Raw genomic sequence first — 230,686 nt, 5'->3', positions numbered from 1 at the left:
AGACATATATATTCTTTTTTGTCAGATACGTCTTGCGACGAGCTATAGAACTTATTGAGTTCCTTTTTGTCAATATATTCAATAATATAATTTCCATTTTCCTTTTCTACAAGATGTGGGAGAAATTCTTTTGTATCATCAAGAGCTGTCACTCCACATACACGTAGCGGCTGGTTTATATGATCTAAAAGAATGTTCTTTTGCTCAATTATAGGATAACTTTCTATAGAAGGTATAAACTCCACAAAATTTGTCTTATACCATTTATATATTTTTTTTAAATGACCTTTAGTTGATTCGCTATCAGATAAATATTGAATGTGATCTTGTTGCTCTTGTAGAAGGAGCATGAGTTTTCCCTGCAATATCTGGCGTTGCTCTGTGCGTTGCTTTTGATAGCAATTTTTTTCTATGTCATCTATATATGAAATATGTATAATATCTTTATTTACACGCTGAAGAATATCCAGTAGAGATCCACAAGTTTTCTCCCTGTGACTTTTATGTTTCAAGCCGTCTTCGGTAGAAAATGTACTGTATTTTATAGATGATTGAATCTCCATATTTTTTTCAGAAACCCGAGTTCTAGAAAATAAATCTTCAAATTTAGTATAGATTGTATCCGGAATAATAAAATGAACTTCAGACTCCTTAAACCATTTTCTATAATTAGCAAACCAAGAGATTTGTTCTTGAAGCGGAGTATGCTCTGGATCTTTGTGAAACGGAAATAAAGCTATGGGATAATGTATAAATTTAAAGGAAGGATGAGTTAATAATAAATTTAATATAAATGCTTTCTTCTCGTCTGGTGTTTGAAGTTTTCGTTTACGCCGTTTAAGAATACGATTTAACTTTTTTGAGAATGGAAATTTCTCGAGATGTTGAAAAAAAAGAACCAGTTCATAATTTTTAATCGTATTACAAAAGGAAAAAAAGCGCTCTTGCAGCGGTTTGTACTTGGAGGCAAAATAATGAATATCTCTGCTCACTGGATTTTCACAATCTAAAGAGAGAATAAAGTTACAAAAGGTATACTGCTGGGCATTTTGTTTAAAATAATCCCGATACTCCTCGTACATATCATTACTATTTAAAATAGTTGTACTATCTGTAAACAGCCAACTTTTATAGAGCTGTAGCATTTTTACAAATTCTGGGGCTCTGGGTATAGAACCATTTAATATAGCCTGCGTATATCTATGAAACTTCTGTTTGTTGTTCCCCATTTCAAAATCGCTATCTTCTTGTCGGGGATAAAATGATTCATATTTCATAACGGGTAAAATTTTTTGTTAGCAGCATCTTAGCTGATGGGATAAATTGAATTAGTAAGATTCTCTCTAACATTTCTAAATTCTCTATTACTATTTATGTGAGAGGTTGTAACTATCACAAAGAGAATGAAGGAGGGAAATGCTAGTGAGGGTGTATAAATAAACTGCAGTGTACAGCAGCATAGCAATAAAGCTAAAAAGAGGTAGATGCTTATTTGATAAACTCGTGAATGCTGAAATGAAACACCTGCAGTGGTTTCTTTTTTTGAAAGGATGAAATTATAAAACCAGTAAAATGCTCCTTGTAATATGGTATTTGTATTGGCTAAAAAACCCTTTGTCTGTTTAATGACATTAAATTTGGTTGATATTCCAAATAATACAAATTGTATAATAAAGTGCAGATAGAAAGAAGCGATAGACATTGCAATAACTGGCTGAATTTCTTCAGGATGTAGTGGTAAAAAAATACTTGATAAAAAAGCGATTATAGGAAGAGCAGTAAAATTGAGCCAGACGGTCAAACGTATTGTTGAAATCAATTTTACCTGAAGTGGTAAAACTTTTGATTTCCATAATTTCTGAACGATATTAAGCTTGGCCGATATCCATTTTTTCTGGTAAAAATTTAAATTTAAAAGCCCTTCGGGAATTATTTCCCATCCTACAACAGAAGGAGAATGGTATATTTTGTAGTTATTTTCTCGAAAAAGAATTTCAAGTCTGGTAACTTCAGAAATATCTGTGGAGTATTGATAATTAGTAGCTTCAAAGACTTCTTTCTTTAAGATAATAATACTGTCTGCCGGCATAAAATTTAAAGAAGAATCTATATTATCTGAGTAGTAGTGATAATAATGTTCTAGCTCTTCTTTTATTCCTAAATTATAGGGAGCTTCATTAAAATATCCTATAGGAAATTGTACAGCGTGTGTGCTGTATTCTTTGATTTGCTTTAATGCTGTCGATAAGGCATTAGGTTGTAATACATAACGCGCTTTTAAAGTGAGAATATATTGAGCATCTTTAGATACAATTGAATTACATATAACACGGTGGAAATTTTCTGAATTTTTCTCATAGCTAGAAAAAACCCGTATAGATTGGTTGTATTTCTGGCAGAACTTAATAAGCGTGCATTTTAAAGGTGTAGCACTTTTATTCAATAAAATAATTAGCTCAAAATTAGAATAGTTTTGATTGCAAATGGAACGAATTGCATTGTAAACGACTTTAATAGGTTCCTCATTGACCTGAAGATGTATGCTTATTTTTAACTCGTCAATTAAACTTGCTTCTGACGATTTTTTAACAGGATACTTAATTAATAATGCTATTCTATAGACACCTACTAGTAATAATAATGTCAAATTAACTAGTAAAAGTAATAGACTTAATTCACTAAACACATAGCAGCTTAGAAGGAAAAGAAGAATTAAAAGCAAGAAGCTAAAATGAAAGAATCTCATGTATAATTTTTATCTAATTCATAATTTCATTTAAAATTAATATAGACAATAATTAAAAAGTATCGGATTCGATTATTTTAGTGACGGTATATTTTAAATAATGTTAAAGATTGTTTAAAATAATATTATAAAAATGTGAAAATAGGTTGAAATTAAGACTTTCTGAAACGGCTAGAATTCTAGGTTTCTCTGTTTTAAAAATGCTTTTTTCCGCTTTCTAAAGGAATTAGTGGAGAGGTGATATTGTTGCCAAAATTCGTCTTATTATAAATAGGAAGTTTAAATCGAAGTGGCAGATTATAAATTAAAAGCTATTTGTTTTATTATAGAAGTAGTAACACATCACATAACATAGATGGATGTTTTAATCTAAGGTTCATATGTAAGTCCGTTATCTATCATAATATCCGCCTATAATAATATTTTATCCACATAGGAATAAAGATTTGGACATAAATATTCCTATACCATCTCAGATGGTATTTTAATGCAATTGTTAAATACCTGAATTTTAAATATTCTATGTTAGTTTAATCCCTTTTTAAACTTTTTACGATATTCTGATGGAGACATATGATATTTCTCTTTAAATATTTTAGAAAAATGACTTTTACTAGTCAAGCCTAGTTCTCCAATTATTTCACAGATATTCAAATTTGTAGTGACTAGCAATTTTTTAGATGAGCTAAGGCGTTTCTTTTGAATATAACTATTAACAGTTTCCTTATATAACTCCTGAAAGCCTTTTTGAAGTTTGTTGCTATTCATACCAATTTCTTGTGCAAACCACTTAATTTTTGGGCGCTTGGCAAGATTGTTATCAATTAAATCTGGAATTCTTTTTAAATTTTCAATCTCATAGGGCGTTAAATAGTGTGGAGGCAGTGGATACTCCATACTTCGCAAATACTCCTGAAGATGAATTGTAATTAGTTCCAACAGTTTTCCTTCAGCATATATAATTTTGAAAAAATCTTTTCCTTCAAATGAATTGATGTTTTGATATACTTCTAATAATTGTAAATCATAATGACAATGATGTATCATATTGTCATTTGTAAAATTAAAGAGATTCTTAAGGTGAATATTAAGATCTGCATCATACTTACGGCTTTCTAAGAATGTATAGGTATCAATAGATAAGCAATTTATGTTTACGCGTATATATCTTTTAAAGTGTATAGAAAATGAGTCAGTTGAAGGATGGTTTAGAAGCGTACTTTGATAAGGATTAAATTTATAAATAAGATTTTGGTTTAAAATCGTTGTAAACTTACCCTCGACCACATAAAAGAAATATAACAATTTGTATAAACTTGGTGCAAAAACAAGTTCTACATCATCATAAAATTGACAGTTGTAGTTAATATATCGTATACCACAGCTATATTCATATCCTTCAATAAACCCTTCGCCAATTTGTTTAGGAATCTCAATTCTATAATTTTGGTTAGCTAAGACTTTTACGCTGCTTTGGAAAGCCTCACTCAAAGCTTTAAATATATGAGTAATGTTAGGAGAACTTACAAATACTGATTTCAAATTGGAGAATTTTTGTTAGATAAATTCGAAATTAGTTGTTTTAAAGTGTTGCACTTCTTCCAGCTTAGGAATAAACTTTTTTTCATTAATAATTAAATTGATATCATCAATTGCAGTTTTTAATCGTTAACAATTGCTACTAATTGGCACTTTTTATCGCTTTGTAGACCTCCTGGATTTTAAACGTTTTTTCTTCTGATATCTCTGTATTCGCTTTAATTCTTATCTCCAGATTGGAAAAAAAATTTTCTGTTTACCACCAATGTCTTTAATCACATAACTCAGATTAAATGTTAAAAAGATATTTTTTTCATAAAATTTTAAAATTGTCTTTATAAAAGTTAACAGGCTGCTCCTCTAGCTTTGATCTTATCATAAAGGGATAAATATCCTCACTGCCTGCAAATGGCTTTTCTCTAGATCACAAGTATTCAATTGAGCAAAATGTTAAGGACCTATGGCTTTAAAACATAACATACATCAACCTACAGCATTAATTACCGGGGGAAGTAATGGGATAGGTTCTGCTATTGCATATAAACTATTGAAAAATAGAATGAATGTTGCCGTAGCTGATGTACTTCCCCCTTCTTCTAATGACGTTTTTTTTAATAAATGCGATGTTACGAAAGCCAAAGAAATAGATGATTTATTTGAAGAGCTTACTCAAAATTTTAGCCTACCAGATATTCTGGTTTTAAATGCAGGCAGAGGAATACGAGAAAAATTGACAGAGGGAGATCCCTCAAAGTGGGAAGCAATTCTTAACACCAATCTTATGGGAAGTCTGCGCTGCATCAGGGCATTTGTACCTGCTATGCTCAAAAAGAAAAGAGGTCATGTTATTTTCATTTCTTCGGTAGCTGCAAATCAGCCGCACCCATACGGTGGGATTTACAGTGCTTCAAAAACCGCTTTAGAAGTTGTTGCAGAAACCTTACGACTAGAGACGTTACCACATATTAAAATATCGATTATAGCACCAGGAATTACAGATACATCTTTTTTTGATAATGAAATTTCGGGTGATATATCAATTAATGACCTAGGGCCCGATCCACTTTCTCCACAAGATATTGCAGAAGATGTCTGGTACATTCTCAATAAACCAGGCCACGCTGTAATAAACAAATTAATTACACGGCCCGCTAATCAATCTTTTTAACAACTAACAAAAAAACAAAATAATGATAAAACATATTCTCATAACTGGTGGAGCCGGCTTTATAGGATCTCATCTCGCAGATGAATTACTGGAGCAGGGGTATACTGTACGGGTGTTAGATACCCTTTCTGAGCAAGTACACGGCAAAGAAAAAAAACGTCCAGATTACCTCAACCCTGAAGTGGAATTACAAATTGGTGATGTGCGCAATGCAAATGATATTCGTATCGCGCTTGAAGGCATTGATGCGGTTTTTCATATGGCGGCGTTGGTAGGTGTGGGGCAAAGTATGTATGAGATCCGTGAGTATACAGATGTTAATAATGTAGGTACAGCTACACTCTTACAGGCACTTATTGACCATCCTGTAAAAAAATTGATTGTAGCATCGAGTATGAGTGTTTATGGAGAAGGCTTGTATGAGGATATAGATGGCAATTTAAAGGAACATTGTGAGCGTAAACTATCAGATTTAAAATCTGATAAGTGGGAGATGATCGAGAAAGAAAACTATCTGAAACCTATACCAACTCCAGAGACAAAAACCCCTAAACTATCCTCGGTTTATGCTCTTTCTAAATATGATCAAGAACGATTGAGCCTCATAACCGGTAAAGCATACAATATTCCTACCACAGCATTGCGATTCTTTAATGTCTATGGAACCCGACAAGCTTTATCCAACCCATACACCGGAGTGTTAGCAATATTCGCATCCCGTTTACTCAATGATAAACCTCCAATGATTTTTGAAGATGGGTATCAGAAAAGAGATTTTATACACGTAAAGGATGTGGCTCGTGCTTGTCGTATGGCTATGGAAGCAGAGCAATCTAATGGGGAAGTATACAATGTGGGCAGCGGCAATCAATATACAATTACTTCCATTGCACAAAAGCTCGCTGAAGTAATGAATAAAGACATTCAACCTGAAGTAAATGGGAAATACAGGGTAGGGGATATAAGGCATTGTTTTGCAGATACTACTAAAATCAAAAATGAATTGGGGTTTGAACCTCAGGTAAATTTTGAAGATGGCCTGTATGAGCTTGCAGAATGGCTTAAAGATCAAATCGCTACCGATAAAGTAAATCAAGCTAGTACAGAATTAGAATCTAGAGGGCTAACGGTTTAAAATAAAATATTATGACGCATCTACAGCAACGACCCATAGTGGGCATCCTGGAGTGGTTTCGCCCGGGGGAATATAAAGAAGTAACAAAGGCTATACGCGATTTTCAGAATCTGGGTATCACGCATTTGAGAACGGGAATTTCGTGGGCAGATTGGTATGTTGAGGGTACTCCAGAATGGTACGACTGGCTTTTTGAAGAATTAAGCAAGCACGTTGAAATATTGCCGTGCATCTTATACACACCACCATCTATAGGAGAAGCTCCCCGTACTTCTGCACCTCCCAAAGATCTTAAAGCATATGCAGATTTTATAGATGTGATTATAAGTAGATATGGAAACTATTTTGAATGGGTAGAACTCTGGAACGAACCTAATAACAGCGTGGAGTATGATTTTACGATGGATTTCTCCTGGTATAAGTTTTCAAAAATGATAGATATGGCAGCCTATTGGGCAAAGCAACGAGGCAAGAAAACGGTTCTGGGTGGTATGAGTCCTATAGATCCAAACTGGCTGCAAATGATGGCAGAACGGGATACGCTCACACATATTGATGCCATAGGAATACACGGATTTCCAGATGTTTTTGATCAGCAGTGGAACGGTTGGAAAGAAAAGATTGATGCTGTAAAAAAGGTGTTGAAACGTTTTGATCTGAATAAAGAATTATGGATTTCAGAAGTTGGATTTTCAACATGGCAACACGATGAGGTTAAACAATATGAAGAATTTAAAAATGTATTACAAACCGAAGCTGACCGTGTATACTGGTATAGTTTAAACGATTTGGCTGCTAAAAACGCCACAGTGGGAGGTTTTCATTTAGACGAGCGCGAGTATCATTTTGGTTTAAAGAAGCCAGATGGCTCAAAAAAATTACTTTACAAATTGCTTGAAAAATATGGACTCGACGCCATATTTACTCACGATTATATTTCAAAATCATATAAGATAAATTCCGAAGAAAAATACGTTCTTATTACTGGTGGCGCAGGATTTATAGGGACTAATCTGGCAAAGCGGTTTTTAAGTGAGGGTAAAAAAGTTATGATTTACGACAGCTTAGCTCGCGAGGGAGTAGAACAAAATCTCAAAGAACTTAAAAAGCAATATGATACGCAACTTTTGGTTCAAATCGCAGACATACGTGAGGAGTTGGTATTAAGACAATGTGTTCTAAATGCAGAAGCAGTTTTTCATTTTTCAGCTCAGGTTGCGGTTACTACTTCAATAGAAAACCCTTTAGATGATTTTCAGGTTAATCTAAAAGGAACTTTTAATGTTTTGGAAGCTATACGAACGAGTCCACACCAGCCGCCTTTATTTTTTACCTCAACCAATAAAGTTTACGGCAATCTTGATGGGGTGACTATCGAAGAGACACAAACACGGTATTTGCCCAAAGATGAAAGGATTTTAAATTCTGGAATTGGTGAATCACGCTCTTTGGATTTTCATAGCCCGTATGGATGTTCTAAAGGTTCAGCAGACCAGTATATTCTCGATTATTCCCGCTCATACGGACTCAAAACTGTTGTTTTTAGAATGAGCTGTATTTATGGTCCGCATCAGTTCGGCACCGAAGATCAGGGCTGGGTAGCTCATTTCTTAATCAGTGCTTTAGAAGATCGCCCTATTTGCATCTACGGAAACGGTAAGCAGGTACGAGATATACTTTTTGTAGAAGATCTGGTAGACGCTTTTCTTCTAGCCTATGCAAAGTTAGATAAAACAGCGGGGCAGGTATTTAACATTGGAGGCGGCACTGATAATACAACCAGTTTACTTGAAATATTGAAAATTATCAAAACCAAGACAGGGAAAGATATGAGTATTTCTTTTGATGACTGGCGTACAGGTGATCAATATTATTATGTATCAGACATTTCAAAATTTTCAACAGTTACCGGCTGGAAGCCTCGGTTTGATATTGATTCAGGAATACAAACTTTAATGGAATGGTTGTGCGATACCCGAGACCTTACATTAGAAGATAATCCTACTCATCCTAAAGCTCTAGCACTATGAGAATGACTAGAAAATTACAGAAACTCCCGGAAAATCCCTATCAGGCAGCTGGTTATCAAGCAGCGATAATTGAAGCTCCTCAGCAGTTTGGGATTACACAAGAAACACTCCCAGAACCTGGCGAGGGTGAAGTGCGCGTTACAATAGAGGGCTGTGGGGTTTGTGCGTCAACAATTCCGGTCTGGGAAGGAAGAGATTGGTTTGATTATCCACGTGAAGCTGGAGCTCCGGGTCATGAAGGTTGGGGCGTGATTGATGCAGTGGGTAAAGGTGTTCAGGGGTTTGCTAAACGGGAACGCGTAACAGGACTTTCTTACAAAGCCTATGCAACACACGACATTGCACGTGCTGAGGACCTTGTAAAATTGCCTGACTTTTTAGATGGTTATCCGTTTCCCGGAGAACCGCTAGGATGCGTGATGAATATTTTCTCGCGCAGTGCAATAAAGAAAGGACAAACTGTTGCAGTAGTTGGTTGTGGTTTTATGGGATTGCTGCTTATTCAATTGGCTAAATCTGCAGGAGCAAAGGTAATTGGTATTTCTAGACGTGAATTTTCTCTTGAGGAAGCCGCAAACGCTGGTGCGGATCATACCATAAAACTAGATGACCATTATAAGATTATAGAGGAAGTAAAAAAGATAACCGGAGGTAATTTTTGTGAGCGTGTAATTGAAGCAACGGGAATAGAATGGCCGCTTAACCTTAGTATTGAGCTTACAGCAGAAAGAGGGAAATTAATAGTGGCTGGCTATCACCAGGATGGGATGCGTACTATAAATGTGCAAATGCTTAATTGGCGAGGAATAGACATGATAAGTGCTCATGAACGAGATAGCAAAAATTATGTAAAAGGAATAAAAGAAGCTATCGAAGCAATACGCTACAGACATATGGACCCATTTCCTTATTTCACACATACCTATAGCCTTGAGGATATTGAAAAAGCATACCAGCTTTTAACAAATAGACCTGATGGTTTTATAAAGGCATTAATTCTAAATCAATAATCAAATGATAGCTATACCTGATAAAAAGAAAAAACTTAACCTGGGATTTCTAGGAGTGGGTTGGATAGGTCGTAACAGGATGCAGGCATTACTTAACCACAGCCCCAGCAAGGCTACTGTCATTTGTGAACCCGATTCACAAAATGCTGAAGAAGCTATTCAAAATGCACCAGATGCTTGTTGCGTCGAAAATGCAGAAGAAATGTATAACGATACCTCTCTTGACGGAATAGTTATCGCCACACCTAGTGCACTTCATGCAGAACAAAGTATTGCTGCCCTAAATGCGGGTAAAGCTGTTTTTTGTCAAAAACCATTAGGTAGAACTGCAGATGAAGTGAAAGAGGTAGTAGCTGCCTCTAAAACTGTAGATAAATTACTTACTGTGGATCTGTCTTATCGCTATACAAAGGCATTTCAGGAGGTTTATAAGCGATTGATTAACAACGAAATTGGGGAGGTTTATGCTATTGATCTGTGCTTTCATAATGCTTACGGTCCTGATAAAGAGTGGTTTTATGACCTTCCGCGATCAGGTGGAGGTTGCGTGATGGATCTAGGCATTCACCTTATTGATCTTGCTTTATGGAGTCTTGGTTTTCCGGAGATTAAAGAAGTGAGAAGTGACTTGTATGCACAAGGAAAAAAGTTGCAGCTCTTTGAAGATAAAATTGAAGATTATGCCAGCATAAGTTTTCTTACTGAAACGAACATCAACATAAATCTTAAATGTTCGTGGCATCTACCTGCAGGTAAAGATGCTGAAATACATGCCAGTTTCTATGGTACTAAGGGAGGACTAGCATTTAAAAATGTGGAAGGTTCCTTTTATGATTTTACCGCAGAAAAATACAACGGAACCCAGACCGAAGTATTAGTTACACCACCAGATTCTTGGGGCGGTCGCGCGGGAGTCGTTTGGGTTGAAGATATATTAAATGGTAAAGGCTATGATGCTACTACTGCAGAAGAATTAATAAAAACCGCAACACTAATAGATCGTATTTATGCAAGATGAGCTTCACATACTCATGACTACAGATACCGTGGGTGGGGTGTGGACCTACAGTATTACGCTTTGTAAGTCGTTACAGACTTATGGGGTGAAGGTGCATCTTGCTGCTATGGGCGGTTTTGCTTCCCAGTCACAGCGACAAGAGGTTGATGCTCTCAAAGAAAATGTGACATTTTACGATAGCAACTACAAACTGGAATGGATGGAAAATCCGTGGGAAGATGTAGATCAGGCACAGCACTGGCTACATAGTATTTACCTGCAGGTTCAGCCAGACCTTATTCACCTTAATAACTTTGCCAAAATACATCCAGATTGGAAGTGTCCTATAATTACTGTTTATCATTCTTGTGTAGCAACTTGGTGGCGTTCGGTGCATAAGGAATCTATTCCACAGGCGTGGAATTTGTATTTGAATTTACTTCAGAATACGTTGAAAGCTTCAGACCGCGTAGTGGCACCTTCTAAAGAATTGTTACTTCAGGCGACCACGATCTTAGATATCGATAGTCCGGGGATGGTTATTTACAATGCGCGAGAAGATCGTCCTTCTTCCGAAGTAAAAAAGGAAAACTTCATTTTAGCCACTGGACGTGTTTGGGACGAGGCAAAAAATTTACAACTGCTGGAAGCTTGTGCTAAAGAAATTTCCTGGCCGGTTTATGTAGCAGGAAATTCTACAAATCCCGCTTCAGGAGCTGAGGTGCGACTTCAAAATGTAAAAATGCTGGGACAGTTAACGTCTGAAGAATTAAATGCTTGGATGCAGAGAGCAGCAATCTTTTGCAGTCCTGCAAAGTATGAGCCTTTTGGTCTTGCCATTTTAGAAGCTGCTAAAGCAGGTTGCGCTCTGGTATTAAGCAATCTAAGAACGCTTAAAGAACTATGGGATGATGCAGCCGTCTATTTTAATCCCAATGAAAAAGACGAACTGTGGTATCAAATTCAGCAGTTAATAGATAATCGCGAATACCTGAAAGTACAAGCTTTTAAAGCAAAGCAAAGATCACAAACCTATACAGCGAGTAAAATGGCAAGGGAGTATATGCGCTTGTATACCTATCTGCTGCGGAATTTAAAGAAAAAACTAAAACAAAAAAGTGTATGAAAATAGTGATGTTTTACCATTCTCTCACGTCTGACTGGAATCACGGCAACGCTCATTTCTTAAGAGGAGTTGTAAAAGAACTCCAGAAGAAAGAGTATGAGGTAATTGTATATGAGCCTCGTGATAACTGGAGTCTACGCAATCTTACAAAGGATTATGGAGCAGAAAAGGCTAACGAATTTAAACGTTACTATCCCACGTTAGAACCTCACTTTTATGATGCTGAGGCAACCGATTATAAAAATCTGGTATCTGATGCAGATGTGGTGATCGTACACGAATGGAACGCTCCAGAATTGGTTGCCGCTCTCGGAGCCATTAAAGAAGAGGTAGGATATAAATTACTTTTTCACGATACCCACCACCGGGCAGTTTCTGATGTGTCAAGTATGGCTCAATATGATTTTACAAATTATGATGGAGCTCTGGTTTTTGGAAAAGTTATCAAACAGATTTATGAGCAGAATAATTGGATAGATAGGGTATGGACTTGGCACGAGGCTGCAGATACAGATTTGTTTAAGGCAGATCGTGATCAGGAAAAAGAAGGAGATCTTGTATGGATAGGCAATTGGGGTGATGACGAACGCACCGAAGAGCTTATGGAATTCCTGATAAAACCTGTAAAAGAGTTAGGTATAAAAGCCAAGGTGTATGGTGTGCGCTATCCAGAAAAGGCTTTGAAAGCTTTAAAAGAAGCAGGAATCGAGTATGGAGGATGGTTACCTAATTATAAAGTGCCAGAGGTTTTTTCTAAATACAAAGTAACGGTTCATGTACCTCGCAGACCCTATGTAGAAATGCTGCCGGGAATTCCTACCATCAGACCTTTTGAAGCAATGGCCTGCGGAATTCCACTTATTTGCTCGCCCTGGCGAGATACAGAAAACTTGTTTGATGCCGGAGCTGATTATTTGATGGCAGCAGACGGAGATCAAATGGGATATAAAATAGCCGAAGTGCTTAAAAGTGCGCAGCTGGCACAGAGCTTATCGATACAAGGTCAGGAAACAATTAAGCAGAAACACACCTGCAGCAAAAGGGTAGAAGAATTGGAAAACATTTTAAATGAGATAGAATCACCCTTAGCGGTACAAATGAAAATTAATCATGATGAATAAACTGAACGTAGCCTTTTTTGGATCCAGTATCGTTTCGGCCTATTGGAATGGAGCTGCCACTTACTATCGCGGGATAGTAAAGGCTTTACATAATATGGGGCACGATATTACCTTTTATGAACCCGATATCCTTGATCGGCAAAAACACAGAGATATTGAAGATCCGCACTGGTGCCGTGTGTTAGTTTATCCTAATGATAAAGTCACCTTAAGAGGATTGCTAAGAAAGGCTTCAGAAGAGGCTGATGTAATTATAAAAGCTAGCGGGGTTGGGGCATTTGATGAATTTTTAGAAAAAGAAATAGCAGGTTTGAAATCCGATAATAATATGGTGATTTTCTGGGATGTTGATGCACCTGCTACTTTAGACCGTATTGAAACTCATCCTGCAGATCCCTTTAATGATCTCATTGCGCGATACGATGTGGTGCTTACTTACGGTGGAGGACAACCTGTAATTGATGCATACAAAAGACACGGTGCAAAAAAGTGTATTCCTATTTATAACGCTCTGGATAATGAAACTCATTATCCGTTAGACCCAGAATCAAATTTTGAAGGTACTCTGGCATTTTTGGGCAACCGGTTGCCTGATCGGGAAAAGCGGGTGGAAGAGTTCTTTTTAAAACCCGCACAAAATTTACCAGAAAAGCAATTTGTTCTTGGTGGAAGTGGCTGGGGCGATAAAGATTTACCACAAAATGTCAACTATATAGGGCACGTATATACAAAAGATCATAATGCCTTCAATTGTACGCCTCGGGCAGTTCTTAATATCAGCAGGGACAGTATGGCAAAGTATGGGTTTTCTCCTGCGACGCGAGTTTTTGAAGCTGCGGGTGCCGCTGCTTGTATTATCACAGATTACTGGGAAGGTATCGATAGTTTTTTTGAACCCGGAGAAGAAATTCTTGTTGCAAAAAGTGGAAAGGAAGTCGAGGAAATTCTGGGAAGTCTTTCCACAGAGCGAGCCAGAGCAATTGGTGAGGCTGCTTATAAGAAAGTATTGGCAAAGCATACGTATGAACATAGGGCTCAATTACTCGAGTCGGTTATCAATCAAAAGTTGCAAAATAAAGAGCAGCAGGGCGTTTAACACTTAATATATAAGGAAATGAAATTTGTAATTATAGGCTTATCCGTTACGTCCTCCTGGGGAAATGGTCACGCTACAACATACAGGGCATTGCTAAGAGAGCTAGCAGCTTTAGGTCACCAAATACTTTTTCTGGAACACGATGTTCCTTATTATTCCAAGCATCGGGATATGCCAGAGCCTTCTTTTTGTGAACTACAGCTATATACTTCGGTTAACGATTTAAAAAACAATTACTCTAAGGCAGTGGCCGAGGCAGATGTAGTCATTGTGGGTTCGTATGTACAATCTGGAGTTGAGGTAGGTGAGTGGGTAATTAGTACTGCCCAGGGAATTACAGCTTTTTATGATATCGACACTCCGATAACATTAGCAAAATTAGAGAAAGGAGATTTTGAATATCTACATCCAGATCTTATTAGTAAATATGATTTGTATTTGTCATTTTCCGGAGGTCCTATTCTAAAGCACCTGGAAAATAATTATGGCTCACCTATAGCCAGAGCATTGTATTGTTCAGTAGATCCTCAATTGTATTACCCCGAAGAAACTAAAAATTGCTGGCAAATGGGGTATTTAGGAACCTATAGTGATGACAGGCAACCTACTGTAGAGCGCTTGCTTAATAAGGCAGCCTCAAAATATTCACACGAAGTATTTATTGTTGCAGGACCTCAGTACCCTGCAGATTACCCGTGGTCTTCTAATGTAAAACGCATCGCTCACTTACCGCCTGCAGATCATCGCCATTTCTATAATACTCAAAAATATACCCTTAATGTCACGCGTGCAGATATGATTAAGGCTGGCTATTCGCCAAGCGTACGTCTTTTTGAAGCTGCAGCTTGTGGTGTACCCGTTATTTCAGATTACTGGGAGGGTATAGAAACCTTCTACAATCCGGGAACCGAACTACTAATCGCTGAAAATACAGAACAGGTTTTAAATTATTTTAAAAAGATAGATGAAGAAGAACGCCGGCAAATAGGAAAAAATGCGCGTGCTAAGGTTTTAAAATACCATACAGCTGCAGTACGGGCTAAGGAGCTTGAAGCAGCAGTTAATGAAGTACACCAATTATTAAAAGTTTGAATAAATGGATATCCAAAAACAAATAGAACAACTTGAACCTTGGTTTCACAACATTCATTTACCTGATGGAACCGTAACTGCTCCTAATCATTTCCTGGGAGATTTTCCGGGCTTTAAATGGGAGAAAATTCAAGCAGAAATTCCGCAGGATTTAAAAGGATGGAATGTACTGGATATAGGTTGTAACGCCGGTTTCTATGCGATCGAACTCGCAAAACGTGGAGCTGAGGTACTGGCTATTGATCTGGATGAACACTATTTAAAACAAGGTCGCTGGACGGCAAAACAATTTGGTCTGGAGCATAAAATTAAATTCAAGCAAATGCAGGTGTATGATCTTGCACAACAACCAGAAAAGTATGATTTGATCTGGTTTATGGGCGTGTTCTATCACTTGAGATATCCCTTGCTGGCTCTAGATATTTTATCTCAAAAAGCGAATGGAATGATGGTTTTTCAAACATTATCCCTCCCTAACAGCGAAGAGCAAGATATCCCGGAAGATGTTGCTTTTCATGATCGTGAAATTTTACAATCTAAAAGTTGGCCTTCTATGTCATTTATTGAGCATAAGCTGGCAGGAGATCCTACAAATTGGTGGGTGCCTAATCATCAGGGCATATTATCTATGCTAAGCAGCTGCGGATTTAGAGTAACCGCTACGCCCGAAGATGAAACTTACATCGCTATCAAGGATAAGACATTACAATCTAGTATGGAAACCTGGAATTATTCTGAGTTTTTATCGGCAACCGGCAAACCTTGGAGTGAAGAAGTATTACTTAAAACGAAAAAATAACCACTAAAAAAAGAGCTATGTCTGATCACGAATCAATAACTACTACAGACCACAACACCATCAAGAACTGGGTTACTTCCAGAAATGGAAAACCGGCTATTGTTGCTGGCACAGGAGATAAGAGCACTGGCAAAGCCGATGGTCTTCTGCGAATCAATTTTCCTGGAGGAGCAGAGGAAAGTCTGGAAAATATAGAATGGAATAAATTCTTTACCATTTTTGATGAGAATAATTTACAGTTCCTCTATCAGGAAAAAACCAAAGACGGAGAAGAAAGTCGCTTTTGCAAATTTGTTGACAATGCCTAAACCTTCGTGTTATGAAAACTGTACTTATTACCGGAGCAGCCGGCTTTTTAGGATCCCATTTATGTGACCGATTTATAGATGAGAATTTCCGTGTTATCGGGATGGATAATCTCATTACAGGTGACTTGCAAAATATTTTGCATCTGCTAGAGCATCCTCGTTTTACATTCTATAATCACGATGTGACACAGTATATATCGATGGATGAAGATATAGATTACATACTTCATTTTGCATCGCCTGCCAGCCCTATCGATTATTTAAAAATTCCCATACAAACTTTAAAGGTAGGTGCAATGGGCACTCATAATTTACTAGGTCTTGCCAAAGCTAAGAAGGCTCGTATACTCATCGCTTCGACTTCAGAGATTTATGGAGATCCGTTAGAACATCCGCAGCATGAAAGTTATCACGGTAATGTGAGCAGCATAGGACCTCGCGGAGTCTATGACGAAGCTAAACGATATATGGAAGCTATTACGATGGCTTATCACAGGTTCCATGGTATAGAAACACGTATTGTACGCATCTTTAATACGTTTGGGCCGAGGATGCGATTAAATGATGGTCGCGTAATTCCGGCATTTATTGGTCAGGCTTTGAGAGACGAACCATTAACACTATTTGGTGATGGATCACAAACACGCTCCTTTTGTTATATCGAGGATCAGGTCGAAGGTATTTACAGGCTATTAATGAGTGACTATCATTTGCCAGTTAACATTGGCAATCCAGAAGAAATAACGATCAATCAGTTGGCAAATGAAATTTCTGATGTGATTGGCAAACCACTAGAAATTATTACGCACAAGCTTCCGGAAGGTGATCCTGTAAAAAGAAAACCAGATATCTCAAAAGCAAAAGAAATTTTGGATTGGGAGCCACAGATATCAAGAGAAGAAGGGCTACAAAAGACCTATGCCTATTTTAAAAGTCTTCCTAAAGAAAAATTATGGAATACAGAGCATAGGAATTTTGAGAGATACTATAAATAAATTCTAATTAAAATCAAACACTATGAGAAACGAAGAATTAGTAAGTATTCTAAATGAATGTGCCAGCTACTGCAACTATTGTGCAGATGCTTGTTTAGATGAAACGAATATCGAAAATATGGTCAACTGCATACGATATGATCGCGTTTGTGCTGAAACATGTAGCACTCTTGCCAAAATATTGTGTATAGATATGCCTAGAGATCAGATTTCTACGCTAGTAGAATTTTGCATAAAAATTTGTCAGAATTGTGAAAAAGAGTGCAGGCAGCACGAAGCAAATCACTGTCAACATTGTGCAGAAGCTTGTAAAAATTGTGCAGATGCGTGTAGCCGATTTTTATACGCTAAACTGGATTAAAAGAAATCAATTGACATCCAACAATCCTATTAACCAAAATTAAAATTAGCAACTATGAAAAATTTAAAAGATTTATTTAATCACCAACTTCAGGATCTATACAGCGCCGAAAGTCAGCTAGTTGATGCTTTACCTAAAATGAAAGAAGCAGCTACTAATGAAAAGCTTAAAAAAGCTTTTGAAGATCATTACGAGGAGACTTTAAAACATAAACAGCGCATTGAAGAAATCTGTGATAAGCTGGACATTGATCCAAACGGAGAAGAGTGTAAGGCTATGAAAGGTCTTATTCAGGAAGCTGAAGATTTTATAAAAGAAGAAGCTCCAGATGATGTTAAAGACGCAGGTTTAATTGCAGAGGCTCAGCGTGTAGAACATTATGAGATTTCAGGTTATGGAACGCTTATTAACTACTGCAATCAACTGGGTTATGAGGACATTGCCGAAAAGCTAGCCAAGACCTTGAAGCAAGAGTATAAAGCTGATGAATTGCTGAATGATATTGCAGAAGACAATATTAATCAAAAAGCAAAATAAGAAGTGAACACCTTTTTGAATTTGAGTTAGGCAAAATTTCTAAAAGCATGTTTTTAGAAATCTAATTCTTATCTCATTTTATTCAAATGGTTTAAAAGTAATTCTGCTTTAAGAGTTTAATTCCTAAAGCAGTCTTTAAGTAAGCGTATTAAGAAATACGTAATTAAAAATTAAACTAACATTAAAAATTACGATTATGTTTTACCACGATGGAAAATTACAGTATGATGTGAAAGTAGATAAACCCAATCCGCAATTTGCAAAAATGCTTCAGCAGGCAATTGGAGGTATTGAGGGAGAAATGAAAGTTTGTCTACAGTATTTATTTCAGGCATTTGGAGCGAGAGGTCCAGCTAAATACCGCGATATGTTGCTGGAAACCGGAACCGAAGAAATGGCACATATAGAATTGCTTGCCACTGCAGTAGCTTTAAATCTTGAGGGTGCCTCAAATGATTTAAAAGATGATGTTGCAAAAGATCCTTTTATGGAGCAGATTATGGGAGGTGCAAATCCTCGGCATATTCTTTCTAGCGGTTTATCTGCAATGGCAGTAGACAGCTCAGGAGTTCCGTTTAATGGATCTTGGGTTATAGGAACCGGAAATCTTGCGGCCGATATGTATGCAAATGTCACTGCAGAGTCTGCAGGGAGAACGCTGGCGACTCGATTGTGGCAAGCTACAGATGATAAAGGGATGAAAGATATGTTAGCTTTCCTTATTGCACGAGATACCATGCATCAAAACCAATGGTTAGCAGTGCTGGAAGAGATAGGTGGCTTAGAAGGAAATCATCCTATACCTAATAGTTTTCCGCAGGAATTTGAAAACCAGCAGAATAACTATAACTTTTTATCTACCCATATCGATGGGGAATCTCAAGCAAAAGGAAGATGGTCTGAAGGTAAATCTATAGACGGAAAAGGCACATTTACTTTTGAGAAAGCTAAACCACTGGGGCGCAAACCTGATTTAGGAAAGGCAGATCCAGCAGCGTTTGCTCAAAAGGAGCAAATGTCAACCGATAAGTCTTTATTAAAATCAACAATAGATAAGCTCAAAGGCTAAACAATCTGATTAAACCTAAAGCCTGCTCAATTCTATAGAATCAGGAGCAGGCTTTATTTTTTACAGGCTATTTTAAAGTACATAACGTACGAAGAGATCTTCTTTTCTGATTAGCGAGTATGTTGTTTAAGCAGATGAAGTTCTCTATTTCTAATCTAAAACAATTTATTATGAAAGCATTAGTATGGCATGGCAGAAACGATGTACGTATAGATACCGTTCCTGATCCAGAAATAAAAGAAGCGAATGACATTATAATTAAAATCACATCAACAGCTATTTGCGGCTCTGATTTGCACATTCTTGACGGATTAGTTCCTACTATGAAAAAGGGAGATATTCTAGGGCACGAATTCATGGGAGAAGTCGTAGAAGTAGGAAGCAGTGTTCAGAAATTTAAAAAAGGAGATCGCGTCGTTGTTCCTTTTACAATTGCTTGCGGGCATTGTGAATATTGTCACGACACGCTATTTTCTCTTTGCGATAATTCAAACCCTAATCCTGATTTGGCTAGAGCAAATTTAGGACATTCGATATCGGGAATATTTGGTTATTCTCATATGTTAGGAGGTTTTGACGGTGGGCAGGCTGAATATGTGCGTGTTCCCTATGCAGATGTAGGACCTGTGAAAGTTCCTGAAAGTTTGCACGATGATCAGGCGTTGTTTTTGTCTGATATATTTCCGACAGGATATATGGCTGCAGAAAATGCCAATATTTCCAGAGGTGATACAGTTGCTGTGTGGGGATGTGGACCGGTAGGGCAATTTGCTATTCAAAGTGCCTGGATGCTGGGAGCTAAACGCGTAATCGCCATTGATAATGTTCCTGAACGTTTGGCACTGGCACAGCAGTACTCTGCCGTAGAAGTTATTAAAACGACAGATCGTGATGACGTTTATGAAATTCTGATGGAAATGACAAATGGCAAAGGACCAGATAGTTGTATAGATGCTGTAGGTGCAGAGGCTCACGGTGACACTATGATAGGTAAGGTGATAGATAAAACGAAAGAAGTATTACAGTTACCTATGTCAAGACCTTATGTATTGCAGCAAATAATTATGAGTTGTAAAAAAGCAGGAACTGTATCAATTCCCGGGGTTTATGTAGGAATGGTTAATGAGCTTCCATTTGGTGCTGCAATGAATAAAGCGCTTAATTTCAAAATGGGGCAAACGCACGTACAGCGTTATCTAAAACCTCTTTTACAGAAAATTGAAGAAGGATTGATCGATCCTAGTTTTATAATAACGCATCGTATGAAACTAGCTGATGCGCCTAAAGCATACGAACTTTTTAAACACAAAAAAGACAATTGTGTTAAAGTAGTATTAACACCATAGAATAATACTAAACATAAAGAAAGGAGAGGGCGAAATGCCGTTTCCTTTTTTTATTTTTAAGATTAAAGAAATCAGTATGTATAAGAAAGGAATTTTATTAAAAGTCACGCTAATTGTACTCACAAGTTATTTTTTAATCTTGTCATTAGTAGAAGCTCAAAATTTTCTTGCGCCGTTGCTCACAGCTTTTATTATGGCTCTGATAATTCTTCCTTTTGTTCAAAAACTTGAAAAAAAACTTTCTCGGTCATTCGCTGCTTTAATAGGGACTATTGTATTGTTTATTTTTTCACTGGGTATTGTTTTACTTATCTCGTTACAAGTTCAAAACTTTGTTAAAGATTGGCCTCAAATAAAGGAAAAGATGGAGCCAAAAATTGAGCAGCTAAAGAGTTATGCTACTCAAAATACATTTTTAAGTGAAGATGATTTTAAATCTGGTAAACAAGATGAATCGGTATTAAATTCAAGTTTAGAATCTAATAAAACTGCTGGATACCTGAGTAGTATTACCGCATTTATCGGTAATTACTTATTGTGTTTTATATATATCTATTTTTTACTGTGTTACCGCCGAAAATTCAAGCGTTTTCTAATTCGCATTTTTCCGGATGAAAAAGAAGATCAGGTGCGAGTAATTTTGCAAAAATCAATTTCTGTTGCTCCACAATATATGATAGGGAAGCTAATATTAATGGGGATTTTAGCTGTATTATATGCAATCGGATTAGGTATTTCTGGAATAGACAATTTTATTTTGATTAGTTTACTCGCATCTCTATTAACCCTAATCCCATATATAGGAAATATAATAGGGATTCTTATCGCTATTGCTTTGGGATATGTAACATCGGGAGAGATTTCTGTGCTTATAGGAATTATAGCAACCTTTAGCATTGCCCAGTTTGTCGAAAGCTACATCTTAGAACCGTACGTAGTAGGGGACCGGGTAGATTTACATCCCTTTGTAGTCATATTAGTTGTTGTTATTGGCAATATGCTGTGGGGTGTAATTGGTATGGTTATCGCAATTCCACTTATGGCAATCATATCGGTTGTTTTTCTACATATTCCGCTTTTGCGTCCATATGGAATCTTGCTCAGTAACAATAAATTTGATGAGAATGAATCTTAACATTCTTTTGGGATACGTAATCCTCATCTCGCTGGCGGTAAACTGCAAAGATGCACCACGGGATGCTGCAAATTCCTATCAAACAGCTCAGCAAGGCAAGTTGCAAATAGGAGTAGTGATGAATCCTCCTTTTTCTGCTTATGTAGGAGATAGTGTTTATGGATCTGAAGTAACATTTCTACAAAAATTTGCTGAAGAAAAGAATTTAAAAATAAGTTATGTTTTAGATTCAGAAAGTGATCTCATTAAAAAATTGGAAACTTTTGATTTACACATTATTTGTGGAGGTTTTGAGAAAAAAACGAGCTGGAAAAAAAGAGTGACTCCCACCTTGCCTTATGATCAAAAACATGTGTTTTTGATTCCACATGGGGAGAATCGACTGCTTCAGGAATTAGAACAGTATATCATATCTAAAAAATTATGAAGGGTAACTACACCTTTGAACTGCCAGAACGCTTACGCGTAAAACTAAGTAAAGCAGTACGTCTAGAGTGGATAACCTTAGGATATCTAATAACAGTAGTTATTGCAATGTATCTGGTAATGGGATCTTCGCAAGCTATGAAATCTGCCTGGCTTGAAGATGTTCTTAGTTTGATCCCTTCTCTGGTCTTTTTAATTTCCACTAGAATTAATAGAAAAAAGCCCAATACCACTTTTCCTTATGGATATCATCGTGTTTTTAGTATCTCATTCTTAACTGGAGCAGTTGCTTTGTTTGGTATGGGAAGTTTTTTACTAGTTGATTCTTCAATTGCTTTAATAAATGCAGAGCGGCCTTCTATAGGTAATCAGGTTGTCTTTGGTCAGCAAATATGGATGGGATGGATTATGATTATGGTGTTGCTTTATAGTTCGTTACCTGCAGTTATTTTAGGACAACTCAAATTACCACTTGCAAAAAAGTTACACAATAAGGTACTATATATAGATGCAATGGCTCAAAAAGCAGACTATATGACTGCGCTAGCCTCAATTTTAGGAATTTTAGGAATTTATATGGGCTTATGGTGGGCTGATGCTGTGGCAGCCTTATTTATTTCTTTTTCAGTTTTAAAAGATGGTTATAAATATTTAGTTACTGCGATATATGATCTTATGGATAGGCATCCGCTTAGTTTGACAACGGGAAAGAAAGATCCTTTAATTCACGATATACAAGAAACTGTAAATTCGTGGTCGTGGGTAAAAGAGTCCAAAGTGCGATTTAGAGAGCACGGGCAAGTTTATTTTGGGGAGATAGCTGTTGTCGTAACTGATGATTTTACACTCAAAGATATTGAAGAGGGCTACGAAATTATAAGAGCTTTACATTGGAAAATTACAGATTTTACCATTGCTCCGGTAAGTGAATTGCCTCAATGGTTTATGGCTGCAGATGATTCAAAAGATCAAAAGAAGCAATAAAAAAAACTGCCGTTTTGCGGGATGCCAATAGACAATTAACAAAACGGCAGTTTATATTTTATATCGTGTAACGACCTCCGGTCGCTTCAACAGTTGCTCCTGAAATATAGCTTCCTTCATCTGAAGCTAAAAGAACATAAATGGGAGCCATTTCTACGGGCTGTCCCGGTCGTCCAAGTGGTGTTTTCTTTCCGAAGTTTTTTACTTTTTCTTCTGGTAAAGTTGCTGGTATAAGGGGTGTCCATATAGGTCCCGGAGCTACGGCATTTACACGTATCCCTTTTTCTCCCCATAATTGAGCCATACTTGATGTAAAGTTCTTTATTGCTCCTTTAGTGGCAGCATAGGGAACTAAGCTTTCGCTGGGTTGGTACGCATTTACAGATGTAGTATTAATTACACTACTGCCAGGCTTTAGATGAGGTTCTGCAGCTTTGCATAAATAGAATGGAGCGTAAATATTTGTTCTGAATGTTTTATCCCACTCTTCAGCAGAAACTTCCTGAAGACTGGAATGTGCCATTTGAAAAGCCGCGTTATTTACTAGAATATCTAACCTGCCGAATTTATTTATGGTTTCATCAATAATTTTTTTGCAATGAGTTTCATCTCGAATATCTCCAGAAATAATCAGTACTTCCCCATTCATTTCTTCAATTTCACGCGCCACTTCTTTTGCGTCTTCATCTTCATCTAAATAGCTAATGACAACTTTTGCGCCTTCAAGAGCAAAAGCATAAGATACGGCTCTTCCTATTCCAGAATCTCCTCCTGTAATTACTGCGACTTTGCCTGTTAACTTATTGGCGGCCTTGTAACTGTCTTTTCCATAATCTGGTTTTGGACTCATTTCTGAACTTACACCAGGTTCATCTTGCATTTTAGTATCAAAGGGCGGTTGTGGATATTTTGTTTTTGGATTCTCCATGATTAATTGTTTTTTTTAGAATTATTAAAAGTTTAAACAAACTATTATAATTACTAATTTAGATATTAACCAGTACAGAGAAGTTTATAAAATTCTAATTAATAGGGTTTTAACGGGTGGTTAGGAATTTGTGTTAAAATCAAATTTTAAATGTTAAAGCTACTTTTCCTATTTTGATAAGCCGGAGAGGCTTTATGGTATTTACAAAACGAAGGACTATTCTCTTTTTACATCTTTCAGCATCCAAGGAGAAAGTTTTCTCGAATCATCTGCAGAGTGTATAACAATAATATCGCCCTTTGTTTCAAATACGACAGCCTTTACTTCAGTAAGATTCATAACATTTGATTCTCTCAATTTTGACCTAAGATCATCTTCGGTGAGTCGTACTTTTTTTAAATTTTTTTCTAATATTCTACCATCTTCCATTAACAGTAGAGGTTCATTATCTATGATTTTTTTTAGAGGTTTAATTTTCCGCATTAATGCTATTACAAATTGAAAAAAGTAAAGCATAAATAGGGCTAATGCACCTTCGATAATAGCTACATTTTTAGATAAAATAGTAGTTGCAATTATTGATCCTACCGCAATAGTCATTGCAAAATCGAAACTAGACATTTTAGATAAACTACGTTTCCCAAATATGCGTGTATAAGCGATTACAGCTAGGTAAATGAATAAAGTAGCTATAACTATTGTGATGGTTGATGACCAGCTTAAAGAATCCCATTTATTCATAAATAACATTTTGAGCGTTCAACGGATATAGTATCAAATTTAAATAAATCCTCTAGAAATATTTAATTGCAGATATTTGATTACTACTTTTATCGGTAATAATTTTGATCATTTTAGATAGGTACGGCAACTAAGTCGCTTTTTTTAGCAGTTTTCTTCTAAAGAAAAAGCCTCTACATAAACAAATAGTTCTAGTAGAGGCTTAATTTTTTAAAGTATTCGATTTATAATGTATAATTTAAATGTAAACCCAGTCGATAATTAGCTTCTACATTACCCGAGTTTAAATCCTGGGTTAGGGGTAGCATAAAATTTACACCGGTGCTTAATTTTCCTAAAGATAATTCTGTACCTATTCTTGTAAATAAAACAGATCCTTGTGTGTCAGCGACAGGCAATCCATAACTTTCATTTTCATTGAATACCTCACCGGTAAGTCCTATAAATGGAATGATTTTGTCAATTTTAACCGCATTGTAAACCTTAGATAGATTTACACCATAGGTAAATTGATCTCCAAAATGATATTCATCTTTGTTTTCAGTCTTGAATGTATAATTGGTCATAAAACCAAGTCCCCAATTTTTATATCCTACCGAATAATTTAGGGCAGCCACATAATCATAACTTCCGGTACCCACTTGAAAACTAGGGTTTACACTTCCAGCGTTATTTAACCGGTTATAATCACCGGTAGGTATTTTTATACCACCACCCAGCTCAAGACTATGTTTGTATTTTGATTGCTGATTTTCAAAAAGGCCGTCGGGTACCGGTGTAATGACTGAATAAAAAGCAAGAATACTTATATCTCCTAGACCATCTATACGTTGCGTTGTAGTGTTTATAAACTCCCGATTGTGAAAATGATAAGGAACGATAGCAGTTAAACTCAATTTCTTCGTCACCGGAATTTTTCCCCATAACTGAAGTGTATTAAAATTTTCATCGACCCATGGTGAATTATTAAAAATCCCATCTCGTGATTTATAACTTTGATAGATATAACGTAGTCCTATAAAATTTTCATTTCCTACCGTACCGTAGCCCATACCACCGCCCGAGCTTCCGCAACCACAAAAGTCACAATCTTCATACGTGTATTTATAAAATGGATTGCTATTATAGTAGAGGGATTTTGTATTTTCTTCACTAGCGAATGTCGATAAGCTAAATGCAAAAATGAGTTGTATATATATAAACTTTTTCATTTCGATATTTTTAATATTCTGCAAAGCGAGAATCGGTAATATATTCAGTGTCTGTAAGGGTGTTTAAGAAAGCAATTAATGCTTCTTGCTCCTCTGTACTCAATGCTATTCCTAGTCTGCTATTTTGTTTAAGTTGAGGATCTAAAGTTTCAGAATTGATTACTCCAGAATTATAGAAGTTAAGAACAGATTCTAAGCTACCAAAGCGGCCATCATGCATATAAGGTGCTGTGAGAGCGACATTGCGTAAGCTTGGAACTTTAAATTTATAATTGTCTGATAGACTTCCGCTAACCGCTGCTCTTCCTAGATCATTGAGACCAGGATAGGGTGGAAGTCCGTTGTTTCTAAAACTATTATCGGTAAATAAATCTGTTTTATGACAACTCGTACATTTAGATTCAAAAATGGCGTAACCTTCTTTTTCTATTGCTGAAAATTCAATATTGTCTTCATTTCTAACGTATTTATCATATTTAGAATTTGAAGAAATCATCATCACCATAAATTGGGCGAGTGCTTTTAAGAAATTTTCATTATTAATCTCGGCATCTTCAAAAGCTGAAGCAAACAAACGTTGATATTCGACATCTGCTTTCAATTTAGCCAAAACCGCAGATAGGGTTTCCCCCATTTCTACTTCATTAGTTATGGGGATAATTGGAAAGAGGTCGAGATGGGAAGTGGCGCCATCCCAGGCAAATTCAGTTTGAAAAGCTAAATTTTGAATTGCAGGTGTATTGCGTGTCCCTTCGAGATCGTCAATACCGTGACTAAATTGATGCCCGTGGTGCGTAAAGGCAGTGCGTTGCTCGTGACAAAATCCGCAGGAAATAAAACCATTTGCAGATAATTTACCGTCATAGAATAATTTTTTACCTAATTCAAAACCATTTTTTGTAATTGGATTTGAATCAAGATCATAATTTATTTCTGGAAAATTAACCGGAATAGCAACTTCAAGATTTTCATCTATAGCAACGTATGCTGAATCATCATTTGATGAGCATCCTAGAAGAAAAGCGAGTCCACAGATCAAGATATATTTGAATAAATTTCTCATATTCTTATAGATTAAAGTCCGGCAGAACTACTGCCAGACTTTAGATTTAATTAATGATCGTGGTTTTCACCATTATGAATATGATCTACGCTAAACATTGTAGCTGCATTTGTAGCAATCTGCGGACTCTTCACCTCGTCAATCATAACTACAGATTTTTCACTGAGTAGTATTTTGTTTTGACCGTCTAAAATTTGATTCGCATCAACTTTAAAATGCACTATAGGACTTAGATTAGAACTTACAAGAGCTTTTGTAGGAAGATCTACTGTAAATTCTTTGTAATTATCAAGACTACTGCCGTGACTTCCCATATGAATTTTAAAATCCTGAGCTTCAGTACTTGTAGCAGTAGTAAATGATCCTTCAAAGTTTAAAAACTTATAGCCTGTAAGCCAGGACCACAGCATATTTGTAGATTCTGCAGTTTGTAAAAAATTGCCCTGACCTTCTGCTCCCTGAAGATATTTTTCCTGATCTACGCCTACACCAAATCGAAGAGCAACATATTCGCCAGCAGGAATGTTTGTTAGCTGTACTTCATTGAGACCTTCTTCTTCACTAATTACAAAGTAACTTTCATCTTTAGGGTAGGTAAATTCATTGCCTTCAGAGTCGATAAGTACAAAGTTGCTTACAATATAATTAAAGCGATTTATAGTAATACGCTCGTCATTACTATTTGTATATGCGGCGGTGTTGAGGATTAAGTCATCTCCATTAACACTGTTATCAAACTCCATAGTCAGGTTATTCTCACCAGATAAATTCTCTGAAGAATCGTCGTCTGTTGAGCAAGATGTAATAAGTATATTTAGAGCTAGAAATAGATATTGTATGTTTTTTAATGATTTCATTTTATTGTATAAGATTAGTGGGTATTCAATTATGAATACCGTTTTAGTTATTAAAACAGGTCTTGCACTTAATTTAACCTGTACTTATTATTAAAACTTGCTCTTATACAATGGGAGGTTTTATCAATTTTTGAATAAACTGAATTGTGTGAGTGGAAACATACGTGTCACACACGATGTTCTTAGATTCTAATTTTAGTAGGGATAACTCTAAAAGTTGTTCTGGGGCATGAAAAAAAGCGATGTTGCTGTTCAAATTATTTTTAGCCCCACGTTCTTCAGATTCTTTTTTCTTAGAAGCTTCGTCTGCGAGAGCCTGCATAAGATAACACCTACCATTACAATTAAGTTCTGGCTTGTCACGGTTTACGCACAACTCATCTACTATATAATCATAATTGACTATATAGTTAACAATAGGTATAAGCGGGCGCAGTATTATAAATGCAGCAATAAGAGGCCAGAAAATTTTCAACTTAAATTAGTTATTTAAAATTTCTTCAGCCAGGTCAATACTACTGTAAGTGAATTCTCTTAAACTCTCAACCTCTTCGAGTTCTGTATGAAGACCTTCGATACCGTTTTCAAGTTCAGTTTGTGACATTTTGGAGACCGGTTTGCGATCCTTCACATATTCATCTGTAAATGTGTGCATCCAGGTCATCATTCTATCATCAGAGGCTTGTAGTTTTTTAAGAGCCTCATCTTTTGTGTCTACTTGTATTAAAGTATCTGTTTTTATCTGAAGTTGCAATTTTGATAACTGCGTCATCTTTGGCATTATTTCATCGTGCACAGCGATAACTTCTTCAAATAAACTGTTGTATTGATTTTGTAATTCTGTGGTATTTTGGCACGAATTGAATATCCCCAAAAGGGCACAACACGTTATAACCACAAGTGTGTTTTTTATAATACGCATCTTGTAAAATGTTTAATTAGGAAAAATATTATTTCTAATTAAGCAATAGGAGGACGCAGAAGGCTATTGAAGGTTTGAACTGAGGAGATGTCTAATACTATAGGAAAATCTACAGAAGCATACTCTAAATAATAAGCGGGTGTAGAACTAGCTGAATCAACTAAAATGAAAGGTAATAGCTCAATGGAAGCAGAATTGTTTTTTTTCTTTTGACTGGACTCCTTCTCTGAAGCTTCAGCCAGAGACTTCATTAGATAGCACTTCCCATTACAACTCATTTCAGGCACATCTTTGTTCTCACAAAGGACGTTGCTTATATATTCATAATCAAGTAAATACTCCATAAATGGGAATGCGGGTCGCATTACCATTAAAAAAGCAAATATTATTACGAGATTTTTCACGCTGCAAAAATAATCTTAATGATAAAATTAAGGTCTTAAATTTTATTTATTCTCTATAAAATTGATTCTTATATTGAATCATTGAGAAGGATTATTATTGAGATGGCATCGATTCTTTACGTAGCGAAGATTCTCTTATAATTAGGTTACCGTTTGAAACACGAGCTTTATTGGCTGTTTTATTTTCTTTATTATTTAATTTATCGAACATAATATCCATTAGCTGAGCTCCCATCTGTTCAATAGGCTGTGCAAAGGTAGTTATGGATGGTGAGTACATTTCAAAGAATATATTATCATCAAAACACGCTATTCCTAATTTCTTTATCAATTGCTCATTATAGTTTGAAAGCGCTTTGAGGCCGTATTGAGCAAGGTAATTTGTAGAAAAAAAGATGCTATCAATATCTGGATTTTCAATAAGAAACAGTGTAATAGCAGTATTGCAAGCTACCGCATTCGCAGTATTATAAGGAATTTCTAGTAGAAGGGGTTCCATATTATTTTTCTCTAACGTGTCAAGATAACCCCGCATTCTATCTTTCATTTGCAGTAAGTCTAGATCAATAGTAATGAAAGCCATTTTGGAGAATCCTTCTTCAATAAGATGTTCTGTAATAAGTGTAGCTCCCTCATAATTATTTAGCGTTACCGAATCTACATCTACAGATTTTATTTTTCTGTCAAATAAAACAACAGGTGTGTCGTTTTCTATTAGATTTATAACTTCTTCTTCAATACCAATAGGAGGAACTATTATAAAACCATCTACTTGTCGCTCTTGGAAAAGCTGTATTAAACCTTGCGCACGTTTTGTGTTATTTTCTGTGCTACAAAAGAGAACCCTATAATCATTTTGGTAAGCGATATCCTCAATAATGCGACCTATTTTAGAAAAGAAATAATTGCTAATATCCTCCACCATAAAAACAATTACTCTAGAGCTTCCGGTACGTAGACTTCTTGCAACAAGGTTAGGTTTGTAGTTTATTTCTTTAAGATAATCCTCAACCTTAGTTATGAGTTGCTTAGAAATTTTCTTTTCTTCGCCTTTGCCGTTTAGGACAAAGGAAACTGTCGTTGTAGAAACTTTTAATACTTCAGCAATATCTTTTAAAGAAGGTCTCTTTTTTTTCATGAATAGGTGTTAACCAAACCATCGTTTGGGAGTCAATATCAGTTGAGCGGTTATATAAATTTAGGAGGTAATTTTACTTAAATAACCTAGCTAAAATACAATTTCTACTTAGATTAGTAAATACAATTGCCTAATTTGAAAGGCATTTTTGTATTGAATTTAATTTTGTCGGTATCTTTAAAATAAACTGAATCTGCACTGTTTACAGTCTCGCCATAGCCTTCAATTAAGGAGCTGTCTTCTATTTTAAAAATCATCTCACGTTTACTTACTATGCCTTCAGAAGTAAAGGTGTATAAACCACGTATTCTATTACCTATTTGTACACCTTCAAATTCACCGACATTCTTATCCTTTTCTGCCCATTTGTACATTAGAGCGGCTTTTATGATAGAATCATTTTGAATGACCTTAATAGTAATCGTGTCTCCATTTTTAATATACCCATAACACCCTATATTAATTGACTGACTGGTTCTGGGTTCTGTATTTTTTGATCCACAACTGCATAAAAGGATACATAAAAAAAGAATACAGATTCTTATGTGTTTAATGCTTTGATACAGAGTAGAAATCTTAAAAGTGTCGTTAATTATCATAGATAAGAGTTGTAAATGGGTATTAATTTATCGTAAGGCAAACGCTTGAAAACCGACATATAATGTATGGAAAATAATGTATCAACAGCACTTTTAAATACTAGATTTTCAGTTTTGGACTTGGTTCCTATTGTTGAGGGTGTTACCGCATCAGAGGCAATTCAGAGAAGTCTTAATCTAGCCAGACACGTAGAAAAATTAGGATATACAAGATTCTGGATATCAGAACATCATAATATGGAAAGTCTTGCCAGTTCTGCGCCTACCATTTTAATAGGTCATATCGCTGGCGGTACTACAACAATACGAGTAGGATCTGGAGGAGTTATGCTTCCTAATCATGCACCCTTAGTCGTTGCAGAGCAGTTTGGAACTTTAGGAACTCTATACCCTAACCGAATAGATCTTGGATTGGGTCGAGCGCCGGGAACAGATCAGCGTACTGCAATGGCGTTGCGTAGATACCGACAAGAAACAGTACAGGATTTCCCAGATAACATTGATGAGCTTCAGGTTTACTTATCTAGCGAGAATGCTACAGCAGCGGTACGTGCTACTCCTGGAGAAGGTGTGGAGTTACCATTATATTTGTTAGGGTCAAGCACTTTTAGCGCAGAATTAGCCGGTAAAAAAGGGTTGCCTTATGCATTTGCAAGTCATTTTGCTCCCACACATTTACACGATGCTCTGCGTTTATATCATCAAAATTTTAGACCATCTTCTCAACTAGACAAGCCGTACACTATGGCTTGTATTAATGTTATCGCTGCAGATACAGATGAGGAAGCTCAGCGGCTTGCAACTAGTGCTAAGCGCTTTATGTTAGGCGTTATAAGAAATACGAGAAAACCACTTTCTCCTCCCGTAGCCAGTATGCAAGGCGAATGGAGCCAAATGGAGCGTATGCAAATTGAACAAATGATGCATTACAGTTTCATCGGGTCTAAACAAACCGTAGCAGCAGGATTAGCACAGTTTCAAAAAGAAACGCAGGTAGATGAATTGATTGTAATTTCTCATATTTACGATCACTCAGCACGCTTAAAATCGTATAAAATCGTAAGCGAATTATTTGAAGCTAAAGACGAGCCGGCTTATTCTTCATAGAGTTCGAGCGGCAACTTGTCTGGATCTTCAAAAAATGTAAATCGTTTACCTGTAATAGGATCGACGCGTATAGGTTCTGTTTGAATAGTTTTAGATTGTAATTCTTGAATTGCTGCGTCCAGATTTTCTACTGAAAAAGCTAGATGTCTAAGACCGTTTGCTTCAGGTCTCGAAGTGCGTTCCGGCGGATTTTCAAATGAAAAAAGTTCGATTATGTAATTTCCGTTTAAGGCAAGATCTAATTTATAAGACTTGCGTTCTTCACGATATGTTTCTTTGAGAATTTCAAGTCTTAGAACTTCAGTATAGAACTTCTTGGATATGGAGTAATTAGAACAAATTATAGCAATGTGATGTACGCCTTTCAACATGAGTAAGTAGATAAATATATTAGTGCCACAAGCAGTCTTGGTAATCGGTTAGCATATGAAAAAGTAGACCTATTGCAATAACGCGTAACTTCGGAATAAAAAGAAAGAAAGTGTAAAAACCAATTGCTACATAAGAATGCAATGGGTGAAAATTAATGCTGCAGCGATCAGGTTCAAAAATAGGATTGGCTAACAAATGATCTGCATCTACCAGCATCGTTAAGATCATTATTAAATAAGCCTTTTTCCAGTTTTTTCTAAAAAACACCCAGGCAATTAGCCCGGGTGCAATTAAGTGTAAACTATAATGTATAAGTGTCTGCAGCAAAGTTGTTATTTAAACATATCTAGACCCGGAATGTCTGGCATTCCTTCTTTTGCAACAGCAGCTAGTTCTTGATCGTAACTAGCTTTAGCTCGGGCAAGCGCCTTATTTAGCGTTAAAATCAAGTAATCTTCAAGTTGATCTTTATCTTCCAGAAGTTCATCACTAACATTAATCTTTTTAACCGCCCCTGCAACACTTACGGTAACCTCTAATAGATTGTCATTACTTTTCTCATCTATATAAACAGTTTCAAGACGTTTTTTAGTGTCTTCGGCTTTCTGTTGAGCTTCTTTGATTTTGCCCATCATGCCCATCATATCTCCAAACATAATTTTTTATTTTAATTAAGTTTCAAAAATACAATTTTAGACCAGGAACTAGAGAAGAAGAATATTTAAAAAATGCTTAAGATATCTAGTATTACCTGTACTTTTGCCAACCCTTTATTAAATATAAATATACTTTGAAGAATCCTATTTTACCACCAGATGCTAAGCAAATACCGTATGAGTTAGAAAAGCATGGTGATGTACGCATAGATGAATATTACTGGATGAATGAGCGTGACTCTCCAGACGTGCTTGCCTATTTAGAAGCAGAAAATAGGTATTATGAGGAGATGACGGCTCATACAAAACCGCTTCAACAAAAATTATTTGAGGAGATGAAGGCGCGTATTAAGGAAGATGATGAGAGTGTGCCCTATAAATATAATGGCTACTGGTATTATACCCGCTTTGAGAAAGGAAAAAATTATCCAATATACTGTCGACGAAAAGAACTCATGCTAGCTCCTGAGGAAATACTATTTGATAATAATGAGATGGCAGCAGGTCATTCTTATTTTAATCAGGCAGGATACTCCATTTCAGAAAATAATGAACTGGCAGTTTTTGGGATTGACACAGTAAGCCGAAGACAGTATACGTTACAATTCAAAAACTTAAAAACCGGAGCACTTTATCCAGAAAGTATTAAAAACACTACAGGAAGTGCGGTCTGGGCGGGAGATAATAAAACGCTCTTTTATACACGTAAGGATCCGCAGACATTGCGAAGCAGCCAGATATTTAAGCACGTATTAGGTACAGATTCTTCTGAAGATATATTGGTATTTGAGGAAGAGGATGAGACTTTTGATGTAGGAGTTTTTAAGACAAAATCCCGTGATTATATTTTTATAGGATCTTCAAGTACTTTAACCACCGAGTATTTATATACAGAAGCAAAAGGACCTGAATTTGAATTCAAAGTTTTACAGAAACGTACCAGAGGACTTGAATATAGTGTATCGCATTTTGGGGAAGATTTTTATTTAGTTACAAATAAAGACAATGCCATAAACTTTAAGTTGATGAAAACCCCTGTATCTCAAACAGCTAAAGAGAACTGGGTAGATGTGATACCACATAGGGAAGATACCTTGTTAGAGGATGTTGAGATTTTTGAAGATTTCCTGGTAGTAGAAGAGCGTAATGATGGTTTAAATAAAATAAATATTAAACGTTGGGATAATACTGAAGATTATTATTTGCCTTTTGAGAACGAAACCTATACTGCTTATACGGGAATAAATCCGGATTTTGATACGCACTTTCTTCGATATTCTTTCAATTCGTTAGATACACCACCTTCAGTTATTTCATTTAATATGGTAACGAAAGAAAAGGAAGTATTGAAAGAGATTGAGGTGCTGGGAGGCGAATTTGATAAAGAAAATTACGAGTCAAAGAGAATCTGGGCTAAGGCAAAAGATGGTGTGAATATTCCCATATCTTTAGTTTACAAAAAAGGAATTCAGCTTGATGGAGCTAATCCTGTTCTTCAATATGCATACGGAAGTTACGGGATTACAACAGACCCTTCTTTCTCGACATCACGATTAAGTCTTCTTGATGCTGGTTTTATATTTGCAATCGCGCATATTCGCGGAGAAGAGTATATGGGTCGTCACTGGTATGAAGATGGGAAGCTGTTGCGTAAGATGAATACGTTTACCGATTTTATAGCGTGCTCAGAACATTTAATTGAAGCAGGATATACAAGCAGTAAAAATTTATATGCCTATGGAGGTTCTGCGGGAGGTTTGCTCATAGGAGCTGTAATTAACTTGGCGCCGCAGCTTTATCACGGTGTTATTGCAGCTGTTCCATTTGTTGATGTAGTTACTACGATGCTCGACGATAGCATACCACTTACGACTTCTGAGTATGACGAGTGGGGTAATCCTAATGATAAGGATTATTATGAGTATATGAAATCGTATTCGCCTTACGATCAGGTAAAAGTACAAGAATATCCTAATATCTTAGTTACTACAGGTTATCACGATAGTCAGGTACAGTATTGGGAACCTGCAAAATGGGTTGCACGTTTGCGAGATAAGAATACGGCAGACACAAAAATATACTTCAATACAAATATGGATGCAGGCCATGGCGGGGCTTCAGGACGTTTTGAAGCCTTGAAAGAAACCGCTCAGGATTATGCTTTTTTAATTGATTTAGCAGGAAAAACCAAGTAATTCAAATATTTCCCGTAAATTTGCAAGGTTTTAAATAACGGTTTTAGGAAATACTAAAAGAGCACTCGAAACGATTATTCTTCTATGAAAGAACACCTTAACGTTTATAATGACGTCTTGAAGTTAATAGGGAACACTCCCTTAGTACGATTAAATAGGATTACAAAAGACCTTCCGGGTTCATATTTTGCTAAAGTAGAGGCATATAATCCGGGAAATTCTTCAAAAGATCGTATTGCTCTATATATAATTGAGGATGCAGAACGAAAGGGTATTCTTAAGCCTGGAGATACAATTATAGAGACGACATCTGGTAATACAGGATTTAGTATTGCAATGGTAAGTATAATTAAAGGTTACAAATGTATTCTAGCCGTTAGTTCAAAATCTTCAAAAGATAAAATAGATGCTTTGCGCACGATGGGAGCAAAAGTTTATGTTTGTCCCGCAAACGTAGCTGCAGACGATCCGCGATCGTATTATCAAGTTGCAAAGCGCATTCACAGCGAGACTGAAGGTTCAGTCTATATAAATCAATACTTCAACAAGCTTAATGCAGATGCGCATTATGCATCTTCTGGTCCAGAAATTTGGGAGCAAACGGAAGGTAAGATTACCCACCTGGTAGCTTGCAGTGGAACAGGAGGAACCATATCTGGTACTGCACGTTTTCTAAAAGAGAAAAATCCAAACATTAGAATCTTAGGAATTGATGCCTTCGGAAGTGTTTTGAAGAAGTACCACGAAACTCAGGAATTTGATAAGAATGAAATTTACCCGTACCGTATAGAAGGACTGGGTAAAAATTTGATTCCGTCTGCTACAGACTTTGATGTAATCGATTATTTTGAAAAAGTTTCTGATGAAGACAGTGCGCACACTGCTCGTAAAATTGCCAGAACTGAAGGTTTGTTTGTAGGATACACTAGTGGTGCTGCATTACAAGGTACAATGCAAATGGCCGACAATGGTGAGTTTGACGAAAACAGCAAGGTGGTAATTATATTTCCTGATCACGGTAGAAGCTATATGAGTAAAATTTATAGCGATGACTGGATGAATGAACAGGGCTTCTTTGATAGTCAAAACGAAATTGCAGTTGATAAGATAGAATTTGTAAAATAGTGTATTTTCGCGCATTATTTATAGGTTTGATCTTAGGCAACTTTTAAATACATAATCCTTAAATTGATAAGAAATTAGAATGAATTACAAACAGCATTAGACCATGCTTTTGTATGAATATTGATGTATGAGAGACTTATTTGACAAAATTTATAAGGACAAAGGTCCTTTAGGTAAATGGGCAGAGCAAGCAGAGGGATATTTTGTGTTCCCAAAATTAGAAGGGCCTATTTCTAACAGAATGAAATTTAGAGGTAAAGATGTTATTACCTGGAGTATTAATGACTATTTAGGGCTGGCAAATCACCCTGAAGTGCGTAAAGTTGATGCAGAAGCTGCTGCAGACTACGGTTCGGCTTATCCTATGGGAGCCCGAATGATGAGTGGTCACACAACACTTCACGAACAATTGCAAACTGAGTTGGCTTCATTTGTGAACAAAGAAGCTGCTTACTTATTAAACTTTGGATATCAAGGAATGGTTTCTACCATAGACGCTTTGGTTTCTAAGGATGATATTATCGTTTACGATGTTGATGCACATGCTTGTATAATAGATGGTGTACGTCTACATATGGGTAAGCGTTTTACTTACAAACACAACGATATAGAAAGTATCGAAAAGAATTTACAACGTGCAACAAAACTTGCTGAGCAAACCGGAGGAGGAATTCTTCTGATTTCTGAAGGTGTTTTTGGAATGCGTGGAGAGCAAGGACGTCTAAAGGAAATCGTTGCTTTAAAAGAGAAATACAATTTCAGACTTTTTGTTGATGACGCTCACGGTTTTGGTACACTTGGAGCTACAGGTGCAGGAGCAGGTGAGGAGCAAGGTGTTCAAGATAAAATTGATGTATACTTCGCAACGTTTGCAAAGTCTATGGCAAGTACTGGAGCTTTTATTGCTGCAGATAAAGAAATTATAGATTATCTAAAATACAACTTACGTTCACAAATGTTTGCAAAGTCATTGCAAATGCAACTTGTTGTAGGTGCCCTAAAGCGTTTAGATATGTTGCGTTCTATGCCAGAGCTTCGTGAGAAGTTGTGGGATAATGTAAATGCATTACAGTCTGGACTTAAAAAGCGCGGATTTGATATAGGTACAACTCAAAGTTGTGTAACTCCGGTATACCTAAAAGGAAGTATTCCTGAGGCTATGGCTTTAGTTAAAGATTTACGTGAAAACCACGGTATCTTTTGTTCTATTGTTGTTTATCCGGTAATTCCTAAAGGACTTATATTATTACGTTTAATACCTACTGCATCGCACACACTAGAAGATGTTGAAGAGACACTTATAGCATTTGATGCAATTAGAGAACGTCTTGAAAATGGTACATATAAAAGATTGTCTGCAGGGGTACAAGCTTCAATGGAGGCTTAATCACTCTGTGATATAAACAAAAAAACCGATTCAATTGAATCGGTTTTTTTGTTTTAAATAATCTTCTGTTCTAGTAATGTAACAGAATTATATTCTAAGAATAAATTTTAATAGGAGTACAATCAAAAAAAATGCTGTTCTAATCACAGATTAGAACAGCATTTTTTTTAAACAACTTATTAATTATATTTCTCCAAACAGTTCCTGCATCTTAGCTGTAAGATCTGCTCCTCTTAAGTTCTTCTCAATAATGATTCCATTTTCATCAAGAAGATAAGTTGCAGGTATTGCAGTAACGCCATATTTACGAGCAACGGGATCTTGCCATTCCATTAAATTTGAAACGTGGAACCAGTTCATTTGATCATTTTCAATAGCGGTAAGCCATTTTTCTTTAGCCTCTGCACGATCAAGTGATACGCTTATTATATTAAGACCTTTGTTGTGGTATTTTTTATAAACAGATACCACATTAGGATTTTCTTCTCGACAAGGTTTACACCAGCTTGCCCAAAAGTCGATAATGGTATATTTATCTCCCATAGCTTCATTTAAAGATAATTGCGTGCCTTCTGGGGTAGGAGCCGTAAATTCTGGAGCTTTATTTCCAATTTCTGCTTGAGCTGAAGCAGTCTCTGAAGCTTTTAATTGCGCGATCATCTCCTTTAACTTGACTCCTTTATCTGCATTTTGTAAGTCCTGGTCAAGAGAATTAAATAAGCTGTCTGCTTCATCTGCTTCAATAATACGAGTACCTACAAGGTCAGAAAGTATGATTACACTTACAAACTCACTAGGATGTTCTTTAATTAATGAAACGCGTCGGCGCTTATCAGCATCATTGATAGCATCAAATTCGTTACGTATTACTGCAACTTTAGCAGTATCTCCACGTTGCATAGCCATTGCGCCATCTTGCTGTAGTTTTTGCTTTTCTTTATTAGAGTTTACTACATCATCATAGTACACTTTAAAAAAGTCATTTTCTGCTCCACCTTTAATTTTAGAAGTATATAAGCTGTCCTTAAAAGCTTCAATATTTATTTCTTGATTTTCAGCAATAATAATGATGTTACCTTGCAGATTTTCAAAACTCAGAATAAGCATTTCCGGACTCGATACTTGGTCTGGATCAAAATTGAATTTCCCTTCCTTAATGACAGTAGTATCTACGTTAGCTAGTCTATTATTTTCATCTATTTTTTGAAGGAATACATTTGTACCGTTTTTAATATCTGGTGTAGTTCCTACAATCTTAAAATCTGCTTCTTTACTACAAGATATAAGTAATAGCGCTGTAGCTATTACAAAACAAAATTTATTCATTAGTTCTATTTTAAATTAAGCCTGCAATATACGGGATTTTGCAATTTTTTAAGCTGCTCTGTCACGTTTTCATTTGGGCGCGATTTTTGAAAAGAATTACAATAAACCTGTAAGTTTAATTCTTTGTTAAAGACTAACGTAACGAGTAACTTTCCAAAGTATTTTATTTACTTTATATAATAATTGTCCTGCACATGAATGAATTACAGAATTTTCCATTTACAGTTGAACTAAGTTTTTCTAAGGTTTTAGAAATGCTTAAGAAGCGTATGGAACAATCTCAAAGTTCAATAACTAAGAATTATTTGCAATCAATTATTGATTATGCGGCATCTTATCCAGAGTTAATAGCGGGTATAAGTGATTGCGATAATATAGACCAATACAAAGAGGCGACTACAATCCTTCTTGATAATTTATTCCCGGCAGCATTAACCAGAAATGAGATAAAGGCTGCGTGTATTCCTTTTCATAACGAACTCTTTAATCCTACAAAGCGATTTGCTTCAATACTAAAGAATGCGGGTCCCGATTTTGAATTGGAGCTCCGTAATCTGGATCGAAAATCGTTATATGTTATGGGTTGTGTAATTATATTAAACACCTATTACGGGTATGATATAGATTACATAAAGCCTATGTATTATGATATTCCTGATAAAAATGGAATTTGGAGAAGTTACCGGGCAACAATGAATGCAGACTTTATTTACATTGAGCCTACTGAAAACGCAGTTGAGATTACTAAGGAAATTGCAAATACGCTTATAGCCAATGTCGATGATTTTGAGATGTGGGAAAAATACTTCCCTATCAATAGTTGGAAGATGAAAGGTATAGCTATTTTAAGTCTTACAGACGTTACTATAGATGATTCGATTTCAGACTTAAAGAGTACGCTGCTAGCAGATAAATCATTTAAAGACGGTAGTATAAAACAGTTTTCTGAAATATTTCAGTCAATTTATAATATTCCCGATCTGCGTATAGGTTTTACAGAATTTAATTCAGACAGTGATAGCTTTAATAAAATGGAAGGCAATCTTGCCGATAGTTTTATTCTTAATGAGGAGCAAAAAAATGATTGCCGTCGTAGCATGTGCGAGCAATCATATAATACACTCGTAAGAGATAAAAAATACTTTGTTATTCCGGATACGCATAAATATGCTGAACAAAACGAACACAATTTATTAGCAGAAAATTTACTTACACAGAATATTCAAAGTTGTATTCTGGCACCTATTGCAAAGGGTAACAGGTTACTAGGAGTATTAGAACTTGCATCTTTTGAACGTAATAAATTGCATAGTCTTAACGCGACCAAGCTTGATGAAGTTATGCCCTTTTTAGTTTCTACTTTAGAGCGTAAACGATTTGATATAGAAAACAGAATTAAAGCAGTTATTCAAAGTGAGTGTACCAGTATTCACCCCAGTGTTTTGTGGGTGTTTGAAGAAGAAGCGAAAAAATTTATAGCGAACCAAAATGAAGGAAAATTTGCTTCTTTCAAAGATATTTCTTTTGAAGATGTGTATCCTTTATATGGTCAAATTGATATTGTAGGGTCTTCTGAAGAGCGTAATAAAGCTATTCAAAAAGATATACTTATACAGCTTGATATGGTAGATCGCATACTAGATCTGGCCTTAGAGTCTTCTCCTATGCCTATTTACGAACAGGTAAAATTTAGAATAGAAGAGTTTACTTTAAATATTAAAAAGTCACTTAACGCAAGTGCAGAAAATGAAGTGTTTAATTTACTTCAGCACGAGGTTAATCCATTATTGAATCATTTAAATACTCAAGTTCCTGAGTTAAAGGAATCAATAGATTTATATAAAGAATCGATAAATAATGATACGGGCTTAATTTATAAGAACCGTAAAAATTATGATGATACCGTACAGTTGATAAACCAAAATATGGCAACCTTCTTAGATCGCAAACAACAAGAAGCTCAGCTAATATTTCCTCATTATTTTGAACGCTATAAAACTGACGGTGTAGATCATAATATCTACATAGGTGCTTCAATGACGCCAAGCAATAAGTTTAGTAAGGTTTACCTGTACAACTTGAGATTGTGGCAGTTGTGTACGATGTGTGAGATGGAAAATAATTTCTATCACAAACAAGAAGGTGCAGAACTTCAATTAGATGCTGCATCCTTAATACTTGTGTTTAGTACAACACTTTCTATTCGTTACCGAATGGATGAGAAGAAATTTGATGTGGATGGTACTTACAATGCTCGTTACGAAATTATCAAAAAACGTATTGATAAAGCGCTTGTAAAAGGTAGCGATGAGCGTATAACCCAAAAAGGTAAGATTGCTATAATTTATTCACAAGACTCAGATGCTGAAGAATACACACGCTACATAAAATATTTACAACGTAAAGAATATTTAGGACCTCAGATTGAGTATGTAGAACTAGAGGATGTTCAGGGAGTTGTAGGTCTTAAGGCAATTCGAGTAGATGTGCTTTATACTACAAAGCTCCCTAGAAAGGGAGCTGAGGAGATAATTACTTATGAGGATTTAATGGAAATTCTAGATTAACCAGAAAGCCATTATAAAGCTTATTACGGAAACAATAATCCCTACCATAAATACCGTATAGGTTTTTCTCAAGAGCATATACTTTTTGTTAAGAACTACGCCTAAGAGATATAAATCTTTTGTCAAAGCTTCGTAGATATAATCTTTGTCGTAGATAATCTCATTGATTGCCCATTGATATTGCTCATATTTCATCTTGTGGAAGTTTCCGAAGAATAAAATATTCACTTGTTTTTTCTTTACCTGTTCCCTTGTAAACTCTCCTGTGGTTACATTAGGACGTGTAGATAAAATTGACATTATTATAGATGCCACACTAAATACAACCAGGATTAAAGTAGGAATAAGTAAGTGTCGGTTACTGGGAGCATCTAACTTCGGTATCATATTAGATAAGGCAAGTGAAATAATAATTGCATTAACAGATAGCAAGATGTTTGCTTTAGTATCTGCAATATCACTTAATTTAATATGGTTACGTAAGGTAGTTCTGTACAATGTTTGAACTCCACGATCGGGACTTTCATCCTTATATTTAGCCTTTAGCTTAGCTTTAATCTCTTCTTTTTTATATTTTTTTCTTTTCTTTTTTACTTTTTTGAGAAGTTCAATTAAGTTTTCATCTTTTTGATTCTTCCAGTTACGTGCTGCATAATCGGTATAGAAACGATGCTTATTAGTAAACATCTGTATATTTTCTTCGCGCCACTCATCTGGAGTGAATTTTTGTGTATTTGTTAGAATTAATTCTTGTCTTAAAAATTCACTGGTTTGCGCATAATAATCTTTGGCAAAATGTGAAGCATCGGCGTCTTTTAAGATTCGTTCTAATTCATTTTTCGGCTCGACTCCCATTTTTGTAGAAGCGATAAGTTCTATAACCATGGTTTGTATATCGCTGTCGATATTTTGGTCGGCCATATATTTTTTAGCGATTTCAATACTAGCGTCTTCGTGTTGATCTCGGTTCTCCACATAACCCGTGTCATGCATCCACGCAGCCAGTATTAATGCCTCTTTCTGTTTAACATTAATTTGAGAATTTTCGACGATTTCTTTAGTACTTTTAACAACTCGTGCTGTATGGTTATAATTATGATATAAGTAACTATTAGGAAGCTTTTCCTTAAAAAGTTCTAAAACAAACTGGTCTGCATTTGAAATAGAGTTCGAAATATTTTCTTCAGTTTCAGGCATATATTTGTACGTATTAAAGTGAAGGAAAAGTACAAAAAAGAATTTCCAATAAATTTTTCATGACAAAAAATAACATAGTTCTAACACTTCTTATTTCCTTAATCTTTTCGGCATGTGCCACATATTCTACCCGATTTAAAGCAGAAGTAGAGCAAGGTATTTTCCCGACTTCAAAAGAAGTAGAAAGTACATTTTATTTAATAGGAGATGCAGGAGATGCAGAACTAGGTGAGAGCACGGTAGGTCTGGAATTATTTAGGTCTTATTTAAAAACTGAAAACACAAAGGGAACTTTTGCAATATTTCTGGGTGACAATATTTACCCTATTGGGATGCCTCCTAAATCTGATGCCGGCCGCGCATTAGCACAGCATAGACTAGACGCTCAGGTAGAATCGCTAACCGAATTTGAAGGAAAAGCTATTTTTATTCCTGGAAATCACGATTGGTACAATGAAGGATTAACTGGTCTTAACCGAGAACAAGATTACCTGAGAGAAATCACCCAGAATGAGGATATTTTTCTCCCTAAAGATGGTTGTCCATTGCTGAGCTACGACATCAATGATGAGGTTCACATGATAATTTTAGATACACAATGGTATCTGGAAGATTGGGACAAAAATCCCGAGATAAATACTAAATGTGATAATATAAAAGATAGAGAGAAATTTTTTATCGAGTTAGAGGGTGAGATTAAAAAAAATCAGCAAAAGACTCTGGTTGTTGTTATGCATCACCCTATGTATACAAATGGAGTGCACGGAGGTAAGTTTGCTATAGACAAACACCTGTACCCATCGCAGCAGAAAATTCCTCTTCCTTTACTAGCTTCATTAGTTACACAAATACGTACCCAAGGTGGCGTTTCTAAGCAAGATCGTTTTAATGAAAAGTATAACGAATTGATGAAGCGCATACGCGTTTTGGGACAGGGAAGTCCCAAACTTATATTTGCTTCGGGACACGAGCACGGTTTACAATATATTGAGCACGAGGAGGTCAAGCAAATTGTATCTGGTTCAGGATCAAAATCTTCTTATGCCTATTTAGGAAACGACGGACTTTTTAGTTCAGATTACGAAGGATTTTCAGTATATACCGTTTTTAAAGATGGATCATCGTGGGTGCGCTTCTTTGGTCCTGACGCAGAAAGTGGTGAATTAAAATTGTTCTTTCAGAAAGAAGTTTTTCCACCTAAAGAAATTAAAGATTATTCTATAATCCCTACACAATTTCCAAAAACGATTAAAGCATCTGTTTACAACCTCGAAGAGACGGATAAGTCTGATGTTTTTGATAAAATTTGGGGCGAGCATTATCGGGATGTATATGGTAAAAAAGTTACAGCTCCGGTTGCACTTTTAGATACACTTTATGGCGGACTAGAGGTGATAAGGCCGGGAGGTGGGCACCAGACAATTTCTTTACGGTTAAAAGATAAAACCGGTAAGGAATATAATATGCGAGCATTACGCAAAAGTGCCGTTCAGTTTTTGCAAAAAGTTATCTTAAAGCAAAATGCTGATGTCGAAGAAGATTTAGCAAACACACTGCCCGAATCATTAATTCAGGATTTTTATACCGCTGCACATCCTTATGGAGCTTTTGCAATACCTAGGCTTAGTAGCGCGGTACAAGTACTCAATACTAATCCTAAACTTTACTATGTACCTAAACAACCTGCCTTGAAGAGTTATAATGATGATTATGGCGATCAGTTGTATATGATAGTAGAACGACCTACTGAAGAATTTGATGGAGCTGTATTTAATTATCCTGATGATATAGAAAGTACAGATGATATATTGCATAAACTACGCAGTGATGAAGATAATATTATAGATGAGCAGGCTTACGTAAGAGCTCGTATGTTTGATATGCTAATTGGTGATTGGGATCGTCACAATGATCAATGGCGCTGGGCAGAATTTAAAGATAAAAATGGAAAGGATGTGTTTGTACCTATCCCTCGTGATCGGGATCAGGTGTTTACAAATTTTGATGGCGCTATTTTAGATATTGCCAGAACTTTATTTGGAGCCGCGAGACAATTTCAAGTCTATGATGAAAATCTTAACGATATTAAATGGTTTAATAATGCCGGTGTAAAACTCGATAGGGCACTCGCTCAACAAACAGATCGGGCAGAATGGGTTGTTGAAGCAAAATATATTCAAGACCATATTACCGATGCTATTATTGAAGATGCATTTAATGATTTACCGGTTGAAGTTCGCGCCGGTAAATCTATAGATCAGATTAAAACCAGCTTAAAAGGTCGTCGTGATAACCTCGTGAAAATCGCAAATACATTTTACGATTTTTTAGCTGAATTGCAAATGGTTACCGGGACAGATAAAGATGACTATTTTGAAATTACCCGAGAGAATGAAAAGACGACCGTAAAAGTATGGCGAATTATAGATGGGGAAAAAGAGGAACTTATAAAGAATCGCACCTATTTAACTTCGGAAACCAAGCAATTATGGATTTATGGACTTGATGATGATGATGTATTTGAGGTAATTGGTAGCGGCAGAGCTCCTATATTTATGCGAATTATAGGAGGTCAAAACAATGATATATACCGTATAAAGAACGGGAAAAATCTAAAAATATACGATCACGAGAGTCTACCAAACACAATTGAAGAACGAGGTGGAGCGAATTTTAGACTTACAGACGTTTACGACTACAATACCTATAATTATAAAAAACAGATTTTAAGAACTAATATCATTACCCCTGCATTTGGTTATAATCCTGATAACGGTATAAGTCTAGGTGTTTCTGACGTTTATACAGTTCAAGGGTTTAATCAAAATCCGTTTTCACAGCAGCACCGTTTTAAAGCCGGATACTTTTTTGCAACTAGTGGATTTGATTTTAATTACGAAGGAGAATTTGCAGGTATTTTAAATGACTGGAATTTGATTTTAGGAGGAAGATATACAACTCCTAATTTTGCACTTAACTTTTTTGGGTATGGTAATGGCACTCAAAATTTTGATGATGAACGCGGTCTGGATTTCAACAGAGTGCGTTTAAGTCAGTTAGAAGCTTCAGTAGGTTTGTTGAAAAACTCAGATTATGGTAGTACTTTTTCGGTGCGTGGGGTTTTTCAAGGTGTTGAAATTGCTGATAACGATTTGCGATTTGTAGATAGCGTAGATGAAATTGAAAAAGACAAACGTAAGGTATTTGCTACGTTAGACGCAAGTTATGAATATCACAGTATGGATAATGCACTAGCACCTTCAAGAGGTATGGATTTTATTCTTAATGGTGGATTTACAAATAGTTTGACTGAAACAGGAAGACGTTTTGCCTACTTGAATCCGAGTCTTGGTTTTTACAATGCGGTAAGTGCAAATAGAAAATTAGTTCTTAAATCTACAGCACGCGGTCAATTTAGATTTGGTGATAATACCGAATTTTATCAGGCAGCGGTATTGGGACAAAATACCGGGTTGCGTGGTTATCGCTTTCAACGCTTTAATGGAGAGCGTTCTTTTTCTGCATCTGGCGATTTAAGATATGCATTCGATACGTTTAAGACAGGATTTTTACCATTGCAAATAGGTGTTTTTGGAGGGTATGATATCGGGAGAGTTTGGTCTGATTATGATATGAATTCAAAAAAATGGCACGACTCTTACGGTATAGGTTTCTGGGTTAACAGTGCTGATGCCCTTAGTGGGACGTTTAATTTATTCAAATCTGATGAAGGTTACCGAGTTTCTTTTGGATTTGGATTCAATTTTTAAAAAAATTAATTTTTTCGCCGAAAGGCAATAAAAACATATGGAAAATATAGATAGCATAGATAATGTAGATAAGCCAGATCGCGTAGATACTATAAATCTGGAATATTTAAAGGTCAAGGATTTTGAGGAATTGAAGGAGATAATGATTGCTGTTTATCCTAATATTCCTGATCCGTATTGGAAACGAAAAGAATTACAAAAACTAATTTCTATTTTTCCTGAAGGGCAAGTAGTTGTGAAAGTGAATGGTGAAATCGCCGGTTGCGCCTTATCAATTATTGTAGATTATGACAAGTTTAAAGACTCTCATACTTATGCTCAAATTACAGGAAATGAATCTTTTAGTACGCATACTCCAAAGGGGAATGTACTCTACGGAATAGATATTTTTATCGCTCACCAATATAGAGGGATGCGTATAGGACGTAGACTTTATGACTACCGAAAAGAATTATGTGAGAATCTTAATTTAGAACGAATAGTTTTTGGTGGAAGATTACCTAATTATCATCAATATGCCAAAGATCTCACACCGAAGCAATATATTGAGAAAGTACGTACACGTGAAATTAATGATCCTGTTCTCGATTTTCAGTTAAGCAATGATTTTCACGTTAAGCGTATAATTACCAATTATCTCGAAGGTGACAGACAGTCTAAAGATTATGCTGCACTTTTAGAATGGGATAATATTTATTATCAAAAACCTATAAAAAAACCAAATGCCATTAAAACCGTAGTACGATTAGGACTCGTACAATGGCAAATGCGTACCTATAAAAATTTTGAAGAACTTATAGAACAGGCAGAATATTTTATAGATACGATATCTGGTTATCGATCTGATTTTGCTCTTTTCCCAGAATTTTTTAATGCACCTTTAATGGCTGCATATAATCACCTGTCTGAACCCGACGCAATTCGGGAGCTGGCTAAGTACACCGAGCGCATACGCGATCGTTTTTCGGAACTTTCTGTAAGTTATAACATAAATATAATTACGGGCAGTATGCCTTATATAGAAGATGGCACACTGTATAATGTGGGGTTCTTGTGCAAGCGTGATGGTACGGTAGAGAAATTTTACAAACTGCATGTAACTCCAGATGAAGCTAAAGTTTGGGGTATGACGGGAGGCGATGTTTTAAAAACGTTTAATACAGATTGTGGTAAAATAGGAATTCTTATATGCTACGATGTTGAGTTCCCAGAATTGAGCCGTATTCTAGCAGATGAGGGGATGGATATTCTCTTTGTACCATTTCTTACAGATACTCAAAATGGATACAGTCGTGTTAGACATTGTGCTCAGGCACGAGCTATTGAGAACGAATGCTATGTTGCAATAGCAGGAAGTGTAGGTAATATTCCAAAGGTTCACAATATGGATATGCAATTTGCACAAAGTATGGTTCTTACACCTTGCGATTTTCAATTTCCAACAAATGGAGTTAAAGCGGAAGCTACACCTAATGCCGAAATGATTTTAGTTGCAGATGTAGATCTTGATTTATTGAAAGAACTGAATCAATTTGGTAGCGTTCACAATTTAAATGACCGCCGTAAAGATTTATTTCAGCTGAAGCTTTTAAAGAAAAAATAAGTTTTAAATTAAAAAACCGGCTAGATTAACTAGCCGGTTTTTTTAGTTTATAGGTAATAATTGATAGCTGTCTGTGTCTATTTCTGTCACTTCATAGTTGCTAAAAAGCCATTCGCTTTGATCTTTATTCAGTTGCATTTTAGCATCTCGTTCAAAGGTTTTATGTACAATCGCATTTGTAAGAGTTGCCTCTTTTAATACTGTTTTCAAAAGACTCACATTTTTAAGATTTGAACTTGATAGGTTAGCCTTTTGTAAATTGGCATAATCTAATATTGAATTTTGAAGTGTAGCATTTCTTAAATCTGCATTTTTAAGACTGGTATAGCTTAAATCTGCCTGAGATATACTGGCATTATAAAATGTAGCTTTCTCAAAGTCTGTCCCATTAAAGCTTGAATTACGCATATCTGCGTGAGACAAATCAATCTCAATTAAATCTGCTTTTTTCAAAGTGACATTTCGTAACTCTGAATAGGTAAAATCAATACGCTCCAGTAAAATTCCATTAGCTCGAGATCGTGCAGTACTTCTAAGATTGATGCCGGTTTCTAGAAGTGAGATTAATAGATACCCTCTTTCAGGACTCACAATATTTTTTGTAAGACTGTCATTTTCGAGATATCGATACGGTTTTAAAATTTTGCTCAAGGCAATTAATCTACCAGCGGTAGCATCATTTAATTTATTTTGAGGATCTCTGCTAATTTCAGTGTTAATTTCCTGAAGCATATTATCCATAAGGAGAAGAGTTTGACCACGTCTGTCTGCTTCTTGCAGGTAAGTTTGCTGATCTAGACGGTTGTTTTGTTGTCTAAACATCTCACTCTGTCCGGTAATTAGCGTATTCTGTTTAGCTAAATAGTAAGTCTGAAAAATAAGGAGTATAGAAGGAAGGATAGCCGTAATTACGAGTAGAAATCCTACGCGTGTAAGACGTATAATAATACTTGTTAATAAATCTGATAGCGTTTCTCTAGAAACACGTTGTTGCTCTGCCATTTCTTCTAGAAAACGCTCAATACTTCTTTTAAGCTCAGATCCTAGAACGTATCCTGAGGAACGCTTTAAAAAATTCCAGCCTAGATTACGCCTTCTTTTTTTTCGCTCGTCCTGTTCTCCCAGAATATTTTTTAGCTTTTCGTTTTCGGCAAGAATTTCTTCAATTTGTTGGGGATTCATAGTGATCTTAACTTTGAGGTAAAATACTATAAAACGAAATTCTATTTAAGAAGTTGCCCGGTAAATAAATTCAATAGGTATTAATATAAATTGAATTCATAAAGATTTCCACCGGTCTGGGCTCTAATTTCATCAACTACATATAAAATCGAGTCATTTTTGAAAGTCACACCTTCTTTTAAGGAGGTATTTCCGAAAGGAATTGATTGTACATAACCCGAGAAGAATTTTTCATCTTCAAAACCGGTAAACTTAAGAACTTTATCAGCGGTAAGTAAAATTAGTGTTTTACCGCTTGGAGAAAGAGAAGCGCCAGTTACAGCGCAGGTTTCTAGATTATCACAAACGGTATAGCTATCTATAAGTTGCGCTTCAAAATCACCGGGCCGTGCCGGTAACTTATAGACCTTTGTAACACCATCAAAATTTCTACTTCTATTACGCGTAAACATATAAAGATAAGATTCTTTATAAATCAAAGCTTCGATGTCAAAGTTGAGGTCACTAAGATTAGGAGGGTAATTTACCTGATCTGAAAGAGTGAAGGTTATTTTTGAAGCATTTAAAGTATCTGCTTTACTTATCGAATTTTTAAAATCGTCCAGGATATATATAAATTGATCAGCACGATCATTTTCATTATTCCCAGTGTCAGATATATACAAATTGCCATCATAATCTGTCGCAAGATCTTCCCAATCTTCATTAGGAGCATTCTTAATTATGATTTCACGCATTACTTTTCCGCGGGTATTTATTCCGTAGATCGTATTGGGATTTCCGTGATCTGCAATTGCATAAATTAATGAGTCATTATTAAAAGTAGCAATGCCCGAAACCTCAGAAAGGCTTCGGGTAAGGCTACCAATTTTATTTAACTCTCCAAAATCCTGACATCCTATAAGGCTGGCAAGTATACAAAGAGCAAAAAGTTTTTTTAACATCATTAGCTATCTTGAGTAGATTCTGATCCATTTGAGTTTGCTATAGTTAACGTCTCTGATCTGAATTTATTTTTACCAAAATCTAATGTACGTATTGGGAATGGGATGTTAATATCATTAGCATCAAAAGCTTTCTTAATTGCAATTATTGCTCGGTCCTGAGCTACTAACATATCTTTACGTTTAGTAACAGGAAACCAAAAACGGGCAACAAAATTTATAGAACTATCTCCAAATCCTTCATAGAAAAATTCGATTTCTTCACCTGGAGATTGTTCAAATTCAGCTGCTAGAGTTTTTAAGGTTAGTTCTTTTACTTGCTCAAGATCACTTTCATAACCTACTCCACAATTAACAAATACACGAGATCGTGCCGTCTGACTCCAGTTTTTAAAAGGAGTATCTACAATATTAGAGTTCGGTATGATTACATAATTATTGTCAGACTGTTTGAGTGTAACATTGCGTAAAGTTATTTCGTCTACAAAACCAGCATAATCATTAGACTCTACCCAGTCACCTAATTGTAGTTTTGGCATAAAACTTAATATTACTCCGCTAAACGTATTATTAAGTGTACCCTGAAGTGCTAAACCAATTGCAAGACCCACGACACCAGCACCTGCAAGAACAGACGTAAGTACTTTGTCTAGGTCCATAATGCCCAATGCTACAAAGAAGCCTATAAGAACAGTTATGGCAAAGGAGGTCTTTCCAGCCATAATGCGAATAGAATCTTGCTTAACGGTACTCATCAAAATTTTACGCACAAATTTTGAAACATACTTAGCAAAAATCCAGAAAGCTATAAAGACTAGAACTGCTATTATGAAATTAGGAAGCTTAAGGATAAAGCTCTCACCCCATCCTTGGAGTTTCTCAATTAATTTATGAAAATCATAACCAGCAAAGGTCCAGTCACTGTTTGTAGCTTCTTGTAGAATGTACATATATTGGATTTAGTTTTATGGTATAATTTACGATTTTTTATGGTTTGCGGTTTTATTCATCTTCCAAGTGTCTAGCATCCAGCTTGTTTTTTCTAGTTCGCGTATGTACGCACCTAGCAAATCAATTGTACCTTCATCGCCACCATCGTCAGCAATTCCAACAGTTTTGCGCATTTGTATTAGCAACTTCCCGTGATCTTCTAATAAGATTTCGATCATCTCAATGTCTTTTACCTCACTTGGTGATTCTTTAATCTCAGACATTTTAATATAGTCAGATAAATTACTCACCGGTTGAAAACGTAATGTAAGTATGCGTTCTGCGATCTCATCAATCTTGATTAATGTATCATTATACATTTCCTCAAATTTAATGTGTAAGTCAAAAAAGTTCTCACCAATTATATTCCAGTGAAAGTTTCTTAATTTTTGGTAGTAAAGGTGATAATCAGCTAAAAGCGTATTTAATTCTTTTACAGTTTTCTTGGTTTTTTCGGTATCTAAATTGAGGTAATTCATAGTTTTGATAATTTTATTGTTTGAATCAAATTTACCACTGTTAGCAGCGTAAATAATGCGCTTATAGGCGTTTAATATAAATTTAACGGTAAGAATTAATAACTGTTAAAACCCTATAAGGGACTGGGTGCAAGTAGGGTAGTTAAGGATAAGTTAAATTTGAATTTGGTTGCGGTATAGTATATATTCGTAAGCCACAAAATCAACCCACCCATCCCCGTATGAATATATTAGAAAGTTCTGACTTTAAAAATAAGGTGATTCTCGTAACCGGAGGAGCCGGTTTTATAGGATCACATCTAATAGATAAATTACTTCAGCTTGGTGCTAAGGTGCGCTGTTTAGATAATTTCTCGACGGGTAAGTTTGAAAACATACAGGATTTTGAGTCTAATTCTAACTTTCAATTAATAGAAGGGGATATTCGCAATTATGACATTTGTCTGGAAGCTACTCAAGGTTGTGACTGGGTTAGTCATCAGGCAGCTCTAGGAAGTGTACCTCGTAGCATAAAAGACCCTTTAACAACCCATGCAGTAAATATCACAGGGTTTTTAAATATAATTGAAGCTTCTCGAATTGCTGAAATAAAGAATTTCGTATACGCGGCAAGTTCTTCAACTTATGGAAATTCGCAGGCATTACCCAAAATAGAAAGTGAAATAGGTGAACCGCTTTCTCCCTATGCACTCACAAAATTAGTCAATGAAAATTATGCCTCGGTTTATAAGAAAACTTATAATTTTAATAGCATAGGACTGCGTTACTTTAATGTTTTTGGTCCAAAACAAGATATAAATGGAGCTTATGCAGCAGTAATCCCCAAATTTGTAGAAGCATTACTAAATCATAAGAGTCCCACAATTAATGGAGACGGATCCTTCTCACGTGATTATACTTTCATTGAGAATGTGGTTCAGGCAAATTTACTAGCTTTGACAGCGACCAGTGATTGTGTTTTAAATGAGACTTACAATGTTGCTTGCGCCGCGCAAACTTCTCTTATAGAACTATTAAATTTATTGAAGCATAGACTTATTAATTATGATGATAAAGTAATTGATCTTCAGCCTAACTTTGGTCCAGAGCGTGAAGGGGATGTACCGCATTCATTAGCATCAATTACTAAAGCACGTAATCTACTGGCTTACAATCCAGAATATAACTTAGAAAGTGGTCTCGATTTGACAGTTGACTGGTATGTGAAAAATTTGAAATCATAAGAATGAAACTTGGTATTATTGGTTTGGGTTATGTGGGATTACCATTAGCTCGTTTATTTGCATCGCGTTATTCGGTAGTGGGTTATGATATTAATGAATCCCGAATAGAAGACTTAAGCAAGGCTTATGATCATACTGGCGAAGTAGAAGAGCTTATTCTGAAACAGGTTCTCAAAACGGTGAATTCTGATGATCAAGGTCTTTATTGTACAACGTTAAAAGAAGATTTAAAGAATGTTACTGTTTTTATCATTACTGTTCCTACACCCATTGATAAAAATAACACTCCAGACTTATCACCATTAGTTAAAGCCAGCGAACTTGTAGCACAATATCTTAAAACTGGAGATATAGTAATCTATGAGTCTACCGTTTATCCGGGGGTAACTGAAGAAATTTGTGTGCCAATTCTTGAAAAAGAATCCGGGTTAAAATTTAATACTGATTTTTATGCAGGATATTCCCCAGAACGTATAAATCCCGGGGATAAAATACATACAGTAGATAAAATTAGAAAGGTAACTTCTGGTTCTACTGAAGAAATTGCTAGTAAAGTCGATGAACTTTACGCATCTGTAATTACAGCAGGCACCTATAAAGCAGCTTCAATAAAAGTGGCTGAAGCCGCAAAGGTAATTGAGAATTCACAGCGTGATATAAATATTGCTTTTGTGAACGAACTAGCAAAGATTTTTAATCTTCTTAATATAGATACCCAACAAGTACTAGAAGCAGCAGGAACAAAATGGAATTTTTTACCATTTAAACCCGGACTTGTAGGTGGGCATTGCATAGGAGTAGATCCATATTACCTAGCACAAAAAGCGATGCAGGTAGGGTATCACCCCGAAATAATACTGGCAGGTCGTAAACTAAATGACAGTATGGGACCCTTTGTAGCATCGCAGGTCGCAAAGCTTATGGCGCAAAAGGACATCAAGTTAAAGAATAGTAAGATTCTTATATTAGGAATCACCTTTAAAGAAAATTGTCCAGACGTACGTAATACTCGCGTCATAGATATTATTAATGATTTAAAAGAATACGGTGCTAATGTGTCGGTATTTGATCCTCAGGCAGATGCTAAACTTGTAAAGAAGGAGTACGGTTTTGAACTTTTAAATGAGGTTTATAAGAATAAATTTAATGCTATAGTTTTAGCTGTAGGACATCGTGAGTTTGAAACACTCGATATAAATAAACTAAAAGCAGAAAATGCCATAGTTTATGATGTAAAAGGCTTTTTTAAAGAAGGTGTAGATGGAAGACTCTAGCAACTTAAAAAAAATTTTATTTGTTTTTGGGACACGTCCCGAAGCCATAAAAATGGCTCCCGTAATAAATGCTTTTAAGGCTTCATCTCATTTTGAAACCAAAGTATGTATCACAGCACAACATCGTGAAATGTTAGATCAGGTGCTCGATTTTTTTGACATTATTCCAGATTACGATTTGGATTTAATGCAAGAAAATCAGGATTTATACAATCTTACGGGTAGAGTAATAAACGCTTTAAAAACACCTTTAGAGGATTACAAACCTCACTTAGTATTTGTACATGGTGATACAACCACGACAATGGCTGCTAGTTTAGCCGCTTTTTATGCAGGTTCTAAAGTGGGACATATTGAAGCCGGTTTACGTACACTTAATAAGCTTGCTCCATTTCCGGAGGAAATGAATAGACAAATTACAGGCCGACTTGCAGACTTTCATTTTGCGCCTACTGCTATTTCAAAAGCTAATTTACGGGCAGAGAATATTGATGAGGATACTATTTTTGTGACAGGTAATTCGGTTATTGATGCACTACACAGCACTGTAGAAAGTCTTAAAAAACAAGCGCCAAAATTTACGGAGCCACTAATAGATTCCACAAAAAAAAATATTCTTATAACCGGGCATCGGCGTGAAAATCTTAATGGAGGTTTGCGACGTACTTGTGAAGTGTTGAGGACTATTGCGCTTAACAGAACAGATGTAAATTTAATTTATCCGGTACATCTTAATCCAAAAGTTCAAAAAGTAGTTTACGAAGTTCTAGGCGGAATTTCCAATGTATTTTTAATCGCACCGTTATCTTATCCAGACTTTGTTTGGATAATGTATAACTCTTACTTAATTATAACAGATAGTGGCGGTGTACAAGAGGAAGCTCCCGGCTTAGGGAAGCCGGTTTTAGTTACTCGGGAAACTACCGAGCGACCTGAAGCAGTAGAGGCAGGTACCGTACTTCTAGTAGGTACAGACCCTAAGAAGATGATGACGGCGATACTTAATTTACTGGATGATACTAATCTTTATAATAAAATGAGTCAGGCACATAACCCTTATGGTGATGGCAAGACTGCTCAGAGAATTTTAAAAATTATTAAAGAACGATTATGAATATACTTATTACCGGTGGTGCAGGTTTTATTGGCTCACACGTAGTGAGGCTTTTTGTTAACAATAGAAAAGCAGATCATATATATAATTTAGATTCTTTAACCTATGCTGGTAATCTTGAAAATCTTCAGGATGTAGAACAGGCAGATAATTATAATTTTTTAAAAGCTGATATCAACAACCTCGAGGAGATTGATAGTTTATTCTCGCAATACAAGTTTGATAAGGTGATCCATCTTGCGGCAGAATCACACGTGGATCGCTCCATTAAAGATCCTTTAATTTTTGTAAAAACTAATATAATAGGTACTGTAAACCTTTTAAATATCTGTCTTAAATATTGGAAAGCACCATACACATCAAATTTATTTTATCATATAAGTACAGATGAAGTGTATGGTACTCTAGGTCAAGACGGGTTATTCACAGAAACTACAGCTTATGATCCTAACTCACCGTATAGTGCCTCAAAAGCAAGTTCTGATCATTTTGTGAGGTCATATGGGGAAACCTATGGCTTACCCTATAAGATATCAAATTGCAGTAACAATTATGGGCCTAATCAATTTCCTGAAAAATTAATACCCTTGTTTATTAATAATTGTATTGAAGAATCAATGTTACCTGTATATGGTGATGGTGATTATACCAGAGATTGGTTATATGTAGTTGATCATGCAAAAGCTATTGAGACCATTTTCAACAAAGGAAAATTAAAAGAAACTTACAACGTAGGTGGATTTAATGAATGGAAAAATCTGGAATTAGTAAAATTACTTTGTGAAGTAATGGATGAGAAATTAAATCGTAAACCGGGTTCTTGTGAAAAATTAATTCAGTTTGTGAAAGATAGGCCGGGTCACGACAAACGCTACGCGATAGATGCTTCAAAAATAAAAGAGGAACTGGGGTGGGAGCCTTCAGTAACATTTAAAGAAGGTTTGCAATTAACTGTAGATTGGTATCTTGCCAATACAGACTGGTTGCTCAATATCAAAAACGGCAAGTACCAAAATTATTATAGCGCACATTATTTAAACTCTTAATTTCAATTTATGAAAGGTATTATTCTCGCTGGTGGTTCTGGAACTCGTTTATATCCTTTGACGGTGGCAGTGAGTAAGCAATTATTACCTGTTTATGATAAGCCTATGATTTATTATCCGCTTTCGACTTTAATGCTGGCGGGAATACGAGAAATACTTATTATCACTACTCCGCATGATCAGACTGCATTTAAAAATTTATTAGGTGATGGTTCTGCTCTGGGTTGCCAATTTGAATATGCTATTCAAGAGCATCCTAATGGTCTTTCAGAAGCGTTTATTATAGGAGCAGATTTCATAGGTACAGATTCTGTTGCCCTTATCTTAGGAGACAATATTTTCTATGGAAGTGGACTTAGTAAAATGCTACAAGATCACACACAGATAGAGGGTGGAGCAATCTTTGCTTATCCCGTTAAAGATCTTAATAGATATGGAGTGGTAGAATTTGATTCTGACGGAACTGTTTTGTCTATTGAAGAAAAACCTCAAGTCCCTAAATCAAAATATGCAATTCCGGGCTTGTATTTTTTTGATAACCGGGTTGTTGATTTTGCAAAAGAAGTTGAGCCTTCAGATCGGGGAGAGGTAGAAATAACAAGCATTCAAAATAAATATCTCGAGTTGGGCGAACTTAAAGTAGGTATAATGAATCGGGGTATGACTTGGTTTGATACTGGAACAATAGATTCACTTAATGAAGCTACAGATTTTGTAAAAGCAATTGAACACAGACAACAATACAAAATAGGATGTATTGAAGAAGTTGCTTTGCTAATGAATTATATTTCTACTAAGGAAGTACACGCTATAGCTTCAAATTATGGTAAATCTGCCTATGGCAACTACCTAAAAACACTAGTTGAATGAATTTTATAGATACAGGTTTTAAAGATTTATGGTTGATGGAGCCTAACGTATTCGGCGATTCCAGAGGCTATTTTTTTGAAGCATTTAATGCGAAGTCTTTTGAGATAGCAACGGGATTGAAACCTCATTTTGTACAATATAACCAGTCTAAATCTCAAAAAAATGTATTGAGAGGGTTGCATCTTCAAAAAGGAACTTTTAGTCAAGCTAAATTAATTCGGGTTATTCAAGGGGCGGTTTTAGATGTGGTTGTAGACCTCAGAAAAGAAGAACCTACTTTTGGTAAGTATTATTATGTAGAACTTACAGCAGAAAATCAAAAACAATTATTTGTACCTCGCAGATTTGCTCATGGTTTCTTAGTCTTAGAAGAAGATACTATTTTCACATATAGCTGTGACAATTACTACCATCCAGAGCACGAATTGACACTAAAGTATAATGATGAGAACTATGCTCATGTGTGGCCTGCAAATGTCAATTTTATTCTTTCAGAAAAAGATATCAAAGGTTTAGATTTTGCAGCAATAACATCAAAGTTAGATGTCTAAGAGATCTATTAAAATAGTGGTGACGGGAGCTTCCGGACAACTGGGACAATGTCTTAAGAGTATTTCAACTAATTGGAATTATTCAATTACTTTTTTAGATAAACAGAACCTGGATATTACTTCTGTAGAACAAGTTTATGATGTGCTGACTACTATTCAGCCAGATATAATAATTAATACAGCAGCTTATACGAGAGTTGATCTTGCAGAAGAAGAAAGCGATCGAGCTTATCAAATAAATGCTGAGGCGGTTAATACAATCACGAGATTTTGTAAAGAAAATGAAACAAAACTCCTACATATTTCAACAGATTATGTTTTTGACGGAGAAGGACTAGAACCCTACACCGAAGAACACGAGACAAATCCCAAGACGGTTTATGGGGCTTCTAAGTTAGCGGGAGAGAACAGTATTCTCGATTCAAACTTAGCTGCCTTTTGGATTATAAGAACTTCCTGGCTTTACAGTAACTATGGAAAGAATTTTTATAAAACAATTTTAGATCTTGCCGCTAAAAATGCAAATCTAAGCGTGGTAAATGACCAGTGGGGGAGTCCCACACGAGCAGAAGAATTAGCTGATTTTATTTTAAGATATATCCCGCAACTATCATCAGAGACGCGTGGCATTTATCATTTTAGTAATAGCGGTAGTTGCACGTGGTTTGATTTTGCTAAAGCCATTTTAAACAAGCATAATTCTCAAACAGAAATTACAGCCGTTAAATCGTCAGAATTTCCTACGAAAGCCAGAAGGCCTTCATATAGTGTTCTAGATAACTGCAAAATCTCAAAGGTTTTTAAGTATAAATTTAAAAATTGGCTTGATGCATTAGGTTAAGGAAAACTTATTGAAGAATTAATTACTCTAAATGTTTTCTAACTTTACAGCTTATGGAATTTTCGTCTAAATTATTAGAACAGGCCGTTTATGAAATGTCACAGTTGCCGGGTATTGGTAAGCGTACTGCGTTGAGGCTGGTTTTACATTTACTTCGACAGTCTGAAAATCAAACACAATTACTCACTCAAGCTTTACTGAAGTTACGAACAGAAATCAAATTCTGTAAGAATTGTCACAATATTTCTGATGTAGAATTATGTGAGATTTGTGCAAATCCCAATCGGGATGCATCGATAATATGTGTGGTTGAAGATGTGCGTGATGTTATGGCAATTGAAAATACGAGTCAGTATAGAGGTCAGTATCACGTTTTAGGAGGCAAAATTTCTCCTCTTGATGGTATAGGTCCTCAGGATTTAACGATCTATTCGCTTATTGAAAAAGTAAAGTCTGGATTTGTTGATGAGGTTATTTTTGCGCTGAGCTCTACAATGGAAGGCGACACTACCAATTTTTACATCTTTAGACAGCTTGAAAGTTTTAATATTAAAACTTCCACAATAGCTAGGGGTATAGCGGTGGGCGATGAGCTAGAGTTTGCAGATGAGGTTACTTTAGGTCGCAGTATTTTGCATAGAGTTCCCTTTGAGAATTCATTAAAAAGTTAGCCGTTGAAATTATCGGTGATTGTACTTAACTATAAAGTCCCACATTTTCTACAATTGTGTTTAGAGAGCGTTACTCGTGCCCTTTTAAATATTGATTCAGAAATTATAGTAGTAGATAATAATTCTCAGGATTCAAGTATTTCTATGCTCAATGAAAATTTTCTGGAGATAAAATTAATTGCTAATACTCAAAATGTCGGATTTGCAAAGGGTAACAATCAAGGTGTGGCTATCGCCAAAGGGGAATACATATGTATTTTAAACCCCGATGTTGTTATTCCCGAAAATTGTTTTACCAAGATTTTTGAATACATCGAAGGTATTTCAAATCTTGGAGCTTTAGGTATTAGGCTTATCGATGGCACCGGGAATTATTTACCAGAGAGCAAGCGTAATTTTCCGACTCTAAAAGTCTCATTGACTAAATTGTTAGGTGATAACGCTACCTATTATGCAAACCAATTAGCTCAAGATGAAAATGGTCTAGTACCAGTGCTGGTAGGCGCTTTAATGTTTTTGAAGAGGTCTGTATATGTAGATTTACAAGGTTTTGACGAAGATTATTTTATGTATGGAGAAGATATAGATCTGAGTTATAGACTTACTCAAAAAGGATATTCTAATTACTATTTAGGATCTGTTAAAGCACTTCATTTTAAAGGAGAGAGCAGTTTAAAAGATAAAGTATATGCCAGGCGCTTTTATGGTGCTATGCAAATCTTTAATAGAAAACATCATAAATCTAATGCGGCAACGAATTGGTTAATACAAACAACCCTAAAACTGATGATATTAACGCATAAGACTCCTCAATCTAAAAAGAAATTAATACCATTAAATGGTGGAAAATTTTGGGTTACTGATACTATTAACTCAGCAAATGATAGTCTTTTTTTAAGTGAAAGAGAATTAAAAACCATCAGTTTAAAAAAATTGAATGCGTCGAGAGTTGCAGATTCACTTATTGTCTACGACCTCAATGACTTAAATGTGGAAGCAATATTAGAGAGTATCTGTTTGTTAAAAAACAATCAAAATAGGTTCCGCATACGCCCTTCAAATTGTAATTTTATCGCAGGCAGCGATTCTTCTTCAGAGTTAGGAGAAATTATAAGTTGGTAGGCGAGTAAAAAATATCTGATAATAAAACATTATTTTTTATTAAATTCGCAAAAAATAAAGCACACTAATCTTTTTATTACGAATATGGCAAAATTTGAACTTAAGTTACCGAAAATGGGAGAGAGCGTTGCAGAAGCTACGGTAACAAACTGGCTCAAGGAAGTAGGTGATACTATTGAACTTGATGAGCCCGTAGTAGAAATTGCTACAGATAAAGTTGATAGTGAAGTGCCTAGTGAAGTTGAAGGGGTATTAGTAGAAAAATTATTTGGACCAGATGATGTTGTTCAAGTAGGCCAAACTATTGCAATTATAGAAACTTCGGCAGACGGAGTTTCTTCTAGTTCAAATTCAGAATCAAAAGAAGAAACAGAAGATTCTTCAAATGACAAGGAAGTGGAGACAGCTGCAGAAGAAGCAGAATCTTTGGTTAACGAAGCAAAAAGTGAGGTTTCTGCAAATCAAACTATTTCGAATGACGGAGAGCGTTTTTATTCTCCGCTAGTAAAAAATATAGCGCAGCAAGAAGGGATTAGTCAGGATGAGTTAGATAAGTTAGATGGTAGCGGACTTGAGGGTCGTGTTACTAAAGATGATATTTTGGCTTATGTAGCTTCTGGCAAAAAAGGAAAAGAAGAAAGCGCATCTTCAGCAAAGAAATCTTCAGAAAACAAAAAGGCAGAGACTTCCTCAGTGGATAATACATCTAAAATGGCAACTCCAGTTTCTGTGAATGGTGCTGATGAAATTATACAAATGTCCCGCATGGGCAAAATGATTTCAAAGCATATGGTAGCCTCGGTTCAAACCTCGGCACATGTACAATCTTTTATTGAAGTTGATGTTACCGCAATTTGGAACTGGAGAGAACGTATTAAGGGTAGCTTTCAAAAGAGAGAAGGTGAGAAGCTTACATTTACTCCCATCTTTATGGAAGCTGTAGCTAAGGCTATACGTGATTTCCCAATGATTAACATTGCCGTTGATGGAGATACAATAATTAAGCGTAAAAATATTAATCTTGGGATGGCAGCAGCCTTACCAGATGGAAATCTTATAGTGCCTGTAATTCGTAATGCAGATCAATTGAATCTCGTAGGAATGGCAAAAGCGGTCAATGATTTAGCAACTAGAGCGCGTATGGGTAAACTAAAACCAGACGATACTCAAGGAGGTACGTACACGGTTACTAATGTAGGTACTTTTGGCAGTATAATGGGAACTCCTATTATTAATCAACCACAAGTAGCGATACTAGCATTAGGAGCTATACGTAAAGTACCCGCTGTTATCGAGACTCCAGAGGGTGATTTTATAGGAATTAGACATAAAATGTTCTTATCTCATTCTTACGATCATCGCGTGGTTAATGGTGCCTTAGGAGGTCAGTTTGTACAACGAGTAGCACAATATCTTGAGGCTTGGGATAGCTCAAGAGAAGTTTAAAGTACTTGAAAAAGAAAGTTTAAAATGCAGATTTATTGCTAACGAATGTCAGAGTTTTCTCTGGCATTTGTTTTTTTATATTTATTAGGATCACTTTAATTAAATTAATGATCATCAAAAATTCTAAACCCCATTTACTTTAGTTTTTAGCGACGCAGAAATTACTAAATGTTACTTTTGCATTTAAAATATTAAAAGATGAATCTTAATCTAACGAGACCTATTTGCTTTTTTGATCTTGAAACAACGGGTATAAATGTAGCGCACGATCGTATTGTTGAAATATCTGTTTTAAAAGTCTTTCCTAACGGCAAGGAAGAGAAGCACACGTGGTTAGTAAATCCTACGATACCTATTCCTGCAGAAACTACTGCTGTACACGGTATAAAGGATGAGGATGTTGCAGATAAACCTACCTTTAAAGAACTTGCTGTTGAGATCAATAATTTAATTAAAGACTCTGATCTGGCCGGTTATAATTCAAATCGTTTTGATATTCCGCTACTTGCAGAAGAGATGTTACGTGCCGATGTAGATTTTGATATGAAAAATAGACACGCAGTTGATGTGCAGACTATTTTTCACAAAATGGAGCAACGTACCCTTACTGCAGCCCTTAAATTTTATTGTAATCAAAGTCTAGAAGATGCACATAGTGCAGAAGCAGATACTATCGCAACATATGAGGTGTTAAAAGCACAGTTAGATCGATATGAGGATCTTGAAAACAATATGAAGAGCTTAGCCGAATTTAGTGCTCGAAAGCGATTTGCTGACTTTGCAGGCTTTATTGCATTTAATAAAGAAGGCGAAGAGATCTTCTCTTTTGGAAAGCACAAAGGTAAAAAAGTGGAAGACGTATTGGATAATGAGCCGGGCTATTTTGGATGGATTCAGAATGCAGATTTTCCTCTTTACACAAAGAAAGTGCTAACTGCTATCAAGTTGAGAAAATTGAATACAAAGTTATTTTAAAGACTAATGTTTAAGGCTCTCATTTTATTTTTTCTATTAGGTACCGGGACAATCGTAGCACAGGATCTGGTTATCAATGCAAGCGTAATTGATGCGCAGACAAAACGACCGATTCCTTTTGTGAATATGATTTTTGTGAATCATAAAATAGGCACTTCAGCTGATGCAAACGGGAGTTTTAGGTTCACAGTTAAAGAAAGACTTAAAGATGAATCTGTGTATATCAGTTGTGTTGGTTACGAGCAACGTACGTTAAAAGTTTCAGATCTATTAAATAGTACGGTTTCCCTCAATCAGGAGCTAAATACACTTTCTGAAGTGAATTTGTATAAGATGCACTTTGAAAATCAGGAACGTGTAAATTCATTTAGAGGCAAGCAAATAGTAGGTTTAGGTAATTTTAGTGGTGGAGCTTATCCTTCTGCTTTGGCAAGATATTATGAGCGCCCTGAAAAATTTGAGAAGGCGTGTTTTCTGAAATCGGTTGAAATTCAATTTTACAAAATACTAGGGAAACCGTGTCAAAAAGCAACATTTAGATTACGTGTATTAAGTGTTGATACAGATAATAAGCCCGGTAAAGACTTATTGGGAGCCGATCTGATAATAGACAAACCAGAAGGTAAACAAAACTTAAAAGTTGATTTAATACCCTATAAAATTAATGTGCCTCAGGAAGGTTTCTTTGTGGTAGTAGAACACATTTTTATTGAGGAAAATAAATTCTCAGAGTCTTATACTATTAAAGTAAATGACTCTATAGGGTATAAAGAATACCTTGTAGATAGGTATGCTCCAGTATTTAAAGGTGTAGAAACAAGCCCTGACGATAAAGAAATTAGTGCTTTTTATAGAAGTATAGAAGGTTGGAAATCTATAGAGCTTTTAAATACAGCTGCTAGCGCTATGAATGGAAAGTTGCCTACACCGGCATTTAAAATTTTATTTACAGATTAACTATGAAAATCATTTGTATAGGTCAGAATTATAGTGATCACATAAAAGAACTCAATAGCGAAATGCCTAGTGAGCCTCTTTTTTTTCTCAAACCAGATTCTGCGGTTTTATTAAACAAACATCCATTTGTGATTCCTGAATTTAGCAATGAAGTTCATTATGAGGTAGAAGTTCTGGTGCGTATTAATCGATTAGGAAAATATATAGCACCAAAATTTGCGCATAAGTATTATAATGAGATCGGATTAGGGATAGATTTTACTGCTCGTGATTTACAACGTGCTTGTAAAGAAAAAGGTCATCCTTGGGAAAAAGCTAAAGCCTTTGATGGATCTGCCGTAATAGGTCAATGGGTTGAAAAAGAAAAATTTAAAGATTTACATAATATAGATTTTCATTTGAAAAAAAATGATAAAATTGTGCAATCAGGAAATACTGCGAACATGATCTATGATATCGATACTTTAATCGCATATGTTTCTCAGTATATGACATTAAAGATAGGAGATATCCTATTTACCGGTACGCCTGCGGGAGTAGGACCGGTTGCTATAGATGATAAGTTAACGGGATATTTAAATTCTGAAGAATCATTCACCCTAAATATAAAATGACGATGCCTACACATTACGACTTATACCAGCTAGAAGATATGTCTGGCGGTGACAAAGAATTTATGAAATCTGTTGTAGAGGCTTTTCTTTCAGAAATTCCCCCAGATTTAGAAAGTATGGAATTAGCTATTAATAATGATAACCATAAAATGGCCTATCAATTTGCGCATAAAATGAAGCCAAATTTAGAAATGTTTGGCATAGATCTCATACGCGAAATTTCGGCGATGGAACGCTGGGCAGATAGTGCTAAACCTACTTCAGCAATACGACCTCAGTTAGATACAATTATAGAACTTACGAATAATGCCATAGTTGAGATGCGCAAAGATTGGAAAATGTAATGCGGGCACATATTATTACAATAGGAGATGAAATACTTATAGGGCAAATTGTTGATACAAACTCAGCATTTATTGCCAAAGAGCTTGATAAAATAGGCGTAGAAGTATATCAGATTTCTTCAATTTCAGATAATAAACAACATATTTTAGATAGTTTAGAATCTGCTGAGAAAACTGCAGATATAGTGATTCTTACTGGAGGTCTGGGACCTACAAAAGATGATGTTACTAAGCATACCCTATGTGAATATTTTGACGATATCTTAGTAGAAGATAAAGCAGTTTTAGAACACATAGAAAATTTATTTAAGCATCATGTAAACAGACCTATATTACCTGCTAATAGATCTCAAGCTTTAGTGCCGAGCAAAGCTTCTGTTCTAAAAAACACCTATGGTACTGCTCCAGGAATGTGGATAACCTCTGGTGATACCGTTTTTATTTCTATGCCCGGTGTGCCTTTTGAAATGATGGCTATAATGACCGAAGAAATTATACCGCGTATTCAAAGAGAGTTTAACAGACCATTTATCGTTCATCGTACGTTACAAACGTACGGGGTGGGTGAGAGTGAAATAGCAGCTATTATTGAAGATTGGGAAAATAATTTACCACCGTCAATTAAATTAGCATACTTACCAGCATTAGGCAAGGTGCGTTTAAGACTTTCTACAAAGGGAGCAGACAAGGCTATGCTGGATAAAGATCTCGATGATCAAATCGCATTATTAAACTTGCTTATAGGAGATATTATTGTGGGCTATGATGATGGTGAATCAATAGAGCACGTGGTAGGTAATTTGTTAGTTAAAAACGAAAAAACACTTGCGGTAGCCGAAAGTTGTACAGGAGGTCGTATTGCAGCTGCTATAACTGCGATTCCCGGTGTATCTTCTTACTTTAAAGGAGGAATGGTTACCTATGCAACGCATTCTAAAGTAGAGCTTTTAAAGATAGATCAAGCACTAATTGATAAGCATTCGGTTGTAAGTGGAGAAGTAGCAGAAGCTATGGCAGAAGCGGTTAGAAATTGGTATAAAGCAGACTTTGCAATTTCTACAACGGGAAATGCGGGACCTTCAAAAGGAGAATCTGATGCCGAAGTGGGTACAGTTTTTATAGGAATCGCTACACCAACCCATGTTTTTTCAGTAAAATATAATATGGGAAATCATCGGGAACGTGTGGTTTCAAAGACAGTTTACAAAGCATTTGAGCTTTTACAAAAAGAAATTTTAAAAAACTAGTGTTTAAAGTTGTTCAACTTGTTTAAGTTGTGTAAATTTGCACCCTGTTTTTCAGTAACACAATATAAAGTTTTAGAATCATGTCAAGAGTTTGTGAGCTTACGGGCAAAAAAGCAATGGTAGGGAATAATGTTTCTCACGCGATGAATAAGACCAAGCGTAAATTTGATGCCAATTTAATCAAAAAACGTTTTTACATCCCGGAAGAGGATAAGTGGGTAGTATTAAAAATCTCTACAGCCGCTCTTAAAAATATAAATAAGAAGGGTATTACCGCTGTGCTTAAAGAAGCGCGTGCAAAAGGCTTTCTTAAAAAGTAATAACGATATAACGACCAGCAATTATGGCAAAGAAAGGCAATAGAGTACAGGTAATATTAGAGTGCACAGAGCATAAAGCTTCCGGAAAGCCGGGAACTTCTCGTTATATTACTACTAAGAACAAAAAGAACACCCCAGATAGAATGGAATTGAAGAAATTCAACTCTATTTTGAATAAAATGACTGTTCACAAAGAAATAAAATAAGACATGGCAAAGAAATCAGTAGCAACATTACAGACAGGGTCAAAACGTTTGACTAAAGCCATTAAAATGGTGAAATCTCCTAAGACAGGTGCTTACACTTTCGTTGAAGCTGTTATGGCTCCAGAAGCTGTTGGTGAGTTTTTAGATAAAAAATAATATCTTTTACAGATATATAACAAGCCGTTACGCTATGCGTGACGGCTTTTTGTATTTTTCTTTTTTGAGGTTTCTAAATAGTCATAAAGGGAATACCTTTGCAGTGCTAACAAATGCATCCTGAATACGATGAGTTTTTTTAAAAAAATATTTTCTAAAGATAAAAAGGAAACTCTGGACAAAGGTCTGGAGAAAACAAATACAAATTTCCTAAGTAAATTAGGTAAAGCAGTTGCCGGTAAAAATAAGGTCGATGATGACGTTCTTGATAATCTGGAAGACGTTTTAGTCTCCAGTGATGTGGGTGTAGCTACAACCATTAAGATTATCAACCGTATTGAAGATCGCGTTTCTCGTGATAAATATCTAGGTACTGAGGAGTTAAATACTATTCTTCGAGAAGAAATTGCTGGTATTATGAGTGAAACTCATAGTGGAGAGGCAACAGACTTTACTGTACCTGCAAAAAAGCCTTACGTTATAATGGTCGTAGGAGTAAATGGAGTGGGTAAAACAACAACTATAGGTAAACTAGCGCATCAGTTTAAGAAGAAAGGGCTTAAGGTTGTTTTAGGTGCCGGTGATACTTTTAGAGCTGCTGCAATTGACCAACTTCAAATTTGGGCAGACCGAGTTGATGTTCCTATTGTTAAGCAACAAATGGGAAGTGATCCTGCTTCGGTTGCTTTTGATACAGTACAAAGCGCCGTTAAAATGAATGCCGATGTGGTAATCATAGACACTGCTGGTCGTTTACATAATAAAGTCAATTTGATGAATGAATTGACAAAAGTTAAACGGGTTATGCAAAAAGTTATTGATGATGCTCCAGATGAAGTATTATTAGTATTAGATGGTTCTACCGGACAAAATGCTTTTGAGCAGGCAAAGCAATTCACAGCAGCTACAGAAGTAACTGCGCTTGCAGTGACTAAATTAGACGGTACTGCAAAAGGAGGCGTTGTAATAGGAATAAGCGATCAGTTTCAAATTCCTGTAAAATATATTGGAGTAGGAGAAGGCATAGAAGATTTACAAGTCTTTAATAAAATTGAATTCGTAGATTCTTTCTTTAGAGTTTAAGTATACTGAATTTATAAAATTTAAAAAGGCATCCACATTTGTGAGATGCCTTTTTGTATTTTAGATGAAAATTGAACTTTATGAAACACTTTTTACTTTTCCTCTCATTCTGCTCCATCTTATCGTGCAAGGAACATTCAAATTCTGAAAGAACTGAATCTAATGATGTAGTAAAAGATTCTACTTTAAAAGAACGTGAATATTCGGTATTAGATTCTAAGATTTTAGATGTTGACCAACTTTGGGAACCTTTTAATCAAGATTTGGATCAATTTACCGATACGGATTATACACGTGTAAAAAACTTAGCTTTTGAAAAAACAATTCCTGAAATTCAAAACGCAATAGCTGAAGCAAAATTGACTTATGAGGATTTGGTTTTATTTTATTTGACCCGTATTAAGAAATACGACCGAAATAATGAGCTGTCTTTAAATTCTGTAATAGCATTAAATCCTAATGTAATTACCGAAGCTAAAAAGTTGGATTTAGCTAAAAAAGAAATAGACAGCTATTCGATCTATGGGATGCCTATACTTCTTAAAGATAATATTAATGCTTCAGGAATGCCCACGACTGCCGGAGCAGTAGCATTTGAAAATAATAATACAGAAGATGCCTTTATCACAAAGCAACTCAAAGCAAATGGAGCTTTGATATTAGGTAAAGCAAACTTAAGTGAGTGGGCCTATTTCTTTTGTAATGATTGCCCCAGTGGTTATTCGGCTATAGGCGGTCAAACTTTGAACCCTTACGGAAGAAAAATTCACGATACCGGCGGATCGAGTTCGGGAAGTGGAGTTTCTATGGCTGCAAACTTTGCTGTTGCTGCAGTAGGTTCAGAAACCAGTGGTTCTATACTATCGCCTTCAAGTTCAAATTCTATAGTGGGACTTAAGCCTACTATAGGTCTATTATCTAGGGGTGGAATCGTTCCTATTTCGAGTACACTCGACACTCCAGGACCTATGACACGATCTGTAGTTGACAATGCTATTTTACTCCAGGCAATGACGGGGCTAGATAGTGAAGATTCTAAAGCAGTTTCTCTAAAAGCTCCAAAAACCGATTATGTTTCCGCATTAAAAAACCTTAACCCTACTGAATATCTGAAAGGAATTCGTTTAGGATATTATAATAATTATAAAGATACATTATACGTTACTGCAGTACGTGAATTAAGAGAAGCGGGCGCAATATTAGTAGAATTAGAGCGTCCAGAAATTGATTTACCTCAGTTTTTAAGATTGTTGAATCTCGATATGCAAAAAGACCTTCCTGATTATATAACTAAATACGGCTCCAAAGAGCTGGCCCTTAAAGATCTTACTGAAATTACAGCATTTAATAAAGAAGACTCACTTATACGTATGCCTTACGGTCAAGGATTACTTTACGGTGTGCTTGCAGATTCTGCTTCTACGGAAGAGTTTGCTGCTATTAAAGACACTTTAGAACGCAACGGAAGACAATTTTTTGATGAACCTATTAGATCGAACAATCTTGATGCCGTATTGTCTATAAATAACTACATGGCAGGTTTTGCTGCTGTTGCAAAATATCCTGCGATAACCGTACCTATGGGGTATAAAGATACAAATGAGCCTATGGGACTTACTTTTATTGCGCCTACTTTATCTGAAGCAAAACTTTTGGAACTTGCGTATGCGTATGAGGTGATTTCTAAAAAGAGAAAGACTCCAGCTGATTTTGAAAATTAATTATTGTTTTCTGAAAACGTATTTTTTCCAAATCTAAGATTAAGGTAATTTAGGGCTATAAACCTTGAAATTGTGTTATCTTTGCGCCCCGAAATAAATAGCCTTATGCGTACTAAAACCCTAAAGAAGAACAAAATAAACGTAGTAACCCTTGGTTGCTCTAAGAATGTTTATGATAGTGAAGTGTTGATGGGACAATTGCGTGCTAATAATAAAGAGGTAGTACACGAAAAGGAGGGTAATGTTGTGGTTATCAATACGTGTGGGTTTATTGCGAATGCAAAAGAAGAATCTGTAAATACCATTTTAGAGTATGTTCAGAAAAAGGAGGATGGTATTGTAGACAAGGTTTTTGTTACAGGATGTCTTTCTGAGCGCTATAAGCCAGACTTACAAAAAGAGATTCCTAATGTAGATCAATATTTTGGAACTACAGAACTTCCAGGTCTGTTAAAAGCATTAGGAGCAGATTACAAGCACGAACTAATTGGAGAGCGTTTAACCACAACTCCAAAAAATTATGCATATTTAAAAATTGCCGAAGGTTGTGACAGACCGTGTTCCTTTTGCGCAATCCCGATAATGCGTGGAGGCCACAAAAGTACACCTATAGAAAACTTGGTAATTGAAGCTGAAAAGCTTGCAGCTAGCGGTATTAAAGAATTAATACTTATAGCTCAGGATCTTACCTACTACGGGTTAGATTTATACAAAGAACGCGCATTAGCAAAATTACTACGAGAACTCGTTAAAGTAGAAGGTATTGAGTGGATACGTCTACATTATGCATTCCCAACCGGTTTTCCGGAAGATGTACTTGACGTAATGAATGATGAACCTAAAGTTTGTAATTACATAGATATTCCTTTACAGCATATTTCGACCAAATTATTGAAATCTATGCGTCGTGGTACTACCTATGAAAAGACTAACGCGTTACTTAAAACCTTTAGAGAAAAAGTACCACAGATGACCATAAGAACTACGCTTATTGTAGGTTATCCTGGGGAAACGCAAGAAGATTTTGAACTGTTACGCGACTGGGTTAAAGAAATGCGTTTTGAACGTTTAGGTTGCTTTACGTACTCACACGAAGAAAATACACACGCGTATAATCTCGAAGATGATGTACCTGAAGAAGTAAAAATGGAGCGTGCGAATGAAATAATGGCCTTACAATCTCAAATTAGTTGGGAACTCAATCAACAAAAAATAGGGCAGGAGTTCCGTATCGTGGTAGATCGTAAAGAAGGAAATTACTTCGTGGGTCGTACCGAGTTTGATTCTCCAGATGTTGATAATGAGGTACTCATAGATGCTACAACTCATTATTTAAAGACAGGTGAATTCACTTGGGTTAAAATAACAGAGGCCGAAGATTTTGATTTGTATGCAGAGCCTATTGTTAAGCAATAGATATTCATTACTTTGACTCTGAAGATTTAGAGTTCAAAAATGAATGCATTCGGAAAAGTTACTCCTGACGGAATTTATAATCTAGCGGAAGCATAAAAGCAAACCTTTTTAAAGACATAACACCTCCTGTACTTAATGCGGAAGCCGGAGAATGATTTCCAAAAGCATCAATTACAAATGGAGCCTGAGCTTGTATGAATGATTGCTCTTCATTATTGTATAATATACTCAGTTTATCTACAGTAAGTTCTACATACATTGAAGAATTTTCTTTTTGCAGTTTAAAACGTGAATATGGAGCAATTTCAAAGCTTTTATAGTAAATTTTAAACCTATTCTCTGTTAATTGCTCTTGGGATAGGGAGCGTAAAAAGTGCAAAGTCGACCCCAAATAGGATTTTTGTCTATTTACTGTAAACTTTCTTTTGGTTTTTTTCTTTAACTCTTTAAAAAATGTAAAGCCTTCGGTGTATACTTGATGTACATAAGTAAAACCAGTTTCTAAACTTTTTTCATAGTTGACTTGAAAGTCTGTCAAGGTATAATTTACCAGATAACCTAAGTGTTTATTCTCTATAACTAAGGGAACATCTGCCCAGGCTGTAAGTTGTTTAGTCGATTTGCTGTAATGCAGTTTTAAATCATCTTCGTTTAAAATTTTACATTCCAATGCTTGCAGAGAATTTCCTAAGAATTCTTTTCTAAAAACATTTAGTTTTTTTTTACGTGACCAATCATCATTTTCAATATGTACAGCACTAAGTTCTTCTGTATTTTCTGTAAGATAAATAGGTGCTATTTGTCCGTTTGTATTTAAATAATTTGATACGTAAACCGGAGCGTAACCCAGCATACTTATTACTAACGAACTTTTAATTCCTTCTTGAATAGGTATGAAATAGGCACCAGAGCTATTTGTTATAGTTCCTAATGTGGTGCCATCAAAATATATAGAAACTGCTTCAAGCGCCGTTGAATCCCTGGCGCTATAGACTTGACCATTCAATGTTTTTTGTGCGAAACCCGATAGGAGCTAAGTAAAATCAGAAAGAAAAAAATACGCATAAAAATAAAAACTAATATTATAGTTATAAAACTACAATATTAGTTTTCAAAAAAGACTGAAAGTTGAATTATTTATTCAGAGCTTATTAATTAGTCTAGATTTTCATTTACTAGCTTAACTTCAATACCTAAATTCTGAACTTTCTTTAATTGTGTACTAGCATCTCCAACTATAACATAGACCAATTTAGATGGATCTGCGTATTTACAAGCCATTTGTCTCATTTCATCGGTTGTAGTATTCTTAATAGTCTGCTGATTTTTAATTATAAAATCTGGACTAAAACCAAGTGTGGCGATTTTATTGAGATAGTCAATTTTTGCCGATGAAGTTTCAAAATTTCGAGCATCGCTTTTCAGGAAATACCCTTTAGTCAACTCTAAATCTTGCTCGTCAAAATTATCTGCGTAATTTTGCATAATCTCACGTATTAGCTCTGTGCTCTCTGCTGTTACATTACTGCGCACTCCACTAGAAATCATAAAAGGCCCTGGTAAGGAACTACCGTCAAAACGCGATCTAACTCCATAAGTATATCCTTTAGTTTCACGAAGCATTTGCGTAAGATCACTGGCAAAACCACCACCTCCCAAACGATAATTCATCATTTGTGCCAGCAAATAGTCCGTATCAGTGGCAGAAAGAGCTACATATCCAAAACGTAACTGAGATTGTTTTGCTCCAGGAACATCTATAAAATAAATAATAGGATTGTTTATTTGATTTGTTGCTGAAGGTTTACTTATACTAATATTCTTTGATTTCCATTTTAAGTTAAGCGTTGTTAAAGCCCTAGTTATTTCTGATTGACTTAAATCTCCTACAACTTCTAAGGTAGTGATATTAGGAGCAAAAAGATTATAATATGATTTTACGTCTTCAATTGTGAGATCCTTTACAGATTGGATAGTTCCTAAGCGATTTTTGGCTAAAACGTGATCTTTACCATAAATAGCTTTAGCAAATGCAATATCTGCAATACTGCCAGGGTCGCCTTTCTGCTGTTCTAACCGAGTAAGAATATTTTTTTTCTCCAGAATAAATTCTGTAGAATCCCATCGTGGCTCTAATACAATTTCGGCAACGAGATTCATTGTTTTATCAAAATTGCGCGATAATGTTACTCCTTGAAGTATAGTATTTTCTTCTGATACGCGCACATTTATGGTAGTCCCCAAAAGTGCTAAGGCATCTTCTAATTCTGCAGGAGTTTTATGAAGCGTTCCTTTAGTAAGCAATGCGGCAGTTAGGTTTGCAACGCCTTCTTTCTTATCTGGTTCTGTTAATAATCCGCCTTGTATGGTGAATTGAAAATTTACGAGTGGTACTTCGTCACTTTGAATACCGTGAATCTTAAGTTCATTATCTAATTCTGCAGTCCAGACATCAGGAATTTTTAATATTGGGGCTTCGCCGTATTTCGGTTCTTCAGAGCGATCGAAAGAGGAATAGGACCGTTCATATTCAGAAGTTATTGATGGATCAAACTCATCTTCAGCACCATTTACAATCTGTTCTTCTTCTACTTCTGCGCGTTGTGCTCCTTCGAGCGCTGAAGCGATATCACCCTTAGGAATAAAGCTTGTGGTTACGTAATTTTTATCCTTAATATATTTATCGTAAACCGATTTTACATCGGCTATAGTAACAGCTTGAATTTGCTTTAAATCTGCATTAATATAGCCTGGATTTCCTGCGAATATTTGATACTGAGCCAACTGAAACCCTTTTCCTAAAACGCTACTAAGACTGCTGTAAAATTTAGTTTCTTGTGTTGCTTTAATGCGTTCAAGTTCTTCTTTAGAAATTCCATTTTCTTCAAATAACATGAATGCTTTATTAATTGCTTTATATACAGAATCCAGATCTACGCCTGCATTTGCACGCACACTTAAATTTATCTCCCCAGAAAGTTCTGATCCTCCGTATCGCATAGTGGGATTTGCAGCTAATTGCAAACTATCTATAAGAACCGTATTTAAAACCGCTTTTTTTCCATTTGATAAAAAGTTAGCTAAAACTTCTAACGCATAAGAGTCTTTAGTATATTCTGGAGCAGCAGGCCAAGTCATCGTTAATTGCGGAAGTCTGGCAAAATTATCTTCATAATATAAATTCTTGATGCTGGTAAGTTTTGGTACCCGTTTTTCAACTACAGGTATATCACTGCCTCGAGGAATTTCAGCAAAATATTTATTAATCCAATTTTTAGTTTCCTGTGTATCAAAATCACCTGCAATTGTCAAAGTAACATTATTAGGAACATACCAGCGGTTATAAAATTCCTTTACGTCAGAAAGGGTAGCATTTTGCAGATCTTCTAAAGATCCAATTACTTGCCAATTGTATGGATGATCCTTTGGATATAAATTTTTATGAATCACATAATTTTGATGACCATAAGGTCGGTTATCATAGCTTTGACGCTTTTCATTTTTAACCACTTGCTTTTCCTTCGCAAGTACAGGTTCTGTAACGGTATTAATAAAATAGCCTAATTTATCAGCTTCTGCCCAGATCATTTTTTCTAAGGCATCGCTAGGAACCGTTTGAAAATAATTTGTGCGGTCTCTGTTTGTAGAGCCATTTGCACCACTACCCCCTACACGAGCACTCATTTGGTCCAGTCCTCCTTTACCTAAATTTTCAGATTCTAGAAAAAGTAAATGTTCAAATAGATGTGCAAATCCCGTGCGTCCCTCTTTTTCTTTTGCTGAACCTACGTGTGCAGTCAGGGCCACAGCAACCACAGGATCTGAAGAGTCCTGGTGAAGGATCACGGTTAGACCATTATCTAAAGTATACGATTCATAATCAACTTGAAATTGATTTGATTCTTCCGGTTTAGTTATTTCGGTTTTATTTGAACCACATGAGGCAAGAACAAATACCGATAGGCTTAAGTGAATAAAGTGTTTTTTCATAAAATTAATCAAGTGCAGATTCTTCTCCAGGTATGTTTTTATTTTCTTTTTCATCTTCCAGTTGTTCCATTTCTTCAAAATATTCTTCTGGTTTCATAATTCGCATAGTCTTCTGGGCTACAATAGTATTTGCAAGCGTATAAACGTGATTGTCTTTATTACGCAGATGAAGAAAGAATAAAGTTATATTTTCTACTCTTCCAGCCATAGGAAAATCTTTATCTACAATTTCTACATAGTCACCAATTTTTAAAGGGTGGTTGAAAAATAGAATCAGACCTGATGTAATATTACTTAGCAAAGACCACTGAGCAAAAAATGCAACACCCAAAATTGTAACGACAGATCCAATACCTGCAATTACATCTGCACCCGATAAACCCCAAATAACTGCAAGGCAGAAACCGAGCACCACAAAAAACAGCGTGTTTAGAAGTTTGATCGTTATTTGTTTGCGAGTTATATCAAAATTGGCGCGTATATATCTACGCACGATAAGTTTAGATACAGCGTATCGTATGAGAATAAGAACTCCTAGAAGTATGAAACTCTCTAATATTTTAAGTTCTAAAGGTGCTAGTGTCAAATTATTTACGATAATTATTAGGATTATTTTTAAAAAGCGCATTTGCAAAAAAGAGTTTACCATTTTCCCAGAAAGCTCTAAATAGCGGATCATCTACCATATATGTAATTGTACCTCGGCCTAAAGGTTCTACACCAAAAATCAGGCTGTTTTTAAGTTTATTGAGTGCCTCATTACCTGCAAATCCAGATGTGCTTTGAGGATTATCATTTAGATATGCGACATTATAGCCTTCATCAAGTAGCGAATACGCATCATCACCTATTTTTAAGGAATAATAGGTGTTTTCATATCCAAAAGCTAAAGGATGTGTGGAATCTACATCTGTTTTAAAAATACTACCACTGATTAGGCTTTTTGAGCTGTCCATTTCTCGGTCTGCATAGGGTATTAATTTTGAGGTTATTGAGTCTTTACCTTTAGGGGATTCAAACTGTACCGTTTTTAAATTAAAATCTTCTGTATCTGCAAAGAGTTTTAGGGCACCGTCTACAGCAATTAAATTTCCGCCCGTATGTACCCAACTTTTTAATTGTGATAATGTGTTTTCTGAAAGTTTATAACGACCATTAGGCATAACTAAAACATCATAATCAGACCAGTTAACACGATCTGCTTCTGAAACAGCAATGGAAGTTATGGGGTATTCTAACTGCTGCTCAAAGAATTGCCAGGTAGCTCCGTAACTAAGAGAAGATGTCTGCTCTCCCGTAAAAACCGCAATTCTAGGTTTATTGATCAACTTTACATAAGGCGATCCAAAATCTGGTCCTGAAGAAGCGAAGCTTGTTGATGCTGGCGTGAGCGTTCGATTAAATTTATTTGCGATCTGTATCAATACGTCATCAAAATTTTCTAACGCATTATTATCACTTCGTGTTATTATCAAAGTTCCGGCGGAATACGTGATATCGTCAATAACAAATTCTCTTTCAGAAAAACGCACTTTAATTGCTGCTTGTAACAGAGCACTTAAAAACTTAGCATCTGTCATACTATTCCATTTTGATAAATATCCCGGAGCGGTTTTAGACAGAGTGTTTAGCATTGGCATTTTAGACTTAAAAGTGCCGCCAGTAGCGGGCTTAGTATTTGCAACAGCATTTAAGCCATACGCATAAGGTAAACTCCACGCAGTGATATCGTAAGTAAGTGGAGTAGATAGTGCTGCTTCTGGCTCAAATAAAACGTGCACTAATTTACCTTTTGGTTGATTTGTACTTATATTAATCGCCTCATCATAAGTAAGAGTTTCTTGTTTACCAGTTGTATAGTTGTAACCCGTAGATTTTCCAGATTCGGAAAAAGTATATTGAATACCGTGAACATCTAAAAGATCAATTAATGCCTGTAGGTGATCTTTCTCCCCACTTAATGTGAAGTTTTTGTATTTGACATTTGCAGCACTGAAGTATTTTGCAAACTCAGTATTTAGCTTTTCAATATTTGCTGAAGCCATCTCAACAGTAGAGATTCCGGTTGTAAAATGATGTGCAACTCTATCTACTAAGGTAAGAATGCTTCCATCAGATTTTTTAATCCCTAAACCAGCGCTTCCACCACCTGCTTGTTCATAAGTCATACCCATCGACCCAGTATAAGTTGGGTACGTATCTCCATAACTTGGATAAAGCAAGTCAAAGCGTTCTCTAGTAAAAAATAGCCATCCATTCTGGTCAAAATACTTGGCGTGATTTTTTCCTATTAAAGTTTGAAAATCTCTCTGAAAGGGTGTGATAATAGAATGAAATGGCTCTGCGGCAGGTGCAAAATAATAAGGTTCATTAATACCTTGCTCATGGAAATCTACATGAATATGAGGCATCCAACTATTATATACTTTTAATCTCTGGCGCGTTTCAACTTGTGTTGCCCAAGCCCAATCTCTATTTAAGTCGAATAAATAGTGATTCGCTCTACCTCCAGGCCAAGGCTCATTATGTTCTTCGGCATCGGGGTTTGTATCGTAGGGCGTAGCTTTTACTTTATTATACCAGTTTGCATAGCGATCTCTACCATCTGGATTAATACAAGGATCTATAATAACAACAGTGTTCTCTAACCATTCTTTTTTATTTGTGATAAGTTCGTATAGCGTTATCATAGAAGCCTCAGTACTACTGGCCTCGTTGCCGTGTACATTATAACTAAGCCATACAATTGCTTTATCGGGACTTGCAGAGCCAGATTCTACACCGGCATTTTTGAGTTGGTTTAAACGTATATTTTCAATATTATTTTGATTCTGTGGAGTTGTGACAATGGCATAGGTTAGTGGTCTGCGCTCATTTGTTTTTCCATACTCGGTATAGGTCACCCATTGAGAATTTTCTGCAACGTGCTTAAAATAAGCAACAACATCAGCATGTCTTGAGAATTGCGTGCCTATTTTATATCCGAGAAATTCTTCCGGAGATTTTATAGTTTGTGAAAATGATAAAGAGGTAATAAAAAAAGATAAAATGGCTAGTTTAATTCTCATAGGATTGCTGCGTTGTTAAGTAGTAAATCTACTAAAATTGATAGAAAGTCATATCTTCTAATTAACGTAACTTTAGCGGGCTAAACCCATTTATACGTTTAATTTTGCCTCGAAAATAATATTCAATGTCCAAACATTACCTTCCCTATAAAGAAACTGGTTATTTTTCAAAACTTATCTGTGATTATCTTGATGAAGATGAGGCTGTAAAGGGATTTTACTCCAATTTTCCCTCTTTAGAAAATTTTAAAGATCAATTAGAACGTAAACATTTTTCGCAAGAAAACAGATCTGTATTGGTATCTGCTTTAAAAGCTCAATACAAGAATACTGAAGTTGATGAGGCCGTGAATTCAGCTTTAAATTCATTATCAGAAAAGAATACATTCACTGTAACGACGGGTCACCAACTTAATCTTTTTACAGGACCTCTTTATTTTTTATATAAAATTATAAGCACCATTAAGTTAGCGGAAACGCTGAAAGAGGCATATCCAAAATCAAATTTTGTTCCTGTTTATTGGATGGCTACAGAAGATCACGATTTTGACGAAATCAATTACTTTAGAATACATGGGAAAAAAATACAATGGAATAGGGAGGATGTTCTTGATAATAATAAGGGAGCAGTTGGAGCATTTGACACATTTGGTTTAGAAGCTATTCTTGAACTTATTTGTGCAGAATTTGGCACGACACAAATTGCCAAAGACTTGTGCACACTTTTTGAAGATGCCTATATAAATCAGGATAATCTAGCCAACGCTACCCGTTTTTTAGCCAATTCCCTATTTGGTAAATATGGATTGGTCATTGTAGATGGAAACGATAAAGATTTAAAACGAGTTTTTACTCCATTTATTGAACAAGAGCTTGTAGATCAAATTGCCTATAAATACGTTACAGCACAAGCCGAAGAATTAGAAAATAAAGGGTATCCTGTTCAAGTCAATGCACGTGAGATCAATCTCTTTTATCTTTTACCTAATTCAAGAGAGCGTATTCTCGAGAAGGAAGGCCAGTTTTACATTAATAATACAGATCTAGTTTTTACTAAAGATGCGATTATAACAGAATTAAAGGAGCATCCAGAGCGCTTTAGTCCTAATGTTATCATGCGACCGCTATATCAAGAGGTTATTTTGCCAAACCTTGCTTACATAGGTGGTGGTGGTGAAATTGCTTATTGGTTAGAATTAAAGAGCTTTTTTGATAAAGTAAATGTCACTTTCCCAGTTTTAATGTTGCGTAATTCTGCATTATTAATCACCCAGAAGCAACATCAAAAGCTTAATAAATTAGATTTAAGTTTAGAGGAGATATTTTTAAAACAGAACGATTTAATCAACAGAAAGATTAGAAAAATCTCAAATATCGATGTTGATTTTTCTCAACAAAAGGAGCACTTGATACGTCAGTTTGAGGATTTATATAAGATTGCTTCAGAAACAGATGCATCTTTCTTAGGAGCAGTAAAAGCTCAGGAAGTTAAGCAATTAAAAGGCTTAGATAATTTAGAGAAGCGTTTATTAACCGCACAAAAGAAAAAATTAGGTGACCATATTCAGCGGTTTACTAGTATTCAGAATGAATTATTTCCTTCTCAAAATTTACAGGAACGTGTTATGAATTTTTCTGAATTTTATCTGGAGCACGGTGATAAGTTGATACCCGCATTATTTGAGGCACTTGATCCCTTAGATAACCGATTTACAGTAATTATCCTTTAATACGTTTTTTTCCTTCTATAGTTATAGGAGAGCCTTCCATACATTGTATACTATCAGGTTGCCGATGTGATAAGTCTTCAAAAGCGCTACCGTAAATACCTCCAAAATCAAAGAGGATCTCAGAATCAAGAATTTTATAGGATTTCCATATAGGATGAGTTACTTCATATTCCCAGGTGTTTAAGCTATCCTTTATGCTGTATCCCCAGAAGTGTTCTGTAATAAAACTTATAATACCACCGCTGGCATAAACCTCAGGTTTAGGAGCAGTCGTTACTTGTAATAACTGCCAACTATCCTCATAAAAAACACCATAACTGAAAAAATTTTCTTCGGAAGTTAGATCATGTTTATAATGCATTTTAAATACACTGTAATTCTCATTATAAAGGGTATTTGCAACCCAAGCGATTGCTGGCTTATTTACAATTTCTGAAATAAAAACGGTTCCTCTTTTCCATTTCTTACCATCAAAATGTTTCACATAGAAACGAAGATTTACTTCCTCAAAACGTTTGTGAAACGGTATTGATATACCTTTCAATTTTACATCATCAAATAGAAAACCTACCAGGCTTACATAGCATTTACCTTCGTAGAAATCTAATTCTGTATGTGCAGGTAAGTAAGGTTTGAGTATAGCAGGATCCACCGCATAATTGGCAAAGCATAATTTTTTCCAAGATGCGGTTAAAAAACTCATTTATCTTTTGAAGTATTTCATTGGCGGAACCAACATTCCAAAGCATTCACCATCACCTTTTCCTAAGTGTTTGTGATGCATTTTATGTGCTCGGCGTATGCCTTTTGCATACCAGTTGTTGGCATTTCTAAATAATTTAAACCGCTGATGAATAAAAATATCGTGAACCATAAAATAAGCAACCCCGTAAGCAAATATGCCTAAACCAATAGGTAAACCTATCCATACATTTTCATATTGCCATAGTAAAAAACAACCTATACTTACTAACGCATAAAAGATGAAAAAAAAGTCATTACGTTCCCACCAAGACCCGTGATCTTTATGGTGATGATCGCGATGCAAAGACCATAAAAAGCCGTGCATCACATACTTGTGTGTGAACCAGGCCATAAATTCCATTATTCCGAAGGTTAGTAAAAAAACAAATATCCAAAGAAGTGCTTGCATTTTAAATAAGGTTTAATCGGTATTTTACATAACTGCGAGCGAGCAGAGATGCTTTTACATAATTAGGAACACGTATACGTGCATTTTTAATTTCTAAAGAGGGTGTGCTCTTTAATTTACTCAAAAGTTTTCTATAATATCTATACGCGGTATAAACTCCAAATTTTGCCTCTACCGGAAGTTTACAGATTCCTGAAAGTCCTTTGGCGAAGTCTGCTTCGATGTCTGCTATAATTTGTTGTTTAGAAACTTCATCAAGCTCATTGAGATTTGTATTTGGAAAATAAGTTCGGCTTAACTCTTCATGATCTGCCTTAAGATCTCTAAGAAAATTTACCTTTTGAAATGCCGAACCTAAACTCATAGCAGATTCTTTAAGTTCGTCGTATTTCTCTCTATCTCCTTGCACAAAAACAGTAAGACACATCAAGCCCACAACATCTGCAGATCCATAGATGTAGTTCTTATATTCTTCTTCCGTGAGGTATTTGCTTTTACTTAAATCTAATCGCATACTGTTCATAAAAGAATCTACAAGATGCTTTTCTATCTGATAATCATGAAAAGTTTTTTGAAAAGAATTAAGAATAGGATTGAGACTAATTTTATCGGTTAGCGCAAATTCTAAATCGTCTTCAAATCTACTGAAGAGTGTTTGCTTATCGTAGTCGTGAAATGAGTCGACAATCTCATCGGCAAAGCGTACAAAGCCATATATATTATGAATATCCTTACGTATGCTGGGTGCAAGCATCCTTGTAGCCGTTGAAAACGATGTACTATACATTTTTGTTACTGTCTGCGAACAGGCCAATGAAACGTGGTCAAATATCTCTTTCATTCTTTTTCTTATTCTTTTTTTGTAATCAATCCTGCAACTAATTTACCTGAAATTAGAGATGGAGGTACTCCTGGTCCCGGTACAGTAAGTTGACCGGTAAAGTACAGATTTTCAACTTTTTTACTTTTTAATTTTGGTCGTAAAAAGGCAGTTTGTAATAATGTATTTGCCATACCATAGGCGTTACCTTTATAGGAATGATATTCTTCAATAAAATCGTTTACGCAGAAGGACTCTTTAAATATAATATTTTTTTTAACCTGTTGATTAGTCAAATGTTCTAAACGATCTATGATTTTATCAAAATATTTCGTTCGCAGTTCTGGCGTATCATGTAAGCCGGGAGCAAGTGGTATTAGGAAAAAGCCAGCCTCTTGTCCTTCCGGAGCCATTGAGCTATCTGTTATTGAAGGAAAATTAGCGTAAAACAAGGGTTCGTCCGGCCATTCGGGAACATCATATATATCACGCGCATGCTTTTCAAAATCTACATCAAAAAAGAGAGTATGATGATTTACATTTTTAATTTTTTTATCAAATCCTACATAGAATAATAAAGAGGATGGAGCAAATACTTTATTTTCCCAATACTGATCAGAATATTGTCTTAGATTCTTCGGAATTAAAGTTTCGGTATGATGATAATCTGCACCGCTCAGAACTACGTCAGCCTCTATATTTTTCCCGTTGGCAACAATACCTACAGCTTTGTTTCCTTCAGTTCTAATACGGCTAACTTCACTATTTATATTAAACTGAACACCTAATTCTTTAGCTAGATCAACCATTGCGCTTACAACTGAAAACATACCATTTTTAGGATGAAAAGTCCCTATCCCAAAATCTGCGTAATTCATAAAGCTATAAAATGCAGGAGTTTTTGTCGCTTTTGCACCTAAGAATAAAACCGGAAATTCTAAAATTTCAACAAGACGCTCATTTTTAAATGATTTACGTACTTCTTTACTAATTGTACTAAAGAAAGATCCAATTTTTTTTATGGTTGCCGGAGTGACCAATTCTAATGGTGACACGCCGGGTCTATACACTAGTTCTTTGATAGCAACGTCATAATTTTTACCAGCTTCATCTATAAATTCCTGTAATTTTGCGGCACTTCCCGGTTCGAGTTGCTCAAATGTTTGCTTTATTTTTTCTAATGTATCTTCAATAGTTATATAATCATTAACACCAAAGTATACACTATAAGCCGGCCCTAATTTCTCTAGTGAATAATAGTCTGAGGTTTTTTTGTCAAAATCTGCAAAAAAACGATCAAATACATCAGGCATCCAATACCAGGAAGGACCCATATCAAATGTAAAACCATCTCTCTTAAGTTGGCGCGCTCTGCCGCCTAGAGAACTATTTTTCTCAAAAATTGCTACAGAATTACCTTCTTTAGCAAGATAGCAAGCGGCAGCAAGAGATGAAAAACCTGAACCTAAAATGACGATTTTTTTTGACATATTTTATAGTTATAGAAGCTCCCTAAAAGCTGCTATAGATTTAATTAATTTTACATTTGATGGTAATTGATCTGTATCTGCATTTTGAACTAACCTACCTAAAAGAAATAGTGGAGCATCTTCATTCTCCAAATCTGTATTAAAATCTTGTGCAAATTTTGAAACTGATATTTCACTAGGTTTCACAGTTAAATACGAAACAAAACAGGCATTGGTTTGGTTATTCATCAAGTATTTCAAACTTTCTGTCGGAATACTTTGCCCCAGATAAATACATTTATATCCTTGGGAAACGATCTCATAATTTAAATACATTAAACCGAGATCGTGTATTTCATTTTCAGGAAGAAAAAGAATAAATGTTTTTGAGGTATTTATACTCTCAGTAGCATCTGTTCTTTCTATAAGTAAAAGTATTTTTTGCTTTATTAAATTACTTATAAAATGCTCGTGTGCAGGATTAACTACTCCGGCTTGCCATAAAAGACCAATTTCTTCTAACAGCGGAATAAAAATTTGAAAGAATATTTCTCTAAAGCTATATGTTTCTAAAAGACCATTGTACGTTTTCGTAAATAGCTTTTGATCAAAATTCATCATTGCTATTTTAAAGGAATTACGCGCATTGGCGTTGCAACCAAAATCACTACTCTCAACTATCGTCGCTACGAGATTGCCTATTTCTTTACTCGAATTTTCAGCGATCTTAGAAATTTTATAATCGTGATCGAGTAAGAATGCAACGTTGAGTAACTTGGTTAAATCTGATAAGGAGTAGTATCTGATATTTGTTGCAGATCGCTCTGGTTTCAGTAAATTATATCTACGTTCCCATATACGTATTGTATGCGCTTTAATACCACCCAGGCACTCTAAGTCTTTGATGCTAAATGATGTTTTTATAGCGTTCATGTATGGATTTGCTCGTTGTAGCTAAGCAAATGTACAGTTTTGTTTAAAAGAAATCTGATTTTATTAGACAAAGGCGGGATTTTAGCATTCTCTTAAGAAACAGTGTTATGTCTAATGAAATACAGGTTTATATTTTAAAGGTAATACCGTCTTCAATGTTTCGATCGTATTTTTCTTTATCAAACTGGTAGAGAAATGATCCTTTCCTTGATGATGTCATATCTTTCTCTTCTAGCTTAACTAGAATATCTAGGCCATTCACTTTATTTATAAAATTACGTTTGTCTAACTTCTCGTTTAAAATAGACTCATAAAGTTTTTGAAGTTGGCGCATGGTAAATTTTTCAGGAAGAAGTTCAAAGCCTATAGGTTTTGATATGGCTCTGCGACGCAATCTCAATATGGCCTTTTGTACCATTTGATTATGGTCAAATATGAGGGAAGGGGCTTCTTCTATACTGAACCATTTAGCAGAATACTGTTCAATGAGTTTCTCATCATGATCTTCAATATTAATTAAAGCAAAATAAGCTACCGAAAGTGTACGCTCTGCAGGATCCCGGTCAATTTTACTGAAATTGTAAAGTTGCTCCATATAAATTTCATCAAAACCTGTGAGATGATGCAAAATACGATTTGCTGCATCATCCAAAGTCTCAGTTTTTTTTAGGAAACCGCCTATAAGAGACCACTTTCCTTTTTCTGGTTCAAAATCCCTCTTAATCAAAAGAATCTTTAAATCCTCTTGATCAAATCCAAAAATGATACAATCTACCGCAAGAAGCACTTTGTCCTCGGCATTGTAATTATTTAGCATGGCAATACAATTTTTAAAAAGCGAATTTATAGAATATACCCGAGGAAAGCTCTAAATATAAATGTTAATAACACAATTATGCCAATAGATATCGTCTTCATAATCGTACACAAGTATAAAATAAAAGTTTTTAAAATATATTTTTTTAATTCTGAGATGATTGTATACATTTGGAAATGTAGAACAAACACTTATAATTAAATTATCGATAACAGCAAATGCGTTATCAGATAGCTCATGAACGTGCACTAGAATTTGCTATCGAAGGGTTTCGTATACATGATATTATAAGATGGAGTTGGTTGTATGATTCAGCAAAGCTATCTGAATTGCAAAATCACGATGGAGATTTTAATTCTTGGACTGCGGGCAAAAAATATTTACCGATTCCGCAGACTGAATTAGACGTTAATCCAAATCTATTGCCAAATTCAGCGAATTAAATGGTTCAAATAAAAATATAGATTTAAGAATTTTAGACAGAAAATTTGCCTGTATAATAAATCATATCTCTGTATATAATTTCTCTGAATCTCCACTGTTATCTAAGATAATTGGGGAACTTTTAAAATGTTCCCCAAAATCTCATTTTTAATAACCTTTAAATTAATGTTCTGTAGAGTGGAATATTAATTCAAACATCAAATTATTTACAGATGATAAACAAATTACAAATTATAGGTGTTTTCATAGTTACGTTTTGCTGCTTCTCACTTCTAAATGCTCAAGATGCATCAATTATCTTAAAACCTTCACAAGACGCGCCAACTATAAGTAAACATATTTATGGACATTTTGCAGAACATTTAGGACGTTCTATTTATGATGGCTTTTTTGTAGGGAAGGATAGCCCTATTCCAAATACAGATGGTGTACGTAACGATTTGATTGATGCTTTAAAAGCAATCAAAATTCCTAACCTGCGCTGGCCTGGAGGTTGTTTTGCCGATACGTATCATTGGAAAGATGGTATTGGTCCTCTAGAAGATCGTCCTGCGATCGTAAATACTTGGTGGGGTGGAGTGACTGAAGATAATAGTTTTGGTACACACAACTTTCTAAACCTTTGTGAAGCGTTAGATACCGAGCCGTATTTAGCAGGAAATATAGGTAGCGGTACCGTAAAGGAATTTGCAGATTGGCTGCAATATGTGAATCACGATGGTACCAGCCCGATGGCCGACTTACGTAAGGAAAACGGCCGCGAGAAATCTTGGGGCGTAACGTACTGGGGCGTAGGAAACGAAATGTGGGGCTGCGGAGGAAATATGGAGCCGGAGTTCTACGCTAATTTATATCGCCAGTATGCCACATTCATGGGTAGCTGGAATAATAAAGACGGTTTATACCGAATTGCTTCGGGAGCAAATAGCGCAGATTATAATTGGACCGAAGTGTTGATGAAAAACATTCCTAAAAACTTAATCGACGGGGTAGCGCTGCACCATTATTCTGTGATCGATTGGGGAGCAAAAGGACCTGATGTTACGTTCTCTGAAGAGCAATATTTTACAACGATGAAGTCATCCTTATTTATGGACGAGCTCATCACCAAACACGTTGCGATTATGGATAAATATGACAAGGACAAAGAAGTTGATCTTGTTGTTGACGAGTGGGGTGGATGGTACGAAGTACAAGAAGGTACCAACCCGGGGTTTTTATATCAGCAAAATACAATGCGTGATGCGATAATCGCGGGGACTACATTGAATATTTTTCAAAACCATAGTGATCGTGTAAAAATGGCAAACTTGGCGCAAACCGTTAATGTTTTGCAGGCAGTTGCACTTACAAAAGGGGAGCAAATGATCTTAACGCCTACATACCACATTTTAAAAATGTATATGGTGCACCAAGATGCTCAATTGATTCCTATAGTTTTAGATACGCCAGATTATATACTAAACGGAGACAAGCTTCCTGCAATTTCTGCATCGGCTTCAAAAGATGCTGACGGTAAAACGCATATTTCTCTAGTAAATATCGATGCGCATAAGGAAAATATCGTGAGCATCGATTTAAGCGAATTGAACATCAAAGATTTTTCTGCTGAAATCTTAGCTTCAGAAAAACTTCAAGATCACAATTCTTTTGAAGATCCTGAGCATATCATGCCTGAAGGATTTAAAGATTTTAAATTCAAGAAAGGTGTCTTGGAAGTGACGTTGCCGGCATTTTCGGTAGTGGTCTTAGAAGGCAAATAAACCCATTGCTATGAAAAGAAATAAAAGAATTATAAAGGTTTTACATAAAGGTCTTTTAATTTTTTTGTTCACAATGGCAACTTCTTGCTCTTCAGATTCACCGGTGAGAGAAAGGGGTGAAGCGCCTGCAACATCAATGACTCCTAAAGAACCGGAGGAGTCTGTCGCAGCTAAAGTATATACACTAGACAATGTTGCCGGTAACAGCAATACTAACCATCAGTCGATTAATGAATTTAAAGACAAATGGTACTTCGTTTATCATAACGGAAGCATTCCTACTCACGGTAGCAGTTTTCACCGTTCGGTTTGTGTAGATCGTTTATACTACAACGAAGACGGCACGATCAAACCTATCGTAATGACTTCAGAAGGAATTCAACCAGAAAACTAAACTATGAAAACGCTTTTTACCTTTTTTAGTCTTTTAGTGTTCAATAGCCTTCTCGCACAAGAAATCCGCGTTCACGATCCGGTTGCGATCAAGCAGGGCGATACCTATTATCTCTTTTGCACCGGAAGAGGAATTTCAGTATTCAGTTCGCCAGACTTGAAGAACTGGGAAAAAGAACCTCAAGTTTTTTCTGAAGAACCGGTTTGGGCAGATGATGTTTCGGCTGATTTTAATAATCATATTTGTGCTCCTGACATCACATTTCATAATGGAAAATACTATCTGTATTATTCAGTTTCTGCATTTGCAAAAAACACTTCAGCGATCGGGTTAACCATCAATACTACACTTGATGCAGATGATCCTAATTACAAATGGGAAGATCAGGGTATCGTAATTCAGTCGGTTCCAAATCGTGATTTATGGAATGCCATCGATCCCAATTTAGTATTTGACGATAACACCCCGTATTTAGCATATGGTTCCTTTTGGGATGGACTCAAAATGGTTAAGCTTTCAGACGATTTAATGTCAATTGCACAACCACAAGAATGGCATACGATCGCGCGCAGGGAACGCTCTTTTGATCTGGCAGATGCCAACCCTGGAGATGCAGCGCTAGAAGCGCCTTTTATCTTTAAAAAAGGAAATTTGTATTATCAGTTCTTGTCTTGGGATTTATGCTGTCGGGGCGAAAACAGTACTTATAAAGTAGTGGTTGGAAGATCTAAAAGTGCGACGGGGCCCTATGTAGATAAAGATGGTGTTGCCTTAAACAACGGCGGCGGTACGTTGATCATTGAAGGAAATGACAATTGGTATGGCGCGGGGCATAACAGCACCTACACTTTCGACGGAAAGAATTATATCATTTTTCACGCGTATGATGCTAATGATAATGGTGCGCCAAAATTAAAAATTGCTGAACTTCAGTGGGATGCTGAAGGTTGGCCAATCTTAAAAAACAATGTACTTGATTAAAATAAAATATATAGTTGTTAGCCTGTTTTTATTAAATGCTGTAGCTGAAGCGCAGGAGAAGGTTTCGCTTTTTCCGTTGAATGCGGTTTCGGTTGAATCCGGAGTCTTTAAAGAAGCGGCACTAACCGATTTTAAATACATACAAGCGCTGGATGTAGATCGACTACTCGCTCCGTTTTTACGTGAAGCTGGTCTTGATCCTAAAGCCGATTCCTATACTAACTGGGAAAATACCGGTCTTGACGGACATACTGCTGGACATTATATTTCGGCATTGTCGATGTATTATGCTTCTACCGGAGATCAAAAGGCTAAAGAGATGCTAGAGTATGCATTAGCGGAATTAGATCGCGTTCAAAAAGCAAATGGGAACGGTTACATTGGTGGCGTGCCGGGAAGCGATGCGCTTTGGGCAGAAATTAAAGCAGGAAAGATCAACGCAGGAAGTTTCAGTCTCAACGATAAGTGGGTGCCGCTGTATAACATCCATAAAACCTTCAACGGATTAAAGGATGCGTGGGTTCACGCAGAACTTCCGCAGGCAAAGCGTATGCTCATTGAGTTGACTGATTGGTTTTTGGATATTACTGCCGATCTAAACGAGGTGCAAATTCAAGATATGCTACACTCAGAACATGGCGGACTCAACGAAGTTTTTGCTGAGGTTTACGCGATTACAGATGATAAAAAATACCTGAAACTCGCCGAAGATTTTTCACAGCACGCCCTGTTAAAACCGCTAGCGGCAAATGAAGATATCTTAACCGGAATGCACGCCAATACGCAAATCCCTAAGTTTATTGGTTTTGAACGCATCAGTCAGTTAGAAGAGGCTAAAGCTTACCACGACGCGGCATCAAATTTCTTTGATAATGTTACAACGCAGCGTTCGATTAGCATCGGCGGGAACAGCGTGCGCGAGCATTTTAATCCAATAGATGATTTCTCGTCGGTGGTGAGCAGCGAGCAGGGGCCAGAAAGTTGCAACACTTACAATATGCTCAAGTTGAGTAAGCTCTTGTTTGAAGATACCGCAAATGAGAACTACATTGATTTTTACGAGCGTGGACTCTACAATCATATACTATCTTCTCAAAATCCTGAAGGTGGTTTCGTGTATTTCACACCCATTCGTCCCGGTCATTATCGCGTGTATTCGCAGCCGGAAACCAGTTTTTGGTGCTGTGTGGGTTCGGGGATGGAAAATCATACCAAGTACAACGAACTTATTTATGCCAAAAAAGAGGATAAACTTTATGTGAATTTGTTTATTCCTTCGGAAGTGAACTGGGAAGAGAAAAAAGCTAGGCTAACCCAAAAAACAAACTTTCCTGAGGAAGCATCAACTGAGCTGGTTTGGAACAGCAAAAAGAAAACCAAGGCAACTTTGATGTTGCGCTATCCAAAATGGGTAAATGCCGGTGAACTGAAGGTTTATGTAAATGATAAACTACAAAAAGTCATTGCTACTCCGGGTTCTTATATTCCCTTAGAGCGGAAGTGGAAAGATGGCGATCGCATTAAGATGGAATTACCGATGCATCTAAGTTTAGAAGAATTGCCTGATGATTCAGGCTATGTTTCTGTAAAATATGGTCCAATTGTTTTGGCTGCCGTAACCGGTGATGAAGATCAAGACGGACTTTTTGCTGACGATAGTCGTGGAGGTCACATCGCAGACGGTCCATTTTTACCTTTGACTGAAGCGCCGATGTTTCTTACAGAAAATGGAGCGAATCTTTTAAACGAGATTACACCAGTTGAAGGTAAGCCGTTGCACTTTGCTGCGCCTGATTTGTTTTATCCTGAATCTTATTCAGATTTGGTGCTTCAGCCATTTTATAAAATTCACGAGAAGCGTTATTCGATTTACTTTAAAAAGGAGACTACGGAAGGTTTAGCGAAGAAACAAAGAAAGCTCGAAGAGCAGCAAAAAGCCGAAGCCTATTTACGTAAGATCACATTAGATTTTGTGGCTCCGGGCGAACAACAACCGGAGTCTGACCACGGAATTTTATCTGAAAATTCAAATAATGGTTTAAATCAAAATAGACACTGGCGAGACGCTAAAGGCTGGTTCAGTTATGATTTACGTAATAAAAAAACCAAAGCTAAAACCTTACGCGTGACCTATTTCGGAAAAGACGCTGGTTGCAAGTTTATGATTATGATAAACGGGACAACAATTGCCGAACCGCATTTAAAAGAAACTCGTGGGAATGACTTTTTTGAAGTTGATTATACGATTCCCCAGGAACTTGCAGCAAGTAATGAAATTCTAACTGTACGCTTTGAAGCCGAAGAAGGATCCACCACGGCCGGAATTTACGGAGTACGCTTATTGAGCATTTCCGCAACTAAAAAATAAAAACGCATAAACACACGTATAAAATGATCACACAAACACTTAAAAAAGCAGGTCTTGCTGCTGTGCTAGCCGGTACTTTCTTGGCAGGTAATGCCCTTTTTGCACAGCAAGAATTAATGGTAGATATGAGCAAAACGATTGCACCCATACAACCTACGATGTACGGTGTTTTTTTTGAAGATATTAACTTTGCGGCCGATGGTGGTTTATATGCCGAGATGGTTAAAAACCGTTCATTTGAGTTTACGATCCCTATGATGGGATGGTCCCAGCCCAATAGTAATAGACACTCGTATAATAATGAATCGGGTTTTGCATTGCCTGTAAAATATTTTGAAGGAGAAGGAAATTTAAATTTCATCAAAGTTCAGGTTAAAAATGCAGAAGGCTATGAATTGCACAATGAAGGCTTCCGAGGTATGGGAATCAAAGCAGGAGACACCTATCGCTTTACTTTTGACGCCAAACTAATGGAAGGTGCAGTTTCAGCAATAAAAGCAGAACTTTTAGATGAAGAAGGAACGTCAATTGCTGAGGTTTCGGTGCCGGTTTCTGGTTCAGAATGGAAAAATTACAAAGCAGAATTCATTCCGAATAAAACTGTTATGAAAGGTTCTTTAAAACTAACCTTTGAAGGAACCGGAGAATTAGGGCTGGATATGGTTTCTTTATTTCCTACTGATACTTGGAATGGTCGCGAGAATGGTTTGCGTAAAGATCTTGTTCAATTATTGTATGATCTGGATCCCGGGTTTTTAAGATTTCCCGGCGGTTGTATTGTAGAAGGTCGAACGTTGGCGCGTCGCTACCAATGGAAAAAAACCGTAGGTCCTGTTGAAGAACGCCCAAGTTTAGTAAATCGGTGGAATACAGAGTTTGATCATCGATTAACACCAGATTATTACCAATCTTTCGGTTTAGGGTTTTTCGAATATTTTCAGCTTTCTGAAGATTTAGGCGCGGAGCCGCTTCCAATTTTAAGTTGTGGGATCGCTTGTCAATTCAATACTGGAGAATTAGTGCCGATGGATGAACTGGATCCTTATGTACAGGATGCGCTTGACTTGATCGAGTTTGCAAATGGAGATATCACAACACCTTGGGGTAAAGTACGTGCAGATATGGGACATCCTGAGCCTTTCAATATGAAATTTATTGGAGTTGGTAATGAGCAGTGGGGACCGGAGTATATTAAGCGATACAAAGTGTTCAATGAAGCCATTTCTGAAAAATATCCGGAGATTATAATTGTTTCAGGAAGTGGGCCTTTTCCTGACGGGGACTATTTTGAGTATGGTATGAAAGAATTGAAAGCCATTGGAGCAGAGATCATCGATGAGCATTACTACAGAAGTCCCGAGTGGTTTAAAGAAAATGCAACACGTTACGACAGCTACGATCGTAATGGACCAAAAATATTTGCAGGAGAGTATGCGGCCCAAAGTGTTGCTATTGCAAGTCCGGAAAATAAAAACAATTGGGATACCGCACTTGCTGAAGCTGCTTTTATGACTGGTTTAGAACGTAATGCTGAGGTGGTTCAACTTACGTCTTACGCGCCACTAATGGCACACGAAGACGGGTGGCAGTGGACACCAGATATGATCTGGTTCAACAATCTGGAATCGTACGGTACACCTAATTATTATGTACAGAAATTATATTCAACTAATAAAGGAACCGATCTGATTTCAGTAACTCAGGATGGAGAGACATTAGTAGGTCAACATGACCTCTATGCATCTGCAACTTTAGACTCTAAGACTGGTGAAGTTATTGTAAAGGTGGTGAATACATCTAGCGATGCTCAGGAGGTTTCTCTAAATTTTAAAGGAAAAAAAATCAAGGGTAACGGAAAGGTTGTGGTTCTTAAAGACGAGAATCTTTCACAAGAAAATTCTTTTGAATCACAAGATAAAATCTATCCGGTTTCTGAAGAAATTAAAGTAAAAGGCAATGTTGCGTCCTATAAGACAGCAGCCTATTCATTAAATATCATAAGAATACCCATTAAATAAATAGCCTTAAAATATATATAAAATATTAAGTGTCATTTTTACATTTTTAGATTAGATTATAGTAGATTTGTTAGGTAATATCATTTTAGTTTATGAAAGAATATGTAATAGGGCTGGACTACGGTTCAGATTCTGTAAGAGCAGTTCTCATTGATACATCAAATGGTCAGGAAATTGAAACAGAGGTAAGTTATTACAGACGTTGGAAAGAACGTCTATTTTGTGAGGCTTCAGAAAATCGTTTTCGCCAGCATCCATTAGATCACTTAGAGGGTTTGGAGCACACTATAAAGGCTGTAGTTTCTAGAAGTGGTGTTCCCGCTGCATCTATAAAAGGAATCTGTATAGATACTACAGGTTCATCACCTATTCCTGTAACTATAAAAGGTATTCCACTTTCACTTACCCAAGATTTTGAAAATAACCCTAACGCAATGATGGTCTTATGGAAAGATCATACCGCAATCGCTGAAGCCAATGAGATCAATCACTTGGCGCGTACTTGGGGTGGGGAAGACTTTACAAAATATGAAGGAGGAATATATTCTTCAGAATGGTTTTGGGCTAAAATTCTACACGTAGTTCGGGAAGATGAGCAGGTTAAGCAAGCTGCACATTCGTGGATGGAGCATTGTGATTGGATTACATACGCTCTGCTTGACAACGTAGCTCTAGAAGATTTTAAACGCAGTCGTTGTGCCGCCGGTCACAAAGCGATGTGGCACGAGAGCTGGAATGGACTTCCTCCTGAAGATTTTTTAGAAAAGCTAGATCCGTATTTGGCACAATTAAGAGACCGACTTTACGTCGAAACCTATACTTCAGACGAAGTAGCCGGTAAGTTGAGTGCTGCTTGGGCTGAGAAATTAGGCCTGACTACAGATACGGTTATAGCAGTTGGTACTTTTGATGCGCACGCAGGCGCGGTAGGAGCAAAAGTAGAAGAGCACACTTTGGTTCGTGTAATGGGTACATCTACCTGTGATATTAGTGTCTCTGCACCTGAGGTTACGGCAAATAAAACCGTGCGCGGTATTTGCGGTCAAGTAGACGGTTCGGTGATTCCGGGTCTTGTGGGACTTGAAGCGGGTCAGTCTGCCTTTGGAGATTTGCTCGCTTGGTTTAAAGACGTGCTGAGTTGGCCTTTGAATAATCTCGTGCTTTCTTCAGATATTCTTTCCGAAGAACAAAAAGAAAAATTGAAAGCTGAAATAGAATCAGATTTTATTAGAAAATTATCTGATGCTGCTGAGGCTATTCCGCATAATGAAGCGATCCCGGTCGCACTAGATTGGATCAACGGAAGACGTACTCCTGATGCAAATCAGGAACTGGAAGCTGCAATGACCAATTTGAATATGGGAACCCGTGCTCCGCATATTTTTAAAGCATTAGTAAATGCAATTTGTTTTGGTTCTAAAAAAATCTTAGACCGTTTTGAGGATGAAGGCATCGAGATCAAAACCGTTGTAGGTATTGGTGGTGTAGCGCGTAAGTCTAAATTTATTATGCAGTCACTGGCAAATACACTCAATGTACCTATCAAAGTTGCAGCTTCAGATCAAGCACCGGCTTTAGGAGCGGCTGTTTACGCTGCGGTAGCGGCAGGTATTTATCCTAATGTTATTGAAGCCAGCAAAACTTTGGGCAGTGATTATGAGGCAGAATATTTTCCGCAGGAAGAACATCTAGCTGAATATGCTGCGTTGATGCAACGCTATGAAGTTTTAAGTGACTTTGTTGAGAAACATATTATCAAACCGAAAAAGAACATCAAAGAACATGTATAAATCTTTAAAGGAAGAATGCTACGAAGCTAATATGGAGCTAGACGCTTTAGGTCTGGTTGTTTACACTTTTGGTAACGTAAGCGCGGTAGATCGTAAAAATGGCGTATTTGCAATCAAACCTAGCGGTGTGCCATACGAAACCCTAAAACCGGAAGATATTGTTATCGTTGATTATGATAACAACATTGTAGAAGGCGATAAGCGTCCTTCTTCAGATACAAAAACACACGCGTATTTATATAAGCATTGGGAAGATGTAGGCGGTATCGCACACACGCACGCGACCTATTCGGTAGCTTGGGCCCAGGCACAGATGGACATTCCTATTTTTGGAACCACACATGCCGATCATTTGACGGCAGATATACCCTGTGCGCCTCCTATGCACGATGACCTTATTGCTGGTAACTATGAGCACAATACGGGAATACAGATTTTAGATTGTTTTAAAGACAAAGGCTTAAATTATAAAGAAGTACATATGGTACTTTTGGGGAATCATGGTCCATTTGCATGGGGAGAAACAGCTGCAAAGGCGGTCTATAATAGTAAAGTTTTAGAAGAAGTAGCCCGTATGGCGCATTTAACACTTCAGATTAATCCCAGCGCCCCACGACTTAAAGAATCTTTAATCAAAAAGCATTATGAACGTAAACATGGTAAAGACGCGTACTATGGTCAGGGCTGTTAATTTATAAACTAATCAATTACCTTTTAATATTATGGGATTAATCACTTTTGCCGCATTCACACTTCTGGTAGCAATTATTTCGTATTTCGCCTCTCGCACCACAGATGAGACCACTTCTGACGGATATTTCTTGGGGGGGCGCAGTTTAACAGGACCTGTAATTGCAGGCTCACTGTTATTAACCAATCTATCGACTGAACAAATTATTGGTACAAATGGAGTAGGCTTTAGTGAAGGAATTCTTATCGCGGCTTATGAAATTGTGGCTGCTATAGCGATGGTATTTACGGCTTTTGTATTGCTTCCAAAATATTTAAAAGGAGGTATTTCCACGATTCCTCAATTTTTAGAGAAACGTTACGGAAAACTTACGAAAACGATTGTGTCCATTTTATTTTTAATGGCATATGCGATTTCAATGCTTCCAACAGTTTTATACTCTGGTGCTTTAGCTATTAACACTATGTTTGATATTCCAGAGCGCATAGGACTTGCTCCCGAATCTGCACTTTGGTTTACGGTTTGGGGAATAGGAATCATCGGATCTATCTATGCGATTTTTGGAGGGTTGAAAGCAGTTGCAGTTTCAGACTCTATAAATGCTGTAGGTCTTATAATAGGAGGATTATTGATTCCTATATTTGGTTTGATGGCTGTAGGTGATGGTAGCGTAATCGAAGGAATGAATGTTCTTACTACAAACCTTCCAGAAAAGTTTGATATTTTGGGAGGACCAGATTCTTCAGTGCCGTGGACGACTTTATTTACTGGAATGCTTATTGTGAACTTTTACTATTGGGGAACTAATCAAGCGATTATTCAGCGAGCATTAGGAGCAAAGAACCTTGCTGAAGGTCAAAAGGGTTTATGTCTTGCAGCAGTTATAAAAATTTTAGGTCCTATTATTGTGGTACTTCCAGGTATTATTGCCTTTCAATATTTTAATGGTGACCTTGCCAATGCCGATGAAGCATATCCAATGCTTGTAAAGGCTGTATTACCTACAGCATTTGTTGGTTTTTTTGCTGCTGTTTTGTTTGGTGCGATTTTAAGTTCTTTTAACTCTGCACTTAACTCATCAGTCACTTTATTTGGTCTTGATTTATACAAACAATATTTTAATAATAATGCATCAGAAAAGCAAGTGGTACGTGCCGGTAAAACTTTCGGTATTTTCCTTGCGATTTTTTCTATGGCAATCGCGCCCCTGTTATACGGAGTAGAGGGAGGTATTTTCAACTATTTACAAGAACTTAACGGCTCTTTTAGTGTGCCTATTCTTGCCATAATCTTAGTAGGCTATTTTTCTAAGCGTGTTTCAGGCAAAGCGGCAAACATCGCAATAGTTTTTGCTGTTGTAACTTATCTAATAACACTATACATCATTAAGCCTATTATTACTGGTAATGCGGTTGCTGCGGCAGAAGTAGGAGGCGTAACCGATGCTTCAGAACTCGTACAAATAGCAAAAGAAGCCTTTCCAAGTTTCTTGCATATTATGGGAATTATTTTCGGACTAGTATTAATCATTTTATTTAGCGTTAGTAAGTTCTTCCCTCGGGAGACCAACTATACGGAAGAATACACCCGTCAGGTAGATATCACACCTTGGAAACATCTGAAACCGGCTGGAGTATTTATTTGTATCGCTGTAGTTGCGATCTATACGTATTTCTCTTAAACATTATAATTAACATAATTGATTACAAGATTCTATGAATTACAACATTGACCAATACGAGGTTTGGTTTGTTACAGGAACCCAACATTTATATGGCGAAGAAACACTTAAACAAGTTGCTACCCATTCGCAGGAAATTACTAATAGGCTTAACGATTCTTCGGCTATTCCCGTTAATATCGTCTATAAAGATCTAGTAAAGACCCCTAATGAGATTGCAGATTTATGTCTGCAAGCTAACAGCACTAAAAATTGCATCGGTTTAATATTATGGATGCATACATTTTCACCAGCGAAAATGTGGATTAAAGGTTTAAATATTCTTCAAAAACCTATCTGCCATTTACACACACAATTTAATGCGGAGATTCCTTGGGGCGAGATTGATATGGATTTTATGAATTTAAATCAATCTGCCCACGGTGATCGTGAATTTGGTTTTATGATGTCTCGTATGCGTAAGAAACGAAAAGTAATTGTAGGACATTGGGGCGATAAACGCGTACAGAACAAACTTGGGGTATTTACACGCGTTGCTTTGGGGTGGAATGAATTTCAAAATCTTAAAGTAGCTCGTATAGGTGATAATATGCGAGAGGTTGCAGTAACAGAAGGCGATAAAGTAGAAGCACAAATGCGTTTTGGATTTACAGTAAATGGTTTTGATTCATCTGATATTGTCAATAAGATCAAAGAGATCAAACAGGAAGATCTGGATGCTTTATTGAAAACATATGAAACCGAATATGTGCTTAATGATTCTATAAAAGAAGGTGGAGCAAAACGCCAGTCTCTAATAGATGCTGCAAAAATTGAATTAGGCTTAAGAGCCTTTTTAGAGGAAGGTGGTTTTGGCGCATTTACAGATACCTTTGAAAATCTTGGTGAACTCAAACAATTACCAGGAATCGCAACGCAACGCCTTATGGCTGATGGTTACGGTTTTGGTGGAGAAGGTGACTGGAAGACGGCAGCTTTGACCCGTGCTATGAAAGTTATGGCCATTGGTCTTGAAGGTGGAACTTCATTTATGGAAGACTATACTTATCATTTCACACCACAAGGCTCTTACGTTTTAGGTTCACATATGCTTGAAATTTGTCCGTCTATTGCAGATGCTATACCTAAATGTGAAGTACATCCACTAGGAATTGGCGGTAAAGAAGATCCGGCACGTTTGGTGTTTAACTCACCTGCAGGTCCGGCGATCAATGCTTCTTTAGTTGATATGGGTAATCGTTTTCGTTTAATCGTTAATGAAGTAGAAGCTATTAAGCCTGAAGCAGATTTGCCTAATCTTCCTGTCGCACGTGTACTATGGGATTGTAAACCCAGTCTTGATATCGCGGCGACCAGCTGGATTCTTGCAGGAGGGGCACACCATACGGTTTATAGTCAGGCAGTAACAACAGAGTTTATGGAAGATTTTGCAGACATCGCAGGTATCGAATTGCTTGTGATCGACGATCAAACCCGAGTGCGTGATTTTAAGGATACGATAAATGCTAATGAGGCCTATTATCATATCTTTCAGCATCGTATGTAGTTTTAAATAATCGAATTATGAAATTAAATAGAAATTTTTTAGTTGTTCCTGTTTTATTAGGGATGGCCTTTTCACTGGTGAATTGTAAAAATAAGCCTAAGAAAGAAGAAACCGTAGTTTTGAAAGAAATGACTCAAGCGACTATAACCAAATCTGACTTTGGGATGACTTCAGATAGCATTGCAGTTGAAAAATACAGTCTTGTAAATGCAAATGGGATGGAAGTTAATATTATCACTTATGGTGGTATTATTACCAGTTTAAAAGTTCCCAGTCAAGACAGCATCTTTAAGGATGTAGTTTTGGGACATGATAGTCTAGAAGAATATACATCGGGTAACCCACCATTTTTTGGAGCCGTGATTGGTCGTTATGGAAACCGAATTGCAAAAGGTCAATTTTCTATTGATGGAGAGGAATATCAATTACCTACTAACGATGGTCCTAACAGTCTTCATGGAGGAAAGGGCTTTGATAAAATAGTCTGGGCAGCTGAGGAGTTCGAAGATGGTGAGAATGTAGGTGTAAAGTTAACCTATACCAGTCCTGATGGTGATCAGGGTTATCCCGGTAATTTAGAAACAATGGTGACTTATACGCTACTAGCTGACAATACGCTTAAGGTTGATTATGAGGCATCAACAGATAAGCCTACTGTAGTAAACCTCACGCAACATACTTATTTTAATCTTTCTGGTGATTTTGACAACACTATATTGGATACGGAAGTAATGCTGAATGCAGATCAATTTTTACCGGTGAATGAGACTTTAATTCCAACTGGAGAGTTACGTTCTGTTGAAGGTACACCTTTTGATTTTCGTGAAGCGAAACCAATAGGAGCAGAAATTGATGCTGAGAACGATCAGCTTAAAAAAGGACAGGGTTATGATCATTGTTGGATTCTAAATGACGAGAATGGCGCTATGCATTTAGCAGCTACCGCATATGACCCAAGTAGCGGAAGATTTCTGGAAGTGATGACGACAGAGCCTGCAATTCAGTTTTATACAGGGAACTTTCTAGACGGAACTCTAACTCAGAAAGGAGGAGAAGGTACCTATGCGTTGAGAAGTGGATTTTGTTTAGAAACGCAGCATTATCCGGATTCACCTAATCAACCAGAATTTCCTTCAACACTGTTAAAACCAGGAGAAACGTATAGAACCACTACCAGCTTTAAATTTTCAGTAAGATAAAGTTGATTTTAGTGCTTGTTTAGATAAAAGCCCAATGTAAAATACATTGGGCTTTTTGTTGATTTAAGTTTGTTGCTTCCTATTTTGCTTACACAACTTAATAATCTGTTCGATACACTTTTGTCTAGTTGTTTCTCTTATGCTTTGATTAAGCCATTACAGATAACTTTTACGATAGCCAAGGACAAAATTCTCTAAGATTGCTGTTGAAATAGCTTGTAGATCGTCAGGAACACTTCCGTTTTCTACATCATCCAGAGTGCTCAATGAACCTTTTCTTTTGCGGTTTAAATAGAATTTATAAACAGTATCATGAATTAATCCTCCTTGATCAAAATGATTAATATAGGGTTTATTAACGGCGCTCCGGACGCTTTTCATATGGTTGGTAGCAGTACTTTTTGCGACTATATTTATCTAATTTTCAAATCTTATAGTCAATATAAAAATATCAACTTGCACCGCTTCTTCCCCGCGCATATATTGGATACATCAGAAGATGCTTTATAAAAACGAGCTATTTTCTATCTATATAATTTTATGAAGACAAGCGCACGATTCGTCAGCATTTTTTTAATAGAGTAGTGGGCGTTTATATTTTATCACTTTTACTTGATTTCTTTAGATTCTATATAAAAATCACGGTCTATTTCAAAGTCAGATATAGATGCATCAAATGATTGAGTTTTCCATTCTGCAGTTGGGTAGATCCATTCGGTTGTTTGATTAACATTTACTTGAACAGGCATATCAAAATCTTCAACAATGTCTGTATAACGGAATTTCAACGTGCTTCCATCGATTACATATTCTAACTTAGGAATCATCGTGGTACGTAGATATTGTTCCCAAAACTGGGATAAGTCAATATTACTTTTTTTACTTATGAAATTTTCAACCTGCGAAGTAGTAACGGTTTGATGATAAAATTCGGTATTCAAACATCTTAATATTTCACGCCATTTTTCATCGTCTTCAATGAGTTGTCTTAGGGTATGCAAAATGTTTGCTCCTTTAAAATACATATCACCACTACCTTCTTGATCTACACCATAAGTACCAATAATGGGGCGGTCATTACGTATTGAACCTCGCATACCAATTACATAATCTGATGAAGCTTCTTTACCGTAATAATAATCAACAAAAAGATTTTCTGAATAAGTGGTAAAACTTTCGTGAACCCACATATCTGCCACATCTTTATTTGTAATATTATTCGCAAACCACTCGTGGCCAGATTCGTGAATGATGATGTAATCAAACTTTAATCCCCAGCCACTACCAGATAAATCTCTTCCGAGGTAACCATTAGAATAGCCGTTTCCATAAGTTACATTGCTCTGATGTTCCATTCCTAAATAAGGTACTTCTACAAGCTTGTACCCATCTTCGTAAAATGGGTAGGGTCCAAACCAATGTTCAAAAGCTTCAAGCATTTGCGGAACTTGTTTGAATTGTTCTTTTGCTTTCTCAAGATTTTCTTTTAATACATAAAAATTAAGATCTAGAGTTCCTTTTTCACCCGTATAAGAATCAGAGAAGTGAGCATAATCTGCAATGTCTGCACTTATACCATAGCTATTAATTGGGTTTTTAACTGTCCAGTTGTACGTTGTAGTTTCTTCAGTTGAGGAAGAATCCACCAATTTACCATTACCGACTGCAACTAATCCTTTTGGGACAGTAATGTGAAAATCTAAGCCATCAACTTCGTCATAGGGAATATCTTTATTAGGCCACCACACAGAAGAACCAATTCCTTGATTTGCGTTTGCGGCAAAGGTTTTTCCGTTAGCATCTTCTTGCCAGGTCCAACCGCCATCCCACGGTAATCGTTTTCCTTCTACCGGACTACCTTCAAATTTCAGTACAAGTTCATTAAGCTTTCCTTTCTTCTGCTTTTTGTCAAGTTTTATAAAATAAGCAGCTCCTTCATTTCTAAAGGATAATTCTTTTCCATCCTGAACTGCTGCCAGCAATTTCATAGGCTCTTGCAAATCAATTTGAATAATTTGATACGGCTTTAGGACTTTGTAACTAACGTTATTGACTCCTGTAATAAATTTTAATTCTGGCTTAACTTGAATTGTTAAATCATAATGTATTGCATCCCACCATTCTCGTTCTGGCGTAATACTACCTTTTAAAATGTCTTCTCTTGAATATTGTGACGGTGCAATTTGGGCTTTGGCACAACTACTAATTAAGAGAAAAAGTATACAAATGGAAATGAAAAAATTAAGTTTTGCTTGCAGAATACAGTGGAAATGATAAGAAATACGAGACATTTAAAAAGCTAAATTAATGAAAGGTAATAGTTATTATAATTGAAAATCTATTTGCTGAATATAGAAAATTCCGGCGTTTACCACCGGAATTTTCACAATAAATTTATGTTTGGGTGTGTTCTATTCTTTATCTCATTATGGCATTTGGAAAAACTACTGGACTCTCGTGACCATTTGCACCTACAGCTGCAACGCCAAAGAAAGAGTTATCAATGACGATACCCTCCAGCGTTGTTTGTGTAACATCACCTACATATCGATTATGATCCCAGGTAGGTGAAGTAGTATCTCTCCAGTAAATTTTATAACCTACAGCGCCATCGACTTTGGCCCATTTCAGTTTTACATTTGCCTCTACAATACCACCTATCTCTACAGTTTGTGGAGCAGGAGGAGCCCAGGCAAGGCTGGCAAGGTTAATTGCATTTACAGCAGTAAGTTTAGCTGTATACGGAAAATTCACGTGTTCTACAGTATCACCATATTCAATTCCATTTTCTGTGCGGATATTCTGATGCTGTTGAGTATAATTTTCGTGGGCTTCCATAATACGAATACCTGCAAAACCTAAATCGTTGAATGGTCGATGGTGCCCACCTCTCCCAAAACGGTCAAGACGATAAATCATCATTGGGTTCATTTCTGGCATATAATTAGAAACAGTTTTATGCACATAGCGTGCTAATTGGCGAGAATTGCCATCTACCTCACCACCATAAAATCTACGTGCATTGCGCTGCTTTTCTGTCTCGTTTGCCGGTACGGGTTCTGAAAAAATTCTAAAATCGCGATTGCTTATTACTCCGTCTACACCTTCAATATTACCTATCATATCGTTGTTAAGAATACCTATTATCTCCCAGCCATTTTTCTTGGCATAGTCAGCTAAACCCTTACCACCAAACAGACCTTGTTCTTCTCCAGATAAACCTACATAAACAATACTGTTCTCAAATTTATATTTAGATAAGACACGAGCAGCCTCCATTGTTCCTGCCATTCCGCTGGCATTATCATTAGCACCTGGAGCATCGGTTTCAAAATCCATAGTATCACTAGCGCGAGAATCTATATCTCCACTCATAATGATAAATCGATTAGGATATTTTGTACCGCGTTGTATGGCAACAACATTTACTACATACGCCTCCTTAGGAATACGACTTCCCATATCTGGAGTAACTAGATCTTTCTGATAAAATACTTCAAGGCAAGAACCGCAATTTTTTGATGTTTTTTCAAAATCGTTTTTTATATAACGGCGCGCCGCACCTATACCACGAGTTTCACTTACTGTATCACTAAACGTATTACGCGTTCCAAAATCTGCCAGTGCACGTACATCTTTTTCAATGTTTGTGGCAGATACGGCATCAATAATTCCATAAATGCGTAAATCTGTTTCTGACGGAACATTAGTCTGCGCACTTAGCGATGTGATGCAAAATGCCAAAACAAGGGAATAAATGTATTTCATATAATTAATTGAATTTTAAATTAATCTTGAGCTGCAAACTTTTTAAGTAAATCACGTACACGTTCTGTGTCATCAACATAGAACTTTGCCGCAGTTTTCTGTAAGCCTACCTTAATAGTATAAGCTTCATCAGGTAAATCCTGGAACATATATTCATCTGTCCAGTCATCACCTATTGCAAACTGAAAGGTATAATCTTTTTCAAATATATGCTTGGTAACAGCTTTTCCTTTATGAATAGTGCTGTTTTTAATTTCGAGAACTTTGTTTCCGTCAAGGACCCCCAAGTCATTATTTGCTGACAGCTCCTTTAATACAGAAGATAATTCTCCTGCTCGTATTTCACCAAGATCTGGATCTGCATTGCGATAATGCCAAGCCAAAGAATAATTTTTTTCTTCAATAAAAGTACCTGCCGTGCGATCGACAAATTTTTCTAAAATAGGACGCACTGTATCCATCCAGTCATTTTTTAGATTTTCGGTAACTGCCCACTCGCCACCTATAGGTCTCTTCCAGACGCCATGCTCAGCGATTAGTGTGATTGGGATTTGTTGCCACCACGAACCTAAGGTATGACGGTCACGGCCACTTATGATTACAACTTCTGTATTTTCCTGCTTTTGAATAGTGTTTATTAATTCGAGTAATTCTTCATCGGGACTTGCATCTTCAGGATTATTTACAAAGGCTCTTAGTGTACCATCGTAATCTAAAAATAATATGCGCTTTTCAGAATTTTTATAAGCTTTTAGCATTTCACTTTCTTGCTTCTCTGTCATTTGAATCGCTTTTACAATGTCTGACTTGTGTTTTGTGTCTTGTAATGAGGTCATAAAATCATCTGCCCATTTTTCTACATTATATCTTCGTAATCTTTTTTGCAGAAATTTGTTGCGCTTAATTTGTTCTGCTTTTGGCATTTCAATGGCTTGCTTCAACGTATCAGCAATTTCCTCAAAGTTGTTTGGATTGATGATAAGTGCTTCACTCATTTCCTGAGCAGCACCTGCCATTTCACTTAAAATAAGAACACCAGTTTCATCTGTACGGGTCGCAATATATTCTTTGGCAACCAAGTTCATCCCATCACGAATGGGCGTTAAAAGAGCTATATCGCACGTGGTGTACAAGTCTATGAGGTTTTCAAAAGGCATAGATCTGTAGAAATACCAAATTGGCGTCCAGCTTACACTTGAGAACTTTCCGTTAATGCGGCCTACAAGCTCATCAATTTCTTTTTTCAGCAGCTGATATTGAGGAACATTAGAGCGAGAAGGTACGGCTAGCATAACGAGACGAACTTTCTCTTTGAACTCCGGGTATTTTTCAAGAAAATATTCATAAGCCCGCAATCTATTTGCAATTCCCTTACTATAATCAAGGCGATCTATAGATAGAATCATTTTTGCATCTGGAGTAGTATCAATATGAATATCCAGTCTTCTTTGTAATTCTGATTGATTTTTTGTCGCATCGTGTTTAGCTGCCGCCTTTGCAAATTTGTTATAATCGATACCCATAGGGTAGGAGTTTGCAGTAACAATGCGATCTTTTAAAGTGATCTCATTAAAACCAACCTCATGTCTTAAAATTCTGGATACCGAACTTAAAAAGTGACGTTGATAATCATACGTATGAAAACCTATTAAGTCTGACCCTAATAGACCTTTCAAGATCTCCTCTCTCCACGGAAGCGTGCGAAATACTTCATAAGAAGGAAAAGGAATATGTAAAAAGAAACCTATTTGAACGTCTGGTCTTTTCTTTTTTATTAGTGCCGGTAAAAGCATAAGTTGGTAATCGTGAACCCACACGGTATCACCTTCTTCGATATTATCAAGAACAACTTCAGCGTATTTTTCATTTACAGTAACATAACTCTGCCAACTTTCTTTTTCAAATTCCGTAAATTCCATAAAATAATGGAATAAAGGCCAGATAGTGCGGTTGGAGAAACCGTAATAGAATCCGTCTATATCTTCTTTTGTTAGAGATACGGGAATACATTGTTCTTTTATAGTCGCCTCAATAACATCATCGAGGAGATTTGCAGGTATTTCTTCTTCGGTTAGACCTGTCCAGCCTATCCAAACGCCATTACTGTCTTTATGAACAGATTTCATACCTGTCGCCAGACCACCTACACTAGGAGTTGCATGAACAGTTTTATTTTCAATTTGTAGTTGTAATGGAAGCCGATTTGAAATAATGATAGTTTTACTCATAAAATCAGGAGATAGCGGATTAAGTTTTTAGTAATGCTTAAATTTCGGAAAACAATAAGTTTTAGACCACGGGTTTAATAGAACTTTAGAATTTAAAATACTTTATGGATAATTTGAATTATGGAATCATAGGAAATTGTAGAAGTGCAGCACTCATATCTGATAAGGGATCAATAGATTGGTGTTGTTTGCCCATTTTTGACTCGCCCTCGGTCTTTGCAAAACTGCTCGATGAAGAAAAGGGAGGATTTCAAAGTTTTGAAGTTTCCGCAGATTATACAATTACTCAGAAATATATGTGGGATACAAATATTATACGCACCATGTTTGATAATGGCAATGATGCGTTTGAAGTTTTTGACTTTATGCCGCGTTATGAGAAACCAGACGGAAAGTTTTATGCACCGCCAGATATCATTCGTTTTGTGCGTCTTGTAAAGGGTAAGCCTTCATTTATCTGCAAATATGATCCTAAACTAGAATATGCCCGCAATAAGACGTTTACGGTTAATAAAGAGGATTATCTTGAAAGTTATACTGAAGAAGGAAAGTATGATTCCTTATACCTTTATACAGATTTAAATAAGGAAGACGTTCTACAAGGAAAAAAAATAGACCTTACTTCTAATATTTATATCCTGATCTCCTATCACGAGAAATTGATGGAACAATCTCTGGATCGAGCCTATTTAAAATTTCAGCGTACAAAAGTATATTGGATGAACTGGGCAGACAAAACCACTAAATACAGCCGATATCAAAAGGAAATTATGCGAAGTGCTTTAACCTTAAAAGCACTCACTTATGAAAAATCTGGAGCAGTACTTGCCGCAGCAACTACCTCTTTGCCAGAAACCATAGGAGAAGTACGTAACTGGGATTATAGATTTTGTTGGGTACGTGATGCCTCTATGGTAATACGGGTTATATCAAGTTTAGGACATACTAAATCTGCACGTAAATTTCTTCAGTTTATAATTGACACATTACCAGATAAAGATGAGAAGATGCAAATTATGTATGGTATTAATGGTGAGAAAACATTAACCGAAGAAACTTTAGATCATCTTTCTGGCTATAAAAACTCATCACCTGTACGTATAGGTAATGCGGCTTATATACAGAGACAAAATGATATTTATGGTATTTTAATGGAAGTGATCTACCAGCAATTTCTTCAGTTTGAAACTACACTTGATAATAGCGAAGAACTGTGGATGGTAATTTTAGGTATTGTGAAAATCGTCAAACAACACTGGAAAGAAGCCGATAAAGGTATTTGGGAATTGCGCACAGAAGATAGACACTTTACCTTTTCAAAATTACTTTGTTGGGTAGCAATCGACCGCGCAATAAAAATTGCGTGTGTTTTAGAACGCGGCAATCTGGGTGAATGGGAAGAATTACGTAAAGAGATTCACGATGATATTTGTAGGAACGCGTGGAGTGAAGAGAAGCAAGCTTACACCCAATCATATGGTTCAAAAGATTTAGATGCTTCCACCTTGCTTATGGAGCAATATGGATTTCTAGATGCAAAAGATCCGCGATATATATCAACTGTTCAAGCCACAGAACGTGAATTGTGCAAAGATGGTTTAATGTATCGCTATAGAAATAATGACGATTTTGGAGAGCCTAATTCGTCGTTTACAATATGTACTTTTTGGCTAATTGATAGTTTGTATAAAATAGGAGAGGAAGAAAAGGCGATTAAGTATTTTGACCAATTATTATCGTATAGTAATCATCTTGGACTCTTTAGTGAAGATATAGACTTCAAAACAAAACGTCTTTTAGGTAATTTTCCGCAGGCATATTCACATCTGGCTCTTATTGAAACAGCTGCTAATTTCTCTAAGAATAGCACAAAAGAAGATCGTTTTAAACCTATAGTTTATTAATGTTCAAACCAAAAAAAAACCGGTCTTAAGACCGGTTTTTTTTTTAATAGCGTGCCTGCATAATACGTTTCATACTTACATCTTCATAATTACGTTTGACAAAGGCGAGAGCGGTTTTTACAATTTGTCCCATAGATTGTGCGCGTCTAAATTTCATATCCATCGTATACTCATAAAGTTGACCACGTAAGTTGTGTAGATTTTCTTCACTAGATATGGTATCCTGGCTCATACATTTAAGTAACCTCCTCAATCTGTTTTTTGAAGTTATAATTCGTTTGGCAAGTACAGCACGTTCTTCTTCTCGATATTGCTCTATAGATTTATCTCTAAGTCTACTAGAAACAAGCTCAACCATTTTAAAATTCTCCTTAAAAATATGCGGTTTGTATACTTTGTAATTCCCTTCAAAGCATTGCTGGTCAAAGTCAATAGCTCTTATTTTATATTTAATATGATCAAAATCGTGGGTAGGAATTACTACATAATTATAGGAACGCATATCTCCCAGAAGTAATATCATACAACGCTCATTAAATTTCACAAATTCCTTTGCTAATTGCGCTTTGCCTACGTCATCACATTTATCCAAATATTCTGATATAAAGACATCGCCGGGAATACCTACAATATGCTCCTCAATCAATGTGTCTTTATAAACCAGGAAGTTAATACGGTTAGGAGATAAAATATGCTCGAGATCTAGCCCATACACACGACTGGCATCTGCTTTTTTTACATAAAAATACGTGTAGTTGTCATTGTAAATATTATTGATTTTTATTCTGAAAGGTTTTGAATTGCCAAAAGTGCAGTAGTCAATTGCCGCAACTTTTAAAAACGGAAGCATACTTTCACTACCATCGGAATGCAATATAGTATAGACCTTCTTTAAACTCTCTTCTAACTCTACACGTTCAAATTCTGAGTAATAAACGCTTATCCACAGCGTATCATTATCGTTTTTATCATAGATATTTATTCCGCCAGAGAACCGAAGTAGGTCTTCATAAAATACCGGTATTTTGATTTCCCTATTATATTTAGTCAAATACTCTTTTAGAGTATCATTAATAGGGTAAGTGGGTTTTTTACGTGACATCAATTTGTCTTCCATAACTAAGAGGGATTTTTACAAAGGTACTAAGAGCTGTAACAAAACAAGTATAAGATCGTCTTGTTAAAGAACGCTAATCTTAAAATTACGCTTTTGGATACAATTCTTACCCTTAAAAATCTCACCAAGCATTACGGAAAAGTAAAAGCTGTAAATGATCTGAGTTTTACCATTGAAAAAGGAAACGTCTACGGAATTTTAGGACCTAATGGTAGTGGTAAGTCCACAACCTTAGGTATGGTTCTCAATGTAGTTAATGCGACTTCCGGAGATTTTAAATGGTTTGATGGAAGCGATACCACACATAACGCACTTAAAAAGGTAGGAGCAATAATTGAGCGACCTAACTTTTATCCCTATATGACTGCAGCCCAAAATCTAAAGTTGGTTTGTACGATTAAAGATGTGGATCCAAAAAAAATAGAGGAGAAATTAGAGGTTGTTCATCTTCTTGATAGAAAAGATAGTAAGTTCAGTACATTCTCTTTAGGAATGAAGCAGCGATTAGCGATCGCGTCTGCCTTATTAAATGATCCCGAAATATTAATTCTTGATGAACCTACTAATGGTTTAGATCCGCAGGGAATTCATCAAATACGGGAAATTATAAAAAATATAGCCTCTGGCGGAACCACCATTCTATTAGCATCGCATTTGCTCGATGAGGTTGAGAAAGTTTGCTCCCACGTGGTGATTATAAGAAATGGTGTAAAATTATATTCTGGTCCTGTAGATGAACTTAATGCGAGTCACGGCTTCTTTGAGTTGCGTTGTGAACGCCAACAAGATTTAATATTAGCACTAGAAACACATCCCGATTTTTCATCTTTAAAAGAAGAAAATGGATTGATCACTGCCTTCTTGAAAAATCCGCTTTCTGCGGAAGCATTGAACAGTTACTTATTTCAAAAGAATATCGTTCTTTCTCATTTAGTAATGCGTAAAGAAAGTCTTGAAGAACAATTTTTACAACTTACTGCCAACCTAAACTAAACATCCGGATGTTACGATTACTTTCAATAGAATTTTACAAACTTAAACACAGTCGATCTTCAAAAGTATTGAGTATAGCATACTTTGTGATTCTGTCATTTATCGCGCTTATCGCTTCTATCGAGTTCAATTTGGGTGATATACAGATACGTATTGCAGATCAAGGGATTTTTAACTTTCCATTTATTTGGCACTTTAATACCTGGGTGGCATCTACCTTAAAATTCTTTTTGGCGATTGTTATTGTTTCTATGATTTCTAATGAATATAGCAACCGTACGTTAAAGCAGAATTTAATCGACGGCTTGAGCAAGAAAGAATTTATGCTTTCGAAGTTCTATACAGTTGTCGTATTTGCGCTGCTTTCTACGCTGTTTATGTTTATAATGACGCTTATCCTTGGTTACTCATTTTCAGATTATACCGAGTTTAGTATCGTTACTCGGGAAATGGAATTTCTATTGGCGTATTTTTTAAAATTAGTTGGTTTCTTTTCTTTTTGTTTATTCTTAGGCGTATTAGTTAAGCGTTCTGCATTTGCACTCGGCTTTCTATTTGTCTGGTGGATTTTTGAAAATATTTTTTATGGTATTTTAAGATGGAAAGGAAGTGCTGAATTAGCAGATAGTATCGTTCAGTTTTTCCCTTTAGAGGCAATGAAAAATTTAATTAATCTCCCTTTTCAGCGTCTTAATTTTATTGAAGCAGCAGCAAACCAACTGCAGGCAGATATACAAATAGATTACGCATTACATTGGTATGAAGCTCTCATCGTTTTGGTATGGATATTCCTATTCATTTATGGTGCTTACGCTTTGCTTAAGAAGCGTGATTTGTAATAATTCATCACTTAATCTCTTTTCTTATTCTGTTACCGATAGTTTTTTCATTTGTGCTGATAATGGTCTAAATTAGGCGAAATTTGATGCCTCTTGAAAAAAACTACCTTACAAAGAATATTTTTCTGTTTACTTCTTATCTGCTCAGTTTTAAAACTACACGCACAAGGACAAGCTAATAATTGGTACTTTGAAGGAAATGCCGGTCTTAATTTTAGTAGTTCTACTCCGACAGTTCTTAACAACGGAAAATTGTCGACTCTAGAAGGAAGCGCCACAATAAGCGATGAAAATGGCGCTTTGTTATTTTATACAGATGGCACAACGGTTTATAGGTCAGATCATTCGGTGATGACTAATGGTGAAAATTTGTATGGCAATCCATCAAGTACTCAATCTGCCATTATAATACCTCAACCCAACACACCGGGAGTCTATTATATTTTTACAATAGATACCCGTGTACGTCAAACAGATCCTAATGAGGGCTTAAATTATAGTGTCGTTAGTTTTAATTCAGATCCGCAGGGAGAGGTCACTTTAAAAAATAGAAAGCTTCTCAATTATTCATCAGAAAAATTAAGTGCGGTTATTAAAAGTTGTGTTACAAACAGCGTTTGGATGGTGACATTTTCAAGTGCTAGTGGTAATGAGGATTTTTTGACCACTCTATATGCTTATGAAATTAATAGCAGCGGTCTACAAGCAAGTCCGGTTAAAACTAACCTAAGGATTTCGGTTGAGGATCACCGAGGAAATTTAAAGTTCTCTCCAGATGGTCAAAAAATTGCTCTAGCAAATATGGAGGATGGCTTGTTTTTAGCAGATTTTGATCCAGCCACTGGTATTGCCAGTAATGTGAATCAATTAGCTATAAATGGTAGTAATAGAGCTGCCTACGGAGTAGAGTTTTCACCTAATAACAGCTATTTATATTTAAATAGTTCCAATAATAATAATGATCCTCTTCCCGGTGGTCACTATTCTTCGTTAATTCAATATGATTTAGCCGCTTCAAACATTTCAGGTAGCCAAGTACTACTTGATCAACAAAGTTATTTTAGGGGAAGTTTACAGCTAGCTCCCAATGGTAAAATTTATCGAGCGCTGAGTTTAGCTTATGATGTTGGTTTACCTTATTTGGGAGTCATTGAAAATCCCAATAATCCCGGTCTTGCGAGCAATTACAAAGATAAAGCTGTTAATCTGGGATCTGGTATAAGTTATCAGGGGCTACCTCCATTTAACCAATCGTTATTTAATGAATTAGATATCATTCAAAATAATGAGGATACTAAAAAACTCGCATTATGTGAAGGAAGTAGCTATACTCTGAAGTATGGAGCTGTAACAGGAGCCACCTATAGCTGGTATTTAAATGGAACACAGATTCCTTCGGAAACGAATTTCTTTTTAAATATTAGTCAAAAAACAGGTGTCTCCTTGCCCTATACCGAAAACTATGAATTTAGATTAGATCCAAATGATGGCAGTTGTGAAAAAATAGGATATGCTGAGGTAACCTATTATGCCTTGCCTGTTGCTAATGGGGGCTCTCGATTAGTGCAGTGTGAAGATGCAGCTAATGCAGATGGTTTGAGTGTATTTAATCTTTCTGAGGCAGACGAAGCTTTTCAGGCCGGTGATCCTAATTTAGTTATTACGTATCATCCAAGCTTTACACAGGCAATTTTAGGAATAAATGCTATTGATCCCATAGGATATGAAAATAAGTCTCCTTCAGAAATACTATACGCAAAGATTACTAATCCCGCTGGTTGTTCAATTGCCGCAGCGCTTAATCTAAGTGTTAGTAGTACCGCAGCCTCTTCAGGAGTATTAGAAAATTGTGATCTTAGTGATACTGGTTTTTCAGAATTTAATTTAAGGGATGCAGATTCACAAATGATTGGAGCTAGCACAGGTGCTCCAGATGTGTTTTATTATTTAACTGAACGTGGAGCTCTTTTAGAAGATCCTAACGAGCTATTACCTATTAGATATACAAACGCCACTCAAGATTTTCAAACTATTTATGCACGCGTAGAAAATGCTAATGATTGTTACGCTATTAGTAGTCTAGATTTACAAGCAAATAAAAGACCTGATTTTACTCTTCCTGATGAACCTTTTTATTGTGTTGCTTTATTCCCAGAATTACAAACCTACAGTCCAGATTATTCAAATTTAGATACTTCAAGAAGTTATACATATCTCTGGTTACCCGAGGGACAAACAACACCAGACTTGCAAACAAATTTAATTGGTGACCATACATTGCGTGTAACCGATGATTTAACGGGATGTTATAGAGAACTTACATTTACAATTGATCGTAAAGAAGCAGCCATAATCGAGGATATTGTAGTAACAGACGCTAGTGAGAATAATACAGCTGTAATTACTATTTCCGGTAGTGGAGCTTATGAATTTACATTAGACGATCCTATAGGTCCTTATCAAGATGACAATAAGTTTTCCGGTTTATTGCCTGGATTTCATACGGTTTATGTACGTTCAAAAGAAGGTTGCGGAATTGTTGAAAAACAATTTAGCATAATCGGTTTTATGAAGTATTTTACACCTAACGGTGATGGGTACCATGACACTTGGCAGGTGCAGGGAATAAGTGATATGGTACAACCCGGTACAGTCATTAGAGTATTTGACAGGTATGGTAAATTGCTCAAAGAACTAAATCCGTTAGGCTTGGGATGGGATGGTACATTTAGAGGAGAGAATTTACCGTCTGGTGATTACTGGTTTGATGTTCTTTTAGAAGACGGCAGGATATTTAAATCACATTTCACTTTAAAGCGCTAAATACTTTTCAAATTAGGATGGAGAAAAACTTTAAGTTTCTCCTAAGACATATTGCACCTAAGCTGTATCTCAAATAGTTTAATTTTGTAATTAATCTAAAAGGAGAGTCAGTATTAATTGCATTAATTTTTCATTAATATCTGACTGGATTGGCATTAACGTGCTTAATAAATAATCTTGATATTTTGAAATTCAATATACATTCAGAGTTTAAACCAGCTGGTGATCAACCCGGAGCCATAAAACAACTAGTTGAAGGTCTGGAAGCCGGCGAACATTATCAAACTTTGTTGGGAGTTACCGGGAGTGGTAAAACCTTTACCGTCGCAAATGTGGTTCAGGAAGTACAAAAACCCACATTAGTTTTAGCTCATAACAAAACACTAGCAGCACAGCTATACAGTGAGTTTAAAGCTTTCTTTCCTGAGAATGCGGTAGAGTACTTTGTTTCTTACTACGATTATTATCAGCCAGAGGCCTATATACCGAGTTCTGGTACATACATAGAAAAGGATTTATCGATTAATGAAGAGATAGAAAAGTTACGATTAAGCACGACTTCCTCCCTGTTATCTGGAAGGCGCGATATTATTGTGGTTGCATCAGTTTCTTGTTTGTATGGTATAGGAAATCCCGTAGAATTTCAGAAAAATGTAATTAGCATTGAAAGAGATATGGTTATCTCTCGCACGCAATTGCTTAAGCGATTAGTGCAGAGTTTATACAGCCGTACTACAGGAGATTTTAACCGCGGAAACTTCAGAATTAAAGGAGATACTGTAGATATCTTTCCGGGTTACGATGATCACGCATTTAGAGTGCATTTTTTTGGTGATGAGATTGAAGAGATTGAAGCTTTTGATGTTACAACTAATGAAATATTAGAAAAGTACAGTCGCTTGAATATCTATCCTGCAAATATGTTTGTGACCAGTCCTGACAGATTACAGGGGGCTATAGATATGATAGGATCTGATATGGTCAAGCAGGTTGAATATTTTAAAGAAATAGGAAAGCATCTTGAAGCTAAGAGACTTGAAGAGCGAACAAATTTTGATCTTGAAATGATTCGCGAGTTGGGGTATTGCAGTGGTATTGAAAATTACTCACGATATCTCGACGGTAGAGAACCCGGTACGCGACCTTTCTGCTTATTAGATTATTTTCCTGATGATTATTTAATGGTTGTTGATGAGAGTCACGTAACTGTTTCTCAAGTAAGTGCGATGTACGGTGGAGATCGTAGTCGTAAAGAAAATCTGGTAGAATATGGCTTTAGGTTACCGGCTGCGATGGATAACAGACCATTAAAATTTGAAGAATTTGAGCAACTACAAAATCAGGTTATTTATGTAAGTGCAACACCTGCAGATTATGAATTACAAAAGTCTGAAGGTACGTATGTAGAGCAAATTATACGCCCTACTGGTTTATTAGATCCTATTGTTGAGGTAAGACCGAGTCTTAATCAAATAGACGATCTTATTGAGGAGATAAGCAAGCGAGTTGATAAAGATGAGCGTACGCTTGTAACTACTCTTACAAAACGTATGGCTGAGGAACTAACAAAATACCTGACTCGTGTAAATATAAGAACCCGCTATATTCACTCTGATGTAGATACACTTGAGCGTGTTGAAATTATGTCTGATTTGCGAAAAGGTATATTTGATGTACTTGTAGGTGTTAACTTATTACGTGAAGGTCTGGACTTACCAGAAGTATCTTTAGTAGCAATTCTGGATGCCGATAAAGAAGGGTTTTTAAGAAGTAACCGTTCTCTTACTCAAACAATAGGGCGGGCTGCCCGTAATATTAATGGTCTTGCTATTATGTATGCAGATAAAATAACGCGTAGTATGCAAGAAACTATAGATGATTCTAATTATCGACGACAGAAACAGATTAATTTTAATGAGAAGCACGGTTTAAAACCTATAGCTATTAAAAAATCTCTGGATAGCGCACTGGCAAAAACAGATAAATTTAAGCAAGAGGCTCAGGAACTTTTAAATTTAGCAGCAGAACCAGAAACTACGTATATGAGTAAACCAAAGCTCGAACAACTTATACGCGATACTCGTAAAAAAATGGAAGCTGCAGCTAAGGAACTTGACTTTATGGAGGCTGCCAAACTTAGAGATCGAATTAAAACCTATCAGGACCAAGTAAAAGAACTTGCTTAATTACAAGCAAAAAAAAACCGAATCTGAAAAGATTCGGTTTTTTTAATTTTAAGCTTTTGATTTTTGTTCTTTATTGAAGTAAACCAAATAGTAATACATTTGGCGCTCTTCATCCCATCCCTTTTCTACAAATTTCTCTGCACTTTCAGGGTTTATAAAATCTAATTTAATCTGAATGTGTGTGTCGAGTTCGATAACACTTTTAATTTTTTTACGGGCTGCAGTAACCGCAGTATTGGCAATAGGAAATGAAGTAAGATCTTCAATTTTATATTTTGGAGCTTTTTCTAACTTGTAGTTATTAAATTCAGGAATTAGCGCTGGGTTTTCCATTACTTCGTTCATAAAATTTTGCTCTACAAACTCATCATTTTTTGCAAAATGGTTAACAGCACGATTCATAAACATTACCTCTTCTTTTTTATCCTCTGCAGGTAATACAACGTCTTTAGCAAAGTCCTGGCAGAACTTTAAATACTTCTTAGTATAGAAGTTCTCATCGGCAAGCATATCAACACCTAGAAAGTTTTCTAGCCAATATTTGGTGTCATAACGATTAGAATCACTAGAAAGAATTTTATAGCCGTTTTCTCCATTTTTGTTGAAGATAAGACAGCCTTTGTCTAGTTTACTAAGATTAACACCTTGTTCTAATTGCATATTCAAATTGCTTTCTGCTTCTTCAAATTGCAGAAAATCTTGTTTTAATTCAGACTTAAATATACCTACAGCATCTACTTTTTCATTATCAAGCATTACATTTTCTAGGTGTGCTACATATACTTCGCCAGCTTTAATATGCGGGTGACTTGATTGCTCATAAAGAAGTGAGGCAATTTCACTCGATATTTTATGTGAATCTGCAGGATTTGCAAAAAGAGATGTAATCAAATTGTACAGAGAATGAAATTCTAAATCTGATTCATGAACAAACTGGTAATAATTTTCTTCTTTTTCGCGAAATGGCTTAAAAAAGAATTCTTTTAACAGGGGTGTGATTTCGTCATTTAGAGCGTAACGCTCTTTAGATATAAAAGCGCCTTCACCACGACTTTTATTACCAATACGATGAATAGAAAGTGATTCTATTTGCGTAGAATATAAATTGATCATTAATTAAGTTTAATTGTTAGCACACGCATCAAAATTTTGAACTCTGGAATTTAATTCCAATTCTCATCAAAATCAAGACCTTCATAATCTTCAATATCGTAATCATCATCAAACGGATCGTCATCGTCATCAAAGTCGTCTGCATCTTGGTCGCTCTCCTCTCCAGAGAAATCTGTTTCTGGTGCTTGCGCAGGAATTTGACCGAACACATACATCAAATTAGGATAAGATACACTCTCGTCGGGCTCTGTGATTTCTGCTAACTCTACAAAAAATGTCCATAGGTTAAAAAAGTCATAGACATAAATCATACGCGTCTGATCTTGATTAAGCATTTGCTCAAGAGAAGTGTCCTGCATCGTTCTGAGTGGCACTTCTGCATCGCTCATATCAAATAATGCGATTTCCTCACCTTGAGTCCATTCATCATCACTTACATAAAATGAGGCCATCTCTGTACCATCAAAACCAAAACTTTGGGTAATGCTATTATGTAAATCTTCAAAGCTTGCAGATTGTTCTATTTCTATGTCTCTAAAAATATCTTCTTCGGTATCTAAAATGATGCGAAAACGGTAAATCATAGCGTGTAATTTTATAAATACATAGCTTATTAAGCTTAGGTATTCAAATCTTTAATTGTGAAATAATTGACATCGAGGCAATGCCTCAAACCCTTTATTAGGGTGCTGGCAAAGATACAATTTAGACTAGAGTCGTGGTATTATGGACTGTTTTTTCTTTAAATGCAGTAAGTAGAATATAGTACTGAATTCCAAATAAAACAGAGGCAATTACTAAATGTAAAGGTTGAGATAGAAATGGAAAATCTAAGTAATACATTAAAATACCGGTAAGTATCTCCAGACATATTAGTAAAACCACCCAATTAAACGAACTATGACCCAATCCTTTTTTTCTGTTTCTCTGAAATAACCATGCATTTAATAAAAATACAATTACCGAAAAGGAGCGGTGTATGTAAAAGGTTAGCTCCGGTCTTTCTAACCATAATGATTTAGCGGCGTAACCCACATTATCTATAGTGTCATCTACGTGCTGTCGTACTTGTGTACCTAATATTATTTGAACCAGTGTAAGCACCAGAGCAACCAGCATCCCGGTTTTAAATGACGCATCATATTTAAATTTTAAGCTATGTTCTGTAGCCTCGTAAAGCATATAAATAAGCAATGCAACTATAACAAGTGCGATTACCATATGTATTGTAATACGCACAGGAGATAGTACAGAATACACTACAGTTGCGCCTATCCACCCTTGAAAACCTATTAGAAGGACAGCAATGATAGAGAGTGTGATACGCTTTTTATTACGCTCTTTAAATAGAGCAGCTCCTAGCATAACTAAAAATGCAAGTCCGGCTAATGCTCCAAACAATCTGTTTACATATTCTATCCACGTATGCCAGGGATTAAAAACAGCATAATCGTGTTTGTCATACCCATTCCAGTTTTTTGCTTCAAAGGCGTTACTCGTGTTGAAATCTTCTTTGGCTATTCGCAATGACTCTTCAAAAATAATAACCTGACCTTTTTTGTAAGATTGATTTGCATGCCAGTCCAACTGACTTTGCTCTGTAGGTGGAATTATGTATCCAAAACATTTTGGCCAGTCTGGACATCCCATTCCACTGCCTGTCATACGCACTACAGCCCCAGCTATTATTACCAGATAAACCAGTATTAAGGCTACTATTATCGATTTTCTATACATTGGATATCTAGGAATTAGTTACCACTTCTAAGCCTAATTCTGCACCTTTTTGAAGCATAAATTTATGCGCAGCACTATATTCATTAGGAATCTCACCTTCTAGAATAGCTTCTTTAATCGCTTCTTTAATCAAACCAATTTCCCGAGATGGTTTTAAAGAAAATGTTTTCATGATTTCTTCTCCACTTACTGGTGGTTGAAAATTACGAAGGTGATCCCGCTCTTCAACTTCAACAATTTTAGAGCGCACAGTTTTAAAATTATTGTGATATCTACGGAAACGTTTCGGGTTCTTGGTAGTAATATCTGCTTCACAGAGTGTCATTAATTCCTCGAGATTATCTCCCGCATCAAAAATGAGTCTTCTTACTGCGCTGTCTGTTATGAAGTCTTCAGCAATCACAATAGGTCGCGAACTCATCAAAACTAATTTCTGAACGAGTTTCATCTTATCATTAAGCGGCATCTTTAAGCGCTTAAAGAGTTTATAAACCATTTTTGAGCCTACAAATTCATGACCGTGAAATGTCCAACCTATTTTTTTATCAAAACGCTTTGTTGGAGCCTTACCTATATCGTGTAATAATGCTGCCCACCGTAACCAAAGGTCTGAGGTATTTTCAGAAATATTATCCACAACTTCTAATGTGTGGTAAAAGTTATCTTTATGCTTTTGGCCCTCTTTCTCCTCAATACCTTTTAAAGCTGTAAGCTCTGGCAATAGGAGCGGGAGTAATCCTGTTTTTTCTAAAAGCAGAAAACCTTTTGAGGGTTTTGTACTTAGCATAATTTTATTGAGCTCATCGACAATGCGCTCATTTGTAATTATTTTTATACGCTCCTTATTTTCAGTAATGGCATCAAGAGATTTACGCTCGATTGTAAAATCTAATTGAGTTGCAAAACGAATCGCCCGCATCATTCTGAGTGGATCATCACTATATGTGATATCAGGATCTAGCGGCGTACGTATAAGCTCCCGTTCTAGATCAATAATACCATCAAAAGGATCAATTAGATTCCCGAGTGTAGCTTTATTTAAGCTGATAGCTAACGCATTAATCGTGAAATCTCTCCTGTTTTGATCGTCTTCCAGAGTACCGTTTTCAACCACAGGATTGCGGCTGTTTTCTGTATAAGATTCTTTACGCGCACCTACAAATTCTACCTCAATATCTCCATCACGAAGCATAGCGGTACCGTAGGTTTTAAAAACTTGTACTTTGGGCTTATGTTTTAGTAAAGAAGCAACTTTCTTAGCAAGCTCAATACCGCTGCCTACTGCTACGATATCTATATCTTTTGCAGAGCCACGGTTTAGAAGAAAGTCACGCACATATCCACCTATCACGTAGCTTTCTAATGCTAATTCTTCAGAAGCTTGTGAGATTACATCAAAGATTTTAGGCTTTAAGGCTTCCGGATATTTGGGGATTGACATGTAGTATTATTTTCGTAAAATCTCAACCTGACCGTTATTTTTCAACTTAATAATTGTCGAAGATTTGGTCGATTTATGTTTGCGTTGCAAATTTACGATATAGTCTACTCCCTCCAAAATAGGCTGGGATATTTCTGGATAACGCATAGGTGTTTTTTCACCGCTAATATTTGCAGATGTAGAAACTAATGGTTTTCCGAGTTTTTTAATTAATGCCTTACAAAATCCATCTTCAACCACACGTATTCCCAGAGTATTGTCTTCCGCAATTAGATTTTCAGCAATGCGAATAGGATCATCATAAATTATTGTTGTAGGCTGATCTGCATATTTTAAAATACTGTAAGCGATCTCCGGAATATTTTCTATATACTGATTCAGCATTTTAAAGTCACTTACAAGACATATTAGTGATTTGCTTTCAGCGCGTTTTTTTAAAGCAAAAATTTTATCTACTGCTTCAGCATTAGTAGCGTCGCAACCTATTCCCCATACCGTATCAGTAGGGTAGAGCAAAAGTCCACCTCTTTTAAGTATGGTTAAAGATTCATTTACTTCATCAATAATATTCTGTTCGTATCGTTTAGCGGCCATAAAAATGATAAATTGAGCTAGGTCTTAACTTTTTTGTAAAAGTCGGTATTTATTTTCCTTTTGTGAATTAAATCACCAGCGTAATTGAGAGGTTCTTAATGGAAGAAAAGAAGAATACTTTGGTTACTCTTAAATAAATTGACTTTATGATAAAACCTCTTTATAAACTGCCAGATAGTTACGTGCTGTTTCATTCCAATTAAAGCTGTTTGCGTGATCTTTAACCCGCTTAGAAAAATCAGGATCATTATCGCTTTTTTTCATACCCGCTAAAAATATTTGAGCCATATATTCGGGATCATAATGGTCCCAGTAAAATGCATCGCTACCACCTATTTCGGGAAGGGATGTATTATTTGACATAAAAACAGGTTTGCCAAAGGTCATTGCCTCAATAGGAGGGATGCCAAAACCTTCTCTAAGAGACGGAAATACAAATGCGTTGCAATTTTTCATATAGAATTTCTTGTCCTCATCGCTTACTTTTCCCGTTATATGCACGCGATTTGTAAGATTTAATTCTGCAATAAGCGTCAACAGTTCTTTGTAATAGGGCTTATCTGAATTGCCGGATAAGATCAAATCATAGTCTGGAAGATAAGCTAGCATTTTAACTAAAGAGCCAAAATTTTTGCGTTCTGTAAATTCTCCGATACTGTATAAATAGTTGCGTATAGGCAAATAAGAAGGTTTATGCGTTTCAGGTAATTCAGAATTTAAGATGGTATTTCCATTGTAAATAACATATTCTGGCACTTTCGGAATTTTAAAGTGTTCCCGTGTATGCTGCTGGACAAATTTTGAAATATATATTATAGCACTGCATCTATTCAGCTTGTCAATAAATCTTTGCTTTGATTCATCATCACCTTTTTCATCAATAAAATGAATATCGTGAACGGTCATTACATACGGAATTTTATGACGAGGTTCAATTTTGATATTTTGATTTAAGGAGTGCCAAAGATCATAGCGCTTTGCTATCCTAAATAAAGGATATCTTGTAATTGACTTATACTTTTTGTAATTAAAGTGGGAACCGAATTCATCTTTAAGTTTAGAGAAATCCTTAGCATGAAGTGTAAATTCAAATTCTGGATCATTAATTGAATAAAGTGCTTTAATCAAATGGTAATTAAATTGACCAAAACCAAAATACGGATTCTTGATATTATGTGATTCTAAAAAAATTTGCTTCATTCTAAATAGCTATCCCGTTTGAGTACTCGTATAATTAAAACTATTTTTGCTGTCTAATTTGAGTTATGAAAATCGTCGTTGACAAAAGTCATAAAAATAGTCTTATAGAACTACAAGCCTTACTCGAAAATTTTGAGCAACAAGGTAGAATGCTTTCTGATGGCTCACGCAATCAGATAAAAATATTTCAGTTAGACCGTGACGAGGTGGCTATAAAAGCCTTTAAAGTTCCTAATTTAATCAACAAAGTTGCTTACAAGTTCTTAAGAAAGTCAAAAGCTCAACGTTCATTTGAGTATGCTCAGCAGCTATTGAGCAAAGGAGTTTTAACTCCTAAGCCTATAGCATATGCAACTGAAGAATCCATTTTATTTTTTGGAAAAAGTTTTTATATCTGTGACAATTTAAATGCCGACTTAACTTATAGAAAACTTATTGAAGACGAAAATTATCCTAACCGCACAGAGATACTTAAAGCATTTACAGGATTTACGTTTAGAATGCACGAACAGGGAATTCACTTCTTAGATCATTCTCCCGGAAATACATTAATTGTAAAAAAAGAGAAGGGTTATGATTTTTATCTTGTCGATTTAAATCGAATGGAGTTTGGTGATCTGGATTTTGAGACCCGAATGCGAAATTTCAGCAGACTTACACCACATAAAGAGATGATCGATATTATGGCTACGGAATATGCAGCACTAGGCGGTTACGATCTTCTCAAAACAAAATCCAGTATGTGGAGTTATACCACCGAATTTCAACAGAAGTTCTACCGAAAAAAAGCTTTAAAAAAGAAGTTGAAATTCTGGAAAACTAATTAGTCGAGACCACGTTTTTCTAGCCATCCATAAACTAATTGCTGAAACTTTTGAAAGCTATAAAGATAACTTAGCGCATAGCCATCTTTTCCTTTTAAGGCATTTCCCTTCAATAGATAATACTTTATAAAAGTTAGTTTAGGTAATAACAAAAAGCTAAAGTAACCTAACAGTGGTTTTTTAATAGGGTGTGAGTGCGCATAGGTATTTAAAGACAAGCTAAAGCTATCATAATTTTGAAGCCGTTCCTCTTTAGTCTTAGTATTGAGATTACGAAGTTTTACATATCTGCTTAGTACGCCATAACCGTTCATACGAGTACTGGTTAATCCTGCTATCCCATCAAGAAAACCACCTTTAAGAGTATATTCACCCCAGAATCTTCCTGATGGTTTTATGAGCAAGTGTAGGTAGGAGGTTTTTGAATTTTTATTGTATTTCTGATGTGCTTGAAAAGAAGAGTATTTATTTTTTTTGCTTAAGAATGAACGAAGATTGCTATACGTATAATGATACATAAATGCTGGTAGTAAACCTATAGAACCATTTACAATCATGCGTTCATGAACGAGACCTTCATAATGACAGTAATTTTTATGAATAAGTCGTATAGCTGAATCCCGACCATTACTACCATTTTTTAAAAATCGATTTATAAAAAAATTACGACGTAGTATTCGATATGCTTTATGTTGATTTGAAGAAACTGCATTTATAATTTGTTTTTGCAGTTTTGGTAATAAGAATTCGTCTGCATCAAGAATAAAAATCCAATTATTTTTAGCCTCTTTAATGGCAAAGTTCTTTTGGCTTGAAAAATCATCAAATTTTCGTTCTAAGATTTTACAATTAAAACCTTTAGCTATTTCTAAAGTATGGTCTGTACTATAGGAGTCGATAACGATGCACTCATCTGCAAAACTCGCAGCTTGTAGGGCTTGCTTAATAAAATGTTCCTCGTTGTAGGTAGGAATTATAACGGTAATAGGAGTATGCGTCAATTTTGAGAGATGTTAGTAGGGCAAAAATAACTAATTTTACAGAAATTTTTCATCGATGAAGCAGCCTGCAAATTCAGTAATCATAAGTACCTATAATGCTATCGATTGGCTCGAAAAGACACTTGTAGGATTTACTATGCAAACCTACCGAGACTTCGAAATCATTATAGCCGATGATGGTTCAAAATCTGAAACGAAAGACTTTATTGATACGTTTAAATTAAAAACTGATATTTCTATTATTCACGTTTGGCATGAAGATAACGGATTTCAGAAATCTGAAATTTTAAATAAAGCACTTCTGGCATGTAATAGTGATTATGTGATAATGACAGATGGAGACTGTATTCCACGGAAAGACTTTGTGGAACAACACGTTAAATATAAAGAAACAGGTTATTTTTTAAGTGGTGGTTATCATATGCTTCCGCTTTCTACTTCAAAAGCAATCAGCAATAGCGATATAGAGCAAGAAAACTGCTTTGATGTTAAATGGCTGTTGGAGCGGGGTATGCCAAAATCTTTCAAGAATAACAAAATTGACTCCGGTGCTCTACAAGAGAAATTTTTAAATTTTATAACTCCTACAAAACCTACCTGGAATGGCCACAATGCTTCTGGCTGGAAAAAAGATATTCTCGCAGTAAATGGTTTTGATGAGCGTATGCAGTATGGAGGACAGGATCGCGAATTAGGAGAGCGACTCGTTAATCTTGGTATAAAAGGAAAACAAATACGCTATAGTGCAATTTGCTTACACCTGGATCATCCAAGAGGGTACAAGAATCAAGAATCAATAACTAAAAACAGAGCAATACGTGATGCTACAAAATCTGATAAAAGCATTTTTACACCTTATGGTATTGTCAAGAAGTAAGATTTTTATCTAAGAAAGAAGCTAGACGCGGTATTATTTTTTCAGGTTTAAAGTGATTGTATAATTCGCTAGTTTGTTTTTTTATTTCTTTAGATGATATATCGCTAAATAATTCTGGCTTGAGTTCCTTTAAGTGGAGCGATTCGTTTTTATGATCATTTTCAAATGTAGCCCAATGCTCTTTATTTACATAAGGAGAATATAATGTAAAAGTAGGTTTGTCGAGTGCCTTAGCTATGTGTACGGCACCTCCTTCATTTGCGAATAATACGTTTACATTGTTCATAATCAATATGTATTCCCGTATATTTTTTCCCATTATCTCAGGTAGCACTTGCGATTTATCTTTAACAAGAGCTAGTAACTTATCTACCAGAGGTCGTTGTGCGGGAATATAATTCAGCAAAATTTGTACATCGTAATGCGTACTAATGTAGTCTATAAGTTCTGCTACATAGGCGAGGGGTAGCGATTTTGTGGGATCACTTCCCAGAACACCTATCATTACACTGGGTTTACCTATTACAAAACCTTTATCCTTGAGCAAACTTTCTATGGTAGTTTGTTCATTTTGAGAAATATATAATTTAGGATGGGGATCTAGAGGAACATTAGAATTGAGAAATCTCAAAACATTAAGGCGGTCGTCTATAGCTTTTCCGTAGTCTGAAATTCTATTTTTTAAGATTGGAATCTTGTGTGTGTAAGCAAACGGAATAACACGTTTATCAAAACCAATTCGTTTTTTTGAGCTGCTCAAAACAGATATAATCTGACTTTGAAGCTTAGTATACAAGTCTATAATAAGATCAAATTTTTCTGCACGCAATTCTTTAGCGAGCTTAAATAAATTTAATCCCTGCTTTAACTCTTGGTCATTTATTTGCCAAACACGATCTATATTAGGATTATGCAGCAAAACGGGCGCTGCATAATCATAACATAGAAAAGTAATATGAGAATCAGGATAGATTTTTTTAAGATTATTTGCAACTATAGAAGCTACAAGAACATCTCCAATCCGTTTGTTCTTTATGATTAGTATTTTCATTAAAACTTAAAATCAAAAAAAGCGGATTCGTTAAATTAAATCCTGATATCTATTCTACTATTGCCTAATTATACTGCAACATCATATTCGCGAAGAGCATCATTTAAAGATGTCTTTTTATTTGTACTTTCTTTACGAGTACCTATAATAAGTGCACAAGGAACATTGTATTCTCCTGCAGCAAATTTCTTAGTATAACTACCAGGAATTACAACAGATCTAGGAGGAACATAACCTTTAGTTTCTACAGGCTTGTCGCCGGTAACATCGATAATTTTTGTTGAAGCTGTAAGAACAACATTAGCACCTAAAACAGCTTCTTTACCTACTCGTACTCCTTCAACAACAATACAGCGAGAACCTATAAAAGCATCATCTTCAATTATTACCGGAGCGGCTTGTAAAGGTTCTAGAACGCCACCAATACCTACACCACCACTCAAGTGAACGTTTTTACCTATTTGTGCACAACTACCTACTGTTGCCCAGGTGTCTACCATAGTACCTTCATCAACATAGGCCCCAATGTTTACATAACTAGGCATTAAGATTACACCTTTTGATATATAAGCTCCGTGGCGCGCAACAGCGTTAGGTACAACGCGTATTCCTTTGTCTTGATACCCCTTTTTAAGTGGCATTTTATCGTGGTATTCAAAAATTCCCACTTCAAGCTTTTCCATTTTTTGAATAGGGAAGTAAAGTACAACTGCCTTTTTAACCCATTCATTAATTTTCCAGTCGTCACCATCTGGTTCTGCAACCCGCAATGTTCCGTTATCTAGAAGTTCAATTATTTCACGTATTGCATCTTGAGTAACTTTCTCAGTTAAAAGAGATCGATCATCCCAAGCAGCTTCAATTACATTTTGTACTTGTTTCATTTAATAAGATTTCCGGTTATTTAAATAAATAAATCTTTAAAAGATTTAGAGGCTAAAGATAGTTTAGGCACAATAAAAAAACCAAGATACCCGCTATAAGTTTTAAAGCCTTATTTTTGCCAAAAAATATTATGGCTCGTATTCTTGCGTTAGATTATGGTACAAAGCGTACAGGTATAGCGGTAACAGATGAGTTGCAACTCATCGCATCTGGATTAACTACCGTAGATACTCAAAATTTGCTTAGCTTTTTAAAAGAGTATCTGGCAAAAGAACAAGTTGAACTTATACTATTAGGAGAGCCTAAACGTATGAATAACAGTGCTTCAGATGTGGAGGTGGCTATTAGTAAATTTCGAGAAAATTTAGAGAAAATTACTACTGTGCGTATTGAGCGTGTAGATGAGCGATTTACTTCTAAAATGGCTGCCCAATCATTAATTGCTGGTGGTGTAAAGAAGAAGAAAAGACAAAATAAGGCACTTTTAGATGAAATAAGTGCTACAATAATTCTACAATCCTATCTATATAATTTATAAGATTGCTAGAAAATAAACTGAATAATAAAATTAAAGACTAATGATTTTACCTATAGTTGCCTATGGCGACCCTGTTTTAAGAAAAAAGGCTGCACCTATTGCTAAGGATTTTCCGGAATTAGACACGCTTGTAGCTAATATGTTTGATACGATGTATGGAGCAAGTGGAGTAGGTCTTGCTGCACCTCAAATAGGAAAAGCTATTCGTTTATTTGTGGTAGATGCAACACCATTTGCCGATGATGAAGATTTATCTGAAGAGGAGCAAACGCGTTTAAAAACATTTAAAAAAGCATTTATAAATCCAGAAATACTAGAAGAAACTGGTGATGAATGGGCTTTTAACGAAGGTTGTCTTAGTATTCCCGGTGTTAATGAAGATGTTTTTAGATGTCCTAATATCAAAATTAAATATCAAGATCTGGAGTTTAATGAGCATATTGAAGAATTTGATGGTTTGCTGGCCCGCGTTATTCAACACGAATATGATCATATTGAAGGCATTTTATTTACCGATAAATTAAGTAGCTTAAAAAAGCGTATTATTAAAAGCAAATTAGCCGGTATAAGTAAAGGAAAAACAAATGCAGATTATAGAATGCGTTTTCCAGATAAGAAAATGCGTTAAATTGAATTTAGGCTTTTAATAAATTTTGAAAATTCAAAAAGAGCCTAGATATTTGCCACCCTTTTAGAGAATATAATTTTAGAAATTAAACCCGCTCTCGCGGATAAAAATATAATATGAGTTTAGATAAAATAGTTTCCATTTCAGGTAAGCCTGGATTATATCATTTACGTGCGCAAACACGTTCTGGTTTTATTGCAGAATCACTTGCCGATGGTAAGAAAATGCCGGTAGGACTAAGACATAATGTAAGTGTGCTTTCAGAAATATCTATTTATACATTAGATGGAGAATCTCCATTACGTGAAGTTTTTGCTAAAATATCAGTTAAAGAAAATGGAGGGAAAGCCATCGACCATAAATCATCTAAAGACGAGTTAGAAGCCTATTTCTTTGAAATACTTCCTAATTTTGATGAAGATCGCGTTTACCCTAGCGACATTAAAAAAGTTATTCAGTGGTATAATTTATTACAACAGAATGATCTTCTGGGTGAAAAAGAGACTGAGAATTCTGAAGATTCAACCGAAGATTCAAAACCTAAAGCTGCAGTAAAAGCTGAACCTAAAACAGTAAAATCTGCAAACCCACAGAGTAAAGTAGCAAAATCTTCTACTGCAAAAAAAGGCGCTAGTGCAAAAAGTACTGCAGCCCGAAAGAAATAAATTAATTACTTTTTATAATTTAACCACAATTTGAAGACTTCAGATTGTGGTTTTTTAGTTTAAATATGCATCTACTATGAATGACAGAGCACAGCAGTTAAAGGCAATAGATCGTTTGCTAACCATAATGAATGAACTGCGGGAAGGATGTCCCTGGGACAAAAAGCAAACATTACAAAGTCTACGTCATTTAACTATAGAAGAGACTTATGAATTAGGAGATGCAATTTTAGATAATGATCTTACCGAAGTAAAAAATGAACTCGGCGATTTGCTATTGCATATTGTTTTTTACGCAAAAATAGGGAGTGAAACCGGTGACTTTGATATAGCAGATGTGGCAAATAGCATTTGCGAAAAATTAATTTCTCGACATCCCCATATTTACGGAGATGTAAAAGTTGAAAATGAGGAAGATGTAAAGCGTAATTGGGAGAATCTAAAACTGAAAGAAGGGAAAAAATCTGTTCTTGAAGGTGTTCCCAGATCATTACCAGCATTAGTAAAGGCAGGACGAATTCAGGATAAAGTTGCCGGTGTAGGTTTTGACTGGGAAGAGCCACAACAGGTTTTTGAAAAATTGCAAGAAGAACTTTCAGAATTTAAAGTTGAGGTAGACGCTAAAGACCAAGATAAAATGGAAGCCGAGTTTGGTGATGTGCTTTTTTCGATGATTAATTATGCGCGTTTTTTAAATATTGATGCTGAAAGCGCTCTCGAACGAACAAATAAAAAATTTATTAAACGTTTTCAATATATAGAAGCAAAAGCCAAAGAGAATAATAAAGACTTAATGGATATGACATTAAGAGAGATGGATATTTTCTGGGAAGAGGCAAAAAAAAGCTAATTATTACGAATTAATTAATTATTAGACCTTTATATATAATCTCTGTGATTTGTGACTTGCATACTTTATTTTTGACATCAAACCAACTTTATGGATATTACAAACCCGTTAATTTACGGAGTTCCCTGTTTTTTAGGGCTTATACTTGTCGAACTTACTTACAGTAAACATTCTGATAGAAAAGAACTGTATCAATGGAAGGATCTTACTGCAAGTTTAGTTATGGGTATTGGTTCTACACTTATTGCTCCGCTGGTTAAAACCATCACTGTAATTCTTCTTTTTAATTGGGTTTACGATATTTTCAACCCAGAGATAGATGGTGTACGTACTAATATTATGGGATGGACCTCTTTTGGTTACGCCTGGTATGTTTGGATTCTATGTCAGTTAGCAGATGATTTTTCTTATTACTGGTTTCACAGACAAAATCATATGGTTCGGTTTTTTTGGGCCGCACATATAGTGCATCATTCTTCAGATAATTTTAATTTAGGAACCGCCGTGCGTAATGGCTGGTTTACTATATTTTACAAACCTCTTTTTTATGTATGGATCGTAGCAATTGGCTTTCCGCCAGAAATGCTTGTAGTATGTTTGGGTATTGAGGCTTTATGGCAATTTCAGTTACATTCCCAGTATATTCCAAAACTCGGTATTATAGATAAAGTTTTTAATACCCATACGATGCACCAAGTACATCACGCCAGAAATCTTGAATATATGGATAAAAATCATGGCGGATTTTTAAACACCTTCGATCGTATTTTTGGAACCTTTAAAGAGTTTGATGAGGATATCGAAATCGAATACGGCGTTACTCACGCTCCTAATTCGTACAATCCTTTAATTATTCTTACTCATGAGTATAAAGATATTTGGTTAGATACAAAAAAGTCTCCTAAACTCTACGATAAGTTTATGTACATCTTTGGTCCTCCGGGTTGGAGTCACGACGGAAGTACACTTACTATTAAACAGCAGCGAAAATTACTACGGGAAGAAGCCCAACTAGTAGATCTTGAACTAGCCGAATAATAATGAAACCTAAGATTATTGATATAGTAGACCGTAAGATTATAGGAGTATGTTTAACAACAACATTCTCAGCTAATGACACCTCGGTTCTGTGGAGAAATTTTATGGCTCGACACAAAGAAGTCTCAAATAGAATAGGGAGCCACTTCTACTCCCTGCAAAAATATCCTCTAGATATTAATGCAGAAAAGTTTACTCCTAAAACAGTGTTTGAGCGTTGGGCGGCAGTGGAGGTGAGTAGTTTTGATTCTGTACCTCATGAAATGCAAAAATCTGTGATTGAAGCAGGAACGTATGCCGTATTTATTCACAAAGGACCGGCAGCTCAATTTGCCGAAACCTTCAATTATATTCATACTACTTGGCTACCTAATTCTATCTATGAAATAGACGATCGTTCACACTTTGAGTTACTTGGAGATACTTATTACGGTCCTAATAATCCAGAATCTGAAGAAGAAATCTGGCTTCCTATTAAGTAAGAAGCCTAACATAAGTTTTACCTATGATGGTAAGGTTCATTGCGTAAAATTGTAAATGCCCGATAAATTTGTTCTGTGATAAAAAGACGAATCATCTGATGGGAAAAAGTCATTTTTGATAATGAAACTTTACCACGAGCTTTAGCATATACCTCTGAAGAAAAACCATAAGGCCCACCAATTACAAATACCAGCGTTTTGATACCGCTATTCATCTTCTTTTGTAGGTAATCGGCATATTTCTCACTACTGAAGTCTTTGCCATTCTCGTCAAGTAGAATTAATTCATCTTGTGCATTAACTTTTGATAAAATTAATTCACCTTCTTTTTCCTTTTGCTGCTCTTCAGACAAGTTTTTAGTCTTTTTGAGATCAGGAATTATCTCTAGCTCAAAATTCACATAATGTTTTAATCTTTTGACATAAACCGAAATAAGTTCGTCAAGATTGCTGTCATCTGTTTTGCCAATGCAAAGAAGTTTGATATTCATATTTCAAAAATAATATTTTTAATATGGTATTCCATTTATAAAACGGAGCCTTCTTTTTTTATTATTGCAAATGGTAGTTGTAAATTGGCGGGTTCTTTTTCTAACTTAGCAAAAACCTATAGCAAATTATGATTACACAAGCAGCCCTTAATAAGGAGATAGATCTTATAATCGCAAATGCCATACGCGAAGACGTAGGTCCTGGAGATTATAGTTCTTTAGCCTGTATTCCGAAAGACGCTAGCGGAAAAGCAAAACTACTGGTTAAGGAAGCGGGTATAATAGCGGGGGTATCTTTTGCATGCAACGTATTTGCCTATGTAGATCCAGATTTAGAAATTGAAATTTTAATAGAAGATGGTACGCAGGTAGAGATAGGAGATATCGTGTTTTATGTAACTGGTAATTCACAAAGCATCTTAAAAGCAGAGCGACTCGTGCTTAATGCTATGCAACGTATGAGTGCCATAGCTACAAAAACTAATAAATACGCATCCTTACTTGAAGGTACAAAGACAAAAATATTAGATACACGTAAAACTACGCCTGGTTTTCGCGCGCTTGAAAAAATTGCCGTAAAAATAGGAGGAGGAGAAAATCACAGATTTGCTTTATACGATATGGTGATGCTAAAAGATAATCATATTGATTTTGCAGGAGGAATTACTCAAGCGATAACAAAAACACAAAATTTTATACTAGAAAATAAGCTTGATCTTAAAATCATAGTTGAAGCGCGAGACATTGAAGAAGTAAAAGAGATTTTAAATGCAGGAGGAGTTTATAGAATTTTACTAGATAATTTTAATTACGAAGATACACGCGAAGCGGTAAAAATCATAGGTGATCAATGTCTCACAGAATCTTCTGGAGGTATTAATGAAGAAACTTTAGTCGAGTACGCAAAATGCGGTGTAGATTTTATATCTAGTGGCGCGTTGACTCATTCTGTATATAATATGGATTTAAGCCTTAAAGCTGTTTAAATGGATAAGGAGTTTGAAGAAAAGCTGCTGACCATAAAATTTTTGCTGCCCGTAGTTAAATGGGCAAAAGGTGTGATACTTCCTGGGTTTGAAGGGCTTTCTTTACACGATTTTTGGGAAATGTATGCGGTAGGAATTATTAAAGGCACATTTGCAACACGAGCAAGTGCTATTGCTTTTAGCTTCTTTATGGCACTTTTTCCGTTCTTTTTATTTGTTCTTAACCTTATACCCTATGTCCCGATTGATGGGTTTCAAACTGAATTTTTAGCATTTATAAATAATATTCTCCCCCCACAAACACAAGAGTTTTTCGATCCTATTCTGTTAGATATTGCAGCCAATCCACGCGGTGGTTTACTTTCATTTACTTTAATATTTGCCATCTTTTTAATGGCTAATGGTGTTAATGCAATATTTACGGGGTTTGAATATAGTTTTCATTCTATTACAAATAGACCGCTTGTACGTCAATACTTTATAGCATTAGCCGTATCCTTATTATTGGCATTGTTGTTGCTTGCTACTGTAATAGCAGTTCTTTATTTTCAGTATATTATTATTGATTTAAAGAGTAGAGATATTGTGGATGAAAGTACGCTTAAGCTTATATCTCAATTGGGAAGTTTTGTAGCTTTATTAATACTCATTTATGGTGTGGTAGCTACTTTATATTATTTTGGTACTAAAGAAGGAAAGAATGCTCGGTTTTTCTCAATTGGAGCAACATTGACCACAATATTATTTGTTGTCACAACTTATTTCTTCGGAATATATATAAATAATTTTTCCACGTACAACCAGTTATATGGTTCGATAGGTGCGCTATTAATTATGATGGTTTATATCTGGCTAAATTCAAATTTGTTGCTATTGGGTTTTGAACTAAATGCAACTATGTACAGATTGAAGAGACGACACGAACTGCTGAAAAAGAATTAAAAATAATTTTACAGATAATGTTAAAAATTCTTAATATTAATGTAGATTTAACGAATCACTTAATAAATAACCCCTCAAATTAGAATTATGAAAAATTTATGCGCATTTTTAATTTTGGCTCTTATAGGAACAGCAGGAGTTTTTGCTCAAGATGTTACTGGAAAATGGAAAACCATCGATGATGAGACTGGTGATGCAAAATCTATCGTAGAAGTTTATAAGAAAGACGGCAAGGTGTATGGTAAAGTAATTGAAATTCTGAATAAGGACCGTCAGGATGTGAAATGTATGGACTGTCCCGGTGCAGATAATGGTAAGCCTGTAAAAGGTCTTGTAATCATTAAAGGTCTTGAGAAAGATGGTAATGAGTACGCAGACGGTAAGATTCTTGATCCACAAAGCGGGAAATTATACAAATGCCTAATGGAGCTTGAAAGTCCTAATAAGCTTAAGGTTAGGGGTTATGTTGGGTTTTCATTATTAGGAAGAACACAATATTGGACACGTGTAAACTAACACAAAATTCCATCTATAATGTAAGGCTGTTTCTAAATCTAGAAACAGCCTTTTTTTTATCTTTACTTGGTGTATTTCGTAGACGTAATTTTGCCCATTCCCGTAGATAATGCTTTCACTTATCGTATAAGCGAAACTGAATATTCCTTTATAAAGCCTGGGATGAGGCTTGCTGTACCCTTTGGTAAAAGTAAGATTTATACATCGATGGCGCTAAGTGTTCATCAAAATGAGCCACGTATTTACGAGGCGAAAGAAATAGAACAAATATTAGATGAGACCCCTATTGTTCATCCTGAGCAGCTTACATTCTGGCAGTGGATGGCAGAGTATTATATGTGCACGCTGGGAGAAGTGATGAGAGCAGCACTGCCGGGTGCCTTTTTACTTGAAAGCGAGACTATAATTAAAAGAATTGTAAAAAATAGTAGTCAACCGCATCTCGACGTGCTAGATGAAGAGGCCGAAATGATACTTCAGGCATTTGAGAATAAGCCTATTTTGCGTATTAGTGAGGTTATGCAACTACTGGGCAAAAAAAGAGTTTTACCCAGTATTAAAACGTTGATTGATCTCGATCTGGTTATGCTAGATCAGGAAATCTATGAAAGTTATAAACCAAAATTAATTAGCTACGTGCGACTTACTCCCGATTATGAGGTGGAGAAGATGATGCATCAAGCATTAGACGAACTTGATAAAGCGCCTAAACAACGTGAAATTTTACTAACCTATTTTTCATTACAAGCACGTTCTAAAAAAGCTATAAAAAGTAAAGACCTTCAAGACGCTAGTTCGGCGACTGCGGCACAAATAAAGGCACTAGTTTCTAAAGGTATATTTGAAACTTACAAAATTCAAAAAGATCGAATTATTTATTCGGGAAAAGAAGATTCTCAGATTAAAGATCTAAATAATCAGCAAGAGCGTGCTTTAAAAGAAATTAAAGAATCCTACAGTAATCACGAGGTTTGTTTACTACACGGTGTTACAGCTTCTGGCAAGACAGAAGTTTATGTAAATTTGATCAAATCTTATTTAGACGCTGGTAAGCAAGTTTTATATTTATTACCCGAAATAGCGCTTACAACACAATTAGTATCTAGACTTCAGGAATATTTCGGAAATCAACTTTCTGTTTTTCATTCTAAATACTCGGTACACGAGCGGGTAGAAGTGTGGAATAATGTATTAAATAAAGAATCTAAAGCGCAGTTGATTCTTGGTGCGCGTAGTGCACTTTTTCTACCGTTTAGTAATCTTGGACTTGTAGTTGTTGATGAAGAGCACGAGAGTAGTTACAAGCAATATGATCCTGCACCACGATATCAAGCGAGAGATGCGGGGATAGTTCTTGCCAGTTTACAAAATGCTAAAGTGCTTTTAGGTTCTGCAACTCCTTCTCTAGAGACTTATTACAATGCCAGTAGTGGAAAATATGGTCTTGTGACTATGAAGGAGCGCTACGGTAATATTTTAATGCCTGAAAATAGCATAATTGATATTCAAGATCGGCAACGCAAAAAACGAATGACCGGGCATTTTAGTGATGATCTTCAACGCGCAATTACTGATGCTTTAGCCTTAGGAGAGCAGGTGATTTTATTTCAGAATAGAAGAGGGTATTCTCCCATTTTAGAGTGTAACACGTGTGGGCACGCACCTCAATGCCCTAACTGCGATGTAAGCTTAACGTATCATAAGCACAAAGAGCAGTTGCGCTGTCATTATTGTGGATATCACATAGCAATGCTTCAAAAATGTATGGCTTGCGGTAGTGTAGAATTAGATACTAAAGGTTTTGGTACTGAACAAATAGAAACAGAATTAAAAGCTTTATATCCAGATTATTCTATAGGTCGTATGGACTCAGATACTACCCGAGGGAAATTTGGTTTTGAAAAAATAATTACAGCTTTTGAGCAGGGGGAAATAGATATACTTGTGGGCACACAAATGCTCACAAAAGGTTTAGATTTTAGAAATGTCACGCTGGTAGGGATTTTAAATGCAGATAATATGCTGAATATTCCAGACTTTAGAGCGCACGAACGCAGTTTTCAACTCATACAGCAAGTATCTGGTAGGGCTGGGCGTACAGAAAAACGAGGAGCGGTTTTAATACAAAGTTACAATCCGCATCATCAGATTTTACAGCAAGTGTCTATGAATGATTATGAGGCTATGTATCATGAGCAACTCGAAGAGCGGCATATCTATAAATACCCGCCTTTCTGTAGATTAATTAAAATTACTTTAAAGCATAAAGATTTTCAGAAAATCGAAGAGGCGTCTCAATGGCTAGGGCAAGCACTAAAGAATATATTTAGAGATGAGATTTTAGGCCCAGAGCCACCTCCGGTTTCCCGTATACGTAATGAATATCACAGAAATATTCTTATAAAAATTCCACGTAAGCAAAGTCTTACTAAAACAAAACAGGCAATTTTAAAAGTACGTACAAGTTTTCTAAGTATTTCACAGTTTAGAAGTGTCAAGATAGTGATTAACGTAGATAACTATTAGGTATAAAAAATCCCGGACATAGCCGGGATTTATATAAAGAATGATATTTTATTAGGAAGAAAGTGCCTCCATAAGTTTTGTTTTCTTGTGTCTACTTAAAGGGATTTTATCGCCTTCAATTTCAATATTTCTACTATTGTATTTTTCTACTTTATCAAGATTGATAATATAGGATTTATGTATTCTCATAAATCGTTCTGAAGGTAATTGTTCTTCAAAAGCTTTCATTGTAGAAAGTACAATAATTGGTTCGTTGTAAGTAACCAACTTCACGTAATCACCTAAAGCCTCGATAAACTTAAGGTCATTTAGAAAAACTTTTTTCTTTTTAAGATTGCTTTTTACGAAGATGTAATCATCATCCTCTACACTGCCTTCAGTCTTAAGGCGATGTAAATTTATTGCTTTATGTACCGCATTAAGGAAGCGATCTTTTGTAAGCGGTTTGCGTAAGTAATCTATTGCATTGTAATTAAAAGCTTTATAAGCGTATTTAGTTTTACCGGTTACAAAAATGATCTGAGGCTTGTGTACTAGGTCATCAAGAAGATCAAATCCTGTAAGAATAGGCATTTCTATGTCAAGAAAAATAAGATCAACCTTAGTTTCCAGGAGTCCGTTTTTAGTCTCAATGGCATTGTTGTATTGAGCCGCTAAACGAAGGTTAGGATGATCTTTAATCATCTTAACTATTGCAAGACGCTGTAAGCTAGAGTCATCTACTACAGCACAGTCTAATATGAGTTCTTCCAAAATAATAAATGAGATAACGTTAGTTCAACAAATCTAGTTGCAATATAAGTATTTACCAAGTAAATTGTGTATTTCATCGATATTTTTTTTAACTTCTGTAAAGCTACAAGGAGATTAAGCAGCATTAATGCTCATTTTTTATGGCAATAGCATTTGATAACTGAGAAAATAATATTACTTTTGCACTCATTTTTATATAAATAAACATTTTTTATGAATCATTACGAAACTGTTTTCATCTTGAATCCCGTTTTATCTGATGACCAGGTAAAGGAAACAGTAAAGAAATTTGAAGATTTTCTTGTTTCTAACGGCGCCAAGATGATATCCAAAGAAGATTGGGGGCTAAAAAAATTAGCTTACGCAATCCAAAACAAAAAAAGTGGTTTCTACCATCTTTTTGAATTCACGGTACCTGGAGAGGTTATCAAGAGTTTTGAACTAGAGTTTAGACGTGACGAACGTATTATGCGTTTCCTAACTGTAAGCTTAGACAAGCACGCTATTGAGTGGGCTGAGAAGCGTAGAAAACGTAACAAAGAAAAAGCATAGTTATGGCATCATCTATAGAGCAACAAGCAAAAGCTAAGAAAGATGGGGAAATCAGATATTTAACTCCGTTAAATATTGAAACCTCAAAGACAAAAAAATACTGTCGTTTTAAGCGTTCTGGTATAAAATATATCGATTACAAAGATGCAGATTGGTTAGCTTCTTTTGTAAATGAGCAAGGTAAGTTATTACCACGCCGTCTTACGGGTACTTCTTTGAAGTATCAACGTAAAGTTAGTGTGGCTGTAAAAAGAGCAAGACATCTTGCACTTATGCCTTACGTAACAGATTTATACAAATAAAAATTAGATTAAGATGGAAGTTATTTTAAAGAAAGACGTCGATAATCTAGGATTTATTGATGATCTAGTAACTGTTAAAAACGGTTATGGAAGAAATTTTCTTATCCCACAAGGCCATGCAATTTTAGCTACACCTTCTGCAAAGAAAGTGTTATCTGAAAATTTAAAGCAACGTGCTTACAAAGACAAGAAAGTTGTTGATGCTGCAAAATCTCAAGCTGAAAAGTTAAATGGTTTAGATATCAAACTTACAGCTAAAGCTGGTGAAGCAGATAAATTATTCGGTTCTATTACAGATGCAGATCTTGCAGATGCTCTTGCTAAAAATGGCGTAGAGATAGACAGAAAATATATTACAATTGCAGGTGGTAACATCAAACGTTTAGGTCAATATGAAGCTAGTCTTCGTTTTCACCGTGATGTAGTTGCAAACCTTACATTTGATGTTATAGCAGAAGCTTAATACATTCAAAATATAGATTAAAGCTTCCGCTTCTCGCGGGAGCTTTTTTTATTTTAAATTTTTTCTAATGAAATATATTAGACTTACAAAAGAGCAATTAGAGGAGATGCATCAGGAGTTTATAAACTTTCTGGCAACTCAGTCTATTACTGCTGAAGAATGGGAATCAATCAAAAAAAATAAACCGGAAGTTGCTGAGCAAGAACTGGATGTTTTTAGTGATCTAGTTTGGGAAGGAGTTCTTAGTAAAGTAGAATATCTTGAGCATTTTTCTCCGCAACATATGTTTTTGTTTAAGGTTGGAGAATTGAAAATTAGTATGATTTCAATTGAAGTTGAAGATAAAGGTATCGATATCACAACGCCTGCAGGCTACAAATGGCTTCAGAACAACTTTATGAAAGATGAAGTAAATCTGTATAGTTCAAGTAAATTGCTATCAGACGATCGTAACAATGATATTTTTGTTCTTATAAGACAAGGAGCTTCTATTACACAAGGTGATTTATTCTCTTGGTTTGAGAAGTTTGTAGAAGTCGATTAGAATTGACTTCAATTAAAAAAAAAGCCTGTCTGATAAAATCAGACAGGCTTTTTTTTTAATTCTGTTATTCCCTATATTAATTTGAATTCATTGACGAGTTATTCATATCGTAAAGATTCTATAGGATCTAATTTTGCTGCTTTAATAGCGGGAAACAAACCGGCAATTATTGCAACTATAATGGTGATAGCTGTTGCAGATAACATCGCCATCCACGGAGTAGTAAAGTTGAAATTAGCAACAGATGAAATAAGTAAACCAATTGAGATGCCCAGAAGTATCCCTAATATACCACCAAACTGACCTATTATGATAGTCTCCATTAAAAACTGACCAGCAATAATAGATTTTTTAGCACCTAGGGCTTTCCTGACGCCTATTTCCCGTGTACGTTCGGTAACGGAAACCAGCATTATATTCATTAAAGCAATAGATGATCCTAATACGGTGATCATACTTATAATCCACGCCGCCATAGAAAGATAACCACTTATTTGAGAAATTTGATTAATAAGATCATCACTTCGGCCTATACCAAAGTCATTTTCTTCAACCGGAGCTAATTTTCTTACATTTCTAAAAGTAATTATAGCTTCATCTAGAGCTCCATCCAGAAGTTCTTTATCATCTACTTTTACACTAAGTGTATAATTGATATTAGGAGCCGTAAACATAGAACGAGCAATCTGAATAGGAATAAGAACGCGTAAATCCTGACTATTCCCAAACGTCGATCCTTTTTCTTCTAGAGTACCTATGACCTTAAACTTTGTACCTCGTATGCTTATAGTTTTATCTATAGGATCTACATTTTTTAAAAGTCCGTTTTTAAAATCACTACCTAGTATACAAACGTTATTATTATTGTTGATGTCAAACTGATTAAAATTACGACCTTGATCAAGCTCTAGACCAGAATTTTCCAGAAAATTCTCATTAGTACCTAATACCGTCACCTCGGGATCTGTGTCTAGATTTTCATATTTTACTTCGGCGCTTGTAGTTCCTGTAAAGGAAACCGCAACGTGTGTCATTGGAAACGTATACCGGTCTTCAAAATCTTTTACTTGTGTATAACGTATGGTGGGGTTTATTTTTTGGGTTTCTCCACTTCCACGTCTCTGCGTAGTGAACTCGTAACGTTGAATATTAAATGTGTTAGATCCCATTGATGAGAAATCACTACTTATTGTGTTTTCTAAAGCTTTTACAAGGCTTAAAATAGCTACTAAAGCTGTGATTCCTATAGCTATAATAACTACGGTGAGTATTGTTCTTAAAAGCTGACTACGTATAGCATCAAAGGCAATACGAAGATTTTCCCTAAAAAGTGAGAACATAAAATTACGTTTTGAATCTATAGGTCTTACAAACTCTTAAAAAGTTACTGTTTTATGGAAAATAAGAAGTGCCAAACCCTCAATTTTTTAAGATATTTGCAGCTTCGCATTCGTGATGGTGCGTAGATTAAATAAAATTCAGCTTTATAGCTCATTATAGATATTTAAAAATGGCTCAAAAACCCAGCATACCTAAAGGGACTCGTGATTTTTCTCCAGAAGAAGTTTCAAAACGTAATTATATAATTAATATACTTCGACACAATTTTGAATTGTTTGGTTTTCAATCCATAGAAACTCCGTCTTTTGAAAATAGCAATACCCTTATGGGGAAATACGGCGAAGAAGGGGACCGACTCATTTTTAAAATTCTCAATAGTGGAGACTATTTGAGCAAAGCTTCTGAAGCAAATTTATCTTCTAAAGATAGTAATGCGCTTACTTCAGAAATTTCAGAGAAAGCGTTACGTTACGATCTTACCGTGCCATTTGCCCGTTATGTGGTGCAGCATCAGAATGAAATAGAATTTCCATTTAAAAGGTATCAGATACAGCCGGTATGGAGGGCAGACAGACCGCAAAAGGGCCGTTTTAGAGAGTTTTTTCAGTGTGATGCAGATGCAGTGGGTTCAGATAGCTTGTTGCAGGAAGTGGCTTTCATCCAGCTATATGATGCGGTTTTTGGAGATTTAGGCCTTGAAGGTGTTACCGTAAAAATGAATAATAGAAAAATTCTTTCTGGTCTGGCGGAAACTATAGGCGAAGCAGATAAACTTATCGATTTTACAGTAGCATTAGATAAATTAGATAAGATAGGTGAGGAGGGGGTGATTAAAGAAATGCTTGGAAAAGGTATTTCTGAGACAGCTATAGAACGTGTAAAACCCATTTTTAGAGTACACGGTAATTTTGCTGATAAATTAATTTTGCTTAAAGCTTTACTGGCAGATTCTGAAATTGGAAAGAAAGGAATAGAGGAGCTAGAATATATAAATACAAAAATTGAAGCTTTAGGTCTTAGTACAATTTCTTTAGATCTTGATGTAACCCTGGCACGTGGTCTTAATTATTATACCGGAGCCATTTTTGAAGTTGCAGCTCCCAAAACTGTTGCTATGGGCAGTATAGGTGGAGGAGGTCGTTATGATGATCTTACGGGTATTTTTGGTTTAAAAAATATGAGTGGCGTAGGTATATCTTTTGGTCTTGACCGCATATATTTAGTAATAGAAGAATTAGATCTTTTTCCTGATCAGGCACTTAAGGGAACAAAATTATTATTCATTAATTTTGGGGAAACAGAATCCTTGTATTGTTTAAAAGCCGTGAAGAAGTTGCGAGAGGCGGGTATTACCTCAGAGTTATATCCTGATGCGGCAAAGATGAAAAAACAAATGTCACACGCAGATAAGCGTAATATTCAATTTGTCGTACTTGCAGGAGCTGAAGAAATAGAGCAAGACGTTTATACTTTAAAAAACATGAAAACCGGCGATCAAAAGCGGTTATCGATTTCTGAGCTGATTCAGGAATTGAATTAATAGAATAAAAAAATCCCAAACTTAAAAAGTTCGGGATTTTTTTATTCTATATAAAGATGATTACTTTTCTATAACTTCCGCAGGTGGAGTATAATCAAATAAGCGCTGCTCTTTTATTTGATCTGCAATTCCTGAAGGTAGCATAGCTTCCCATCCTTCCTCATTGTTATTAATCATTTTTAGTACTTGTCTAGAAAAAACATTCAGAATTTCAGGATTGTAATCCTCGATATCAACAACGCGACCATTATATTTAAAGAACTTATAGAGTTCTTTCATTCTAGGATGAACTTTTAAATTTTCGCTTGTGAAGAACTCTCCGGTTTCAGGATCGCGCATAGGATATAAATAAACGCGTAAATCTTTAAAGAATAATTTCCCAAAAGCTTCTAAGATACCTCCACTTAAATGTCTGTAGTATGATTCGTCAAAAATATCTATTAGGTTATTAACTCCCATAGCCAGACCCATACGTTCTTTTGTGTATCTGGAGAAATATTCTACAAGTCGATAATATTCCTGAAAATTTGAAATCATTACTGTATGCCCAAGGTTACACAGTAAACGAGCACGAGCCATAAAATCCTCTTCGTCAATCTCCCCTTCAGCACGTAAGTTAGATAAGGTAATTTCAAAAATCACTTGAGTATTTTCTTCTTTAACGCGGTTTTCATTTAAGAATATTTCCAAAGATTTACGATACATATCTGTATTTACTTTGGTAACCGGTCTAAAACTTCCGCGTAGGGCTAGTATATTTTTCTTGTAAAGAATTTTTGCAGCCAATACATTATTTCCGTCTGGTCCAAACATTACAGAATCGGTAAAACCGTTTTTAACAAGTTGTAAACTCATTAGACGATTATCAACGCGTTCAAACTCAGGTCCAGAAAAATTGATCATATCGATCTCTATTTGATCTTTATCGATATGATCATATAGATAACGTAAAAGTTTTTTAGGAGAGTCGTATTTGTAATAGGCACCATAAATCAAATTTACTCCCAGCGTACCCAACGTTAGCTGCTGTAAACGTGCATCAGTCTCGTGAAATCGTACGTGAAGTATAATCTCATTAAATTCTGCTTGCGGTTCTGTTTGATACTTAATTCCAACCCAACCGTGGCCTTTATATTTTTTAGCAAAATCTATTGTAGCAACGGTATTTGCGTAGGTAAAATAGATTTTGTTAGGGTGCTTTTCACGTGAAATTCTATTTTCTAATAGATTTGTTTCGTGAGTAAGCATTTTCTTTAAACGTGCTTCAGTAACGTAGCGATGGTCTTCTTCTACGCCATAAACAGCATCACTAAAATCTTTGTCATAAGCAGACATTGCCTTTGCGATAGTACCGCTGGCACCTCCTGCTCTAAAAAAATGCCTTACTGTTTCTTGTCCTGCTCCAATTTCTGCAAAAGTCCCGTAGATGTTCTCATTAAGATTTATGCGTAGTGCTTTATTGATTAGAGAGGGGATATTTTCAAACTCTTTGTCACCTTGAATTGTTATAGGCATTGTGCTAAGTTTTGGGTGAATATAGGTTAGTTCCTTCAGGGGTTAAAGGTAACAAAATGGTAGGGCTTACAAAAAATTAAGTGTAGTTTTGTTCTAAATTTTGCAGGTTTGAAAGTTACCTTTTTAGGCACAGGAACATCACAGGGAATCCCCATTATAGGCAGTTCACATCCCGTTTGTCAAAGTCACGATGAACGAGACAAAAGACTGCGTGTTTCTATTTTAATTAACTATAATAATGCGAATTATGTAATTGATTGTGGTCCTGATTTTAGGCAACAAATGTTGCGTGAGAACGTCACCCATCTTGAGGCATTACTCTTTACCCATGAACATGCAGATCATACCGCTGGTCTAGATGATATACGTCCATTTTTCTTTAGACAAGGTGATATACCTATATATGCGCATAAACGTGTTATTTCTGAATTAAAAAGGAGATTTGATTACATATTTCAAACCGAAAATCGGTATCCGGGTGCTCCTGCTGTAGAAATTAATGAAGTTGTAAATAATAATCCTTTTACAGTTAATGATCTGGAGTTTATTCCTGTAGATGTTTTACACGGCAACCTTCAGGTCTTTGGATATAGATTTAAAAATTTTGCTTACCTCACCGATGTTAAAACGATAAGTGATCAAGAAAAAGAAAAGCTAAAAAATCTTGATGTTTTAGTTGTTAATGCATTGCGTGAAGAGGAGCATTATACTCACTTTAATCTTGAAGAAGCCTTAGCTTTTGTTGAAGAGCTAAAACCAAAAAAAACCTATTTTACACATATAAGTCATTTACTTGGATTTCATGCAGATGTCGAAAAGCGTCTTCCTGAAAATGTACATCTCGCTTATGATGGCTTAACCTTAGAAATATAATTATGCGAAGAAATATCTTTTTGTATCTGTTCTTATTTGCAGCCTTGTGGATTGTTTTTCAGTATACAAATTCGACAAAGATCTATGAAAATCAAGAAAAACAAATTGCGCGTTTAGAAGAAAAACTTCAGAAAGCAGATTCAATATCACAAAATGCTGAAGGACAATCTGAGCGTTATTTTAAGCTGGTTGATAACGACAATGCCTATTCTTATTTTGAAAATTTTGATATAGATTATACTGATTTAGATAAGAGAATAGAATCTGCACTTATAAGTCAAAATGGAACTTCAGGAAATCCGCTGGTTACTTATGAAAGCAGCGGTGACAGTGTGTTTCAAATTAATAAAATTGAAGTGCTCAATCACAAATGGGTTATTGCAGATTTTAGTGATGGTAAGCGTTGGGGCGAACTTATATTACTTTATGATGTGTCAAAAGACGGAAGCGTTTCATTTGAAACGCTTCAAAGTGTCCTTTATCCTTAATGGTTTAAAAGCCAATCTTTTAAATCATAGAAGTTTTGTGGTGCTACACCGTGGCCTACTGGATACTCATTTAGTTTTACCGAAATGCCCAGGTTGTCGAGATAGGCTGGGATTTGTCTTGCTGCACTTACTGGTATGACCTGGTCGACACTTCCGTGAGATGAGAATACCGATAAATGTTTGTAGGCATCTAAATCAGATTTAGGAGCTGTAATATCTGGATTAACATATCCGCTGAGTCCAATGATATTTTTTACTTTTTCAGGATAGGTCAATGCAACTGCATAACTTAATATGCAACCTTGACTAAATCCCAAGAGAGTAACATTTGCAGGATCTACATCATATGTCGTTATAACCTCGTCAATAAATTTAGAAATTAATTCGCGAGATTCTATAGCCTCTTCATCATCAGACCATTTTCCATCTGTAGCATCCCAGTGTATCGTATACCAGGCATTTCCTGAAGGTTGCATAGGGCGTGGAGCTTTTGCAGAGACCACAAAATAATGGTCTGGCAGCTCTGGAGCAAATGAAAATAAATCTTCTTCATTACTGCCGTAACCGTGGAGTAGAAGTATAAGTGGTGCCTTGCCAGAACCGGCATTTTTAGGTCGTTGTATTAAATGTTCAAGTGAAAGTGTATTCATTTTATTGTATAAATGTAAACCATTTTTGAAATTGTTTTCCTAGTATAGGAACGGGTGTATATGTGCCTTGAAAAGCACTAACTATACCATAACCCCAAAGTACTATTATAAAAATATAGAAGCCTATGGTTGCCGGCCAACTATTTAAATAGGATACTAGAAAACCGAGTGCAAAGAAGGCGATAAAAATCCCGAAAGCTTGTCTAATATGAAATCTTGCAAATAAGTTTTTTGGTTCAGAATTCATAAATAATGCTATTATGGTTCCAATCATACTTAGGTATGCAATTATGGCTGTAGTCTTACCTTGTTTGATTATTTCGTTTGTCATTATTTATGATGCTATATATTGATTATTTGCAATGATTCCGTAGACTTTTCCCTTCAGTTTAGCACCAAGAAATGCTGCATTTTTAGATTTTGATAATATATTTTCCTTTGTAAAAGTGCTTGTTCCCTTAGCTGTAAATAAGGTTATATTTGCAGGCTCACCCACAACAATTTTGGCTTTTTCGCCGGTAAATCTAGATCTTCCTGCTGTGAGTAGGTGTATTGCTTGACGCTCTGTAACTAAAGTTAGCAAAGCTCCAAGTGTCGCTTCTTGAGCTATTGTACCAAATTTTGCATGGTCAAATTCTAATTTTTTCTGTTCGATATCAAGCGGATTGTGATCGCTGGTAACCATGTCTATGGTACCATCCTTTAAGCCTGCAATTAAAGCTTTACGATCTGTCTCATTGCGTAGTGGAGGCAAAACTTTATAACGGGTATCAAATTCTTCCAGTTCACTATCTGTATAGTAAATATTTGCCATCGCAACACTACAAGTTACATCAAGACCTTTAGCCTTTGCTTCTTTAATAAGAGCAACACTTTGTGCCGTAGAAATGGTAGGTATATGTAATTTACCTCCAGTATATTCTAGAATGTATAAATCTCTGGCAATTTGTAAATGTTCTGCCAGGGCAGGAATACCTTTTAATCCTAATTTAATAGCAATTTCTCCTTCGTTCGCCATTCCCTTAATAACAAGATCATTTTCCTGCGGAAAGGATAAAACAAGTCCGTCAAAACTTTGCGTGTATTGCAGCGCTATTTTAAGAAGATTAGGATTGCTTATTGCGTGTTGATAATCTCCAAATGCGATTGCTCCTGCCTTAGTCATATCAAATAATTCGGCTAGATCAACTCCTTCACCATTACGGGTTAGAGAACCAATAGGGTGTAAGCTAACTGCATTATTTTGAGCTTTATTTATAAGATAGGAAACAGACGAATTAGAATCTGTTACGGGATAGGTGTTGGGATTTACAGCTATAGCAGTAAAACCACTTTTTGCTGCTACCAGAAGTCCGTTTTTTATAGTTTCACGCTCTTCGTAGCCAGGTTCTCCGATACAAACGCTGCTGTCAAACCATCCCGGTGAAACTGTTAGGTTTTCAAAGTCTACATGTTGCTCCCCTTTAGTAGCATTCAATTTTGGGGCAATATCAGTTATAATTCCATCTTTTATTCTAATGTCGACCACGCTACCGTGGTGGTCATTACTCTCATCTAAAAGAGTTGCTTGTGTGATGCGTATATTCATTTAAGAAATTTTAAAAGGAGCATTTCTGCCAGAAGAGCCAGCAGTGCAAAAATAACAAACCATTTGTAAAACAAATTAAGATTTGACTCTTGTTCTAGTGTATCAAAAAGTGATTTTATAGTAGAAGAAAATTCGATTTCATTATTAGTTTGTGTGACTGGGCTTTGAAGCTTACTTTCTTTTCTATCGTGATTAAAAGCTACAGTAGTAATTGTGTCGCTCTTGTATTTCACTTCAAATAGGCCTGCATTTGTAATGCCTTGTGAGGTAGAAACAGATATATTATCACCACGTTTCTGTTGTAGAGGAATATATTGTTTGCTCTTTTTCTCAAGTACGAGCGCGGCATCTGTGGCAAGATCAGTTTTGATATCAAATGTTGCGTTAGTGCCTAGTGTATAATAGGGTTTTGGTAAAGAAAGTGCTTGAAGTGCTATCTTATCAAAAGTAGGAACTATCAATTGTCCTTTAACGAAGTTGCTATTTGAAGAAGATAATGAGGCTGTAAAAACATACAGATTATTATTTTCTGTCAAGAATGGGTCTCCATTCTCAAATGTTAGTATGGGATTGTTGGTATTGAGCTTGCTATACGAATTAACTATGTGAGACTGCAAATTAGATGATCTGCCGCTAAATACATTCTGAAAAAGAGGGTGATCATAACTTATACCCGTGATGTAGCTCGGCGTGCTTATTGTTTTTGTAAAGGGTTGCATCCCGAAAGCGGTAAGTAAATTAGAATATGCTTCCGGTTGATCTCTCGTAGAAGGAATTAATATAACTGTTCCTCCTTTTTGCGTGTGTGACTTTAGACTATTAATAAGTGAAATAGGAATACTATTAATTTCATTTAATATAATCAGATCCTGATCTGCAAGAAGTGCATAGTCTAATTGATTTTCAGAAACCGAAACAAATTCAAAACTGGCTGCGCTGTATAGCTTTTTTAGAAAGTCAAAACTTTCATCTGTAATAGCTAATACTTTAAGAGGTAATGCGTTATTTATGCTAAAATAGAAACTGTTATCATATTCTAGAGCAGCATCATCAAGGCGTATCATTCCTTTTATAGCTTTATCTGCAGGCAATTGAAATTGCGTAGAAGCTGTGTCGCTAGATGAAAATTTAACCGAAGATTTTGCGATAAGTTCGTTGCCATTAAATAAAGAAACAGGCAATTGATCTTCAGACTTAAAAGAGCTGGAGACAAGGACGTTTAGATCGTACAAATCTGCATTACGCTCGATAGTTAAACTATCTATTGAAAAATTTTCAAATGCAACCGGATCTAGTAATACCGGATAAATTTTTACAGATGAAGTATCTGCAAGATTAGAAAGGTCGAAATCTTGAAAATCTGAAACAAGCACTAGTCGTTTTTCAGTATTGAGATCTTTAGAAAAAAGAGTGTTTAACCGCAACAGCAGGCTTTTACTATCTGTAGTTTTTAAAGTAAAATCGAGATCAATAAGGATATTTCTATCTTTTTGAATATTAAATTTTTTAAATACTTCATCCCAGGTTACTAGGGTTACTAACTGGTCGTCTGGTAAATGGGATAGAAGATCTTGTGAGGCTTCCGTAAGCAAATTACCTTTTTTACCGGTGGCTTGCATACTGTAAGAGTTATCTACAAAAACAACGGTTTCTTTAGGTTTTGTAGCGCCTGACGATGCGGGGAAATAGGGCTGCGCAAAGGCTATAACAAGGCAGGCCAGTGCAATTAAACGTATAGCAAGTATGAGCCATTTTTTTATAGAACTGCTTTTTCGTGTATTTTGAATAACATTCTGAAGAAAAACTACATTCGTAAACGGAGTCTTTTTAAAGCGTCTTAATTGAAATAGGTGTATTAAAATAGGTATAAGCAGCAGAAAAAGAGCGTAGAGTATTTCAGGATTTTTAAACTGCATAGTTAAACGCTAATTAGCCGAGACGAAAATAAGTGTTTTACAAAGACAATAACGATATCCTTCTCCTTAATTTCTAATTCTTATAGCTTTTAGATGTGTCATATTCGGGTCCACTTATTTGTGTAAGGATATCCGCTTTACGAGCAGTAAATTTAAAAGTTGTCCCTTTCCCAATTTCTGAAGTTACATTTATTTTTCCGCCTAAATTTGTTACTAACTTCTTAACGGTAGATAATCCTATGCCATTACCGCGATTGCCGTTTTTATCTTTGTCTGTTGCAATAGTAAACAAATCAAAAATCTCTCCTAGCTTATCTGGAGCAATACCTATTCCGTTATCTTTTACTTCAAATAAATAGAAATCATCATTTTCATCAAAAGAAATATATATCTCCGGACTTTCTTTATCAGAATATTTTAAACTATTACCTATAAGATTTAAGAATATCTGATTAAGAGCAACCTTATTGCAATTAATAAGATGATTGGTTTCGGGTAAATGAATAACGCACTTATAATCTGCGTTAAGTAAATCCTCAAGCTCCTCCAGTAAGTCGTGAATATCAAAAAGCTCACGCTGATTTATGGTAAGATTATCACTTTCATAATGCAGTAAAATTCCATTAATGTATTCTGAAAGGGAGAACGACGAACTTTTAAGATAGTTGAGATAGTCGAGACCCTTCTCATCTAAAAGTTCTTTATACTTTGCTTTTAATAAATCTGTTGTAGTTATGATATTAGCCAAAGGCATTTTCATATCGTGAGATACTACCCCTGCAAAATCTTTTAAAAGGCTATTCTTCTTAAGCAGATTCTTTTGTAAAGCTTTGTTTTCTAAGTTTTGGCGGTGAAGCTCAAATAAATTAACGACTTGATTAGCTAAAGCAATCAAGGTATTTTTTTGTCTGTCACTAAGCGTGCGCGGTTTGTGATCAAAAACGCATAAAGTGCCCAATGCGTGTCCGCCCTTATCTATTAAAGGTACACCCGCATAGAAAATGGCTTTCATCTCACCGGTAACTAAGGGGTTATTCTTAAACCGATCATCTTTACGCGCATCTGGTATTACAAAAATGGATTCTGGAGATTGTATCGCGTGCGTACAAAAAGATATTTTACGCGGAGATTCTGAAAACGGGACACCATAATGAGATTTCAGGAAGTTACGATTGTAGTCTAACATCGTAACAAGCGATATGGGCGCATCACATATGTATGCGGCAATCTGAGTGATGTCATCATAACTTCTCTCAGGTAAGGTGCCTACTAATTTGTAAGAATCTACGGCTTCTTGTCTCTTTCTCTCGTTCAGAACTTTGGTTTTTTTGTGAAAAATAAAGATACTACAAACTAGTTATTTTTTGAAGCAACTTTTTTAATAGTAAAGTCAAAGGTAGTACCGCTAATTCCATCACTATTTACGCTAATAATTCCGCCTAAAGAATTCACTAGGTTGCGCACAGTAGATAAGCCAATTCCATTTCCTTTTTTTCCTTTATTATCTGTTTCTGAAGCTACAGTAAACAAATCAAAAATAGAAGACTGCTTATCTTTAGATATTCCTTTACCATTATCTTTTATCTGGATGTAATAGTAAGCATGATCTTCGGTACATTTAAAATCGATAATACCAGTTTCCTTGTCATTATACTTAAGGCTGTTAGTGATTAAGTTAATGAGAATTTGACTTACTGCAGAACGATTCGTTTGTAATTCCAGATTTTTGTCTGGAAAATTTATAATATAATCTTCGTTAATATTTAAGAGATCGATTAGTTCTTCTAACAGATGATTGAGTTCAAAATTTTCTAAATTTTGTATAGTCAAATCTTCACTCTCGTAATAGGAAAGTAGATTATCGATATAATCACTAAGGGAAAACGAGGACTGTTTTAAATACGAAAGATATTCATTTCCCTGCTCATCAAATTGGTTAGCATATTTAGCTCTCAATATATCTGTGGTGACAATCATATTTGCTAGCGGCATCTTCATGTCGTGAGATATTACACCTGCAAAGGTCTTTAATTGTTCGTTTTTTGCATTTAAAAGTTTTTCAATTTTCTTTAATTGTAAATTATTTCTTCTAAGTTCAAAAAGATTTTCTACTTGCGTAGCCAGATCTCTTAGTGCATTTAACTGTGTGTCGGTAAGTGTCTTGGGTTTTCTATCTATAACGCAAAGAGTACCTAAGGCTTCTCCCGTGGGAGTTAGTAATGGAACTCCGGTATAAAATATTACCGGAAAATCTGCACGCACCAGCGGATTATTCTTAAAACGATCATCCAGTCTTGAGTCTGGAACAACTGTAATATTCTTAGGATCCATTATAGCGTGCGCACAAAACGACACCTCACGATCAGTTTCACAAATATCCCAACCAACTTTAGATTTAAACCATTGTCTATCTTCACTTACAAGTGAAATTAATGAAACAGGTGCCTCACAAATTGTTGAAGCCAGACGCGTGATAACATCAAAATTTGTGTCTGATGCAGTATCTAACAAACGCAATTGTTCTAATTGTGATAGGCGAGAAGCTTCATTTTCTGGAATAGGTTGAGATTGCATATATATTTAAGGGTCTTTAAGAGGGAGTTATGGCTAATGGGATTATTAATCAGCAATAATTATACTGCAAAAATACAATTATAACTGGTTAAAATAGATCCTTTTCAAAAGCGCTTAAACCGAACAGGGCAAAGTCATATTTTACAGGATCTTTAGGTTCTAATTTTCGCAATTTATTATCAAGCTCTGCTACAGCCTTAGCGTCATTTTGTGCACGTGTGAGTAAGCCTAATTGACGAGCTACTCTACCCGAATGTACATCAAGTGGACAAGATAGTAGCCCTGGACTTATATTTTTCCATAAGCCAAAATCTACTCCAGCTGTCGCTGGTCGTACCATCCATCTCAAATACATGTTTATACGTTTTGCCGCAGAGTTTTTTAACGGATCACTAATGTGTTTTTGGGTACGGTTTGTATGAGGTATTTCAAAGAAAATAGATTTAAATCTGCTTATAACAGGTTGTAAATCTTTATTAGCATTCTGAGATTGAAAAATGAGCTCTAAACCACCGTGGTTTAAATAGATGTTTTTTAAACTTTCGACAAAAGTTATTAAGTCTGTACCATTAAAAGTTCGATGTACAAAATTAAGAAGAGGTTTTAGATCATCAGCTCCGTGATTTAGTACAAAATCGTAAGGATCATTATTAAGTAATTCAATAAGTTTATTACCATTATTAATAATGCTTTTGCGATTTCCCCAAGCTATAGTTGCAACCAGAAAGCCTATAATTTCTATATCTTCTTTTTTAGTAAATTGATGAGGAATTTGGATAGGGTCTGTACCTATAAATTGTGGGCTTTCATATATGTTAGCCTTCTCATCTAGAAATTCTTTAAGCTCGCTTTTAGAAAGTTTAAGAGATGATTTTGCCATCTACCATGGTTAATTTACGATCGGCCATTTCAGCCAATTCTTCATTATGAGTTACAATAACAAACGTCTGATTATAGGTGTCACGAAGCTTGAAGAATAATTTATGTAAATTTTCTGCAGATTCGCTATCCAGATTTCCAGAAGGTTCATCGGCTAGTATGAGAGCGGGCTCATTAACAAGAGAACGTGCAACGGCAACACGCTGCTGCTCACCACCAGAAAGTTGACTTGGTTTGTGGTGCATACGATGCGAAAGTCCTAAAAAATCAAGAAGTTCTTTAGCTTTCTTTTCAGCAACATCCTTTTCCTTTTTTGCTATAAAAGCAGGGATACAAACATTTTCTAAAGCGGTAAATTCGGGCAATAATTGATGAAATTGAAAGATAAACCCAATGTTTAAATTTCTAAATCGACTGAGTTCTCTTTCGTTCAGCTTAGAAACTTCAATATCATTTATATACAGATTTGTATTAGCGTGTTTATCTGCACGATCTAAAGTTCCTAAAATTTGTAAAAGTGTGGTTTTGCCGGCACCACTTGCGCCTACAATAGACACAACTTCGGCATCTTTAATTAAAAGATCGACACCTTTTAGAACCTGGACGTCACCGTAAGATTTTAGAATATTTTCAGCTTTAATCATAAGAAGTTATGAATCTTTAAACTGTAATTAAAGTGGGTTAAAACCGACTACTTCAACGACACTTTGATTTTCAGAAATAAGTATATCTTGTTAAGATTTCAAAGGTAATGTACTAAACATAATAATTGTTGTTAACACAAAATTTTATCATTTTGTTTAATGATTTCTGTAGTTGTATTAACAATACGTTAAACTGAATTTTAAGATGCTTCTAGCATCTAAATTTGTTAAGCTATGAATACTAATTTGAAAACTGTAACTTTTGCAAACGGATGCTTCTGGTGTACAGAGGCGGTTTTTCAACGTTTTAAAGGTGTATATAATGTAAAAAGTGGTTACACGGGAGGAAAAATTAAAAATCCACCGTACCGGGAAGTCTGTCAGGGAAGAACAGGTCACGCTGAAGCCATACAACTTCAATATGATCCCGCAATAATATCTTATCTAGAGTTGCTTCAAGTATTTTTTACTACTCACGACCCTACGACGCTCAACAGACAAGGAAACGATGTGGGAACCCAATATCGAAGTGCTATTTACTATCATTCTCAAGAACAATGTGATGAGGCTAATGCAATGATAGAAATATTAGAAAAAGAGCATATTTTTGATTCTAAAATTGTTACAGAGGTTACTCAGGCAATGCCATTTTATGATGCAGAAGATGATCATGCTTCTTATTATAATAACAATAAACTTCAGGGCTATTGCCAATACATAATAGATCCGAAAATCGCTAAAATTAAAAAGCTTTTTAAAGAACAGCTTTTAGAATCCTACCTTTAATAAAACACATATTTATGTCGCCATATAAAAAATTTGAAGAGTATAATATCGACTTGAAAGATGAGATAAAAGATAGCTACTCGTCCATTATAAAAGATTTAGGAGAAGATGTCACTCGTGATGGTCTTCTTAAAACTCCGGAACGTGCAGCAAAAGCAATGATGTATTTAACAAGTGGCTATGATGTTGATCCTGCAGAAATTTTAAAAGGAGCAATGTTCAAAGAAGATTATAGAGAGATGGTTATTGTGAAGGATATCGAATTATATTCGCTATGTGAACATCACTTATTACCTTTCTTCGGAAAGGCACACATTGCTTATATACCTAATGGGAGCATTGTGGGTCTTAGTAAACTGCCGCGCATCGTAGATGTTTTTTCTAGAAGATTGCAAGTACAAGAGCGTCTAACTCACGATATTTTAGAATGTATTAATACTACTTTAAAACCTGAGGGTGTTGCAGTAGTGATTGAAGCTTCACATATGTGTATGATGATGCGTGGGGTCCAAAAACAGAATTCTACAACCACGACTTCTGGGTTTAGAGGTCAATTTGAAAAGATTGAAACTAGAAATGAGTTTCTTAAGCTTATTAGTTCTGATTTAAGCTAACTATGGCAGGTTATTTGCTTTATATTTATAAAAACAAAATGTTATGAAAGCATTAGATTATAATTTACTGGTAAAGGGGATATTTTTTGATGCAGTTGGTATGCTGAGTATGGCAATTCCTGTAGTAGGGCCTTTCTTAGACTTGGCGTGGGCTCCAGTTGCAGCTAAACAAATGTCAAAAATGTATCCCGGTCGTAAAGGAAAATTTGCTTCGATATTAGTTTTTATAGAAGAGATACTTCCATTTACAGATATCGTCCCATCTTTTACCCTAATGTGGGTATATACTTTTTTAATAAATACAGAACCTCGACCTAACAAAGGAAGAGTTATTCCGATACGGATTAAAGACTAACAAAAAAAAGGTGCTATTAGCACCTTTTTTTATTCCTTTTCTATAGCTTTTATTATTTCTTCATTCATCCATTGAATGGCATCTTCTTTAGCTCCAAATATCCCAAAAGGTTTCTTGTAAAATTTTCCTTCAATTTCTGCATTACCTCGACCAATACTTGTATCAGAAACAATAGCAAATGCTTTTAAACTTTCTACTTTATTAAGTTCTGTATAAATCATAGGGTTAATACTGTAAGAATGTTCTCTTACTGAAATATAACCGAATGGATGGCCATTATAATGATCTAAGCAAGCATTTAAAAAGGAAACACGATCGTCTTCATCAAAGTTGATATTTGATTTTACATATCCTAGTGCACAGAATTCATCGAATTCAATTCTTCCAGAACGTAGATGTATAATTTTCCTCAATGATGCCATAATTAAATATAACTAAATTATAAATAATATAAATTAAGAAAATGTTATTTATAAAAAAAAGAACCACATAAGTGGTTCTTTTTTAAATAGTTATAAATTAAGAAGTTAAGATTGTGTAGAATTCTCAGTCTTTTCAATCTTGATGGTCAATTCTTCTTTACCTTCTTCGATATCCATAAAGATTTTATCGCCTTCACCTATTTTTGCAGTGATAATTTCTTCTGCAAGAGCGTCTTCGATATATTTTTGAATTGCTCGCTTTAATGGTCTTGCGCCATATTCTTTATCAAAACCTTTCTCGCTAATAAAGTCTTTTGCTTTGTCACTCAATTCTAAATTATAACCAAGTGATTGAATACGATTGTAAAGCTTTTTCAATTCGATATCGATGATCTGGTGTATTTCTTTGCGATCTAAAGCATTAAATACAATAACATCATCTACTCGATTTAAGAATTCAGGAGCAAATGCTTTTTTTAATGCATTTTGAATAATTCCTTTAGCATTTTCTTCTGCCTGATCTTTTCGCGCTGTAGTACCAAAACCTACGCCTTGTCCAAAATCTTTAATCTTACGAGCTCCAATATTTGAAGTCATAATGATTACCGTATTCTTAAAGTCAATCTTTCGACCTAGAGAATCTGTAAGATAACCATCATCAAGAACTTGAAGCAGCATATTAAATACGTCTGGATGAGCTTTTTCAATCTCATCTAACAGGATAACAGCATAAGGCTTTCTTCTTACTTTCTCAGTAAGCTGTCCACCTTCTTCATAACCTACATATCCCGGAGGTGCTCCAATAAGTCTTGAGACTGCAAATTTCTCCATGTATTCACTCATATCGATACGTACCAGTGAATCCTCATTATCAAATAACTCGGTGGCTAAAATTTTTGCAAGTTGCGTTTTACCTACACCAGTTTGTCCTAAGAAAATAAAAGAACCAATTGGCTTATTAGGATCTTTTAATCCAGCACGATTACGTTGTATAGCTTTAGCTACTTTAGCAACCGCTTCATCCTGACCTATTACTTTGTTTTTAATAGAATTAGGTAATTCGGCTAGTTTATTACTTTCGGTTTTTGCAATACGTGTAACCGGTATTCCAGACATCATTGAAACAACGTCGGCAACGTTATCTTCGGTAACCGTTTCCTTATGTTGTTTAGAATCTTCTTCCCAAGTAGCTTGGGCAGTTGCTAACTCCTTCTCAATATTTTTCTCGTCATCCCGTAATTTAGCTGCCTCTTCATATTTCTGCTTTTTAACTACAGAATTTTTGCGTTCGCGCACTTCTTCAAGTTGGCGTTCTAAATCAAGAATTTTCTTCGGAACGTCAATATTTATAATATGCACACGAGAACCAGCTTCATCTAAAGCATCAATTGCTTTATCCGGAAGAAAACGATCTGTCATGTATCTGCTTGTAAGCGTTACACAGGCTTTTATCGCTTCAGGTGTATAGACTACATTGTGATGATCTTCATATTTATCCTTGATATTATTTAGGATCTCTATGGTTTCCTCTTCATTTGTAGGCTCTACTATTACTTTTTGAAAACGTCTTTCTAAAGCGCCGTCTTTTTCGATATATTGTCTGTATTCATCTAGAGTAGTTGCTCCAATACATTGCAGTTCGCCACGTGCTAGAGCAGGTTTAAACATATTGCTCGCATCTAGTGAACCAGTCGCTCCACCTGCACCTACAATGGTGTGAATTTCATCGATAAATAAGATTATATCTTTATTTTTCTCAAGCTCGTTCATAACGGCTTTCATACGCTCTTCAAACTGTCCTCTGTACTTAGTACCCGCGACTAAACTCGCCAAGTCTAAAGTCACAACACGTTTATCAAAAAGTATACGTGAAACCTTACGTTTTACAATTCGTAACGCAAGACCTTCTGCAATAGCAGATTTACCCACACCCGGTTCTCCAATTAATAGCGGATTATTTTTCTTACGTCTACTTAATATTTGAGAAACGCGTTCTATTTCTTTCTCACGACCTACAACAGGATCCAGTTTATTTTCCTCGGCCATTGCTGTAAGATCACGCCCAAAGTTGTCTAGAACAGGTGTTTTAGACTTTTTGTTGCTTTTATTTCCTGGAGCATTAAAAGGGTTGTCTTTTGACGACTCAGACGTTGTATCATCATCACTAAAAGATTCACTCTTTATAGGCTCTATATAATCATCATCGCTTGTCATCATAAGTTTGAATTGATCTTTTACATTATCATAATCTACTTTTAGTTTATTAAGCAACTTGGTTGTTGGGTCATTCTCATTGCGTAATACACAAAGTAAAAGATGCGCTGTATTAATAGAAGAACTTTGAAAAAGTTTAGCTTCTAAAAAAGTGGTTTTTAATGCGCGCTCTGCTTGTCGCGTTAAATGTAAATTTTGCTTTTCGCTGCTGGCCGATCCCGGAGTGGGATTTGCCGGACTCAAAATCTCGACTTTTCGTCTTAAGTGACTTAGATCTATATCTAATGCCTCAAGGATTTCTATAGCCTTGCCGCTACCGTCACGTAGTAGACCTAACATAAGATGTTCGGTTCCAATAAAATCGTGACCTAGACGTAAAGCCTCTTCCTTGCTATAAGCAATTACATCTTTAACTCGTGGTGAAAAATTATCATCCATAAACTCTCCTATCTTTTTCTATAGTTTTTGAATATCAATTCAAAAACCGTTCCGTTGATATCACTTTAAGTAAATTGACAAAATAAGTTTTAAAGTGACAATGGAAGTTAAGCATACTTATTAAAAAGGGAAACATATTTTTGTTAATAAAAACCATATACAGTGAGTTGCTAAATACCGAAAACACAAGAGAAAAACGTATATTGCCCCTTACTGTTTAAACCAAAAATTTAAAGATAAATACATATGGCTGAAGGAGAGAAGTTAATTCCTATCAACATTGAAGATGAGATGAAATCAGCCTACATTGACTATTCAATGTCGGTCATCGTGTCACGTGCATTACCAGATGTACGAGACGGTTTAAAACCTGTACACAGACGTGTTTTATTTGGAATGCATGAATTAGGTGTTAGATCTAACACCGCACATAAAAAATCTGCTAGAATTGTAGGTGAAGTTCTTGGTAAATATCACCCACACGGTGATACTTCAGTTTATGATACTATGGTGCGTATGGCCCAGGAGTGGTCTCTGAGATATATGCTTGTAGATGGTCAAGGTAACTTTGGTTCTGTAGATGGAGATAGTCCTGCAGCAATGCGATATACAGAAGCACGTATGCGCAAAATCTCTGAGGAGATGCTTGCAGACATAGATAAAGACACAGTAGATCATCAATTAAACTTTGATGATACACTTAAGGAGCCTAAAGTTTTACCTACTCGTATTCCTGGTCTTTTAGTAAATGGAGCTTCAGGTATTGCAGTAGGTATGGCTACAAATATGCCGCCTCATAACTTAACCGAAGTTATAAACGGAATATCTGCATATATTGAAAATAACGACATCGAAATAGACGAACTGATGCAGCATATTACTGCACCAGATTTCCCTACCGGAGGAACTATTTACGGTTATGAAGGTGTACGTGAGGCATTTAAAACAGGTAGAGGGCGTGTTGTTATGCGTGCAAAGGCTGTTTTTGAAGAGGTTAGAGGTCGTGAATGTATTGTTGTAAATGAGATTCCATATCAGGTGAATAAGGCTGATATGATTAAGAAGACCGCAGATCTTGTTAACGAGAAAAAAATAGATGGCATCGCTTCTATACGTGATGAGTCTGATCGTAATGGGATGCGTATTGTTTACGTTTTAAAACGTGATGCAATTCCTAATATCGTACTTAACACCTTATATAAATATACAGCTTTACAGTCTTCGTTTAGTGTAAACAATATTGCCTTAGTAAAAGGAAGACCAGAAATGTTGAATCTTAAAGATATGATTCATCATTTTGTTGAGCACCGTCATGAGGTGGTCGTTAGACGTACTGAATATCTTCTTAAAAAGGCTGAAGAGCGAGCTCACATTTTAGAAGGTTTAATTATTGCATCAGACAATATTGACGAAGTTATCGCTCTTATACGTGCTAGTAGCAATGCCGAAGAGGCGCGTACTAAGTTAATGGAGCGTTTTGATCTTTCAGAAATTCAAGCTAGAGCAATAGTTGAGATGCGTCTACGCCAATTAACTGGACTGGAGCAAGACAAACTAAGAGAAGAATATGAGCAAATAGTTAAAACTATTGAAGATCTAAAAGACATTCTTGCCCGCAAAGAGCGTAGAATGGAAATTATAAAAGAAGAGCTACAAGAAATTAAAGATAAATATGGTGACGAGCGCCGTACTACTATTGATTTTGCAGGTGGCGATGTAAGTATTACAGATTTGATTCCTGATGAGAAAGTAGTATTGACTATTTCGCATGCAGGTTATATAAAACGTACTTCACTATTAGAATATAAAACTCAAAATAGAGGTGGAGTAGGGCAAAAGGGTTCGACTACGAGAAATGAAGATTTCCTAGAGCATCTTTTTGTAGGTACAAATCACCAGTACTTAATATTCTTCACCCAGAAAGGTAAGTGTTACTGGATGCGTGTTTTTGAAATTCCTGAGGGAAGTAAAACGTCAAAAGGCCGTGCTATTCAAAACCTTATTAATATTGAGCCAGATGATAAAGTGATGACGTTTATCTGTACTAATGATCTTAAAGATGAAGAGTACATAAACAGTCATTATGTCATTATGGTTACGAAAAAAGGCCAGGTTAAGAAAACATCTCTGGAGCAATATTCGCGTCCACGTACAAATGGAATCAATGCCATTACTATAAAAGATGATGATGAACTGCTTTCTGCAAAACTTACAACCGGAGATAGTCAAGTAGTATTGGCAATTAAATCTGGAAAAGCAATACGCTTTGAAGAAGAGAAAACCAGACCTATGGGTAGAAACGCATCTGGTGTGCGTGGCATAACTCTTGCAGATGATAATGACGAAGTGATAGGGATGGTTGCTGTCAACGATTCAGAATCTAACATATTAGTTGTTTCTGAAAACGGTTATGGTAAGCGATCTTTAGTTGAAGATTACCGCGTTACAAATCGTGGTGGTAAAGGAGTTAAGACTATTTCTATTACAGAAAAAACTGGTAATTTAGTTGCAATTAATAATGTAACAGATGATGATGATCTTATGATTATTAATAAATCTGGTATTGCGATTAGAATGGCAGTTTCAGAATTGCGTGTAATGGGTAGAGCTACGCAAGGTGTGCGCTTAATAAATTTAAAAAATGGGGACACCATTGCTGCGGTAACAAAAGTGAAGAAAGATGAAGACGCAATTGATGATGAAGATATTGAAGATATCGATGCTACAGTAGTAGATTCAACCGCTGCAGACGAAAATTTAAATAATGATAAACCTTCTTCTGACGAAGAAGAATAACCAAAGTTGAATATTAAAATTAGTAAAATAATGAAAACAAAATCTTTAGTAATAGCGGCACTATCTGTTACCGCTTTAACTTTTGCGCAGAAGAAAGAGATTAAATCTGCGGAAAAAACAGTTGAGTCTGGCAGTTTTGTTCAAGCTCAAACAGAAATTAGTGGTCTTGAAGGTATGATGAGCCAGATGGACGAAAAGGAAAAAGAATACTATTACTTTATAAAAGGTAGAGCGTTTTTAGGAGGTGAAGACAACAAAAAGTCTGAAGATCTTTTAAAAGCTATGGAAGCTTTCACAAAAGTAAATGAGTTTAATGACGGTAGCAAATATGGTCAAGAAGCAACTCAATATAAGCAGCAAGCTATGAATGCAGTTATTTCATCTGCTGTAGATGATCAAAATGCTGAAAAATATAGCGATGCAGCAACTAAACTTTATAAACTGTATACGCTAACTCAGAAGGATACATCTTATTTATATTTTGCGGCATCAAACGCTGTTAATGCACAAGATTTCCCTACTGCTTTAGATTACTATAGCCAGTTAAAATCATTAGGTTACACCGGTGTTGAAACAAAGTTTACTGCAAAGAACAAAGATAACGGTCAAGTTGAGAGTTTTAATTCTAAACAACAACGTGATCTATTTGTAAAATCTGGCACTCACGAAGATCCACAAACAGAAGTTACTGAGTCTCGTGCAGGTGAGATTGCAAAAAATATCGCACTTATTTATGTTCAAGAAGGTGAAAATGATAAAGCAATTTCTGCTATAGATGATGCTCTTGCTGAAAATCCAGATGATGATGCTCTTTTACGCTCTGCGGCAGATGTGTATCTTAAAATGGATATGACTACTGAATATGAGGCTGCTATGAACAAGGTTATCGCTAAGGACCCTAATAATCCTGGATTATATTTTAATTTAGGTGTAGGTGCTGCTAAGGCTGATGATATGGAAAAAGCAATGGGTTACTACGAGAAGGCTTTAGAAATAGATCCTGATTACAGCGCTGCTAACTTGAATATAGCTGCTTTAATGCTTGGAAAAGATAAAGACATCATTGAGCAAATGAATACCTTAGGTAATTCTAAAGCTGATAATGCTAAATATAACGAGTTAAAGAAACAACGTTTAGCTCTTTACGGTGAAGCTGTTCCTTATTTAGAGAAAGCTATTGCGGGTGAAGAATCTAATATTGAAGCGGTACGTACGTTATACAACATCCATGTTCAGTTAGGTAACACTACTGAGGCAGATAAGTACAAAGCTAAATTAGATGCTCTTGAATCTAAATAATTAGCTTCATAATTAATACATATATTAAAGCCCGATCTTGCGATCGGGCTTTTTTTATAGCCTTAAATTCTATTTATACAATTTGAATTAACTGTGATTATGCGTTGTATGAATTGTTCACTATAAGTGATCTGTTTTTAACAAGTGACAATACATTTGATTACCAAAAAAAAGGTTCGGGATTATATCCCGAACCTTTTATGTTATAAATGATAGGTTTATTTATTATTTAGCACGTTCATACTTTTCCATATAGCGCTTGTATAATTCAGTCTGATGACTTTCAAGGCTTATAGATCTTCCATTAATAAATGCGTGGCTAATGGTATTACCACTCATTTCTAAAGCATTTCCTTTACTTACAATAAGTGTAGCATCTTTACCAGCTTCTAATGTTCCTAGTTTATCAGACACTCCTAATATGGTTGCAGGATTCTTTGTTATAAGCTGCAATGCATCTTCAAAGCTGAGGCCGTGAGCAGTAGTTTGTCCTGCATAAAAAGGAATATTTCTGGATTGCCAGTACTCACCACTATTTCCTAAGGCTACGGTAACATTTGCGTCAACAAGATCTTTTACCATTTTAAAAGAAATATTATAGTCATCATCTTCGGTATCTGGTAAACTATGTACGCGAGCAAGAATAACGGAAACATTAGCTTTAGCAATGGCGTCCGCTACTTTGTAACCGCGATATGCACCTACTAATACTACTTTTTCAATATTCATAGCTTCTTTAAACTTTAATACATCGAGTATCTCTTTTTCAGAATCCACGTGAATATATAAGTTTTGAGTCCCATCAAGAATACCTTGCATTGCTGCATAAGGCAAATTCTTAACTGAAGAATCTCCCGAGGTAAAAGCTTTAGATTGAGCTATAAAGTTTTCGATTTCGGTAATATCAGATTTGTAATCTTTGTTAGGGCTATAGCCAGGATCTTCACCTTCCCACCAGCGGCCTCGTCGATAGCTGTTAGGCCAGTTTAAATGAATACCGTCTCCACGCTTAACAGCAGCATCTTCCCAGTTCCAGGCATCGAGCTGTACTACAGATGATTGTCCTGAAATCGTGCCGCCCTGAGGCACAGCCTGCGCAATTAACACACCATTAGGACGCATACTTTCTACAACTTTAGATTCTGCATTATAAGCCACAATTGCCTCAATATGCGGATTGTATTCTCCTACTTCGTCCTGATCTTCAGTAGCTCTAACCGCTGAAATTTCAACCAGACCTAGAGTGGTGTCAGGAGCAATAAATCCCGGGTATATATGTTGACCATCTACATTAATGATCTCACCACGTAGGGGCATTTTTGTTGTACGTGCGTCATAGACACCGGTAATTTTTCCGTCTTTAATAAAAATCAGGCTTTTTTCAATTACCTCTCCATTGCCTATGTGGGCAGTAGCACCGGTTAACGTTATCTCGCCCGTTTGTGCTATGGCAGGTGTTTGCTGTGCTTGCATAGATAGTGTAGCAAAGAACAGCGCTATAAATAATTTATTTAGCGTTTTCATAATTAATCTAGTGTTTCTAAAGTGTCACAATCTAATCGCTGTTTTTCTTCTTTTTTCGCAGGTTGAGTTTTTAAACCTTTGTTTTTTGCAGACAACATAAGCGTAGTTAGCTTGTTCTTTTGCATTTTAACTTCTTCTCGTAGTTGCTTATCTTTTTCAATATCAAAGTATACAGCACCTTCAATAAGTGTTTTTTCTGCCACTGCACTTACAGACATAGGGTATGTTGACCATAATACTAAATCGGCATCTTTACCCTCTTTAATACTACCTGCACGATCATCTATGTGTAGCATTTTTGCAGGATTAAGCGTAACAAATTTCCAAGCTTCCTCTTCTGGGACGCCACCATATTTCATCGTTTTTGCAGCTTCTTGATTTAATCTGCGACTCATTTCTGCATCATCACTATTTATACCGGTTAACACACCTGCACTCCACATAATTGCAGCATTGTATGGTATTGCATCATTAACCTCATATTTGTAAGCCCACCAGTCACTAAAGGTTGAGCCTGCAACTCCATGTTCAGCCATTTTATCTGCAACTTTGTAGCCTTCAAGAATGTGTGTAAATGTATTTACTCTAAAATCAAAATCTTCGGCAACCTTCATAAGCATATTAATCTCACTTTGAACATACGAGTGTGATGATATAAAACGCTCACCGTTTAAAATATCTACAAGCGTTTCCATCTCATAATCCTTACGATAGGGTTTGCCACTTTTCATTTTTACTTCATATTCTTTTGCACGCTGAAAATAATCTGTAAACATTTGCTGTACTCCCATACGGGTTTGTGGGAAACGACTAAAACTACCCCAATTTGATTGTTTTACATTTTCTCCCAAAGCAAATTTTATAAACTTAATATCGTCAAGAACCATCTCGTCAATACTAGATCCCCATTTAAGTTTCATAACAGCAGATTGACCACCTATTGGGTTTGCTGAGCCGTGTAATAGTTGAATAGTGGTCACTCCACCGGCAAGATCACGATAGATATCAATATCGTCTGGATCTACAGCGTCCCGCATACGTACTTCTGCAGATGAGTTCTGCCCAGATTCATTAACATCAAATGCAGCTATATGAGAATGCTCATCAATTATACCGCTCGTAAGATGTTTCCCGGTGGCATCAATTACTTGTGCTCCTCCAGCGCTGAGGTTTTTACCTACAGCTGCTATTTTCCCATTTCTCACTAGAACATCTGTTTGTTCTAGAATTCCTGCTTCTTCATTTGTCCAAACAGTAGCATTTTTAAATAAAATGGTTTGTGCTTTTGGTTTCTCTTTATAGCCGTAAGCAATATTAGGATAGGTAAGTGGCATTACTTCAATTGCCTCTTCTTCCTTATCAGAATCCTCTTTATCTTTAGAATCAGATTCTTTTGAAACCGTATCCTCCTTTTTAGTAGCTGTGAAATTACTTTCACTCCCATTAGGTAGAATTGCTGTTCCAGACCATTTTCCATTAGGATTTACCTGAGCAGTTAATCGAGTGTATTCTTTATTGTCTGAATTTTCACCGGTAAATAATACAGTTAACCATCCATCAGAATACGATACTTTAGATCCTAATTTGGTTTCTCCGCTTTTAACAGTTACTGCCGGTTTCTCTAAAGATTTAGAGATTTCCATATCATAGGTTTTTCCATTTACAGCAAGCGCATAATTTCCATCAATATCAACTATTGAAGCATCTTTAATCACATTTTGTGATCCCTGAACCCAATTCTCATAGATTATAGTTTCCTTATCAAAAATGGTTCCTGATGTTATGAGTAAGTTTGCCCAAGCACCGTTAGTTAATGATCCAATTTCTTTAGATTTACCTAAAAGTTCTGCAGGTATAGTAGTAAGAGCTCTTAATGCAGTTTCTTCTTTTAAGCCATATTTAAAAGCTTTACGAAGCATTGTCATCAATTTATCTGGAGACTTTAAATCTGTGGTGGTAATGGCAAATTTAAGTCCGTTATCTTGCATAGCCGCAAGATTTGTAGGTGCTTGATTCCATTCTAGCATTTGACTTAAACTTACATAAGATGCCTGATACGGATCTTCAACATCGTAAGCTTCCGGAAAATTTACTGGAATGATGTATGATGCACCGGTTTGTTTAATCTCACCTATACGTTTATATTCATCGCCGCCACCCACAATAATAAATGGCACATTTACTTCTTTAGAAAGTTTAGCAATACGCAGATCATCATAAAGATTGTCACCATAGAATATTTGAGGCAAATCCATATTTGCATTTAAGGCTTCAAGAGCTAAATCTTGTGTTGCTATATTTCCGCCCTTATACCATTTTGCATCTTCAAATACTTGTCTTATTAGAGCGGTAGCTCCCATTATCGAACCAGGATAAGACTGTGGAGAAAGATTACTTTTATTAAAAGAAAAGAATTGGGCAGAACGAGTTTCTAATAAGCGTTCTGATGTCCCTCCATTATCATTAAGTGCGACTAAGATTCCATTTCCACGCACTAAGCCGTCTGCTTTATGGGTGTTTACAACACCAAAGCCAGCTTCCATTAATTCTTTAGCTGCCTTAGAATCATATTCAAAATTATTCAGCGCATTTGTTTCTGCTCTTACATGATCATTCCAATAGTAGCCATCACGTGTTGGCTCATATTGCGGACTACGACCATTACGCTCGCGTTTTGGGATTTCTACCCCAAAAGTAGAATACATTTCAATAAATGACGGATAGATATGTTTTCCCATCAGATCAACGATAACGGCATTTTTAGGCGCATTTACAGATTTGCCAACAGATACTATTTTGCCATCCTTAATAAGTAAACTTCCGTTTGAAACAACCTCCCCGGGAGTGGGGTGCAAGGTTGCGTTTTTAAAAAGTGTGTAGTTAGTGTTAATGGTTTTGACACCATCATTTACCGGAAAATACTCTTGTGCAGATAAAAAGCAACACATGAGTAAAAACCATCCGGAGAAGAATAGTTTTTTTTTCATTTTTAACAAATTGTTTAGAGTTTCTTAAAGATACTTTTTGTGCAGTTTGTTAGCTGAAAATTGTAATTAATTAGGAATAATTTAACGTTTTTAAGGCAATGTAGTTTTATTCTCAAAATAATTCACAAGTAGAGCAACTACATAGCTATAGCTTTGCATCCCCGAAGGTTGGTTGTTGACTTTGAGATAATTACCGTAAACAATTGCAAGAATGGGTTCGATAGGATTTTCATAAGCATTCCAGAAATCCTGTGATTCTCTATAATTAGCCACAATACCTGGACTTACTTGTGTACTTAGGATTTCACCCATAGTACGGTTGCGATTGTATACTTCTCCTAAGCAATATCTTAGGGCAAAGATATATCCTGAATATTTAAAGTATGGATCAGGATTATTTGTGGTTGCCATCACAGCTATAAAGTTGGCTTCATTTTCTTTAGCAAATCCTAACTGGTGCGCCTCTTCGTGGCAAGCTACAAGCGGCCATCGATGCGCAGGCATAAGACCGTTTATTTGAGCTTCTTGCGTGATGGGATTTAAATAGCCGCCAAACCCCATATAGGTAAGCGGAAGTCTAAAGAGTGAGTTTTTAATACTTTTAGGAGTATAGTCTAACTGCGGAAAATTATCTTCGACTATAGCATAACCTTCGGGAGTTTTGTCAAATACTTCAGCTAATGAATACTTAAATTCTACTGCCAGACTATCATTAGACTGTAGCTGCTTATGTAGTTTATTTGATTCTTTTATGAGTCTTTGGGTAAGGCTCACTAAAGCTTCCGTAGAATAATCTTTTTCTATCGATAAGGATTCGTGTAGGGGAAGCCTGTAATAATTGAGACCCCACAGAATATGGAAATTGAAGTAAAGGACATTAGCTAGCAAAATTCCTTCAGTCAAAAACTTCAAAATAGTTTGAAATCTGTTTCTTACTAATTTTAAAAGCGAAATAACTAGGTAGAGAATTAATATCGCATACATCACGTCACCAAAGGAAAAAGGTAACCACCCAAATACGAATCGAAACACTTTAGAACTGTAAGAGTAGAAGCCAGTACTATAGAAATTTTCAATAAAAAGCGGAAAATGTGCGACAATTTTTAAAGCTGCTATCTGTAAAAGGAGCAAAGCCGAATAGATAAACAGTTTTTTATATTTCATAGTATAGCTTAGTAAGCATACGATTCTGCCACTACTTCCTCATTGGTAATCGCTAAATGTCCTGGTAATTTATTGTCTTTGGGAAGTACAGCTAAATACCGGTCAAAATTGGAAGTGTAAACCAACTTAAAATTGGGTTTGATCTTTAAATCTAGTTTTTGTACAATTTCATTAATAAACTCCTGATGATGAATCAAATCATTACTTCCTAAATGAAAAATCCCAAATCGTTTTCTATTTATAATATAATGAATCTGCTGAGACAATTTTTTATCTGTATTTGTATTCATTATTAAATGGGGAAAAACCTCAACTTGCTCTTGAAGTAAAATGGCATTTTTGATTTCTCGTACACGTGGAGAGTTAGCCCCAAAAACCATTGGCAACCGTATAATGGCATATTGCTGTTCTGGTAAATAGTTGAGAAAAAAGTTCTCGCAGCGTATTTTCAGTTTACCAAATTTACTTGTAGACAAGGTTTTATCAAGTTCGTAACTTGGGTAATTTGTAAACGCATCAAAGACATTTGCAGAAGACAGGTAGATCACAAAAGTACCGGTACGCTTTGCATAATCGCATAAATCCTCGTGTGCTTCAACCTGACCTTGAAAGTCACCTCTAATTGCAGAAATAACAATATTAGGTCTTACAAAATTGAGTACTTCATATATGCTATCTTGTACTACATCAAAACGAATAAAATGTTTGTTGTCTGAAAATATTTTACCAGTATGATAAGTACCATAGGTATCATAATACCTGTGTAATTCTTTATACAAGGCACCACCTAGAAACCCACTGGCTCCTAAAATGAGTATTCTATGTGAATTTTGGTTCGGGATAACTTGCTTAATTTAACCTTTGTAAAAAGGTAATTTAACAACCTTAGCGGCTATGTTTTTATTGCGTACTTTGATGAAAATTTCGGTATCTACTGCCGTGTTTTCAGTTTTCACATAACCAAGTCCTATCCCTTTTGAAAGAGATGGAGACATTGTTCCAGATGTTACCACACCTATTACAGTATCATTTGCGTCTACAATCTCATAACCGTGACGAGGTATACCCCGTTCTAGAAGTTCAAAACCTACAAGTTTTCGGGTAGGACCCGATTCTTTTTCGGCTTTAAGAGCCTCTGCATTTATAAAATCTTTAGTGAATTTTGTAATCCAGCCTAAACCAGCTTCGATAGGCGACGTGGTATCATCAATATCGTTTCCGTACAAACAATATCCCATTTCCAGACGTAATGTATCACGAGCAGCCAGACCTATAGGTTTGATACCATATTCTTTTCCGGCTTCAAAAACCTTAGTCCACAATTGTTCTGCGAACTCGTTATGGCAATAAATTTCAAATCCGCCACTTCCAGTATATCCTGTAGCACTTATAATCACGTGATCAATTCCTGCAAAAGGGGCAACTTCAAAATTGTAAAATTTTATAGCAGAGAGATCAGTTTCCGTAAGAGACTGCATAGCTTCGATAGCTTTAGGTCCTTGAATTGCTAAAAGCGAAAAGTTGTCTGAAATATTCTTAAGCTCAACGCCCAGATCGTTATGACTACTAATCCATTCCCAGTCTTTCTCAATGTTTGAAGCATTAACTACCAGAAGATATTCATTTTCTCGTATGCGGTAAACGATAAGATCATCTACGATTCCCCCCTCATTATTAGGAAGGCAGTTATATTGAGCGCCACCTATTTTAAGTTTAGAAAGATCGTTACTACACACCTTTTGAAGTAGGGCTAGGGCGTTTTCTCCTATTGCTAGAAATTCACCCATGTGTGATACATCAAAAACACCAACACCAGTGCGCACGGTCTCGTGTTCTATGTTGATTCCTTCGTAAGAAACAGGCATATTGTAGCCTGCAAAAGGAACCATTTTAGCTCCAAGACTTTCGTGTATTTTAGTAAGTGCTGTAGATTTCATCTGTAAATTTTAAGTCCACAAATGTATCAAAACTACACTGAAAAGCGCACCGACTACTTCAACAAAAACGCTTTAAATTGATCGTAATTTTTAATAGCTATGGCTTGCTTTTCTTTATGGATAACCTGCTCAATTTGAGAAGGAATACTAATTTCTGCATCAATCACCTCATTTACAACGGGTAAAAATTTAACAGGATGAGCAGTTTCAAGGAAAATGCCATAAGCATCAGGATGTTTTATTAAATAATCTTTAAGACCTAAATAACCTACTGCTCCGTGAGGGTCTGCTATATAACCGGTTTCTTTGTAAATATGCTGCATAGCCTCCTTAGTTTCTTGATCTGTATAGGAGAACGATGAAAGTTTTTTTGAAAGCGCTTCGAGATCATTATTAAATAATTTCTGAATGCGTATAAAATTTGAGGGATCACCCACATCCATCGCATTGCTAATAGTAGCTACCGAAGGTTTAGGTTTGTAAACTCCCGTTTTTAAAAACTCAGGAACAATATCATTGCTATTAACAGAGGCAACAAAATGCTTAACGGGCATTCCTAATTTATGAGCAACCATACCTGCGCAAATATTTCCAAAATTACCGCTAGGCACAGAGAAAACAAGTTCCTTGCCTTTAGATTTTGCCTGCTTGTAGGCAAATAGAAAATAAAATAACTGCGGAATCCAACGTGCAATATTGATCGAGTTGGCAGATGTAAGTTTGCGTTTAGAAGTTATTTCTCCATCTAAAAAGGCAGTTTTTACCATAGCTTGGCAATCATCAAACACACCATCAACTTCTAGAGCTGTTATATTTGCTCCCAGAGTTGTAAGCTGTTTTTCTTGAATATCACTAACCTTACCTGTTGGATAAAGAATGACCACATCAACCCCTTCCACATTTAAAAAACCACGTGCAACAGCCCCTCCGGTATCTCCACTTGTTGCAACCAAAACTGTTACCGGTTCCTGCTTTTTATTTTGTGCAGAAAAGTACCCGAGACAACGAGCCATAAATCGAGCACCAACATCTTTAAATGCCATAGTAGGACCGTGAAATAATTCTAGTGTTCCAATATTTTCTTCGATCTCCACAACCGGAAAATCAAAAGAAAGTACATCTTCAATTATGTCTTTTAAAGCTTCGTCGGGGATAACTCCTTCTACGAATTGTTTGATTGCTTCAAAGGCAATTTCATTATTTGAAAGCGATTCTATGTTCTCAAAAAAAGAGGAGGGAAGTGGTTTAATTTCTTCAGGAAAATATAAGCCTTTATCGGGAGCAATGCCGCGAACAACAGCTTCTTCTAAACCTACATTTGCTGCCTTTCCGTTTAAACTATAATAGATCATTTTTGTATCGTATTCGTGGTTATAAAATCGGTGATTTTTGTCTTTTCCTACAGCTAGGAATAATTCCAAGTCTGCTTTTTGATTGTTATTTTTGTTCTAAAATTCGATTTCCAAATTTTGAAACTGGCGATATATAACTATCTCCTTGCATATTTTTTAATTTCAATGCATTTGATAATGCAACTTCTACATTACCAGCATCTTTAACACCCTTACATAAGGTAAACATTGAAGGTCCAGAACCGCTAATTCCAAAAGAAATACCACCATTTTCGAGTGCGGTTTGTTTATAGAAATCAAAATTTGGGATTAGATTTTTGCGATACGGTTCTACCAAAACATCTTGAGTACTCGATGCGATTAGTTCGTAATCTTCTGTGTAAAGTCCGGCTATTAATCCGGCCAAATTTCCAGACTGTTTTATAGCATTTTGCAAGGAAACTTGCTTGGGTAAAATCGCTCTAGCTTCTTTGGTTTTGATTGTTATTTGAGGATGAATTATCGTCACATAAAGATCATCAGGAACCGATAATGAAACAATATTTAAAGGGGAATAACCTGTGATTAAAGTAAAGCCACCATACACACAAGGAGCAACATTATCTGCATGTTCATTGCCACTTGCAACTGCTTCTCCTTTCATTCCAAAAGCTGTGAGTTCTAAATTTGAAACAGGTCTTTCTAGAAATTGATTGATGCCATAAACGATACCTGCAGCACTTGCGGCACTACTTCCAACTCCGCTTCCAAGACGAATTTTTTTATGTATTTCAACTTCAAAACCAAAGTCTAAATCAAGTGAATTTAGCATAGCTAATCCTGCAACACCCACAACATTTTCTTTAGGTTCAAAAGGTAAATCTGCGCCGGTTATTTTAGTGATTTTAATTCCTTTTTCTAGTACTTTTCGTAGTACCATTTCATCGCCAAGACCGTCAAGAGCAAAACCCAAAACGTCAAATCCACAATTTACATTAGCTACAGTTGCCGGAGAAAAAACCCGTATTTCGTTCATTGTTTTGTTTTCAAGATTGAAGAAGAAAACTAAGAAAATTGAATAGGCATTCAATTTTCTTAGCTATACTTTGAGAATTATGATTTTAGAATGTTGCAGTTCTAATTATATCTGCAAAAAGTCCGGAAGCGGTTACATCTCCTCCTGCACCTGCACCTTTAATTTGCATAGGTTGTTCTGGATAACGTTCAGTAAAAAATAAAACAATATTATCTGAGCCTTTCAAATCGTAAAAAGGATGCCCTTCTGGTACGCTCTGTAAGCCTAAGCTTGCTTTGCCATTATCTAGCTGAGCAACATATTTTAGACGGTGATTTTTAGCTTCTGCATCTGCAACCAGTTTTTCAAAATGAGCTGCATCTTCTTTTAATGTTTCAAAGAAATGAGAAACATCTGTACTTTCTAGGTTGTTCTGGGTTAAAAACGGATCATTAGTGATATCCTCTAAATTGATTTTGAGTCCGCTTTCTCGAGCCAATATTAAAATTTTGCGAGCAACATCTACACCACTAAGATCAATACGAGGATCTGGCTCTGTGTAGCCTTCTGCTTTTGCAGCTTGTACAACATCGTAAAAACTATCACCAGATTTAAAATTATTAAATACAAAATTTAAACTACCCGATAATACAGCTTGGATACGTTTTACACGATCTCCCGATGCGATGAGGTTATTTAATGTATCTATAATAGGTAATCCCGCGCCTACATTAGTTTCAAATAAGAGTGGAGCGTTATATGTTTTGCTTAAATGTTTTAATTCGTTGTATTTATCATAATCTGAGGAGCAAGCGATTTTATTACAAGCTACTACCGCAATACTTTGTTTGAGGTACTTGCCATACATTGCTGCAACATCTGCATTTGCTGTAATATCAACAAAAATGCTGTTACGCTGATTTAACTCTACTACAGCGCTATGAAAAGAATCTAGTGTTACCGGCGTTCCCTCTTCTAGCAATGCCTTCCAGTTTGATAAATCTATTCCGTTTTCATCAATTAGCATTTTTCGAGAGTTGCTTAGTCCCAGAACACGCATATTGATATTAAGTTGCTTTTTTAAATAGTCTTGTTGTTGCTCTATTTGTTTTAGCAATCGTTCACCTACGTTACCAACACCGGTAATAAATAAGTTTAATTGTTTACGTTGTGCTTCAAAGAAACGCTCGTGTAGGCTGTTTAAAGCTTTCTTAACGTCTTTTTGAGCAATGACAGCAGATATGTTCTTTTCACTAGCACCTTGTGCTATAGCTCGGATATTAACGTTGTTTTTACCTAATGTACTAAACATTTTACCGCTTATTCCCTGATGACTTTTCATTTGGTCTCCAACCAGGGCAATTATACTAAGACCGATTTCCATTGTAAGCGGGTCAATTTTATTCAGAGAAATCTCATACTCAAATTCCTCATCAATGGCTAGTTTAGCCTTTCCTGCATCCTCTTCCATTACCCCTAAGCAGATACTATGTTCGCTTGAAGCTTGAGTTATCAGGATAATATTTATCCCTTGATTGCTTAAAGTTTCAAAAAGGCGCTTACTAATTCCCGGAATTCCTACCATTCCGCCACCTTCTAAGGTTAGAAGAGCTACATTGTTGATGTTGCTTAAACCTCTTATAGGGTTCTCATTAATTCCCACTTGATTTTGAATAAGCGTACCGGACTCTTCAGGATGCAATGTGCTTTTTATACGAATAGGGATGTTTTTGCTCATTACTGGAACAATGGTAGGAGGATAAAGCACTTTTGCTCCAAAATGTGAAAGTTCCATCGCCTCGTGATAAGATATTGTGTCTATAGGCTTCGCTTGTTTTACAAGTTTTGGATTAGCGGTATACATTCCGCTTACATCTGTATAGATCTCCACTTGTTCCACATTTAAAGCTGCGCCTACTATGGCAGCAGTAAAGTCTGACCCTCCACGTCCCAAGGTAGTCGTTTCTCCAGATGCACAACTAGCAATAAAACCCGGTAGAACCGTTATTTTTTGAGTTGCTTTTGCAAAGTAATATTCTAGCTGGCTATTTGTTACCTTGTAGTTTACACCGGCTTTAGTGTACTTATCGTTTGTGGTAATAAGATCCCGGCTATCTTTACGTGTGGCATCAAGACCCTGAGCGTACATCGCTCTTACAATTATAGTAGAAGATAAAATCTCACCAAAAGCCAAGAGTTTATCTACAGTTTTTGGGGACAGTTCATTAATTAAAAATATACCCTGCAATAGAGATTTTAGATCGTTAAGAAGATTTTGAATTTCAGCAAGTGCTTCAGCATCATCTTTGACCAATGTGGTTATAAAGTCAAGATGCTTACGTTCAATTTCCTCAAAAATTGAAGCATATTCATCTTTTTTACTAGCCTCAATTCCGCATTGCATAAGTAAATCTGTAATACCACCTAAGGCAGAAACTACAACGGCTATTTTTTGATTTTCAGCAGCTTTAGAAACAATGCTGATTACTTGGTTGATGTTTGCAACACTTCCTACAGAAGTACCGCCAAATTTTAAAACACGCATGGCTTTTGTGTTTGATATGAATAAGATATGAGTTGGTTTCGTGTAAACACGAATAGAAACGAAGTTATATGTTTATATAATACCCCTAGGGGTAATAATGAAAGCAGTTGCAAAACCAATACGGGTTGCAATTGTGAAGTTTGTAATACAAGTATTTGCTTTCATAGCTATTAACTGTTGCTTTCAAAAGTATTATTTTTACCTTGAATGACAAGGCTTAGCAGTTACTTTTGAGGAATTAGCAGCCTTAGGATTTTAAAAAGGTTATTTATTAATAATACCTTAAAAACACTTCAATACTTACGAATTGTTCAAAAGACTCATTAAAATATTATGAAGATACTTAGTAAAGAGCAGATTTACGCAGCAGATAAAGCAACAGAACAAGCAGAACACATCCCATCCTTTAATCTTATGGAGCGTGCGGGAGGATATGCTTACCACTATTTACATCAGCGATTACAAAATCAGCCGGTGAATATCAAAATATTTTGTGGTACAGGGAATAATGGAGGAGACGGACTTGTAATTGCACGTAATCTTATAGAGAATGGATATTCAGTAGTTACCTATATAGTTAACTATAGTGAATCACGATCTACAGATTTTCTTAACGCATTATCTGTATTAAAGAACAGCACTAAAAATTGGCCACAACTTATAAAATCTGAAAATGACTTCCCAGATATTCAACCAGAGGATTTAATAGTGGATTGCATCTTTGGAATTGGGCTTAACAGACCAGCTGATTCCTGGGTTCAAAAACTTTTTAATCATATAAATGAAAGTCGGGCATATGTTCTCGCGATAGATGTTCCTTCAGGAATGGCTATAGATCAACTTTTAGAAGATGAAGTGGTCTTGAAGCCTACGGTGGTGCTTACTTTTCAAACTCCAAAACTTGTTTTTTTCCTTCCGCAAGGCGGAAAACATATCAACAGTTGGGAAGTTCTAGATATAGGTCTTGATCGTAATTACTTAAATTCTGTAGAAACTAAAGCACAATTAATAGGTAAGGCTGAAGCAAAACAAATGTACAAGCCACGGTCAAAATTCAGCCATAAAGGCACCTATGGACACAGTTTAATAATTGCTGGTAGTTACGGTAAAATGGGCGCTGCAATTCTCAGTGGAAAAGCAGCTTTGAGTAGTGGAAGTGGACTGGTTACAGCTTACACAACACGCCAAGGTATGCCTATTATGCAATCTGCAGCCCCCGAAATTATGGTGGTTACAGATCGACATAATGGTGATTTTCTTGAAGAAATAAAATTTGATTTGCAACCAGACGTCATAGGTATAGGACCGGGACTAGGTATGGCCAAGACTACCCAGGATGCGTTTAAGAATTTTTTGAAACAAAATGAAAGCCAACTTGTTTTAGATGCAGATGCCTTAAATATGCTTAGCGAAAACAATGATCTACTTGAGTTGCTACCTCAGTATTCGGTGCTTACCCCTCATCCTAAGGAGCTGGAGCGTTTGATAGGAAGCTGGAGTGATGATTTTGAAAAACTTAAAAAAGCAGAAGCATTTTCAGATAAATACAAGTGTATATTGGTTTTGAAAGATGCGCATACAATCGTTGTATTTGAAGGTAAATATTATGTGAATAACACTGGTAATCCAGGTATGGCAACTGGAGGAAGCGGCGACGTTCTTACCGGTATCATTACGGGATTAATCGCGCAACAATATGATCCGCTTACGGCGTCAATATTTGGGGTGTATCTACACGGAAGAGCAGGAGATATAGCAATAAATCATACAGGGTATGAAGGCCTCACAGCAGGAATGATTGTAGAGTTTTTAGGTCAGGCCTATCTCGATCTTTTTGCTCAGGAATCGGAAAAGAAATAGAGTTGATTCTGTGGAATTAAAAAAGCTCTGTAATTACAGAGCTTTTTTGTTTTATTCAGTTTTACTTTTAAATAAGAAACCCAGTCCCATTCTCGAAAGCATTTTCTTTTCAAAACTGTAGAAAAATTTATACTGTCCAAAAATCCAGGCTACGATTAATAGCAAAATTTGATATAACGGAAAAATAAGTATAATGCGTAGTGGCCAATATAACCAGCCCGAGATCGACTCATAATCTAAGCCAATAAACTCCATAACCGGACTTGAAATCCTTCCTGCGGTTGAACCGGTGATTGCAAATACAATAAAAACCGCAATAAACTCCCATCTATACTCTAAAAGCCATCTATTTTTAAGTTTACTGAAAAAGAACAAACTTACTTTAATAAAAATATAGGTTAGTACTAATGTAGCGACAACTATAAAAATAAGTTGTTCAATGCTTCCGGATTCAAAAGAATCACTAAAACGAAAAGCTATTAATAATCCTGAACCCAGCGCGAGGAGCATACCGAAGATGGGATAAAATAGTTGCCAGTTTTGGGTTATCTCCCAGTTTTCTTTAAATTTTTTCACGGCGCAAATATAGTATTCCCAACTTAAACAAAAGTGAGGATTTATATTCTAGTGGGTACACTAAATCGTTGATTGTAGGTTCTACTGAAAAAGACAAAGTAGTTATACAATTTGTAATTTACATCGTAACCATAATCAACATTACCGTCATAATTTATTTGTAAAGGATACAATTCAGGATTGTATTGAAAAGGTTGATTAACACGCTGATTATACTCAATAACAAGAAATTTATTTTTATTCTCTAAGTAATTTTGAGAGTAGTACCCTTCGGGTCTGGCAATAGAATTGAGAAATGTATTAAATCCTGGTTCTATTATAAGAATCTCGTATTCGAGACTATCATTTGCTATACGTACGGTGTCATTTTCTGTAGCTGTGGGATTTTCACCAATCATCTTTTTATCGGTTTGCGTGCTGGCACAACCGTAAATCAAACCTAATCCGACTAGAAAGTAAATAAATGTTTTCATGCTTTTTCTTTTAAAGCTACAAAACTCTTGCCAAATTTTCAGCAAAATAAAAGCCGCTTAAAAGCGGCTTTATCTATATTCAGAACGATAAATCTATTTTCCAAAAAGGCCACCCAGCATACCGCCTAAGCCGCCCTTGTTTTTATTAGATCCTAAAACCATACCTGCAACATCATCTAAAACACTCCCATCACCGTCAGCATCGATAAGACTTTCTATTAGACTTTGATTTCCTTTGGGTTGACCTCCAAGCATACTTCCCAAAATACTAGAGAGTGCGCTTGAATCATTAACATCATTCTGCTTGGTTTGTTTTCCAATTACGCCAAGTAAAATAGGAGCGGCAATTTTTAATATTTGTCCTATAGTTCCGGCATCTAAACCTGTTTTCTGACTCAGAGTATTTTCTACAACCGGTTGTTTACCACCTAGAACATGACCTAATATTCCTGCACCATCATTCATAACACTTTGATCGACATTTCCGCCGCCAAGTAAACTGCCTAAATTATCTAGAATACTACCATCATGTTTATTGCTTAAAGCACCTAATAAACCGCTAGCTCCTTCTTGAGTTTGAGCATTTTTTTTCATTGCTCCTAGAAGAACCGGTAATGCCATACTTAAGACTTCTGCAGTCTTACTTTCTGAAGCACCTGTTTGAGCACTGGCACCACTTATAAGTTGCTTTCCTAAATCACTATTTAATAAATCTAATAACCCCGCCATTTCTTTTTAAATTATAGTTAGACCCTAAATATAAGAAGTGTTTTTATTTTTTAACAGGAATTTAAGGTTTTGATAAAATAAACAAAGCCGAAATCTCTTTCGGCTTTGTTTGATATTTATAAAAAAATAATTATTTAAGTATTGCTTGTATCTGCTCTGCTAATTCGGTTCCAATACGGTCTTGAGCCTCGTTTGTCGCTGCACCAATGTGAGGAGATAATGTAATTTTTGGATGCATTAGAATACGAATTTCCGGTTTAGGTTCGCTTTCAAAAACATCTAACCCTGCAAATGCAAGTTTACCAGAATCTAATGCGTCAATAAGCGCAATCTCATCAACAACACCACCTCTAGCAGCATTTATAAGAGCTGAACCATCTTTCATAAGTTCAAGTTCTGCTTTACCTATAACATATTCCTTTTGTGCAGGAACGTGTAATGTGATAAAATCTGCTTCTCTAAGAACTTCTTCTTTTGACTTACTTTCAAAATTAAAAGTAACTTCCTGACCATCATAAAAGTCAAGTTTAACTTCAGCCTTGTCCATATAAGGATCAGAAAATATAACTTTCATTCCTGCTCCTAAGGCAACTTTAGCAGTAGCCTGACCAATTCGGCCAAAACCAATAACACCTAATGTTTTGCCTCTTAATTCTACACCTTTAGCGTAAGCCTTCTTAAGATCACCAAATTTTGACTCGCCCTCAAGTGGCATATTACGGTTAGCGTCATATAAGAATCTTACTCCAGCATATAAATGAGCAAAAACAAGCTCTGCTACAGAAGCAGATGAAGATGCAGGTGTGTTTATTACGCTAAGACCTTTGTCTTTTGCATATTGAACATCAATGTTGTCCATTCCTACACCACCACGGCCTATAAGCTTTAAGCTAGGACATGCGTCGATAAGCTCTTTACGCACTTTAGTCGCACTACGTACAAGAAGCGCATCAATTTTATGCTCGTTGATATAATTTTCTAATTGCTCTTGAGCAACTTTTGTTGTAATGATATCAAAACCGGCTTCTTGAAGGGCGTCAACGCCTGATTGAGAAATGCCATCGTTTGCTAAAACTTTCATCATTATTATTTAGAATTTACGTGACCAAAGCACGTGTTAGTAATAAGATTTACACTTATTTAATAATCTTGTTTTTAAGCTTTACGCTCTAGTTCGCTCATAACATCTACAAGAGTACCTACACTCTTAAGCGATAAGGCGTTGTACATAGAAGCGCGATAACCACCTACACTACGGTGACCATTAACTCCACTAATACCAGCTTCTTTAAGCATAGTATCAAAGGTTTCTTTTAAATTATCTTCAGTAAGATTAAAGGTAGCGTTCATAGTAGAACGATCTTCTAAAGCAGCAAATCCTGTGAATAATGGATTTAAATCTATTTCAGAATAGATTAATGTAGCTTTCTTATCATTGTTTTCTTCAGCACCTTTAATACCACCATTTTCTTTTAACCATTTTAGTGTTAATAGAGAAGTGTAAACGGCAAATACAGGAGGTGTATTGTACATACTGCCTTTAGATATATGCTGCGTGTAGTCTAACATTGCCGGTACTTTACGTGTAACCTTGCCTAAAATATCTTCACGCACAACTACTAAGGTAGTACCTGCCGGACCCATATTTTTTTGAGCACCAGCATAAATAAGGTCAAATTTTGTAAAATCTAATTCTCTAGAGAAAATATCACTACTCATATCTGCAATTAGTGGGATATCTAATGCAGGAATATTTTTTAATTGAGTACCAAAAATGGTGTTATTCGTAGTAATATGTAAATAATCTAATCCTGAAGGGATAGCGTAATCCTTAGGAATATAATTGAAATTTTTATCTTTTGAACTAGCTACTTCTACGACATCACCAAAAAGTTTTGCCTCTTTAATAGCTTTATCACTCCAGGTACCTGTATTTAAGTATCCAGCTTTATTTTCTAATAAATTGTATGCAGCCATAACAAATTGCATACTAGCGCCACCTTGTAAAAATAAGGCTTTGTAACCCTTACCTTCAAGGCCTAGCAACTGAAGAGCAAGTTCACGAGCCTCCTCCATTACATCTACGAAGTCCTTACTACGGTGAGAAATCTCTAGAAGAGAAAGACCTGAGTTGTTGAAATTAAGTACGGCGTCAGAGGCCTGTTTAAGCACTTCTTGTGGAAGAATACTTGGTCCGGCACTGAAATTATGTTTTTTCATGGATAGAATATTTGATCTGCTTATCGTTGTTTTTGAAGTCGAAAAATTACGGATTTTAAAGTACAATCTAGAAGAATCGACATGCATTCTTATGACTGTTTGTTCTCTTTAAAAAGCATTGCAAAGATGCCTAAAACCTTAAGAAAACAACTTAATAAATTGATAATTTATAGGTTTATATTATCTATATTTTTAATAAAAACGCAATGGTATCTACACCATCGGCATAATCATTAAGTTTTGGCTTTTGCGACTGTCCAAAGTTTACTTCTTTTTGATCAAAACCAGATGCAACTATACACTGTATTTCTTCCTCTTTTTCTTGCAATTGTTTTTGTAAACTTTCAATATTTTCATAATGCTCATAGAATACTACCGAGATAGGAGAGGAGAATGTTTCTTCTTCTTTTAATACAAGAAATCCATTATCGAGTATAGGAAATAAACTCATTAAATAGACAGCTTTATTGTAATCGTAATTATTAGCATACTTGTGATGATTTACAATATCCTTGTAGGTGAACATAGCTTGATAAAAGGCATCGAAGTTGTAGTCTTTAGGGACAAAAATTTTGGAGACACTTCTGCAACCCATACCAAAATATCTAAAGATATCATCTCCTAATTTTTCTAGTTGGTCGGTGGTTTCTGTTCCCTGCAGTACGGCAACAGCATTCCTGTTTTTACGGATGATATGAGGTTTATTTTTGAAATAATATTCAAAATAACGCGCAGTGTTATTGCTTCCCGTAGCGATGACCGCATCAAAATCGGTTAACTTACTTTCTGTAAATTCAATTTTAGTTTCAAATTCAGGCTCTATTTCTATTAATACTTTTGCCAGAAATGGAAGAATTAATTTATCATCTGATGATAATTTTGCTACAACCGAATGTCCACTTATAAGGACACTCAAAAAGTCGTGAAATCCTACCATCGGAAGATTTCCTGCCATAATCACAGCTACTTTTTTTGATAGGCTTTTTTCGGAAAAAGAATATGCAGAAATCCAGTTGTTCAAATTATCCACTGAAAGTGATTCTGCCCATCCTGTAAGTGCAAGTTTTAAGTATGCTGGGGTAAACCAGGCATTTTTGCGCTCAGCAGCTACAAGTACTTCAGAAAATTCTAATTGTAAACGTTCCGTATTAGCTAAGGCTAATTCATTTTTATCTTCCGTAGAAAGAAAATCGGTTAAAAAAAGACCCAGCTTTGAGAATGCAGTAATTCTTTGGTTTAAATCCATAAATGGTTTGGTAGAGTTAAGGGCAGACCTTAATTTTGTACGTTGATATTAAAACATAATACCCGTTAAAAGGTGTATTACTGATAAACTTAAATCTTACATTTGATTTGTAATTTTACGACCAATTATAAGTATTAAGGCAAAATTACGGATAAGAAAACGATTATACTATGGCAATTATAATAACTGATGAATGTATTAACTGTGGGGCTTGTGAGCCAGAATGTCCTAATACTGCAATTTACGAAGGTGCAGATGATTGGCGTTACGCAGATGGTACAGACCTTGAAGGAAAAGTTGTTTTACCAGATGGTAAAGAAGTAGATGCAGAAGAAACTCAAGAGCCAATAAGTGATGAGGTTTACTACATAGCTCCAGATAAATGTACTGAATGTATGGGCTTTCATGAAGAGCCACAATGTGCTGCAGTTTGTCCTGTAGACTGTTGTGTGCCCGATGATAACCACGTAGAGTCTGAAGAAGAGTTGCTTGCAAAACAAGCATTTATGCATCATAAATAGGAACCAAAATTTTAAAAAAAAAGCCCGGCAACTGCCGGGCTTTTTTTTTGCCTCAGGTTTAAATTAAATAGCTAACAGCTGTGATCTTTCTGTTATTTATATAATTCCTTAGTTTAAAGTGTCACTATATAATAGCGCTTTAAAAAAGGATGGAATACTATAAATAGTTGCGTTAAAATCCAGACCGTAAACATCTCCTAATTATTGTTTCAGTATAGTCCTAAAATCTATAGAAGCTTCCTATATTTGCGCCTCCAAAAATTATAGTAATGAAAGCAGGTATCGTAGGATTGCCAAATGTTGGTAAATCAACTCTTTTTAATTGTTTGTCAAATGCTAAGGCACAAAGTGCAAACTTTCCTTTTTGTACCATAGAGCCTAATGTAGGTGTGGTTAATGTACCAGATCCAAGACTTTTAAAGCTTGAAGAATTGGTAAATCCTGAGCGTGTAGTACCTGCGACTGTAGATATCGTAGATATTGCAGGATTAGTTAAAGGAGCAAGTAAAGGTGAAGGTCTGGGTAACCAGTTTTTAGGAAACATACGAGAAACTGACGCTATTCTACACGTGTTACGCTGTTTTGATAATGATAATATTGTTCACGTTGATAATAGCGTAAATCCTGTTAGAGATAAAGAAACGATAGATATTGAGTTACAACTTAAAGATCTTGAAACGGTTGAGAAGAAGCTTGAAAAAGTAAAGAAAGCTTCCCGTACTGGTAATAAAGATGCTCAAAAAGAAGAGACAGTTTTAATAAAAATCAAAACTTCATTGGAGCAGGGTATTTCTATACGTGCTATTGAGTTTTCTGATGAGGATTACGCGGAATATGTAAAGCCATTACAATTTATTACAGATAAACCGGTAATGTATGTATGTAATGTAGATGAAGGCTCTGCCGTAAATGGTAATGCATATGTAGAGCAAGTACGCGAAGCTGTAAAAGATGAAAAGGCAGAAGTTCTTGTACTCGCCGTAGGTACCGAAGCAGATATTACAGAACTAGATGATTATGAAGAGCGCCAGATGTTTTTGCAAGATATAGGTCTTGACGAACCGGGTTCTGCTAAATTAATTCGTGCTGCTTATAAATTACTAAAGCAACAAACCTATTTTACTGCAGGTGTAAAAGAGGTACGTGCCTGGACAATTAATATAGGATCTACTGCGCCACAGGCTGCAGGAGTAATTCATACCGATTTTGAAAAAGGATTTATACGTGCAGAGGTTATAGGCTATGAAGATTTTGTAAAATTTGGTAGCGAAGCTAAAGTGAAAGAAGCCGGTAAAATGGGTGTAGAAGGAAAAAATTATATTGTTAAAGATGGTGATGTAATGCACTTCTTATTTAACGTTTAAGAGCTACGAGCTTACACATATAAAAAATCCCTCTAGACTTTGTTTAGAGGGATTTTTTATATCTGGTAGTTTAATTTACAGGTTCGTAACTTAATCTATCTCTTTAAATTATTGTGAATAGTCCAGATTAGGAAAGAGAATCTAGAAAAAAACCTTAAATTCAATAAGAATAATTAAAACTCTTAAACGATGGAAGCCAAACAAAAATGGTATAATAACTATATAGTAGGGTATTTATTGATTTTATTTCCGCCACTGGGTCTTTATGGAGTTTATAAAAGCGACATAATATCTCAGAAATGGAAAAATGTAACTTATGCCGCTCTCGCTTTTGCAATTATTGGAGGTATCTTACTTTATTCAGTGTAAAATACATTAGCTAAGCGATTTTAAACCGCCATTTCCTTTTCAAGCAATTGAATATTGCTTTGTATGCGTTCGCGTACCAGATTCATCATACGCTTATTTAATGCCGAAGAGTTCTGAATATAAGTTCGGTATTCATCAAGAGTAAATTGACCAATAAGCATACCTTTTAAGCTATTTCTGAATTTAATATCTTTCTGTATTGCATTTTCTATGTAAGCCATACGTTTTTCTACCGTAAGGTTATAATAGACATTTTTATGTTTTGTGATATAGTTTCTAAACGCTTCTACCAATAAATCATTTTGAAGTTTTGCTATCGGTCTGAGTGTTGCATTTTGAAAGTGCTCTTCGGCACTCATTTGATCATTTATTTTAGCAGAAGGTATTTCTGGTCTGATGTCGATTAATTGAGTGTCTCGAGTTTTCATAAAAGAAGTTTTCTAAAATTAATTATTAAAAATAGGCTTCAAGAATGAAGCCAAAAGAGTTGTAAACGACTTATAAACAGTTTGACTTATTTCGTTGAGAATAGAAGTGTTGAAGTTGATCTATTAATATACTCGCAGTAACACACCCATTTTCATAGTTAAAGTGATCTTAATCCAACCTCGGCTTTACCGCACCCTTGCTAACTTTAAAGAAATTTAGTGCAAATATATTATGATCAAGTCTGTAAATCCCTACAATCAAAAGGTTGAATTCGAAACTCAAGAATTAACCATCGAAGAAACTGAAAGTGCTATAGATCAAGCGCACAATCGTTTTTTATCCTGGAGAACTACCTCTTTTGCAGAACGCAGTAAATTGATGAAAGCTGCCGGGGAAGAGTTACGCAAAAATAAAGAAGAGTACGCCTGCACCATGACACTTGAGATGGGAAAACCTATTTCTCAAGCCATTGCTGAAATTGAAAAATGTGCTTGGGTTTGTGATTATTATGCCGATCAGGCTGCGCATCATTTGGCTCCAAAAATGATAGAAACCGATGCAGAAGAAAGCTATGTTAGTTATGAACCCATAGGTGTTGTTCTGGCGGTTATGCCGTGGAATTATCCGTTTTGGCAGGTATTTCGTTTTGCAGCACCGGCTTTAATGGCAGGTAACGTAGGTATTTTAAAACACGCGAGTAACGTTATGCGAAGTGCAGATAATATACAAAAGGTTTTTGAGCGTGCCGGTTTCCCAGAAAATTGCTTTACGCATCTGCCTTTAAGTAGTTCTAAAATTGAGGATGTGATTAAGAATCCTAAGGTAAAAGCAGTAACACTTACAGGGAGTACACCAGCCGGTAAAGCCGTGGCAGCTACTGCTGGTAGCGAGATTAAGAAGTCGGTGCTTGAATTAGGTGGTAGTAATGCGCTTGTAGTTTTTGAAGATTGCAATGTGGAAAAAACCATAGAAAAGGCAGTTACAGCACGTTATCAGAATACAGGACAGAGTTGTATTGCGGGTAAACGTTTGCTGGTTCACAAAAATATTGTCGATTCTTTTACCAGTAAATTTTTAGAGGCTGTAAAAGAGTTGAAAAGTGGTGATCCGTTACAAGAAGATACCTATATAGGTGTAATGGCGCGCGAAGATCTTGCTGAGGAACTCGAAGAACAACTGAATAAAACAGTAGATGCCGGCGGAAAAATCCTTTTAGGAGGAAACCGCAATAAAGCCTACTTTGAACCTACTGTTGTGGGAAATGTAACCTCAGAGATGCCATTATTTAAAGAAGAAACATTTGGACCTGTTATAGGTATTACAATATTTGAAACCGAAGATGAAGCCGTTGATCTTGTTAACCAATCTATCTTTGGGTTGGGAGTTTCTTTGTTTACAGAAGATCACGATCGTGCAAAACGATTAGTTCCTCGATTTGATGATGGGGCAGTTTTTGTAAACGATCTTGTAAAAAGTGACCCACGTTTACCTTTTGGAGGAACTAAGATTTCGGGTTATGGTCGCGAACTTTCAATAGACGGAATACAAGAGTTTGTAAACAAAAAAACGGTGTATTTTAACAAATTCTAATATTCAATTCGTTCGGGTAACCAATTGAAAAAAATGAATTGAGTAACTTCAGAATCTAAACCACTCAAAAATGCCTTCAGTAAATATAAGACGCGTAGAAAAACGTGATACAAATTTTATTTTAGAATTACTTCCCAGCCTTACAGATCCTGAGTTACCGCATTGGCGCGATCCTAATGTGATGCTCGATATTGATCAGCGTATTATTAAAGCTGAAATTCTGGACGGAAATAAGGATAACGCTATTTTTATTGCTGAAGATGAAGAAACTAAACAACAACTAGGCTTTATTTTCTTAGAAATAGGAACCGATTATTACCACAGAGAACCTCACGGTCATATAGCAGATATTATCGTTTCTCCTGAAGCCAGAGGTCGCGGAATCGGAAAAATGCTAATGAATAAAGCCGAAGAATGGACTAAGGATTGCGGCTATAGTTTACTTACTCTAAATGTTTTTGATGATAATAAAAAAGCCAGAAAACTGTACTCATCACTAGGCTTTACACCAGATTTAACTAAATATGGTAAAATACTAGAATAGGTCTCTTATTTCTTTAATAGCCCAATTTGAATTGGGAATTAACTCGTATAGTTTGAGTATTCATCCCAGATGAGTATTCACCGTTTTTGATTGTTCTTAATTTACTTTTTACTACAAGATTGCGGGAATGACATCTACTTGACGCAATTATTCTGAATTTATCTCAAAAACACATCAATCAAAATTGCATTAAAACCATATATCCACTAATGATCTGTTAATAGGTCTCTACTGAATGTAGTCTTGTTTGAACGATGTTTAAAAATACCTTGAAAGACGGCATTTGACGGCTGAATTAGAGTTGATAGTTTTTAAATTGAATAATTTTGAACGTAGAAAAAATCAGTTTAAGGACTAAAAGAAAACGTTCCTATTTAAAGCGGTAGTCTCTCGCACATAAGCAAATTTAAACTTCCTTAATTAGGAGGTTTTTTTTTGAAAACTAACTACCTGCAAATAGATCATAGAAGGAATTTTAAATAGATTTTATGAGTTGGGCGTAGTAGTATTTTTAGGTTAATAAATTGATATTCAGCAAAATATATAATTTTATTCTTAATCTGATATATTCAAAGCTTTTTAGTTACGATAGACTTAAAAACAGGATTAATTAATTTCGGTATAGATTTAAAAAAATGGAATTAAACAAATATAGTAAAGCAGTAACTCAAGACCCTACACAACCAGCGGCGCAAGCAATGCTTCACGCAATAGGTCTTACAGACGAAGATTTTAAAAAACCTCTGGTAGGTATTGCAAGTACAGGATATCAAGGTAATCCTTGTAATATGCACCTTAATGATCTGGCCACTTATGTGAAAGAAGGCGTAGATAAAAATGAACTGGTAGGTCTTATTTTTAATACAATAGGAGTGAGTGACGGTATTTCTATGGGTACTCCCGGAATGCGCTTCTCGCTACCATCTCGAGATATTATAGCAGACTCAATGGAAACTGTAGTACAAGCTATGAGCTATGATGCGCTAGTAACCGTGGTAGGTTGTGATAAAAATATGCCCGGTGCTTTAATGGCGCAGTTGCGATTAGATAGACCTTCTATATTAGTTTATGGAGGTACAATTGCCCCAGGATGCCATAATGGTAAAAAGTTAGATGTGGTTTCAGCATTTGAAGCCTGGGGTTCTAAAATGTCTGGAGCAATTGATGAGACAGAATTTAAAAGTGTGATCAATAAAGCCTGTCCGGGTGCTGGTGCTTGTGGAGGTATGTATACTGCAAATACAATGGCTTCGGCGATAGAAGCCTTGGGAATGTCCCTTCCTTATAATTCGTCAAATCCTGCAGTAAGTAGTAACAAAGAAGAAGAGTGTAAACGTTTAGGTGCAGCCTTAAAAAACCTGATTGAAAAAGATATTAAACCTAGTGATATAGTTACAGCAAAATCCCTAGAAAATGCGGTGCGCTTAGTAACCGTTCTTGGCGGATCTACAAATGCAGTCTTGCATTTTTTGGCTATTGCGAAAGCTGCACAACTCGAATTTAAGTTAGCAGATTTTCAGAGAATAAGTGATACTACCCCGTTTTTAGCAGATCTAAAACCTAGTGGTAAATACCTTATGGAAGATCTTCATAATGTAGGTGGCGTTCCTGGAGTTTTAAAATATATGCTTGCTGAAGGAATGCTTCATGGAGATTGCCTAACAGTAACTGGTAAGACACTTGCCGAAAATATAGCTGAAGTTCCTGATCTTATTGAAGGGCAGGATGTAATTCACCCTAAAGAAAACCCTATTAAAGAAACGGGACACATACGTATTCTATATGGAAATATAGCTACAGAAGGTAGTGTGGCAAAAATAACAGGGAAAGAAGGTCTTCATTTTAGCGGTACTGCACGCGTATTTGATGGAGAATATGCTGCAAATGCAGGAATAGGAAAAGGAGAAGTTAAAAAAGGCGATGTGGTGGTTATTCGTTATGAAGGACCACAAGGCGGACCAGGAATGCCAGAAATGCTAAAACCTACAGCAGCCATAATGGGTGCAGGTTTAGGAAAAGAGGTGGCCTTAATTACGGATGGTCGTTTTTCTGGAGGTACACACGGATTTGTAGTGGGGCATATTACTCCAGAGGCACAAGCCGGGGGGAATATCGCACTTATAGAAAACGGTGATATTATTACGATTAATGCAGAAGCCAATACAATTTCAGTAGATGTTACTGAAGAAGAATTGGCAAAGAGAAAAGAGAAATGGGTTGCTCCAAAACTAAAGTTTGAGCGCGGAGTGCTTTATAAATATGCAAAAACAGTATCGTCTGCATCAGAAGGATGTGTGACTGATGAAATGTAGAAGTAGGCTTATGGAAACACAAACTATTAAATTGCAAGCTACAGATTCGCAAGATACAGAGCGAATTACAGGTAAAGAGGCAATCATAAGATGCCTTCTTGCTGAAGGAGTAGATACATTGTACGGCTATCCGGGTGGTGCGATTATGCCCGTTTATGATGAGTTGTATAAATATCAAGATAAAATTAACCACATTCTTACCCGTCATGAGCAAGGGGCTACCCACGCTGCTCAGGGTTATGCCCGTGTAAGTGGTAAAGTGGGTGTGGCTATTGCTACATCGGGACCGGGAGCAACAAATCTTATAACTGGTATTGCAGATGCACAAATAGATTCAACACCTATGGTGTGCATTACTGGTCAAGTAGCTTCAAATTTATTAGGGAGTGATGCCTTTCAGGAAACAGATATCATTGGGATTTCTACTCCGGTTACAAAATGGAATTTTCAGGTAACAAAAGCGTCTGAAATTCCTGAAGTACTGGCAAAAGCATTTTACATCGCTCGTAGTGGCAGACCAGGTCCTGTTTTGATTGATATCACAAAGGATGCACAGTTTGCTGAGCTTGATTTTAAATATAAAAAATGTACTGCAATACGTAGCTATAAACCGGTTCCGAAGCTTAATCACTCCGATGTTGAGGCTGCGGCAGCACTAATTAATAATGCTAAAAAACCGTTTATAGTTTGGGGACAGGGTGTAATCCTAGGCAAAGCCGAAGCAGAATTTAAAGCAGTAGTTGAAAAATCTGGTATTCCGGCTGCTTGGACGATCCTCGGAGTTTCTGCAATTCCTACAGAGCATCCCTTAAATGTGGGTATGGTAGGTATGCATGGTAATTATGCACCCAATATGTTAACCAATGAGTGTGACCTATTAATCGCAATAGGTATGCGCTTTGATGACCGGGTAACCGGAGATTTAAATACCTATGCAAAACAAGCTAAAGTAATTCATTTTGAAATTGATCCTGCAGAGGTTAATAAGAATGTAAATGCAGACCTGGCTGTTTTAGGTGACAGTAAAGAATCTTTAGCTGCACTATTGCCCTTATTAGATACAAAAGAGCATACAGACTGGCATCAGCGTTTTAAAGATTTATATCAGATCGAATATGATAAAATCATAAGCGAAGATATTCACCCTACAAAAGAAGGTCTTACGATGGGTGAGGTTCTTGAGGGTATAAATACGGTTTCTAAGGGTGATGCTGTAATTGTAAGCGATGTTGGTCAGCACCAGATGATTGCTTGCCGTTATGCAAAATTTAATCACTCTAAAAGTAATATTACTTCTGGCGGACTAGGTACTATGGGATTTGCTCTTCCGGCAGCTATAGGTGCACAAATGGGTGCGCCAGACCGTACGGTCGTTGCTATAATTGGTGACGGGGGATATCAAATGACCATTCAGGAATTAGGTACCATATTTCAAACCAAAGTCCCTGTGAAAATTGTCGTACTCAATAATGAATTTCTCGGAATGGTTCGCCAGTGGCAGCAGTTGTTTTTTGACCGCAGATATGCATCTACAGAAATGGTAAATCCAGATTTTGTAGCGATTGCTAAGGGGTATTTTATAGATGCTCAGAAAGTGACTAAACGCGAGGATCTTGCCGGAGCGATTGAAACCATGTTAGCATCAGAAGGACCCTACTTTTTAGAAGTACGCGTAGAAAAAGAAGACAATGTGTTCCCAATGATACCATCAGGAGCATCAGTTTCAGATATAAGATTAGAATAGTATGAGCGAGATAAAAACATTTACAGTTTCTATTTATACCGAAAATAATATCGGTTTGTTAAATCGTATTTCGGCAATATTTCAACGTAGAAAAGTTAATATAGAAAGTCTGAATACTTCGATGTCTGAGATCGAAGGTGTATCAAGATTTGTGATAGTTATTAATATAACTGAAGAGCGAATTAAGAAAATAATTGGTCAGCTAGAAAAGCAAGTGGAGGTTATTAAGGCATTTTATCATACCGATGAGCAAACCATATTTTTAGAAACCTGTCTTTTTAAAATTAAATCTGATTTGCTATTTGAAGAACGTCAGATTCAGAATATTATAAAAGAAAGTAACGCTCAGATTGTAACCGTAAATAAAGAGTTTTTTGTGCTTGAAAAAGCAGGCCGCAGATCTGAAATAGAATTATTATATCGAGAGTTAAGTGCTTTTGGGATAATGCAATTTGTACGTTCTGGTCGTATTGCTGTTACAAAAGATGAGATGAAAATATCGTCGATGCTTGCCGAATTTGCAGAATAAAACAACTAATCATAATCAATAAAATACATTAAAATGTCAAATTACTTTAATACACTATCCTTAAGAGATCAGTTAGCTCAGCTGGCAAAATGCCGATTTATGGAGTCTGATGAGTTTGCAGATGGTATAGAAGCATTACGCGGTAAGAAAGTTGTAATCGTAGGATGTGGAGCGCAGGGATTAAATCAAGGATTAAACATGCGAGACAGTGGGTTAGATATTTCATATACGTTGCGCGAAAGTGCTATTAAAGAGAAAAGAGCATCTTATAAGAATGCTGTAGAAAATGGTTTTACTGTTGGGACTTATGAAGAATTAATTCCCACAGCAGACCTTGTATGTAACCTTACACCAGACAAGCAACATACTGCGGTTGTAAAGGCGATAATGCCTCTTATGAAAAAAGGAGCAACTTTAGCTTATAGCCACGGTTTTAATATTGTAGAAGAAGGAATGCAAATACGGGAAGACCTTACCGTTATTATGTGTGCGCCTAAATGTCCTGGTTCTGAAGTACGTGAAGAATATAAGCGTGGTTTTGGGGTTCCTACCTTGATAGCGGTACATCCTGAAAATGATCCTGAAGGAAAAGGAAAAGATCAGGCTAAAGCATATGCTGTTGCAACGGGTGGTCATAGAGCAGGTGTGCTTGAATCTTCATTTGTCGCTGAGGTAAAAAGCGATTTAATGGGTGAGCAAACTATCTTATGTGGTATGCTTCAAACCGGCTCTATTCTTTGTTTCGATAAAATGGTTGAAAAAGGAATTGACAAAGGCTATGCCGCTAAGTTGATTCAATATGGTTGGGAAACTATTACCGAGGCTTTAAAGCACGGTGGTATAACAAATATGATGGATCGATTAAACAATCCTTCAAAAATTAAAGCATTTGAATTGGCTGAAGAAATTAAGGAGATTACGCGTCCGTTGTTTCACAAGCATATGGATGATATTATCTCAGGGCATTTCTCCAAAACGATGATGGAAGACTGGGCAAATGACGATGAAAACCTTTTAAAATGGCGTGCTGCAACTGGAGAGACCGCTTTTGAAATGACCCCTGCCGGAGATGTTGAGATTTCTGAACAAGAATATTTTGATCACGGCGTATTAATGGTAGCAATGGTTAAAGCAGGAGTAGAGTTAGCTTTTGAAACGATGACCGAAGCGGGTATTATTGAAGAGTCTGCTTATTACGAATCGCTTCACGAAACTCCGTTAATTGCAAATACTATTGCGCGTAAAAAATTATTTGAGATGAATCGTATTATCTCAGATACTGCAGAATACGGTTGCTATCTATTTGACCATGCTTGCAAGCCTCTTTTGACAGATTTTATGAAATCTGTAGATACAAATATCATTGGTAAAGCTTTCGCAAAAGATAATGGTGTAGATAATAAAACACTTATTGCAGTGAACGACGCTATACGAGGTCACGAAGTTGAAGAAGTAGGAGCGTGGTTAAGAGAATCTATGACTGCCATGAAAGAAGTTAAGACAGTAGCGTCGGCAGAGCCGGTTACCGCTTAAAATTCTTTTTAAATCACTGTATATACTAAACTTGGTTACACCCGAATAACCAAGTTTAGTCAATCAAAATAATTACAATTTTGAGCGACTTAAAAATCTCATATTTCCCAGAATTAGAAAATGTAAAGAAGGCTGCAGCAACCTTGAAGGGTGTTGCAGCTTTAACTCCATTACTGCCCAGTCTCAATTACTCACGCAAATTTGAGGCAAAAATTCTTCTTAAACGGGAAGATTTGCAACAGGTGCGGTCCTATAAAATTAGAGGAGCCTTTAATAAAATAAGTTCGTTATCGCAAAATGATCGGGATAAGGGAATTGTCTGTGCCAGTGCTGGTAATCACGCACAAGGTGTTGCATTTGCTTGTGCAAAATTAAAAATAAAAGGTACCATTTTTATGCCTGCTCCCACACCGGGTCAGAAAACTGAGCAGGTAAAAATGTTTGGAGAAGACTATGTGACAATAATTCTAACAGGAGATACCTTTGATGATGCTTACAAAGCGGCCAAAACTGAATGTGATGCGCTGGGTAAAATATTTGTTCACCCATTTGACGATGAAAAAATCATAGAAGGTCAGGCGACTGTGGGGTTAGAAATAATTGAACAAGCTGAAGAAGAGATTGATTATGTTTTTGTACCCGTAGGTGGAGGTGGTCTTGCCTCAGGATTGAGTACTATTTTTCATTTACTATCTCCTAAAACCAAAGTAATAGGTGTAGAGCCTGAAGGTGCCCCATCAATGAGTACTTCTATTTTTAATAAGGAAAACACAACACTTAGATTAATAGAAAAATTTGTAGATGGCGCTGCGGTGCAACGGGTAGGCGATCGCAATTTTGCTATATGCAAGGAGTACTTACATAAAATGGTAACTGTTCCGGAAGGTAAAGTATGCCAGACCATATTAGATCTTTATAATAAAGATGCTATTGTAGTAGAGCCTGCAGGAGCACTTACCTTATCAGTTCTAGATCAATTTGCTGATGAGATTAAGGGGAAAAATATTGTTTGTATCGTAAGCGGAAGTAATAATGACATAACCCGTACAGCAGAAATTAAAGAACGTGCGCTGTTATATCAAGGTTTAAAACATTATTTCATTATACGTTTTCCGCAGCGTGCCGGAGCGTTACGCGAATTTTTGAATGAGATATTAGGTCCCAATGATGATATTACATTTTTTGAATATAAAAAGAAGACATCGCGGGAAGATGGTCCAGCCGTAGTAGGAATTGAAATTCAAGATTCGGCAAGTTTAGAACCCTTAATTGCACGTATGAAAAGCCGTAAATTTTTCGGTGAGTATTTAAATGATAAACCTGATTTATTTGAATTTTTGATATAAGCTATTTCTTTTTTCAATCAAGAAGCAACTACAAAACCTATCCATATGAAACCACTTACAACCGAAATACCAGAGCAATTTAAAGTTGAGCCAATAGAGCAGAGAACCTACCTCATAGATGGTAAGCTTTTAACATGGGAAGGAGAAACTGCAGAGGTTTATTCAAGCATTCATACAGAGGTTGATGGTGAGCGTCGACCCACAAGATTAGGCTCAACTCCCAGTCTTGGTAAAGAGGAAGCACTATTAGCTGTTGATGCCGCTCATAAAGCATATGATAGAGGTCAAGGTTTATGGCCAACTATGAAGGTTGCAGATCGCATTAAATGTATGCAGACTTTTGTTGAAAAAATGAAAACTAAGCGGGAGCTTATTGTAACACTATTGATGTGGGAAATAGGGAAAAATTTTCCCGATTCCCAAAAAGAGTTTGATCGTACCGTTGAGTATATCAATGATACTATTGCAGATTATAAGGATATGGATCGTGATAGTGCTAAATTTTATAAGCAAGACGGGATACATGCACATATACGTAGAGGACCATTGGGCGTAGTATTATGTTTGGGACCTTATAATTATCCACTTAACGAAACGTTTTGCCTGCTTATTCCAGCTCTAATTATGGGGAATACAGCTGTTTTTAAACCTGCAAAACACGGAGTTCTATTAATTGCACCATTGCTAGAAGCATTTCAAGAAAGTTTTCCTCCAGGTGTGGTTAACGTAGTATTTGGTAGAGGTAGAGCGATTGCTTCTCCTGCAATGCAAACGGGAAAAATAGATGTTTTGGCTCTAATAGGGCACAGTTCGTCTGCAAACGCATTACAAAAATTACATCCTAAACAAAATCGTCTGCGATTGGTACTTGGCCTTGAAGCAAAAAATCCTGCAATAATTTTACCAGATGCAGATCTTGATCTTGCTGTTGCAGAATGTATTGCAGGTACGCTTTCATTTAATGGTCAGCGATGTACTGCTCTAAAGGTGATTTATGTACACGAGAATATTGCAGAGACATTTAACCGAAAATATTCAGAAGCAGTTGATGCGTTGAAGTTTGGACTGCCTTGGGAAGATGGCGTAAAACTTACACCTTTACCAGAACCTTCAAAACCTGCTTATATTCAAGGGCTTATAGATGATGCTACGGCAAAGGGAGCGCAAGTTCTTAATGCCAAAGGGGGTACTCATTTTGAAAATTTCATATGGCCTGCAGTCTTGTTTCCGGTAACAAAAGATATGCTGGTATATCAAGAGGAGCAGTTTGGTCCTGTAGTTCCTATACTTACTTTTAAACATATAGATGAGCCACTAGATGATATGGCAGAGTCCAACTATGGCCAGCAAGTAAGTCTCTTTGGAAAAGATGTTAAGGCATTAGCGCCGCTTATAGATACTTTAGTAAACTTAGTTTGCCGTGTAAACCTTAATAGTTCGTGTCAACGTGGGCCAGATGTATATCCATTCACAGGAAGAAAAGATTCTGCAGTAGGAACCTTAAGTGTACACGATGCTTTGCGTTCCTTTTCGATACGCACATTTGTGGCTTCAAAAGACAATGAATATAATAATGCAATCTTAAATGAGTTATTAGATACTAAGAAATCTAACTTCGTAAGTACAGATTACTTGTTATAATAATTGTCAAAAGCATATTTTGTTAGAAATATAGCAGTGAAAAATTATTATCGAACTGAAACTTGAAGAAATCATAAAAAAGTAGATTTATTTGACATTTCCAGGCAGTATTGGACTGTCGTTTAAATCTACTTTGTACTTTAGCAGAATAAATGAAAGGAATAAACTTACATATAAATGTACTGAAGCAAGCTATCAAGGCTGCTGTTTTGTCATTGTATCCAGTTGAGACCCATACTTCTTTGGTATGTATTCCTGTACGCCGTCATGAGCGTCGCCGCCCCTAGTGGGTGCAGTTTTCTTGGGAACTTAGGTGAGTCCGGTTCCGTCTTCAATATCAATTTCACTTTTTTTCTAACTTCCAATTCAAAAGAATATGGAAATTATTATTGCTAATAAATCCCATGCGGGATATGCACAATATATATGCGATACGATCGCAGAATCGGCTAAAGTACGTGGTACCGGTATTGCAAAACGCACACCGGAGTACGTAATCACCAAAATGGAAAACGGAAATTCTGTTATAGCACTTGATGGTGATAAATTTGCTGGTTTCTGTTATATCGAGGCTTGGGGACATGGCAAATTTGTCGCTAATAGTGGTCTTATTGTACACCCTGATTATAGAGGCAGTGGTCTTGCACGGCAAATTAAAGAGGCTATTTTTAAACACTCTCGCCATAAATATCCAGATGCAAAAGTTTTTGGTATCACTACGGGTCTTGCCGTTATGAAAATTAATTCAGATTTGGGATATCGTCCCGTAACCTTTTCAGAACTTACCGATGATCCTACGTTCTGGAAAGGCTGCCAAACCTGTCGTAATTATGATATTTTACAGCGTACTGAACAAAAAATGTGTTTGTGTACTGGAATGTTATACGATCCTGCAAAAGAAGAGCAGAAAAAAATGCTTATACCTGAAGACGTAAAGCAAATGAACCCAAAAGCTTTTACACGGTTAAAAAGTATTAAAGAACATTTGTTCTTGAAAAAAGATAAAAAGAAACAAGATTAAATTGTTTAGACTCTGTAGAGTCTAGAATAAACCATATTAGAATGAAAAAATTAGTTCTCGCCTACAGTGGCGGTCTTGACACAAGTTATTGCGCTAAGTATCTATCTGAAGAAAAAGGATTTGAAGTACATGCTGTAAGTATTAATACAGGAGGTTTTAGTCAGGAAGAAATTGACGAAATAGAGTCTAAAGCTTTAAAAATAGGAGCTAAAACCTATAAAAATATTCAAGCTGTAGACCGCTTCTATGATAAGGTTGTCAAGAATTTAATTTATGGTAACGTATTAAAAAATAATACCTATCCACTTTCAGTAAGCGCAGAACGTATTATTCAGGCTGTTGAGATTATAAACTATGCAAAATCAATAGATGCGCAATATGTTGCTCACGGAAGTACGGGAGCTGGCAATGACCAAGTTCGTTTTGATATGATTTTTCAAACACTTGCTCCAGAAATAGAAATTATTACTCCTATAAGAGATTTACAACTTTCAAGACAAGCGGAAATCGATTATTTAAAAAGCCACGGTGTGGAGATGGCTTGGGAGAAAGCAAAATATTCTGTGAACCGTGGATTATGGGGAACAAGTGTAGGAGGTAGTGAGACCTTAACTTCTCATCAGGGATTGCCAGAATCTGCTTTTCCTTCACAAGTAGAAAAAAACGAATCAGAACAAGTTACTCTAACCTTTACAAAAGGCGAATTAACAGCTGTAAATGGTAAGGCTGCCGGTGCCGTAGAGAATATAGAAAGCCTGCAAAAATTAGCGGCACCTTTTGGTATAGGTCGTGATATTCATGTAGGAGATACTATTATAGGGATAAAGGGTCGCGTAGGTTTTGAAGCGGCCGCACCAGTGATAATAATTAAAGCGCATCATTTATTAGAAAAGCATACGCTTACAAAATGGCAAATGCAGCATAAAGATTATCTAGCTAATTTCTATGGAATGCATTTGCATGAAGGTCAATATTTAGATCCGGCTATGCGTAATATGGAAGCCTTCTTAGAAGATAGTCAGAAAAATGTATCAGGTGATGTGTATGTAACATTACATCCCTATCGATTTACTTTAGAAGGTATAAAATCTGATCACGATTTGATGAATGCATCTTTTGGAGCATATGGCGAGATGAATAAGGGATGGACAGCCGACGATGCAAAAGGATTTATAAAAATCACCGGAAACCAAAATAAGATTTACAACCACGTAAACGGAAACTCATGATTAAAGCAGGTATAGTAGGTGGCGCAGGATATACAGCAGGAGAACTGTTGCGTATTTTATTAAACCACTCCTTTGTAGAATTGAGTTTTGTTTACAGCACCTCTAATGCCGGAAACTTGCTTAGTGATGTGCATCAGGATTTGATAGGAAGCACATCGTTACGTTTTGCAGACGCAATTGATTTTTCTGTAGATGTGGTTTTTTTGTGTTTAGGACACGGAAATTCTAAAGCTTTCTTAAAGGAAAATAACTTTACTGAATCTACAGTTATTATTGATTTAAGTAATGATTTTCGATTAAAAGCAGATGCAGATTTTGAAGGTAGAGAGTTTGTATATGGTTTGACAGAACTTAATCGAGATGCTATAAAGCAAGCCGGATCTATTGCAAATCCCGGCTGTTTTGCTACAGCGATTCAATTAGCATTATTGCCCTTAGCAGATGCACGAAAAATATCAAATGACATCCATATAAATGCTGTTACGGGTGCTACTGGTGCGGGCACTTCACTTTCTGCGACTACTCATTATACGTGGAGAGATAACAACTTTTCATATTACAAACCATTCACACATCAACATATGGGTGAAATTAATCAGACTGTCGCTCAGCTTCAATCTGGTTTTGATAAAGAATTATTTTTTCTGCCAAATCGCGGAAATTTTTCGAGAGGAATTTTTGCAACTGCATATACCAAGTTTGATGGCGCCTTTGATGAGATAAAGAAGTTGTACAAAGACTATTACGCAGATGCCCCGTTTACATTTGTTTCAGATGCAGAAATACATATGAAACAGGTAGTAAATACTAATAAATGCCTGATTCATTTATACAAACAGGGAAGTCAACTGTTAATTACCAGTTGTATAGATAATCTCTTAAAAGGAGCATCTGGTCAAGCAGTAGAAAATATGAATCTTATCTTTGGGCTTCCGCAGGTTGAAGGGCTTAACCTTAAGGGCAGCTATTTTTAATAATTTCTTTAAGATTAGCTGATGAGCATAATCTGAAGTAATAGGAAATGAATTTTTTAAGCAATAATGACACTATAAAAGAAGTTGCTTTCGCCTTCGCGAAATTTACATAAAGGACAGCATATGAAAATAGCAATTATAGGAACCGGGAATTTAGGCCTTTCAATAGCCAAAGGTCTAATTACAAATAATGCAATAACCTCATTATTTATGACCCGTCGTAATCCCGAGGGAATAGCATCTTATGCAGAGTATAAAAATGTATTTGTTACTTCAGATAATGTAGAGGCAGTACAAAAGTCTGATATTTTAATATTTGCTGTGCAGCCGGCGCAACTAAGTGCTATTTTAAATGACATAAAAGATCATCTTACAGATAAACATATACTTATATCTACCATTACGGGATATCAAATTTCTCAAATTGAAGCAATTGTAGGTACAGATCAGTTTATTGTGCGTGCGATGCCAAACACGGCTATTGCAGTGGGCGCATCGATGACCTGTCTTGCCAGTAATGAAAAAGGAATTAAGCGTATAAAAATTGCGGAGGCCATTTTTAATCGTTTAGGAAATAGTTTGATTATACCAGAAACTCAAATGCAGGCAGCTACTGTGGTTTGCGCAAGCGGAATTGCCTTCTGGATGCGACTGATTCGTGCCACCACTCAGGCCGCTATACAACTGGGATTTGATGCAAAGGAAGCACAAGAATTGGCTATGCATACGTGTAATGGTGCATCAAAATTGCTTATAGATTCGGGAAATCACCCCGAAGAAGAAATCGATCGTGTTACAACACCTAAGGGTTGTACGATTGAAGGATTAAATGAAATGGAACATAAAGGCTTGAGTTCTTCTCTAATTCAGGGGATGGTAGCTTCTTTTAATAAAATTAATATTATAAAATCTGATCAGAAATAATGAGTCTATTTGATGTTTACCCGTTGTATGACGTAACCCCGATAAAAGCTCAGGATGTTTGGGTTTATGATTCAAAACCCACTAAGTATCTGGATTTATATGGAGGTCACGCTGTGATTTCTATAGGTCACTCGCATCCTAAATATGTGGAGAATTTAACAAAGCAATTAGGAGATATTGGGTTTTATAGTAATGCAGTGCACAATCCATTGCAAGAAGCACTTGGAGAACGGTTACCGGTTCAATCTGGATGTCCAGATTATCAATTATTTATGTGCAGTAGCGGAGCAGAAGCTAATGAAAATGCACTTAAAGTAGCCTCTTTTGTAACAGGAAGAAAAAAGGTTGTGGCCTTTAACAATAGCTTTCACGGGCGCACATCTGCCGCAGTTGCAGCTACAGATAATCCTAAGATTGTTGCTCCAATAAATGCACAACAAGAGGTTGAGTTTTTACCATTAGGTGATCTTGATGCGTTAGCAGGTGTACTTGCTAAGGGTGATGTTTGTGCAGTAATTGTAGAGTTTATTCAGGGAGTAGGAGGCTTAGATATAAGCACAAAAGAATTTTACGAAGGGATTGATAAATTGTGCAAGCAAACCGGAACAATGCTTATCGCTGATGAGGTACAGGCCGGCTTTGGTCGTACAGGAAGATTTTTTGCATTTCAAGAGTACGATGTACAGCCCGAGTTAATCTCGATGGCTAAAGGTATGGGTAATGGTTTCCCAGTGGGAGGCATTTTGATTCATCCTTCAATAGAAGCAGAATTTGGAATGTTGGGAACAACCTTTGGAGGAAACCATCTGGCTTGTGTTGCGGCACTAACAGTTCTTGAAGTTTTAGAAGAAGAGAGCCTTCTGGAACATGCCCTTCGGGTTTCAGATCACTTTAAAGCTAGGGCATTAGATTTTCCTCAAATCAAAGGTGTAAAAGGACGTGGTTTGATGTTAGGAATTGAATTTGATTTTGATACTTCGGCATTGAGAAAACAGCTTATTTACGACCAGCATATTTTTACAGGAAGTGCAAAGAATAAGAATCTTATACGCATTCTTCCTCCGTTAACAGTGCAAAATGTGCATATAGATCAATTTTTTGATGCACTTAAAATAGAATTAGAAAAATTATAATTAACTAAGCAGAGATTTCGGCTGCTACTTATCTTTTGACAGGAATCAACTAATGAAAAAATACACCGGTTTAGACGACATTACAGATCTACAAGAACTAATCGCGCAAGCTCGCGAACTTAAAAATAATCCATACGCTTACGAGCAACTGGGTAAGCGCAAGCGCCTTGTCATGCTATTTTTCAACTCCAGCTTACGCACCCGGTTAAGTACAGAAAAAGCTGCAAGCAATCTGGGAATGGATGTCACGGTGATGAACTTTAATAGTGATGCCTGGAAATTAGAATTTGAAGATGGTACTGTTATGAATGCTGATACCTCAGAACATATTAAAGAGGCTGCGCAAGTGATTTCTCAATATGCAGATATTATTGCTGTACGCGCATTTCCTACTCTAACAGATAAAGCTAAAGATGAATCTGAATATGTAATTTCTAGTTTTGTTAAGTATGCGAGCGTTCCTATTGTTAATATGGAAAGTGCAACAGCTCATCCTTTGCAAGCACTTGCAGATGCTATTACTATCACAGAACTGGCAAAGAAGAAAAAGCCCAAAGTGGTTTTAAGTTGGGCACCGCACCCTAAAGCTTTACCTCACGCGGTAGCAAATTCATTTATAGAAATGATGCAGAAAATGGATGTCGATTTCACGATCACACATCCCAAAGGCTACGAACTGGATAAGGCTGTTGTAAAAGGTTCGGTAGTAGAATATGATCAGGATGCTGCATTAAAGGATGCAGATTTTGTCTACGTGAAAAACTGGAGTAACTATGAAAATTATGGCAAAGTGCTTGCCACAACAGATTCTCACGCGAGCTGGACAATAACTCAAGAGAAGTTAGGAGATGCCAAGTTTATGCATTGTCTTCCGGTTAGAAGAAATGTAATCGTTACCGATAGTGTTTTAGATGGAAAGAATTCGGTAGTGATTGAACAAGCAAATAATAGAACCTATTCTGCTCAGGTAATTCTCAAATCAATTTTAGAGAACCTAAATTAACGCTATTCTTATGAGAAATCTCCATATCGTTAAGGTAGGTGGAAATATTATTGAAAAAGAAGAAGATCTTCAGCACTTTTTAGATTTGTTTGCCAACCTTGAAGGGCCTAAAATATTGGTTCATGGAGGAGGGAAATTAGCCACTGAACTTGCAGAACGTTTAGGTATAGCTGTAAAAATAAAAGATGGTCGTAGAATTACAGACGCTGAGACCGTCGAGGTAATCACCATGGTTTACGGCGGTAAGGTAAATAAACATATTGTCGCGGGTTTACAGGCCAGAAATTGCAATGCACTGGGTTTTTCTGGAGCTGATGGAAATACAATTTATTCAGTAAAAAGATCGGTAAAAGACGTCGATTTTGGCTTTGTTGGAGATGTTGTGGGTGTTAATAGTGAGCTTATAGATAAATTACTTAATATAGGTATTACTCCGGCATTTTGCGCTATTACTCACGATGGAAAAGGTCAATTGCTAAACACAAATGCTGATACAATCGCATGTGAGCTTGCGATAGGGCTTTCTAAAAGTTACAAGGTTACGCTTAACTACTGCTTTGAAAAGTCTGGCGTATTGCTTGATGTTGCCAATGATGACTCTGTTGTACGGGAGATAAATACTTCTAAATATTCAGAATTATTAGAAGACAAAATTATTGCAGATGGGATGCTTCCGAAGTTAGAAAATTGCTTTTATGCATTAAAAGGTGGAGTAAGTAAAGTTCAGCTTGGCAAACCTGAAATGCTACAAAATACCAATACTAATTTTACAACCTTACGACTGTAATGAACATAGAGAAACTTACGCAAGAGGCGCTAGAATTATTAAAAAATCTAATTAAAACACAGTCTTTTTCATCTGAAGAAGAGGGTACGGCTACATTTATTGAAAATTGGTTTAATAGATATGATATTCCATTTCAAAGACAGGCAAATAATATCTGGGCAACTAATAAAAATTTTAAAGAAGGAAAAACCACCTTACTTTTAAATAGTCACCATGATACTGTTCAGCCTAATAACGGCTACACACGCGATCCATATTCTCCAGATATTGAAGATGGCAAATTATACGGCTTGGGTAGCAATGATGCTGGTGGTTGTCTGGTTTCATTAATTGCAACTTTTACGTATTTCTTTGCCTATGAAAATCCTAAGTATAATTTAGTTCTGGTTGCGAGTGGTGAGGAAGAGAGTAGCGGTCCTAATGGGTTAAATAGTATGCTTAAAGTTATACCCCATATTGATGTAGCTATTGTTGGTGAGCCTACGTTGATGAATCTTGCTATTGCAGAAAAGGGACTTGTGGTCTTTGATGCTCAGGTTTTAGGTACTCCTTCACACGCGGCACATCCTAATGACAATAATGCGATCTACAATTGTATCCCGGTATTACAATGGTTTAAGGATTTTAAGTTTGAGAAAGTCTCTGAGGCTTTGGGAGAAGTTAAAATGACAGTCACTCAAATAAAAGGTGGTAAACAGCATAACGCAGTACCTGCAGACATTGATCTGGTAGTTGATGTACGTGTTAATGATCAATATAGTAATAAGGAAATTGCAGATTTATTACAAGCGCAAGCACCTTGCGATTCTATAAAACCACGAAGTTTACGCTTAAATTCGTCTTCTATTCCTAAGGATCACGAACTAGTAAAAGCGGGTATTGCTCTAGGTAGAAGCACTTATGGTTCACCTACATTGAGCGACCAGGCGGTTTTAAGTTGCCCGTCATTAAAGTTAGGGCCGGGTGATAGTACCCGTTCACACAGCGCAGATGAGTATATTTACGTTAAAGAAATCGAAGAGGGAATACAGATTTATATAGATTTGCTGGAAAGCATTTTATAATAATAAGTAGTAAATACGAGAAAATTTCAAAACGTTGTACTACCGAATTCGATTACAATTTCAATAAAAATAATCCCTCTTGGGGTAAGTTAGGGTCGATTTTATCTTCTCAAAACTAAAAAAAGTAACTATGAAACTTTGGGATAAAGGAGCCACAATAGACAATAAAATTATGAATTTTACGGTAGGTAATGACCGTGAGATCGATACACATATTGCTAAGTATGATGTGCAGGCAACGCGAGCACACGTAATTATGCTTGAGAAAATAGGAATTCTAAGTGCTCAAGAGCTTGATAGCCTTTTACCTCAATTAGAAATTCTTGAAGCCCATACCCAAAACCCTGATTTTTTTATAGAACCGGAGTATGAGGATATTCATAGCAAGATAGAAGCAGAACTTACTCTTATTTTAGGAGAAACCGGTAAGAAAGTACATACTGCGCGATCACGAAACGATCAGGTTCTTGTGGCACTTCATTTATATTATAAAGATCAATTGCAGCAAATACGGGTACGTACCGTCTCACTGTTTGATACGTTAATGAAACTTGCTGAAAAACATCAGGATAAATTACTTCCCGGGTACACGCATTTACAAGTAGCAATGCCTAGTAGCTTTGGGCTTTGGTTTTCTGCGTATGCAGAATTGCTAATAGATGATCTCACGCTGCTTAATGCTACCTTACAAATTGTAGATCAAAATCCGTTAGGATCTGCAGCAGGTTACGGAAGTTCGTTTCCTATAGATCGAAACCTTACTACTAAAGAAATGGGCTTTGCAACTTTAAAGTACAATGTGGTTGCAGCTCAAATGTCTAGAGGTAAAAGTGAACGAACTCTTGCATCTACGCTAGGAAGTCTGGCAAATACGCTATCGCGGTTTGCAATGGACATTTGTTTGTATATGAGTCAGAATTTTGGATTTATAAGTTTTCCCGAGCAATTAACGACTGGCAGCAGCATTATGCCCCATAAAAAAAATCCGGATGTTTTTGAATTGATACGCGGTAAGTGTAATAAAATTCAGGCATTAAGCACAGAGATGATTTTAATTACGAATAACTTGCCTAGTGGTTATCACCGAGATTATCAATTGCTTAAAGAAAATACCATAAATGCGATAGAGAACATAAAAGATATTCTTGAAATATTTGATTATAGCATTGCTCAGATAGTAGTTAAAGACATCAATCTCACCGAAGAAAAATACAAATATATTTTTACGGTGGATAGTATCAATAATCTGGTTGTGGAAGGCAAATCATTTAGAGAGGCTTACAAAACAGTAGGAGGAGAAGTTCAAGCAGGAACTTACAAACCAGATTCTGGTAGAAAGCACACACATTTAGGAAGTATACACAATCCTGGATTTGCTGAGATCACCGAAAAGATGCGCAAAGTTTCAACGGCATTAGATAAAAGCTAAAGGTGTTTGAATAGTACGTATTTTTAATTCCGAATGATTCAAAATGCACTGATTTATCAATTTTTTCAGAAAAAGAATTCAGTTTATTTGAATTTAATAGAAGTTAGATTACTTATTAAAAGCCTTTATTGTAGAATTTTTGAATATTCTGTCAATTAAAGTGTTGGTTATTATTAGTATTGCCTGTTTTTTTTAATTTTTAATGCTTATTTGTTTAAGTTCTTAAGTTCAGTAAATAGTGCTTTTCAAATTTTGTAGTTCATAGCATCTTATTATAAATTTGCCTTGTCTTACTCAAAAAGATATATGAGAATTCTTCTTTCTTTAGTTATACTTCTTTTTACCGGTTTTATAAATCTATCGAGTGTAGCTGCTTATACGGGTGGAGAATCTATATCTATTGCTGAGATCGATTATCAGGGTCTTCAGCATATAGACAAAAACGCACCCGGAAGTTTTCCGCAGTACTCTATTGCTGAATTTGAGATTGAAGAAAGTGATTCTGCTTCAAAAGACAAACACCTTAGCAGCACTATACCCTTCTTTGGCCTTCCTGCTGCTGTTATCAAGCATTTTTACGTTTACAAATACAATTATTTAGATGCAGAAGCAATCATTCCTGCTTGCTCTTCTGTTAAGTCTTACCTGCTTTTTCAGGTTTTCAGACTGTGATTAAAACTCTTCTGGCCTACTTCTCTGTAGGCTAAACGCTTATTCTGTTTAAAGTATTCAAAACAATTGTTCAAAAACTTTACAGGATATCTACGTCTTTTCTATTCTGAAAAGGCATTCACATTAATCTAACTATTTGTAATTAAAGTCACCATGAAAAGAATGCTCATGATGTTAGGCTTTGGAGCACTATTGTTCCACGTAAGCTGTAAATCAGAACACCACGAAAAACAAGAAGAAGTAAAATTCTTAGTCACAAACCCTATCCAAAAAGATACACTTATAACAAAAGACTATGTATCACAAATTCAATCTAGTCGGCATATAGAACTGCGTGCTCAAGAGCGAGGATATCTTCAGAAGATATATGTAGATGAAGGAGCGTTTGTAAAAGAAGGTCAGTTGCTTTTTCAAATACTTCCCCGAATTTATGAAGCCGAAGTACAAAAATCTAAAGCTGAGGCTGAAGTAGCTAAAATTGAATATGAGAACACAAAACTGTTAGCAGATAGTGATGTAGTTTCTAAGAACGAACTAGCAATGGCAAAGGCTAAAATGGATAAAGCAAATGCCGAGCTGTCTCTCGCTAATGTGCATTTAGGATTTACTCAAATACGCGCACCCTTTGATGGTATTGTTGACCGCTTTCACGTAAGATTAGGTAGTCTCGTGGATGAAGGCGAACTCCTAACAAATCTATCTGATAACAGTACGATGTGGGTGTATTATAATGTACCCGAGGCTGAATATCTGGACTACCAGGAGAATATCACAAAAACCGATAAGCCACAGGTAAATCTTCTAATGGCAAACAACAAATACTTTAAGCATCCCGGAGTTGTAGAAACAATTGAAGCAGATTTTAATAACGAAACCGGTAATATTCCATTTAGAGCCACTTTTCCTAATCCTGAAGGTTTACTTAGACACGGCGAGACCGGCAATGTACATGTTACCATACCTATTACAGATGCTCTATTAATCCCGCAGAAAGCCACTTTTGAAGTTCTTGATAAAAAATATGTCTATGTCGTTGATAAAGATCACAAGATAAAGTCACGCGAGATTACAATAATCAATGAGCTCCCGCATATTTATGTAGTCTCTGAAGGCTTGTCTGTAAACGATCATATACTTCTTGAAGGTTTACGTCTTGTTCGCGAAAATGATAAAATTAAATATGAAGTTAAAGATGCTGAATCTGTGATTTCTAATCTTGATTTGTACGCCGAGTAATCAAATCTAAAACGAAAAAACATGTTTAGTCAATTTATAAAAAGACCCGTTTTTGCGATAGTAATTTCGATTATTATCTTATTTATAGGTTCGCTTGCTATTAAGCAGCTTCCTATCTCCCAGTTTCCGCAAATTGCGCCTACGACTGTAAATATATTCATCGCTTATCCTGGAGCGAGTGCAGATGTATTGGTGAAATCAACATTAATTACACTTGAAAATGCCATTAATGGAGTAGAAAATATGCGTTACATGGCCACTGATGCAACTAGTGCAGGAGAGGCAACATTACGTATAATTTTTGAACCCGGTGTAGATCCTAATGATGCTGTTGTACGCGTGAAAACGCGGGTAGATCAGGTTATGCCACTCTTACCTGAGTTGGTACAACGGGAAGGTGTCGTTATTACGCCAGTGCAGCCCAGTATGTTGATGTATGTGAATCTGTATTCTAAAGATAAGGGTATGGATGAAAAATTTCTATACAACTATGCAGATGTAAAAATGATTCCTGAGATAAACCGACTCAAAGGGGTGGCGCGGTCTCAAATTTTAGGAAGTCGCCGTTATGCGATGCGCGTTTGGTTAAATCCAGAACGCATGCGTGCGTATTCCATTTCTGTCGAAGAAGTAATGGAAGCTTTGCAGGAACAGAGTATAATAGGAAGACCCGGTAGAATAGGACAGAGTTCTGGTATAAGTGCCCAATCTTTAGAGTACGTTCTTACCTATAAAGGTCGTTTTAATGAACCTGCAGAATACGAGAATGTTGTTATACGCGCTAATGCAGAGGGAGAAAGCATTCATTTAAAAGATATAGGAAAGGTAGAGTTAGGAAGTGAATTTTTTGACATCTATTCAAACCTTGATGGCCATCCTTCTGCTGCAATTGTACTCAAACAGAATTACGGTAGTAATGCGAGTGAAGTTATTGATGAGGTTAAAGAGAAGCTCGAAGAAATGAAAGCAGATTTCCCTCCGGGAATGGATTATAATATTAGTTATGACGTATCAAATTTTCTGGATGCTTCCATAGAGCAAGTAATCGATACGCTTAGAGATGCTTTTCTTTTAGTAGCCTTTGTTGTATTTATTTTTTTAGGAGACTGGCGATCTACGTTGATACCTATTATTGCGGTTCCTGTTTCTTTGGTTGGTGCTTTTTTTGTGATTCAGCTGTTTGGGATGTCTATAAATCTGGTTACTTTATTTGCTTTAGTACTCGCGATAGGTATTGTAGTAGATGATGCGATTGTAGTCGTTGAAGCGGTACATGCAAAGTTTCACGAGTTTCCTTCTATTATTCCATACAAAGCAGTTAAGCTTGTTCTAGGAGAAATTTCTGGGGCTATTATTGCAATTACTGCCGTGATGGTTTCGGTTTTTCTACCTATAACTTTTATGTCTGGGCCGGTAGGAACATTTTACAGGCAGTTTTCAATTACCATGGCGAGTTCTATTGTGATTTCTGCAGTGGTAGCTCTTACGCTAACGCCGGTTTTATGTGCGATGCTCTTAAAGAATAACCACGGAAAAGAGAAAAAAGGAAACCTATTAACTAAAACACTTGATGGATTTAATAATTGGTTTGACAGGCTTACCGGAAGGTATGTAGGCGTTCTAAAATCTATAGTGAGTAGGAGGGTTTTAACCTTTGGAGTACTTGCCGTCGTTTGTGGCTTGATATTTTTGGAAAATCAGATTTTACCATCAGGATTTATCCCCAGCGAAGATCAAGGAACTATCTATGCGATTATCCAAACTCCGCCGGGAGCTACGCTAGAGCGTACAAACAAAGTATCCTTAGAACTTCAGAAAATTTGTGAAGAAGTAGCAGGGGTAGAATCGGTTTCTTCTCTAGCCGGTTATGAGATAATGACCGAGGGCCGTGGATCTAATGCCGGAACTTGTTTAATAAACTTAAAACCGTGGGATGAACGGGAACATACAGTTACCGAAATAATGGAAGAACTGGAAGAGAAATCTAAAAATCTAGGTGCAGTAATTGAGTATTTTGAACCGCCGGCTATTCCAGGATTTGGATCTTCAGGAGGTTTTTCTATGCGCTTGCTTGATAAAACTACAGATACCGATTATCAGGATTTTGATAAAATAAATCAAAATTTTATGGATGAGCTGGGCAAACGTAAGGAGCTAGCTGGATTGTTTACCTTCTTTGCTGCAAATTATCCGCAGTACGAACTTGAGATCGATAATGATCTAGCGATGCAAAAAGGAGTTTCTATTGGCAAAGCGATGGAAAACCTAAACATCATGATAGGTAGTACCTACGAGCAGGGCTTCATAAAATTTGGTCGCTTTTTCAAAGTTTATGTGCAGTCTGATCCGCAGTTTAGAAAACTACCTTCAGATATTTTAAATCTGTATGTAAAAAATGATACCGGTGAGATGGTTCCTTATTCGGCATTTATGAAGCTTAAGAAAACGCAGGGGCCAAATGAAGTAACACGTTACAATATGTATAATTCTGCTGCAATACAAGGTCAACCTGCAAAAGGATATACCACAGCAGATGCAATTGCCGCTGTACGTGAAGTAGCTGCGACAACACTACCACAAGGTTATGATATCGCTTGGGAAGGGTTGTCTTATGATGAGGCAGGTAGAGGTAATGAAGCCTTGTATATATTCGGGATCGTATTAGCTTTTGTATACTTTGTACTCGCTGCACAATATGAAAGTTTTATAATTCCGCTTGCGGTAATTCTTTCAATTCCTATTGGGCTTTTAGGATCTTTTGTATTGCTTCAGGCAATGGGACTTCAAAATGATATTTATGCTCAAATAGGACTCATAATGCTTGTAGGTCTCCTCGGAAAGAATGCAGTTTTGATTGTAGAATTTGCTGTTCTTAAACATAGCCAGGGCGCTACAGTTTTAGAAGCAGCCATTGAAGGTGCTCGCGTTCGCTTTAGACCTATTTTAATGACCTCGTTTGCTTTCGTAGCAGGTCTTATTCCATTAATACTTGCTTCAGGAGCAGGAGCCATAGGTAATAGAACGATCGGTGCTTCTTCTCTTGGCGGAATGTTATTTGGAACTCTTTTCGGAGTACTTATAATTCCGGGATTGTATTACATTTTTGGATCACTGGCAGAAGGCAGATCGCTTATTAAAGATGAAGAAGATCACTCCTTGTCTGAAGGATTTGTAAATGAAATAGACCGTTTTTCAAAATTAGAAGATGATGATCAAGATGATAAATAGACTAAATTTAATATATACGGGAGTAGTTGTTTTACTACTCTCGTTTTCAGCCTGTAAAGCTCCTGGCCTTATAGAACGTGATGTAGAAATTAATCTGCCAGAAACTTACTCTGCTACCACAAATACTGTACAGACTACTCTTGTAAACTGGAAAGACTATTTTACAGATCCTTATTTAGGAGTCTTGATTGATACGGCTTTGCAAAACAATCAAGAGTTAAATATTATGCTTCAAGAAATTTCTATTTCTAAAGCCGAGATCAAAGCTAGAAAAGGGGAGTACTTACCATTTGTAGGTTTTGGAGCTGCTGCAGAGACTGAAAAAGTGGGAAGATACACCAGTCAGGGAGCTAATGATGCAAATACAGAAATTAAAGATGGAGTAGAATTTCCGGAGCCGTTGCCAAATTATAGATTTGGACTTCAGGCAAGCTGGGAATTAGATATCTGGGGAAAATTACGCAACTCTAAAAAAGCTGCAGTTCTCAATTATCTGTCCAGCCTCGAAGGTAGAAACTTTATGGTTACGCAACTCGTAGGTGAACTTGCAGAATCTTACTACGAGTTGATGGCACTAGACAATCAATTAGAAATTGTAAACAGAAATATCGAAATACGTAATAATGCTTTTGAGATAATTAAGCTTCAAAAAGAAGCTGCGCGTGTAACTGGTCTCGCCGTTTCAAGATTTGAAGCTGAAGTATTGCATACAAAGAGTTTACAATTTGATATTCAACAGCGCATTATTGAAACTGAAAACCGAATTAACTTTTTAGTGGGCCGATTTCCACAGAAAGTAGCACGCAGTACTACTAAATTGGTTGATTTGAATCCTGTAACGATAACCTCTGGAATTCCCGCTCAGTTGTTAGAAAATCGCACCGATGTAAAACAAGCCGAGCTCGCGCTATCTGCAGCAAAGCTCGATGTTAAAGTTGCTAAGGCTCGTTTTTATCCTTCATTAGGAATTAGTGCAGGTATAGGTTATGAGGCGTTTAATCCCAAATACTTATTGAATAGTCCTGAGTCTCTTTTGTATTCTATAGCGGGTGAATTGACAGCTCCTTTACTTAATAGAAATGAAATCAAAGCTGCATATATGACTGCAAATGCTAAACAGATTCAGGCAGTATTTGATTATGAGAAAACGGTGCTTAATGCATATATCGAAGTAGCAAACCAACTTTCTAAAGTGGATAACTTGGCTAAAAGTTATGCTTTGAAAGCACAGGAAGTGGACGCTCTTAACCGATCTGTAGAAATTTCTAATAAACTTTTTAGATCTGCACGGGCCGATTATATGGAAGTTTTAATGACTCAGCGGGATGCATTAGATTCTAACTTTGATTTAATTGAAACTAAGATGGATCAAATGAACGCGTATGTCCATATGTATCAAGCCTTAGGTGGCGGTTGGAATTAAATTAGTTAGTTAGTGTTAATGTGGTGATGCAAATTTGCCACTGGAAACCGCCCAGCTTTGATCTTCCGGGCGGTTTTTTTTATCGTACAATTATATCCAATCCCGAGCGCATTTTTAATTGCTGAAGTATTCTTTTTCGTCTTGTGAAAATAAGGATAGATCCTAGAAGATAGGGAAGAACCCAAAATAGACTAATACTTAACCAAATCGGCCAATGCGGAACTAATGCAAATAAATGGGAGCCGCCTGCCATAAGCAAACCTACGTAGCTATACGACATCCACATATAATGCTGCAATACCCATCCGCGATAGGTGCGCTTATACAAAGGGAAATACATACCCAATAAAAGTGTCACGAGAGAGACAATTGATAAAACGTGATAGGGGCCGAACCCGGCGAATAAATCAAAGATTAAAAAAGAGGTCAAAAGAAGGATGAGCATACTCAATACATACAAATAGCCGATACGTTTATGAAGTCTAGTGCCTTTTATATTGAGTAACACAAAGGCGCCAGAGAATAATGCAAGAACCGAAAATAAGGTATGAATAAGATTTATAATACGCATAGTAATTGGTTTATACGCAGTAATTTAACGAAAAAAAAGCGATCCATATCGGGTCGCTTTTTTCTATTTATCAAAAGTCTTATATCTAAAACCTCTTGGCTAATTTCATTTAGATAATGGTACTCTGTCCCATATGAATATTTTTAAAATTGCGATTGGTATCTTCAGGATGCGTTAGGAAATCGGCAATAAAGTCTCCTACTTTAGCTGTTGTAAAAGGTTTTTTAGGATTAATATCACCTGTTGTAATTCCTAATTCCAGTGATTTTTCAACTGCATTTTCTATAGCTGCAGCTTCTTTATGCAAATCTAAATGTCGCAACATCATGGCAGCAGATAATATGGAAGCTAGCGGATTTGCAATATTTTTTCCGGTTGCCTGCGGAAACGAACCGTGAATAGGTTCAAACATCCCAACAGTGCTTCCTACTGAAGCTGAAGCTAAAAGACCTATAGAACCTCCAATCACTGATGCTTCGTCTGATATGATATCACCAAATAGATTTTCAGTAAGAATGACATCAAACTTACTAGGGTTTAAGATCATCTGCATAGCTGCATTATCTACAAAAAGAAAGTCAAGTTCGACATCTGCATAGTCTTTTGCAATTTCAGTAACCGTTTTACGCCATAAGCGAGAAGTTTCTAAGACGTTAGCCTTATCAACAAGGGTTAGTTTTTTTCTTCGGTTTTGTGCTTCTTTAAATGCAAGGTGTGTAATTCTGCTAATTTCTTCTACCGAATAAGAACAACCATCGGTTGCCACCTGACCGTCTTTACTAAGGTGCTTATCACCAAAATAAATTCCTCCGGTTAATTCGCGATAAATAGAGATATCAGTACCTGAAATTATTTCTCGTTTCAGTGGAGAATTATCTATTAATCGGTCAAATGCTTTAACCGGTCTAATATTGCAAAAAAGGCCTAGAGACTTTCTAAGTTTTAATAAACCTTGTTCTGGCCTTACCTTAGCTGAAGGATCGTTATCATATTTAGGATGACCTATTGCTCCAAAAAGTACAGCATCACTTTCCTTACAAATCTCGATAGTTTCATCGGGAAGGGGATTGCCTGTTTCGTCTATAGCACACGCACCAACTAATGCATTTTTATAAACAAATGAGTGATCAAAAACATCGGCAATCGCATCTAATGCTTTGATTGCTTGTTCTGTCACTTCGGGTCCAATACCATCTCCGGCTAAAACTGCTATATTAAATTTCATAGATATTTTTTTAGTTCAAAACCCCACGCAGTTGAAACACGTGAGGTTTTTGATAATTATTGCTATCGTCTAGCTTTGAACAAAACGTTCAAAACTAACGTCATATTTGATGTTTTTGAGTTTTTAAAACGTTTGTTCACGTTCAAAAGCTTCAATAGTTTCTTTTTTACTTATTAAAAAGTCGATATCGTCATAGCCATTAATCATACATACTTTTTTATACGGGTCGATTTCAAATTCTAATTCACCCACAGGCGAACTTAAAACTTGATCTTCTAGATTAATAGTTAATTGGGTATCTGGCTTCTCTTTTATAACGTCAAGCAAACTCTTTAAATAATCAGGTGTTACTTGTATAGGTAAAATTCCATTATTTAAGGCGTTGCCTCTAAAAATGTCTGCAAAGAAGCTACTTATAACCACTTTAAATCCGTATCCTGCAATCGCCCAAGCTGCGTGCTCTCTACTAGAACCGCAACCAAAGTTGTCACCAGCTACTAATATAGAACCAGAATACGTGTCATCATTAAGCACAAAATTTTCATTTTTATTGCCTTCGTGATCAAATCTCCAGTCTCTAAATACATTATCACCAAAACCCTGCTTATCTGTGGATTTTAAAAAACGAGCAGGAATAATCTGATCTGTATCTATATTTTCTATAGGTAAAGGAACTGCTGTATCTGTAAGTTTGATAAACTTTTCCATTTTAGTTAAATTGTTTTGTGATGTCTGTAATTTTCCCTGAAACTGCGGTAGCTGCCGCCATTAGCGGACTTGCTAAAATAGTACGAGCACCCTGACCCTGTCTTCCTTCAAAATTTCGGTTTGATGTAGAAACACAGTACTCTCCTTCCGGAATTTTATCGTCATTCATTGCCAGACAAGCAGAACATCCCGGTTGTCTAAGTGCAAAACCAGCTTCAGTAAATATTTTATCTAAGCCTTCGGCTACTAATTGTTTTGCTACCTGCTGCGACCCTGGAACTAACCAAGCATTTACATTAGCAGCTTTCTGTTTACCCTTTACAAAGTTTGCAGCTATTCTAAAATCTTCAATTCGACTATTTGTGCAGCTCCCTATAAACACATAATTTATGGGCTTATCAATAAGACTTTCTCCCTTTTTGAAGTTCATATAAGCCAGAGCCTTCTCAAGATTTACATCTTCTTTATCGGGAATATTGCCGGTAACTTTTATACCCATTCCCGGATTTGTACCATAGGTAATCATCGGTTCTATATCAGCCGCATCAAAAGAATACTCTTTGTCAAAAACGGCATCTGCATCTGTGGGTAATGTTTTCCAATAGGCTAGTTTTTTATCCCACTCTGCTTGCTCAGGAGCAAACTCACGACCTTTAACATAGTCAAATGTTGTCTGGTCTGGAGCAATCATACCGCCACGGGCACCCATTTCGATACTCATATTACATACGGTCATTCGACCTTCCATAGACATCTCTTCAAAAACGTTACCTGCATACTCACAAAAATAACCGGTACCTGCATTTGTACCTATTTGTGATATTACATATAGAATCACATCTTTAGGAAGAACATTTGGTTTTAATTTTCCGGTTACATTGACGCGTAAACTTTTTGGTTTTGTCAACAGGAGACATTGGCTGGCAAACACCTGCGCTACCTGACTCGTACCTATTCCAAAAGCAATTGTACCAAATGCTCCGTGTGTAGAAGTATGGCTATCACCACAAACCATAGTCATTCCCGGTTGGGTAATACCAAGCTCAGGAGCCATAACGTGAACAATACCATTATACTTATGACCTAAACCATAAAGAGTAATCCCGTGTTTTTCACAATTATCACTCAATTGTTTTAATTGGTTACGAGATAGTAAATCACGTACTGGTAAATGTTGATCTACAGTAGGGGTGTTGTGATCTGCGGTAGCAACGATTTGATCTGGTCGTGCTACGGGAATACCGCGTTCTTCAAGTTCAGAAAATGCTTGCGGACTTGTTACTTCGTGAATAAGATGTTTATCTATATAAAGAACTTGCGGACCATTAGGTACCGTGTCTACTACGTGAGCATCCCAGACTTTGTCAAATAATGTTTTTCCTGCCATTGTTATATCAATTCGTTCTTAAGAACGTACTATTATCATTTATTAGTTGTGCTATCGAACACATTCAATAATTAAATTTTTTAAGTAAAAAATAAGGATTCTTATACAAGAATCCTTATTAAAACACTAATATATAAAACGTTAAGCTTCAACCGGAGCTTCAATTTTTACAACTTTCATTATCTCATGAATATCATTGTCGATGATTTCCTTCTTCTTATCTGCAAAGGTAAGAAAGACGTCGTATACATCGTCAAGCTGAAGTTTAGTTAATTCATAACCTACTTTTTTAGATCGATAAGCAAGAGCCGCTCTACCGCTACGTGCGGTAAGTACAATTGCACTTTCGGTAACACCTACTTCTTCGGGATCCATAATTTCATAGGTTTCCCGATTCTTGATTACTCCGTCCTGATGAATTCCGCTACTGTGCGCAAATGCGTTAGATCCTACAATAGCTTTATTTGGTTGCACCGGCATACCCATTTTTTCGCTTACCATTCTACTGGTATCATAAAGTAAACGTGAATTTATACTGGTGTCTAAACCTAGAGTAGGATGTTGACGCAATATCATAACCACTTCTTCCAGAGATGTATTTCCTGCACGTTCTCCTATACCATTTATAGTACATTCTATTTGTCGAGCTCCATTAATGACACCGGCGATCGAGTTTGCGGTAGCAAGCCCCAGATCGTTATGGCAATGGCAAGACAAAATCGCACGTTCAATACCTTTTACATTTTCTTTTAAATATTTAATCTTAGCACCATATTCTTCCGGTAGACAATATCCCGTTGTATCCGGAATATTTAAAACGGTCGCACCGGCTTTTATAGCTGCCTCACAAACCCGAGCTAAGTATTCATTGTCTGTACGACCTGCATCTTCAGCATAAAATTCTACATCTTCAACAAATGTTTTTGCATAAGCTACCGCGTCGTAAGCGCGCTTTAAAATCTCTTCGCGATTAGACTTAAATTTATGTAGGATATGGGAGTCGCTTGTACCTATTCCAGTATGAATACGCGGCTTAACTGCATGACGTAATGCCTGAGCAGCAACTTCTATATCTTTCTTTACCGCACGGGTAAGACCACAAACGGTGGCATTTTTTACAAGCTTTGAGATTTCTTCTACAGATATAAAATCTCCAGGGCTGGATATAGGAAAGCCAGCCTCTATAACATCAACACCCAGCAGATCGAGACGCTCAGCAATAATCAATTTCTGATTAGTATCTAATTTGCATCCGGGAACTTGTTCCCCATCTCTCAAGGTTGTGTCAAAAATTTGGACTTTATTATCACTCATAAGTGGATTTTTTCTCAATTTAATTGTGAATATATAGAATGGTGGTACTTTTGATATTCTATTTGATCAAAACCCTACGATGTTTAAGTAATTTTAGGATTATTTAATTTACTGAAAATCAAATTATTATGCGTAAAATCATTACAACAGCAAATGATTCAAAAGATTCTCTTTATGTGCTTATTAAGTCCTTATCGAAGTCTGAGAAAAGACAATTCAAGCTTTATGTAGGTCGTCTCGATGGGAATGCCGATTCAAAATATTTGCAGTTATTTAATCTGCTAGATAAGATGAATACGTATGATGAAACCGAAATTTTCAAGAATAACATTGTAAAAAAGCAACAACTCTCTAACCTTAAAGCACATTTATACAAACAGATTCTTATCTCATTGAGGCTGAGTCCGGCACATCAAAATATACGTGTGCAAATACGAGAACAACTGGACTTTGCCACTGTTTTATACCAAAAAGGTTTGTACCAGCAGTCTCTAAAATTACTGGAGAAAGCTAAACATATGGCGATTGATAACGAAGAGAAAAATGTAGCGTATGAAATCGTTGAGTTAGAAAAAGTAATCGAAACTCAATACATTACGCGTAGTATGAGTACGCGTGCAGAGGAGCTGGCAAAGGAGGCCGAAGATTTAAGTGTACAGAATCTAATGACCAGCAAACTCTCCAATCTTTCCCTGCAGTTGTATGGTATTATGCTCAAAACCGGGTATGTGCGTAGTGATGTAGAACGCCAGGAGATAGCTGCCTATTTTAGTAATGCTATGCCTAACTATGATTTGAGCAAATTAGGCTTTAGAGAGAAATTATGGCTATACAAAGCCTTTTTATGGTACAGCTTCTTAGTACAGGATTTTGTTTCATGCTTTAAATATGCAACCCGATTTGTAGAGCTTTTTGAAGAAAATCCTTCTATGATAGGTAGAAATCCGGTTTTTTATCTGAAAGGAAATCACTACTTACTAGAATCTCTATTCTATTTAAAACATCATACAAAATTTAAAGAGGTCCTTGATGGTCTCGAAGACAGACTTGCAAATGAAGACTTTCCGCGTAGCGATAATTTAGAAATACTCGAATTTTTATACGTGTATTCGCATAAGCTGAATTTAAAGTTTATGGTAGGAGATTTTACTACAGATGACGGTCTCATTAACACAATTGAGAAGTACCTCAAACAGTCTCGTCAACGAATGGATGAACACCATATAATGGTGTTTTACTATAAAATCGCGAGTTTGTATTTTGGATCTGGACAAAACAAAAAGTGTATAGAATACCTAAGCCGTATCATCAATAATAAATCTCTTAAAATGCGAGAAGATCTTATGTGTTTTGCCCGCATTTTAAATCTTGTTGCGCATTATGAAGCGGGTATGGATTATCATTTGGAAACGCTTTTGAAGAGCACCTATAAGTTCCTCATTAAGATGGATGATCTTCATGAAGTACAGAAAGAAATGATAAAGTTTCTACGAAACTTAGGCGAAGTGTTTCCGGGAGAGATTAAAAATGAATTTATAAAACTCAGAAACCGACTGGAAATTTATGAGGAAGATCCTTATGAACGACGTGCCTTTTTATATCTTGACATCCTAAGTTGGTTAGACAGTAGAATTCAAAACCGTCCAGTTGCTGAGATCATCAAAGAAAAGGCCCAGGTTTTAAACAGATAGTTCATTGATAATACTATAGAGACAACTTACCTTTAAATTACATCAAGGTGACTTAAAAAGTACTTGATATTTAAATCTAAAAAATTCATATTTCTTGTCAGCAGCTCCTAATACATTTATTAAAAATATTTTACAACTCAATCTGGCTATGCTCTTGGTGAGTACCAGTGGGGTTTTAGGAAGAGCTGTTATTATGCCACCAGTTGTTACTATAGCGTGGCGAGCACTTTTAGCGGGTCTATTTTTGTATTTATTTTTAAGGTGGAAACGTATTAGCCTCCAGATAAATAAAGAAGATCGATTACAAGTTTTTTTAGGTGGTTTGCTTATGGGGATACATTGGGTCGCGTATTTCAAAGCTTTACAACTGAGTAATGTAGCTATAGGTATGTTGACAATCTTTACATATCCAGCACTCACCAGTATTTTAGAACCGCTATTATTGCGACTTCCTTTTCAAAAAATACATCTTTTTTTAGGTCTGTTAGTATTGGCAGGAATCGCATTTTTAATTCCTGACCTTGATTTTGAAAATCAATATACACAGGCTGTTGCTTTTGGAATAGGTTCTGCGCTTGCCTATGCGTTGCGTAACATTTTAATGAAAAAGCAAGTAGCAAAATACCACGGAAGCTTATTAATGTGGTACCAGGTAGTCATTGTAGGTGTTCTACTTATCCCATTGGGTCTTGACACAACCACCGAAGCTTTACAAGAAAATATACTTTTTATAATCGCTTTGGCGTTCGTCACCACTGCTGTAGGGCATACCTTGTTTCTTCTAACGTTTCGGTATTTCTCAATTACAACAGCGAGTATTATAAGTAGTGTGCAACCCGTTTATGGGATCTTGTTAGGAATACTATTTTTAGGAGAAATCCCGAAGCTTGCAACACTCTTTGGCGGATTGCTAATTTTAAGTGCAGTGGTAATTGAAAGTTTGAGAACGGCTAAAAAAAACAACAAATCCAAAGCAGTTAAACTTTAACGACTGCTAATACGTATCTAATTGTCAGTACAGGCTTTCCAAATAGAATCTTCAGTAGGAGGAGGAGCGACAAACGTGAGTTCTTCTTTAGTTACCGGGTGTATGAGAACCAATTTTCTGGAGTGAAGGTGAATACTTCCGTCGGGATTACTGCGATCAAAACCATATTTTAAATCTCCTTTAATAGGACAGCCAATAGCTGACAGTTGCGAACGTATTTGATGATGACGACCGGTATGTAAATCTATTTCAAGAAGAAAATAATTATTTAGCTCCTTAATTATGCGATAGTCTAATATTCCTTTTTTGCTATCTGGCACTTCTTTTACATTACTATAACTCTTGTTTTGCTTAGGGTTACGTTTGAGGTAATGTATAAGTGTATCTGCTGCTTTAGGAGGTGTATTTTTTACAACCGCCCAGTAAGTCTTTTTCGCCTCTTTTTCAGCAAATAATTTGTTTAAACGCGGTAAGGCTTTTGAAGTACGCGCAAAAATTACAATTCCGCTAGTTGGCCGGTCCAGGCGATGTACAACGCCCAGATATACAGCTCCCGGTTTATTGTATTTTTCAGCTATATAATTTTTTACTACATCACTTAAAGGTGTATCTCCGGTCTTATCTCCCTGTACAATGTCTCCGGGACGTTTATTTATCACGATTAGATGATTGTCTTCATAAATTACCTGAAGATTATCTTTAGTGCTGTGTGTAGATTCTGAATTCAAATAGGTATAGCTATTACTTGGTTATGGACGACTTTTCAGCTTAATATTGTTCCTCGTCATTAGGGAAATCAAGAGACTTCACATCGGTAATGTATTGTTCAAACGCACCGGTCATTTGTGTATGCATATCAAGATATCTTCTTAAAAAACGCGGACTAAATTCCTGACTCATTCCCAGCATGTCGTGCATTACTAATACCTGACCGTCAACACCATTACCGGCGCCTATTCCTATCACCGGGATAGTAAGACTCTCTGCAACTTCACGAGCAAGTTGATTAGGTACTTTTTCTAATACTACAGCAAAACAACCTAAACGCTCTAATAACAACGCATCTTGTTTTAATTTTTCTGCTTCTTGTTCCTCTTTTGCGCGTACTGTATAGGTGCCAAATTTGTATATGGATTGCGGCGTTAAGCCCAGGTGTCCCATTACCGGTATGCCTGCATGAAGTATGCGTTTAACCGATTCTTTAATCTCAGTACCACCTTCTAGTTTAACCGCGTGACCACCACTTTCTTTCATTATACGTATTGCAGAACGTAAAGCCTCTTTAGGGTCACTTTGATAACTCCCAAAAGGCAAATCAACTACAACAAGGGCACGCTTAATAGCACGTACTACAGATGATGCGTGATAGATCATTTGGTCTAAAGTAATAGGTAGCGTAGTCTCGTGACCGGCCATTACATTAGAGGCAGAATCGCCTACCAAAATCACATCGATCCCGGCTCTATCAACTATAGTAGCCATGGTGTAATCATAAGCGGTAAGCATAGCGATTTTCTCACCCTGAGATTTCATTTCAGTTAGTGATTTTACAGTAATACGCTTGTATTCTTTTTTACTTGCAGACATTGTTGCGGTTTTTGTGCGCGTAAAAATAGTAAATTACTAAGGTATTAACTACCTAAGCTTATTTTACAATGATTAAAACGTATATGCTATTGGCTTTACTCAGCTTTCCGTATGGCTTACTTGCTCAAAATCAAGCTACACCAAAAGATGTAATCATTCAATTTTTTGAAGCATTTCATAGACAAGATACCACAGCAATGCGCCTACTGGTAAACGATTCTATAAGAATGGAATCTATAAGTAGTGACGAAGAGCAAGAAATTGTAATTACCCAAACTAGTTTCAGTCATTTTCTTAAATCGATAGCATCAATTCCAAAAACCATTGAATTCCGAGAAGAAATCTTAGAATACATCGTAAAAGAAGATGCTTTAATGGCAAATGTATGGACGCCTTATACCTTTTTTATAAATGGTAACCCCAGTCACTGCGGAACAAATAATTTTCAGCTTGTATTGGAAAATAAGATGTGGAAAATCATTTATATTGTAGATACTCGAATAAAAACGGATTGTATCTAGTTTTTCTTTTTGATATGAAGTAATTGTCTATCTTTTCAACCCCTTATGCTATAATCTCCCCTTGATCAAATTTTATTAACTCCAACTAAAAAGGGTACGATTTTGATTAAGTTCAGTTTTTTATATTTTCTATTTTTTATTAGTTTTTCGGCGGTTTTAGCACAGCAAGAAACCTCGAATCGACCGCTTTTATCTCCTGGATTTTCAGTAGATATTCGATTTATGGATCCTTTAGATTATAGTAAGGTTTCCGTTATTTCCGGAACTACTTCTGCCATTTTTAACTACCCAAAAGAGATTACCGCATCTAAGCTGAAAACCAAACTCAATTCGCAACTCAACTATGAGTTTATTACATCTGCCTACGACTTTGAAAAGCAAGTATTAAAAGCCGATAGCCTGCAAAGACCACTTTCTTCCCGATTTTCTTCGGTTTACAACACGGCGAATGCCTTAGAAACTTCAGAAGATTTTTTAATCGTTTTCTGTTTAAGAACAAAACCTGTCTACGAGCGCCAATTGGCTAACCAACCTCTTTCTGAAACGTTTAGAGATGCGGTAGTTAGATTAGGAAGAGATATTTCGCCTCAAGGCTTTATATCTAAATTTGGTACGCATTACAGCACACAGGTAACGTATGGCGGAAAATTTATAAGTAAAAATGCAATACGTCGGCAGGATTTTGTTGAATCACCATACACCGAGAATGAATTTAAAGCTGCCGTTTTAAAATCCATTACGCAACAGCAACAAAATACCGCGATTACAGATCCATACATCCACCTGGCACCGGCGCAATATTATACACAAGGAGGAGCAACCACCGAAATGTGGGACGAACGCTGGGAACAAAGCGTAAATTCTGAAAATGCCCAAGTCATAGACGCACAATTTGTTGAAATAACGAACTTATTAACCGCAACCAACTTTCCCGATATAGAAGATATCGAACTAAAGAGAAAAAGTTTGCAAGAAGCAATTGAAACCTCCAGGCTTAAATCGGTTTCCTGGCAAACAAAAATGCGTCCGGCCGTGTTTTTTAAAAAATATTCGCTTCAGTTTACTCAGAAAATAGGAAAACTAATCAAACAGCGGGTAGGTACCGAAGAGCAAGATGCTAAAAGTTATATAGGCGATTTATTCTTCGGAAGTTTTAATGAGCACGGGGAACCTATGAAAACGACACCGCTCATCGATTATAACGGGGTTGATCTCAATACACTTCTAACTGAAGAAGAAATAAATGTAAATAAGCTTCTTGAATTTACCATCTCTCCGGAAGAATTGAAAAATGCCTATGTAAGCGTTTGGGACGATACTCAAAAGCTGGTAAAAGGAGCCAACAGAACAACCTTATTTGTATCGGGTAGCGAGGAGGCTCGTACCTATTTTAGAGAGGCACTTGTAAAACCGGTTTATAAAGAGGTGACGATTACCACCATTGATAAGGACGTTTTTAATGTGGCATATAGCCTCGAATTGGTCAAAACTAAAAAGAATCTTCAATCTCTGGCGAGTGGATATAATTACTCATTAGATTCTGAATTAATTGCAGCGGCTGCAAGTGGAGACACTGCAAATCTTGAAAAATTGTATATCAAAGGAGCTTCTCGCAGAACCGATGGGGTGGTAAAAGCAATTATTCAAAATTTTGAAACTGCAGATTTATTAAATCTGGTGTTTGATTTTGGTGTAATCCCAAGTACAGATGATCTGGATTTGGCGTTTGATCCCGATTATTTTGCTAAGGAAAAAGTAATCGCATTGCTAGAGCGTGGAGCGGTGCCTAAAAATAATATGATTTATAAAGCCGTCGCATATCAAGAGCCCGAAGTTATACACGCGCTTCTGAGAACAGGAGCAAAATCGGTTAATAATGATGTCGCTTTTGCTGCTAAGCTGAATAATTATCAAGTGATTAAAGCTTTGATGTCTTTAGATTATGAGGGTTTTGTTGCCGAAGAAAATATGCTAGCAATCGCCGTGGCAAATGGGGATGAAGAACTAACTAAAAAATTTATTGATTACGGGGCTTCTGCAAATCCAGAGATATTAAAACTCGCACTTGATGCAGATAGTCCGCAGATTTTAGATCTGGTAAAAGCGGTTTCTAAGAATTCTTCTCAAGTTTTTGAAGTGGTTGCTGCTTCTAATGATGAGGTACTATTCGATTATTTTGCAAATCAGGGAGCCGTAACTATTACAGATGAGGTCTTAACTACGGCAATATCAAATAACAATATCAATATACTTAAGCAGGCTTTAGATTCTGGAGGTTCGGTAGCATTTGCTTTAAACCAAGCACTGAAACTGAATAATGTTGACGCCATTCGCTTAAGTCTGAAAAAAGGTGGAGCTGCAGACAGTGTTTTTGAATATGCAGTATCAAACAATGATTTTGAGCTTTATAAAGAGCTTATCGAAAAATATAAGGGCGACAGTCAGCTGGCTTTAACCACTGCAGTTTCCTTAGATAAATTAGAATTTGCGAGGTATATACTAGCAGGTAAAGAACATAAGGTAGAGCTAGATACTTCAATGGATTTGGCCGTTAAAAATGAAAATATCGATATGTTGCAATTATTAACTTCTGAAGGCGGTAATCCGCAAACAGTTGTAGAAGCAGCAGTCAATATCGGCAATGTAGAAATATTAGAATATCTCATCGGTCAAGGTGTAAATACTGCAGATGCTTCATTAATAAAAAGTGCAGCAGCTGCTAAAACCAAGGAGCTTGTAGCACTGTTATTAGCTACAAAGCAGGTTGACTTAAATCTGGTACTTACAGATTTAATTAAGTTGCAGAGTCCGGAGATTATTGAGGATGCCCTTAAACAAGAAGTAAGGGTTAGCAAAGAAAACCTAGAACTAGCTATTGCATTAGACAATGAGCGCATAGTTGCTCAATTATTAGAGCAGGCTGAACCTTCTGTTTTAAGTGAACGTCTCCTTTCAAAAACAATTGAAAAAGATATGAATGTAGCTGCAGACTTCTTAATAGAAAGGCTCGCCAATCCCGATTTTGCATTTAAAGCCGCTTTTCAATATAAAAATAAAAATGCCTTACAAATCGCATTACGCCGAGGTGCCGCTGTACAGGAGTCTGATTTAATGGAAGCGGCAAAGTCTCATTTTAATGATGCTATCCCTGTATTACTTAAACAAAATTTACCCGCAAGTATTACCGATGTGGAGGGCAATACCTTATTACATATTATTAGCTACCGCTACGATTCGGGAGATGAAAATCTGCTTGATTTGCTAATTGCATCAGGGATTAATATAAATGCTAAAAATAAGATTGGGGAAACTCCACTGCACTGGGCTGTCAAAGCCGGAATGTCTAATGAGATTCTTATAAAGAAACTTATAGAAAACGGAGCTCTCCCCGAGGCAGAAACCCTATCGAGTAGATCGGTCACAGATTATGCCGAGACAAAAGAAGTACGTCAATTATTAAAACGATTAGAATTGCGTTAGCAATCGCTAAGAGCAACGTTTACCGCCAGACCGCCTTCACTTGTTTCCTTATACTTAGAATTCATATCTTTTGCTGTTTGCCACATTGTTTCTATCACTTTATCAAGGGGCACTTTAGCATTTTTAGCATCTGTATCTAATGCCATTTCACAAGCGTTGATCGCTTTAATTGCTCCCATAGCGTTGCGCTCAATACAGGGTATTTGTACCAGACCGCCTATGGGATCACAAGTTAATCCCAGATGATGTTCCATAGCAATCTCGCTAGCCATCAAAACCTGTTCTGGAGAACCTCCCATTAGCTCGGTGAGTGCTCCCGCAGCCATTGCGCTAGAAACTCCTATTTCTGCCTGGCAGCCTCCCATAGCGGCAGAGATAGTTGCACCTTTTTTAAATAGACTGCCTATTTCTGCAGCCACAAGCATAAACTGCTTGACATCTTCAAAATCTGCATCGTGATTTTCGATTACCAGATAATACATCATCACCGCCGGGATTACACCGGCGCTACCATTTGTAGGCGCTGTAACCACGCGACCTAAAGAGGCATTTACCTCATTTACTGCCAGTGCAAAACAAGAAACCCATTTAAGAATTTGTCTAAATTTTACTTCTGTACCGCGTATGCACTCAATCCATTCATCAGCGTTAGCGTATTGGCTTTCTCCAATTAAGGTCTTGTGTGTATCAAAAGCTCTTCGACGTACATTGAGTCCGCCCGGTAAGATACCTTCGGTATGGCAACCGGTGTACATGGAGTCGAGCATAACTTCCCAGATTTTTTGTAATCCCTCGTTAATTTGCTCTTCGCTGGCAAGCGACTTTTCATTTTCCCAAACGATCTCGGATATCTTTTTGTTTTCGGCTTTGCAATAAGCAAGTAGCTCGAGACCACTTTCTACAGGAAACGGAAACTGCTTAAGTTGCTCCTGCTTAATTTTTGAACGTTTACGTTCTTCTTGCACCACAAATCCGCCACCTATAGAATAAAAGGTATCAGATGTTTTCTTTCCTGATGCTAATAAGGCTCTAAAGGTTATACCATTAGGATGAAACTCTTTAAATTTTCTATTGAAAATAATTCCGCTATCGGGGCTAAAATTAAGGGTGCGTTCTCTATTAAATTGAATTTGTCCCGTTGTAGTGATACGATCAATTACCGTATTGATTTCAGCAATAGGAAACGTTTTAGGATCTAAACCTTCCAGACCTAAAAGTACAGCGATATCTGTCGCGTGACCCTTACCGGTTAGGGTTAACGATCCATATAATTCAACCGTGATTTGTACTACATTATCAAATTTATTTTTCTGTTTTAATTTTTCAATCCATCTCAAAGCAGCGCGCCAAGGACCTAATGTGTGCGAACTCGATGGTCCCACACCTATTTTTAACATGTCGAAAACGCTGATACTCTCAATTTTACGCATACCTGAAATTTGGGCTAAATATATAATTTTTAGAAGAGCTTAAAAGTTTAGTTCGACCAACTTAATTAACACGGATTAAATCCAATTTATTGGAAATATTCCATAATTTTGCGATCTATGGAATTTGAAAGTATACATAAAATTAAGCGGCCCGATAAAACACATAAAGCCGGGAGTTCTGAACAAACTGGGTTTCCGAGTCCGGCGACGCATTATCTGGAAAGTACAATAGATTTAAATCTCATTCTTACACGTAATCGGGATGCTACTTTTTTTATACGAATTCAAGGTGATGGGTGGCGGGAACATATGATTTGTAACCGTGATGTGTTGATTATAGATCGCTCGTTACCCGCTACTGCCGGGAAGTTAGCCGTTATTGTGAAAGACGGTGATTTTACGGTAGCCCGTATAGCAAAAGATAGTTTTGAGGATTCTGATACGGTGCTCTGGGGAGTAGTCACGTATATAATACACGCTGTGTAATGATAGCTCTGGTAGATTGTAATAGTTTTTATGCATCCTGCGAACAGGTTTTTAGACCTGATTTGTGGGGAAAGCCGGTGGTGGTATTGAGTAATAATGACGGGTGCGTAATTGCAGCGAATAAAGAAGCTAAAGCGCTTACTCAGATACCTATGTTTGAACCGGTGTTTAAGATTAAGCAGTTACTTATAGATCACGAAGTCTCTTTTTTCTCTTCTAATTATACGTTGTACGGAGAGATGTCTCAGCGGGTGATGAATACGCTAAAGCAATTTTCACCGCAAGTAGAAATTTACAGTATCGATGAGTCTTTTATAGATCTTGCCAATATGCGTTTTGTGAACCTAAATGCTCACGGTCATCATATAAAGAACACCATATTTAGAAATACTGGTTTACCGGTAGGAGTAGGGATCGCGCCTACAAAAGTGTTAGCAAAGTTGGCAAACCGTATGTCAAAAAAAATAGCTCATTATAAGCATGTATGTGTTCTAGAAACACCTGAAGCCTGCACGCAGGCTTTAAAAGATGCCGAGATTAAAGACGTGTGGGGAATAGGTAAAAAACATTGCCAAAGATTAAATAACCGAGGCATTTTTACTGCTCACCAGTTCGCCTACGAAGTATCCCTTGAGTGGGTGCGTAAAAATATGACGGTAGTAGGGGAGCGTATTTGGCGAGAATTGCGAGGAGAACCCTGTCTAAGTTTAGAAATGCTTCCGAAAGCCAAAAAAGCAATAGGTACTGCAAAATCGTTTGGTAATAAACTTACCGATCTGGGACTTATAGAAGAAGCTTGTGCGTATTATATAAGTGAAGTAAGCGAAGTACTGCGGAAACAGAACTCCTGTGCTCAATTTATACAGGTTTTTTTACAAACCAATTATCATAGTGACCGGGATGCGCAATATTCAAATAGCATAACGGTAACCTTAGCAACTGCCACAAACGATACTTTTATTCTAACCCGTGAGGCTACTAAAGCATTACGAACTATTTATAAGTCTGGTTATAGGTATAAGAAGGTAGGAGTAAATCTTAGCGGACTCATACCGCAAGAATTTGTACAGATGAATATGTTTGAATCGGTAAATCCCGAAGAGCGGTCTGCGCTTATGCAAACTGTAGATAAGCTCAATCAGAAGTATGGTAAATCTACAGTAAACTCCGGTCTTGTAGGAAACCGGCAAGAAAAGTGGGAGCTTATAAAAAAAGACCGTAGCCCCAGATACACCACGCAATGGTCAGAATTACTCGCAATTGATTCTAACTGGTCTTAGCTAGCAGGCTTAGTGAGCTAAAAGCAACATCGAGATTGGGATTGCATTATTCATACTGTGCATGGCGATCGACCAGCCCAGATGTTTGTTTTTAATCTTTATATATCCAAAAATGAAGCCTGCGACGATGCGGGGCACGATTAATAAGAATAGCGGAACATTGAGGGTAAAGGTCTCTACATAATTGGTAATATGAACAAGTCCAAAAAGAATTGAGGTCAAAATCCAAATAGGAATATACCAGCTTGAAATTTTGCTACGCAGATGTCTTGCTTTAAATGGGTTTATTAATTGAGTACCTATATAAGTGAGACACGCCAGAACTACGGCCAGAAAACTTACTTTAAAAAACCAATGCACATCTGGAGGGATGTAGGTTGCAGCAATAAAAACCGGCCAGGCTGCAATAAAAAGTACCAGATCTGTATGAGAAGGCTTAATTAAGGTTCTAAACATAAGCTCTTCAATAACCGGTGCAACGAGAATAATCATAATACCGGCGCGCAAAGGATTTGATTGCAGTAAATTCTGAAGTTGGCTCTGTTGATAGTCGGTTTCAGAAAATTGCGGATACAGTTTGACAAGCAGCAATCGAAGGAGACCAAGAAGGATATAAATACCAAAAAGGAGAACGAGACTTCTAGTAAAAATTTTAGTTTTTGCGGTCATTAAGATTTTTGAATAATGCTAATTGTTGCCTTGTTTACAAATGTAGGTTAGAAGTAATTAATAACTGCAAGAGGGATAGCAATGTAAATCCTGTCGCTCTTTTTGCGACAGATTGCAATGTATAGCCCGACAGTAATGCGCGGTTTGGCAAAATTACTGTCTTGCCCTAAATAAAATTATGACAGGTTGACAGTGTTAATCTAGTGGCACAAAGATTGACTTTAACAGCCTGAATAAAATTAATAACACTTAAAATTATATATAATGAGTAAGATCATAGGAATTGATTTAGGTACAACAAACTCCTGTGTTGCCGTGATGGAAGGTAACGAGCCTGTTGTTATACCTAATGCAGAAGGTAAAAGAACAACTCCTTCTGTGATAGCATTTGTTGAAGGCGGTGAAATCAAAGTAGGTGACCCTGCAAAAAGACAAGCTGTTACTAACCCAACCAAAACGATATCTTCTATTAAGCGTTTTATGGGTAACAAATTTTCTGAGTCTAATAGAGAATTAGAGAATGTTGCTTATGGCGTAAAGAAAGGTGATAACGATACTCCACGTGTTGATATTGACGGTCGTCTTTATACTCCACAAGAATTATCTGCAATGATTCTTCAAAAAATGAAGAAAACTGCAGAAGACTATTTAGGTCACGAAGTGACTGGAGCTGTTATTACAGTACCTGCATACTTTAATGATTCTCAGCGTCAAGCTACAAAAGAAGCTGGTGAGATCGCTGGTCTTAAAGTAGAGCGTATAATTAACGAGCCTACGGCTGCTGCATTAGCTTACGGTCTTGACAAGAAAAGTACAGATCAAAAGATCGTAGTATTTGACTTTGGTGGTGGTACGCATGACGTTTCTATCTTAGAGTTAGGTGACGGTGTATTTGAAGTACTTGCAACAGATGGTGATACGCATTTAGGTGGTGATGATGTTGATAGCAAAATCATCAACTGGTTAGCAGAAGAGTTTAAGTCTGAAGAAGATATGGATCTTCGTAAAGACCCAATGGCACTTCAGCGTTTAAAAGAAGCTGCTGAGAAAGCAAAAATTGAGCTTTCTTCTTCAAACCAAACAGAAATTAACTTGCCATATGTAACAGCTACTGCTAGTGGACCTAAGCATTTAGTACGCACATTAACACGTTCTAAGTATGAGCAGTTAATAGACGATTTAGTAAAAAGAACTATTGCTCCTTGTGAGACTGCTCTTAAAGCTGCAGGTCTTTCTAAGAGTGACATCGATGAGATTATCTTAGTAGGTGGTTCTACACGTATTCCTGCTGTACAGGAGGCTGTTGAGAAGTTCTTCGGAAAGAAACCAAGTAAAGGTGTAAACCCTGATGAGGTTGTTGCTGTAGGTGCTGCTATACAAGGTGGTGTATTAACTGGTGACGTTAAGGATGTACTTTTATTAGATGTAACTCCACTTTCTTTAGGTATTGAAACTATGGGTGGTGTTATGACAAAATTAATTGAGTCTAATACAACTATCCCTACTAAGAAGTCACAAGTATTCTCTACTGCTGCAGACAATCAACCAAGTGTTGAGATTCACGTATTGCAAGGAGAGCGCCCAATGGCAAATGATAACAAGACTATAGGTCGTTTTCACTTAGATGGTATTCCACCAGCACAAAGAGGTACTCCTCAAATCGAAGTTATCTTTGATATTGATGCTAACGGTATCATTAAAGTAAGTGCAGAAGATAAAGCAACTGGTAAGAAACAAGATATTCGTATCGAAGCTTCTTCAGGACTTACAGAAGAGGAAATTAAAAAGATGAAAGCAGATGCTGAAGCAAATGCAGAGTCTGATAAGAAAGCTAAAGAAAAAGTAGACAAACTTAACGAGGCAGACCAGATGGTTTTCCAAACTGAGAAATTGTTGAAAGATTCTGGTGATAAATTATCTGCTGATAATAAAACCAAAATCGAAGGTGCTTTAGAAGACTTGAAAAAAGCGCACGCAACTGGTGAATTAGAGCAAGTAACTCCTGCTTTAGATAATCTAAACGAGATCTGGAAGTCTGCTTCTGAAGAGATTTACAAAGCTCAGGCTGAAGGT

203 protein-coding genes and 1 pseudogene (2 of these 204 only partly in view) are annotated in these 230,686 nt (G+C 36.2%); 120 read left to right on the top strand and 84 right to left on the bottom strand.

Annotated elements, in window-relative coordinates:
- From ABVM53_RS01310 to ABVM53_RS01300, 3 genes are all read right to left on the bottom strand, one after another.
- On the bottom strand, positions 1-1,277 hold the 5' portion of the coding sequence (locus ABVM53_RS01310; protein ID WP_405328590.1) for a DUF4301 family protein. 217 nt of this gene lie to the left of the window's left edge; only the first 1,277 of its 1,494 coding nucleotides appear in the window; the start codon lies at positions 1,275-1,277; the stop codon falls past the left edge of the window.
- Between the two features lie 29 nt (positions 1,278-1,306).
- Positions 1,307-2,647, bottom strand: coding sequence for a glycosyltransferase (locus ABVM53_RS01305; RefSeq protein ID WP_405328587.1), 1,341 nt, complete (start codon positions 2,645-2,647; stop codon positions 1,307-1,309).
- 624 nt (positions 2,648-3,271) lie between these two features.
- Positions 3,272-4,288, bottom strand: coding sequence for a helix-turn-helix domain-containing protein (locus tag ABVM53_RS01300; RefSeq protein WP_405328584.1), 1,017 nt, complete (start codon positions 4,286-4,288; stop codon positions 3,272-3,274).
- 457 nt (positions 4,289-4,745) lie between these two features.
- Here ABVM53_RS01300 and ABVM53_RS01295 point away from each other — a divergent pair, with 457 nt between their 5' ends.
- The 19 genes from ABVM53_RS01295 to ABVM53_RS01205 all read left to right on the top strand — a co-directional run bounded on the left by ABVM53_RS01295 (position 4,746) and on the right by ABVM53_RS01205 (position 23,020).
- A complete protein-coding gene (locus ABVM53_RS01295) occupies positions 4,746-5,453 on the top strand; it encodes an SDR family oxidoreductase (RefSeq protein WP_405328581.1) in 708 nt (235 codons plus the stop codon).
- 22 nt (positions 5,454-5,475) lie between these two features.
- Positions 5,476-6,588 (top strand): NAD-dependent epimerase/dehydratase family protein, encoded by a 1,113-nt coding sequence (locus ABVM53_RS01290; RefSeq protein WP_405328578.1) that lies wholly within the window; start codon positions 5,476-5,478, stop codon positions 6,586-6,588.
- 11 nt (positions 6,589-6,599) lie between these two features.
- The gene (locus ABVM53_RS01285; RefSeq protein ID WP_405328575.1) at positions 6,600-8,618 is read left to right on the top strand and encodes an SDR family NAD(P)-dependent oxidoreductase; all 2,019 of its coding nucleotides are present in this window, start codon (positions 6,600-6,602) and stop codon (positions 8,616-8,618) included.
- A 2-nt stretch (positions 8,619-8,620) separates the two neighbouring features.
- A complete protein-coding gene (locus ABVM53_RS01280; protein ID WP_405328572.1) occupies positions 8,621-9,628 on the top strand; it encodes a zinc-binding dehydrogenase in 1,008 nt (335 codons plus the stop codon).
- A 4-nt stretch (positions 9,629-9,632) separates the two neighbouring features.
- Complete coding sequence (locus ABVM53_RS01275; RefSeq protein WP_405328569.1) at positions 9,633-10,646, top strand: Gfo/Idh/MocA family protein; 1,014 nt, start codon at positions 9,633-9,635, stop codon at positions 10,644-10,646.
- A complete protein-coding gene (locus ABVM53_RS01270) occupies positions 10,636-11,751 on the top strand; it encodes a glycosyltransferase family 4 protein (RefSeq protein ID WP_405328566.1) in 1,116 nt (371 codons plus the stop codon). Before ABVM53_RS01275 ends, ABVM53_RS01270 begins: the two co-directional genes overlap by 11 nt.
- Positions 11,748-12,872, top strand: a complete 1,125-nt coding sequence (locus ABVM53_RS01265; protein WP_405328563.1) for a glycosyltransferase — start codon at positions 11,748-11,750, stop codon at positions 12,870-12,872. The genes ABVM53_RS01270 and ABVM53_RS01265 overlap by 4 nt, the downstream gene beginning before the upstream one ends.
- Positions 12,865-13,968, top strand: a complete 1,104-nt coding sequence (locus ABVM53_RS01260) for a glycosyltransferase (protein ID WP_405328560.1) — start codon at positions 12,865-12,867, stop codon at positions 13,966-13,968. The genes ABVM53_RS01265 and ABVM53_RS01260 overlap by 8 nt, the downstream gene beginning before the upstream one ends.
- A gap of 18 nt (positions 13,969-13,986) precedes the next feature.
- Complete coding sequence (locus tag ABVM53_RS01255) at positions 13,987-15,060, top strand: glycosyltransferase (protein ID WP_405328557.1); 1,074 nt, start codon at positions 13,987-13,989, stop codon at positions 15,058-15,060.
- A 4-nt stretch (positions 15,061-15,064) separates the two neighbouring features.
- Entirely contained in the window at positions 15,065-15,859 is a 795-nt protein-coding gene (locus ABVM53_RS01250) for a TIGR04290 family methyltransferase (protein WP_405328554.1), read from the top strand.
- A gap of 17 nt (positions 15,860-15,876) precedes the next feature.
- Positions 15,877-16,167 (top strand): hypothetical protein, encoded by a 291-nt coding sequence (locus ABVM53_RS01245; protein WP_405328551.1) that lies wholly within the window; start codon positions 15,877-15,879, stop codon positions 16,165-16,167.
- An 11-nt stretch (positions 16,168-16,178) separates the two neighbouring features.
- On the top strand, positions 16,179-17,162 hold the full coding sequence (locus ABVM53_RS01240; protein ID WP_405328548.1) for a UDP-glucuronic acid decarboxylase family protein: 984 nt from the start codon (positions 16,179-16,181) through the stop codon (positions 17,160-17,162).
- A gap of 22 nt (positions 17,163-17,184) precedes the next feature.
- On the top strand, positions 17,185-17,523 hold the full coding sequence (locus ABVM53_RS01235) for a four-helix bundle copper-binding protein (protein ID WP_405328545.1): 339 nt from the start codon (positions 17,185-17,187) through the stop codon (positions 17,521-17,523).
- 54 nt (positions 17,524-17,577) lie between these two features.
- Entirely contained in the window at positions 17,578-18,060 is a 483-nt protein-coding gene (locus tag ABVM53_RS01230) for a ferritin-like domain-containing protein (RefSeq protein ID WP_371457327.1), read from the top strand.
- 196 nt (positions 18,061-18,256) lie between these two features.
- The gene (locus tag ABVM53_RS01225; protein ID WP_371457328.1) at positions 18,257-19,129 is read left to right on the top strand and encodes a manganese catalase family protein; all 873 of its coding nucleotides are present in this window, start codon (positions 18,257-18,259) and stop codon (positions 19,127-19,129) included.
- Between the two features lie 170 nt (positions 19,130-19,299).
- Positions 19,300-20,475: a zinc-dependent alcohol dehydrogenase gene (locus ABVM53_RS01220; protein ID WP_405328541.1), complete on the top strand. Its 1,176-nt coding sequence runs from the start codon at positions 19,300-19,302 to the stop codon at positions 20,473-20,475.
- Between the two features lie 76 nt (positions 20,476-20,551).
- A complete protein-coding gene (locus tag ABVM53_RS01215) occupies positions 20,552-21,610 on the top strand; it encodes an AI-2E family transporter (RefSeq protein WP_405328538.1) in 1,059 nt (352 codons plus the stop codon).
- Entirely contained in the window at positions 21,600-22,037 is a 438-nt protein-coding gene (locus ABVM53_RS01210) for a transporter substrate-binding domain-containing protein (RefSeq protein WP_405328535.1), read from the top strand. The genes ABVM53_RS01215 and ABVM53_RS01210 overlap by 11 nt, the downstream gene beginning before the upstream one ends.
- The gene (locus ABVM53_RS01205) at positions 22,034-23,020 is read left to right on the top strand and encodes a cation diffusion facilitator family transporter (RefSeq protein WP_405328532.1); all 987 of its coding nucleotides are present in this window, start codon (positions 22,034-22,036) and stop codon (positions 23,018-23,020) included. The genes ABVM53_RS01210 and ABVM53_RS01205 overlap by 4 nt, the downstream gene beginning before the upstream one ends.
- Before the next feature lie 58 nt (positions 23,021-23,078).
- Here the strand turns inward: ABVM53_RS01205 and ABVM53_RS01200 are convergent, their stop codons facing one another.
- The 10 genes from ABVM53_RS01200 to ABVM53_RS01155 form a co-directional block, all read right to left on the bottom strand.
- On the bottom strand, positions 23,079-23,948 hold the full coding sequence (locus tag ABVM53_RS01200) for a glucose 1-dehydrogenase (RefSeq protein ID WP_405328529.1): 870 nt from the start codon (positions 23,946-23,948) through the stop codon (positions 23,079-23,081).
- 216 nt (positions 23,949-24,164) lie between these two features.
- Positions 24,165-24,689, bottom strand: a complete 525-nt coding sequence (locus tag ABVM53_RS01195) for a DUF421 domain-containing protein (protein WP_405328526.1) — start codon at positions 24,687-24,689, stop codon at positions 24,165-24,167.
- A 224-nt stretch (positions 24,690-24,913) separates the two neighbouring features.
- Positions 24,914-25,900, bottom strand: coding sequence for a transporter (locus ABVM53_RS01190; protein ID WP_405328523.1), 987 nt, complete (start codon positions 25,898-25,900; stop codon positions 24,914-24,916).
- A gap of 10 nt (positions 25,901-25,910) precedes the next feature.
- Positions 25,911-26,963 carry a cytochrome-c peroxidase gene (locus ABVM53_RS01185; RefSeq protein WP_405328520.1) on the bottom strand — a complete coding sequence of 351 codons (1,053 nt, stop codon included), beginning with the start codon at positions 26,961-26,963 and terminating at the stop codon, positions 25,911-25,913.
- A gap of 50 nt (positions 26,964-27,013) precedes the next feature.
- Positions 27,014-27,820 carry an MbnP family protein gene (locus ABVM53_RS01180; protein ID WP_405328517.1) on the bottom strand — a complete coding sequence of 269 codons (807 nt, stop codon included), beginning with the start codon at positions 27,818-27,820 and terminating at the stop codon, positions 27,014-27,016.
- Between the two features lie 103 nt (positions 27,821-27,923).
- Positions 27,924-28,295 carry a hypothetical protein gene (locus ABVM53_RS01175; RefSeq protein ID WP_405328514.1) on the bottom strand — a complete coding sequence of 124 codons (372 nt, stop codon included), beginning with the start codon at positions 28,293-28,295 and terminating at the stop codon, positions 27,924-27,926.
- A gap of 6 nt (positions 28,296-28,301) precedes the next feature.
- On the bottom strand, positions 28,302-28,742 hold the full coding sequence (locus tag ABVM53_RS01170) for a hypothetical protein (protein ID WP_405328511.1): 441 nt from the start codon (positions 28,740-28,742) through the stop codon (positions 28,302-28,304).
- Positions 28,743-28,780: 38 nt separating this feature from the next.
- Positions 28,781-29,146, bottom strand: coding sequence for a hypothetical protein (locus tag ABVM53_RS01165; RefSeq protein WP_405328508.1), 366 nt, complete (start codon positions 29,144-29,146; stop codon positions 28,781-28,783).
- 94 nt (positions 29,147-29,240) lie between these two features.
- Complete coding sequence (locus ABVM53_RS01160; RefSeq protein WP_405328505.1) at positions 29,241-30,284, bottom strand: LacI family DNA-binding transcriptional regulator; 1,044 nt, start codon at positions 30,282-30,284, stop codon at positions 29,241-29,243.
- Positions 30,285-30,397: 113 nt separating this feature from the next.
- On the bottom strand, positions 30,398-30,883 hold the full coding sequence (locus ABVM53_RS01155; protein ID WP_405328502.1) for a hypothetical protein: 486 nt from the start codon (positions 30,881-30,883) through the stop codon (positions 30,398-30,400).
- 66 nt (positions 30,884-30,949) lie between these two features.
- Here ABVM53_RS01155 and ABVM53_RS01150 point away from each other — a divergent pair, with 66 nt between their 5' ends.
- Positions 30,950-31,990 carry an LLM class flavin-dependent oxidoreductase gene (locus ABVM53_RS01150; protein ID WP_405328499.1) on the top strand — a complete coding sequence of 347 codons (1,041 nt, stop codon included), beginning with the start codon at positions 30,950-30,952 and terminating at the stop codon, positions 31,988-31,990.
- Here ABVM53_RS01150 and ABVM53_RS01145 read toward each other — a convergent pair.
- The 3 genes from ABVM53_RS01145 to ABVM53_RS01135 are packed head-to-tail and all read right to left on the bottom strand — an operon-like array spanning position 31,978 to position 33,018.
- On the bottom strand, positions 31,978-32,361 hold the full coding sequence (locus ABVM53_RS01145) for a VOC family protein (RefSeq protein ID WP_405328496.1): 384 nt from the start codon (positions 32,359-32,361) through the stop codon (positions 31,978-31,980). The two genes, ABVM53_RS01150 and ABVM53_RS01145, sit on opposite strands and share 13 nt — an antisense overlap.
- 19 nt (positions 32,362-32,380) lie before the next feature.
- Positions 32,381-32,689 carry a DUF6122 family protein gene (locus ABVM53_RS01140; protein WP_405328493.1) on the bottom strand — a complete coding sequence of 103 codons (309 nt, stop codon included), beginning with the start codon at positions 32,687-32,689 and terminating at the stop codon, positions 32,381-32,383.
- A 5-nt stretch (positions 32,690-32,694) separates the two neighbouring features.
- A complete protein-coding gene (locus ABVM53_RS01135) occupies positions 32,695-33,018 on the bottom strand; it encodes a YbaB/EbfC family nucleoid-associated protein (RefSeq protein ID WP_405328490.1) in 324 nt (107 codons plus the stop codon).
- A gap of 134 nt (positions 33,019-33,152) precedes the next feature.
- Between ABVM53_RS01135 and ABVM53_RS01130 the strand changes: the two genes are divergently transcribed.
- The 3 genes from ABVM53_RS01130 to ABVM53_RS01120 all read left to right on the top strand — a co-directional run bounded on the left by ABVM53_RS01130 (position 33,153) and on the right by ABVM53_RS01120 (position 37,725).
- A complete protein-coding gene (locus ABVM53_RS01130) occupies positions 33,153-35,213 on the top strand; it encodes a S9 family peptidase (protein WP_405328487.1) in 2,061 nt (686 codons plus the stop codon).
- 84 nt (positions 35,214-35,297) lie between these two features.
- Positions 35,298-36,338 carry a PLP-dependent cysteine synthase family protein gene (locus ABVM53_RS01125; RefSeq protein WP_371457348.1) on the top strand — a complete coding sequence of 347 codons (1,041 nt, stop codon included), beginning with the start codon at positions 35,298-35,300 and terminating at the stop codon, positions 36,336-36,338.
- 127 nt (positions 36,339-36,465) lie between these two features.
- On the top strand, positions 36,466-37,725 hold the full coding sequence (locus ABVM53_RS01120; RefSeq protein ID WP_371457349.1) for an aminotransferase class I/II-fold pyridoxal phosphate-dependent enzyme: 1,260 nt from the start codon (positions 36,466-36,468) through the stop codon (positions 37,723-37,725).
- A 183-nt stretch (positions 37,726-37,908) separates the two neighbouring features.
- On the opposite strand, the gene ABVM53_RS01115 is transcribed toward ABVM53_RS01120, so the two are convergent.
- Positions 37,909-39,051, bottom strand: a complete 1,143-nt coding sequence (locus tag ABVM53_RS01115; protein ID WP_405328483.1) for a redoxin domain-containing protein — start codon at positions 39,049-39,051, stop codon at positions 37,909-37,911.
- 194 nt (positions 39,052-39,245) lie between these two features.
- Between ABVM53_RS01115 and ABVM53_RS01110 the strand changes: the two genes are divergently transcribed.
- Complete coding sequence (locus ABVM53_RS01110) at positions 39,246-41,618, top strand: GAF domain-containing protein (RefSeq protein ID WP_405328481.1); 2,373 nt, start codon at positions 39,246-39,248, stop codon at positions 41,616-41,618.
- Here ABVM53_RS01110 and ABVM53_RS01105 read toward each other — a convergent pair.
- Positions 41,610-42,815, bottom strand: a complete 1,206-nt coding sequence (locus tag ABVM53_RS01105; protein WP_405328478.1) for a Pycsar system effector family protein — start codon at positions 42,813-42,815, stop codon at positions 41,610-41,612. The two genes, ABVM53_RS01110 and ABVM53_RS01105, sit on opposite strands and share 9 nt — an antisense overlap.
- A gap of 59 nt (positions 42,816-42,874) precedes the next feature.
- Between ABVM53_RS01105 and ABVM53_RS01100 the strand changes: the two genes are divergently transcribed.
- A complete protein-coding gene (locus ABVM53_RS01100) occupies positions 42,875-46,585 on the top strand; it encodes a metallophosphoesterase (protein ID WP_405328475.1) in 3,711 nt (1,236 codons plus the stop codon).
- 37 nt (positions 46,586-46,622) lie between these two features.
- Positions 46,623-48,188, top strand: a complete 1,566-nt coding sequence (locus ABVM53_RS01095; protein ID WP_128758690.1) for a bifunctional GNAT family N-acetyltransferase/carbon-nitrogen hydrolase family protein — start codon at positions 46,623-46,625, stop codon at positions 48,186-48,188.
- Positions 48,189-48,230: 42 nt separating this feature from the next.
- Here the strand turns inward: ABVM53_RS01095 and ABVM53_RS01090 are convergent, their stop codons facing one another.
- The 4 genes from ABVM53_RS01090 to ABVM53_RS01075 form a co-directional block, all read right to left on the bottom strand.
- On the bottom strand, positions 48,231-49,370 hold the full coding sequence (locus ABVM53_RS01090; protein WP_405328471.1) for a pentapeptide repeat-containing protein: 1,140 nt from the start codon (positions 49,368-49,370) through the stop codon (positions 48,231-48,233).
- Positions 49,371-49,450: 80 nt separating this feature from the next.
- On the bottom strand, positions 49,451-50,314 hold the full coding sequence (locus ABVM53_RS01085; RefSeq protein WP_405328468.1) for a hypothetical protein: 864 nt from the start codon (positions 50,312-50,314) through the stop codon (positions 49,451-49,453).
- Between the two features lie 2 nt (positions 50,315-50,316).
- Positions 50,317-51,264, bottom strand: a complete 948-nt coding sequence (locus tag ABVM53_RS01080) for a mechanosensitive ion channel family protein (protein WP_371457357.1) — start codon at positions 51,262-51,264, stop codon at positions 50,317-50,319.
- A gap of 27 nt (positions 51,265-51,291) precedes the next feature.
- Positions 51,292-51,783, bottom strand: coding sequence for a Dps family protein (locus ABVM53_RS01075; RefSeq protein ID WP_371457358.1), 492 nt, complete (start codon positions 51,781-51,783; stop codon positions 51,292-51,294).
- Between the two features lie 221 nt (positions 51,784-52,004).
- Here ABVM53_RS01075 and ABVM53_RS01070 point away from each other — a divergent pair, with 221 nt between their 5' ends.
- The 21 genes from ABVM53_RS01070 to rimO all read left to right on the top strand — a co-directional run bounded on the left by ABVM53_RS01070 (position 52,005) and on the right by rimO (position 70,980).
- Positions 52,005-53,006 (top strand): SDR family oxidoreductase, encoded by a 1,002-nt coding sequence (locus ABVM53_RS01070; RefSeq protein WP_405328464.1) that lies wholly within the window; start codon positions 52,005-52,007, stop codon positions 53,004-53,006.
- A 2-nt stretch (positions 53,007-53,008) separates the two neighbouring features.
- Positions 53,009-54,280, top strand: coding sequence for a nucleotide sugar dehydrogenase (locus tag ABVM53_RS01065; protein WP_405328462.1), 1,272 nt, complete (start codon positions 53,009-53,011; stop codon positions 54,278-54,280).
- Positions 54,267-55,394, top strand: a complete 1,128-nt coding sequence (gene wecB / locus ABVM53_RS01060; RefSeq protein WP_405328459.1) for a non-hydrolyzing UDP-N-acetylglucosamine 2-epimerase — start codon at positions 54,267-54,269, stop codon at positions 55,392-55,394. Before ABVM53_RS01065 ends, wecB begins: the two co-directional genes overlap by 14 nt.
- The gene (gene rfbB / locus ABVM53_RS01055; RefSeq protein ID WP_405328456.1) at positions 55,391-56,440 is read left to right on the top strand and encodes a dTDP-glucose 4,6-dehydratase; all 1,050 of its coding nucleotides are present in this window, start codon (positions 55,391-55,393) and stop codon (positions 56,438-56,440) included. Before wecB ends, rfbB begins: the two co-directional genes overlap by 4 nt.
- A gap of 9 nt (positions 56,441-56,449) precedes the next feature.
- Complete coding sequence (gene rfbA / locus ABVM53_RS01050) at positions 56,450-57,310, top strand: glucose-1-phosphate thymidylyltransferase RfbA (RefSeq protein ID WP_405328455.1); 861 nt, start codon at positions 56,450-56,452, stop codon at positions 57,308-57,310.
- Positions 57,307-57,861 carry a dTDP-4-dehydrorhamnose 3,5-epimerase gene (gene rfbC / locus ABVM53_RS01045; protein WP_405328452.1) on the top strand — a complete coding sequence of 185 codons (555 nt, stop codon included), beginning with the start codon at positions 57,307-57,309 and terminating at the stop codon, positions 57,859-57,861. The genes rfbA and rfbC overlap by 4 nt, the downstream gene beginning before the upstream one ends.
- Positions 57,854-58,702, top strand: coding sequence for a dTDP-4-dehydrorhamnose reductase (gene rfbD, locus ABVM53_RS01040; protein WP_405328449.1), 849 nt, complete (start codon positions 57,854-57,856; stop codon positions 58,700-58,702). Before rfbC ends, rfbD begins: the two co-directional genes overlap by 8 nt.
- A 53-nt stretch (positions 58,703-58,755) precedes the next feature.
- Positions 58,756-59,373, top strand: coding sequence for a recombination mediator RecR (gene recR / locus ABVM53_RS01035; protein WP_371457366.1), 618 nt, complete (start codon positions 58,756-58,758; stop codon positions 59,371-59,373).
- A gap of 3 nt (positions 59,374-59,376) precedes the next feature.
- On the top strand, positions 59,377-60,495 hold the full coding sequence (locus tag ABVM53_RS01030; protein ID WP_405328445.1) for a glycosyltransferase family 2 protein: 1,119 nt from the start codon (positions 59,377-59,379) through the stop codon (positions 60,493-60,495).
- An 84-nt stretch (positions 60,496-60,579) separates the two neighbouring features.
- Complete coding sequence (locus ABVM53_RS01025; RefSeq protein ID WP_405328443.1) at positions 60,580-61,941, top strand: dihydrolipoamide acetyltransferase family protein; 1,362 nt, start codon at positions 60,580-60,582, stop codon at positions 61,939-61,941.
- A gap of 198 nt (positions 61,942-62,139) precedes the next feature.
- On the top strand, positions 62,140-62,916 hold the full coding sequence (locus ABVM53_RS01020) for an exonuclease domain-containing protein (protein WP_405328440.1): 777 nt from the start codon (positions 62,140-62,142) through the stop codon (positions 62,914-62,916).
- A 6-nt stretch (positions 62,917-62,922) separates the two neighbouring features.
- Positions 62,923-63,873: a carboxypeptidase-like regulatory domain-containing protein gene (locus ABVM53_RS01015; protein ID WP_405328437.1), complete on the top strand. Its 951-nt coding sequence runs from the start codon at positions 62,923-62,925 to the stop codon at positions 63,871-63,873.
- A 2-nt stretch (positions 63,874-63,875) separates the two neighbouring features.
- Positions 63,876-64,487, top strand: a complete 612-nt coding sequence (locus ABVM53_RS01010) for a fumarylacetoacetate hydrolase family protein (RefSeq protein WP_371457371.1) — start codon at positions 63,876-63,878, stop codon at positions 64,485-64,487.
- A 2-nt stretch (positions 64,488-64,489) separates the two neighbouring features.
- The gene (locus tag ABVM53_RS01005) at positions 64,490-64,831 is read left to right on the top strand and encodes an Hpt domain-containing protein (protein ID WP_128758673.1); all 342 of its coding nucleotides are present in this window, start codon (positions 64,490-64,492) and stop codon (positions 64,829-64,831) included.
- A complete protein-coding gene (locus tag ABVM53_RS01000) occupies positions 64,831-66,078 on the top strand; it encodes a competence/damage-inducible protein A (RefSeq protein WP_405328433.1) in 1,248 nt (415 codons plus the stop codon). The genes ABVM53_RS01005 and ABVM53_RS01000 overlap by 1 nt, the downstream gene beginning before the upstream one ends.
- Positions 66,079-66,158: 80 nt before the next feature.
- The gene (gene rpmB, locus ABVM53_RS00995; protein WP_128758671.1) at positions 66,159-66,398 is read left to right on the top strand and encodes a 50S ribosomal protein L28; all 240 of its coding nucleotides are present in this window, start codon (positions 66,159-66,161) and stop codon (positions 66,396-66,398) included.
- Between the two features lie 23 nt (positions 66,399-66,421).
- Positions 66,422-66,604: a 50S ribosomal protein L33 gene (rpmG, locus tag ABVM53_RS00990; protein WP_128758670.1), complete on the top strand. Its 183-nt coding sequence runs from the start codon at positions 66,422-66,424 to the stop codon at positions 66,602-66,604.
- Between the two features lie 3 nt (positions 66,605-66,607).
- Positions 66,608-66,760 (top strand): DUF4295 domain-containing protein, encoded by a 153-nt coding sequence (locus tag ABVM53_RS00985; protein WP_081817337.1) that lies wholly within the window; start codon positions 66,608-66,610, stop codon positions 66,758-66,760.
- Positions 66,761-66,889: 129 nt separating this feature from the next.
- Positions 66,890-67,843, top strand: coding sequence for a signal recognition particle-docking protein FtsY (ftsY, locus tag ABVM53_RS00980; protein WP_405328427.1), 954 nt, complete (start codon positions 66,890-66,892; stop codon positions 67,841-67,843).
- Positions 67,844-67,923: 80 nt separating this feature from the next.
- A complete protein-coding gene (locus ABVM53_RS00975) occupies positions 67,924-69,564 on the top strand; it encodes an amidase family protein (RefSeq protein ID WP_405328424.1) in 1,641 nt (546 codons plus the stop codon).
- Between the two features lie 105 nt (positions 69,565-69,669).
- A complete protein-coding gene (rimO, locus tag ABVM53_RS00970; RefSeq protein WP_405328421.1) occupies positions 69,670-70,980 on the top strand; it encodes a 30S ribosomal protein S12 methylthiotransferase RimO in 1,311 nt (436 codons plus the stop codon).
- A gap of 58 nt (positions 70,981-71,038) precedes the next feature.
- Here rimO and ABVM53_RS00965 read toward each other — a convergent pair whose 3' ends face one another.
- From ABVM53_RS00965 to ABVM53_RS00950, 4 genes are all read right to left on the bottom strand, one after another.
- A complete protein-coding gene (locus tag ABVM53_RS00965; RefSeq protein WP_405328418.1) occupies positions 71,039-71,986 on the bottom strand; it encodes a carboxypeptidase-like regulatory domain-containing protein in 948 nt (315 codons plus the stop codon).
- A gap of 149 nt (positions 71,987-72,135) precedes the next feature.
- The gene (locus tag ABVM53_RS00960; RefSeq protein WP_405328415.1) at positions 72,136-74,970 is read right to left on the bottom strand and encodes a M16 family metallopeptidase; all 2,835 of its coding nucleotides are present in this window, start codon (positions 74,968-74,970) and stop codon (positions 72,136-72,138) included.
- 4 nt (positions 74,971-74,974) lie between these two features.
- A complete protein-coding gene (locus tag ABVM53_RS00955) occupies positions 74,975-75,598 on the bottom strand; it encodes a mechanosensitive ion channel family protein (RefSeq protein ID WP_405328412.1) in 624 nt (207 codons plus the stop codon).
- A complete protein-coding gene (locus tag ABVM53_RS00950; protein ID WP_405328409.1) occupies positions 75,558-78,038 on the bottom strand; it encodes a M14 family metallopeptidase in 2,481 nt (826 codons plus the stop codon). The genes ABVM53_RS00955 and ABVM53_RS00950 overlap by 41 nt, the downstream gene beginning before the upstream one ends.
- A 125-nt stretch (positions 78,039-78,163) precedes the next feature.
- Between ABVM53_RS00950 and bshC the strand changes: the two genes are divergently transcribed.
- A complete protein-coding gene (gene bshC, locus ABVM53_RS00945) occupies positions 78,164-79,768 on the top strand; it encodes a bacillithiol biosynthesis cysteine-adding enzyme BshC (protein WP_405328406.1) in 1,605 nt (534 codons plus the stop codon).
- On the opposite strand, the gene ABVM53_RS00940 is transcribed toward bshC, so the two are convergent.
- The 6 genes from ABVM53_RS00940 to ABVM53_RS00915 all read right to left on the bottom strand — a co-directional run bounded on the left by ABVM53_RS00940 (position 79,758) and on the right by ABVM53_RS00915 (position 84,960).
- Positions 79,758-80,471: a YqjF family protein gene (locus ABVM53_RS00940; protein WP_405328403.1), complete on the bottom strand. Its 714-nt coding sequence runs from the start codon at positions 80,469-80,471 to the stop codon at positions 79,758-79,760. The two genes, bshC and ABVM53_RS00940, sit on opposite strands and share 11 nt — an antisense overlap.
- Positions 80,472-80,921 (bottom strand): beta-carotene hydroxylase, encoded by a 450-nt coding sequence (locus ABVM53_RS00935; RefSeq protein ID WP_371457382.1) that lies wholly within the window; start codon positions 80,919-80,921, stop codon positions 80,472-80,474. It lies immediately after the preceding gene.
- A 1-nt stretch (position 80,922) separates the two neighbouring features.
- A complete protein-coding gene (locus tag ABVM53_RS00930) occupies positions 80,923-81,762 on the bottom strand; it encodes a phytoene/squalene synthase family protein (protein WP_405328400.1) in 840 nt (279 codons plus the stop codon).
- Between the two features lie 8 nt (positions 81,763-81,770).
- A complete protein-coding gene (locus ABVM53_RS00925) occupies positions 81,771-83,231 on the bottom strand; it encodes a phytoene desaturase family protein (RefSeq protein WP_371457384.1) in 1,461 nt (486 codons plus the stop codon).
- A gap of 9 nt (positions 83,232-83,240) precedes the next feature.
- Positions 83,241-84,143 (bottom strand): MerR family transcriptional regulator, encoded by a 903-nt coding sequence (locus ABVM53_RS00920; RefSeq protein WP_405328396.1) that lies wholly within the window; start codon positions 84,141-84,143, stop codon positions 83,241-83,243.
- Between the two features lie 127 nt (positions 84,144-84,270).
- Positions 84,271-84,960 (bottom strand): NUDIX hydrolase, encoded by a 690-nt coding sequence (locus ABVM53_RS00915; RefSeq protein WP_405328393.1) that lies wholly within the window; start codon positions 84,958-84,960, stop codon positions 84,271-84,273.
- A gap of 218 nt (positions 84,961-85,178) precedes the next feature.
- Here ABVM53_RS00915 and ABVM53_RS00910 point away from each other — a divergent pair, with 218 nt between their 5' ends.
- The 11 genes from ABVM53_RS00910 to ABVM53_RS00860 all read left to right on the top strand — a co-directional run bounded on the left by ABVM53_RS00910 (position 85,179) and on the right by ABVM53_RS00860 (position 99,835).
- Positions 85,179-85,403, top strand: coding sequence for a RagB/SusD family nutrient uptake outer membrane protein (locus ABVM53_RS00910; RefSeq protein ID WP_405328391.1), 225 nt, complete (start codon positions 85,179-85,181; stop codon positions 85,401-85,403).
- Positions 85,404-85,616: 213 nt separating this feature from the next.
- On the top strand, positions 85,617-87,167 hold the full coding sequence (locus ABVM53_RS00905) for an alpha-N-arabinofuranosidase (RefSeq protein WP_405328388.1): 1,551 nt from the start codon (positions 85,617-85,619) through the stop codon (positions 87,165-87,167).
- A 10-nt stretch (positions 87,168-87,177) separates the two neighbouring features.
- Positions 87,178-87,561 (top strand): family 43 glycosylhydrolase, encoded by a 384-nt coding sequence (locus ABVM53_RS00900; protein ID WP_405328385.1) that lies wholly within the window; start codon positions 87,178-87,180, stop codon positions 87,559-87,561.
- Positions 87,562-87,564: 3 nt separating this feature from the next.
- Positions 87,565-88,542 carry an arabinan endo-1,5-alpha-L-arabinosidase gene (locus tag ABVM53_RS00895; RefSeq protein WP_405328383.1) on the top strand — a complete coding sequence of 326 codons (978 nt, stop codon included), beginning with the start codon at positions 87,565-87,567 and terminating at the stop codon, positions 88,540-88,542.
- On the top strand, positions 88,529-90,910 hold the full coding sequence (locus tag ABVM53_RS00890) for a beta-L-arabinofuranosidase domain-containing protein (protein WP_405328380.1): 2,382 nt from the start codon (positions 88,529-88,531) through the stop codon (positions 90,908-90,910). The genes ABVM53_RS00895 and ABVM53_RS00890 overlap by 14 nt, the downstream gene beginning before the upstream one ends.
- Positions 90,911-90,933: 23 nt before the next feature.
- Positions 90,934-92,928 (top strand): alpha-L-arabinofuranosidase C-terminal domain-containing protein, encoded by a 1,995-nt coding sequence (locus ABVM53_RS00885; RefSeq protein ID WP_405328377.1) that lies wholly within the window; start codon positions 90,934-90,936, stop codon positions 92,926-92,928.
- 92 nt (positions 92,929-93,020) lie between these two features.
- Positions 93,021-94,718, top strand: a complete 1,698-nt coding sequence (locus ABVM53_RS00880) for a ribulokinase (protein WP_405328374.1) — start codon at positions 93,021-93,023, stop codon at positions 94,716-94,718.
- On the top strand, positions 94,711-95,409 hold the full coding sequence (locus ABVM53_RS00875; RefSeq protein ID WP_405328371.1) for an L-ribulose-5-phosphate 4-epimerase: 699 nt from the start codon (positions 94,711-94,713) through the stop codon (positions 95,407-95,409). Before ABVM53_RS00880 ends, ABVM53_RS00875 begins: the two co-directional genes overlap by 8 nt.
- Positions 95,410-95,440: 31 nt before the next feature.
- The gene (locus ABVM53_RS00870) at positions 95,441-97,090 is read left to right on the top strand and encodes a solute:sodium symporter family transporter (protein ID WP_405328368.1); all 1,650 of its coding nucleotides are present in this window, start codon (positions 95,441-95,443) and stop codon (positions 97,088-97,090) included.
- A 34-nt stretch (positions 97,091-97,124) separates the two neighbouring features.
- Complete coding sequence (araA, locus tag ABVM53_RS00865; RefSeq protein WP_405328365.1) at positions 97,125-98,636, top strand: L-arabinose isomerase; 1,512 nt, start codon at positions 97,125-97,127, stop codon at positions 98,634-98,636.
- Between the two features lie 17 nt (positions 98,637-98,653).
- Positions 98,654-99,835: an aldose epimerase family protein gene (locus tag ABVM53_RS00860; RefSeq protein ID WP_405328362.1), complete on the top strand. Its 1,182-nt coding sequence runs from the start codon at positions 98,654-98,656 to the stop codon at positions 99,833-99,835.
- A 156-nt stretch (positions 99,836-99,991) separates the two neighbouring features.
- Here ABVM53_RS00860 and ABVM53_RS00855 read toward each other — a convergent pair whose 3' ends face one another.
- From ABVM53_RS00855 to ABVM53_RS00840, 4 genes are all read right to left on the bottom strand, one after another.
- The gene (locus tag ABVM53_RS00855; RefSeq protein WP_405328359.1) at positions 99,992-100,216 is read right to left on the bottom strand and encodes a hypothetical protein; all 225 of its coding nucleotides are present in this window, start codon (positions 100,214-100,216) and stop codon (positions 99,992-99,994) included.
- A 227-nt stretch (positions 100,217-100,443) separates the two neighbouring features.
- Positions 100,444-102,126 carry a M1 family metallopeptidase gene (locus ABVM53_RS00850; protein ID WP_405328356.1) on the bottom strand — a complete coding sequence of 561 codons (1,683 nt, stop codon included), beginning with the start codon at positions 102,124-102,126 and terminating at the stop codon, positions 100,444-100,446.
- A gap of 127 nt (positions 102,127-102,253) precedes the next feature.
- A complete protein-coding gene (locus tag ABVM53_RS00845) occupies positions 102,254-103,603 on the bottom strand; it encodes a M28 family peptidase (RefSeq protein WP_405328353.1) in 1,350 nt (449 codons plus the stop codon).
- Between the two features lie 20 nt (positions 103,604-103,623).
- Complete coding sequence (locus tag ABVM53_RS00840; RefSeq protein ID WP_405328350.1) at positions 103,624-105,831, bottom strand: bifunctional alpha,alpha-trehalose-phosphate synthase (UDP-forming)/trehalose-phosphatase; 2,208 nt, start codon at positions 105,829-105,831, stop codon at positions 103,624-103,626.
- Between the two features lie 104 nt (positions 105,832-105,935).
- Here ABVM53_RS00840 and ABVM53_RS00835 point away from each other — a divergent pair, with 104 nt between their 5' ends.
- Positions 105,936-107,735 carry a glycoside hydrolase family 15 protein gene (locus tag ABVM53_RS00835; protein ID WP_405328347.1) on the top strand — a complete coding sequence of 600 codons (1,800 nt, stop codon included), beginning with the start codon at positions 105,936-105,938 and terminating at the stop codon, positions 107,733-107,735.
- Positions 107,736-107,778: 43 nt separating this feature from the next.
- Here the strand turns inward: ABVM53_RS00835 and ABVM53_RS00830 are convergent, their stop codons facing one another.
- Positions 107,779-108,852 (bottom strand): hypothetical protein, encoded by a 1,074-nt coding sequence (locus tag ABVM53_RS00830; RefSeq protein ID WP_371457390.1) that lies wholly within the window; start codon positions 108,850-108,852, stop codon positions 107,779-107,781.
- 93 nt (positions 108,853-108,945) lie between these two features.
- On the opposite strand from ABVM53_RS00830, the gene ABVM53_RS00825 reads away from it, so the two are divergent.
- The 4 genes from ABVM53_RS00825 to uvrB all read left to right on the top strand — a co-directional run bounded on the left by ABVM53_RS00825 (position 108,946) and on the right by uvrB (position 115,693).
- Positions 108,946-109,845: an ABC transporter ATP-binding protein gene (locus ABVM53_RS00825; protein ID WP_371457391.1), complete on the top strand. Its 900-nt coding sequence runs from the start codon at positions 108,946-108,948 to the stop codon at positions 109,843-109,845.
- Positions 109,846-109,853: 8 nt separating this feature from the next.
- The gene (locus ABVM53_RS00820) at positions 109,854-110,684 is read left to right on the top strand and encodes an ABC transporter permease (protein ID WP_128758650.1); all 831 of its coding nucleotides are present in this window, start codon (positions 109,854-109,856) and stop codon (positions 110,682-110,684) included.
- A gap of 93 nt (positions 110,685-110,777) precedes the next feature.
- Entirely contained in the window at positions 110,778-113,507 is a 2,730-nt protein-coding gene (locus tag ABVM53_RS00815) for a T9SS type B sorting domain-containing protein (protein WP_405328342.1), read from the top strand.
- A 185-nt stretch (positions 113,508-113,692) separates the two neighbouring features.
- Positions 113,693-115,693, top strand: a complete 2,001-nt coding sequence (gene uvrB, locus ABVM53_RS00810) for an excinuclease ABC subunit UvrB (protein WP_128758648.1) — start codon at positions 113,693-113,695, stop codon at positions 115,691-115,693.
- A gap of 48 nt (positions 115,694-115,741) precedes the next feature.
- On the opposite strand, the gene ABVM53_RS00805 is transcribed toward uvrB, so the two are convergent.
- The 6 genes from ABVM53_RS00805 to ABVM53_RS00780 all read right to left on the bottom strand — a co-directional run bounded on the left by ABVM53_RS00805 (position 115,742) and on the right by ABVM53_RS00780 (position 121,778).
- Positions 115,742-116,806 (bottom strand): nucleoid-associated protein, encoded by a 1,065-nt coding sequence (locus ABVM53_RS00805; protein WP_371457393.1) that lies wholly within the window; start codon positions 116,804-116,806, stop codon positions 115,742-115,744.
- Between the two features lie 50 nt (positions 116,807-116,856).
- Positions 116,857-117,390, bottom strand: a complete 534-nt coding sequence (locus tag ABVM53_RS00800) for an IS1096 element passenger TnpR family protein (protein WP_128758646.1) — start codon at positions 117,388-117,390, stop codon at positions 116,857-116,859.
- 121 nt (positions 117,391-117,511) lie between these two features.
- Positions 117,512-118,543, bottom strand: a complete 1,032-nt coding sequence (locus ABVM53_RS00795; protein ID WP_405328337.1) for a COX15/CtaA family protein — start codon at positions 118,541-118,543, stop codon at positions 117,512-117,514.
- 7 nt (positions 118,544-118,550) lie between these two features.
- The gene (locus ABVM53_RS00790; RefSeq protein ID WP_405328335.1) at positions 118,551-119,984 is read right to left on the bottom strand and encodes a CCA tRNA nucleotidyltransferase; all 1,434 of its coding nucleotides are present in this window, start codon (positions 119,982-119,984) and stop codon (positions 118,551-118,553) included.
- 6 nt (positions 119,985-119,990) lie between these two features.
- On the bottom strand, positions 119,991-120,578 hold the full coding sequence (locus ABVM53_RS00785; protein WP_371457396.1) for an L-threonylcarbamoyladenylate synthase: 588 nt from the start codon (positions 120,576-120,578) through the stop codon (positions 119,991-119,993).
- A gap of 144 nt (positions 120,579-120,722) precedes the next feature.
- On the bottom strand, positions 120,723-121,778 hold the full coding sequence (locus ABVM53_RS00780) for a glycosyltransferase family 4 protein (RefSeq protein ID WP_405328332.1): 1,056 nt from the start codon (positions 121,776-121,778) through the stop codon (positions 120,723-120,725).
- Positions 121,779-121,843: 65 nt separating this feature from the next.
- Between ABVM53_RS00780 and ABVM53_RS00775 the strand changes: the two genes are divergently transcribed.
- Positions 121,844-122,605 (top strand): lipopolysaccharide kinase InaA family protein, encoded by a 762-nt coding sequence (locus ABVM53_RS00775; protein ID WP_405328329.1) that lies wholly within the window; start codon positions 121,844-121,846, stop codon positions 122,603-122,605.
- On the opposite strand, the gene ABVM53_RS00770 is transcribed toward ABVM53_RS00775, so the two are convergent.
- Positions 122,602-123,603, bottom strand: coding sequence for a glycosyltransferase family 2 protein (locus ABVM53_RS00770; protein WP_405328326.1), 1,002 nt, complete (start codon positions 123,601-123,603; stop codon positions 122,602-122,604). The two genes, ABVM53_RS00775 and ABVM53_RS00770, sit on opposite strands and share 4 nt — an antisense overlap.
- Before the next feature lie 55 nt (positions 123,604-123,658).
- Between ABVM53_RS00770 and ABVM53_RS00765 the strand changes: the two genes are divergently transcribed.
- Positions 123,659-124,480 (top strand): glycosyltransferase family 2 protein, encoded by an 822-nt coding sequence (locus tag ABVM53_RS00765; RefSeq protein ID WP_405328323.1) that lies wholly within the window; start codon positions 123,659-123,661, stop codon positions 124,478-124,480.
- Here the strand turns inward: ABVM53_RS00765 and ABVM53_RS00760 are convergent.
- Positions 124,470-125,531 (bottom strand): glycosyltransferase family 9 protein, encoded by a 1,062-nt coding sequence (locus tag ABVM53_RS00760; RefSeq protein WP_405328320.1) that lies wholly within the window; start codon positions 125,529-125,531, stop codon positions 124,470-124,472. The genes ABVM53_RS00765 and ABVM53_RS00760 overlap by 11 nt on opposite strands.
- A gap of 68 nt (positions 125,532-125,599) precedes the next feature.
- The gene (locus ABVM53_RS00755) at positions 125,600-126,415 is read right to left on the bottom strand and encodes a 2,3,4,5-tetrahydropyridine-2,6-dicarboxylate N-succinyltransferase (RefSeq protein WP_405328317.1); all 816 of its coding nucleotides are present in this window, start codon (positions 126,413-126,415) and stop codon (positions 125,600-125,602) included.
- A 131-nt stretch (positions 126,416-126,546) separates the two neighbouring features.
- On the opposite strand from ABVM53_RS00755, the gene ruvX reads away from it, so the two are divergent.
- From ruvX to ABVM53_RS00725, 6 genes and pseudogenes are all read left to right on the top strand, one after another.
- A complete protein-coding gene (gene ruvX / locus ABVM53_RS00750) occupies positions 126,547-126,954 on the top strand; it encodes a Holliday junction resolvase RuvX (protein ID WP_405330883.1) in 408 nt (135 codons plus the stop codon).
- A gap of 40 nt (positions 126,955-126,994) precedes the next feature.
- The gene (gene def, locus ABVM53_RS00745; RefSeq protein WP_405328314.1) at positions 126,995-127,582 is read left to right on the top strand and encodes a peptide deformylase; all 588 of its coding nucleotides are present in this window, start codon (positions 126,995-126,997) and stop codon (positions 127,580-127,582) included.
- 116 nt (positions 127,583-127,698) lie between these two features.
- Positions 127,699-128,121 (top strand): annotated as a pseudogene (locus ABVM53_RS00740) (DUF5606 domain-containing protein); the annotation flags it as partial.
- A gap of 202 nt (positions 128,122-128,323) precedes the next feature.
- On the top strand, positions 128,324-129,097 hold the full coding sequence (gene mazG / locus ABVM53_RS00735; RefSeq protein ID WP_405328311.1) for a nucleoside triphosphate pyrophosphohydrolase: 774 nt from the start codon (positions 128,324-128,326) through the stop codon (positions 129,095-129,097).
- 90 nt (positions 129,098-129,187) lie between these two features.
- On the top strand, positions 129,188-130,135 hold the full coding sequence (locus ABVM53_RS00730) for a sterol desaturase family protein (protein ID WP_405328308.1): 948 nt from the start codon (positions 129,188-129,190) through the stop codon (positions 130,133-130,135).
- Positions 130,136-130,137: 2 nt separating this feature from the next.
- Positions 130,138-130,617: a GyrI-like domain-containing protein gene (locus tag ABVM53_RS00725; RefSeq protein ID WP_405328305.1), complete on the top strand. Its 480-nt coding sequence runs from the start codon at positions 130,138-130,140 to the stop codon at positions 130,615-130,617.
- 17 nt (positions 130,618-130,634) lie between these two features.
- Here the strand turns inward: ABVM53_RS00725 and rlmH are convergent, their stop codons facing one another.
- Entirely contained in the window at positions 130,635-131,108 is a 474-nt protein-coding gene (gene rlmH, locus ABVM53_RS00720; RefSeq protein ID WP_371457409.1) for a 23S rRNA (pseudouridine(1915)-N(3))-methyltransferase RlmH, read from the bottom strand.
- A 128-nt stretch (positions 131,109-131,236) separates the two neighbouring features.
- On the opposite strand from rlmH, the gene nadC reads away from it, so the two are divergent.
- The 4 genes from nadC to priA all read left to right on the top strand — a co-directional run bounded on the left by nadC (position 131,237) and on the right by priA (position 136,078).
- Entirely contained in the window at positions 131,237-132,094 is an 858-nt protein-coding gene (gene nadC, locus ABVM53_RS00715) for a carboxylating nicotinate-nucleotide diphosphorylase (RefSeq protein WP_405328301.1), read from the top strand.
- On the top strand, positions 132,095-133,036 hold the full coding sequence (locus tag ABVM53_RS00710; RefSeq protein ID WP_371457411.1) for a YihY/virulence factor BrkB family protein: 942 nt from the start codon (positions 132,095-132,097) through the stop codon (positions 133,034-133,036).
- Between the two features lie 87 nt (positions 133,037-133,123).
- Positions 133,124-133,552, top strand: a complete 429-nt coding sequence (locus tag ABVM53_RS00705) for a DUF2147 domain-containing protein (RefSeq protein WP_128758630.1) — start codon at positions 133,124-133,126, stop codon at positions 133,550-133,552.
- 66 nt (positions 133,553-133,618) lie between these two features.
- Positions 133,619-136,078 carry a primosomal protein N' gene (priA, locus tag ABVM53_RS00700; protein ID WP_405328297.1) on the top strand — a complete coding sequence of 820 codons (2,460 nt, stop codon included), beginning with the start codon at positions 133,619-133,621 and terminating at the stop codon, positions 136,076-136,078.
- 51 nt (positions 136,079-136,129) lie between these two features.
- Here the strand turns inward: priA and ABVM53_RS00695 are convergent, their stop codons facing one another.
- A complete protein-coding gene (locus ABVM53_RS00695) occupies positions 136,130-136,831 on the bottom strand; it encodes a LytTR family DNA-binding domain-containing protein (protein ID WP_206633814.1) in 702 nt (233 codons plus the stop codon).
- Between the two features lie 213 nt (positions 136,832-137,044).
- Here ABVM53_RS00695 and rpsF point away from each other — a divergent pair, with 213 nt between their 5' ends.
- The 4 genes from rpsF to ABVM53_RS00675 all read left to right on the top strand — a co-directional run bounded on the left by rpsF (position 137,045) and on the right by ABVM53_RS00675 (position 138,692).
- On the top strand, positions 137,045-137,383 hold the full coding sequence (gene rpsF, locus ABVM53_RS00690; RefSeq protein WP_128758627.1) for a 30S ribosomal protein S6: 339 nt from the start codon (positions 137,045-137,047) through the stop codon (positions 137,381-137,383).
- A gap of 2 nt (positions 137,384-137,385) precedes the next feature.
- Positions 137,386-137,685 carry a 30S ribosomal protein S18 gene (gene rpsR, locus ABVM53_RS00685; protein WP_028375809.1) on the top strand — a complete coding sequence of 100 codons (300 nt, stop codon included), beginning with the start codon at positions 137,386-137,388 and terminating at the stop codon, positions 137,683-137,685.
- A gap of 13 nt (positions 137,686-137,698) precedes the next feature.
- Positions 137,699-138,148 carry a 50S ribosomal protein L9 gene (gene rplI, locus ABVM53_RS00680; RefSeq protein ID WP_128758626.1) on the top strand — a complete coding sequence of 150 codons (450 nt, stop codon included), beginning with the start codon at positions 137,699-137,701 and terminating at the stop codon, positions 138,146-138,148.
- A gap of 67 nt (positions 138,149-138,215) precedes the next feature.
- On the top strand, positions 138,216-138,692 hold the full coding sequence (locus tag ABVM53_RS00675) for a DUF6495 family protein (RefSeq protein WP_405328292.1): 477 nt from the start codon (positions 138,216-138,218) through the stop codon (positions 138,690-138,692).
- A 98-nt stretch (positions 138,693-138,790) separates the two neighbouring features.
- Here ABVM53_RS00675 and ABVM53_RS00670 read toward each other — a convergent pair whose 3' ends face one another.
- Positions 138,791-140,032 carry an ABC transporter permease gene (locus ABVM53_RS00670; protein WP_128758624.1) on the bottom strand — a complete coding sequence of 414 codons (1,242 nt, stop codon included), beginning with the start codon at positions 140,030-140,032 and terminating at the stop codon, positions 138,791-138,793.
- A gap of 170 nt (positions 140,033-140,202) precedes the next feature.
- Here ABVM53_RS00670 and hisS point away from each other — a divergent pair, with 170 nt between their 5' ends.
- Complete coding sequence (hisS, locus tag ABVM53_RS00665; protein ID WP_405328288.1) at positions 140,203-141,573, top strand: histidine--tRNA ligase; 1,371 nt, start codon at positions 140,203-140,205, stop codon at positions 141,571-141,573.
- Between the two features lie 60 nt (positions 141,574-141,633).
- Here hisS and ABVM53_RS00660 read toward each other — a convergent pair whose 3' ends face one another.
- Positions 141,634-143,088, bottom strand: a complete 1,455-nt coding sequence (locus ABVM53_RS00660; RefSeq protein WP_371457416.1) for a TonB-dependent receptor — start codon at positions 143,086-143,088, stop codon at positions 141,634-141,636.
- A 108-nt stretch (positions 143,089-143,196) separates the two neighbouring features.
- Here ABVM53_RS00660 and ABVM53_RS00655 point away from each other — a divergent pair, with 108 nt between their 5' ends.
- Positions 143,197-143,961 (top strand): MBL fold metallo-hydrolase, encoded by a 765-nt coding sequence (locus tag ABVM53_RS00655; protein ID WP_405328285.1) that lies wholly within the window; start codon positions 143,197-143,199, stop codon positions 143,959-143,961.
- A gap of 2 nt (positions 143,962-143,963) precedes the next feature.
- A complete protein-coding gene (locus ABVM53_RS00650; protein WP_371457418.1) occupies positions 143,964-144,449 on the top strand; it encodes a hypothetical protein in 486 nt (161 codons plus the stop codon).
- Here ABVM53_RS00650 and ABVM53_RS00645 read toward each other — a convergent pair.
- The 8 genes from ABVM53_RS00645 to ABVM53_RS00610 form a co-directional block, all read right to left on the bottom strand.
- Entirely contained in the window at positions 144,446-145,099 is a 654-nt protein-coding gene (locus tag ABVM53_RS00645; protein WP_405328282.1) for an alpha/beta hydrolase, read from the bottom strand. The genes ABVM53_RS00650 and ABVM53_RS00645 overlap by 4 nt on opposite strands.
- A gap of 1 nt (position 145,100) precedes the next feature.
- Complete coding sequence (locus ABVM53_RS00640) at positions 145,101-145,430, bottom strand: hypothetical protein (protein WP_405328279.1); 330 nt, start codon at positions 145,428-145,430, stop codon at positions 145,101-145,103.
- A 3-nt stretch (positions 145,431-145,433) separates the two neighbouring features.
- Positions 145,434-146,687, bottom strand: coding sequence for a dihydroorotase (locus tag ABVM53_RS00635; RefSeq protein ID WP_405328276.1), 1,254 nt, complete (start codon positions 146,685-146,687; stop codon positions 145,434-145,436).
- A complete protein-coding gene (locus ABVM53_RS00630; protein ID WP_405328273.1) occupies positions 146,684-148,603 on the bottom strand; it encodes a BatA domain-containing protein in 1,920 nt (639 codons plus the stop codon). Before ABVM53_RS00630 ends, ABVM53_RS00635 begins: the two co-directional genes overlap by 4 nt.
- 73 nt (positions 148,604-148,676) lie before the next feature.
- Positions 148,677-149,918, bottom strand: coding sequence for an ATP-binding protein (locus tag ABVM53_RS00625; protein ID WP_405330882.1), 1,242 nt, complete (start codon positions 149,916-149,918; stop codon positions 148,677-148,679).
- A gap of 38 nt (positions 149,919-149,956) precedes the next feature.
- Positions 149,957-151,177: an ATP-binding protein gene (locus ABVM53_RS00620; RefSeq protein WP_371457423.1), complete on the bottom strand. Its 1,221-nt coding sequence runs from the start codon at positions 151,175-151,177 to the stop codon at positions 149,957-149,959.
- Positions 151,178-151,265: 88 nt separating this feature from the next.
- Positions 151,266-152,057 carry a TIGR02757 family protein gene (locus ABVM53_RS00615; protein ID WP_405328270.1) on the bottom strand — a complete coding sequence of 264 codons (792 nt, stop codon included), beginning with the start codon at positions 152,055-152,057 and terminating at the stop codon, positions 151,266-151,268.
- Positions 152,038-152,700, bottom strand: a complete 663-nt coding sequence (locus ABVM53_RS00610) for an ABC transporter ATP-binding protein (protein ID WP_371457425.1) — start codon at positions 152,698-152,700, stop codon at positions 152,038-152,040. The genes ABVM53_RS00615 and ABVM53_RS00610 overlap by 20 nt, the downstream gene beginning before the upstream one ends.
- A 234-nt stretch (positions 152,701-152,934) precedes the next feature.
- Between ABVM53_RS00610 and msrA the strand changes: the two genes are divergently transcribed.
- From msrA to ABVM53_RS00595, 3 genes are read left to right on the top strand one after another with little or no spacing between them, the layout of a single operon-like run.
- Entirely contained in the window at positions 152,935-153,486 is a 552-nt protein-coding gene (msrA, locus tag ABVM53_RS00605; RefSeq protein WP_405328267.1) for a peptide-methionine (S)-S-oxide reductase MsrA, read from the top strand.
- Positions 153,487-153,500: 14 nt separating this feature from the next.
- Positions 153,501-154,100 carry a GTP cyclohydrolase I FolE gene (gene folE / locus ABVM53_RS00600; protein ID WP_128758610.1) on the top strand — a complete coding sequence of 200 codons (600 nt, stop codon included), beginning with the start codon at positions 153,501-153,503 and terminating at the stop codon, positions 154,098-154,100.
- A 43-nt stretch (positions 154,101-154,143) separates the two neighbouring features.
- A complete protein-coding gene (locus ABVM53_RS00595) occupies positions 154,144-154,455 on the top strand; it encodes a hypothetical protein (RefSeq protein ID WP_405328264.1) in 312 nt (103 codons plus the stop codon).
- A gap of 29 nt (positions 154,456-154,484) precedes the next feature.
- On the opposite strand, the gene ABVM53_RS00590 is transcribed toward ABVM53_RS00595, so the two are convergent.
- Positions 154,485-154,877: a hypothetical protein gene (locus ABVM53_RS00590; RefSeq protein WP_405328262.1), complete on the bottom strand. Its 393-nt coding sequence runs from the start codon at positions 154,875-154,877 to the stop codon at positions 154,485-154,487.
- A gap of 105 nt (positions 154,878-154,982) precedes the next feature.
- Positions 154,983-157,529: an ATP-dependent Clp protease ATP-binding subunit gene (locus ABVM53_RS00585; RefSeq protein ID WP_371457429.1), complete on the bottom strand. Its 2,547-nt coding sequence runs from the start codon at positions 157,527-157,529 to the stop codon at positions 154,983-154,985.
- A 246-nt stretch (positions 157,530-157,775) separates the two neighbouring features.
- On the opposite strand from ABVM53_RS00585, the gene gyrA reads away from it, so the two are divergent.
- Together gyrA and ABVM53_RS00575 are read left to right on the top strand one after the other, a co-directional pair.
- On the top strand, positions 157,776-160,325 hold the full coding sequence (gene gyrA / locus ABVM53_RS00580; protein ID WP_371457430.1) for a DNA gyrase subunit A: 2,550 nt from the start codon (positions 157,776-157,778) through the stop codon (positions 160,323-160,325).
- A gap of 30 nt (positions 160,326-160,355) precedes the next feature.
- Positions 160,356-161,624, top strand: a complete 1,269-nt coding sequence (locus ABVM53_RS00575; protein WP_405328257.1) for a tetratricopeptide repeat protein — start codon at positions 160,356-160,358, stop codon at positions 161,622-161,624.
- 225 nt (positions 161,625-161,849) lie between these two features.
- Here ABVM53_RS00575 and ABVM53_RS00570 read toward each other — a convergent pair whose 3' ends face one another.
- The 8 genes from ABVM53_RS00570 to thrA all read right to left on the bottom strand — a co-directional run bounded on the left by ABVM53_RS00570 (position 161,850) and on the right by thrA (position 174,127).
- Positions 161,850-163,148: an amidohydrolase family protein gene (locus tag ABVM53_RS00570; protein ID WP_405328254.1), complete on the bottom strand. Its 1,299-nt coding sequence runs from the start codon at positions 163,146-163,148 to the stop codon at positions 161,850-161,852.
- A 2-nt stretch (positions 163,149-163,150) separates the two neighbouring features.
- Entirely contained in the window at positions 163,151-166,135 is a 2,985-nt protein-coding gene (locus tag ABVM53_RS00565; protein WP_405328251.1) for an amidohydrolase family protein, read from the bottom strand.
- Positions 166,136-166,225: 90 nt separating this feature from the next.
- Positions 166,226-167,299, bottom strand: a complete 1,074-nt coding sequence (locus ABVM53_RS00560) for a DUF3810 domain-containing protein (RefSeq protein ID WP_405328248.1) — start codon at positions 167,297-167,299, stop codon at positions 166,226-166,228.
- Between the two features lie 8 nt (positions 167,300-167,307).
- Positions 167,308-168,117, bottom strand: a complete 810-nt coding sequence (locus ABVM53_RS00555) for a sugar nucleotide-binding protein (RefSeq protein WP_405330881.1) — start codon at positions 168,115-168,117, stop codon at positions 167,308-167,310.
- Between the two features lie 36 nt (positions 168,118-168,153).
- Positions 168,154-169,236 carry a glycine cleavage system aminomethyltransferase GcvT gene (gene gcvT / locus ABVM53_RS00550; RefSeq protein ID WP_371457435.1) on the bottom strand — a complete coding sequence of 361 codons (1,083 nt, stop codon included), beginning with the start codon at positions 169,234-169,236 and terminating at the stop codon, positions 168,154-168,156.
- A 53-nt stretch (positions 169,237-169,289) separates the two neighbouring features.
- Positions 169,290-170,588, bottom strand: a complete 1,299-nt coding sequence (thrC, locus tag ABVM53_RS00545) for a threonine synthase (RefSeq protein WP_405330880.1) — start codon at positions 170,586-170,588, stop codon at positions 169,290-169,292.
- Between the two features lie 85 nt (positions 170,589-170,673).
- On the bottom strand, positions 170,674-171,603 hold the full coding sequence (locus ABVM53_RS00540; protein ID WP_405328245.1) for a homoserine kinase: 930 nt from the start codon (positions 171,601-171,603) through the stop codon (positions 170,674-170,676).
- 85 nt (positions 171,604-171,688) lie between these two features.
- The gene (gene thrA / locus ABVM53_RS00535; RefSeq protein WP_405328242.1) at positions 171,689-174,127 is read right to left on the bottom strand and encodes a bifunctional aspartate kinase/homoserine dehydrogenase I; all 2,439 of its coding nucleotides are present in this window, start codon (positions 174,125-174,127) and stop codon (positions 171,689-171,691) included.
- 333 nt (positions 174,128-174,460) lie between these two features.
- Between thrA and ABVM53_RS00530 the strand changes: the two genes are divergently transcribed.
- On the top strand, positions 174,461-175,987 hold the full coding sequence (locus ABVM53_RS00530) for an NAD(P)H-hydrate dehydratase (protein ID WP_405328239.1): 1,527 nt from the start codon (positions 174,461-174,463) through the stop codon (positions 175,985-175,987).
- 51 nt (positions 175,988-176,038) lie between these two features.
- Here the strand turns inward: ABVM53_RS00530 and ABVM53_RS00525 are convergent, their stop codons facing one another.
- The 6 genes from ABVM53_RS00525 to ABVM53_RS00500 all read right to left on the bottom strand — a co-directional run bounded on the left by ABVM53_RS00525 (position 176,039) and on the right by ABVM53_RS00500 (position 181,231).
- Positions 176,039-176,563 (bottom strand): DUF6787 family protein, encoded by a 525-nt coding sequence (locus ABVM53_RS00525; protein WP_405328236.1) that lies wholly within the window; start codon positions 176,561-176,563, stop codon positions 176,039-176,041.
- Positions 176,564-176,604: 41 nt separating this feature from the next.
- The gene (locus tag ABVM53_RS00520; protein WP_405328233.1) at positions 176,605-177,036 is read right to left on the bottom strand and encodes a DUF6146 family protein; all 432 of its coding nucleotides are present in this window, start codon (positions 177,034-177,036) and stop codon (positions 176,605-176,607) included.
- 93 nt (positions 177,037-177,129) lie between these two features.
- Positions 177,130-177,765: a DUF937 domain-containing protein gene (locus ABVM53_RS00515; RefSeq protein WP_405328230.1), complete on the bottom strand. Its 636-nt coding sequence runs from the start codon at positions 177,763-177,765 to the stop codon at positions 177,130-177,132.
- 130 nt (positions 177,766-177,895) lie between these two features.
- Positions 177,896-178,846, bottom strand: a complete 951-nt coding sequence (locus tag ABVM53_RS00510; RefSeq protein WP_405328227.1) for a D-2-hydroxyacid dehydrogenase — start codon at positions 178,844-178,846, stop codon at positions 177,896-177,898.
- 74 nt (positions 178,847-178,920) lie between these two features.
- Complete coding sequence (gene serC / locus ABVM53_RS00505) at positions 178,921-179,985, bottom strand: 3-phosphoserine/phosphohydroxythreonine transaminase (RefSeq protein WP_405328224.1); 1,065 nt, start codon at positions 179,983-179,985, stop codon at positions 178,921-178,923.
- A 184-nt stretch (positions 179,986-180,169) separates the two neighbouring features.
- A complete protein-coding gene (locus ABVM53_RS00500) occupies positions 180,170-181,231 on the bottom strand; it encodes an acyl-CoA reductase (protein ID WP_405328221.1) in 1,062 nt (353 codons plus the stop codon).
- A 170-nt stretch (positions 181,232-181,401) separates the two neighbouring features.
- Here ABVM53_RS00500 and ABVM53_RS00495 point away from each other — a divergent pair, with 170 nt between their 5' ends.
- The 3 genes from ABVM53_RS00495 (at position 181,402) to ABVM53_RS00485 (ending at position 183,485) form a co-directional block, all read left to right on the top strand.
- Entirely contained in the window at positions 181,402-181,752 is a 351-nt protein-coding gene (locus tag ABVM53_RS00495; protein WP_128758590.1) for a 4Fe-4S dicluster domain-containing protein, read from the top strand.
- A 269-nt stretch (positions 181,753-182,021) separates the two neighbouring features.
- On the top strand, positions 182,022-183,116 hold the full coding sequence (gene ychF, locus ABVM53_RS00490) for a redox-regulated ATPase YchF (RefSeq protein ID WP_128758589.1): 1,095 nt from the start codon (positions 182,022-182,024) through the stop codon (positions 183,114-183,116).
- 189 nt (positions 183,117-183,305) lie between these two features.
- Positions 183,306-183,485 carry a hypothetical protein gene (locus tag ABVM53_RS00485; protein WP_405328218.1) on the top strand — a complete coding sequence of 60 codons (180 nt, stop codon included), beginning with the start codon at positions 183,306-183,308 and terminating at the stop codon, positions 183,483-183,485.
- Between the two features lie 20 nt (positions 183,486-183,505).
- Here the strand turns inward: ABVM53_RS00485 and ABVM53_RS00480 are convergent, their stop codons facing one another.
- On the bottom strand, positions 183,506-183,913 hold the full coding sequence (locus ABVM53_RS00480) for a glyoxalase (protein WP_405328215.1): 408 nt from the start codon (positions 183,911-183,913) through the stop codon (positions 183,506-183,508).
- 232 nt (positions 183,914-184,145) lie between these two features.
- On the opposite strand from ABVM53_RS00480, the gene ABVM53_RS00475 reads away from it, so the two are divergent.
- The 21 genes from ABVM53_RS00475 to ABVM53_RS00375 all read left to right on the top strand — a co-directional run bounded on the left by ABVM53_RS00475 (position 184,146) and on the right by ABVM53_RS00375 (position 211,276).
- A complete protein-coding gene (locus tag ABVM53_RS00475; RefSeq protein WP_405328212.1) occupies positions 184,146-185,504 on the top strand; it encodes an NAD-dependent succinate-semialdehyde dehydrogenase in 1,359 nt (452 codons plus the stop codon).
- Between the two features lie 70 nt (positions 185,505-185,574).
- Positions 185,575-186,048, top strand: coding sequence for a GNAT family N-acetyltransferase (locus ABVM53_RS00470; protein WP_371457447.1), 474 nt, complete (start codon positions 185,575-185,577; stop codon positions 186,046-186,048).
- A gap of 635 nt (positions 186,049-186,683) precedes the next feature.
- Complete coding sequence (gene ilvD, locus ABVM53_RS00465) at positions 186,684-188,360, top strand: dihydroxy-acid dehydratase (protein ID WP_405328208.1); 1,677 nt, start codon at positions 186,684-186,686, stop codon at positions 188,358-188,360.
- Positions 188,361-188,370: 10 nt separating this feature from the next.
- Complete coding sequence (ilvB, locus tag ABVM53_RS00460) at positions 188,371-190,104, top strand: biosynthetic-type acetolactate synthase large subunit (protein ID WP_405328205.1); 1,734 nt, start codon at positions 188,371-188,373, stop codon at positions 190,102-190,104.
- Position 190,105: 1 nt separating this feature from the next.
- Entirely contained in the window at positions 190,106-190,633 is a 528-nt protein-coding gene (ilvN, locus tag ABVM53_RS00455; protein WP_128758582.1) for an acetolactate synthase small subunit, read from the top strand.
- 33 nt (positions 190,634-190,666) lie between these two features.
- A complete protein-coding gene (ilvC, locus tag ABVM53_RS00450; protein ID WP_405328201.1) occupies positions 190,667-192,166 on the top strand; it encodes a ketol-acid reductoisomerase in 1,500 nt (499 codons plus the stop codon).
- An 80-nt stretch (positions 192,167-192,246) separates the two neighbouring features.
- Positions 192,247-193,512, top strand: a complete 1,266-nt coding sequence (gene ilvA / locus ABVM53_RS00445; protein WP_405328198.1) for a threonine ammonia-lyase IlvA — start codon at positions 192,247-192,249, stop codon at positions 193,510-193,512.
- 45 nt (positions 193,513-193,557) lie between these two features.
- On the top strand, positions 193,558-195,153 hold the full coding sequence (locus tag ABVM53_RS00440) for an NADP-dependent glyceraldehyde-3-phosphate dehydrogenase (protein WP_405328195.1): 1,596 nt from the start codon (positions 193,558-193,560) through the stop codon (positions 195,151-195,153).
- A gap of 376 nt (positions 195,154-195,529) precedes the next feature.
- A complete protein-coding gene (locus tag ABVM53_RS00435) occupies positions 195,530-196,174 on the top strand; it encodes a GNAT family N-acetyltransferase (RefSeq protein ID WP_405328192.1) in 645 nt (214 codons plus the stop codon).
- A 41-nt stretch (positions 196,175-196,215) separates the two neighbouring features.
- Positions 196,216-197,403 (top strand): argininosuccinate synthase, encoded by a 1,188-nt coding sequence (gene argG, locus ABVM53_RS00430; protein ID WP_405328190.1) that lies wholly within the window; start codon positions 196,216-196,218, stop codon positions 197,401-197,403.
- Positions 197,400-198,377 (top strand): N-acetyl-gamma-glutamyl-phosphate reductase, encoded by a 978-nt coding sequence (argC, locus tag ABVM53_RS00425; protein WP_405328188.1) that lies wholly within the window; start codon positions 197,400-197,402, stop codon positions 198,375-198,377. The genes argG and argC overlap by 4 nt, the downstream gene beginning before the upstream one ends.
- A 123-nt stretch (positions 198,378-198,500) precedes the next feature.
- A complete protein-coding gene (gene proC, locus ABVM53_RS00420) occupies positions 198,501-199,301 on the top strand; it encodes a pyrroline-5-carboxylate reductase (RefSeq protein WP_405328187.1) in 801 nt (266 codons plus the stop codon).
- Positions 199,301-200,434: an aspartate aminotransferase family protein gene (locus ABVM53_RS00415; protein WP_405328184.1), complete on the top strand. Its 1,134-nt coding sequence runs from the start codon at positions 199,301-199,303 to the stop codon at positions 200,432-200,434. Before proC ends, ABVM53_RS00415 begins: the two co-directional genes overlap by 1 nt.
- Positions 200,435-200,486: 52 nt before the next feature.
- Complete coding sequence (locus ABVM53_RS00410) at positions 200,487-201,437, top strand: N-acetylornithine carbamoyltransferase (protein ID WP_405328181.1); 951 nt, start codon at positions 200,487-200,489, stop codon at positions 201,435-201,437.
- A gap of 10 nt (positions 201,438-201,447) precedes the next feature.
- Positions 201,448-202,224: an acetylglutamate kinase gene (gene argB, locus ABVM53_RS00405; protein ID WP_405328179.1), complete on the top strand. Its 777-nt coding sequence runs from the start codon at positions 201,448-201,450 to the stop codon at positions 202,222-202,224.
- Positions 202,224-203,288, top strand: coding sequence for a M20 family metallo-hydrolase (locus ABVM53_RS00400; RefSeq protein ID WP_405328176.1), 1,065 nt, complete (start codon positions 202,224-202,226; stop codon positions 203,286-203,288). Before argB ends, ABVM53_RS00400 begins: the two co-directional genes overlap by 1 nt.
- Before the next feature lie 130 nt (positions 203,289-203,418).
- Positions 203,419-204,717 (top strand): argininosuccinate lyase, encoded by a 1,299-nt coding sequence (gene argH, locus ABVM53_RS00395; RefSeq protein WP_405328173.1) that lies wholly within the window; start codon positions 203,419-203,421, stop codon positions 204,715-204,717.
- Positions 204,718-205,023: 306 nt separating this feature from the next.
- On the top strand, positions 205,024-205,389 hold the full coding sequence (locus ABVM53_RS00390; RefSeq protein ID WP_405328170.1) for a hypothetical protein: 366 nt from the start codon (positions 205,024-205,026) through the stop codon (positions 205,387-205,389).
- Between the two features lie 153 nt (positions 205,390-205,542).
- Positions 205,543-206,625: an efflux RND transporter periplasmic adaptor subunit gene (locus ABVM53_RS00385; RefSeq protein ID WP_405328168.1), complete on the top strand. Its 1,083-nt coding sequence runs from the start codon at positions 205,543-205,545 to the stop codon at positions 206,623-206,625.
- Positions 206,626-206,646: 21 nt separating this feature from the next.
- Positions 206,647-209,853, top strand: coding sequence for an efflux RND transporter permease subunit (locus tag ABVM53_RS00380; RefSeq protein WP_405328165.1), 3,207 nt, complete (start codon positions 206,647-206,649; stop codon positions 209,851-209,853).
- Positions 209,843-211,276, top strand: a complete 1,434-nt coding sequence (locus tag ABVM53_RS00375; RefSeq protein WP_405328163.1) for a TolC family protein — start codon at positions 209,843-209,845, stop codon at positions 211,274-211,276. The genes ABVM53_RS00380 and ABVM53_RS00375 overlap by 11 nt, the downstream gene beginning before the upstream one ends.
- A 79-nt stretch (positions 211,277-211,355) precedes the next feature.
- On the opposite strand, the gene ABVM53_RS00370 is transcribed toward ABVM53_RS00375, so the two are convergent.
- From ABVM53_RS00370 to ABVM53_RS00350, 5 genes are all read right to left on the bottom strand, one after another.
- Complete coding sequence (locus ABVM53_RS00370; RefSeq protein WP_405328160.1) at positions 211,356-211,847, bottom strand: DUF2306 domain-containing protein; 492 nt, start codon at positions 211,845-211,847, stop codon at positions 211,356-211,358.
- 109 nt (positions 211,848-211,956) lie between these two features.
- Positions 211,957-213,072 (bottom strand): 3-isopropylmalate dehydrogenase, encoded by a 1,116-nt coding sequence (gene leuB / locus ABVM53_RS00365; protein WP_405328157.1) that lies wholly within the window; start codon positions 213,070-213,072, stop codon positions 211,957-211,959.
- Between the two features lie 123 nt (positions 213,073-213,195).
- Entirely contained in the window at positions 213,196-213,780 is a 585-nt protein-coding gene (gene leuD / locus ABVM53_RS00360; RefSeq protein ID WP_405328154.1) for a 3-isopropylmalate dehydratase small subunit, read from the bottom strand.
- Between the two features lies 1 nt (position 213,781).
- On the bottom strand, positions 213,782-215,167 hold the full coding sequence (gene leuC / locus ABVM53_RS00355; RefSeq protein WP_405328151.1) for a 3-isopropylmalate dehydratase large subunit: 1,386 nt from the start codon (positions 215,165-215,167) through the stop codon (positions 213,782-213,784).
- Positions 215,168-215,308: 141 nt separating this feature from the next.
- Complete coding sequence (locus ABVM53_RS00350; protein ID WP_405328148.1) at positions 215,309-216,481, bottom strand: 2-isopropylmalate synthase; 1,173 nt, start codon at positions 216,479-216,481, stop codon at positions 215,309-215,311.
- A 128-nt stretch (positions 216,482-216,609) separates the two neighbouring features.
- Here ABVM53_RS00350 and ABVM53_RS00345 point away from each other — a divergent pair, with 128 nt between their 5' ends.
- Complete coding sequence (locus ABVM53_RS00345) at positions 216,610-218,172, top strand: hypothetical protein (protein WP_405328145.1); 1,563 nt, start codon at positions 216,610-216,612, stop codon at positions 218,170-218,172.
- Between the two features lie 94 nt (positions 218,173-218,266).
- Positions 218,267-219,160, top strand: a complete 894-nt coding sequence (locus ABVM53_RS00340; RefSeq protein ID WP_405328142.1) for a DMT family transporter — start codon at positions 218,267-218,269, stop codon at positions 219,158-219,160.
- 17 nt (positions 219,161-219,177) lie between these two features.
- Here ABVM53_RS00340 and ABVM53_RS00335 read toward each other — a convergent pair whose 3' ends face one another.
- Positions 219,178-219,888 carry an RluA family pseudouridine synthase gene (locus ABVM53_RS00335; RefSeq protein ID WP_405328139.1) on the bottom strand — a complete coding sequence of 237 codons (711 nt, stop codon included), beginning with the start codon at positions 219,886-219,888 and terminating at the stop codon, positions 219,178-219,180.
- Positions 219,889-219,928: 40 nt separating this feature from the next.
- A complete protein-coding gene (gene panB / locus ABVM53_RS00330; protein ID WP_128758559.1) occupies positions 219,929-220,747 on the bottom strand; it encodes a 3-methyl-2-oxobutanoate hydroxymethyltransferase in 819 nt (272 codons plus the stop codon).
- 68 nt (positions 220,748-220,815) lie between these two features.
- On the opposite strand from panB, the gene ABVM53_RS00325 reads away from it, so the two are divergent.
- Both ABVM53_RS00325 and ABVM53_RS00320 read left to right on the top strand, forming a co-directional pair.
- Entirely contained in the window at positions 220,816-221,268 is a 453-nt protein-coding gene (locus ABVM53_RS00325; RefSeq protein ID WP_405328135.1) for a nuclear transport factor 2 family protein, read from the top strand.
- Positions 221,269-221,490: 222 nt separating this feature from the next.
- Positions 221,491-224,748 (top strand): ankyrin repeat domain-containing protein, encoded by a 3,258-nt coding sequence (locus tag ABVM53_RS00320; protein ID WP_405328132.1) that lies wholly within the window; start codon positions 221,491-221,493, stop codon positions 224,746-224,748.
- Here the strand turns inward: ABVM53_RS00320 and ABVM53_RS00315 are convergent.
- Positions 224,745-226,178, bottom strand: a complete 1,434-nt coding sequence (locus tag ABVM53_RS00315) for an L-serine ammonia-lyase (protein ID WP_405328129.1) — start codon at positions 226,176-226,178, stop codon at positions 224,745-224,747. The genes ABVM53_RS00320 and ABVM53_RS00315 overlap by 4 nt on opposite strands.
- 117 nt (positions 226,179-226,295) lie before the next feature.
- On the opposite strand from ABVM53_RS00315, the gene ABVM53_RS00310 reads away from it, so the two are divergent.
- Positions 226,296-226,664 carry a S24 family peptidase gene (locus ABVM53_RS00310; protein ID WP_405328126.1) on the top strand — a complete coding sequence of 123 codons (369 nt, stop codon included), beginning with the start codon at positions 226,296-226,298 and terminating at the stop codon, positions 226,662-226,664.
- The gene (locus tag ABVM53_RS00305; RefSeq protein ID WP_405328123.1) at positions 226,664-227,944 is read left to right on the top strand and encodes a Y-family DNA polymerase; all 1,281 of its coding nucleotides are present in this window, start codon (positions 226,664-226,666) and stop codon (positions 227,942-227,944) included. Before ABVM53_RS00310 ends, ABVM53_RS00305 begins: the two co-directional genes overlap by 1 nt.
- Before the next feature lie 9 nt (positions 227,945-227,953).
- On the opposite strand, the gene ABVM53_RS00300 is transcribed toward ABVM53_RS00305, so the two are convergent.
- Positions 227,954-228,613, bottom strand: coding sequence for a CPBP family intramembrane glutamic endopeptidase (locus tag ABVM53_RS00300; RefSeq protein ID WP_405328120.1), 660 nt, complete (start codon positions 228,611-228,613; stop codon positions 227,954-227,956).
- A gap of 264 nt (positions 228,614-228,877) precedes the next feature.
- Between ABVM53_RS00300 and dnaK the strand changes: the two genes are divergently transcribed.
- Positions 228,878-230,686 carry the 5' portion of a molecular chaperone DnaK gene (gene dnaK, locus ABVM53_RS00295; RefSeq protein ID WP_128758552.1) on the top strand. 102 nt of this gene lie beyond the right edge of the window, so the window shows 1,809 of its 1,911 coding nt (coding positions 1-1,809); its start codon is at positions 228,878-228,880; the stop codon falls past the right edge of the window.

The organism is Leeuwenhoekiella sp. LLG6367-2.1 (assembly GCF_045055775.1).
Lineage (GTDB): Bacteria > Bacteroidota > Bacteroidia > Flavobacteriales > Flavobacteriaceae > Leeuwenhoekiella > Leeuwenhoekiella aequorea.
This window is presented reverse-complemented; position numbering and strand designations above follow the sequence as displayed.

What these genes read in the sequence shown, in the direction of transcription:
- ABVM53_RS00510 (WP_405328227.1), bottom strand. Translation starts at nt 178,846, where the DNA reads ATGAAAGTTTTAGCAAACGATGGCATTTCTCAATCAGGCGTTGACGCC.
- ABVM53_RS01010 (WP_371457371.1), top strand. Translation starts at nt 63,876, where the DNA reads ATGAAAATCATTTGTATAGGTCAGAATTATAGTGATCACATAAAAGAA.
- ABVM53_RS00310 (WP_405328126.1), top strand. Translation starts at nt 226,296, where the DNA reads ATGGAATTTGAAAGTATACATAAAATTAAGCGGCCCGATAAAACACAT.
- folE (WP_128758610.1), top strand. Translation starts at nt 153,501, where the DNA reads ATGTCGCCATATAAAAAATTTGAAGAGTATAATATCGACTTGAAAGAT.
- ABVM53_RS01150 (WP_405328499.1), top strand. Translation starts at nt 30,950, where the DNA reads ATGGAAAATAATGTATCAACAGCACTTTTAAATACTAGATTTTCAGTT.
- ABVM53_RS00840 (WP_405328350.1), bottom strand. Translation starts at nt 105,831, where the DNA reads ATGAGTAAAACTATCATTATTTCAAATCGGCTTCCATTACAACTACAA.
- ABVM53_RS00915 (WP_405328393.1), bottom strand. Translation starts at nt 84,960, where the DNA reads ATGCTAAATAATTACAATGCCGAGGACAAAGTGCTTCTTGCGGTAGAT.
- ABVM53_RS00620 (WP_371457423.1), bottom strand. Translation starts at nt 151,177, where the DNA reads ATGCAATCTCAACCTATTCCAGAAAATGAAGCTTCTCGCCTATCACAA.
- ABVM53_RS01220 (WP_405328541.1), top strand. Translation starts at nt 19,300, where the DNA reads ATGAAAGCATTAGTATGGCATGGCAGAAACGATGTACGTATAGATACC.
- ABVM53_RS00985 (WP_081817337.1), top strand. Translation starts at nt 66,608, where the DNA reads ATGGCAAAGAAATCAGTAGCAACATTACAGACAGGGTCAAAACGTTTG.
- gcvT (WP_371457435.1), bottom strand. Translation starts at nt 169,236, where the DNA reads ATGAAATCTACAGCACTTACTAAAATACACGAAAGTCTTGGAGCTAAA.
- rlmH (WP_371457409.1), bottom strand. Translation starts at nt 131,108, where the DNA reads ATGAATATCAAACTTCTTTGCATTGGCAAAACAGATGACAGCAATCTT.
- ABVM53_RS00495 (WP_128758590.1), top strand. Translation starts at nt 181,402, where the DNA reads ATGGCAATTATAATAACTGATGAATGTATTAACTGTGGGGCTTGTGAG.
- ABVM53_RS01280 (WP_405328572.1), top strand. Translation starts at nt 8,621, where the DNA reads ATGACTAGAAAATTACAGAAACTCCCGGAAAATCCCTATCAGGCAGCT.
- ABVM53_RS00615 (WP_405328270.1), bottom strand. Translation starts at nt 152,057, where the DNA reads ATGGCAAAATCATCTCTTAAACTTTCTAAAAGCGAGCTTAAAGAATTT.
- ABVM53_RS00480 (WP_405328215.1), bottom strand. Translation starts at nt 183,913, where the DNA reads ATGAAAACTCGAGACACTCAATTAATCGACATCAGACCAGAAATACCT.
- ABVM53_RS00935 (WP_371457382.1), bottom strand. Translation starts at nt 80,921, where the DNA reads ATGCAAGCACTTCTTTGGATATTTGTTTTTTTACTAACCTTCGGAATA.
- ABVM53_RS00670 (WP_128758624.1), bottom strand. Translation starts at nt 140,032, where the DNA reads ATGTTCTCACTTTTTAGGGAAAATCTTCGTATTGCCTTTGATGCTATA.
- ABVM53_RS00890 (WP_405328380.1), top strand. Translation starts at nt 88,529, where the DNA reads ATGTACTTGATTAAAATAAAATATATAGTTGTTAGCCTGTTTTTATTA.
- ABVM53_RS00795 (WP_405328337.1), bottom strand. Translation starts at nt 118,543, where the DNA reads ATGTATAGAAAATCGATAATAGTAGCCTTAATACTGGTTTATCTGGTA.
- ABVM53_RS00955 (WP_405328412.1), bottom strand. Translation starts at nt 75,598, where the DNA reads ATGCGCTTTTTAAAAATAATCCTAATAATTATCGTAAATAATTTGACA.
- ABVM53_RS01240 (WP_405328548.1), top strand. Translation starts at nt 16,179, where the DNA reads ATGAAAACTGTACTTATTACCGGAGCAGCCGGCTTTTTAGGATCCCAT.
- ABVM53_RS00925 (WP_371457384.1), bottom strand. Translation starts at nt 83,231, where the DNA reads ATGTCAAAAAAAATCGTCATTTTAGGTTCAGGTTTTTCATCTCTTGCT.
- hisS (WP_405328288.1), top strand. Translation starts at nt 140,203, where the DNA reads ATGGCTCAAAAACCCAGCATACCTAAAGGGACTCGTGATTTTTCTCCA.
- ABVM53_RS01155 (WP_405328502.1), bottom strand. Translation starts at nt 30,883, where the DNA reads ATGATAATTAACGACACTTTTAAGATTTCTACTCTGTATCAAAGCATT.
- ABVM53_RS01025 (WP_405328443.1), top strand. Translation starts at nt 60,580, where the DNA reads ATGGCAAAATTTGAACTTAAGTTACCGAAAATGGGAGAGAGCGTTGCA.
- ABVM53_RS00380 (WP_405328165.1), top strand. Translation starts at nt 206,647, where the DNA reads ATGTTTAGTCAATTTATAAAAAGACCCGTTTTTGCGATAGTAATTTCG.
- ilvC (WP_405328201.1), top strand. Translation starts at nt 190,667, where the DNA reads ATGTCAAATTACTTTAATACACTATCCTTAAGAGATCAGTTAGCTCAG.
- ABVM53_RS01160 (WP_405328505.1), bottom strand. Translation starts at nt 30,284, where the DNA reads ATGAAAAAAAAGAGACCTTCTTTAAAAGATATTGCTGAAGTATTAAAA.
- ABVM53_RS00675 (WP_405328292.1), top strand. Translation starts at nt 138,216, where the DNA reads ATGAAATATATTAGACTTACAAAAGAGCAATTAGAGGAGATGCATCAG.
- ABVM53_RS00435 (WP_405328192.1), top strand. Translation starts at nt 195,530, where the DNA reads ATGGAAATTATTATTGCTAATAAATCCCATGCGGGATATGCACAATAT.
- ABVM53_RS01195 (WP_405328526.1), bottom strand. Translation starts at nt 24,689, where the DNA reads ATGAATAAATGGGATTCTTTAAGCTGGTCATCAACCATCACAATAGTT.
- ABVM53_RS01015 (WP_405328437.1), top strand. Translation starts at nt 62,923, where the DNA reads ATGTTTAAGGCTCTCATTTTATTTTTTCTATTAGGTACCGGGACAATC.
- ABVM53_RS00830 (WP_371457390.1), bottom strand. Translation starts at nt 108,852, where the DNA reads ATGGAAGACAAATTGATGTCACGTAAAAAACCCACTTACCCTATTAAT.
- ABVM53_RS01115 (WP_405328483.1), bottom strand. Translation starts at nt 39,051, where the DNA reads ATGAATAAATTTTGTTTTGTAATAGCTACAGCGCTATTACTTATATCT.
- ABVM53_RS01290 (WP_405328578.1), top strand. Translation starts at nt 5,476, where the DNA reads ATGATAAAACATATTCTCATAACTGGTGGAGCCGGCTTTATAGGATCT.
- ABVM53_RS00390 (WP_405328170.1), top strand. Translation starts at nt 205,024, where the DNA reads ATGAGAATTCTTCTTTCTTTAGTTATACTTCTTTTTACCGGTTTTATA.
- panB (WP_128758559.1), bottom strand. Translation starts at nt 220,747, where the DNA reads ATGTCTGCAAGTAAAAAAGAATACAAGCGTATTACTGTAAAATCACTA.
- recR (WP_371457366.1), top strand. Translation starts at nt 58,756, where the DNA reads ATGGAATTTTCGTCTAAATTATTAGAACAGGCCGTTTATGAAATGTCA.
- ABVM53_RS01260 (WP_405328560.1), top strand. Translation starts at nt 12,865, where the DNA reads ATGAATAAACTGAACGTAGCCTTTTTTGGATCCAGTATCGTTTCGGCC.
- ABVM53_RS00855 (WP_405328359.1), bottom strand. Translation starts at nt 100,216, where the DNA reads ATGAAAAGCGTCCGGAGCGCCGTTAATAAACCCTATATTAATCATTTT.
- rpmG (WP_128758670.1), top strand. Translation starts at nt 66,422, where the DNA reads ATGGCAAAGAAAGGCAATAGAGTACAGGTAATATTAGAGTGCACAGAG.
- ABVM53_RS01230 (WP_371457327.1), top strand. Translation starts at nt 17,578, where the DNA reads ATGAAAAATTTAAAAGATTTATTTAATCACCAACTTCAGGATCTATAC.
- ruvX (WP_405330883.1), top strand. Translation starts at nt 126,547, where the DNA reads ATGGCTCGTATTCTTGCGTTAGATTATGGTACAAAGCGTACAGGTATA.
- ABVM53_RS01205 (WP_405328532.1), top strand. Translation starts at nt 22,034, where the DNA reads ATGAAGGGTAACTACACCTTTGAACTGCCAGAACGCTTACGCGTAAAA.
- ABVM53_RS00780 (WP_405328332.1), bottom strand. Translation starts at nt 121,778, where the DNA reads ATGAAGCAAATTTTTTTAGAATCACATAATATCAAGAATCCGTATTTT.
- ABVM53_RS00515 (WP_405328230.1), bottom strand. Translation starts at nt 177,765, where the DNA reads ATGGCGGGGTTATTAGATTTATTAAATAGTGATTTAGGAAAGCAACTT.
- ABVM53_RS01185 (WP_405328520.1), bottom strand. Translation starts at nt 26,963, where the DNA reads ATGAGAAATTTATTCAAATATATCTTGATCTGTGGACTCGCTTTTCTT.
- ychF (WP_128758589.1), top strand. Translation starts at nt 182,022, where the DNA reads ATGAAAGCAGGTATCGTAGGATTGCCAAATGTTGGTAAATCAACTCTT.
- ABVM53_RS00900 (WP_405328385.1), top strand. Translation starts at nt 87,178, where the DNA reads ATGAAAAGAAATAAAAGAATTATAAAGGTTTTACATAAAGGTCTTTTA.
- ABVM53_RS01200 (WP_405328529.1), bottom strand. Translation starts at nt 23,948, where the DNA reads ATGGAGAATCCAAAAACAAAATATCCACAACCGCCCTTTGATACTAAA.
- ABVM53_RS01145 (WP_405328496.1), bottom strand. Translation starts at nt 32,361, where the DNA reads ATGTTGAAAGGCGTACATCACATTGCTATAATTTGTTCTAATTACTCC.
- leuD (WP_405328154.1), bottom strand. Translation starts at nt 213,780, where the DNA reads ATGGAAAAGTTTATCAAACTTACAGATACAGCAGTTCCTTTACCTATA.
- ABVM53_RS01005 (WP_128758673.1), top strand. Translation starts at nt 64,490, where the DNA reads ATGCCTACACATTACGACTTATACCAGCTAGAAGATATGTCTGGCGGT.
- rplI (WP_128758626.1), top strand. Translation starts at nt 137,699, where the DNA reads ATGGAAGTTATTTTAAAGAAAGACGTCGATAATCTAGGATTTATTGAT.
- ABVM53_RS01110 (WP_405328481.1), top strand. Translation starts at nt 39,246, where the DNA reads ATGAATGAATTACAGAATTTTCCATTTACAGTTGAACTAAGTTTTTCT.
- ABVM53_RS01245 (WP_405328551.1), top strand. Translation starts at nt 15,877, where the DNA reads ATGTCTGATCACGAATCAATAACTACTACAGACCACAACACCATCAAG.
- ABVM53_RS00415 (WP_405328184.1), top strand. Translation starts at nt 199,301, where the DNA reads ATGAGTCTATTTGATGTTTACCCGTTGTATGACGTAACCCCGATAAAA.
- ABVM53_RS01070 (WP_405328464.1), top strand. Translation starts at nt 52,005, where the DNA reads ATGAATATATTAGAAAGTTCTGACTTTAAAAATAAGGTGATTCTCGTA.
- ABVM53_RS00790 (WP_405328335.1), bottom strand. Translation starts at nt 119,984, where the DNA reads ATGTCAATCCCCAAATATCCGGAAGCCTTAAAGCCTAAAATCTTTGAT.
- rfbD (WP_405328449.1), top strand. Translation starts at nt 57,854, where the DNA reads ATGTCTAAGAGATCTATTAAAATAGTGGTGACGGGAGCTTCCGGACAA.
- argC (WP_405328188.1), top strand. Translation starts at nt 197,400, where the DNA reads ATGATTAAAGCAGGTATAGTAGGTGGCGCAGGATATACAGCAGGAGAA.
- ABVM53_RS00400 (WP_405328176.1), top strand. Translation starts at nt 202,224, where the DNA reads ATGAACATAGAGAAACTTACGCAAGAGGCGCTAGAATTATTAAAAAAT.
- rpsF (WP_128758627.1), top strand. Translation starts at nt 137,045, where the DNA reads ATGAATCATTACGAAACTGTTTTCATCTTGAATCCCGTTTTATCTGAT.
- ABVM53_RS00320 (WP_405328132.1), top strand. Translation starts at nt 221,491, where the DNA reads ATGGATCCTTTAGATTATAGTAAGGTTTCCGTTATTTCCGGAACTACT.
- ABVM53_RS01235 (WP_405328545.1), top strand. Translation starts at nt 17,185, where the DNA reads ATGAGAAACGAAGAATTAGTAAGTATTCTAAATGAATGTGCCAGCTAC.
- ABVM53_RS00575 (WP_405328257.1), top strand. Translation starts at nt 160,356, where the DNA reads ATGAAAACAAAATCTTTAGTAATAGCGGCACTATCTGTTACCGCTTTA.
- ABVM53_RS01075 (WP_371457358.1), bottom strand. Translation starts at nt 51,783, where the DNA reads ATGAATTACCTCAATTTAGATACCGAAAAAACCAAGAAAACTGTAAAA.
- ABVM53_RS01250 (WP_405328554.1), top strand. Translation starts at nt 15,065, where the DNA reads ATGGATATCCAAAAACAAATAGAACAACTTGAACCTTGGTTTCACAAC.
- ABVM53_RS00975 (WP_405328424.1), top strand. Translation starts at nt 67,924, where the DNA reads ATGAAACACTTTTTACTTTTCCTCTCATTCTGCTCCATCTTATCGTGC.
- ABVM53_RS00660 (WP_371457416.1), bottom strand. Translation starts at nt 143,088, where the DNA reads ATGCCTATAACAATTCAAGGTGACAAAGAGTTTGAAAATATCCCCTCT.
- ABVM53_RS00585 (WP_371457429.1), bottom strand. Translation starts at nt 157,529, where the DNA reads ATGGATGATAATTTTTCACCACGAGTTAAAGATGTAATTGCTTATAGC.
- ABVM53_RS00565 (WP_405328251.1), bottom strand. Translation starts at nt 166,135, where the DNA reads ATGAAAAAAAAACTATTCTTCTCCGGATGGTTTTTACTCATGTGTTGC.
- rfbB (WP_405328456.1), top strand. Translation starts at nt 55,391, where the DNA reads ATGAATATACTTATTACCGGTGGTGCAGGTTTTATTGGCTCACACGTA.
- ABVM53_RS00500 (WP_405328221.1), bottom strand. Translation starts at nt 181,231, where the DNA reads ATGGATTTAAACCAAAGAATTACTGCATTCTCAAAGCTGGGTCTTTTT.
- rimO (WP_405328421.1), top strand. Translation starts at nt 69,670, where the DNA reads ATGCGTACTAAAACCCTAAAGAAGAACAAAATAAACGTAGTAACCCTT.
- ABVM53_RS01020 (WP_405328440.1), top strand. Translation starts at nt 62,140, where the DNA reads ATGAATCTTAATCTAACGAGACCTATTTGCTTTTTTGATCTTGAAACA.
- ABVM53_RS00805 (WP_371457393.1), bottom strand. Translation starts at nt 116,806, where the DNA reads ATGATCAATTTATATTCTACGCAAATAGAATCACTTTCTATTCATCGT.
- ABVM53_RS00775 (WP_405328329.1), top strand. Translation starts at nt 121,844, where the DNA reads ATGAAAATCGTCGTTGACAAAAGTCATAAAAATAGTCTTATAGAACTA.
- ABVM53_RS00930 (WP_405328400.1), bottom strand. Translation starts at nt 81,762, where the DNA reads ATGAAAGAGATATTTGACCACGTTTCATTGGCCTGTTCGCAGACAGTA.
- ABVM53_RS00920 (WP_405328396.1), bottom strand. Translation starts at nt 84,143, where the DNA reads ATGAACGCTATAAAAACATCATTTAGCATCAAAGACTTAGAGTGCCTG.
- ABVM53_RS00850 (WP_405328356.1), bottom strand. Translation starts at nt 102,126, where the DNA reads ATGTCTCGTATTTCTTATCATTTCCACTGTATTCTGCAAGCAAAACTT.
- rpsR (WP_028375809.1), top strand. Translation starts at nt 137,386, where the DNA reads ATGGCATCATCTATAGAGCAACAAGCAAAAGCTAAGAAAGATGGGGAA.
- ABVM53_RS00880 (WP_405328374.1), top strand. Translation starts at nt 93,021, where the DNA reads ATGAAAGAATATGTAATAGGGCTGGACTACGGTTCAGATTCTGTAAGA.
- ABVM53_RS00305 (WP_405328123.1), top strand. Translation starts at nt 226,664, where the DNA reads ATGATAGCTCTGGTAGATTGTAATAGTTTTTATGCATCCTGCGAACAG.
- ABVM53_RS00870 (WP_405328368.1), top strand. Translation starts at nt 95,441, where the DNA reads ATGGGATTAATCACTTTTGCCGCATTCACACTTCTGGTAGCAATTATT.
- ABVM53_RS00530 (WP_405328239.1), top strand. Translation starts at nt 174,461, where the DNA reads ATGAAGATACTTAGTAAAGAGCAGATTTACGCAGCAGATAAAGCAACA.
- ABVM53_RS00475 (WP_405328212.1), top strand. Translation starts at nt 184,146, where the DNA reads ATGATCAAGTCTGTAAATCCCTACAATCAAAAGGTTGAATTCGAAACT.
- nadC (WP_405328301.1), top strand. Translation starts at nt 131,237, where the DNA reads ATGATTACACAAGCAGCCCTTAATAAGGAGATAGATCTTATAATCGCA.
- ABVM53_RS00645 (WP_405328282.1), bottom strand. Translation starts at nt 145,099, where the DNA reads ATGAATACACTTTCACTTGAACATTTAATACAACGACCTAAAAATGCC.
- def (WP_405328314.1), top strand. Translation starts at nt 126,995, where the DNA reads ATGATTTTACCTATAGTTGCCTATGGCGACCCTGTTTTAAGAAAAAAG.
- ABVM53_RS00325 (WP_405328135.1), top strand. Translation starts at nt 220,816, where the DNA reads ATGATTAAAACGTATATGCTATTGGCTTTACTCAGCTTTCCGTATGGC.
- rfbA (WP_405328455.1), top strand. Translation starts at nt 56,450, where the DNA reads ATGAAAGGTATTATTCTCGCTGGTGGTTCTGGAACTCGTTTATATCCT.
- ABVM53_RS00875 (WP_405328371.1), top strand. Translation starts at nt 94,711, where the DNA reads ATGTATAAATCTTTAAAGGAAGAATGCTACGAAGCTAATATGGAGCTA.
- ABVM53_RS00345 (WP_405328145.1), top strand. Translation starts at nt 216,610, where the DNA reads ATGCGTAAAATCATTACAACAGCAAATGATTCAAAAGATTCTCTTTAT.
- ABVM53_RS01180 (WP_405328517.1), bottom strand. Translation starts at nt 27,820, where the DNA reads ATGAAATCATTAAAAAACATACAATATCTATTTCTAGCTCTAAATATA.
- proC (WP_405328187.1), top strand. Translation starts at nt 198,501, where the DNA reads ATGAAAATAGCAATTATAGGAACCGGGAATTTAGGCCTTTCAATAGCC.
- thrC (WP_405330880.1), bottom strand. Translation starts at nt 170,588, where the DNA reads ATGATCTATTATAGTTTAAACGGAAAGGCAGCAAATGTAGGTTTAGAA.
- ABVM53_RS00315 (WP_405328129.1), bottom strand. Translation starts at nt 226,178, where the DNA reads ATGCGTAAAATTGAGAGTATCAGCGTTTTCGACATGTTAAAAATAGGT.
- ABVM53_RS00385 (WP_405328168.1), top strand. Translation starts at nt 205,543, where the DNA reads ATGAAAAGAATGCTCATGATGTTAGGCTTTGGAGCACTATTGTTCCAC.
- argG (WP_405328190.1), top strand. Translation starts at nt 196,216, where the DNA reads ATGAAAAAATTAGTTCTCGCCTACAGTGGCGGTCTTGACACAAGTTAT.
- ABVM53_RS00845 (WP_405328353.1), bottom strand. Translation starts at nt 103,603, where the DNA reads ATGAAATACATTTATTCCCTTGTTTTGGCATTTTGCATCACATCGCTA.
- ABVM53_RS00635 (WP_405328276.1), bottom strand. Translation starts at nt 146,687, where the DNA reads ATGAATATACGCATCACACAAGCAACTCTTTTAGATGAGAGTAATGAC.
- ABVM53_RS00730 (WP_405328308.1), top strand. Translation starts at nt 129,188, where the DNA reads ATGGATATTACAAACCCGTTAATTTACGGAGTTCCCTGTTTTTTAGGG.
- ABVM53_RS00835 (WP_405328347.1), top strand. Translation starts at nt 105,936, where the DNA reads ATGGATAATTTGAATTATGGAATCATAGGAAATTGTAGAAGTGCAGCA.
- ftsY (WP_405328427.1), top strand. Translation starts at nt 66,890, where the DNA reads ATGAGTTTTTTTAAAAAAATATTTTCTAAAGATAAAAAGGAAACTCTG.
- ABVM53_RS00375 (WP_405328163.1), top strand. Translation starts at nt 209,843, where the DNA reads ATGATAAATAGACTAAATTTAATATATACGGGAGTAGTTGTTTTACTA.
- rpmB (WP_128758671.1), top strand. Translation starts at nt 66,159, where the DNA reads ATGTCAAGAGTTTGTGAGCTTACGGGCAAAAAAGCAATGGTAGGGAAT.
- ABVM53_RS01265 (WP_405328563.1), top strand. Translation starts at nt 11,748, where the DNA reads ATGAAAATAGTGATGTTTTACCATTCTCTCACGTCTGACTGGAATCAC.
- thrA (WP_405328242.1), bottom strand. Translation starts at nt 174,127, where the DNA reads ATGCGTGTTTTAAAATTTGGCGGTACTTCTGTAGGAAGTGTTGCAAAC.
- ABVM53_RS01190 (WP_405328523.1), bottom strand. Translation starts at nt 25,900, where the DNA reads ATGAAAAAGTTTATATATATACAACTCATTTTTGCATTTAGCTTATCG.
- ABVM53_RS00785 (WP_371457396.1), bottom strand. Translation starts at nt 120,578, where the DNA reads ATGGCCGCTAAACGATACGAACAGAATATTATTGATGAAGTAAATGAA.
- ABVM53_RS00590 (WP_405328262.1), bottom strand. Translation starts at nt 154,877, where the DNA reads ATGGCATCATTGAGGAAAATTATACATCTACGTTCTGGAAGAATTGAA.
- bshC (WP_405328406.1), top strand. Translation starts at nt 78,164, where the DNA reads ATGTCCAAACATTACCTTCCCTATAAAGAAACTGGTTATTTTTCAAAA.
- ABVM53_RS00595 (WP_405328264.1), top strand. Translation starts at nt 154,144, where the DNA reads ATGAAAGCATTAGATTATAATTTACTGGTAAAGGGGATATTTTTTGAT.
- ABVM53_RS00860 (WP_405328362.1), top strand. Translation starts at nt 98,654, where the DNA reads ATGAAATTAAATAGAAATTTTTTAGTTGTTCCTGTTTTATTAGGGATG.
- msrA (WP_405328267.1), top strand. Translation starts at nt 152,935, where the DNA reads ATGAATACTAATTTGAAAACTGTAACTTTTGCAAACGGATGCTTCTGG.
- ABVM53_RS01125 (WP_371457348.1), top strand. Translation starts at nt 35,298, where the DNA reads ATGAAAGAACACCTTAACGTTTATAATGACGTCTTGAAGTTAATAGGG.
- ABVM53_RS01120 (WP_371457349.1), top strand. Translation starts at nt 36,466, where the DNA reads ATGAGAGACTTATTTGACAAAATTTATAAGGACAAAGGTCCTTTAGGT.
- ilvD (WP_405328208.1), top strand. Translation starts at nt 186,684, where the DNA reads ATGGAATTAAACAAATATAGTAAAGCAGTAACTCAAGACCCTACACAA.
- argB (WP_405328179.1), top strand. Translation starts at nt 201,448, where the DNA reads ATGAGAAATCTCCATATCGTTAAGGTAGGTGGAAATATTATTGAAAAA.
- ABVM53_RS00520 (WP_405328233.1), bottom strand. Translation starts at nt 177,036, where the DNA reads ATGAAAACATTTATTTACTTTCTAGTCGGATTAGGTTTGATTTACGGT.
- araA (WP_405328365.1), top strand. Translation starts at nt 97,125, where the DNA reads ATGAATTACAACATTGACCAATACGAGGTTTGGTTTGTTACAGGAACC.
- ilvN (WP_128758582.1), top strand. Translation starts at nt 190,106, where the DNA reads ATGAGCGAGATAAAAACATTTACAGTTTCTATTTATACCGAAAATAAT.
- ABVM53_RS00755 (WP_405328317.1), bottom strand. Translation starts at nt 126,415, where the DNA reads ATGAAACAAGTACAAAATGTAATTGAAGCTGCTTGGGATGATCGATCT.
- ABVM53_RS01080 (WP_371457357.1), bottom strand. Translation starts at nt 51,264, where the DNA reads ATGTACATTCTACAAGAAGCTACAAACAGTGACTGGACCTTTGCTGGT.
- ABVM53_RS00630 (WP_405328273.1), bottom strand. Translation starts at nt 148,603, where the DNA reads ATGCAGTTTAAAAATCCTGAAATACTCTACGCTCTTTTTCTGCTGCTT.
- ABVM53_RS01100 (WP_405328475.1), top strand. Translation starts at nt 42,875, where the DNA reads ATGACAAAAAATAACATAGTTCTAACACTTCTTATTTCCTTAATCTTT.
- rfbC (WP_405328452.1), top strand. Translation starts at nt 57,307, where the DNA reads ATGAATTTTATAGATACAGGTTTTAAAGATTTATGGTTGATGGAGCCT.
- ABVM53_RS00760 (WP_405328320.1), bottom strand. Translation starts at nt 125,531, where the DNA reads ATGAAAATACTAATCATAAAGAACAAACGGATTGGAGATGTTCTTGTA.
- ABVM53_RS01000 (WP_405328433.1), top strand. Translation starts at nt 64,831, where the DNA reads ATGCGGGCACATATTATTACAATAGGAGATGAAATACTTATAGGGCAA.
- ABVM53_RS01275 (WP_405328569.1), top strand. Translation starts at nt 9,633, where the DNA reads ATGATAGCTATACCTGATAAAAAGAAAAAACTTAACCTGGGATTTCTA.
- ABVM53_RS00765 (WP_405328323.1), top strand. Translation starts at nt 123,659, where the DNA reads ATGAAGCAGCCTGCAAATTCAGTAATCATAAGTACCTATAATGCTATC.
- ABVM53_RS01270 (WP_405328566.1), top strand. Translation starts at nt 10,636, where the DNA reads ATGCAAGATGAGCTTCACATACTCATGACTACAGATACCGTGGGTGGG.
- ABVM53_RS00950 (WP_405328409.1), bottom strand. Translation starts at nt 78,038, where the DNA reads ATGAGAATTAAACTAGCCATTTTATCTTTTTTTATTACCTCTTTATCA.
- ABVM53_RS01065 (WP_405328462.1), top strand. Translation starts at nt 53,009, where the DNA reads ATGAAACTTGGTATTATTGGTTTGGGTTATGTGGGATTACCATTAGCT.
- ABVM53_RS00705 (WP_128758630.1), top strand. Translation starts at nt 133,124, where the DNA reads ATGAAAAATTTATGCGCATTTTTAATTTTGGCTCTTATAGGAACAGCA.
- ABVM53_RS00640 (WP_405328279.1), bottom strand. Translation starts at nt 145,430, where the DNA reads ATGACAAACGAAATAATCAAACAAGGTAAGACTACAGCCATAATTGCA.
- ABVM53_RS00370 (WP_405328160.1), bottom strand. Translation starts at nt 211,847, where the DNA reads ATGCGTATTATAAATCTTATTCATACCTTATTTTCGGTTCTTGCATTA.
- ABVM53_RS00885 (WP_405328377.1), top strand. Translation starts at nt 90,934, where the DNA reads ATGATCACACAAACACTTAAAAAAGCAGGTCTTGCTGCTGTGCTAGCC.
- leuC (WP_405328151.1), bottom strand. Translation starts at nt 215,167, where the DNA reads ATGGCAGGAAAAACATTATTTGACAAAGTCTGGGATGCTCACGTAGTA.
- ABVM53_RS00650 (WP_371457418.1), top strand. Translation starts at nt 143,964, where the DNA reads ATGCGAAGAAATATCTTTTTGTATCTGTTCTTATTTGCAGCCTTGTGG.
- ABVM53_RS01255 (WP_405328557.1), top strand. Translation starts at nt 13,987, where the DNA reads ATGAAATTTGTAATTATAGGCTTATCCGTTACGTCCTCCTGGGGAAAT.
- ABVM53_RS01210 (WP_405328535.1), top strand. Translation starts at nt 21,600, where the DNA reads ATGAATCTTAACATTCTTTTGGGATACGTAATCCTCATCTCGCTGGCG.
- ABVM53_RS00710 (WP_371457411.1), top strand. Translation starts at nt 132,095, where the DNA reads ATGGATAAGGAGTTTGAAGAAAAGCTGCTGACCATAAAATTTTTGCTG.
- ABVM53_RS00960 (WP_405328415.1), bottom strand. Translation starts at nt 74,970, where the DNA reads ATGAAAAAACACTTTATTCACTTAAGCCTATCGGTATTTGTTCTTGCC.
- gyrA (WP_371457430.1), top strand. Translation starts at nt 157,776, where the DNA reads ATGGCTGAAGGAGAGAAGTTAATTCCTATCAACATTGAAGATGAGATG.
- wecB (WP_405328459.1), top strand. Translation starts at nt 54,267, where the DNA reads ATGGAAGACTCTAGCAACTTAAAAAAAATTTTATTTGTTTTTGGGACA.
- ABVM53_RS00440 (WP_405328195.1), top strand. Translation starts at nt 193,558, where the DNA reads ATGAAACCACTTACAACCGAAATACCAGAGCAATTTAAAGTTGAGCCA.
- ABVM53_RS01215 (WP_405328538.1), top strand. Translation starts at nt 20,552, where the DNA reads ATGTATAAGAAAGGAATTTTATTAAAAGTCACGCTAATTGTACTCACA.
- ABVM53_RS00560 (WP_405328248.1), bottom strand. Translation starts at nt 167,299, where the DNA reads ATGAAATATAAAAAACTGTTTATCTATTCGGCTTTGCTCCTTTTACAG.
- ABVM53_RS00820 (WP_128758650.1), top strand. Translation starts at nt 109,854, where the DNA reads ATGTTACGATTACTTTCAATAGAATTTTACAAACTTAAACACAGTCGA.
- ABVM53_RS01295 (WP_405328581.1), top strand. Translation starts at nt 4,746, where the DNA reads ATGGCTTTAAAACATAACATACATCAACCTACAGCATTAATTACCGGG.
- ABVM53_RS00905 (WP_405328388.1), top strand. Translation starts at nt 85,617, where the DNA reads ATGATAAACAAATTACAAATTATAGGTGTTTTCATAGTTACGTTTTGC.
- ABVM53_RS01135 (WP_405328490.1), bottom strand. Translation starts at nt 33,018, where the DNA reads ATGTTTGGAGATATGATGGGCATGATGGGCAAAATCAAAGAAGCTCAA.
- ABVM53_RS01090 (WP_405328471.1), bottom strand. Translation starts at nt 49,370, where the DNA reads ATGAATCCCCAACAAATTGAAGAAATTCTTGCCGAAAACGAAAAGCTA.
- mazG (WP_405328311.1), top strand. Translation starts at nt 128,324, where the DNA reads ATGAATGACAGAGCACAGCAGTTAAAGGCAATAGATCGTTTGCTAACC.
- ABVM53_RS01285 (WP_405328575.1), top strand. Translation starts at nt 6,600, where the DNA reads ATGACGCATCTACAGCAACGACCCATAGTGGGCATCCTGGAGTGGTTT.
- ABVM53_RS00610 (WP_371457425.1), bottom strand. Translation starts at nt 152,700, where the DNA reads ATGATTAAAGCTGAAAATATTCTAAAATCTTACGGTGACGTCCAGGTT.
- ABVM53_RS01085 (WP_405328468.1), bottom strand. Translation starts at nt 50,314, where the DNA reads ATGTTAAAAAAACTTTTTGCTCTTTGTATACTTGCCAGCCTTATAGGA.
- ABVM53_RS00300 (WP_405328120.1), bottom strand. Translation starts at nt 228,613, where the DNA reads ATGACCGCAAAAACTAAAATTTTTACTAGAAGTCTCGTTCTCCTTTTT.
- ABVM53_RS00410 (WP_405328181.1), top strand. Translation starts at nt 200,487, where the DNA reads ATGAAAAAATACACCGGTTTAGACGACATTACAGATCTACAAGAACTA.
- argH (WP_405328173.1), top strand. Translation starts at nt 203,419, where the DNA reads ATGAAACTTTGGGATAAAGGAGCCACAATAGACAATAAAATTATGAAT.
- ABVM53_RS00725 (WP_405328305.1), top strand. Translation starts at nt 130,138, where the DNA reads ATGAAACCTAAGATTATTGATATAGTAGACCGTAAGATTATAGGAGTA.
- ABVM53_RS00800 (WP_128758646.1), bottom strand. Translation starts at nt 117,390, where the DNA reads ATGATTTACCGTTTTCGCATCATTTTAGATACCGAAGAAGATATTTTT.
- ABVM53_RS00940 (WP_405328403.1), bottom strand. Translation starts at nt 80,471, where the DNA reads ATGAGTTTTTTAACCGCATCTTGGAAAAAATTATGCTTTGCCAATTAT.
- ABVM53_RS01105 (WP_405328478.1), bottom strand. Translation starts at nt 42,815, where the DNA reads ATGCCTGAAACTGAAGAAAATATTTCGAACTCTATTTCAAATGCAGAC.
- ABVM53_RS00540 (WP_405328245.1), bottom strand. Translation starts at nt 171,603, where the DNA reads ATGAACGAAATACGGGTTTTTTCTCCGGCAACTGTAGCTAATGTAAAT.
- ABVM53_RS00485 (WP_405328218.1), top strand. Translation starts at nt 183,306, where the DNA reads ATGGAAGCCAAACAAAAATGGTATAATAACTATATAGTAGGGTATTTA.
- ABVM53_RS00470 (WP_371457447.1), top strand. Translation starts at nt 185,575, where the DNA reads ATGCCTTCAGTAAATATAAGACGCGTAGAAAAACGTGATACAAATTTT.
- ABVM53_RS00570 (WP_405328254.1), bottom strand. Translation starts at nt 163,148, where the DNA reads ATGAAAACGCTAAATAAATTATTTATAGCGCTGTTCTTTGCTACACTA.
- ABVM53_RS01225 (WP_371457328.1), top strand. Translation starts at nt 18,257, where the DNA reads ATGTTTTACCACGATGGAAAATTACAGTATGATGTGAAAGTAGATAAA.
- ABVM53_RS00895 (WP_405328383.1), top strand. Translation starts at nt 87,565, where the DNA reads ATGAAAACGCTTTTTACCTTTTTTAGTCTTTTAGTGTTCAATAGCCTT.
- ABVM53_RS01170 (WP_405328511.1), bottom strand. Translation starts at nt 28,742, where the DNA reads ATGCGTATTATAAAAAACACACTTGTGGTTATAACGTGTTGTGCCCTT.
- serC (WP_405328224.1), bottom strand. Translation starts at nt 179,985, where the DNA reads ATGAAAAAACATAATTTCAGTGCCGGACCAAGTATTCTTCCACAAGAA.
- ABVM53_RS00910 (WP_405328391.1), top strand. Translation starts at nt 85,179, where the DNA reads ATGCGTTATCAGATAGCTCATGAACGTGCACTAGAATTTGCTATCGAA.
- ilvB (WP_405328205.1), top strand. Translation starts at nt 188,371, where the DNA reads ATGGAAACACAAACTATTAAATTGCAAGCTACAGATTCGCAAGATACA.
- leuB (WP_405328157.1), bottom strand. Translation starts at nt 213,072, where the DNA reads ATGAAATTTAATATAGCAGTTTTAGCCGGAGATGGTATTGGACCCGAA.
- ABVM53_RS00350 (WP_405328148.1), bottom strand. Translation starts at nt 216,481, where the DNA reads ATGAGTGATAATAAAGTCCAAATTTTTGACACAACCTTGAGAGATGGG.
- ABVM53_RS01095 (WP_128758690.1), top strand. Translation starts at nt 46,623, where the DNA reads ATGGAAAATATAGATAGCATAGATAATGTAGATAAGCCAGATCGCGTA.